Source organism: candidate division KSB1 bacterium (genome assembly GCA_034521575.1).
Taxonomy (GTDB): domain Bacteria; phylum Zhuqueibacterota; class Zhuqueibacteria; order Residuimicrobiales; family Krinioviventaceae; genus JAXHMJ01.
On record JAXHMJ010000005.1, the window covers coordinates 865,072 to 1,095,757 of the forward strand.

Sequence of the window (230,686 nt, forward strand, 5' to 3'; positions counted from 1 at the left end):
CGTCCCACACCCCAGAGACGAGAAATGTCCAGAGGATGCAGAAAACATTCCACCTCATCCGCCTGAACCACAACCATGCCGTCCGGTTTGTCCAGGTCAGAAGCAATCTTGGCGAGAAACTTGTTGGGGGCAATCCCGACCGAGGCTGTTAAATGAACTTCATTCTGAATGCATTGTTTCAGATGTTCACCCAGCTGCCGCGGCGTTTTGTGTAACTTGTAGGTGGAGGTAATATCCAGAAACGCTTCATCAATACTCAGAGGTTCCAGATCCGGGGAATACCGTTGCAGAATCTGCATCACCCGACGCGACACCTCGGCGTAGCGTTTTCCGCGCGGCTTGACAAAAACGGCATGCGGACACTGTTTCCAGGCACGCGAGATAGGCATGGCGGAATGTATGCCATAGGTGCGCGCCTCGTAGCTGCAGGTGGACACCACCCCGCGCCCCTCCCCGCCTTTGGGATCCGCGCCCACAACGACGGGTTTACCGCGCAGCTCGGGAAAATCCAGCTGCTCGATGGCGGCAAAAAACGCATCCATATCCATATGTAAAATAATTGAACTCATGACAATAGATCGAGAAAATCATCCACAGTCCGCTGCCAGTCAGAGCATTTTTCATATCGCACCACTCGCAGGCTGGGATGCCGGTTTCCGGTGATCATTTTGGTGAGAAACACCTCGTTATGCACCAGACACAGCACCGGTTTGTCCTGCTGCAATGCCGTGGCGATCTCGATCCCGACACCCAGAGACGGATTCGACACTTCGGCAATCAGGGCATCGCTCTGCCGCAGCCAGGCCATATCGCGTTCGAAAATTTCAATATCCGTGTATTGATTTTCATGCTCTACCACATCCGGTTTAATAATATGCTCAGTGAGCACAACATGTTCCTTGTTCTGCAAAAAGGTCACCATATCGACATAAGTCGATAAAAACGCCCGTCCCCCGGAAATCGATCCGGCAAAATACAAATTCAAACGGTCCTCCCAAAACGGCAATTGCTGTTTTCTTTTTACTGTTTACTATATACTTGTTTTCACTTGAAACTTATTTTGCACTCTAATAAACGTCCTCACCCCCTCTTTGACAAACTTGAGCAGCACTTTATCCAGCCCGCAGACGGTGCAGCATTGATATATAAACACCTGAAAATTCTGAAAAAACGCTTCATTGACCGCGGCAAATTGGGGTGAATGGAACAAGCGGTTGATTCGGCGTCCCAATAATAACAATGCGGCCGGAATCTTCGCCGCGTATTTGACATCTTTTTCAAAGGTACCGCTTTCAAGCACCGTCAGACCGGCTTTGGATGCCATTGTTTCCAGTTCCTCGGGACGATACGCTGTGTGAAAATACTGCCCGTTTTCCCATTCGCTGCGCACGCCGTAATCGCGCATCACGCCGATGGACAGCCATTGCGGGCGCTTGCCGCGGGCATTGGGCGTGGTAATCAGCGCTTCGCCGCCCGGCGCCAGTATATGTGCCATACCGTTCATAATGTCCTGCGGATGCAGACAGTGTTCGATCACCTCGCTGCACAGTACATGATCCAGACTCGCCTTTTTGAAACAATACAGCCGTTCCGCATCAGCGACCAGATAATGCACGGGTTTGGCGCGCGCTGCCTGTTTCAGAGCGGTCAGACTCAGATCCGCTCCGCACCCGCAATCCGCCGTTATAGCGCTGCAGATACATGCCGCGATTGGTGCCGATCTCCAGCAGTGAACCGCTTCGGGATTGCAGCCAGTCCAGCACAAACCGCTTGCGCAGCATACCTCGCAAGGTGTGATAGACGTTTTCTTCTTCGGGATAGTTTGCACCGACACTGTCATAAAAGCGTTTCATGGTTTGTGAATCAGAACTCATGAATCGCCTCCGTTTTTCCGCTGTAGCACGCCTTTGATCAGATCCAGCTCATCGCGCTGAAAAAATCCGCTGATATAAAGAGCTGCGGGATAAAGCAGGAAAATGCCGGCTTTGAGCAAAGTATTGGCATACACCGGCTGCCAACGCATCAAAACGAAAAACACAGCGACCACAGCCGCCAGTTTGATGATCCGGCCCCATTCATAACGCACGTAATAGAGTTTTCGCGTCACCCAATACAAGGTAAACGACATGACCATATACGCCGCGAGCCGCGCCCAGGCCGCGCCCATCATCCCCAGAACCGGGATCAGAGTGATGTTGGTGATCACATTGGCGGACATGCCGGCAAAGGTGATCCAGGGCAGGTACTTTGTCTTTTTATGCACATAAATGCCGATGAGAAAATTCAAATACGCGGCATAGAAAATATAAGCCAGAAAAATAAGCGGCACCACCTGAGTGGCGCTCCAGAACTCTTTTCCCAGAATGGTGATATCGCCGATGCGCAGATGCACAATCTCTTCAATGAACGCAGAAAAGAACAAAAACACCACGGTGCAGGCGGTAATCACATAAGTAAACACCTTTTGAAAGATCTGTTTGGCATTTTCCTGTTTCAGGGTGGAAAGAAAAAACGGGTGCCAGGCGAAGCGAAACGCCGTGACAAACAGCGCCATGAACATGCCGAGTTTGTGTCCCTGACTGAATACGCCGACCGCCTCCACATCGGCCAGACGTTCCAGTAAAATCCGGTCCACCGTATCCATGAGCGCCACACACATAGTGGACGGCAAATACGGGATACCGAACGCAAACAGCTCTTTGAGCATGGACCGGGAAAAATTCATGGTCAGCCGCCGCAGTCCGATGGGCAGCAAGGCGAGAAAAGTCACACCCGAGGCAATGAGATTGGCATAGAAAATGGCTTCCACTCCCGATGTCCATGCCGATAATGAAAATGAAATTAAATCCCAGATTGACGGATACATTGAGAAATTTGAACAGAATAAACGATGTGGAACGCTCTTCGGCGCGCAGGATGAGAAACGGCATAAAACACAGCGCATCAAACATTAATATTCCGGCCACCACCCGGACCATCATCACCAGATCGATGGTCAGTTCCTGAACATTACCACTAAAAATATGACCTGCAATCCATTCGGCATTAAAAATAATCAAGGCGCTGAAAAGAATCGATGTACCGATCATGGTGAGAAAGGCGGTAGTGAACACCTGGTTTTTTTGTTTGTCCGTATCGCCCATAATGTAAAAGCGAAAAAACGCGGTATCCAGACCATAGGCATAGACAATGGTAAAAATTCCAAGATAGGTAAAGATGAGTCCGGCCACACCCATATCCGCTTTGGGGAAAATATTGGTGTGCAGGGGCATGAGCAGAAATATAATAGCGCGGGTCAGAATATGCCCGACCCCGTACACAGCGGAATGTTTGACCAGACGCAATATGGAGCGAAATATGGACATACAGGATTCCCGGAAGCTAAAGTGAATGGATTGTTCGATTAAAAAGTAATGTAATAGTTTTGGGAAAAAATTGCTAATGCTTTTTTAAAGAGTAAATAAAGTGTTAAAGAAAAGCAGAGGCAAACGGATAAATCGGCTAAAAATGGTTTGTCGGTTTATAAATTGAACCGTTTTGAAACGTTTACAGGCATGACCGCCCCGGATGGACAAAATGAATATCCGGGGCGGTTCTGAACAGGGATATTCATCGGGGGCAATAGACTTTAATTGCGAAACTCACGTTTGCCGAGGGGATTGACAACAAGATAAGAATGGATGCAAAACCAAATTAAAGGCATAACAAAACCCGAACCGCAAAATCTGGTTGCCAAATTGCATTTGGCAACCAGATTGGTGAACGAAACTTTTTCGTGTCAATCCCCCTAAACGTAATGCCAAAACAAGCCCGCAACGCACCGGACAGAAACACCGCACTCAAAATAAATCTGTTTCCTTTATGATATTCCTTGCTGGCTACACTCTTTAATAGGAAAAATTTCATCAATTAGAGAATGGTTTTCTGCTATATATTGCCGAAATTAATAAATACCGAGAGCAACGCTAATTGTTTTAGCCGGATCAGTCAGCTTTTTGAGGATTACATGATTCCACTCTGGATTTGTAATCAGAGGCTTTATAATTCAGATTTGGTCTGCAGAAACGGCCAGATTTTGTGACAAAATATGTAATACCTAAATTGATCGATTTATAAGGGCACCAAATAAAACCGGCGCAAAATGTTGCCGGTGCCGTCTTTTTCTATTTGTTTTCATCTGAAATAACTTCTTATTACGCAATCAACCTTGCTTTTTGAACTGATTTTTCATTAAAGTCAGAGAATTATCAGTGTAACGGCATACTTCTCCCATTGTTTAGCTCTTTAATACGATTAATTTTTATTATGTTTTACGTCACAAATGCGGGTTCATACTCCTCAATGAATGACCATAATTTTAAAATCTTCAGGGAATCATAGACTGTCTGTGTTACCCTTAGTATAATTTTTCCGCCTGTTGTCACAATTTTGGCTGCAAAATCAATCATGATCCGACGAAAGGAATTGGGGTAAGCGGTAACTGGTACTGCTTCACAGGGGATGTCCCTTTTATATGCTTCAAAAAGAAAATGGCTGATGATCATCAAATAGTAAAAAACTCTATTCATACCGAAACGCTTAAATGGTAACTGTTCTCTTCCAGCAAATTCTTTCTGTGATCGGTGTACTAATTCAGCTCTACCTCGACTGTGGTTTAACTCGATAATCTTTTCGGCCTTGAGATAATTGCCACTACCAGCATTGATTAGTTTTTCATCCAGCTCACTGTTTCGGCCTATATTGGTATAGATTACTGAATCCGGTTGTGCAAAATCAAATAAGAGTTGACCATTTTCCTCAGCTTTCTGAGAGGTAAAAATACAACGGCGAAATGTCTTCCATGATTTGAGGCGATTAGCAAATTCGACAAAAGTCCATGTCTGTCTATAAGAACGAAAAGCATCATAACTAAGATTGTTAACATATTGTTTAATATCGTTATATATTTTCCCGGCACAAACATAATGAATACCAAGGCGTTGTTCAAAGAACCGAAAGTTCTGGTCATCCATAAAACCACTGTCTGTTAGCAGAATGATTGGAACATCTTTATAGCGACGTCGAATAGCTTTGACCAGACGCCCCACTGACTTTATAAAGTCGCTGCCATGATTACAATGAACATCTCCGGCTCGGAACAGCGCATCAACAACATAAGGCCCCCAACTAATTTGCATAGGCTGGAATCCTTTTTTATTTTTATAGGTCACATTTGAGCCTTCACGCTTTTTAGCGCCGTCATTGTCGAAAACTACGCTGTCACCAAAAGAATAACTTCTTTGGGTTGTTCAATAATAAGTCGCCAAATAAACATCTCCAACAAAAGAGACCGAAATATCATTTGCCCAACAAAACTGAACTTGCGAAACATCCTTTTGATTTGATGGGATGTTGCCATTTGTTCCGGGTGATTTTCGAGCACGGCAGCATAGGCTTCATCGTTTTTTCGACGATCAAAAGAACAGATTGACATATCCGTACCATCAATAAACCAAGCAAAAAGCTGTTTGACAAACTGACGGTATCCCAGTCCTTTAGAAGAGCCTTTTAAAAAGCTAAAAACGTTTTCAAATAGAGAATAGAATCGAATTTGGTCAATATATCTAAGAAAAAACAACAGACCACCACGACCGCTAATTTTATCTTTTGTGATCTCAATTTTTGATATTTTAGGTTGCGTTGTATCGGTTTTTTTCTGCATATTATGGCTACCTTTTGGGTTTTGTTGTTATTCTTTTTATTGGTTACACAACTAAAAATAATAACAAACTATTATAAACCCAAAAAGGTTTTTTATTTTTTTAAAAACCGCTCAATTTAGGTAATATATACTATTTCTGTTTATTACAAATCGATCGACACATACCTTCACCAGAAAGGAACACGCAGTCATGGAAAAGTGTCTTTAACAAGCTATTCGTTTTTTGAGCCTGGAAATTTATGATTAATATTCATCAAATTGGAATCAATTTCATGAAAATGCAGTATTTCCGTATTCAGACCGCTTCGTTCAACACCGGAGACTCTTAACGACGTCTTGGAAGAAGGAGGCAGTTTGTCCTTTATTTGGTTTTTTTTCAATATCTTCAAGTACTCGGAATCGGACAATTTCTTTAACGCTTCCACCTTGCCAAACGATGAAAAAGAGATGATCAACATGGTCACATTATTTTCAGTCGGAAATTTCGCAACGACGGTATAATCGTCATGAAATCCGTAACGGTAATAGGATTCCAGTGAATAAGTTTCAGTTGTATCCGTATAAAAAGGGGTATAATACACCTGATGCGGAAAAAGATTCACCTCTGAACCGTAACTGATTAAAAAATATTTTCATTTGCCGCAATGTTTTGACACTGCCAACAAAAATAATATTGTTCTGCAGCATATCCTGCCAGGCCAAATCTGACGCTAATTTTATATTCAGCTTGTTCTTATGTCCATTATAGATATTATCCAGGATCGAAACCACATAAGGAACTTCCATCCCCAAATACGTCAAAGGGGTTTCGGTAATTTCCATTTTCCTGAGGATGATCTCCCCAGAGAAAACTTTCAGAATCCTCTTTTGAATTGATTTCCACATCCCGGATAAACCGTTCACGCTCATTGGTTTCAAGCGGCTGTTGAAGGACATAGTAATCACCTATCACCAGGAGTGTCGGCAGAGAAGATTCTATAAAGTCAGACCAAATTGGATTCTCATGATGATTGTACTGATTTCCATGAACTTGTTTTTCCAGAGAATAACTTTTTTGAAAATAATAGATGGACAACGCAATAAATAGTAAAAGGACTGCAGCAAATACAGCATATGCATTCTTTTTAATCTTTTTTGAGGGGACTTGATTTTGAGTGGCAACACATTCCACCTTGTACTGACCTTTGGGCAAAACCAATTTTTTCTTATCTTCTTTCCCCTCTGTCAAATAGTACGTTTGCAGTTTTTTCCGCAGAGAATACATATGAGACCGAACGATCGAGTCCAAAGAGGAGAATGGGGATACGTCAGTTCTCCCGAAAAATTCCATGGCAATATCTATTTCTTTAAGTGTTCTGTGATTAACAGAGGCGTCAATAAGATATTTCAGGAACTTGCGATCAATTTCGGAATTAAAGTATGAACTCTCAATGAGAGTTGTATATATTGTATATGCGGTTTCTTTGTCAATCATAGGATATTACCTGACAATCTATTGGTTAAATTAAAATTTGACAATGTTACACTCCAGCTAATATTATCACACGTTAACTGTCAAATTATTCAGACCTTATTCACAAATCTAATATATGAATTATCCGTGCATTTGCAAATACTTTGTTTTTGACATGTTTATAACAAGTTTTTCACTGGCAATGTATTGCAATTATTAGTATATACCAAAGCAGATTGTTCATTTGTTTCCATAAAAATACAATGAGCATTGGTTATGAACAAAATATAGAGAATTATACAGAATTGGAATGCATTCTTTTTATAAAGGCATCAAGAACTCAATACCAAATGTGTTTACAATTGATTCCGGGATTGTAAAGCTGTAACTATTATTGATTTGGAGGTTAACATGCAAAAAAAATTATACAGCTTGTTGCTTTTGCTTTTATTTGCTGTTAGTGTGTTTTCTGCAACAACAGGCAAAATCACAGGTAAAGTTATGGATGCGGAAACCGGCGAGCCCCTGCCGGGTACTAACGTCACCATTGCAGGCACAAAGATGGGGGCTCCGACGGATTGGAGGATCTTGTTTTTATCATTAATGTCTCTCCGGGCATCTATACCGTTTCAGCAAAAATGATGGGCTATAAAACATTGAAAAACATCAGGTAAACATTGACCGCACCACGACCGTCAATTTTTCATTAACGATGACTACCATAGAAGGCGAAGAAGTTGCCATTGTCGCTGAACGGGAGAAAATCCAAAAGGATGTTTCATTTTCACAGATGGCATTGACGGCCCGGGAAATCAACTCGATGCCGACAGGTGTGGATTTACGCGAGTCCATTGCCATGGGCGTCGGAATCGAACGGAACTTGTACGGGCACCTCAGTATCCGCGGCGGAGAAATTGATGAAATCGGCTACTTTGTAGATGATTTATCGCGCAACGACAGACGTGTCGGTATGCCGGTGATTAAAGTCCCGCAGTCCGCTGTAAAGGAAATCCAGGTATTAACCGGCGGCTTTAGCGCGGAATATGGGCAAGCCAGATCAGGTATGATCAATGTGGTGACAAAGGACGGCGGTCCCAATTATACCTTTAGTCTGGATTACAGAACAAGTCCGGCTGCCAGAAAGCATTTCGAACCCAATATTATTCTCTCCGGAAAACTGGTGGGACGTCGGCCGCTATTTATATCTGGAGCCCTCTCCGGACCGGGATGGTGACGGCACACCGGATTTCGAAGGATGGAACTCGTATATGGAACGAAACGGCGGTGAAAAAACAGTACCCGGTCCTTATGGGAATGCCGGTGTAGCCAAAAGTCCGGAAGAAATGCTGGAAATCTGGAAATATCAGCACAGACCGCAGGATTATGCCAATGAACCGGACCACTATATTGAATCCACGTTCGGCGGACCTGTTCCCTTTACCAATGATAAACTGCATTTTTTCTACAGCGGATATTTTGACAGAACACTGTTTGCATTCCGGTTTTCAAGACCCGCTTTCGTGGACCAGACGCATTCATTAAAATTGAATTAAACTGAATAACAATTTAAAGCTTCGGTACACGGGTAATTATGGTGAGACCAGATCGGTAACCTATGACGCAGAGCCGGGCAGGTATGTGGATGCCCATTACTGGGGAAACGTTAAAGATGCCATGGATGGAACCGCTGCGGGGCATCTCTTTAATTCTGACACCCGAATGGTGCATGCCAACGTATGGCGGACACTTCACGGCCTGGAGTTGGAACATGTGATCAATCCTCGGTCCTTTTATAAAGTCAGATTTCAATATGACAGAACAAAATACCGGGCCCATCCCGGCGAGATGCGGGATACCACAACCGTCAAAATGGTCGGAGATGTAAGGCTCGATGAAACCCCGCTAAACTTTGCTCCGAATCAATGCCGAAGATGTACTGAACATTCACCGTATGGGCGAGGATAAAGGCTGGCGGGATTATACCTGGTATGATGCCTTCCAGCTGCGCGGTGATTATACCAATCAGATAACCAACCGGCATCAGCTCAAATCCGGATTCAAAGCTACATTAAATAAGATGCATCTCGATTACGGCCGCCACCGCTGGAGCGACCACCGTATAGATCAGCCGCCGGAATATTGGACTGAACGCAATGTCTCTTACCTGGAAGTGGGCGCCTATATCCAAGACAAGATAGAATTTGAAGGCATGGTCATGAACATTGGTGTACGCATGGATGGCTTTAAATCATTCGAAGGTGCGTTCACCGATCCCTGGTCCTATTATTATACAAAAGGCGTCAATTATGACAGTCTGTATTATGCGCCCAGTAAAGTTCCGCCCATGAAAGTGGTTGTGAGTCCGCGGCTGGGCGTATCACATCCCATCACAGACAATGCCAAACTGTTTTTTAATTACGGATATTTCTTTCAGCGTGCTACCGTGGAAGATCTTTATACTGATATTCGCGAACAAACAAGCAGTCTGGAAATGATGGGAAATGCAAGATATGAATTTCCGCAAAACCATTTCTTACGAACTGGGTGTTGAACATAATGTTGCCGACATCTTTACCTACAAATTAACCGGCTATTACAAGGATGCATCCAATGAAATAGGAACCATTGCATTTCTGGGTGATACGTATCCGGGTTCCTATTATAGAAGAATGAACAACCGGTATCGGGATATTCGCGGATTTGAATTTGAGTTGTTTCTGCCTTATAACAAATATCTGGCGGAAGAGCTAACAAGTTATGATTACAGGTTGTCAAACAGAGGATGGTATGGATACCAGGCTTATTTTGAAGATCTATTCCGAAATATATGCAATCGCCCAAATCGAAGCAAACCGCGTCCACGCCCCAGGTTCAGGGCAAACCTGACCTTTCGAACCCCGGAATCCTTAAAACAGCCGGTTATGAACACGCTCTTTTCCGATGTTCAAATCACCACCTATTTACGCTGGGAAGCAGGCAATTGGCTGACCTATCATTCCGAAACGTATCCGGGTGAAGAAGAAAATAATATCCAGTGGACGTCCTGGCATAACATCGATCTGCATCTATCAAAAGGATTCAGGCTGTTTGGGATTTACACGGAATTGTATACAGAAATCCAAAACCTGTTAAATTCCAAATTTCTGGACGGCGACGGTAGTTTCTGGAACCAGTCACTCATCAGTCAGCAGCAGTATTTGGAACTTGTGGCTGAAAAGGGTATGAAACCGGGTGAATATGACGATCCCGATGTTCAAAAACTTTTGGATAAAGGAATGTATTATCTGCTGTATGGTCCGACACGCGATATCTGGCTCGGCATCAGGATGAGTTTCTAATTTTCCAATTCGACATGTACTATAAATGGAGATTTCAAAATGACGGTAGATAGATTTTTTAACTATTTTCCAATTTTGATATTAATATTTCGCATTTTCCAGGGTTCAGCGAAATTACTGGATTCTGATTGGGAAGATTTCAAATGGATGTTAATGATGACGGCTCGTATGAATTTTGTATCCGGCTGATTTGATGAAGAAGATGGTTGGGAATGCAGAAGAGTACAATCTCTTTTATGGCAAAAAACTGGACAGATCCCAACGGAACACTGTATGAATATCAGGTGGGAGGCATTTATCCTCACTCTTCCATAAATATATTCGATACGCTCCTACGAACATTATTGTGGACGGCGGAGATGTTCTGAAAATTTGAGCAGTATTGAAAGTATTTAGACGAAAATCTGACAGCCAATCGCAGAATGATCAAACACGTGTATATTTCAAGTATGGGATTACGTATCGTAGCAAGAACCTACGGGTTCAGTCATGAAGATTATCAGGATTTCGCTCTCACCCATTATATGTTTATCAATACGGGTGAAGCCAATGAAGTTGAAGATGGATTTACCGGATCAGGATTTAACAGACCTTTACTTGATACTGGACCGTTGGAAATCATGGCCTGACCAGCATTTGTCAGACCGTCACCATCCCGGCGTGAGTTCTCATTTTATGGATTATTACGGAGATGATCCGGAAGACTCGCTGCGGGAGTGTGCTTTACCGCTTGGGACGACAATGATCCGAGCAATGGCGAGTATGAAGATGAGGGCAATCCAGCCTATGCTACGGACTGGGAATTTCTGACATCTTATCGCGGAGATACAGCTTGTACATGCCGACCAAAGCAACAGGAATGCCACTAATGATCAAACAAAAGTTGTGTCGGTTTTGCGCGGCGCCAATTATGATCTAAGCAATTGGACCGAAGACGAGTTTTATTCATATTTAACAACACCCGGAAATTATCCTCCTCCCATAGATCCGGATACTCCCGGTATCGATCCTAAAAATGAACAGCAGCCCAGAGTATACATGTCAGTCGGTCCGTATGACCTGGCGTTTGCGAGATACCGTGAATATCGTTTTGTTTATGGGGGTTGGCGCCCGCAGTACCGAAGAATGCCGGGAATGGGGAACAAAGTATAAAAATGGTGAAATTACCGATACCCAGAAAAATGAGTTTCTGCGCTGGGGTAAAACGGATTTGCTGAACAAATTGAGCAGATCAAAAAAACTGTGGCGGGATGATTTACAGCTACCCGCCGGTATGAATCCTGAACCGCCTGCTGCCATAACCATTGAAAGCGGCCCGGGATATATAGATTTAAACTGGGAAGCGGTTCCGGATGCTGAATACTATAATATTTACAGAGCGCTCGGTGTGCAGGATTCAGTTATTTATCCTCTGGTCATGGAGGGTATAACAGAAACATCTATAAGAGATGACAGTGTTAAAAGAGGATTTGATTATTATTGCGTATTAACGGCCATGAACAGCAAAGATGCGGAAAGCAGCAAATACTGGGCTCGGACTTCGAGAAAATCTGCAGTTCCCAGAACAGCCCTGGGAGCGGAAGATTTAAAAGATGTCAGAGTGGTTCCGAATCCGTTTGTTTATGACAGATCCGGTCAGGGAAATTATACCGGTCAAAAAGACAAAATAATCTTTGCGGGCTTGCCGGGACCCTGTACAATCACCATCTTCACACAATCCGGCGACATTGTGGATGAAATCAATCATGATTCCGATGAGGGGACACACGATTGGTTCCAGGTTACCCAATATAACCAGTTTATATCGAGCGGTATCTATGTTTATCACGTCAAAAGTACAGAAGGTAAGGGCAGCATGATGGGCAAATTTATTATTATTCGATAGCGCTCTCTGTCCAATTTTTTTCAATAAAAGGAGTTGACAATGGAAAAATACTCTTTCAAAATATTAATAACAATGATCATTGTTTTGTCTGTTCCCAATATCATTTTTTCACAAATTCGTGAAGACTTTCCGGAATTTGAAAATGTTAAAAAAGTCGCTCAAACCGGATACCAATTTTTAAAAATCGGATCCAGTGCACGCAGCGCTGCCATGGGCGGAGCGGTGGTCACCCTGGAGGGAGATGCATCAACGGTATTTTCCAATACCTGCTGGTCTTGCTTCGATCAAAAGGAATTGGCTTTTGCCCAGTATTCCGATCCGGTTCGCAGAGATGAAACGTCAGGCCGTGTCTGCCGCATTCAATTTGGGCAGCTATGGATTCCTGGGTATCAATGCGGTGAACCTTGATAATGGTGACATTAAAGGTACCCGAATCAGCAATTCTAATCTGGGATATGAAGATACCGGTAATTTGAACGTCACAGAAATGGCCATCGGTCTCACTTATGCGCAGCGGTTCACAAACAGTTTCGGCGCCGGTATTACGGTCAAATATTGTGAACAGGATCTGATCGCCGAGAAATCTTCTGTATTGGCCTTTGATATCGGAACCCTGTACAATACCGGATGGAATGCCGTGAAAGTGGCGGTTTCTGTCCAGCATTTCTCAAAAGAGATAAAATATATCGATGAAAACTTTGTACTGCCTTTGACATTCCGAGTGGGTTTTTCGGGTGATGTTTTGCAAATGGTCAATGTGGATTCAGAACAGCATAAACTCATGCTTGCCCTGGAAGGTGTAAATCCCCGGGATTATTCAGAAAGGGTTCATATCGGCAGCGAATACGTGTACAATGATTTTTTGGCCATACGCGGCGGATATAAATTCAATTATGATGTGGAAAGTTTTTCCCTGGGTGTCGGATTCAGACACAAAGGCTTTCAATTCGATTATTCCTATTCCGAGTTCGGCTCCATACTCGGTATGGTAGACAGATTTTCTCTTGTTGTGGATTTTTAACCAGAAAATGCATGGTATTGGAAATACATTCATGTGGAGGAGGTGATTATCAGATAAATTGTTTCATTAATTCATAATAATTACACTCAAATAATTGGAGGAAGTCATGAAAAGGCAAATGATACAATTCATTTTAGTTGCAGTACTGGTCCTGGGATTCGGCACTGCTTTCGGTCAATGGGTTGTCTATGATTGCTCGGATCTGCCGGAAAACACATTTATGGGAGATTCGGCTTGGGTCGAACAGGACAATACGGATTTTATTACGGATAATGGTGTATCCGATTTGTTTTTCCGTGATTGAAGACCCGGATATCGAGGGCAATCATTTAATTCAGGTTGAAGAGTTAATCGGCGACCGCAAGGAATCGTTTATCAACAACTGGAATATTGAGGATCCATCTGTAGGCGTAACCTGTGTGTTCCGGACCAAACCCTCCCAGGGCATTCTGGATGCACAGGCTGATGATGACAATGATTACCGGTATTGCTATGTATCGCTACGCAATGGCCAATGGCGGGAAGAATTCCGTCTTGATTACCCGGGCGTAATCGACATTAATTATATTGATCAGGTTGTCGAGTTTCCAGAGGTAGTCGATTGGCATATATATCGATTTACCTTAAAAGGGAATGAAGTCAATATCTATGTGGATGAAAATCCGGAACCGCTTATTACCGGCATTACAGACAAATCCGTGGATCAAAATTACATCAAAATCGGCGATTCCAGTACCGGCGGCATGCATGGCTGTTTGTTCGACTGGGTTATCTGGGACAAAAGCGGCGCTTATGCACCGGGAGAAGGTATGGCTCTGCCCAGTGAACTGACAGGTCTGGAAACAGGCGTTGCCGCAAAAGGCACAAGCGCTCCTTCCAGTCTACAGCTGTTGCAGAATTATCCGAATCCATTCAATCCCGTAACCATGATCGATTATAAGCTTTCAACCGCATCCAATGTCACACTTGAAGTCTACAACACAATAGGACATAAAGTGCGGTCACTGGTGAATGCAGCACAAACAGCCGGTGATTACCGGGTGAACTGGAACGGTCAGGACGATGCCGGCAATCAATTGCCCAGCGGTATCTATTTTTACCGTCTGCAGGCAGGTCAGCAGGTTGAGATGAAAAAAATGACCATGATGAAATAGATTCATTGACAAAATCACAAAAGTGCCATGTATGTATTCTCACTGCATGGCACTTTTAGTAAAGGTGCATGACTACGGCTAAAGAAACAGATCTGGTGTATCCGGAGGGATATACGGTTAAAAAGTTAATTTCGATGCTGGTATTTTCGACGCAGACCGGGATTTGGGTAAAACTCGTCAGGAAAAAAGATGAAAAAAGCATTTAATCGTTATGTATTTTTATTGGCAGGTATTCTTTGTATTGTTTTGAACAGTTATGCCAAAGATGGATACAATCTTTGGCTGCAATATGAGCGTGTGAAAAATCCTCAATTGCTTCAACAATATAAACAGAATGTTACCGAGATTGTTGTTCCAGGCAATGGCAAAACATTTCAAATCATAAAAAATGAACTTTCCAGGGGATTGGCAAATCTTTTACAAAAAGATATGCAACAGTCCTCTCATATCACCCGCGATGGCGCTGTTGCGGTCGGATCGGTAAAAAGTTCTGCATGGATTGCATCATTAGGATGGGAAAAAGAACTCGGGAAATTAGGCGATGAGGGATATATCATCCGGTCTGCCGTTGTACAGGGAAAAAAAATCACCGTAATCGCTTCAGACGATAAAATCGGGGCTTTATACGGTTCCTTTCATTTTTTGAGATTGCTGCAAACCCGTAAACCCATCAACGCATTAAATATCATTCAGTCTCCAAAAATTCAGCGACGGTTTTTAAATCACTGGGATAATATTTATTCTACCCGCTTTGGCACGATAGAACGCGGTTATGCCGGAAAAACCCTGTGGAAGTGGGAGGACTTGCCGGATGAGATTGATCATCGATACCGGGATTACGCCCGAGCCAACGCATCAATCGGCATAAACAGTGTTGTCCTGAACAATGTGAATGCTGAGCCGCATATTTTAAAAAACGAATATCTAAAAAAAGCAGCAGCTTTGTCCGATATTTTCAGGCCGTACGGAATTACCGTATATTTAACCGCCAATTATAATGCCCCGATGAAGCCTTCAGAGACGCCGTTTGCATTTAAAAAATGGGGAGGAATCGGAAATTTGCATACAGCCGATCCTCTGGATCCCGATGTGATTCAATGGTGGACAAATAAAGTCGATACAATTTATAAATATATACCGGATTTCGGCGGATTTCTTGTAAAGGCCAATTCAGAAGGCATGCCGGGGCCTCAGGATTACGGACGCACTCATGCCGAGGGCGCCAATATGCTGGCCAAGGCTCTAAAACCGCATAACGGCATTGTCATGTGGCGAGCTTTTGTCTATAATTCCGATATTGATTCAGACCGTGCAAAACGCGCGTATAAAGAATTTGTTCCTCTGGATGGACAATTTGAATCGAATGTTTTTATTCAGCCGAAAAACGGACCGCTGGATTTTCAACCGCGCGAACCGGTTCATCCGTTATTCGGGGCCATGCCTCAAACTCCCCTGTTAATGGAATTCCAGATCACCCAGGAATATCTTGGTGAATCTACATATCTTGTCTATCTGGACTCCGATGTGGAAAGAAATTCTGAATTTTGACACCTATGCCAAAGGTAAAACTCATTTGTCGCAACCGTTATCGACGGATCTCTGGATAATCATTCTATGACCGGTATTGCAGGCGTTGCCAATACGGGTTCGGACCGAAACTGGTGCGGGCATCACTTTGCCCAGGCAAACTGGTATGCTTTCGGACGTTTGGCCTGGGACTATTCACTGTCTTCAGATGAAATCTCTGAAGAATGGATCAGAATGACATGGGGAAACGATGACAGAATTGTCAGTACAATAAAATCGATCATGTCGGGATCATGGGAAGCGGTTGTTAACTATATGACCCCCCTTGGACTGATTTTTACCATGGATGGACAGCATTATGAGCCCGGTCATGAAAAGCGCAATAACAGGTACTGGTTTGCCGACAGTCAGGGATTGGGCTATGAGCGTACCCGCAGCGGCACAGGCGCTGTAGACCAGTATTTTAGCCCCATAAATGATCGATTTAATAATATTAAAACAGCGCCGGAAAAATACATAAGCTATTTTCACAAAGTTGATTGGGATCATCAAATGAAATCCGGCAATACATTTTGGCAGGAACTCTGTCTCAAATATGATAAAGGTCTGGACTATGTCAACACAATGATATCATTGTGGGAGTCGTTAAAACCCCTGATTGATGATGAACGATATCAGCATGTTTTGAATAAGCTTGAAGAACAGCAACAGCACGCAGAAAAATGGCACAATAAAAGCACACAATTTTTTCGCAAATTCAGCGACTATCCGTGTGACATGAGATCTGCATCGTCTTCAGCCGAGTAAAGATTCAATTAATTTTAAAAACTGGAATGACACAAAAAATGAATATATGGAAGGCATATCAATGAAAATTATCAACAATCTATCGAGTTTCTTGATCCTCGCTTGCTCCTTATTTTTTCTAAATTGTACATTGATATCTCCTGATAACAATAAAAACAAAACAGACACAGACAAATTATTTTATGTATCCGATTTTGGCACAAAAGCAGATGGACAAAGCAATGATGCAGCTGCAATCAATGCGGCAATCACGGCATGCTCTGATTCAGGCGGCGGCGTTGTTCGTTTTTCAAAAGGAATCTATGCCACAGGTTCGATTCATCTGAAAAGCAATGTCACAATCAAGCTGGATTCCGGAGCCATTGTCAAGGCACTGACCGGCGTCATGGATCACTGGGAACCCAATGAACACGATCAGGGTTTAATGGATGCTGCGTATTACCACTGGGAAGCCTCTCTGATATGGGGCAAAAATCTCGAAAACATTAAAATATTAGGCCCCGGCACCCTGGATGGATCAGCATTAACCCGCAGCAGCGATGTTCCCAAAGGTACAGGAGACAAGGGCATCGCTCTTAAATTATGCAAAGACATTGAGATCAGGGATCTGAATATAGTACAAGGCGGACATTATGCCATACTGGCAACAGGCTGTTCGGATCTGACTGTTAACAATGTCAACATTAACACCAGCCGCGATGGAATTAATTTATCCCAATGCAGCAACGTCATAATAAGCGATTGTTATATTGATGCGGTTCGCTATGAGAACGGGGTTCCGGCCGGAGGTGATGATGCAATCAAACTCGGCAGCGATCTCTCATTAGGTGAAGCCCTGCCGAGCACAAATATCCGGGTAGTCAATTGTACGCTTGCAAGCGGCTGCAATCCCCTTCAATTCGGAACCGAAACAATCGGTACGTTTCAGAACATCCGTTTCGAGAACATTCGGATTAAAAATGCCGGCAAAGCCGGAATCAGCATTGACATCCAATGACGGCAGTGTGATCGACGGCGTAACGTATAAAAATATAAGCATGGAAAAAACATTTGTCCCCATTTTCCTCAAAATTTCGGATGTAGCGCGCGTACCCGCGGGTACATACAGCCGCGGTGTCATTCGTAATATTGATTTTGAAAATATTACGGCAACAGATTGTTTCAGTTATATAAAAAACAGAGAAATGCCTTCGGTGATTTGGGGCAAACCCGGCACCCCCATTGAAAATGTTACATTCAAAGATGTAAACATCCGGGCAAAAGGCGGACATCCGCTTTCTGAAGCGTCTATTCAACCATCAGAAAATGACGAAAGATTCCCGAGAAAAGTCGGCGCTATCCCTTCTTATGCCTGGTACCTCAGACATGTGAAAAATATCAGTTTCAGGGAATGTGAGTTCGGCTTTGAGCAAAATGACGACAGACCCGCATTTGTGATTGATGAGGGTTCCAGTGTGGAACTGTCCGACACTTTCCTGCAGAAAGGGTCCGGTATAGAATACCGCATCGAATTAAGAGAAAGGGTGCATGATTTCAAAATCCATAATTGTGACGGACTTGACGACGTCAATGAAAGCGCAACGAATAAAAGGTACTAAAAGCCTGTCTTGGTTTAAAAGTGTGAAAGGTAAAATATGAAATTTTTCAGAATCATAACGGCAACACAGGTAATTGTCATGCTCTTGTCCGTATCATTCTGCATGGCAAAAGACAAAAATACCGCCGCTCCGGTCGGTAGATGGGATTTCCCTGCAGGCACAGGGCAGGATGGTTCCGCTTATAACAATCCCGCTGATTTGGGGGATGCCATGGCTTATCCCCTTGGTAATGACCAGTTTTGCATGAAAGTGATGCCTGACGGCAAACCGATTACCATAAAAACAAATGCTGATTCCAAACTCGCTATCAAAGCCGGTACCATCAGTTTATGGGTCAATTCAAGTTATGTGCATAATTATAATCTGGTCGACTATGACAATGGTGCATTTACTCTGCGAAGTTATAGGGGCTATCTGCAAGCAAGATTCAAAGGCGAGACCAGCTTTAAATTTTCCGGCACTGTCATGAATGATAAATGGCACAAGTATGTAATGCGAGAGGACGCATTTTATCCTCATGACAATGCCATGATCAGCAATAATGTCTGGCATCATTTTGCCGTCACATTTGACTATGTAAATAAAAGGTTTATTGGGTGGCGTGACGGAGAACTGATAGCAGTCATTGATCTGTCCGAATCTGATGTGGAAGCGTTAAAAACACAAGATCTCGGCAAAATTGTAATCGCAGAAGAGTTTACAGGATTTATCGATGACATTCGAATCTATGATGAAATTTTTGAAATAGCGGATGTGCAAAGAATATACAACGCGACCACATCTATTTACAAGTCAAGACAGGATATCATCAAACCACCAAAAGACCTCTATGTCTATTCCTTCAATGAATCCGATAAAGAATTATATGATGCCTGGTTGAGAGAAAAGCCGGACAATACAGTAAATCCGTTCAAATTTAAACATATCGTGATCCAGGGACAGAACTCAACCATTTATACAGCAGGCCAAGAATTGACCGCTGCTATTCATCAAAAGCCAGAACTTGAAGTTATTTCATCGCCGGCTAAAGAGGGGAACATTATCCTCGGAACACCTTCTGAATCGAAAATTATAAGTGAAATGGCTGCGGTTCTCGAATTGGATAAAATTGTTCATGATGGATATGTTATTAAAACTGTAGATTATCATGGTAGTCTCTGCATCTTTGTTGCCGCTAATAAACCCGCCGGTGTTGTATTCGGCGCCTTTGATTTAATCAGAAAGATCAATTTTGAAAAAGACTTGGACAAACTGGATATCCTTTCAAATCCCAAAGTGGAAATACGCTTAATAGGGCATTGGGACTGGTTTCGCGGATTTGCAAGTGACGGTTGGCATGCAAAGGAAATCAATTCCTTTAAATGGGAGAGCAATCGCTATAATTCTATTTACAGCTGGGAGGATTTGCGCACAGGAAATACCAAATTAATAAAAGACTGGGCCCGGTTACTGGCATCTGCAGGCTGGAATGCCGTGTGTCCGACCGAAATCAACTGGCAATTTCAGAATAATTTTTTAGAACACCTGGATGAGGTGGAATTATTAGCTGAAATATTCCGCAATTACGGGATCACCCTGTATTGGACGCCCAATTATCTGTTGGCCCTGGAAAAAGCTACAGCTGATACGCTGTATGCCCATGTTCCGGACTTTGGCGGTTATCTGCTGAAACTGGGCTCCGAAGGTCAATTGGGCAATCCCTTCCCTCCCATGGTCAATCAAATTGCTGATAATTTACTGCCGTACGGCGGCCAGGCTCTGGTGCGCGGTTTTGTTTATGGCAAACACCGATACAAACACCTGACCCCGGTGTATCGAAACACTATGCAGTACGATATCTATGTCCCCAATGACGGCACATACCGCGAAAACGTGACCATTGTCGGCAAGGCCAACCCCCTGGACTGGGACCTGTCTGCTCCGATCTCACCATTGGACGGCGCGCTGCGGGAAACTGCGTACGGTACAGAGATGGTCGTGGCAAAAAGTTGGCCGGCATCCTGGATTGAAAAATGGAAATGGTGGATGGATTACGATAATTATCGCAATGGTCCTGGCAGTTATAACAAAAATGAAATAAAATGTCTGCTGGGTGTGTCAATGATCAGCCCGTCCCCCGCCTGGACATCCAATCCATTGAATATGGCAAACTATTACGGATTGGGCCGACTCGGATGGAATCCCGACATTTCAGTGGATCAAATATACGACGAATGGATAAAATTAACGTTTAATAAAGACCCAAAGGTCGCTAAAACCGTCAAAGATATATTGTACCTCTCGGATAATGTATTAAAGAACCTTTATCTGTATCGCGGATACAGAGGCGTCTGGTTCGACACCTCTGAAGACAACCTGGTCGAGAGCAAGACTCCTCATATTCTCAACAAAAAGGGCTTTGGAATAGTGAATACCAAAGCCCAAAAGAAAGAACTTGAGCAATATGCTCCGCAACTGCGCTCCGTATTTGCTGACCCCGTAAAAACTGAAGCGTTTCTGCCGTACTTTCATTTTGTCGAATATGATTACAAACTCACAAACGGCAGGACTCTGATCGAGGACATGTATGCCAATCTGGATGACGCCGTCGCGGGAACAAAGCAGATGCTGAAATTGTGGAATCAACTGGATGGTCATATCAATCAGAGACAGTTCGATTATACCCGAAATCATTTAAAAGATTATATTGACATTGCCGAGAGCAGGCGGCGGCAAATGAACGAAATATTTGAACACTTGACCGGATACGAATATAGTGATGTAATCGACTGATTTTGTAGTTGAAATTAGACACTTAAACCTGAACTCCGCACCTGAAAGTTTAGACCAGAACGAGCTGTCCTGCTGCAAGTTCAGGACAGCTCACCCATAGTCCGAAAACCCGCAGAACCTGTTAAAGGCAGATTTTGTGTTAAAGAAAAAAACCGGAATTATCTGGATATTGCTTCTCATTACCCTCTCCTATGCCCCGGGTGTGATATATGGCCTGGATCAGGTGAGCGGACACCGCTACAATATTGATGACTTCTTAAAATGCAATGGCGCATGAACAATAAAAGCCGGGCCAAACGCAAAGACGAACAAATCCTTGAGCGTACCCGCCGGAAAATGCAGGTGAGAACAAATCAAATGGCACCAGGAATATTTTTTCCTTTGCCTTTTTATCAAATCAAATATTTAGCTATAGGACACGGAGATGATTGAAAGATCGGGATTTAAAGTTCCATTTACCCATAGAGTAATCCGCATTGTGATTGCCTTTCTTTTTAGCCTGGTATGTATTTCTGCTGCCGAGAATGGCCCCCCATACCAGGCCTCAGGAGTGAAAATCGGCGAAGTGGATCAGACGTCAGCGATTGTGTGGTGCCGACTGACTAAAAACGCCGATCGGCAAGATACAGGATTTGTAATACGTGAACAGGATATTTTCAATGATTCAACACCTGTGAAAAAATATTACCCGGATATAGATCTCGAATTGATGCATGGTGCAGTGCCCGGTATGCCGGGTGAGGTGAGGTTATGCTATTCCAAACAGGAAGATGCCGCTGATATGGTTTGTACGCCGTGGGCAGCAGTTGACGGAACACGGGATTATACGCATAAATTTAAAATAAATGGTTTGGAACCAAACACAAAATATTCATTCAGCACAGAATGCCGGGCTTCAGAGGCTTCACCGCCGGGTCAGACTGTGCAGGGAAATTTCTGCACAGCCCCTCCCGTTCTGTACCCCGCTAAAGTGATGTTTACGGTTGTGACCGGTCAGAAATATAGAAACCGCGACCGTGAAAACGGTCACCACATATTCACAGTGATGGATGAAATGAACCCGGATTTTTTTGTGCACACCGGTGACTTTGTTTATCTGGACCGTGAATGGGTCGCATCCGGAAAACAGGAAAATGCCGTTGACCGCGCCCGTCTGCAGTACCATCGCATCCACGGCCTGGAACCGCAAAAAGAGTTCTATCGTTCCGTTCCATGCTTTATGATAAAAGATGATCATGACATCGGCAGAAATGACGCCTATCCCGGAAAGGACATTATCGGGTTTACTTTTGAACAGGGCATCAAGCTATTTAATGAGCAAATGCCGACCGGAGATATGCCGCACCGGACACGCCGTTGGGGAAAAGATCTACAGATTTGGATGGTAGAGGGCAGAGATTTTCGCAGTCCGAATAACATACCCGATGGACCCGAAAAAACCATCTGGGGCCGGGAACAATTTGAATGGCTGAAACAATCGGTCAAGCAATCTGACGCAACTTTTAAAATTCTGATCAGTCCGACACCGATAGTCGGTCCTGACCGGGCAACAAAAGGCGATAACCATTCAAACCATAATTTCGCTTACGAAGGCAACCGGGTCAGACAGTGGATACATGATCAAGCGCCTGAATTGTACGTCATTTGCGGCGACCGGCACTGGCAGTATGTATCCGTACATCCGACAACCGGAGTTCGCGAGTACAGCTGCGGCGCCACCACCGACAAACACGCAGGAGGATGGAAAGATGGTTTTATCGAAGAATATCACCGTTATTTCAATGTGATCGGCGGTTTCCTTTCCGTTACAGTCGAGCGGATCGATAATACACCCAACATCGTGTTCCGGCATTTTGATGTAAACGGACTGCTGCGCTATGCGGAACGTCATGTGAATGAGTAATAGATCTTTGTATAGAGGGAGCCTCACAGTGAGGGTTCTGACATCCGCATGCTATCATGGACACGGCAGCACCTGGATCAATCAAACAGCATCTATCAGGAATTTAGCTGCGGGGCAGCTTTTATAAACTTTCCGCAACGCGATTATTCCTGAGTCATGCAGCTTTTTGAGGATCAAATGGTTCAACATGGGACTCGTGATTGGAGGCGTTCCATAAATCAAGTTTGGCCTGCAGAAACAGCCAGCTTTCCGGTATTGTCCCCGTTGCTTTGCTGATTCGTATGGCTATATCCGGACTCAGAGAGGATCTACAATTCAATAGCGCCGATAAGGTCTTGCGTGTAACGCTGAGCTTTTTCGCAGCATCCGTTACATTATCCCGAGCGAGTTTATGATATCTTTTCTTGTGATTTCACCCGGATGCGTTGGTTTCCTACTCATGGTTTTATCAAAAACAGTCCTTGCTGTATTTATGGTCAGAACATTTGGGGGCTAAAGCCCCCTTAGGGTGTTGGAGGGATACTGAGTTCCACGCGCTAAAGCGCGTGGCTATGAAATGGGTATTACTCAAGTTGTTTGGATATTTAATAATTGTATCTCTTGGATTATAAAATTCTCAACCACAAACCAGGCTACACACAACCCAGTCGGTCTGTATCCATACCAGTATATTTCATCATTGCAAAATAAAATGCAAACTAGAATCCCAGTGTCAATAATCGGTTCAAGGCAACAGCACATAACACCAGCACCAGCATAGACGTAATGATTTTAGATTTGATTTCTGATCCCGTTTCGTACCGGTTGGGCGCTTTCAATATCGCGGGAAACGAAACCATAATGGCAAACGAACTGGTCGCCGGATAAACCACACTCAACATGACAACCACGGGAAATGATGTCACCACATTGACCGCGCTGCCGATGATAATCGGGAAAAACATGAGATGATAGACATATTTTGTTTGCATAGCCTCATCCACCCGGCCGGGAATGAAATTGGCAAAATTTTTACCCACCGTAAAGACCAAACCCATCAGAAAAAGCAGTCCGGCTGCTGCAATGAGCCATTGGATGCCAAAGCTGAGGTGCAAAAGCTCGGCAACTTTGCCGGTGTCGCCCATGGAACTCAAAGGCGTCATGGCCAGATAGCCGAAAAAATTGACAAATCCCAACAGCGCCAGCCAGAGAAACAACAAATGGCCGACCGTGTTTTGTTTTCTTCTGGTGACGATAAATGCGAACAGCATACCCTGGATCAAACTGAAAACCGGTCCGCCCATGGATGTGATGATTTTTGCACCTGTCGCCAAGTTCCGAGCATTTGCCTGAACATAGTTATGAAAAAGCGTCGGATCGGCCCCGAACCAAACATAGGCCAGATAGTGCCCCGATTCGTGAAAAACAGTGGTCAAAATAAAGGCTGATATGAATGCCAGAGTTGAATTGATCAGGATATTCCGATACGGTTTTTTCATCGTATACCTGCCTCCCGCTTTTAGTTAATAGGGTGCGCAAACGGCGGTCTGGTGAATGAGCGTGAAAAATGCAAACGTAAATCACGGTATCCGTTCCGGGTTTAAAAATTCCTGATCGATTCGATCACCATTTTTCCGGTAATCAGACACATCAAAAATCCGCTCCTTGAAATAACAGGCACGATCTTTATCCGTTACTTTCCGCAATACCCGGCACGGCACGCCGGCGGCAATGACGTCCGCAGGGATGTCCCGGGTGACAACCGCTCCCGCGCCGATCACAGAATTGTCCCCGATGCTGACACCGGGATTGATGACGCAATGGCTGCCGAGCCAGACATTGTCCCCGATGCTGACGGAAATCCCGTACTCGTATCCGGAATTTCTGGATTCAGAATGCACCGGATGTCCGCGGTAACGATGCTTACATTCGGACCGCACTGAACACAGTCGCCGATGCGGACCTGAGCGGGATCCAGAACAATCAGATTGTAATTTGCGAAAAAATGATCCCCGACCTCGATATTATACCCATAATCGCAGTGAAAGGGCGCTTCAATGGTCAGATTTTCTCCGGCGTTTGCCAGAATACGCCTGATCAACCGGTCTTTTCTGCGCATATGCTGCGGTCTGCAGTGGTTATATCGGTAAAGCAGTTTTTTTGTACGCAGCCGGTCTCTGGGCAGTCCATCCAGCCAGGCTTTGTAGGGCAATTCTGCAAGCATGCGTTCTTTCTGGTTAAGATTTTGACTGCTCATACGAATGGCACACGTTTTATATCATTCATCACTCAATTTTTTAATCGGCGTCAATGTTAATGTCCTGAACTCGACTTCCGAACCTTCTGCCTGCAGAGCGATCTGTCCGCTCTGTGCGCTACAGTCGTATCCGAAATTCACCCGATCATCGTTCACCCACACTTTGATCGAATCCTCATGACACTCAATCACCATTTGATTCCATTCACCCAGGGGATTCTCGGAATCATTGGTCAGATTGAGAATACGCCGCTTTTTACCTTCAGTGATACCCCATTCCTCTTTCGGACCGCGCCGTTCGACCATATCCGGCACAGTAATATCCTCGACGATGCACCAGAATGGCCGGCATGGCCGTGCTGCCGCCTGCACTTCAAGGGATTTCGGAAACATGTCGTACAGCGCCCGCGGGGTTGACGCATGTACCAGCACCCCGCAGTTGCCCGGTTCGCCCGGAAAGCGGTATTCCACCTCCAGCCGATAGTCCGAATAGCTGGAATCCGTGATGAGATGGCTTTTGGGCGTACCCAGACTCACCAGCAGACTGTCGCGCACCACAAACGGGCCCGGCAAATCGGGATTCTCGTCCATTTTCGGCACGTCCATATGCCAGCCGGACAAATCGCGGCCGTTGAAAAGATTCACGGTTTGTATCTGCGGCTGCGAGGTACAGGATAACATCAGAATAACAGTCAAAAATGCGATGATGAGTGTTTTCATACTTGGCCTGTTCTGTTTAATGATTAAACGAAAAGTTGAAATTGATTTTATGGACTTGATTACATATTGAATTTAGTTGTAGTACAGGATTTTAGCGATTTAAGATTAAAGATGCAAGCGAAAAAAGAAATAGAGAATAGAGAATAGTGAATTGCGAATAGTAAATTCACAATTTGCATCCCACCGAAAAACATGTTATATTCATCCTGAATGAGCTTTTAATAATCAGCCCAGTTCTCCACCTATCATCAAGGGTAGTCAATGCTTTTTTTGTTCATGACAGAGTCCAAAACCAATCGGCAGAAACCCGACGCGGAATCCTGGGTGGACGAGCACGGCGATGCTCTGTACCGCTATGCCCTGTCGCGCATCAGTGATGCAACGATGGCCGAGGATCTGGTGCAGGAGACCTTTCTGGCGGCGCTGCGGACGTTTCACAGCTTTGACGCCAAAAGCAGCGAACGCACCTGGTTTATCAGCATATTAAAGCACAAAATCATTGATCATTACCGGAAACAATCACGCCGTTCGGATCTGTTCAGCGATGACGCTGCGCCGGAAGAAAAAGATTATCAGGAGGACGGATTCTGGAACATGCAGCGCGCGCCGTCCGACTGGGGCAGTCAGCCCGAAGAAGAGCTGCAGCGTCAGGAGTTTATGGCAGTGCTGCGGCGGTGCATGGAACAGCTGCCAAAAACCTTTGCCGCTGTGTTTTCGCTGCGCGAACTGGAAGGGCTGTCGTCCAAAGCCATTTGTAAGGAACTGGACATTACGTCGTCTAATCTATGGGTGCTGCTGCACCGGGCGCGACACCGGCTGCGACGCTGCCTGGAGGATACCTGGTTTAAAGTCAATGCATAGAATAAATATATGAAAACGCTCGCCAAAAAATTCAATATGATGATCATGATGATGATTGTCAAACTCACCCCCAGCTGCGAAACGATCAGTAAACAGATTTCCGAATCCCTGGACCACCGACTGTCCGTGCGCAAACGGCTGACCATTCGTCTGCACACCTGGCAGTGTGTGCTCTGCGACCGTTACCGGCGTCAACTCCTGGCTATTCATAACATGCTAAAAACCTATTCCGATGCAGTGGATTCACCCCTGTATCAGAAAGACAGCCTCACCCCGGATATGCGCAAGCGCATCAAAGATACGCTACGGCAAAAAAACAATCACACTCGTTAGGTTCTTACACACTGACGCTCAAACGCCAGGCGACACCCGCTCCTCTCTCTTTATCCGGTCAATTCGATATTTTTTTACATCAGGAGATGGAAAACAAGCAGAGCCGGTCTATGCTCAGCAAAACCGGCTCCGCTTGTCTGCTAACCTATATTCGATAGTTGTTGAACATTTTGGCCATTTTATCAGGTTCATTATTTACAATAAAAATGATTCCTTAATCCGGTATAATGAAAACTTTTCTTGTCAATATTAAATTAAACGTCAAAGTTTGGTATCCGGATAAAACGCCGCCCAGGCAAACCAGTACGCCACATACGAGTCTGTTGACGTCAGCAACTCATCGGCATGATCACCGTCAACCGCCTGCCCGAACACCGACCAGGTTGATCCGCTGCCGTCCGTCATCACAACCGGCAAGGCCTTATCCGCCGCCGGTTCAAACTCGAGAACCTCACCGTTTACCCGTCGCTCATAAGCAACCGCAAAATTGTGCGTACTGCTGCCGACAATGACCACAGGCTGACCTCCGATCATATCATTCAGCACATCAAGATCACCGAATGAATTAATCGGATACGCCTTTGACTCACCGGACACCGTTACGCCAAGTACACGAGTTTTACCCGGCAGGCGTTGATCGGTGTGAGATACGGGAAACAGCAGTTTGCTCTGATTGGTCTTGTAATCGCCGTACGGATAACGCCCGTAGGCGCGGTCATAGCCCGTATTTTCAGACACCACCTGCGTCTGCGGCGCCATTTGTTTCCAGGTCCCCCATTCCGTTTCGATCACCGGACAGGTGTTCACGCGCGCCCCGGAAAGCGTGCCTTCCACGGCCTGCAATTTCATCTGCGACCAGTTGCTGTCGGTTGCCCGGTCATAGGGGATCAGATTGCTGTTGTACAACAGTCCGGAAACACCAAATGTGGTGACCGTACCTCTGATCCTGCGGTTCCAGCCGATCCCGGACCCGGTCAACGGACAATATGTGATTGCCAACGATCGCCCGCCGATCTCGTCATTGATAATTTCATGCCAGTCCAGAATAACGTGCGGATAGGCTTTGTACGACTCTCCGACCCGCACCCCGATGACCAGATCCCGGTCAGTCAGGTAGGACGCAGACAATCCCGTTGTCATATCAGGTTCTGTAAGCGCCGGGATGCCGTCCTTGCCCGGGCCGCCGTCATAGATTTCGTTTTCGGAAATCAGCCAGTCACCGGATCCGCCGCCCGACGCATCCGATCCGCTCCGGGCCGTGGATTCGTTCGGCGAATTGCATGTCAGTGTCAAAAAAGCTACAATAGCTGTTAAAAATAATTTATTCATGATCTACCTCCTGTTCATCATGTTAAAACGCAATCGAATAAAACAGAGAAACCTGCCAGCGGTAACGGATGGTCAACTAAGTGCCGGTCACAGTTCTGCACAGCCGACCGGAGCGAAATATGAACGGTCAGTTTGATATTCACGCCCGGTACGGCATTCAGCCACCGGCCTCCGGTATTTCCGAACACCTGAATTGATCCGGCGCCAAGACCCGGTATTTGAATGAAAAAATATAATCAAACAGTGTATCCGTACAGTAGCTGGTGCTAAAACGACCATCCTGTTGATCGCGTCTCCTCATATTCACAGAATTAGTCGTTTTAAAAACAGTATGCTTACATAGGAATCTGGGGAAAAACAGAAAGGAATATTAAAACTTGCATAGACGGGATGCCGAAAGGAACTGATATTGTCTGCAACGAGAAATAAGAAAGACGGTTTTTATATCGTTTACCCGTCCCCTTGCAGGATGGAATCAAAAATCGGAAACATCAAAAACCCGATCCTTGAAATAATAGGGACGCTCCTGCTCCGTGATGGTTCGCAGAACGCTGCACGGCACCCCCGCCGCTATGACATTGTCCGGCATATCCCGGGTGACGACAGCCCCGGCGCCGATCACACTGTTGTCCCCGATGCGCACGCCGGGATTGATAACACAGTTGCTGCCAAGCCAGACATTATTGCCGATCGTGACCGGAATTCCGTACTCGTATCCGGAATTTCTGGATTTATAATGCACCGGATGTCCGGCGGTAATGATGGAAACATGCGGACCGCACTGAACATGAGAACCGATCCGGACCCGGGCAACGTCTAAAATAACCAGATTGAAATTTGCAAAAAAATCATCACCGATTTCAATATTATATCCGTAATCACAGTAAAACGGTGCTTCTATGGTCACCGGTTCGCCTGCTTTCCCCAGAATACGCCTGACAAGCTTTTTCTTTTTTCGCATCTGCTGCGGTTTGCAGTGATTATACTTGTAAATTTTTCTATTTGTCCGCAGCCGTTCTTCCGCCAGTCCATCCAGCCAGGCTTTGTACGGCAGTTCCGCCAGCATCCGCTCTTTCTGGGTCATGCTTTGACTCCCTGAATCGGAAACTAATCCAAACCGCTATACTCCCAGCACATTGATCGTGCAGGAGCCCCCCTGTCACACTGCATAAACGAGAGTTCCGCCCTCTGTCTTTTCATTATTTCAGCAAGATCATCTTCTTAACATCTTTAGTGCCGCCGGCCTTTAGGGTATAAATATAAACACCGCTGGCCAGATTCTGTCCATCAAAAGTCACCTGATGACTGCCGGCGTTTTGCGCCTCATCAACAAGGGTGGTCACGTGCCGGCCGACAATATCGTAAATCTCGATGCGGACGCGCGAACTCTGAGGCAGATCATAACGGATTTTAGTTTCCGGATTGAACGGATTGGGGAAATTATGAAACAGCTGATAGTCGCCGGGAGTATTTGTCATGGCCTCTGTCGGAGTCTGCACACCGGTTGAAGTGGTATCTTTTTCAAAATAAATATCATCAATGTACACGGCAATGTCACCGGGATTCACACCCAGGGTTTTGAACGAAACACCGAAGGACTGTACTTTTGAATGATCCACATGATCCGGAATCGCCAGAGTCAACGCGCGTCCAGCCGTCCCCGGCCAGGTCTGCCATACTGACCCATTCACTCTCCCACTGCCAACCGTTATGCATCAGATACACCTGAAGTCCGCCGACCCGGGTGCTGTCGCGCTCGTACACCGCAAGCGAGGAATCCACCAGCACCTGCGGCACCCAAACATGATAAGCCAGTGTTGAAACACCGGGGTCCAGGTTGCTGTCCCGGCGCAGGGCGTGTTCCGATTCGGCGCTGAAATTTCCGGCAATTTTTAAGCTGAACGCGCCGCCGTGAACCACTTCGGTGCTGTGACTGGCGATCGGAGCGCCGCCCGTACCTGAAAAATTTTCCGCATACCAGTCATCAAACTGGGCGGCGGTTTCAAAATCATAATCCGCGGGTTTGACAGCAGCCTGATAGGTGACATCATCCACATAGACACTGCCTTCGCCTATGGAAGCACCCTGCAGTGTAAAAACCAGACCGGTTTCCTGGATCTCGGAATTGACCACATCATCCGGAATCGTCAAAGAGATGCGGTTCCAGGCATCGCCCTGCAAATCCGGAATGCTGTACCACTGATCCACCCAGGTCCAGCCCGAGTGCATCAGATAGTTCTGCACGCCGCCGCCGGTCCCCTCTTCGGCCGCGGTCGCCGAGTCCACCAGAGCCTGGGGAATCCAGACATAATAGATGATGGTTTCAACATCCTCATCCAGAGCGCCGCTTTTTTTTAAAAGATTTTGCGAATTGGCCACAAAATTTCCGCTAATTTTGGCGCTTTGGGTTCCGTTTCTGGCCTGTTCCGAAGAGAGAGCGGCGGTGGGTACGCCGCCCTCTCCCCAGTTATCAAGCAGCCAGTCGTCCAGCTGACCCGTGGTTTCAAAATCATAGTCCGCTTCTTCGTCGGACACCTGGGACAGTATCTGAATCTTGACCGTATCCGATGCGGTTTCAGAAGCGGCATTCTCAATATCCAGAACAATCTCATAGCTGCCGGTATCCAGCTGCACTGTTGCTGTCATACCCGTAGCGATTACACTGTCCCCCAGACTCCAGGAATAATCGGTGATCTCACTGGCGCTGGAATAACTGGCGGTTGCGTCCAGCTGCACGCTTTCCACCCCGTTTCCGTCCTCGTCAACAATACGCTGATCCGGCCCGGCATCCGCAATCAATGCCGGAGTAATGGCGCCGCCGCTTTTGGACAGGCTGTACAGATAGGCGTAATTCAGCATCTTGCCGCGCATGGTCTGGCGCGGTGTAAATTCCGAATGCGCCCAGATGTGCCGGGTGTCGATAAATCTCTCAGCATGCGGCCAGTTGTTATAGTCCGGATAATATTTCTGCAGCACTTTTTTCGGATTGCTGCCGACCATATTGCCGCCCCAGCCTTCAATATTCAGATACGGCGTATGCCCGGGATGCAGTCCCGGCGATCCGTCATTGCGTCCTGACGTATAGCAATTGACCACACTGCGCTTGTCGCCCAGTTCCGTGGTGGCAGTGGTCATCTGGATCATGTTCAGCGGATTGCGTCCCAGTCCCCAGTCCGCTTCCAGCAGCAGAGCGTCCAGAAACGCCAGCTGATCCGTGGGATTGTCCGATACCGCGTGCGCGAGAACAGTTCGCGGCATGTCCTGACTGGTCTGCCACCAGGCGTTCTCGCTGCTGTAACCGCGCCGGGACGGGCGCTTGCGCACGTTATCCGCTTCCCGGCTTTTCGCTTTGGCGATAATGGCGGTTTTCATGTCAGCCTGCAGGCCGGGATAATTCACCGGCTGCTGCGTCAGCAGATACGCCGCCGTTCCCCACAATTGATGATAAGAGCCCTGCTGCAATATGGCAGAATTGGATGTCGTGACCATACTCTCGGCTTTGACAATATCTTCATAGCCGGTATCGCCGGTCAAATTGTACAAAAACGCCGCCGTCATCATTTTAAAATCCACGCCGCGTATGCCTTCCATCTGGGTGTTCAGCATGGGATCGGCCAGCGCATTCGCATAATTGTAAGCGGCAAGCGCCGAATCCAGATAGGCCTGCCTGAGATCCGTGTGTCCGGAGATCTGAAAACAATACGCCAGCATGGCGCTGTTCAGCGCATTCGCCCAGGCCGCCATCGGTGTATTGTCCGCCTGGAACAAATGATTGTTGTCATCCGGATTGGTCAGACCGTGCGAATACCCGCCCTGGTAACGCAAATTCAGCCAGAAATCAACTTCATTGCGCGCCTCGTCGAGAATATCCGGTATACCGTTGCCGCTTTCAGCGATTCGCAGGTCATCATCATCCAGCACGCCGTTGCTGACGATATAAGCCAGACACAGATCATAGATATTGACCACATGCCCCAGATGCCGGTCCCAGTCCAGCGCGTCGCTGTGTCCGCCGACGGCATCAGGATTGGTGGGACTGCCCGCCTTTTTATAAGCAACCCAGCTTTCCGGCCGGTCCCATTTGTCGCCGCTGGCAAAACTGCTCCAGTCAGGATGATAAGGGTCCATATCCGTGACGTAAATTTTGCAGTCCGGCGGATCCTGATTTTGAATATACAGCGGCCGGCGCGGCACCGGAGTCATGTCCAGGTTGTCCTGACCGATGCGCATGTAAAAATATCCGAGCACCCCCAGTTTATAGGGATCGTGATAAATATCATCAGCAATCTCAAAATTCTGACTGCAGCCCACGCCTTCAATCGCAAGCCGATAAGTGCCGGGCTGACTGAATCCGGTGAAATCCGCGGTCCACACATCCGAGCCGGTAAGATTCCAGTGCAGCTCTGTCTGGTTCTGCATCCAGAATTCCACGGACCCAACGGTCTGCGATTCCTCAGTGTCCACGTTATAGATATACACGTCATTGCCGACAAATCCCGAATAATCGCGGTTGCCGCCGTCACCCATGAAATGATACAGATCCGCGGATTTGACGCGTGAGCTGCTCATATAACCGACCAGATTGGTATGCACCGCCTCGGAGGGACAGTTGAAAATATCAAAAGTCATGGTCACGGCTGTTGTATCGGCGTTGATATCCGCCGGGATCTCGACCGTGTACTGTTTGTCCTGCTGCAGCGAATGCGGCAGCTGCAGATAAATAAAATGTTCGTGCGTATAATCAAAGCCGTGATCACTGTTAATGGGATCCCATCCGGTATAGGACATGCCGTTCACGCGCGACTTGCGGTACACGGCCGTCGGTGCAGCGCCGGCATCGCTGTAATTGGCGTCGTCAGCGGATTTAATCGTCCAGTTGCCCGCCTGCGCTGCTGCGGTCTTGTCCAGAGCATCTCCGTACGTGACCACGTAGCTGTTATCCGCTTCGGAATGATGTCCGTGATGCGCATCCGGTCCGGTGCCGTCGTCCACATACTCGACCTCGCTGTCCTGGAACCACAGCATTACAACATCCTGGTCCAACACCTTGAACTCGTAAAGTCGGGATGCATTCAGCGCCTGAAACATGCCGACCAGGCAAAACACAAGCCCTGCAATGGTTAATGTTCGCATGGTTCTCTCCTTTTTATGTTTGCAATCATGCCCCTTGTCCACCCTTTTAAGATACTATACTGTTATATACTGGTATGAATATAAATGATTTTTAGAATAGTGTCAAGACAAGTTTTAACCGCAAAGGTTTAAGTTTTGAGCAGAACAGTAAAAAGTAAGAAGAAAAAAGTAGAAAGCAGTCAATAGAAAAAACTGTCAGCTTTTATTCAGGACGATGCAACAACGGGATGCGGGGGCTTGACTGAATACCAAGTCAGGGATGATCTGTTTAATTGTTGAAGTTGAATCGTTTATTTAAAAAACCGGATTCTCCGGATCGTGCAGGGGCTCTGCCCCTGTCACGTCCTATAACCGAGGGCTCTGCCCTCTGTCCCGCTCAAAACAGCTCGCGCTGGCAAACACCGCTCAGTCCACAGCTGAATTCTCCTTGACAAAATCGACCACCTCGTCCACGCTGCAGAACGCCAGTCCGGTCACCGTATCGGCGGCGCCGTAATAGATGGCAATGCGGCCGGTCTCTGCATCCGTCAGCGCTGCACAGGGAAACACCACGTTGGGCACATCGCCCACGCATTCATAAGTCTCTCTCGGATTCAGCAGATAGGGTTCGCCGCGGTACAATACCTTCCAGGGTTCATCCAGATCCAAAAGCGCGGCGCCAAAACTGTAGACAAACCCGTTGCAGCTGGTCATTACACCGTGATAGAACAGCAGCCAGCCTTCAGAGGTCTCGATGGGCACCGGTCCGGGACCGATTTTGGTGCATTCCCAGGTGAGTTTATCCTGTTTCGGCGACATGACATGCCGGTGACAGCCCCAGTGAACCATATCCGGACTCTGACTAACAAAAATATCCCCGAACGGCGTATGCCCGGTGTCACTGGGCCGACTGAGCATGTAATACTTGCCGTTGATTTTGCGCGGAAACAGCACGCCGTTGCGGTTAAAGGGCAGAAATGCATTTTCCATTTGATAAAAGGTCTTGAAATCATCCGTATATCCCACCCCGATGGTATAGCCGTGGTAATTGTTGCACCAGTTGATATAGTAGCGGTCCTCGATCTTGATCACACGCGGATCATAGGCTTCGACAAACTGCCGGATCTCGTCATTCTCGCTGACCCATTGAATGGGACCGGGATCGATCTCGAACTGAAATCCGTCCTTGCTGCGGCCGTTGTGAATGCGCATATGCCGGCAGGTCTGTCCGCCCGAAACACCCCGGCAAACTCACCGTTGAACGGCACCACCGCGCTGTTGAAAATGCTGTTCAGCGCCCGGAAACAGATCACGCGGGATCACCGGATTCTGGTCATAACGCCACACCACATCGCTGCTTCCCGCGGGTCGGTCCTGCCAGGGAATATTAGCCAGAGAATCACCGATTATGTTTACCTTGTTCATATTTGTCCTTTCTGCACTCTAGTTTATGGCCGCACTCCGCCCTGCTTTGCGGCTGTCGTGAGGCTGCCTGGATTCGCATAAAGTGGATCGACAGCATACTGTTACATACCGGTATGAATATAACAGAATTTATCAACAGGATCAAGGACAAGTTGATCGGTTGAACAGAAAAATAGTAAAAAATCAAGCGGGAGCGTTGATTGTTATACGTAATCAAACGGCTGTTTTATACATTATCCAGGTGCCGGACAGCGTTGTAATCCCCGACGATGATGAATGTTTTACCGTTGAGAGCCGTATGCCGTTCATCGCGCAGGTTTTGACGTCTTTAGCAGATAAATGCATGTTTCCGCATGTGGCTTACCGTACTTTGAATTGCACGTGCCGCAGCCCTTGTTTCAGGTTAGAAACAGCATTGTTTTGACGTATCCATTCGAATTGAAAACATTAATCGCTAAATACAAGCTTGTGACAGTATTTTTGCGTCAATGTGTTATCGCTTTGTTGAAAATAATGATATCATCTCTGGCGAATTCAGGTATTTTACATCTCGGTATGCTTTGGAAGCTCCTTATGAATTTTGAGGAAATCCTGTTCTTGCCCAAAATGCGCCCTTTTGTGGCAGTTAGGGCACAAAGCAGCAGCATTTTCAATCGTATCTTCTCCACCTTCGGATAAGGTTATCCAATGATGAACTTCTAAATATGGTTTTCCGTCAGATTTTTTATCAAAAGATGCATCACATCCACATAATTCACATTTGCCTTTGGATCGTTTGAGTACAAAGGCTATTACATCAGGATTTCGCCTAAAACCAGACGATATGATTTGTACTTTTTCCGGGATCATTTCGGCTTTTGCTAGACGTTTCTCTAAAAAGTCTTCTTTTTTCTGTAAAGAGACAGACACTTTTTTCCCCAGTTCTGCATCCAAACGATCATTTATATAAGAATTTTCAAGCTTTAGAAATGGAGGTGCGAATACATAACTCCACCCTCCAGATCTGGATCGCTTTTTAAGAGGTTCGCCATTACTTTCCTTGACAAGATGTAAAGTAGAAAGCTGATTGGGCAGCTCGACCAGATTTCTGATTGAAATCAGGTTAACACACTTTTTACCCTTCATTTCAAAATAAATTTCGTTTTCTTTTGGCTGAAACCGTTTAATGTGATCATTCAAAAAAGCCAGTCTTTCATTCGAAATTTGATTCTTGTCTTCCCATCCGATTATATCCGCTGAATAACAGATTTGATTGAGTTGAGCTGTTGTTGAAATATAAAGAGGCAATGGCGATTCTGGCGCGGGAGGATTCTGCTTTAATCTCTTTATGGTAGATTCTGCATAGGGCTGCAAATAAAAGGTCTTGCCAGGATTTGCATTTTGAGATCGCATAATCTCATCAAGCACATCTTTAAAAACACCATTAATAAATAATGCTTTTTCCATCATGTCTCCCTGGCTCTAATGTTTTTCAGAAACGTGCAAGCTCGATTATTTATTTTAAAACTGAAAAAGAAAAGTGCACGTCTTTAATTTATACAGATTATCCGCGCCCTCAAATTGATACTTTTAATTTAAAATTTTAGTATTCCATCTTCACCTATTTTGGCATCAGAAGAATTTTCGACTTCAGATACAAGCTCTTTGCCAAATATTTCTTTTATTTTTGCATGTGATTCAAAGTCATTGCCGTTTGCAGTCTCTATAATCTGAAATGTTTTTCTATCCAGATTCAAACCAACAAGAATCTGGATTTTTTCTATGGTTTCGAACGATTTATATAATCGAAAAAACCCGCTCGAACGAAAATATCCCACCAGTATATCAAAATATTTTACATCTTTTAGTATTTGGGTGAACCTGTCAAGCAGTGTGGAATCAGGTTCATTGGTGAAAAAGGTTAAATCAGTTTTCAAGTTTTGTTCTGTCATAATATTCCAATCACGGAATTTGAATTTGCAAATGTGTATGAAAGAATTTAATAAAATAATCAAAAATGTAAAACCATATATATAGAAATTTCAAGAGTCCAACGATGCACAATGACAATAAAATACTATTCACGTATTTAAATACTCGTTTTTTGAAATAGACAAAAAAATGCATTCTTTGTCAAAAACATACGAATTCAGATTGACTCGCATCAATAACACCCTGTATCATTTCAAAGAAAGATTTTGACCACCCGATTAAACCTGTGTCCGGCATGACGTCCCCGTTGGCACAGATCACTGTTGAATAATATATATTTATGGAATGAAATGCCAGGGAAAGTTTTAAGTGTTAAGGAAGGCAAGCTGAAAAGTTGAAGCGTTGAAGCGTTGAGATTGAGGATCACAGAATCCGTTCAACTCTCAACAATCTCCATTTTGACCCGTTTGCCGAGCGCTCTGGCATAGTTCTCAAGCGTCGATAATCTGATATCTTCGGAGTGGTTCTCAATCCGGGATATGGACGATTTCTTTGTGTTCATTTTATGTGCAATTTGCTCCTGTGTCATCCCGGATTCGATGCGCGCCTGACGCAAAAGCACACCAATCTTAAAATTTTTATAACCCTTTTCAAAATTCTCACGAAAATCCGGATCCGTTTTTTTTCTATTATGAATATAATTTTCCAGGTCACTCATTTTCGTTTCTCCTTAAAAAGTCCTTTTTCCGTTGTTCAGCTGTTTCTATTTCTTTTTTGGGAGTTTTTTGTGATTTTTTCAAAAAAGCATGGTTCAACACAATGAGGTTATCTTTGTAAAAAAAGCCGAGTATTCTAACATTGTTTTTACCTGCTTTTACTCTTACCTCCCAGAGTTCAGATGTCCCTTTTAATTTCTTAAAATATTGTATGGGAACAACATATAAATCCTCGATCAGTTTCAATACCCAGACAACTTTTTGTGCCTGCTTGCCGTTAAGCGAATCCAAAAATTCTTCTACCGGACAAAAACCGGAATCGGTTCTGTAAAAAGAAACTTTCCAAGTTAACATAATTGTGAACACAAATCAAGAATTATTTTTTATCCTTTTATAAATCTAAAAGTGCGTTTTTATTTCGTTTGTCATACATTTATTCCTGCTATTCCTGTAAATCCTTTTTGAGATAAATCATATCAAAAAGTTGTATATCTCCCTCGAAAATAGGGTGGTCGTAATTGTCTGTAAAAAAATTCTTTACTCGATGTGACGTTTCAAATCCACAACTTTTAAAACCAAAGACCGTGCAAAACAAAACATCGGCAAATCAAATCTTGACTTTATTGCAGAAAATGATTATGATAAACAAATGTTTCTGTTCCGATTATCGCTGTCCGAACCGAATATTTGCCTCTGACGGTTGAATGACCGCCGGGCCGCATCAGGATCCCTTCTCAGCATTAAAAGAGACATTTGAACAGACAAGGCTGCCGAATGTCAGCATTTCAACTGTTTTACGAACAGGCGTCTCGCTATTTATAGAATCAACCGGTTTTAAGCAGATTATTGACGCAGGTCATCACTTTTTTTCAGGAGGCACCCATGAAACCCATCATAAAAACAGGCCTGTTGCCGCTGCTATTTCTCTTTATCGCGTGCTCGGATTCAGGCGGCCCCACAGCGCCAAGTCCGGTGTTCGACGGAAAGATCACCACTGAGTCTTCCGTTGAGGTGACCCGGCAGGAGGTGTCTGCCGCCGGGGGATCCGTGATTATTGATGATCCGTCTGACCCGTTGCACGGCTTTGAACTCACCCTACCGCCGGACGGATTCGGGCAGTCTGAGGAGTTTGTCATCTCCCGGGCTGAAATTACGGCCCACGAGCGCGGCGCGCATTTCAATCCGGTTTCCCCCATGATCAGCATCCGCGGCCCGGCCGGTTACTCGGCCGATCCCCTGACTGTCAAAGTGCCTGTCAGTATACCCGAGGATCATTTTGCCATGGGCTTTTTCTACAATGAAGCCACCGGAACCCTTGAACCCATCCCGGTCGAACAGCTCAGCACGGATTTTGTCACGTTGAGCACCCGGCATCTGTCGCCGGAGGGCATAACCTCGCTGTCCAAACGCTCGCTCCGAAGCGGCGTCCCCGCGGTGGGTAATCTGGTGATCAGCTCGATCCAGCAAACAGTCCTGGACGGACAGCCCGTGCTGTCCAGCGGATTCAAACCCGGAGAAGACGACTGGGAGTTTCCCAATTACGGCTCCTTTGTCTGTCCCGGCGGTCACTGTGCCGGACAGTCCATGGCGGCCATGTGGTATTATTATGAACAGAAACTGAACGGCAAAGAAAACCTCTATGCAGCGTACGACAGCCTGAACGATCCTTCTGACCCGTCCTCTCTCTGGGAGGATAATCCGCGCGGCTACCGCTTTTGTTCCACGCTGCAGAAAGATCAGAATTTCGATCACTGGGTGGAGAATGTCAAATGGGCGTCCATGCGGCCCCGCTTGACCTATTATTCGTTTATTACCGCCATGCTGCTGACCGGCGAACCCCAGTACGTGCTGATCCATAACAGTACGGCCGGCGGGGGACATGCGATGATCGTGTATCAGGTCACACCGTCCACCGGCACGCTTCATATCGCGGACCCCAATTTCCCCAACAACCAGACCCGCCGCATTCAATACGAGAACGGCGTACTGCAGCCCTATTCCAGCGCCGCGGTTGCCGGGGGCGAAGGCAAAGCATACGACGAAATCGGCTATGCGGCCAAATCCACGCATATCGACTGGCAAACCATCCCGCAGCGCTGGGCCGAGTTTGAGAACGGCATAATCGGCGATGACCGGTTCCCGGACTATGCATTGCGGGTGAGAAACGGCGGCGGATTTGATGTGACCGGAGATTTTACCACCTTTCTGGACACGCTTGAACTGCACTGCCGGTCGACTGAAATGCCTTTTTATTTGACGGGCACAGACCGTTATCAGGTGTTCTATGTCTATGATGACCAGGGAAACTATCTGGGAGGCGGACGCCCCGCCAATCACGGCGTGTTCAAACTACCGGTCAAAAAAGGAAAAAACACATTCGGTTTCAGCATCAGAGGTGCCGTATCTACTTCATCCGTGGAAGAGTATGTGGATTTCAAATGGATCACCATTGACCGCACCGAGGATGTCGATTATTCCAGTGTCAAAGAGATTATCATCGGACTCCTGGCGGTGACCACCCACTGGGAAAAAGAGAACGGGGATCAAAAAAATTACGGATTTTCCCCGACAGCCGGCGCGGATGTCACGTTCGACGGCTCGGTGTTCACCGGTACCTCCTCAATCGATGGAGACAGTGTGTGGGTCAAGGTGGCGGGATTTTCGATCGAATTCTTTTGCAAGACACGCGAATCGCTGGGAAGTCCCGGAAACCGGGATGTTAGTTTCAGCGGCACCTTGAATACCATCACCGAGGTCAATGACCGGGGATTCGGTTTCTCCGCAACCGGGACCGCGGTCGCTTCGGCTCTGTCCACTCTGGAAATCGATCCGCCGAACGGGTATACCTACCTCGGGTATACCGCGGAATCCAATACCAGCCTGGGCGTTTTATTCAGGTACTGAGCAGGCATACAGTCGATCCCCGCTGCAGGGACAAGTTCTGATTCCCGCCCGCTTCAGCGGGTAAAACCGTTTCTCCGTTTTGAGTAAGCGAACCCATATCTTTCAGTCCGCTGGCAGCATTTTGGGTTGCGGCTACATGATGTCATTCGCGGCTATTGACATCAGAGTCCAACACCACCCTCACCGGCTTTGCCGACGCCGAAATCCGCCTGACTGCCGAACAGCGACACACCGAAATCGCTTTTCTGACCGCCGAATTCGGCGTCCACCAGACCAATTCCGTCCCACCCGTGATCGTCCGCTGCTCCGGTCTGAGTGATTTTCAAAAACCCAAAGCGCCTTCCAGATGGGGTAAAGCGCAAATATCCGCAATATCTCAATGTATGAAATAAACCATTGCATTTAATTGTTCTATTCATTACTACATTGATAATATTTATCATATTAAAAGGAGAACCGTTGAAATTTTCAAAAAAAAGTGAATACGCCATCTATGCGCTCATTGACCTCAGTCGGCAAGAAAAAGAAAAAGCCGTGCCGTTATCCGAGATCAGCGCACGCCAGAATATCCCCATGCCGTTCCTCGAACAAATTATGCTGACTTTGAAAAGCGGCGGGATTGTCAGCTCACGACGCGGCAGCGGCGGTGGCTTTATACTGAGCCGACATCCAAAGCAAATTACTTTGGGTGAAATTATTAAACTGACCGAAGGTCCTCTTGGTCTGGATACGGATTCTGCCAAAGAGTATTCGTCTGCGGAAAGACAGGTTTTCTTCGAAATTTGGCAGCAGGTCTCCACCACCGTTCAAAAGGCAATCGGGCGCATAACCCTCACCGATATGAATCAACGAATTATAGAAATCAATGAATCCCGGGAATACAGTTACGTTATTTAGAAAGGAGATTTTATGAGCCATAAAATAGAGACCCTGGCTCTGCACGCCGGACACACACCGGACAGCGACACGCTTTCTCGTGCGGTGCCTTTGCACCGAACCAGCTCTTATCTATTCAAGAGCAGCGAACACGCTAAAAATCTATTCAATCTTAAAGAGCAAGGCAATATTTACACACGACTCGGCAACCCCACTCAGGACGTACTGGAACAGCGCGTTGCAGCCATGGAAGGTGGCGGCGCCGCCCTGGCCCTGGCCTCCGGCACCGCGGCCGTCCAGTATTCGATCATGAACATTTGTTCCGCCGGAGATGAATTTGTCACCGCCAACAATCTATACGGCGGCACGTATACCATGTTTAACGATATTTTACCGCAATTCGGCATCAAGGCGCATTTTGTCAATCCTGATGATATGGACGCCTGGGAACAGGCGATCACTGAAAAGACCAGGCTGCTTTATGTGGAAACGATCGGCAATCCGACCCTAAGCGTAACGGACCTAAAGGCGGTCGCCCGCATTGCAGAAAAGCATCATCTTCCTCTTGTGGTCGATTCCACGTTTACCACCCCCTACCTCCTGCGTCCCATTGAACACGGCGCGCATATCGTTATCCACTCTCTCACCAAGTGGATGGGCGGACACGGCGCAGGAATCGGCGGGATTGTGGTGGACAGCGGTAAATTTGACTGGACTGATTCCAAATTCCCGCTCTACAATGAACCGGATAACAGCTATCACGGCATCCGTTACGCTCATGATCTGGGCGATCTGAATCCCCTGGCGTTTATCATGCGCATGCGCCTGGTGCCATTGCGCAACCTGGGTGCCTGTATCTCGCCGGATAACGCCTGGCTGTTTCTTCAGGGCATTGAAACCCTGGCGCTGAGAATGCAGCGCCACTGCGATAACGCCATGCAGACCGCCAAATTTTTGAAAAAACATAAAAAAGTCGAATGGGTGCGCTATCCCGGACTGTACAGCGATCCGTCACATAAAATTGCCAAACAGGTTCTTGAGAATGGATACGGCGGTATGGTCGTCTTTGGAATCAAAGGCGGACGCCGGGCCGGAGAAGCTTTTATTGAAAATCTGCATTTGTTTTCGCATCTGGCCAATGTAGGTGATGCCAAAAGTCTGGCCATTCATCCGGCCGGAACCACCCATTCACAGATGAGCGCAGAACAGCAAAAAGCCGCCGGACTGCCGCCGGAACTGGTGCGGTTATCCATCGGCATTGAAAATATCGATGACATTTTATCTGACATTGAGCAGGCGCTTGAACATATATAGTGAATTTATTAACGAGGTGTTTTATGAATATATACAAAGACAACAGTTATTCCATCGGACGCACACCGTTGGTGCAGTTGAATAAAATTGCAAAAAACAGCAAGGCGACCATACTCGCTAAAATCGAAGGCCGCAATCCAGCCTATTCCGTCAAATGCCGGATCGGCGCCAACATGATCTGGGATGCTGAAAAACGCGGAATTTTAAATCCCGCTAAAACCATTGTGGAACCGACGAGCGGCAACACCGGCATCGCTCTTGCGTTTACCGGAGCCGCTCGCGGTTATCAGGTTATCCTCACCATGCCGGAATCCGCCAGCATTGAACGTCGAAAAGTCATGAAAGCCCTGGGCGCGCAGCTCATTTTAACACCGGCTGAGGACGGCATGAAAGGCGCCATTGCCAAGGCGCAGGAAATCCTGAACAATGATCCAACCCGTTATATTTTCCTGAATCAGTTCGAGAATCCCGCAAATCCTGCGATTCACGAATCCACCACCGGCCCGGAAATCTGGCAGGATACCGACGGCAATATCGATATATTTGTCGCGGGTGTCGGCACCGGCGGAACATTCTCCGGTGTCTCCCGATTTTTCAAGTCCAAAAAAGCTGTAAAAACCATTGCCGTCGAACCGACGACCAGTCCGGTTATCACTCAGACGTTGAATGGTGAATCCCTGCAGCCGGGCAGCCACAAAATTCAGGGTATCGGAGCCGGGTTCGTGCCTCATAATCTGGATCTTGACCTCGTCGACGCGGTCGAACAGGTGAGCAGCGAAAAAGCCATCGAGTATTCACAGCGGCTGGCGCGTGAAGAGGGCATTCTTTCCGGCATTTCGTGCGGCGCTGCGGCAGCTGCAGCTGTCAAAATCGGGGCGCGCGAAGAAAACAGCGGCAAGACAATCGTCACCATACTGCCGGATGCCGGAGAACGCTATTTATCGACCCCGCTGTTTGAAGGACTGTTTGATCCGCAAACCGGCGCTTAATTCTGTTTTGAAAAACTCTCTGCTTTTTGTATATTATCTCTTTGCAATCAATGGAAACACTTTATCAAATGGAGAGATAGTATGGCAAAAGCAGAGAGTACTATAATGGATAAACTGATATCGATGTCCAAACGCCGCGGCTATATCTTTCAGTCCAGTGAAATATACGGCGGACTGGCCAGTTGTTATGATTACGGCCCCCTCGGTGTAGAGCTGAAAAACAATATAAAAAAATTCTGGTGGAAATGGATGGTCCAGAATCGCGAGAATATCGTCGGCCTGGATTCCGCCATTCTCATGTCCCCGCGAATCTGGGAGGCGTCCGGTCATGTGGAAGGTTTCACGGATCCGCTGGTGGATTGTAAAAAATGTAAACACCGTTTCCGCCAGGACGTGCTTGAAAATCCGTCAACGTGTCCGGACTGCGGCGGAGAATTGACCGATCCCCGCCAGTTCAACCTGATGTTTAAGACGCATATGGGCCCTATTGAAGACAGCGGACATATTGTGTACCTGCGTCCTGAAACCGCTCAGGGCATCTATGTCAATTTTTTAAACGTGATTAATTCATCCCGTCAAAAAGTGCCGTTCGGCATTGCACAGATCGGTAAAGCTTTTCGCAACGAGATTACCACGGAAAACTTTATATTTCGCACCCGCGAATTTGAACAAATGGAAATGCAGTTTTTTGTAAAACCGGGCGAAGACATGGAATGGTTTGAGCACTGGAAACAGGATCGCATTCATTACTATAAAGAACTGGGTATCCGGGAAGAAAAACTGCGGTTCCACCAGCATGGTGATGATGAGCTGGCACATTACGCAGCCGCCGCGTTTGACATTGAATACGAATTCCCGTTCGGCTGGAAAGAGCTTGAAGGAATTCATAACCGCACGGATTTTGATCTCAAACGCCATCAGGAGCATTCCGGCAAAGATATGAGCTATTATAACAATGAAACCAAAGAGCGGTTCCTACCCTATATCGTGGAAACGTCCGCCGGCGCTGACCGTACGGTCTTGACCGTACTGGCCGACGCTTATGAAGAACAGGAACTTGAAAAAGACACACGTACGGTTCTGCATCTGCATCCGGCGCTTGCCCCGATTAAAGCCGGTGTGTTTCCATTGGTAAAAAAAGGCGGATTGGCGGAATTGGCTCAGAAAATCCATACGGACTTGAAAAAACATTTCAATGTATTTTATGATCAGGGAGGCGCGGTCGGCAGACGTTATCGCCGCCAGGATGAAATCGGCACCCCCTATTGTATTACCGTTGACTTTGACACGCTGGAAGATGACACTGTAACCCTCCGGGATCGCGATTCAATGGAACAGCAGCGTATCAAAATCGATGCGCTATTTGATACGCTTTATTGTAAAATAAATGGCATGTAAAACGGTGTAAAACGCAGGGCGGTTATCCCGCGTCTTTTCGGAATAACAGCTCTGCGTTTACGGATTAGTATCTTTTTCCCTTTCCTCTTGCAAGCGCTCGCGCAGTTCTTTTAGCATCTTTTCTTTTTCTTCCCGTTCCTGCAGCAAAAGCTCCTGATAGGTTTCTATAAACTCGCGTTCTGACACATCGTCATGCCGGAGTTTTTCCAGAAAACGCTCCCGATCAAACTGCAAATCGGTTTCGGATGTATCAACCGGCGGAGAAGCGCCCAGCGCGTCCCGCAAATCATCTCCCCTATTGCGTGATTCACCGGCGTCCAGGGTCACTCCCAATCCCGCCCGAATCCGCCAGGCGGGCAAATTGGGCGCTTTGGCCCAAAACGGATCCGCATAACTATACATATAATCCGTACGATCAGTCCCGCCTCTCAGCAGGACAGTCAGCGAGACATTGAGATTCAGCCAGGCCATCGGTTCGAGTGTGAATCCACTATTCATAATCAAACTGTTTTCCCGGGTATAGGCGGATATCGGCGGACGCTGGACAAATTGACGCCCGTACAATTCGACATAAAAAGCCATAGCCTTGTAATGACTCTGAGCGGACATCCCGTATACAATTTCCTTTGTACTTTTTTCAACGGTTAAATTGTCCTTTTCATCCGTCGTCAGGTTCAAGCCGCGGTCATTGTGGTCCAAAAGCTGTGTGTTAAAATCGAGCTGCACATCAAAACATTCTTCCCGCAGAACAATCCAGCTTGCCAGCCCTCCAACGCCAAAGCGAACGTGACGGGTCGCATAATAACTCAGAGGTGGATTTGTATACGTATCAAGCGGAACCCGGGAAGAAAATCGAACAGCCATAAAGAATGTAGAATCATTCAGCGGCCGGGTTCCCCAGGTGGCCCACAAATCCACATGCGCAGGAGAACTCCATGTTTGGCCGGGACGGTGATTGCTTTTTAACAGCATCACCAACCCTCCAAAGCCCAAACCTGAATAAGGCGAATAAAAAACTCCGCTCTCGAATTGCTTGTCGCTTATTTGTTCGGTTCGATCCGGGCTATACTCGACCGGAGAGGATCGAAAAGTTGCAAACTGTAAAAGCGTGTAAACATGCCCTCTGGGCGGCATGACCGCGCTTTGTACCATTCTGGAATAGCTGACGGAATGGTTGGTTTGTGCCGAGACAATCCATATCCCAGGGAATCCCGCCAATAGCAATAAAACAACACTGCGTTTCATGTTCTTTTTCATTTTCAACACCAATAAAATCCTGGTCTATTCCCGCTCACAGTCTACATATTTTATAAAGCAAAAACAACAAAAAAATAAACCTGCAAACAATCAAAACTGTATAAACAGTTTGCACATAATCTTCATTCCGGTGAAGATGCGAAAAGTTGGAACACAATGAGTAATTTTTCACCAAGTGGGGGATTTTACCCACTTTCCCGCAACGAAAAAAAGTCCTAAATTTACCTCGATCATAAAAATGCCCTATATCATTAAATAACAACACTCTATTAATCCATTTAATATAGGTTTTTTATCGGTTTTGGCATATTGCTTGCATGTAGAAATTCAGAGTATGGAAACGTTGGATGCAATTATTAAAGAGAGGAGAGCTATGGGAGAGGTTCAATTGGATGCAGAGTTTATTTATCCTCAAATCCAAATAATCAGTGAAGAACATTCGGAATCCCGACTCAAAAGCCTCGCCGAGGTTGAACTAGAGCACATCATTCATGTTTTGGAAAAAGTTGGAGGCAATAAATCCAAGGCATCACGAATATTGGGGATATCGAGAAAAACACTTCGAGAAAAACTCAAACAATCCGAATTTGTTCTTGCGTGAAAATGTATGAATCAGAGTATGCCCCTGGGTAAACGTTGCTGTTGTGGGAAAAAGGGGGGATACTCTGATTTTTCTATTAAAACATCAAACCAATTCCGATCGACGGCAAGATTCCGATCCCACCGCTGCTTTCAATCCTTTGCTCAAATGAATCATAGCGGGGGATGGTATTGAATGTATAATTGTATGCATTCTGTACATCGAGATAGGTGATCAGCATCAGCCGGTCAAAATACCATCGACGCTCAATCCGGATGTCCAGGGCATGATTCGGAGCAATCCGTTTTGAATTATAAAAATCAGATGACTTGCTAAAATCGGGATTGAACGGCGTATAGGGTCGACCGGTATATACGCGAAATTTGGCATTAAATTCCCATTTTTCTTCGTAAAGATACCCCGCACTGATATTAAAAATCCACCGCTGGTCATAACTTCCAGGCCGGGTTTCGCCATCCAGGGCAGTAAATTCGGTTTGACTAAAAGTTGCGCTCACAATTCCGTAAAGAGGTTTTTGCTTTTTCTGCACAAGCACTTCTATACCGCGTGAGCGGCCTGTCCCCTCACTCACCAGCGGATCAACTCCAAAGGACTGAAACCCGTTTTGAGAACCGCCGAACCCGACACCGGTATTTGCCATAATCAGATATGGGCGCGTCTCGCTAACCGGATAATGATTGTACTGTTTATTGTAAAGCTCTATGCTCAATTTCGTATCCTCACGCAGCAAATACTCATATCCGGCGATAACCTGCTGTGCCTGAATGTAATTCAGGTTTCGATTTTGAGGCCGGGACATGACCCAAATCAAAGACGGAGACTGATGGTACAACCCGGCGCTGGCTTTGATACTTGATGTTTCGTTTAATGAATATTTCAGGGACAACCTGGGGGAGAGTGACAGTGAATTCTTTATCAGGTTAAAATAGTTTGCCCTCACCCCAAAAATGACCTTGAGTTGCGGGAAAAAATGCGAAACCTGCGCCCAGGCCGCGCTCTTGACAGTTAATGTATCATAAGACGCATTTAGAGAAAACCGATTGCCGAAATAATCCTGAAATTCCGGGAGCAGAATATCCGCATCAAACCGAATCAAATTGGCCTGCGCCCCGACTGTAAATTCTGTATTGGATGAAAAATTATAAACCAGATTCTCAATCAGTCCGATTTCCTGTTCAAATGAATTGTTTTGAAATACGGGCTGATTTAACGTATCTGTCTGTTCGAAACGATAATCAACAGCAGTCTGGCTGAGTGTTAAACGGGAAAATCCATTTCGGAACACGTGCCGCCAGGTCAGACCTGCGATCGCCTGATTTTGAGAATTGCCGAGGATCTGTGAGTTGTTCAGTCTGTTTTCACGTGTGTCATTGAAAAAAGTGGTCTTGTCCAGGGCCGCTATTCCCAATACCGTAATTTTGTTATTGGTATTGATATTGTAGACTCCTTTGCCAAAAAATCCCAATACTCCGGGACAAACCCGAAACCATTGGCTTTGAAAATAAAATCCAGATAACTGCGCCGGGCTGAGAAAATAAAATTTCCGTTCCGACTCAGCGGTCCTTCCAGGTCCAGGCCAAATTGCGTGGCGGATAATGTCAACTCTCCGCCGATCCGATCCTCCCGGCCTTCTTTCAGATCAATACTCAAAACCGATGACAATTTATCGCCATAGCGCACACCAAATCCGCCTGTGGCAAATTCGGTTTGCTGTACATAATCCAGATTGATAAAGCTCTGCGGACCGCCGCTTGCCCCCTGGGTGCCAAAATGATTAATATTGTTCACCGCGATACCGTCGACCACATACAGATTCTCTGAAGGTGCTCCGCCGCGAACAATGAGATCATTTCGGCCGGCCTGTGCCTGCGCCACTCCGGGAAGTATGGAAACCGCTCGCACAACATCCTCAAAATTTCCGGGCAAGCGGCGAATTTCTTCACTGGTCTGAATTTGAGTGGACACCGGTTTGTCATTGGATTCAGAGAAAAAATCCGGACGCACGGTAATATCTCCGAATTCAAGCACCGTCTGCCGCAGCTCAAAATTCACGGTCACCGGCCTGACCGGTGTCACCACAACATCCGTTTTGGTGACCGCCGTATAGCCGATCACATCTGCTCGTAACGAATAGATACCGGGCGGCACATCTTCAATACGGTAACTGCCGTCCGTGGCGGCCGCTGCGCCGTAATTCGTACCCAGGATAATAATATTGGCGGCCGGCATGGGCTGATTCGTCGTTACATCAGTCACAGTGCCGACTATATCAGCCGCGCTTATGGAACCGGCGAATAGACAGATCAAAAAAAGTATGTAAATGATTTTCATCATAATATTCCTTTACCTGTAGCATTCAAATTGCAGTATAAAACCATACAACGAAAAGGAATATTCCAGGCGCTGAAAATCAAACGCGGTGTCCGGGAAATGCTATTGACGATTTTGAACAGCTCTTAACCCTGCAGTCTATCGATTGTGATCCAGTATATCCCGCAATTTTTCCGCCAGAGATGCCGGTGAAAAGGGTTTCTGGATGAAATTAATATTCTCCGTTAAAACCCCTTCTTTACCGATTGTGTCATCGGTGTAACCGGACATAAAAATAATGACCAGATCCGGCTGTTTTACAGCCAATTGGTCGGCCAATTCCTTGCCGCTCACATTCGGCATCACAACATCGGTGAGCAGAACATCAATTTTCTGCGCTGCGTTTGCATAGACAGACAGGGCTTCTTCCGCATCAGCGGCTGTCAATGTGGTATAACCAAACTTTTGCAAAGATGATTTGGCAATATTGCGTATGGCTTGCTCATCTTCCACAATGAGAATGGTCTCATCCCCTTTCAGACAATGTTCTTCATGACTCATACAACCAATCTCCCACTCCTTTATTGTTCGGGATTCCGGCAAAATTGGCATAAAAATCGGATCAGCACAATTTTTACCCGCCATCTCCCCGGCGCCCCGATTTTGCAATTTTTCCTACACGGGCAACCCCAGCCCGTTCATCTATACACTCAATCCCGCAAAAACGGCATTCGATTCCGAATGCTTTATATAAAAATTAATAAAAAAATAGCAAAATTGCAAACAATTTATGTTTTACTGAACGCCGGATAAAATCGGGCTCCAGACTGTAGTTCAGCTGTTCCGAACCAGGCCAACCGCACAGTTGAAACCATTCCTCATTGCCAGAAGCCCAACTCAAAACTGCTGAAACAAAATTCGTCTCACCGGGATGGTCTCCAACCAGATCAAATCGACCTCCACGCACAATCCGATATACATGCCGGGTTCCACAAAAGTCATTCAAAATGCGCAGTTAATTCACTGTTGCAGTCATTGGCCTGCACCAAAAGCGGAACAAAAAAGACAAACAGCCAGATTCTAGTCATCAGACTTTTCCTGTTTTCGTGAAAATGATATTGCCCTTTTCGACAGTGATCCAGACATTCACCGCACATCAGACACTCCTGACAGTTCATCTCGATATCCACACCAATAGCCAGCATTTTACATTGCCGTGAACAGGCTTTGCAAGCCGTGCAATCGGCTCCGGCAGCCAGCCGCAGAGCGCCGGGTAATTTGCCAATCCAGCCCAGAACCAATCCGACCGGACAGGCGCCGCGGCAAAATGGCCGGTATATGAACAATGAGGTGATCAGCAAAAGCGCAAGCAGTACAAGACTGATGGTGTTGCCGGCCATCAGATTAAAGATGACTTTGAACGGGTCATAATGAATAAATTCGTTGGTTCGGGTGATGATCAACTGTGTAACCAGGGCGGCAAACAAAACAATTTGTGCAATTTTTAGCGAGCGCTGAATGCGCGAGGACTGAAACCGCTTGACTCCGGGCGCCCGATATAAAAATTCCTGCACGGCGCCGAGATGGCATACCCATCCGCACCAGACCCGGCCAAAAACATAGGTCAATGGAATCAGACCTAAAAACCACAACGGCTGATACCAGCGAACCGTTTCCCCCAGCCCGGCAAGCACGCTGTTTTGAAAGCTGGAAATCATACAGGGACAACCGCCGTTGAGAAAACCGAAAAAAATCACTGCGCCCAATAAGAACAACGGGCGCAGTGTCCGCAGCGCTGAAAATCGGACAGCAACACCGGCTGCAGCGGTCAAACCCAGCGCTATCAATGTATATCGCAGTCCGCGCGGAATCCCCGCATCATGCGCGCAATCCCCTGCACACCCGGCGGTAGACGTATCAACCTGCTGCTCAAAATCCCCAAACTCTGCATCCGACAACTCTTGAAATTCATCGGCAAACGCTGTCTGCATCCCTCCCAGGACAAAGCCCACGATCAGCGCCGGAATCCACGGCCGACCTCTCCGTATCATGTCATCCTCTTATTTGATTTGTATTTCACCGCTGCCGGCGGCGCCGCCTTTATCACAGCTGCGTACCGCTTTCAGGACAGCTTTGCTATCAGCATTTTTTTGCACTTTGGCTTTGACCAACCGCACATAATCATATTCAGACACTTTTTTCCAGGGTGTGGCGCCCAGCAGTTCCAGACCGTCGCCGGTGAATTGGGTGGCTTTAATTCCATGCGGACAATTCCGGTGTGTCAGATGAACATCCACCTTGAAAATTACTTCATCACCGGTATGATAGTCTTTTTTGGATTCCCCGTGGACGCTTATTTTGATATCACAAGCGGCTGCGGCTTGTATCAGCATAAATATAACCACAAAAACAACATATTTTTTCATCATGTTCCTCTCTGTTTTTTGATCACAAACAGACAAAAGTTGCGCCAAAACAATTATATTGTTTTTTAATCACTTACCAAATCAACCTTCGACGAAACAGTCGAATATTTGCGTCTGTTTCGTCGAAATCAAATAAATTTACACAATCCTCTGTTAAAAACAAACAATTTGACTTTATCAGCAAAATAAGCTATATTGACAGGTTTGCTGAAAAATGAGTGAAAGGATGAACTATGCGTACAGCAAAATTTTGGGTTATCATTATGATTATTTCACTGCTTGGGGGATGTTCTCAAGGTCCTTTTCCCAACCGTAAAACGGTTTCTTATGTAGAAGGAGAACTGGCCAAACTGGCTCCTGTTCAGATCAACAGCGACCTGTCCGGTTTATCAGACGGAGATGTTGAGGCGCTGAAACAGCTGCTGCAGGCCTCTCATCTCATTGATTCCCTGTTTTTACTGCAGGTCGATCCTGAAAATCCGGGTCTGCGGGCGGAACTGGTGGATGCCGGTTATCAGAAGCATCTGGAACTTTTTGACATCATGTTTGGACGCTGGAACCGGCTTGTTAATGACGAACCGTTTCTGGATCACCATGAAAAACCGTTGGGCGCCGGATTCTATCCGACGGACATGAGCAAAAAAGAATTTGAAACCTACATTCAAAATCACCCGGACCAGGAAGAAGCATTTACCAGCGAATTCACCCTGATCCGGCGGGACAGCAGCGGCCTGAAAGCCGTGCCCTATCACGTTGCTTTTCCTAAAGTCCGACGTATCGCCGATCATCTCAAAAATGCCGCAAACGCCACAGATGATCCGAGTTTATCCCGCTTTCTCAATTTAAGAGCGGATGCTTTTTTGACCGATGATTATTATGAAAGCGATATGGCCTGGATGGACCTGAGCGGTGATCTTGAAATCGTGATCTCGCCCTACGAGGTGTACGAAGACGCATTGTTCAATTACAAAGCCGCTTACGAAGCGTTCCTCTGCCGGGTGGATCATGAAGAAAGCCAAAAGCTAAAGAATGTTGCACAGTACCTCAATGATATGGAACGGCATTTGCCCATACCGGAAAAACATAAAAATTACGACCGCGGTTCATCATCGCCGATCAAAGTGGTTCAGGAACTGTACGCCGCCGGTGACACCAAAGCCGGAATTCAAACCACGGCGTTCAATCTCCCCAATGACGAACGTGTACGCAAAGCCAAAGGCTCGAAAAAAGTGATGCTGAAAAACATCGCTCGCGCTAAATTTGATAAATGCTGGATTCCGATCGTCAACACCATATTGGCGGAAGAACCGCTACAGAATGTTTCGTTTGAGGCGTATTTTAATCACGTGCTCATGCACGAGATGAGCCACGGCATCGGTCCCGGGCTTATTACGCTCGGGAATGGCAAAGAAACCTCTGTAGCCAAAGAATTGAAAGAACTGTATTCCACCATAGAAGAATGCAAAGCCGATGTACTCGGAATCTATAATGTAAAATATATGCTGGATATGGGCGTCTTTCCGCCGGATCTGCAGAACTCCATGTACGCCAGTTACCTGGGCGGTATGTTTCGTTCCATCCGGTTCGGCATTGACGAAGCCCACGGCGGCGGTGTGGCCATTCAGTTCAATTTTTTCATGGAAAAGGGCGCCTTTTTCGTCAATGAAAACGGAAAACTGGACCTGAATGCTGAAAAACTGTATCCCGCCATTGTGAAGCTGGCTGAAAAGGTTCTGATGATCGAGGCCACCGGGGATTACAAGGCCGCCCGGGACTTTATCAAGGAATACAGAGTTATGACACCCGTCATGCAGGGATATATTGATGAATTGCAGGACGTACCGGTTGATATCCGTCCGTCTTTTGATCTGGCGGAAATACTCGGAATGGCTGAGAACAAGTAAAGGAGAACTCATGAAAACACTAACGGGAATTGCAATGATACTATCTGTATTATGTATGTCACAAAACTTGTCCGCACAAACCAGAGAACGCAAAGACATTGATAAAGCCTATACCTGGAATCTTACCGATATCTATGAAAGCGATGCAGCCTGGCAGGACGCCAAACAGGAACTGGCGGCTGAGATGGATAAAATCACCAAATTTGAGGGCAAACTCTCTTCTTCCGCACAAACGCTTTTGCAATGTCTTGAATTCAGCAGCAAACTGGATAAAGACCTGACCCGACTGTATGTCTATGCCATGCAGAAATCCGATCTCGACACCCGCGTATCCGAATACCAGGCTATGAAACAGGAACTCGAACAACTGGCAACGCAAATGGGATCCATGGCCTCGTATATCGAACCCGAAATCCTCAAAATGGATTCATCCCAAATACTCAACTTTATCAATCAGAAAAAAAAATTAAAAGTTTACGCCTTTTACCTGAAAGACCTGCTGCGCAAAAAAGAACATCGTTTGTCTCAAAAAGAAGAAAAAATAATGGCGGAAGCGGGACTGTTGACCGGCGGCCCGCAGCATATCTACAGTATTCTGTCCAACGCCGATCTCCCCTATCCAACCGTCACGCTGAGTGACGGCACGGAAGCCAAACTGAATGCAGCCGGCTATGCCAGATACCGCTCCTCGAAAAACCGCAGCGACCGGGAACTGGTGTTTAATTCCTTTTTTACAGCCATGAAGGATTTCAGCAGCACATTCGGCGCCTCTCTGGCCGGCAATATTAAAACCGATCTGTTCAACATGCGCGCCCGCAATTACGAATCCTGTCTGCAGGCCGCTCTGGACCGCAACAACATTCCGACCGAGGTGTATACCAGCCTGATCAACAATGTCACGGCCAATCTGGAATCTTTTCACCGTTATCTGGATATCAAACGGCGGATGCTCGGCGTAGACACCCTAAAGTACAGCGATCTGTATGCCCCGACTGTCAAGAACGTTGATCTGGAATACTCGTATGACAAAGGCAGGGAAATCGTCCTGGAATCCCTGGCTCCGCTCGGAGATGAGTATCTGTCCACGGTTCGTCAGGCCATGGACGAGCGCTGGATCGATGTATACCCGACTCCCGGAAAACGCTCGGGCGCCTATTCCAGCGGCAATGCCTATGACGTTCACCCTTTTATTCTCTTGAATTACAATGATCAGTACAGCGACGTCAGCACGCTGACGCACGAACTGGGTCATACCATGCACAGCTTTTACTCGAACAAAACCCAGCCGTATCCGTTAGCCGATTACTCTATTTTTGTCGCCGAAGTCGCCTCAACTTTTAATGAAGCTCTCCTGACAGAGTATATGCTGGACAAAATCAAGGACGACGACACGCGCCTGTCCCTGCTCATGGAATATCTGGACGGTCTCAAAGGCACCGTGTTCCGCCAGACTCAGTTTGCAGAATTTGAACTCAAAATTCACGAACAGGCTGAAAACGGTCAGGCCTTGACGGGTGAATCCCTGACCCAACTGTATGCAGATATTGTACGGAACTATTACGGCCATGACAAGGGTGTTTGTAACGTCAAAGACCTTTACACCTATGAATGGGCTTATATCCCGCATTTCTATTATAACTTTTATGTTTACCAGTATTCAACATCTTTTTGCGCCTCCACAGCGCTGTCGGAAAAAGTACTGGCGGAAGAACAAGGCGCGCTTTCCAAATACATCCAGTTCATCTCATCCGGCGGTTCGGATTATCCCATCGAACTGCTGAAAGCAGCCGGCGTGGACATGACCACGTCGGAACCGTTTGACAAAACCATGCAAAAGATGAACCGGGTCATGGACGAAATCGAGTCCATTCTGGAGAAAAAAGGAATATAAAAATCACGGCTCACGTTTCCAGCCCCGATTCTTGACGATCGGGGCTTTTTTTTAAATGTAGCCGTTTCTTGATTACCGCAATATTCTTTTCGAGTCCTTTTTCTTGATTTTTTACTGATATTTCATATATTATACCGGTGATCTATTAAAACATGCTGGGTTGATCGGCTAAATCAAAGGGGCAGACATGAATGGCCAACATAAAACGCGTAACAGGGATGAATCAAAATTGTTTCAGGATAACATCATTGATCACAGCCCCATAGCCATGTGGGTGTCGGATGCAGAGGGAACGGTTGTTCGCACCAACCAGTCGCTTTGTGAGATTACTAATCTTTCAAAAGAAAGCATTGTGGGAAAGTACAATGTGTTCAAAGACAAAAACCTGGCAACCGAAGAACTACTGCCAAAGATCAAAGATGTATTTGAAAAACAAAAAACTACACATTCAGGTGGATATTGAGGTGTTGAAAAAAACAGCGCCTGCGTACAGATCGCGTCCCCCCTTTATCATCAATGTTGCAAAAAAACGATTGAAAACCGTTGCCACTTTGCTCGGAAGTCTGGTTCAGCACAGAAAAATGGACAAAGAAATAAAGCAGCGGTTGCAGGAACTGGAAATTTTCAACAATGCAGCGGTGGACCGGGAACTGTTGATCAATGAACACCGCAAAGAGATCAACAACCTGCTGCAACAACTTGGAAGGCCACCCAAATATGATATTGTTGAATGATAAAAAAGAAATCAATGTTGCAACAGGTCAGGTCAAAACAGGGACAACATCCTGCGTTTTGGTCTCAAGCGCCATCGGGTCCTGCGTGGTGATTACGGCCTATAATGCAGAACATCGAATCGGCGCTTTGGCTCATATTATGCTGCCCGGCCGCGCCCCTGAAACCAGCTTTTTACCGAAAACACGATATGCGGCTGATGCCATTGAATCCATGCTGCAGCTATTGCGGCAATCCGGCGCTGACCTATCAGCACTGGATATTTGTTTGATCGGCGGCGGCAATGTCCTGCAGCGCAAAAATGATCAGATTTGCAAGGCCAATCTGGATTCGGTGCACCGTATACTGAACGAAAAACAGCTGCCCATCCGGGCCAAAGCAATAGGGGGTGTTGAACGCCGTACTGTCCGTTTTGACCTCAAAAACGGCAAGGTGTTTTACACTCAGGCAGAGTCCGACCCGAAATTATTGTGGGATCCGGGCGTTTAAATCATAAACCGTGACAAGGAATGAGCACGATGCAAAAATCTCCGGACAAAAAAACAAAAGAAGCGCGACGCGACAAGCGGCAACTTTGGGACAGGGAAGAACAACTTGCCAAAGTGCAACAACAATTGCAGGACAAGGATCAATATATCGAACACCTGAACAACATCCTGTCTGCGATCCACCGCATCAATCGTCTGATTACCCGCACAGATGATTCGGACCGGATGCTGAGCCGCGTTTGCGATATCTTGACGGAAAACCGTGGTTATTACAATGCCTGGATTTTATTGCTGAACTCAAAACAAACATTCAAGAGTGTTTATGATTCCGGATTCAATGGCGAATTTGATGTCGTGCGTGAAAAACTGCAGCACAACCAATTCACGGACTGCGCATGCAAGGCGCTGCAGCAGCCTGGGCCCGTCGTCATTGACAATCCCGCAAAAATCTGCAAAAACTGTCCCTTAGCACCCCATTATAGCAATCGCAGCGCCATATCCGTGCGTATTGCAGACACTGAACGGATTTATGGGCTGCTCACGGTGTCCATCTCCCGAATAATTTTACAAAATTCGGACGAATGCGACCTGCTTGAAGATATCGCTGCTGATTTGAGTTTGGCGCTGCAGAGCATTGACGCCAGACTGGAACGCCGCCGCTCGAATACCATCGTCAACACGTTGCCTCAGCCTATGGCATTTGTCTCCACGGATTATCGTTACCTGACAGTTAATGAGGCGTACGCGGATTTTTACAACGCACCGGTGCAGCAAATTATTGGACGCCGGGTTGAGGATTTTCTCAGGAATTCCCAGTTCAAAACCATTAAACCCAACCTGGACCGATGCCTGAAAGGAGAGACCATACACTATGACATCCAGATTGATTTTGGGCACAAGGGCCGGCGCTGGATGTCCATGCAGTATCATCCCTATTTTGACAAAAATGGCCGGATTAACGGGATCATCTCGCATGGGCTGGACATCACTGACCGCAAAAACATGGAACTGAACCTCAAAACCGGCAATCAACAATTGTCTGCCAGCGAGCAGCAATTGCGGGCCACTAATCAACAGCTGCGTGCCGGCGAACAGCAATTGGCCGCCGCCAATCAGCAGTTAGCGGCCAACAATCAACAGCTGCGCGCCAGTGAACAGCAATTGCGGGCAAATGAACGGCAGCTCAAAGCCAAATCAGCCGAGATGCAAAAGCTGTTGGAAAAAAGCGAAAAACAACGCCTCGCCAATCTAATTGTGCTCAAAGACCTGACTGAAACCAGCAACAGGTTGAAAAAAGAAATCAAGGAACGCCACCAGGCACAGAAAAGTCTGTTTGAAAGCGAAAAACGGTTTCGCCGGATGTACGAACATATGGAAGTGGGTATTGCCTTTGTTTCACTGGAATTCAAAATCGAGGCCGCAAATCAGGCTTATTGTAAAATGCTCGGTTATAAAGAGAACGAACTCGTCGGTAAAACACTAAACGATATCACACATCCGGATACCTTGAAAGCGAATCTTGAAAAACAAAGGCAGCTCCGCCGGGGCGAGATTGACTTTTTTAGACTGGAAAAATGCTTCATTCACAAAGACGGGCATACGGTCTATGGTATTCTGGATGCCAATCTTGTCCGCAATGCGGAAGGAAATCCGCATTACTTTTTGGGAAGTGTATTGGACATCACAGACCGCAAACTCAAGGAACAGGAAATCCTGCGCCAGAGGGACATGATTACCATGAACAATCGCATTGCCAATGTGTTTCTAAAACCGTCGCAAGAATCCATTTACGCGGACATTCTTGATATTATCCTGGATGTAATGCAGAGCCAATATGGCTTTTTTGGCTATATCAATGATCAAGGCGATCTGGTTTGTCCGTCCATGACACGGGATATCTGGGCGCAATGTCAGGTTGAAGACAAAAGCATTATTTTCCCCCAGGATCAGTGGAACGGATTGTGGGGGCGTTCATTGAGAAAGAAGCAGGTGCTGGTGAGCAACACCGGACTGAAACTGCCGGAAGGACATGTGCCCCTGAATAATGCGCTCGCGGTTCCGATCCTGCATCAGGATGAACTGATCGGTCAATTTGTCGTGGCCAATAAAAGCGGCGGATACACACAACAGCACTGTGAGTTGCTCGAAAGTGCGGCAGCGCAAACCGCTCCGATTCTGCGGGCCCGGCTTGAAGAAACCCGGCACAAACAGGAAACAGCCAAGCTGGAGGAACAATACCGTCAGGCACAGAAAATGGAGTCCGTGGGACGTCTCGCCGGCGGCGTGGCGCATGATTTCAACAACATGCTCAGCGTCATCCTGGGCTACTCGGAAATGGCAATGAGCGACCTTGATCCCCAGGATGAACTTTACGCACAATTACAGGAAATCGACAAAGCCGCCAATCGATCCGCCGAACTCACGGCGCAATTGCTGGCCTTTGCGCGCAAGCAAACCATCAATCCGCAAATCCTGGATTTGAACGAAACCGTCAGTCATATGCTCAACATGCTGCAGCGATTGATCGGTGAAGATATCGAGCTGATCTGGAAACCCGGCGCTGAACTGTGGGCCGTCAAACTTGATCCGGCCCAGATCAATCAGATTCTGGCCAATCTGTGCGTCAATGCCCGCGACGCCATCAGCAATATCGGCGATATCACTCTAGAAACGGAAAATATCAATATTGATTCGGTGTTTCACGGTCCGGAGACCGATGCGCAACCCGGTGATTATGTGATGCTGGCGGTGATGGACAGCGGCTGCGGCATGGACGCGGATATTGCTGAACAGATTTTTGATCCGTTTTTCACCACCAAAGAGCAAGGCCAGGGAACCGGTTTGGGTTTGTCAACTGTTTACGGTGCGGTTCAACAAAATAATGGGTTTTTAAAGGTCTGCAGCGAACCCGGTCAGGGCACCACATTCAAGCTGTTTTTTCCGCGACACACCGGGGATATCAAGACAAATTCAACAACACAAATAAAGAAAATCCCGCGCGGACATCATGAACAGATCCTGCTGGTGGAAGATGAAACTGCGATCCTGAATATGACTCAAAACATGCTAAAATCACTCGGATATCGCGTTCAGACAGCCTCAAGTCCGGCCGAAGCTTTGAATTGGGCGCAAACGCAACAACCTGCCATCGACCTGTTAATTACCGATGTGGTTATGCCTGAAATGAACGGGCGTGAACTGGCCGAGCAGTTCAGAACTCTGTATCCGGATTTGAATGTTCTGTTCATGTCCGGATACACGGAAGATGCTATTGAGCACCGCGGAGTGCTGGAAGAACATGTTTTTCTTATGCAAAAGCCGTTTAACAAGGAGACACTGGCGGTCAAGGTGAGGAAAGCAATGAAAAGTTAAAACAATCTCCACACGCACCCCGGCAGGAGGCCTGTAGCCCCCAATGACAAGCCTCATCACATGCTCTACGTTCCTCTTTATTCCCCCACTCTACAGAAGAATGCAGAGGTGACACTCTGTATCGCGAGATCTTTTTGACAAGAGTTCACCAAACAACCAATTACTTGAGGCCAGAGCCCCCCATATCTTTCGCCGGATAACTGGTGGGGAATTTCAATATCGCACCTGCATGCGCGTAAAAAACTCTCGCCCGATATAAGGACCATATAAATCATTTGTATAATCATTCACATTATTCACTCCGGCGCGCAACTCAATACGGGATGTGAAACTGAATCCCAGCGACAGATCAAGCATATGGTACGCTTCTTTGGTCTGCGCGCTGATGGCGCCGCCGCGGCCCACGACGGAAACATCCTGTTCACTGTAGACCTGGTCGCGCACAGACAGGGTTAAACGCTCTTTGAACCAGGCTCCGGTGAGTTCAACCGATCCCGCATGCGGGGCGGTGCGTCCGCCGGTGTAGCCCTGGCTTTTTTCTATATCCGTGTAAATATAACTGACTGCCGGCTGCAGCGGACCGATTTTGTATGCAGTACGGACTTCAAAGCCTTTAAAAACAGCATGTTCAACATTGTGATAGCTGTACACCAGTGAAGACTGTTGGAAATCAACAATCATATCATTGAGTTCATTTCGAAAAGCAGACACGCTGATATTCATCCGGTCGGAAACGAGAAAATCCAGTCCGAGTCCGGTTCCGTTGGATGTCTCGGGCTGCAAATGCGGATTGCCTTTGACCTGCAGCGGCATACCGGGAATGGGCATCATAAAATCAGAATACATTTCAATGAACGACGGCGCGCGAAATCCCAGGCCCCAATGCGCGCGCAGACTCAGATTCGAGGACACATCGATTAACGTGCTCACTCGCGGACTCCAGTGCGCCTCCAGATTGCTGATTTTATCAAACCGGCCGCCAACCGACAAGCGCACCGGCTCCAGAGCCTGCCACTGCGCCTGGGCAAACACGCCCAGCTCATCCCGTTCCGCCTTACTGCTCAGACGTTTGTTGTCATAGTTGTGGCGGGACACGTCCACGCCCATATCCAGATCCAGCGTTTGCGTCACGCTCCAGGCAATATCAGACCGGACCCCGTAAATCTGATCCTCTGTGGTATCCACAGACGCAGCCGGCGCCATAAAGCTTTCAGTTGAATACTCGCGATGGTGCCCGGAATAATATCCTTTGATGCGGGTCTGTAATAAAGTGCCAAACTCCCGCTTCCAGTCCAGGGTACTGTGCCAGGTTTGTACATCGAGTTCATTGTCGGACGCCTGGCCCATAAACTGTGTTTCTGAATCCATCTCGTCCCGGCGCAGATCGGTTTTAATCGTAAAATCGCCAAGCCGCTTGTTTGTATAATCCATTGTCAAACCGGCGCGCATAGCCTGCGATTCATCCACCTGAATTTCACCAACGGACTGCCGCGCCCCCTGTTTCTGAACATCCAAAGTCACACGGGTATGCACCGCTCCCAGACGCCGGGACAGATTGAAATTGCCTCCGACGGTTTCATAAGAGCCGTAACGCAGGTTTGCGGCAATCGTCTCGTTTGAAACAGAGCGGGTAATCACATTGATCACCCCGCCCATGGCATCACTGCCGTACAATGCAGAGCCGGGGCCCTTGACAATTTCAATACGATCAACCTGATCCGCATCGATATGCGCCAGATTCACTTTATCGTTCAGGCGCGCGGAAAACGGCACGCCGTCCACCAGCACCAATACACGTTTGCCGTCAATGCCGTTCAGAGTCACATTTTTTTCACCGCTGGTGCCGCGCTGAATAACAATGCCGGGACGCGTCTTGAGCGCATCCGCCACATCCAGGGCGCCGCGCGCCTCGATTTCACGGCGCTGAACAACGCGGGTCGGTACCGCAACATTTTTGTAAATCTGCGGCGAACGCGATGCGGTCACCACCACATCGGACAGGCGAAACACATCGCGGGTCAGGGCAATCTCCAGATTCACGGTATCTTGTTCAGATACAGTCAGAGCAAGACTATACGGTTCATACCCCATATGGTTCACCTGAACCTGATACCTGCCGGGCACAATGCCGGGCACGATAAAACGGCCGTTCTGATCCGCCACCGCTCCCGTTTGTGTGTCCTTGAGCAGTACATTGGCGTTCGGCAGCGCTTCACCGGACATCTCATCCGTCACTCGTCCTTTGATTACCGAAGCATCCGTATTTGACAAACAGTATAAAACGGATAATAAAATGATTAAATAATATTTCATAACAACCTCAATTATTTAAATTTTTTATACAAAAAACAGTTCCGCCTTGGTTCCACATGGTTCAACGCTCTCTTTTAAACGCTTGAATCAGAGCAGACTAAAATTTCAGACGCAGACTGTCTCTGAAAACACCCTGAGCGCCGAAACTTTCTTTAAAGCGGGCCAGGCCCCAGTTCGGCTCCTCATTAACCGTAAAAATTCCAAAATCCAGAAAGCCGTAACCGTTTTTAATGCCCCAGTCCACAATATCATGAAACAGACAATTGACACCGCGGTATTGCTGATAGTCATCATCATGACTGATATAAAACGCCAGAACCACGCGTGGATTACAGACAAACATGACCACACCCGCCACCATCACATTCTCAGGCGTAAAGGCGGCAAACAATTTGATACGTTCCGGAAACATGCCTTTCAGCATCAACAATTCATCCAGACTGTGTGTGGGGGTTACATTATGCCGCAATTTAAGATTCTTTTCCAGTATATCGTAAAACCGTTGATAATGCGCATGCTCCCCGGTTTCGCGCACGCTTACTCTGAGTTTTTTGCCCCGCCGCACCGCACGGCGCGAGCCCTCGTTAAACGTCTGCAATATGTCATCGCTTGCAAAATCCAAAGGGATGACACTGGAAATTTCGCGTTTGCGATAGATGAATCCATTCTGCAGCATGGCAAAATCAAGATAATTGCTCGGTCGGCGCAGATAAATCTGCGGCGGCGGCGTGACATCCACAGCCTCAAATCCGTGCTGACGTGCATATGCGATCAAACCGGTGACCAGATCAAAGGCTTCACGGATCGACAGGGTATCGCACACCACAAATCCACCATAAGACGCGCCGCGGTGCGAAATCAGCATCCGCTTGCCATCCAGTTCACAATCCACTGCCGGCAGCAGTGCCAATATTTTGCCTTTTTTACTGAAAATCAGCGAGTGATCGGTAAAGCGTTCCGGCGGATGGTAGGATAAAAACCGCCGCAAATGAAACATATTGCCGTTATTGGCGGTTTTTACAAATGCGTCCCAGTCCGATGCCTGGTCCGGCTGAAATACTGTAATATCCACAATTCGTCCTCTGCATGTTTGTTCGTATCAATATAAAAAAAACAAGCGCCACATTCAAGACTTGCTGAGAGGATCAGGCTTTTTCAACACTATTTTTATCCTGAACTCAATTCTTTTAATATTCCATCAGCCGCACGGATACCGCTGGCCCAGGCTGCCGTGATTCCCCGGCTGGTCCCGGCGCCATCACCGATCAGATACATACGGCGAGCTGTTTGAAAATACGCATCGGAAAATTCGGGGCGATTGGCGTACAATTTGATCTCCGGGTAATACATGATAGTTCCGGGATGCAGCACGCCCGGAATAATCGTATCCAGATATTTTAACGATTTCCAAATCGCGCGCAGGATACGCGCGGGCATGGACAGGCTGATATCTCCGGCGGTACAGTTTTTCAACGTGGGTTCAAAATCAAACAAATCGGAATTAAAAGACTCGGTTTTGGAGCGTTTGCCCAGACGGAAATCGCCGACCCGCTGCATCAGGGGACGACCGCCGCCCATGAGCATTGCCATTTTTCCCAGCATTTCCGCATACGCCTGTCCGCTGGCCAGAGGTTGAGTCAGGGATACGGTTTTCAATAACGCAAAATTCACCAGTCCGTTGGCCTTGTGCGCGGAGGAAAACGCGTGTCCGTTGACGCTGAAATAAGATTCATCATGCAGTCCTTTGTATTTTTCCCGCACCACAAACGCAGCCCCGCTGTTGGTGCAGAATGTGCGCACCTTGTCCGGGAAATAAAACTTGGGATCATAATAATCGCGTACAATGGGGTAATTTTCAACCCGCGTTTCCACACGTATGCCGATATCCACCACATTGTCAATATAATCAATTTTGTTTTCGTTCATCACGGTTTGCAGAAAACGAAACCCGCTGCGGCCCGGGGCCACAATGACCCGGCCAAATTCCAATTCACGTTCTTTTGTTGTCAAAATACGTTTTTCTGCGTCAATACCGGTTACGGTTTCCCCCAGAGCAAATTCAACGCCCCATTGTTCCAGTTCACCCGTAAGCTGCTTGATCAGCTTTTTGCCACCGTCCGTTCCCAAATGCGACTGCCGTACTTCAAGAAGCTGCACGCCCAGACGGTTGGCGCGTTTTTCATAGACCTGCAGATTTTCCCGATTGAGAATATCAGGCGTCAAATGCTGTTCCACTTTGCCCAGGTAGTATTCACCCTGTTCCCGGTTCCAGCAGCCGTGCGGAAACCCCACCGGATAGGTAAAATTCATCTTGCAGTCGTTGCGCAGTCCACCGGTGCTGGCCCTGGCTTTATCGATCATCAGCAAAGTCAGGCCGGGCTGTTCCTGCTTGAGCCGAAAGGCGGCGCCAAGGCCGGCAGGCCCGGTGCCGACAATGATACAGTCATAACGCGTCATATGCTTTATCCTGTTGTCCCGTTGAATGGTGCCGGTTACGCAGAATTACGGGATATGCCTGTTTAACCCTACAAAAACATCTTGAATTAATCAACAATTATTGCAATTTTATCCTATGGTATCACTAAAAGACATTCAAATCGATAACCGCTCCGGCGCCTCCGAGCTTTTGACAAAAGCCGCTCAATTCCTGAAACCGCAAATCCAGCGCTTGCGGGATGCAGAGGATCGCCGCCGCATCTGCATGGATCTGGTTGTAGCACAGCCGCGTATGGCGCCGATGATCCACCTGGCCAACAGGGTCATTCACAGCAACGGCGACCGAGCCGAGCTACTGCAAAGTATTGATCATTTTTTAGAATCGCGCAAACAGTCCATGAAAACCATACAAAATCATGCGGCGGCGCTGATAAGGCCGAATAGTCGTGTGGGGATTTACAGCCGCAGCAGTCTGGTTATGCAGTGCCTGAAAGCCTGCGCCGAACACGTGACATTTTCGGTTGCCGTTTGCGAGTCAAGACCGATGCTGGAAGGCCGCACCGCCGCGCAGGAATTGACCCATGCCGGCGTGCCGGTTACCATGATGATAGACGCTGCCTTTTCCGTGTTGACGCGCAATTCAGATATTATTTTGATCGGAGCGGACAGTATCTCACCGGCCGCTGTGACCAATAAAATAGGCAGTCGGCCGTTATGTCTGATCGCTAAAGCCGATGATACACCGGTTTACTGTATCATCACACCGGATAAATTTATTCCGGATAACCTGCAGCAGCCACCGGAACCGGCGCACAATCCCGCTGAAATCTGGGAGACTGATCTCTCCCTGAACTTTGAAACCCCGTACTTTGAATCGTTCCCGCCCGAGCTTTTAACCGGACTGGTGACCGATGCCGGTGTAATCACAGCCTCTGACATCCAAAAACACATACCCGACATTCACCCTGACCTGAAACTGGCCCTGGCCAATCTCAATTCACATCAATAATCAGCGCATTCTCGTCACAGTCCGGAAATTTAGGACAGTTAATACAGTCCTTCCAGACCTTGTGCGGCAGGTATTTTTTATCAATCGGACTAAAACCGAGTTTTTGAAAAAATTCCGGTTTGTAGGTCAGGGTAAACACGCGGGGTATTTCCAGCTCTTTGGCTTCGTCCAGCAAATAAGACACAATCTCTCTACCGATTCCCTGTCCGATGGCTTCCGGCTTTAGCGCCAGCGAGCGCACTTCGGCCAAATCCCCCCAGATAATCACCAGAGCGCCGACGCCAATCACTTTTTCATCTTGTTCCACCACCACAAAACTGCGCAGCTGACTGAACACCTGTGACTGGGCCACCGGCAACATTTCTCCCTGATCGGACCAAACTTTGATCAGCTGTACAATTTGCGGCACATCATGTATTTTGGCTCTGCGAATCATAGTTCTTCCGTACTTGTTTCCAATGCGTTCTCAAATTTTTCAACGGCTGTATTGATCTGTTCCTGATCAATGATCAAAGGCGGCAAGAACCGGATCGCCTGTCCGCCGGTTTTACAGATTAACAATCCCTGCTGCAGACACGCGTCAATCAACGTTTTCGGTTCAATATGGATCTCGACACCAATCATCAATCCGCGGCCGCGTACCTGGACAATTTCGCTGCGACGGCTCTGCAGTTCGCGCAGCCGTTCCTGAAAATAAGCGCCGTTTTCCCGGACCTGCTGTAAAAACCCCGGTGCTGCAATGCGCTCAAGCACATCCCTGGCCACAGCCGACACCAGCGGACCGCCGCCGAATGTGGTACCGTGGTCTCCCGGCTCAATCGGATCCGCCACATCCTGGCTCATCAATACAGCGCCCAGAGGCAGACCGTTGGCAATAGGCTTGGCTGCAGTCAGAATGTCCGGGACAGTATTGTACGATTCATAGGCGGTGAACGTTCCGGTGCGGCCGAATCCGCACTGAATTTCATCAAAAATTAGCAACATGCCGCGTTCGTCGCACAACTTGCGTAGCGCCCGGATGAACAGCTCATCTGCGGGATAAATGCCGCCCTCGCCCTGAACCGGCTCGACGATCACGGCGCAGGTGTTGTCGTCGGCGGCCAGCGCCACCGTGTCGGCATTGTCAAAATCAGCAAAGCGGAATCCCGGACACATGGGCTCAAAATCTTTCTGCAGAGCCGCCTTGCCAGTCGCGGACAGGGCGCCCAGGGTGCGTCCGTGAAATCCCCGACGCATACAGACAATATTGGGTGATCCGATATGCTTTTTCACTCTCCCCCATTTTCTCGCGAATTTGATCGCTGCTTCCACCGCCTCGGTGCCGCTGTTGCAGAAAAACACCTTGTCGGCAAACGTGTGATGCACCATAAATTCAGCCAGCTCCACCTGAGGCTGTGTATGATATAAATTCGAACAGTGCCACAATTGTTCGGACTGCTCGCGCAGCACCTGACACGAGCGTTCATCCGCATGCCCAAACGCGCAGACCGCAATACCGGCCACACAGTCCAGATATTCACGTCCGTCGCTGTCGTACAAATACACACCGTTTCCATGTGTAAATACGACCTCCGGCCTTGAATACGTATGCAGCAGCGCCTCGTTTTCCCTTTGAATCAGCGCATGTTTATCCATGAGAATTCCCGTAAATGGTTGTTTTCAATTCCAGCTCATTGTTCAGCAGTTTTTTCAGCGTTCCGGTTCCCTGCCAGCGGGTAATGTGCACACGTCCGGCGCCGTACCCCAGGGCGTCAAACGCGGATTCCATCTTGGCGATCATGCCGCCGTGAATGACGCCGTCCGCGATCAGGGTCTGCACCTGCTCCGCCGACAATTCATTGATCACCTGCTCGTCCTGTATTACACCGGCCACATCGGAAAAATACACAATATCCCGCGCCCCCACCGCTCCGGCAATGGCGCCGGCCGCTGTGTCCGCATTGATATTGTAGGTATCGCCGTTCGCGTCCGCTGAAATCGGCGACACCACCGGCGTTCGGTTGCGCGCCCACGCCGACACCAATACCGCGGGGTCCACTTTGGCTACGCGTCCCACATAACCGATATCCTGGCCGTTGCGGATCATGCGTTCCGCCGTGATCAGCTGCCCGGATTTGCCGGACAAACGCTTGACCGGCACACCCTGTTTTTTTAGATGCGCCGCAATGGCTTTGTTCACCTGCCGGGACAATACTTTATCAACGATTTTAATATCTTTTTTCCAGGTCACCCGAATACCGTCAATGAACACGCTTTCACGATTGGCTTTTTTCAAAGCGTCCGAGATCTGCACGCCGCCGCCGTGCACCAGGGCAATGTCTTTGTCCTTGCAGGTCAAAATGTCCTGCGCCAGCTCCGCGAAAGCGGCAGCCTGTTCAAACGCCCGGCCGCCGATTTTGATCAGCACGCGCGGCTTCATAACAACGCCTCGGTTTCATCAAATCCGAGCATCAAATTCATATTCTGAACCGCCTGCGAGGCTGCGCCTTTGCCCAGATTGTCAATAGCGGAACAAAGCAGCAATTGCGGCGTCTCTTCCACCTGTTTGAATCCGATAAAACAGTGATTGCTGTGCTGAACCATCTGAAGATTCGGCCAGCCGTCAATCACATGAACAAACGGTTCATCCGCGTAATACTCATCATACACCTCACCCGCCTGATCCGGCGTGCTGCCGTCGGTCAGCGTGCAATATAGGGTCGACATCATGCCGCGTGTCACCGGCAACAAGTGCGGTGTGAACGTCATCAGAGCCGAAACACCGGATATCAGCGCCGCCTGTCGCTCCATTTCTCCCACATGCCGGTGCATGCGTCCGGCATTATAAGCAGTGATATTCTCATTCACCGTTGTAAACTGGCTGGTTGCCTTCAATTTGCGTCCGGCTCCCGACACCCCGGATTTGGCATCAATGATCACCTGCCCCTTGACCAGTCCTTCCTTGTACAGCGGCAATAACGGTAGCAACGCGCTGGTGGGATAACAGCCGGGATTGCCGATGATATCGGCCTCGCTGATGCGTTCCCGGTTCCATTCCGGCAGCCCGTAAACCGCTTCATCCAAAAGCTCGGGCGTTTTATGCTGCATGTGATACCAGCGCTCATAATCGGATTCGCGGTCAAAGCGAAAATCCGCGCCCAGATCAATCACCGCCACGCCGGCATTGTAAAACTCGCGCGCATACAGACAGGAATCGCCGGCGGGCAGGCAGAAAAACACCAGATCCACGTTTTCCTGCAGCGCCTGTTCTCCGGTTATCAGCTGCATAGCGTGAAAGCGGGTCAGACCGGGAAATACCTCTGAAAGCGGCGTTCCGGCCTGGCGCTCCGATGTGACAAATTCGACCCCGACACCTGCATGATGCTGCAAAATTTTCAACAACTCTTCACCGGTAAATCCGGTGGCGCCGACGATTCCTACTCGAGTCATAGTGCTTTTCCTGATCTATAGTCTCCCAACCGATCCTGTATCGGGCTATTTCTCTTCTTTGGCTGTTTTCGACAATTCCGCCGATCGTTCGGCCGCAGCCCGGACCGCGGACATGACCGCCGGTCGCAGTCCCGCTTTTTCCAACTCGTACAAGGCCTGAATGGTGGTTCCGGCCGGCGTAGTTACCTGGTCTTTCAGCTGTCCCGGATGTTTGCCGGTCGCCTGCACCAGTTTGGCCGCGCCCAGCACCGTCTGCACCGCCAGCTCGCGTGCCGCGTCGCGCGGCAGTCCCATTTGCACGCCGCCGTCAATCAATGCCTCGATGAACATAAACACATAAGCCGGTCCGCTGCCGGAGACGCCGGTGACCGCATCCATCAGATCCTCGGATACACTGACCACCGTGCCGATGGACCCGAGCATGCTGCGTACAAAATCCACATGTTCCTGCTGCGCAAAAGCGCCGGCGCACACACCCGAGGCGCCTGCACCGATCAGAGCCGGCGTGTTGGGCATCACCCGCACAATCGGCAGTTTTTTTCCGATCAACTCCTGTATGATCTCGGAACGGATACCCGCCACCACGCTCACCAGCAGCTGATCCGCGCGCAGCCGCGATTTAATCGCCGACACAACACTGCGCAGCACCTGTGGTTTAACAGCCAGCACAACCGTATCCGCAAAATCCACGGCTTTTAAATTATCCTCAAACGTCTGAATCCCCCACTGCTTTGACAGACGCGACAGTTTTTCTGCATCAACGTCGCTGGCGCACACCTGGTCCGGACGCGCCAGTTCGTTGTTAAGCACACCGTTCAGCAGCGCGGTTCCCATATTGCCCGCACCGATAAATGCCAGTTTTTTCGAGCACATACGCCCTCCTTATGTATGATATTCCGCGTTAATTTCTACGTATTTATAACTCAAATCGCACGTATACACCGTGGCCTCGGCATCGCCGACTTTGAGATCGATGACAATATCGATATGATCCTGCGCCATGCGTCCGGCCATATCCTGTTTGTCAAATCCAATGGCGCCGCCGTTCTCCGCCACCTGCAGTCCGGCAAACCACACATCAAACGCATCCGCATCCATATCGGCGCCGCTGGCTCCCGCGGCTTGCACCACCCGCCCCCAGTTCGGGTCTTCGCCGAACAGGGCGGTCTTGACCAGCAGCGAATTGCCGATGGATTTCGCCGCTCTCAGGGCATCGGCGTGCGTCCCGGCGCCGATCACGTGCACACACACCTCTTTGCCGGCGCCTTCGCCGTCTTTGGCCAGCGCCAGGGTCACATGTTTCAGCAGCGACTGCAATGCGGCTTTGAACGTCTCGTAATCGGCGCTCTCTTTTGTAATCGCTGCATTGCCGCAGCGACCGTTCGCCAGCATCACCGCCGCATCGTTGGTGCTCATCTCGCCGTCCACAGTCAATACATTGAGGGTATCGTTCACGGCATCACGAAAGCTTTTCTCCAGCAGATCAGCCGGGATATCAATATCCGTCATCACCAGACAAAACATGGTGGCCAGATTCGGATCGATCATACCGCTGCCCTTGGCCAGGGCAGAGATGCGGCCGGTCACACCGTTCAGAATCACCGGAATTTCAAGAAACTTGGGCACCGTATCCGTGGTCATGATCGCCTGCGCCGCATCCGCTCCGCCGTGTTCTGACAGCGCCGGAACCGCCAGATCGATTCCGGTACGGATTTTTGGCATGGGCAGACGCTCGCCGATCACTCCGGTGGACAGCACCAGCACGTCTCGCGAACGGCAGCCCAGTTTCTGCGCCGCGTATTCGGCCATATGTAGATTATCCAGACGTCCCGGTTCGCCGGTGCAGCTGTTGGCATTGCCGGCATTCACCACAATGGCTTTGGCGTGCTGATTTTTCAGAATCTCCTGATTGCGCACAATACAATGCGCCGCCACCGTGTTGGTGGTCCACATGCCGGCGGCCGGACAAATGGCATCACTGACCAGCAGGGCCAGATCATTTCCTTGTTTCTGAATGCCGCACCGCACACCGGATGCCTTGAATCCGGTCGGCAGCACGGTTCCTGACGTTACCTGATGCTGCATCAACATAGTTCATTCCGTTTGTTGGTTCACTGGTGTACAAAAATCTCAGAGGGCCCCGCATGCCGCGCACACGGGGTTGATACGGATGGGATGGTAGATATTCCGGTATTTTAGTATAACGCCAAATGACATGCAATCACTCTGATCGTGTGAATCAAACCATTGTCTGGAATTTCAAAGAAAAAATATAAACAATTTTGTAACCGTTTCAAAGGGGTTTTTGATCGGGAATACACAGACAGTAGGGTGGATTTTTAATTCGCTTTTATCCAGGCTTGATGAACATTCATTACAAACCCACTCTACTAAAATTTTCGGCATGTACAAAGGTATTGACTGGTTCGCCTTTTTGATCCCCCTCTGTTTTCATCATGTGCTGTGTTTGCAAGTATTGCTTGAAAATACGTTTTTGATCTCATTTGCACTCGAGAAGCTGTCTCTTCAGGTATTGAACTCGGAACGGTTTACTGCTACTACGATAATTTTCAGGTTCAACCGCACTCTCTCGTGCCCAAATTTCATTCTGGCACGCCATTGCCCGCAAAACTTTGTTTCGTGTCCGTCCTGCGTCTCAGGTCATGTCTACGGATGGCGAAAGAGGTTTTTTATTTGGAGTGACATATCCGTGAGTTTTTACGGACGGCATTCATCGCAAGCCCCGCGTATACAGAGCACGGATTCTGACGGTGAATTGTACCGCTGACTGCAGATTCTGCACGGCAATATCGCGGATACTGCACTCTGGACGAATTGATATGAAAGTTTGTTCATCGTGGAGGATGAGTGGAGACAATCGCTTTGATTGTCTCGGGATTGATTTTTTGTGATTTTCAGCTTGAGACATGTTTAAATCGCTTTTGGTTTTATGATCGGTATAAATGTCTGCAAGCGTGTCGGCGGTTACAGTCTCCGTGCTTCTAATTACCCGTCAAGATGAATGTCTTTTTCTATATTCCCTGGGGCTGCATTTACATGATTTTTTAAATGCATTATTGAATCGACTTTCAGAATTAAATCCTGCTTCATAGGCAATTTCAGTGATACTGGCTTTGGATACCGAGAGTTGTCTTTTTGCATGCAATAGTCTTTGTTTGAGAATATATTGATTTCAATCTCATTATGTCTGTCCGGTTTGGGCATCAGCTTTGGTGTCCACTTTTCAACCGTCAAGCCGTAAGGTTTGAGGCAGGACGATTGATATCAAATACTTTTAAATTCTCGGAATTCGCCAAGTTTTATCTTAAAAATAGGTGGTTTTTCCTGTATTAATAGTATAATTTAACAACAGTGCGACAAATCGTCAAGTTATTATTTGTAATGGATCGGAATGATATCATAATGATAAAAACAAAAATATTAGCAATCGATCAGAGTACAAGCGGCACCAAAGCCATTATTTTCGATAATCGGGGTAAAGTTGTCCACCGTTGTACCGAGAATCATGAACAATTTTATCCTCGGACCGACTGGGTAGAACATGATCCTGAAGAGATTTATGAAAAGACGAAACTTGCAATCAGCAAAGTTCTTCAGCAGAGTCAAATAGATCCCGCTGACATTGCAGCAATGGCAATTGCAAATCAGCGGGAGACTGTTGCTGTTTGGGATAAAAAAAGCGGTAAACCTATTTACAATGCCATTGTCTGGCAGTGCCAGAGAGGTGCGGAAACCTGCAGGATATTGAGAGAACAAGGTTACGCTGAACTGGTTGAAACCAGAACGGGCCTGCTCATTGATCCTTACTTTTCTGCGACCGGTTTAAAGTGGATCATGGATCATGTAAAAGGTGTTCGGGAGAAGGCAAAAGTCGGTGAACTTGCCTTTGGCACTATGGACAGCTGGCTGATCTACAAACTATCCGGAGGCTCTGTGCATGCCACAGACTATTCAAACGCCTGCAGAACCATGTTATACAATATTTATGATTTAAAGTGGGACAAGGAACTTTTAAACCTCATGGGAGTCCCTGAGCACATGGCGCCCGAGGTCAGGTATGCTGATGATATATTTGCCTATACAGATATTGAAGGTCTGCTTGATCGCGAAATTCCTGTAACCGGTGTGATGGGAGATTCTCACGCAGCCCTCTTTGGTCAAAGCTGCTTTAAACAGGGAATGGCCAAAGCCACCTATGGTACCGGCTCATCAGTTATGATGAATATCGGTAACAAACCACTAAAAAGTCCTGAGGGCTTGGTAACATCTATAGGATTTGCAATTAAAGGTGAAATTGACTATGTTTTTGAAGGAAATATTCATTGCACAGGTGATACCATCAACTGGCTGGTTCAGGATCTTGAATTAATCTCTGATGCCAAAGAATCTGAAACACTGGCCATATCTGTTGATGATAATAACGGTGTTTACATGGTACCTGCCTTTGTTGGACTTGGTGCGCCGTATTGGGACAATAAAGCCAGGGCCTCAATTTCCGAAATGCCAAGGAGCACAAAGAAGGCTCATGTTGTTCGTGCGGCTCTGGAAGCTATCGCTTATCAGATCAAGGATTTATTGGATTTAATGACTGCGCAGGCCGGCATTAATCTTTCCGAAATCAGGGTGGACGGTGGTCCGACGAACAATGATTTCCTGATGCAGTTTCAAAGTGATATGCTCGATTCAACAGTGGCAGTCAGCGATGTGGAGGAAGCCTCGGCGCTGGGGGCCGCATTAGCCGGCGGACTTGGAATCGGATTGTGGAAAGATCTGGATGAATTGAGCCATCTGGTTTCTGTTAAAAAAAGGTTTGAATCCAAAATGACGGATATACTTCGAGAAACATTATATACCGGCTGGCAAAATGCAGTCAGTCGTGTTCGCAAAGTCAAAGAAATAAACAGGAGAAAAAAATGAAATTAAAACACTTGATCACAGGTTTATTGTGCGTTTTCATAGTCAATTTCTTTTTCTGTTCAACCTCGGAAAAATCCACTGATGATACCGGAAAAATTGCTGTTGTGATTTCGACGTTGAACAATCCCTGGTTTGTGGTGCTTGGGGAAACAGCCAAAGCACGTGCTGAAGAACTGGGATATGACGCGGTCATTTTTGATTCGCAAAACAATTCCTCCAAAGAAACAGAACACTTTGACAATATCATTGCTTCCGGATTCAAGGCGATTCTGTTTAATCCCACAGATGCCGAAAGGATCTGTGGCGAATGTCAAGGCAGCCAAACAGGCTGGTATTCCGGTTTTCTGTATGGACAGGGAAATTGATGGCAATGATCTGGCTGTTTCCCAGATTCTATCGGATAACTATTCCGGTTGTATCCAATTGGGGCAGTATTTTGTAAAAAAACTCGGCGGCAAAGGGACCTACGTTGAGCTTCTCGGTTTGGTGGGTGACAACAATACGTGGAACCGGTCAAAAGGCTTTCACAGTGTAGTTGATAACTTTTCCGAAATCAAAATGGTTGCCCAGCAAACCGGAGAATTTGACCGCAACAAGGCAATGGAAGTGATGGAATCCATGCTTCAGGCACATCCAAATATTGACGCTGTTTTTTGCGGAAATGATGCCATGGCAATGGGCGCATACCAGGCTGTTCGTGCCGCAGGCAAAACAGATCAAATCATGATTTTTGGTTTTGACGGCGCCGCTGATGTGATAGATGCCATCCGTGACGGCAAAATCGAAGCGACAGGTATGCAGTTTCCCAGAACCATGGCCAAAACTGCTGCTGAATATGCAGATAAATATATTAAAGGCGAGCGAAATTTTAAGCAAAAAGTACCGGTTGCCGTTGAGCTTGTTACAAGTGAGAATGTCGATGAATACACTGCTTACGGTAAAGCAGACTGATTTTTATCCCTCAGGAATCAAACACAAAAATGAAGAAAAAAATAAGCATATTTGTTATAGCCCTTTTGCTCAGCGTTGCATTGTATCATTCAGTTTATTTTGAAAAACTGGATGTAAAGAAAGAGCGGGAAAGTACCAAAGATTTCAATCCAGTAGAAAAGGTGGACTATTTTTGGAAACACGAACTGGATGATAGTTTTGAATCAGCGCTGGATTTGAAATATTTCGACTCACAACTCGCTGATAATCCGGAATCCCTGATGCGTCAACACGGCAAGTCTGTAGGTATTACATCAACGTTTTGCTTTTTGGTAAACGGAACGGCTATTATGAACGAACAAGATGCTGATGATCTCCCTGTCGAGATCGCAAACAGCAATGCGGAATACAGCCTGCAAATAAAATACATTTTCGGCAATACAGCCCGGGATGCGCTTGGCTTTTTTGATATTGCCGATTTTGAGAATACAATGGATTTTAATGCGGTCGCAAGAGAAGTGAACAGACGTATACGGAAAAATGAAATATCAAAACTTGACTCGCTGTCCCTCGGCAGTAAAATTGTGTTTGTCGGAGCCGTTGCATTAAATTCCGAACGTATTCCAGACGAGATGGATATCGTACCTCTCAAAATAAAAGCTATCCAATGAATACAAGCAACATAAATAAACCGATCCTTGAAGCTCGAAAAATCACCAAGGAATTTTCAGGGGTAAAGGCGTTGAATCAGGTGGACCTCAAAGTTTATCCCCGTAAGGTGAACGCTGTTGTTGGCGAGAACGGCGCGGGCAAGTCGACACTGATGAATATACTTTCCGGAGTTTATACAGAATATGCAGGTGAGCTGTTGTTCAATGGTGAAAAGATTTCTTTTGCAAATACCGGCGATGCCCGGCAGATGGGAATTTCAATTATTCATCAGGAATTGCAGCTGGTGCCTCATATGTCTATTGCTGAAAATATTTTTTTGGGCAGAGAACCGTTAAAAGCCGGATTTATCGATTACAAAATCATGGAAGAGAAAGCACGCGCTCTGCTTGTAAAACTAAACTTTGATTCCGACGTAAAACGAAAAATATCATCTTTGCGTGTCGGGCAGCAGCAGCTTGTGGAAATTGCTAAAGCTTTGTCCTTTGATGTGCGCGTACTTGTTATGGATGAACCGACTTCGGCGCTTTCTGAAGGAGAAATAAAAACTCTGTTTAACCTGATTCGATCACTAAAGTCCCGGGGGGTGGCCATTATATATATCACCCACAAAATGGACGAGTTGACAGAATTGGCAGATACTGTGACCGTATTGCGGGACGGCTGTTTTATCAGCAGTTCAGAGGTAAAAAATATTGCAGTGGATGAGATTGTCAAGCTGATGGTCGGGCGTGATACACAAGATTTTTTTGTAAAAAAAGATCATGAAACAGGGTCTGTTTGCTTTAAAGTTGAGGATGTCTCTTTGAAAAAAGCCGGAAAGGGCGGGAGATATCTGCTTAAGGATATCGGTTTTTCGGTCAAAACATCTGAAGTGCTTGGTATTTATGGTTTAATGGGCGCCGGTCGAACGGAATTGTTTGAGACTATTTTTGGATTGCATAAATTTAGAGGAACGGGAAATGTTTATATCAATGAGATACAGGTAGATGTTAAACATCCCAAAGACGCTATTCATGAAGGATTGGCGCTGATCCCTGAAGACCGTAAAAACGATGGTCTGGTTCTTGACATGCCCATCACAAAAAATTTGAGCCTCGCTTCCCTGGAATCGTTTACACGAAATGGATTGATTAACGAAACAAAGGAACATAATCAAGCGGACTATTATCGCAAAAAGCTAAACATCAAATCAACTTTGCTGAAGCAGCCTGTTGTAAAGTTGAGCGGTGGAAATCAGCAAAAAGTTGTGATTGCCAAGTGGCTGCTTACTTTACCGAATATATTATTACTCGATGAACCGACACGCGGCATTGACGTGAATGCCAAGAATGAAATCTACAAGCTGATTGATGATTTGGCATCGCAGGGTAAGGCTATTGTGATTGTTTCATCCGAGTTGCCGGAGATTATGGCCATTTCCGACCGCATTATTACCCTTTGCAATGGCCGGCTTACCGGTGAGTTTAATAGAATCGATTTTACTAAAGAATCTATATTGAAAGCTGCTTTGCCGTAATGTTAATCCTACTGAATTAGAAATGCGAGACTATGCGAAAGTTAAAAATTAATTTATCTGTTTTACAGCCTCTGATTGCTTTGATCCTTATGGCTGTGGCCATGACGATTCTGTCTGACACTTTTGCTACCAAAGATAATCTGTTCAATGTTGCCCGTCAAATTTCAGTGAATATATGTATTTCTGTAGGCATGACCATGGTGATATTGACCGGTGGTATTGACCTCTCCGTCGGTTCTATACTTGCTTTTACAGGCGCGGTTGCTGCCGGGTTGCTTAAGAATGGCCTTGAATTGCAGGGCATAAATCTGTTTGCCGGGTTCACATTTTTTGGTGCCGTTTGGATCGCTCTGGCTGCCGGCGGTTTTCTGGGATGGTTTAACGGCATAATGATTACAAAGTTTAAAGTGCCGCCCTTTGTGGCGACATTGGCCATGTTAACCATAGCCCGCGGGCTTACCATGCTGTATACCCAGGGATTTCCAATCACCCAGCTGGGTGATCAATTTACTTACCTGGGAACCGGCTGGTTTTTAGGTGTTCCCATGCCTGCCTGGATTTCAATTTTAGTGATTGCGTTAGCGTCATTTTTTATGAGTAAAACCCGTGTGGGAAGATATATTTACGCCATCGGCGGCAATGAAAGAGCTGCCCTTTTGTCCGGTGTGAAAGTAAAAAAAGTCAAAGTTTTTGTTTATTCTCTGGCCGGTGTGCTTTCCGGAGTTGCCGGATTGCTTGTTACAGCTCGTCTCGACTCGGCTCAACCCAACGCCGGAATGGGGTATGAACTTGATTCTATTGCAGCAGTGGTCATCGGCGGTACTTCTCTAAGTGGTGGAAAAGGTTCTATTATTGGGACTGTTATTGGCGCTGGAATCATCGGTGTTTTAAACAACGGTTTGGTTTTGTTGAATGTTTCTCCATTCTGGCAACAGGTGATAAAAGGATTTGTCATCTTGCTGGCTGTGATTATTGACAGGATGCAAAAGAAAGAATGATCTTGGCGCTTTACCGGAATTATTTGGAGGCAGAGTAAAAATATGAAATTCAAAAAGTTAACATTTGGTATCATTGTAGCAACCCGAAATATTTTTAATTCAAAACTGGCGGAAAATGCCAGAAAAGTCCTTTTGCAAAAGATGGATCAATGGGGATATGACTATGTCATTCTTCCATCAGAAGAAACCCCCACAGGTAATATAGAAACTTATCAGGATGCCAAAAAATGCGCGGCGCTTTTCTCTAAAAATAGAGACAGAATTGATGGTATTCTTATTGTTCTCCCAATTTTGGCGATGAGCTGGGTGTAGTCAATACATTAAACCTGGCAAAGCTGAATGTTCCCGTTCTTGTTCAAGCCTGCGACGATGATAATGATAAAGTTGATGTAAACAGCCGTCGTGATGCTTTTTGTGGAAAATTATCGGTGTGCAACAACCTGTATCAATATGGCATTCCTTTTACAGATACTTTTCTTCACACTTATCCACTCGACAGCCGGATGTTTGAAAAAGATGTGAAGAAATTTGCAGGAATCTGCCGGGTTGTGAATGGTATCCGGGGCGCACGTATCGGTCAAATAGGTACACGTCCCCAGGCTTTTCAGACCATGCGCGACAGCGAAAAAATACTGCAGGCAAATGATATAACCGTCATTCCTGTTGACCTTTCTGAAATTTTTGCAGCAGCTCAGAAAATTGATGATAACGCCAAAGAATTATTAGAAAAGATTGGAGCTATTAAAGCATATGGTAAACTTGCTTTGAATGTGACATCTGAGAAAATAAAAAAGCAGGCAAAATTTGGAATTGCAATTGAAAACTGGATTGCCGAAAACGAAATTGACGCTGCCGGTATCCAGTGCTGGGAATCCGTAGAAGATAATTACGGATGTGCCACGTGTTTGACGATGAGTATGCTTGGTGAAACCTTTATACCCTGTGCCTGTGAGACGGATTTAACAGGGGTTATTTCCATGTACATTCTCATGCTTGCTTCCGGTACCCCGTCTGCACTTTTAGACTGGAACAATAATTTCGCAACTGATCGAAACAAGTGCGTGTGTACACACTGCAGCAATTTCCCCAAAAGTTTTTTCCAGAGTAAAGTAGAAATAGGGTCACTCGATGTTCTGGGAACTGTACTCGGCCAGGAAAATACGTTTGGCGCCGTAAAAGGTAAAGTGGCTGCCGGACCTTTGACGTACTTTCGCACTTCTACTGATGATCCAAAAGGTGCTATCAAATGCTATCTTGGTGAAGGCGATATTACAGATGATCCATACGGAATGGACGGCGGAATCGCTGTAACAAAAATAGCAAATTTGCAGAAATTAATGAAATATCTGTGCAAGAATGGTTTTGAGCATCATGTTGCAATGGGAAGAGGCAAGGTGGCTGATATTATTGAAGAAGCTGTCACAACGTACCTTGATTGGGACCTTTATAGACATGAATAAACTAATAGTTTGATTTAAGATTGCAGGATTTATTTTATTTTATGGAGTTTTTGTCGATGACAGATCAGGAATTGAAAGAAAAATCAATATTATATAGAAAAAAAATATTGACCTATATTAAAAAAGCCAAAGCGGGTCATACAGGCGGCAGTCTCTCCTGCGTTGATATTCTTAATGTGCTTTATAACCGAATACTGCATGTGACGCCGCAAAATTTCTCAGATTCCAACAAAAATTACTATATCCAAAGCAAAGGGCATTCTGTTGAAGCACTTTATGTGGTTCTGGCGGATCAAGGTTTTTTTCCGGAATCGGATTTAAAAACACTTTGTCGTCACGGTTCACACTATGTTGGGCATCCGACCCGTAAAGTGAACGGCATTGAGCATAATACAGGCGCTTTGGGACATGGTCTGTCCTTCTGCGTGGGAGTTGCTTTGGCAGAGAAAATGAACGGGGGGAGCCACAAAGTTTTTACATTGCTCGGCGATGGAGAAATGGCCGAAGGCTCTAGTTGGGAAGCGCTGCTTACAGCGGCTCATTATAAATTGGATAATCTTGTTGCAATTCTTGATTATAACAAACTTCAAATTACCGGATGGACCAAAGATGTGTGCGCGACCGATCCTCTGGAAAAAAAGTTTACCGCTTTTGGTATGAGTGTACAGCATGTGGATGGACATGATATCGAAGCCCTGACCAAAGTCCTGAACAGCGTTCCCTTTGAAAAAGAAAAACCCGGCCTGATTATAGCCCATACAATTAAAGGCAAAGGTGTCAGCTTTATAGAAAATAATCATACATGGCATCATCATGTACCATCGGATGCGGAATTTGAACAAGCTATGCGGGAGCTGGATCAAGCGCAAGCAAAAATAATTGACAATTAAAGGTAGAAGCAATATGAATCATTTGGAATTAGGTAAAGCGAATTTAATAGTTTTTTCTGAAACCTTGATGAAACTAGCTGAAAAAGACAAAGATATTGTGGTTGTGACCAGTGATTCGCGCGGTTCCGGTAAATTGACGTCATTCGGCAAGCAGTTCCCTGATCAAATTGTTGAAGTTGGCATTGCCGAACAAAATCTGGTTGGCGTTGCCGCCGGTCTGGCAGCAGCCGGCAAAAAAGTTTTTGCAGTTTCACCGGCTTGTTTTCTTACAGCACGTTCTTTTGAACAGATTAAAAATGACGTATGTTATTCAGACCATCCGGTTAATCTGATTGGAATCAGTGCAGGCGTCAGCTATGGCTCTCTTGGCTCCACGCATCATTCTTTACACGATATAGCTGCATTACGCGCAGTCAACAACATTACGATCGTTGCTCCTGCTGATAACTTTGAAACATGTAAATCGATCAAACTGGCAGCAGAAACAAACTGTCCGGTTTATATTCGTTTTGGTAAAAAAGCGATTGAACATGTAAACCAACAAAATGCGGTTTTCGAGTTTGGAAGAGCCACAATTCTCCGCGATGGAAATGACCTCGGGTTTATCGCTACGGGTGAGACTGTTGTTCAAGCTCTGACAGCTGCTCAATATTTGGAGCAAACGGGTATTTCATGCCGGGTTGTCAGTATGCATACAATTAAACCTTTGGATAACAAAGTGGTCATACAAACAGCCCGGAAATGTAAAGCCATAATTACTGTGGAGGAGCATATGGTGTATGGCGGTTTGGGGGAAGCATGCGCCAGTCTAATCATGCAGGAAGGGATATCCATCCCTTTTAAAATTGTTGGTATTCCGGATGAATACACAGCTACAGGCAATCAATTGGAGATATTTAAATATTACGGAATGAATGCCGAAGGATTGAAACATACGGCGTTGCAGTTGCTTGCGGATAAATGATTGTCATGTTTATGAGTATAAAACTGATATTCTACGCAACCCGGGTTTGTAGAAAAGGATGATAAAATGACAAAGTTTTGATTCTCTGCTTTTATTTTATTCATTACTGTCTCATGGACATCGGCAAGGGATATTGTTAAAATAATGCCTGTGGGTAATTCTATTACAGCCGGAGAGCACTATGGTTATCCGCCTGTTTCCGAACGGACCGGATACAGAAAAGCGCTCTACAAGATGCTGATCGACTCGGGATATCATGTTGATTTTGTGGGGTCGCAGAGACATGGCAAACTGCCGAAAGATGACCCAAACTGGTATGACTGGGAAAGTGAATCGTATCCCGGATGGAAAATCCCTGATATTGCGGAAAAGGTTAAAATCGCATTGCCGGAATACAAACCGGATATCCTGCTGATTCATGTCGGAACCAATGGATATGACTGGGAACAGAAACCGGAACAGGTTATGGATATGCTGGATATGATAAATGACTTTTCGGCGGATCATGATCAGCCCGTAACTGTATTTCTTTGCAAAATTATCAATCGGTTCAAAGGTGAACATGGAATGACAACACGATTCAATATAAAGGTTGCCGATGCTGTGGCCGCCAGAACCGGTGATGAAGTAGAGATTGTCCTGGTGGATATGGAGGGTGGAGCCGGTTTGGATTATTCTGATAGTCCACCTGATCCCAACGCAAATCCTCCCTATCAAGGCGGTGATATGTGGGGTGAAACCTATCCTGGAGTGACTTTTGACAAATATCATCCCAATAACAAAGGCAATCACAGGATGGCTGTAGCATTCTTTAAAGAACTCGTTAAAGAATTTTTCAAAATTGACAATACAAAATAAATCCAGACATGTATTTTTGTAAATTCATAAAAGTGTGAATTAACTTTTAGTGGAGAAATCAAATGCGAAAAATAGTTTTTTTAATTTTTGTCTCATGGATGGCTTTTTCTCATTCTGTTGACGCTCAACCTGTCCAGGAGAACAGAGTCATTGTATTGACCGATATTGAAGCGGACCCCGACGACACGCAATCTCTGGTTCGGTTATTATTGTATTCCAATCAAATCGATATCAAGGGGTTGATCGCAACAACCTCCTGCTGGCTTCGAGATAGGGTTAACCCGGAATCAATCAAAAAAGTGATTCATGCCTATGGTAAAATACAGCCTAACCTGACGAAACATCAGGCCGGTTTTCCTGATGAAAGCGCACTCTTGTCTCTGGTAAAGCAAGGCTTGCCTCAATATGGGATGACCGGGGTCGGTGATGGAAAAGATTCGGAAGGTTCGGAATGGATTACTCGGGAATTAGAAAAAGAGGATGATCGTCCCCTGTGGATATCTGTCTGGGGAGGTGTGAACACCCTGGCCCAGGCTTTGTACAAAATTAAAGAAACAAAAACAGAGGCGGAAGCCGTAAAATTAATTGAAAAACTCAGGGTTTACACGATATCTGATCAGGATGACAGCGGTATTCGGATCCGGAATAACTTTCCTGATTTGTTTTACATCGTGACGCCGGGCGATCATTACGCCAGCGCCACATGGACTGGCATTAACACCTATGTACAGGGTATCAAAAATGACGAGATCAGCAACTCCTGGATATCCCGAAATATTCAGCAAAATCATGGGCCTCTCGGGGCTGAATATCCTGATGTTGCCTGGGGCATGGAGGGGGATACACCGGCGTATTTGTCATTAATACCGAATGGCCTGCATGATCCGGAACATCCTGAATGGGGCGGCTGGGGCGGTCGTTACGAATTGTATAAACCGGATTTTGACCAAACAAAAAAAGGAGGGTCAATTGTTACCATCGCTCCGGAAACAAGAGAAATATGGACCAACGCATTTGACAAGTATACCCCGTATGTTCACAGAGAATATGGCCGGGCGGTCGGAAGAGATACACTGACTTTTACCGGTTTTAAAGAAACTTTATGGCGCTGGAGAGATGATTTTCAGAATGATTTCGCCGCCCGAATGGATTGGTGTATAAAACCGTATCAGGAGGCCAATCATCCCCCTGTTCCTGTATTAGGGCACCCGGAACAGATCACTGTAAAATCAGGAGAGGGCTTTGATCTGGATGCTTTTGATTCTTACGATCCTGACGGCGATAATCTCAGCTTTCTGTGGTTTCACTATCCAGAGGCAGGTTCTTACAAAAAATCGATTCATGTTGACGGAGCGGAGAATGTACATCACGCTTACGTGATCGCTCCTGAAGTTGATGAGAAGGAAACTGCTCATTTTATTCTCAAAGTGACAGACAAGGGCAAACCGCAATTGTCGAGATATAAAAGAATAATCGTGCATATCATACCTGATTAAACGTGCACAACCAATAAAGGCGGTAGAATATGGCAGACATATCTGTCCTGGTGTGATCTGCGGTCGCGGCTTTTTTATATCGTTTTTTGAATGACAGGATCATGGCTCAACGTTCTGTGCCGCATTTGCGTGGATAAAACAAAAGAGATACGGATATCCCTGGATGGCATAGGAGGGGGGATATGTATGCCCGGGATAAAGGTTGCGTGACTTTTTAAAACATGCCCCGTGTGACAAGGTGTTTTGCATATGAATCATTCTACCGGGACACTTGATTCAAAATCCGGTTTGATACAGGAGTGGTTGGTGATCGGTCCGTTTGACGGAGGTGAGCCCGCAACCCTTCTTGAAACCCCTTTTATTGATAAAGAGTCCGAGGTGGTTCCGGATGAGGGGCAGGTATATCAGAAGCATCAATGGTCTCGAAAAACTGTCGACAGTCAGGGCAAAGTTGATTTTATGGAAATCGGGATCACCCGGGAATATGTGGGCATCTATGCTCATGTGTACGTACATTCGCAGGCGATGATGAGCGCGTTTATCCTGGTCGGGAGTACAGATGCGTATGCGGTCTGGGTAAACGGCTGCAGCCTGAAAACAGCCGATATCCGTCGGCCCTGGTCCGCAGGCCAGGACCGGATCCGCATCCGCCTGGGACGCGGTTGGAACCGTCTGTTATTCAAGATTGTCAATCATGCAGGAGGCTATGCCTTTTCCGGCAGAATCACCGACATGCAGGATCAGGGTATGCCGGGATTGCGCTATTCCGTAAGCAAGCCCGGTGAGGATATGAACACCCTTCAAATTGATGCCTGGATGACCTGTACGGATGTTAAACTTCAGGATGTTCGTTACGCTGATAAAAATATAAAACTGTCTTTATCTCCAGAGCTTGCCAATCTCACCCCGATTTCCGTTGAGGATGCAACTATAACGTTAAGCGCTCTGGATGCGGATGGCGTTGTTATTATTCAAAAACAAATTCCCCGGTCTCTATCCGTGATTGATCTTCAATCCAGTGAAATTATTAAAATGATCAAATTGGTGGATCGATTGCAGGCCGAGATTCAGTGGGCTCAAAATCGGGATTCTGCCGTTTTCGAGTTTCAACCGGTTCATCTGCTGAACGCCATTCTCAGTACAAAAGATATCCGGATTCCGGCTGCATTGCAGAAAATCCAAGCCACGATTCTTGAAAATTTGCAATGGATCCGGATTTTTGCGCCGGAACGCATTCAGGTGACACGCGATGTGGTTGCGGATCTCGTGCAGAGCTATGCCGATCAGGGCTGGCAGGCAGCCCGGGCTCAACTAAATGAATGGTCCCGGATTGTTTCAGATATGACGACTGATTTAAAGACCAATACGATTTTTTTTACCGGAAATGCTCATATTGACATGGCCTGGTTGTGGAGATACGAAGAGACCATTCAGGTGTGCTATGAGACATTCGAGTCTGCGCTCGGCTTTATGGATGAATATCCCGGATTCGTATTCTGCCAGTCCTCGGCTCAGGTTTACTGGTGGATGGAACAGCGCTTTCCACAGCTTTTTGAAAAGATACGCGCCAGAGTTAAAGCCGGACAATGGGCAATCACGGCGGCGGTCCCACTCGTGAAAACATTGATCATATTCTCAAAATGGATCAAATTGACGCCTTTCCGCGCGTGCAAATGAGTTCGGTGCAGACCATGATCAATCGCGTGAACTCTGCTTATCCGAATTTGCCGGTCTGGAACGATGAACTGTATCTTGAATGTCACCGCGGCACCCTGACCACTCAGGCGCAAACAAAACGCAATAACAGAAAATGTAAAATTGCAATTGAATCAGCTGAAAAAATTGCTGTCGTAGCAGGAATCGACTATCCGGTCGACGAGCTGCGGGAAGCCTGGCGTTTAACGCTGTTCAATCAGTTTCACGACATTTTGCCGGGCAGCAGCATTTGTGAGGTCTATGAGGATGCTGATATGCAGTACCGTAATGTGCATAAACTGACCCATCGCATCAGAACCCGCGGTCTGGACGCACTTTTGAACGAGATTGATCATGCGTCAGCGGGTATACCGGTTCTGGTGTTCAATCCTCTTAATTGGTCCCGCAATGATTCTGTCCGGGTTCGGGTGCCGTCGGTATTTCGCAAAGGAATGGGTTTGTTTGACGCGCAGGACCGCGAGATACGCTATACCATCAGTGAGGGGGATATTCTGTTCAGCGGCATTGATATACCAGCGATCGGATATCGGACTTTATATCTAAAACAGCGACAAACCGGTGCGGATATAAATGCTGATTTCAGGATCACTTTGGCATCTCTGGAAAACCGGTATCTCAAGATCGAGGTGAATCCAAAGAACGGCAATATTGCCGCCATTTACGACAAACGGCATAACCGGGACGTTCTGCAAACCGGTCAGGAAGGCAATCTGCTGCAGGCCTTTGAAGACCGGCCGACGGATTGGGATGCATGGAATATCGGTTATACGGGAAAAGAATGGAAAATCGAACAGGTAAAAGAGATTTTTGTCCTTGAAGACTCTGCGGAACGCATTGCATTGCGTGTGATCCGGCCCTTTAATCAGTCCCGGTTTATCCAGGATCTTGTGCTCTATCCCGATATTCCGCGGCTGGATATTGAGGACATAATCGACTGGCATGAGGAGCATGTCCTTGTCAAAGCGGCCTTTCCGGTCAATGTCCGCAGCGAAGTTGCCGCCTATGAGATTCCGTTCGGCCATATCAATCGGCGCACGGTTGCCGCTGATTCTTATGATGCCGCCAAGTTTGAGGTCAGCGGTCACAAATGGATTGATTTGAGCGAATCAGATCACTCTTTCGGCGTGAGTCTCCTGAATGACTGCAAGTACGGATTTGATGTCAAAGCTAACCTGATGCGGATGACATTGTTGAGATCTCCGAAATGGCCGGCGGATAATGCTGATATGGGCCGGCATCGAGTGATTTATTCTGTTTTTCCGCATACGGGGGACTGGCGCAGCGGCGGTACCTGCAGGCAGGCCTGTGAACTGAATACTCCGTTTTTGACACGGGTGGGGTGTTTGAATTCATCCGCTGGCCACCGGCCGGATACAGACAGTTTTCTTTCCTGCGACAAATCCAATATCATCATGTCGGCTGTGAAAAAAGCAGAAGAGGGATCCGGCATGATTGTGCGTCTTTACGAAACGGACGGTATACAGACCTCTGTGCAGTTAAAAGTTCACGGACCAATTGACTCTGCGTTTGAAACCAATTTGCTCGAAAATATTATCGGAGATATTGTGATCCGAGGCAGTTATCTGCTATTTGAAATAGGACCCTATGAGATCAAGACACTGGTGGTGAAAGTCAAGTCGGAAAATATCAAGGTCTGAAAGTAGAGATTGTTGTGGGCTGAACTATCTATGATAATGGGTAAATCGGTTTCACGGCTGAATTCCGGAATTCAGAGCAGCCCCTTTCTAGTACAGCTGCTTATTGTTGTGCTGCGAAGAATCGGGGCAGGTGTGGGACGTGTAACCGCAGTTTCCCGGCCAGGCTCTGCAGTGCAGCAGCGTGGATGCTGCACTGCAGAGCCTGGCCGGGGTGAATTTCTTGCTTTTTTATGTTTGTTTTATTATACTTTATATAAGATCGAATTTATTGACAGGGAGCGTTATGAAAACCAATACACTGGATATACTGAAGCAAACCAATACACTGGATATACTGAAGCAGGCCATTCTTTTAGAAAAACGGGGGAAATCGTTTTACCAGACCGTCGCTGAAAAAACCGAGAGTGAAGCCGTCAAAGTGTTTTTTGAAATGATGGCGGACGAGGAAGGCAGTCATATCAAGATTTTATCCGAGCAGTTTAAATCATTTAAAAATACCGGTCAATCTGCGCCGTATCAGGCTGGAGGACAAGCCCAGCCAGGCGGCGGCGTCCAGGGTATTGACCCAGAATATCAAAAACCAGATTTCTGCGGCCGGATTCGAGTCCGCTGCCATTTCTGCGGCTATGAATATGGAACAAAAATCAATCGACTTGTATGCAGCGCGTGCTGAATCTTCAGAGGATAGCGAAGAAAAGAAACTTTATCACTGGCTGGCCGACTGGGAACAGACACATCTGGACATGCTGGTAAAAATGGACCAGGAATTGACCGAAGATATTTGGTACGACAATCAATTCTGGCCGTTTTAGAATTTAGCGGGGAACGCAAAATCCAGGGAGATGCTAATCTCAAACCAACCGAATCGCGAAGGTGTGCCGCTGAACGAGTGGACGGACCATACAGTGCTATGCAGGAACGGTTCAGGCTGCATATTAAAAACCGCTTGTCTGCGTTTATCTATACCCAGATTATCGATGTGGAGACGGAACTGAACAGTCTGTATACCTAAACCCGAAAGCGCGCAAAAGCAAATGTCAACCGCATATGGCAGATCAATACATCCATGATCGGGGAAAGCCGCTAATATTCCGATATTTTTGTTAAAGGACGGTATTTGAAAATGACTGAATGCCTGCACAGGTTCAGTCATTTTTCTCTCTGTTTGAACCGGTCTACCCGGTCAGCGAAAGGGTTGTTTTTCAGTATTGTGTTGATTATATTTAAGTTTCATCGCTAATGGAGGCAGGTTTGACCTTTTTAGAACGCATACAACAGGGGCTGGTCGTTTTTGACGGCGCCATGGGCACCCAGGTGCACGCGATTGATCCCACAGATGAGGAATGGGACGGCAGGAACGGTTGTCCCGAGGTATTGAATTTTACAGTGCCGGAAAAAATTCAGACGATCCATGAAAATTATTTCAATGCCGGCTCTGATGTGGTGGAGACCAACACATTCGGTGGCAGCGGGCTGGTATTGGCTGAATTTGATCTGCAGAATCGCACCGAGGAACTGAACGAAACCGCGGCAAAAATCGCCCGCCGCGCCGCGGATCAATTCAAAGACCGGCAACGCTTTGTCATCGGATCTATGGGACCCGGCACCAAGCTGATTACCCTGGGACAAACTGATTTCGAAACACTGCACCGCGCCTATTTCAGACAGGCTTTCGGACTGTTACAGGGCGGGGTGGACGGTCTGATCATCGAAACTTGTCAGGATCTGCTGCAGGTAAAAACTGTGCTTATCGCGGCGCAGGATGCTATGCGTGAGACCGGTATCACTGTGCCGCGTATCGTGTCTGTGACCATCGAGACCACCGGCAGTATGCTGGTAGGCAGCGACATCAGCGCCGTGCTGGCGACCCTGCAGCCCTTTGATGTGGATGTAATGGGTATGAACTGCGCCACGGGTCCCGAACCCATGCGGCCGTATATCAAGCAGATCTGCGAAGGATTCCTCGGACCCGTGATTGTACAGCCGAACGCCGGCATGCCGGAAAACCGCGACGGCGAGATGGTGTACACGCTGCCCATCAACACGTTTTCCGAAACTTTGGCCGATTTTGTCAAACAGTACGGCGTCAATATCGTCGGCGGCTGCTGCGGCACGCATCCCGGATATATTGAGGCGTTGTACCAGACCGTAAAAGATGTACAGCCCGCCCCCCGACAGGTTCAACCGGCGCCGGCGCTGGCGTCGCTGTTTTCGGCGCAGACCCTGGGCCAGGAACCGAGGCCGTTTTACGTGGGCGAGCGTTCCAACACCAACGGCAGCAAGGTGTTCCGCGAGCGTCTGCTGCAAGAGGACTGGGACGGCATTGTGCATATATCGCGGCAGCAGGAACAGGTGAACGCGCACGGCCTGGATCTGTGCGTGGCTTATACCGGCCGCGATGAACAGCGCGATATGATCGAGTCGGTGACGCGTGTGGTCAAGCAGGTGAATCTGCCGATTTTTATCGATTCCACCAGCACCGATGTGATGGAAGCGGCGCTGCAGCGCATCCCCGGCCGTCCGGTGATCAATTCTGTGAATCTGGAGGACGGCGAGGAACGCGCCGACCGCATCTGCGGGCTGGCCAAACGTTTCGGTGCAGCGCTTATTGCACTGCCCATCGATGAACAGGGCATGGCCAAGACGGTGGAACGCAAAGTCCAGGTGGCCCGGCGCATTTACGATATCGCGGTAAATCGGCATGGACTGTGTCCTCAGGATCTGATTTACGACGCCTTGACCTTTACCCTGGGCAGCGGCGATAAAGCTATGAAAGATGCCGGCAGGGCGACCCTGGACGGCCTGCGCGAGATTAAAAAGGCCCTGCCCGGTGTGTACACCGTTCTCGGCGTATCCAATATATCCTTCGGACTGTCGCCGTACTCGCGCGAAGTGCTGAATTCTGTGTTTATGGCTGAAGCGGTCAAATCCGGACTCGATCTGGCCATTGTGAATGTGAAAAAGATCATCCCCTTGTATCGTATTGATCAGGCAGAACAAAACGCCGCGCTCGATTTGATTTACAATCGCGGCAAAGAACCGCTGTTTGCGTTTATCCGGCATTTTGAGGATAAATCCGGCGCCGAGACGGAGGAAAAAGAGAACAAAGACGCGCCGATCGAGGAAAAGATCAAACAGCGGGTGATTCAGGGCAACCGCAGTCAGCTGGACGAGCTGTTAACCGAGGCGCGCGAATCCGGTATCAAACCGGTGAACATTATCAATCAGATCCTCATTCCGGCTATGAAAGTGGTCGGTGATCTGTTCGGCGCCGGGAAGATGCAGCTGCCGTTTGTGCTGCAGTCCGCGGAAGTGATGAAGCACGCCGTAGCAGACCTGGAGCCGTATCTGGAGAAAAAAGACGTGCAGGTGCAGAAAAAACTGGTGCTGGCCACGGTGCGCGGCGATGTGCATGATATCGGCAAAAATCTGGTGGATATTATTCTGAGCAACAACGGCTATAAAGTCTATAATCTGGGCATTAAATGTGAAATTGATACCATTCTCGACAAGGTGAACGAGGTAGGGGCGGATGCCATCGGCATGAGCGGACTGCTGGTCAAATCGACGGTGGTGATGCAGGAAAATCTGCAGGTCATGAAACAGCGCGGTGTGCAGGCGCCGGTGCTGCTGGGCGGCGCCGCATTGACAAAAAGCTTTGTCAATGAACAATGCGCTCCGATCCTGGAGGCGCCGGTGGTGTATTGTTCCGATGCCTTTGAAGGGCTGCGCGCCATGTCTCTGCTCAAAGCGGGTGATTTGCACAACATGCAGAACGAACAATCCGGAGGATCAACACCCCGGAAAACGCAAAAGTCGGATGCGCAAACACCAGAGCCGATATCCCGGGATATAAACATTCCAGAACCGCCGTTCTGGGGCACCCGTGTGGTCACGGATATTGATCTGAATGTGGTGTACAGCTATTTGACCGAATCGGTGCTGTTCCGCGGACGCTGGGGATACCGGCGTGGTAAAATGGACCGCGATGAATACAACGAACTGATCGAGAATACGGTAAAGCCGCAGTTTGAAGACATGAAAGCCTATTGCCGCGACAATGAGCTGCTGCATCCGCGCGTGGTGTACGGCTATTTCCCCTGCAGCAGCAGCGGCGAGGATCTGATTGTCTACGATCCGGAAACCGGCGACGAGCGGGTGCGCTTTTATTTTCCGCGCCAGAAAAAACCGCCGTACCGCAGTATCTCGGATTTCTTTACACCGGAATCGGCGCAATCGCGCGATGTGCTTGCACTGCAGGTGGTGACCGTGGGCGATGAAGCGTCTGAACGCGCGCAAAAGCTGTATGAAAACGACAAGTATAAAGATTACCTGCTGTTTCACGGATTCACCGTAGAGACCGCCGAGGCGCTGGCGGAATACTGGCACAAACGCGTGCGCATGGAACTGGATATCACCGAAGAGGATGGTGAGACCATGCAGGATTATGTGGTGCAGAAATATCGCGGCTCGCGTTACTCATTCGGCTATCCGGCGTGTCCGGATTTGTCCGAGAACCGCAAGCTGTTTCAGTTGCTGCAGCCGGAACGCATTGGTGTGACCCTGACGGACGGGGAGCAGATGGTGCCGGAACAGAGCACCTCGGCCGTGATTGTGCACCATCCGGAAGCCAAATATTTTAGCCTGGAATAATTTATATTATTGAAAGAATAAAAAGGAGATACAGCATGAAAAAGTATATCTGTACCAACTGCGGCTATGTCTATGACCCGCAAAAAGGCGATCCCGACAATGGTATCGACCCCGGAACTCCGTTTGAAGACCTGCCGGAAGACTGGAAATGTCCGGTGTGCTATGTGGATAAAGATATGTTTGATGAGGTATAGAAAAGTCAAAGAGTCAAAGGTCATTCGTGGATGCTTGAGCGTTGCGGTAAGTTTTGTGTTTTCAGGGGAGGTGTTTGATGGGCTTTCGGGCCGCGCGGTCATGATTCCCGCCGTTTCCGGGTTTCCTGTATCATGTCTACAATTTCCGAAGAAGAAATATCGGCGTCAATGCCTTTAACGTTTAATGAAGATTTATTCGACGTGTACGATTTTATAATGAATGCAGAGCCGTCTCTTTTTTGAATCATGACCTCTCCGTCTGATTTTGCTTTATTCAATACAGATGATGATAGATGTGTCAATAACAATTTTCACCATACTCTCCTTCATGTACATATGTACATGATTTAAGTTATTTTCGTTAGCTTGTCAAGAAAAAGTAAAGTCAGATGGTACAAGGTTGTTCGTGGGCGGTTGGACGTCGGGGTTATAACTTACAGGATGAAACTGAACCCGGATGTCCGTACTGCATTCCGCCAGAAAGCGGAATGATAAAGGATATCTGTGCAGCTAGGGGGGGTGAATTGGAGGTAGAACTTCCGGCTATCCTGCGTAAAGAATCCGGGTTTCAAAAATCATCTTGCATTATAAACTTACAGATGCTAAATTATGACCCTGCTCATGACCCGGATCATAAAAGAGGAGGTGTGGTATGGAATACATATCCAAAAGCAAGTTGAAACCCAAGCTGCTGGAATATTTCCGCAAAATTGAAGAAACCGGTGAGCCTGTTATTGTGACATCGCACAATAAACCGGTGCTCAAGATCGAACCGATCCAGAAAAAACAACGCATATCGGATGTATTTGGGGAATACTGGGGCAAAGTGCGGATTGATGAGGACGTGATGCAGCCGGAGACCGACGAGTGGGAGGAGGTCTGATGCTTTTTGATACCTGCGCGTTGCTCTGGGCTACCTTGAATCCGGATGCATTGACGGAAAACGAACGGGAAATTGCCTTTGCCGCATTAGAAAACGGCAGCGCGGCCGTGTCTTCTATTTCATTCTGGGAGATCGGAATCAATATCAAGCGCAAGAAACTGGATATCCGCATGAGTTTGCACACGTATATTGATAAAATCCATCAATTCAACGGATTCGAGATTATCCCGGTGGATGAGAGGAGCTGGGCGAAAAACATTGCACTAGACTGGCCGCACAAGGATCCCGCAGACCGAACCATCGTCGCCACCGCCATGCTGAGAGATCTGCCGATTTTGACCCGGGATACTGTTATCAGAGAGTTTTATGCAAAGCTGGGGTGGGGCTGAAACTCGGAAGGTCAAAAAGGCAAAAGTTTGAAAGTCAAATGTCACAGGTCGGACAGGGGGCAACTGAAGGTCACCTGCACGATGATGAATTCGTCTTTTCCCTCGTAGTACAACTGTTTTTGTTATGCTACTAGTGCTTGCGGCAGTGAAATCGATTCCGGGTTTGTTTAAAATGATTCAGTGAACGTACCGGATACATTGAATTCCGTTAGAACATTGTGGATGTTCCATTGTTTTAAAATTTAGAAAAGACGGAATTTTATCAACTGTTATTTTTTAAATATTCAGAATAACGTTTTCTGATGGATTCAGATGTTTTTTGCACTCTCCTTTTTCTGTTTATTATTACACATGCAATGCTAAACAATCTGTTTAGCGCTCAAGCGGATAAGAAACTGTATACTCACTGGTTACAGCTTTCATCAACAATAAACCATCTACATAAGAAAAACCAATCGTCTTTTAATGTACAATTTAGCACAATTATGCTGATCACATAAAAATATTATTGACATAATTCGCTACATTCGTATCTTTGATTATACGGGATATTCAAACAAAGCCATTAGTCACCTTTCTATTGTGAATATAGAAAATTCTTGTCGTAATTAACCTTTATCACTAGATATTCAGTATCAAGATCTAAAGGAGTTATTATGAGATTAACAATTGTGACAATCGTTGCTGCCCTACTTTTTTTTGTTGGGTGTGAAGAAGACTCGAGTCCTCTCAAAAAAGACAACAAACAGGTAAAAATAAATACAATAATCCCGGGAAAAGACGACATGCATGGAAGAGAGCAAATCGTTCCTATAACAGAAAAAAGCATCCAATTCAGATATCCCCGGAAACTTGGTTTAAACTTGGAACAAAGTTTTTCCCGCAACGATCTTTTACAGTATAATAATTCTCTAAAAAAAAGTCAAGAGGGCGGGGAAATTTATTTATTTTGCAGCAGTCAGTTGACTCTACAATTTCATCCACATCCGGTTTCATTCCGGCATTTTCAATATAAATACCCGCAAAGTTTTAATGATTATCCTACTTGATAACAGCTGCAATCTAAATCACAAATCCACAATAAAAATCCGTTCTTCCCCGTCGCGATTGACCTTGACGCTCACCCGCTGTCCCGGTTTGCAGCGGCTCAGGCGGTGCATGTATTCATAAATATTGTGGATGGGGTTGCCGTTCATACCGGTGATGATATCGCCGTTCTGCAGTCCGGCCTGCTGCGCCGGTCGACCGGGTGTGACTGCCTGTATGCGCAGTCCGTCCACATCGGCTGCGGCGTGATCCGGCATGAACCCCAGCGTCACGCGCAAACGCCCGCGGCCCGAGGGCCGCGATTGGGGCCCGGCCTGTTGAAACGCGAGTTTGGGCGTATTCCCGGCGACCTGCTGCACAAGCTCGTAAACCATCCGTACAATGTCGGTTTCTCCGTCGATATTCAAAAGACCCAGATCATCGCGCGAGGTATGATAATCGTCATGCGTGCCGGTGAAAAACTGCAGCACCGGAATGTCCTTTGCGTAAAACGCCGCGTGATCCGAAGGGCCCAGACCTTCGGGATTGAAATGCGTTGCCCGGCGGCCGGCAATCAGCCGGTCTAATTGGGATTCCAGATTTGCAGCCGTCCCGGTTCCATAGACCGTCAAGCCGCGCGACGAATCCAGTCGACCGATCATGTCAAAATTCATCATCACCGACACCTGATCCAATTCCACCAGGGGATTTTTTACAAAGTAACTGGATCCAAGCACGCCCATTTCTTCAGCGCCGAATGCAATGAACAGCAGACTGCGGCTGAACGGCTCGGACTGTGCCGCGGCTGCCTCGGCCAGTTCCAGCAGCGCCGCCACGCCGGAGGCATTGTCGTCGGCGCCGTTGTGCACGGCCAGAGTGTCCGGTTCACGCGAACTGCTGCCGGCGCCGCCCATACCCAGATGATCGTAATGCGCGCCCAGAATGACAACCTCGTCTTTGAGCTCAGGATCCGCCCCCGGCAGCATAGCGACCACATTCTGCGTGCGGCTGCGGCTGCGGCGCAGATCGGTCACGGCACTCATCTCGGTATTGAGCGCAAAACTGTACGGCTGCCGTTCGCGGTTCAGTCGCGCTTCGAGCGAGTCCACGCCGGCGCGGTCGCCCAGCAGTGCGCTTCGCTACCGGCCGACGCAGATGCACGACCGGCAAATCCAGCGTTATATGACTTTCACGCACCAGCAACTCGGGCAGTTCATCCTCGGTATCAAATTTGGGTCCCGGGGTAATCAGTACCCCGACCGCGCCGTGATCCCGGGCGATAATACACTTTTTGCGGATATCAGCATGGCGGGCAAACACGCTGTTGAGGTCATCCGGCTCCGGATCGCCATACAAAAGCAGCGCCCACTTATCGGACACATCCACGTCCTTGTAATCGTTCCAGGTCAGACTGTCGCGGATATCAAACCCGTAACCGCAGAACACGACCGGCGCTGTCAGTGAATCGTTGGCTGAAAACGACAGGGGCAGCATATCCTCTCCGGGAGTATACAAGCTGTCACCGAACGTGAGCCGGTTTCCGTCTCCGGGTTCCAGTTCTGTGACAATTTCAAAGCTCTGAAATCCCTGGTCAGCGAGCAGCTGCAGTCCGGACATTTCAAATTCATGGCGGATATAATCCGCGGCCTGCCGTCCTTCCGGCGATCCCGGCAGACGGCCCTTGAGCGAATCGGCGGCCAAAAATGCAATGTGATCATGTATTTCCTGTGAGGTGATATCCGGATTGGCGGATACCGCAATTGTGAATAGCAATAAAAATAGCAGTGTAAAACGCATAAACTGGTCCTTAACATTCAGAATTAATAATTTACTGCATTAATGTAACAGGAAATGGACTGGGATGCAAGGTTAATTCCCCGGAACAATGGGCGAAAAATAACTTGACTTTGCAGATGCCTGTCTTGTTTATCTGGCTGAGCAGCTTGATCTAAACACAATCGCAACCATAGACCGGGATTTTATGATTTACCGCATTAAAGGATCAAAAAAATTCAAAATCCTTTTATCCTGATTGCGGGTATTGCAAAAGTCAACCCTATTCATAATCGCTCCTCCCGCTCAAATTCCGGATTTATTCCCCCTGGACGACCGCACAGCGTCGAAATATCACGCCCGGGCACAAGTTCAATCCGGTTATTGTATTGAGACATTTAATACTCTGTTTCTCAACGGGCTGCGTTTATTATTTTGATGCAGCAAGAGTCTTCTTTTTATCCAGAATATACGCCACCGCCTCTTTAATCCCGTTCACCACAATCGTATTCCCGTCCAGTTCCCGCCGATGTTTCTCGCCGTGTCCGGTCAGTACATAAATCCCGTCAGCGCCGGCATTGATGCCGAACTCTACATCGTGCGGATGATCGCCGATGGTCCAGGAACGCGACAGATCAATGCCGTAATCATCCGCCGCTTTCTGCAGAAAAAACGGTTTGGGTTTGATGCACTCACAGTTCTCAGAGCGGTCGTGCGGACACACATAAGTTTCTTGGAGCAGAATGCCGTGTTCTTCCAGATATCGAGTCACATGGGTATTGATACGCTCCACATCGGTCAGCGAAATCAGTCCTTTGCCTACCCCGGACTGATTGGTGACGATGAACAGGTCAAAGTACGGAAGCAGACACCGGAGCGCCGCAACCGTGTCCGGGAAGAATTCCACCTGTGCCGGGTCGTGCAGGAATCCATGATCCTCGATCAGTGTGCCGTCGCGGTCGAGAAAGACAGCGGGGCGAGCGCCCCTGACACGTGAATGAAATGAATTTAATTTTTTGCTATTTTCCATAGACTGGAATAGTTTAAAGGTTTAACCGTTTAACAGTTTAACGATTAAACGCTCAAACTGTTAACCCGTCAGCAAACATAAAAAGCTCTAAAACGTCCGGCAGATCTCCCCCCTGCACACTTTTCTATAAAAGAGGCACAGGCCGGACTTGATATATATACCAACCGCATTGAGATTAAAATAATGCAAATGCCTGTTTTTTTGTTTTCATATGAATGACATTTTAAATCCAGTCAAAGACTTGCTCTGTTTAGCTTTGATCCAAACCGGATATTGTTTAATTCTGCAATCCGGATATTTCCCGTTATCCGGTTTTAGAGCGCCGGCCTTTCAAATCATCTACGATTTCTTTTGCCCATGACCCGATCCTCTGCCAGTCGCGGTAATCTCCCAGCGGCGCATCGACTTTGTTCATCATCCATTTGTGAAAACCGGTGAGTTTCTCCGCATCCGCGTTGCCGTGAAACAGGGCAATATCGCGCGGCCCGATACGGTCGGCGACAGGCTGCAGTTTTTTCGGAAATTGCCAGTTTTGGGCCAGCTGCACCGGATCACCCTCGCCCGTAGGACCGCTGGAAAACAGCCACACCGGTTTATCTTTGAGAACATCCTCATTTGCTTTTAGAAATTTGGCCGCGCTTTTGCGCCAGCTGCCGATGTACGCGGCGCTGCCCAGCACCACCGCATCGCACACCGGCAGAGCCTCAACCTGTTTCACATCCCTAACCTCTGCATTTAAACCGGCCTGTTGCAGCACCTCGCCGATTTTTTCAGCAATTTCTTTTGTGGACCCATACTTTGTGGCATAGGCTACCAGAATCTTTGTCTTCATGCGCCTCTTCCTCAAGTTTTCAATCCGGATGGTTGATTACGACTGACAGTATATTTATGAAATTACAACATGAGATGCAAGAAAAAGTTCAACGATTCAACGGTTCGTCAGTTCAATATTTATTTATAATATGAACATCTTTTATCGTTCAATATACAATTCAAATTCACTCTGAAATTCAATGTTTCCAACGCGTTTTCCGATTGCTTCCGTTTGCTTTTTTCTGAATTAATAGATATCTTTATCAAACAAACAACTCAAAGGATTAAGCCATGCCTGTACGTCTTTATTTCCTCCTTTTTCTCATCTTTCTATCGTGTCAGACATCCGGAATCCAAACCGGCCCGCCCGTCAACATCATCTTCGACACCGACATGGGCTCGGACTGTGATGATGCCGGCGCCCTGGCGCTGCTGCATGCGTATGCGGATCAGAATAAAGCCGAAATCCTCGGCTGTGTGTACACCTCCGGCCGCGTCCCCTACGGCGCCGGTGTGGTGCAGGCCATCAACATTGCCTGCGGTCGACCCGCTGTTCCCGTGGGCGCGTATCACGGCACGGATGTGGGCGATCCGGTGGACAAAATGAGCGCGGAAAAACTGGCCAAAGACACAACCGCGTTCGGCAATACCCTGGATGACGGGCGGCCGAGCTGGGATCTGGCCACGGTGTATTTTGCAGTTGAGGGAACCGGCGCATTCCTGCAAAACAAGGGTTACGGCCGGCTCGAGTTCAACATCGACAAAGGCAGCCGCTGGCAGGCCGATCCAACCCACAGACAGCAGACCTATATCTCGCAAAAGCCGGATATCAGTACAAAATTTGCAGATAACCTGAACAGACTGATCGCAGATCAATCAAAAGGAGTCCCGCGATGAAATTGAATTCATATTTCAAAACAGGGTTATCAATCATAATGTTGTTGCTGGGAGTGGGATCGGTTTTCTCACAAAATCCCATCGTGCCCCCGGGTGTGTATATCGCCGATCCCAGCGCGCATGTGTGGCCGGACGGCAAGTTGTATATCTATGGCTCCCTGGACGAAAGTCCGGATGATTACTGCTCGCACCGGCATCACGTCATGGTGACCGGGGATTTAAAATCATGGGACATTCTGAAAAACCGCTTTGCCTCGGCGGGCGAAAATGACGAGGTGCCGTATAACGATTCGCGGCTGTACGCACCGGACTGCATGCATCACGACGGCACCTACTATCTGTACTATTGTCAGCCGGATCCGGACGCCGAGGGCGTGGCCACGTCGCCGGATCCCGCCGGACCGTTCAAAGACGGTCAGCCGATCGATACGCACGGTCACAATCAGATCGATCCATCGGTGTTTATTGATGACGACGGTCAGGCATACTATATGTGGGGACAGTTTACCCTGAAAATGGCCAAACTCGCGCCGAACATGAAAGAGCTGGACCCGGCCAGCGTACGCGACAGCGTGCTCACGGAATCCGGACACTATTTCCACGAAGGCGCCTACCTGGCCAAACGCAACGGCATATATTATATGGTGTACGCCGACTTGAGCCGCGCGGATATGCCCACCTGTATCGGATACGCCACCAGCCGCTTCCCCATGGGTCCCTATACCTACGGCGGGGTGATCGTGGACAATGATCAATGCAACCCGGGCAACTGGAACAATCACGGTTCTATTGCCGAATTCAAAGATCAATGGATTGTCTTTTATCACCGCTCCACGCACGGCTCAAAAATGATGCGCAAAGCCTGCGCCGAGCCGATCACATTCAATGCGGACGGCAGCATTCCGGAAGTTGAAATGACGTCGCAGGGCCTGGGCGAGCCGCTCCCCGCTGTCGAGCGCATTGACGCGGAACGCGCCTGCCTCCTGCAGGGCAATGTGCGCATCCGGCTGTTCGAGTCCGGCAATGAAGAACTGGGCGCCATTCAGCATGACGATAAAGCGGTGTTCAAGTATATCGATTTCGGCAGCGGCGTCAGCAAAGTGCATATCCGCGTGGCGCCGGGACACTGCGGCGGCACGCTGCAGCTGAAAGCGGATATGCCCTGGGGACCGATGCTGGCGTCTGTTCCCATTCCCCAAGCTGAGAGCCAAAAAACATGCACCACCCTGACGCATGATGTCAAATCCATATCCGGTGTGCACGCCTTGTGGCTGCAGTTTTACAGCGATGACGCCAATCCGGACTGGAATATGGCTGTCGACTGGCTGCGGTTTGAATCACACAAATAAACCTGAATGATTATCGCCGAAATATTGTTAAAACAATGAAACAGCAGAATCACAAGCAGGAGTTCCTATGAATTCGCTAAAAACAGTTTTTTCAGCATTATTTATTCTTTTTGTTTTTTTCAGCGGCATTATTCCGGCAGCCGCTCAGGAGATCACGCTGCCGGACGGATTCAAAGCCACAATATTTGCAGATAATGTGGGTCGTGCCCGGCAAATTATCGTCAATGACAACGGCGATGTCTATATTATGCTGCGCGAACCCAACAACGGCGGCGGTGTCGTGGCCTTGCGGGATGCGGACAAGGACGGACAGGCGGACGAGATCGAATATTTCGCGCCGTTCGCCGGCACCGGCATTGATATTTATCAGGGCTATCTGTATGTGGCGCCGGATACCGCCGTGTATCGTTACAAACTCACACCCGGCGAACTGCTCCCGCAATCGCAGCCCGAACCCGTGATTACCGGTCTGCAGGAGCAGCGCCAGCACGCCGCCAAGCCCATCACCTTTGACAAAGACGGTCATCTGTATCTGAACATCGGCGGTCCTTCGAACGCCTGTCAGGAGAGCATGCGTTCGCTGCACTCACCCGGACTTGATCCGTGTCCGCAGTTAAAAAAACACGCCGGCATCTGGCAGTTCGACGCAAACAAACTGAACCAGACTCTGGAAAACGACTCGGAACAGTACTGCACCGGCATCCGCCACTGTGTGGCTGTGGATTACAATCACAGCGCAGACAAACTGTACGCGGTCATGCACGGCCGCGATCAGCTGAACACCCTGTGGCCGCGCTATTACGATGACCAGGACAATGCGGAACTGCCGGCAGAAGAGTTTCTGCTCATCGAAAAAGGCGATGATTTCGGCTGGCCGTACTGTTATTATGACGGACGCCAGGACAAAAAAGTGCTGGCCCCGGAATACGGCGGCGACGGCGAGAAAATCGGGCGCTGCGCCGATGCCAAAGACCCGATCATGGCCTTTCCGGCGCACTGGGCGCCCAATGATCTGATCTTTTACACCGGCGATCAGTTTCCAAAAACGTACAAAAACGGCGCGTTCGTGGCCTTTCACGGCTCCTGGAACCGCGCCCCCAAACCGCAGCAGGGTTACAAGGTGGTGTTTGTGCCCTTTGACGGCGCCTACCCGGCCGGTGACTGGCAGGTGTTTGCCGATAATTTCGCGCGCACGGAAAAAATCATCAGCACCCGCGACGCTGAATATCGTCCCATGGGACTGGCCCAGGGCCCGGACGGCGAGCTGTACATCACCGACTCGCAAAAAGGCCGGGTGTGGAAGGTGACGTACAAAGAGTAGCGGGATATGTGTAAGTGCTATAAAGGTCTGTAGGGCTACAAAAGGGGCGGAAAGTGGGTACATGAATCCCCCTTACCCTCTGCCCCTACAGCCATCCCCAAAGAATTAAGAATTGCTATATTTTAGTGGACACTGGGTTAAATATCAAGTAGATCAAGATTATGTATCATACTTTACGCCAAATATCAAAGGTACTTTTCGGTTTATTTTTGACTTGGTATTTGATAAAGATTATGAGAATGCAAAATCTGTTGTATCCGGAAAATTCATTATTTATTAATCATCGGCAAAGGTGTAAGCAGACCCTTATTTATTATATATTTAAAGAGAGTTTAGACAGTACATACTGTAGTACGTACTGTCTGAGAATTATCAAATCCATGTAATAAATCCGTAGCCGTCCGATAAAAAAACAGCCTGTCCCGCCGGTTTTTTGCAAAAAGAGAACACCATCCTACCATTATCGTAGAACCCCATATCAAAATAAACCTTCCCCCTGCACATGAACTATAGCACAGCGCCCCGCCGCTAGCCGGTCAATTGTAAATCCCCTCCGGGGATTGTGTTTGTTTTGGATACCGCGTTCTACAATAGTGGAACCTCTACAAGGTTACGGTATTGGTTCTTACGAACAATAGCAGGACCCGACCGGACTCTGCACGGCAAATTCTGTTTTTGCAGTGAAGTATCCGTGCTATTTCACGAATCAGCGTTGCGGCAGAGCTGCGCATTTCGGGTTGGCTGCTCAACGAACCTGCTTTTCTTGATTGCATATCCTGCTCGGCATCGGCAATCATATAGACATTATAGCTTATTCTGAAAGCTGTTCGTCTATTTTTTGTCTGATATCCTGAAAGGCCCTGGATGCCGGTTTATAGTTACCCTTTTTTAAGCTTTTGCTGCTTGATGCCAATATTTTCAACAAGGCGAGACTTTCCTGCAATTATTCAAAAGAGTGAACATCCTGCAGAATAGCTTTTGCCTCTCCATTTTGAGTGATGATCATGGTCTTTTTATTATCAGTACATACTGTAGTACTGTCTGAGAGATATTCTAATGATTACATTTCGGCATGAATCCGACCGTCTATAACTCGGGTAAAAACGAAAATCATACTTGCAAAAAAAGGGTGAACCGATTGTACGACATAAGCACAAAATGTGTGTATAAATTGTTGTATTCGATTTTCATGTCAACAAGCTAACAAGCTTGAATTCGTTGTGACTCCTGGCTACTACGCTTAAACAACATGATAATAAGATTTTACAGAGCCATTTTATTAAAATAGTGCCTATGAATTGAACGCATGTACTATCAATTATTTTTTTCAAATCCAAATCAATCTATGATTATCAATTCGTTGCAACAGATATGGGCGCATGATCATATTGATTTTCCGATTTTGAAAACCTGGTACAGGATGCGGCTAAATACACATCATGTCGCATTCAGACGGTTTTAAACCTTATTTTTGCCTTGACACCTTCGTAGCTCTATTTACAATATTAACAATACCTTATTACCTTATTTCAATCCGAGCGGGATGGATATCCAAACCGATGCGATACCTGCCAAACTATGCTCACAATCGCGACCAGCACCCACCAGCCAAACCAACATCCTGAAAATCCCAAAATCCTGGCAATCCTGATTCAGACAATCTTTCCTGCTCTAAAATCCCGTTAATCCTGATCCTGATTCTGACAATATGTTCGGGCGGCTGACGCCGCCAACAGAAAAAACCAAAACGTAAAAAGGTAAAAAACCCAAAACCTAATCTCCGTCCTGAACGGGGCGGAAGCCCAGGACGTTGCGGCTACCGCCCGGGACGCTGACGTAGCGATAGGCAACCCGACAGTACCTGGCATCGTCGTTCCAGCCGCCGCCGCGACGCACGCGGTAGGAGCCCGAAGACGGTCCCGTCGGATTGGTCTGTGAAGACGAAGAATAATTGCCTTTCCAGTCCGCGCACCACTCCCACACATTGCCGCTCATATCGTACAAACCCAGCTCATTCGCGCGCTTGCCGCCAACCGGATGCGTGTGTCCGCCGGAATTGCCATCATACCAGGCCACGGCGTCGATGGTATTGCCGCCCGCGTAGGTATAACCGCGGCTCTGCGGACCGCCGCGCGCCGCGTACTCCCACTCCGCTTCCGTGGGCAGGCGGCCGCCGGCCCATTCGCAGAACGCCTTCGCCCCGTACCAGGTCACTCCGATCACCGGGTAATTGTCCTTGCCGCTTTCCACCACAAATTGTCCGCCGCCATAATCAATCTGGCAATACGAAGCATTCATGTCTATATATTCTGTGCCCGATGCACTGCCGTCCGATGATACACCCTGGTCATTCAAAAACGCCGCGTATTGCGCATTGGTGACCTCGTACTTGCTGATCTTGAAATCACTCAGCGTCACCGTATGTACCGGTTGTTCGTCACTGTACGCCTCACTGCTGTTGCTGCCCATCTGGAAACTGCCGCCCGGAACAGGGACCCATTCGATAGATATAGGAGACGACGATCCGGACTGGGTAACCGTAACAGTCCGGGAACTCACACCATCCCCGCTCACCGTCACCGTAGCGCTTCGACTACCCGTCGAAGAATTGGCGCTGGTGGCGGTCACCGTCACGGTAGCATCATCAGACCCGCTGCCCGGTGACACACTCAGCCACGAGGCATCATCGCTCACCGTCCAGTTCACATTGGATTCAATGTCAAAACCGGACTGGCTGTCCGAAGATGAGGACAGGCTCAGGCTGGTTGGGGAAACGGTCAGATACGCATCCGCGCCCGACTGGGTGACCGTGATCGTTTTTGATCCCACACCATCCCCGCTCACCGTCACCGTAGCGCTTCGACTGCCCGTCGATGGATTGGCGCTGGTCGCGGTCACCGTCACGGTAGCATCATCAGACCCGCTGCCCGGTGACACACTCAGCCACGAGGCATCATCGCTCACCGTCCAGCTCACATTGGATTCAATGTCAAAACCGGCCTGGCTATTCGAAGATGAGGACAGGCTCAGACTGGTTGTGGAAACGGTCAGATACGCATCCGCGCCCGACTGGGTGACCGTGATCGTTTTTGATCCCACGCCATCTCCGTTCACCGTCACCATCGCGCTGCGGCTCTCCGTTGATGGATTGTCGCTGGTGGCCGTCACTGTGACCGTACCATCGTCTGACCCGCTGCCCGGTGACACACTCAGCCACGAGGCATCATCGCTCACCGTCCAGCTCACATTGGATTCAATGCCAAAACCGGACTGGCTGTTCGAAGCAGAGGACAAACTCAGACTGGTGCGGGACACATTCAAATATTCAACCCCTACCTCAAACTGCCACACTTTTGACCACTCTCTCCAGGTCCCGCGGCTGTCTTTGGCGCGCACCCGCCAAAAATATTTCCCGTTGGCCAGAGAATCAGAAAGGGTATAATTGGTTTCAGTCTCCAATATTTTATCCACTATCGTACTGGAAAAATTTGCGCCGTCATCCAACTGCAATGCGTACTGCTGGGCGCCGGGACAGGCGTTCCAGGTCAATTGCGGGCTGTAACCAGCAGTCACTCCGTCTTCCGGTGTCACCAACTGGACCTTGAAGCGCTGCCAGGTGAGGTTCAACGTGCGGGTTTGCCCCTCGGACAGGCTAATACCGGTCTGCGAGGTTTGCGCCACGGTCAGGCCATTCGTGCGGCCGAGCAGCAGCACACTGTAACCGGACCCCGGGTCCAGTTCAATTTCTGCCGTGAATCGGCCGGACTCGTGCGGCAGGCTGCTGCTATAAACCGTATTGCCATCGCGTTTCACCGTGCAGTGGGTGGTCTCGATCTGCTTGAGGGATTTGGCCAAAGAGGTCTTTTGTGCACCCTGCACATTCAGCACCAACACGGACGGCTGGTCTTTGGGCTGGAAAATATCACAGCTCAGCGTCAGTAAACCAGCGATGAAAGGCGTTAAAATCAGGGTTCGCACTTTTAAAACACGATTCAATGAAAATCTATTGTACATAACAAGCTCTCGCTTTGAATAAGTTCAGTTATAAATTTAATCCGCGACCTCGTCCGAGATATGAAATTGCATCATGGTGGGGGATTCGTCCTGCTGCAGTTGCGTGCTATAGTAATAATATCCGCCGCCCACCGCTGCCAGTCCCAAAAGCCACCACACCCAGCCGGATTTCTTTGTCTGCAAGCGTGGTTCTTCCCACTGCGGGTAGGATTCGCGCGCAGTCGGTTGCCGCTCTTTAATCTCGATATCCCCCCGCAGCCGTTGTCCGGCCTTGACCGTGATTTGTCCGCTTTTGGGTTCATAACCGCTGCGGGTGATTTGATACTCAAACGTTCCGGTCGGCAATTGCGTAAAGGCGTGACTGCCCTCGGCTCGAAACGTCTGTCCGCTTTCGTGCACCAGCACAATAGACGCATCCGCCGGGGTAACCGTAATGTCCACGGCGCCGTATTGGGAACGCTCCTCGAGTGTGAGACGCACCAGAGCATGATTGCGGTCCACGTGCACCACGGTGTCTTTGGAGACATACCCCGACTGTGCAGCGGCAATCCGGTGCGTTCCGGGAACAAGCAAATGCTGAATATCCTCAGTGGCCTCACCGCCGTCAATGCGAATCATAGCGCCCTGCGGTTCGGTCAAAATGGTCACCGGAATCGGGTCTTCATCCCGGTCGCCGGTGATCTGAATCTGCCAGACCTGTTGACCCTTGAGCCGAATCCCGATTTCATGCAGAATGATACGTTTGGGTTTGTATCCCGTGTGCAAAATCTCCAGTACGCGTTCGTTGGCGGACAAGTACACCATATCCTTGTTTGGTTCGTCATCGACGCGCACCACACCGTTGTTCGAGGTATAGCGAAAGCCTTCCATATCTGTATGAAACAGGTTATCTATTGCAGCCCGCGAAACACACAAAAGATCACGAAAACAATTTTATTTCACGTGTTCCGCGGGCCACATTTTGGCAGCCGAACTTGATATCGGTTCGTTTTGTTTCGTTCGTTGCTTTATTTATAGTGAAAGATGAGGTTCTTTAAATTCTTTTCCCAGTTGTTCAATGTTGATGAATTGTATACGATGATTACTATAGCTGTGCAAATAAGATTCCTTGACAGCGGGACTGACAACGTAATTGTTTCCCTCGGGATAAAGCAATCGGAAGCGGGAAAAAGAATTTATATCAACGTGGTCGGGATTGATCTTGCATTCAATGGCGTGAATTCGGTTGGATTGGGGCAACACAAAATCGATCTCCCGGTTTGATTTATCCCGCCAGTAATAAATGCCTCGTCCCCTATCATAGGAGCGCAGGGTATCCAGGACAAGATGTTCCCATAATCCACCCCTGTCCCCGGCCCTGAGATTGTTCCATCCTCTCACAAATGCAACAAATCCAGTATCAAAAGCATAGCATTTGGGACGTCTTATGATCTCACGGCGACCTCCTCCGTAAAAGGGTCTCAGCAAAAAAATAGCGTGCGCAATGGTCAGAGTATCAATATAAGATTTTACAGTGGGACGGGTCAATTCACTGTGCTTGGCCAGGCTGGTATATTCCAACAATCCACCGCTTTGCAGAAAAATGAATTGTAAAAGTTTGATAAATCCGGTTCGGTTACGAATATTAAACATTTCCTGAACATCACGGGCATAAAAACTGTCCATCCACTCTGAATAAAAGGACAGATCAATGTTTTTATCCAACAAAGCTTCCGGAAGCCCACCGTGCAAAAGCCTATGATCAAAATCTTTGACCTGAAATTCCGAAACACTCTCTTGCCAAAGAACAGGAGGCAAATAAATATCTACCTTGCGACCGGTTAAACTGTCACGGAATTTTTGAGTGGCTGCCAGGGTGGAAGATCCTGTCGCTATTATTTTCAAATGCGGGTACTCGTCAGCTGCGATTTTTAACAACAGACTGGGATCTTCCAGACGATGTATTTCATCAAAAATAATGAATTTTTTATCAACGTGATCATAATAATATTCGGTATCCCTGAATTGTCTTGCAACGGATGGCAAATCGCAATTCAAATAATGGGCATCTTTAAACATTTTGATCAGTGTGGTCTTACCGACACGCCTGACACCAGACAACCAGACAATAGAGCGCCGTGTCAATGCCTGTTGAATCTTTGCAATCCAAAACGGTCGTATGATCATATAATAATCCTATTTTACATTAAGACGTCTAAATGTAAAATATTAATACCAATTAGTCAAGAAAAATCAGGGTTCCTTTTTCAGTATCTGCAATCTTATTTCCTGCAAACATAACAGGCGTTGAAATCGCTCTGCCCTGCACGGCAACATCACGTCTGTTGCACTTTTAAAACAGACATCATTTGGAGTTAAATACCCGATTTATTTCATAGATAATCCATCCCAGCCCGCGTCACATACCAAATATGGCAAGTGTCCTTTTTGGTGTGGTTTCGCGTTTTCCGCGGGCCACATATTAATTCCTTTGGCGCCCGAACCAGCCGGAATTTCATATCGGTTCGTCTTGTTCGTTGCTTCGTTTTTGATAGGATTAGATTCTCAGCATTCCCCTGTTCCTGTATCCACAAAATAAAAACGGTCACGGGTTAACCCGTGACCGTTTGCTGCTGGGGTGCAGGGATTCGAACCCCGATACCATGATCCAGAGTCATGTGTCCTGCCGTTGGACGACACCCCAATCAAGTCTGTTGTTGTTTCAGCTCCGGTATGACGTTTACAGCCGTTTCAATGCGTCGGATGACGGTATCTTTTCCCAGAACCGTCAGCATCTCAAACAAACCGGGCCCGACACCGACACCGGAGACCGCCAGCCGCACCGGATGAATAATCCGGCCGCTTCCGACCTCTTTTTCTTCCGCCAGCTCTCTCAACGTCTGTTCAATGGATTCGCTGTCGAAAGTCTTTAATTTAGAACATTTTTTGATAAATTCAAGTAATAATTCTTTAGAATCTGCTTTCCAGCGTTTTTTTACGACTTTGGGATCGTATTCCTGCGGGTCTTTAAAGAAATAAAAGGCATAGTGCGGGAACTCATGGCGAAAATGCAGACGGCTTTTCAACAGCTCCACGACTTGCACAAAATATTCATTCGAGTCTACGGACAATCCGGCCTGTTCACAGAGAGGTTTTAATTCCCCCGCGAGTTCATGACTGTCTTTTCGGCTTATATGCTGGGAATTCAGCCAGTCGAGTTTTTTCAGGTCGAAAATGGCCGCGCTTTTGTTGACACGTTCCAAAGAAAATTCCTGTGTCAATTCCTCTGGATTCATCACTTCGCGGTCATCACCCGGATTCCAGCCCAACAGCGCAATATAGTTAATCAAAGCCGTTTTTTCATAGCCGGTATTGATATAGGTCTGCACATCCGGATCGACCTTGCCGGACGGCAATTCGTCCAGTGTCTGAATATCGCGCTTGCTCATCTTGGTTCCGTCCGGATTAAAAATCAGGGGCAGATGCGCCATGTCCGGCATGTCCCATCCAAAGCATTCGTAAAGATAAATATGCTTGGGAACACTGCTCAGCCATTCCTCGCCGCGAATCACATGCGTGATTTGCATCAAATGATCATCCACCACATTTGCGAGATGATACGTGGGAAATCCGTCCGATTTGATGAGCACCTGATCATCAATATCTGAACTGTTGCGAGAAACCCGGCCGCGCACCAGATCATCAAACGCAAACTCACGATTATCCGGAATCAGCAGCCGGATCACATAGGGTTCTCCCAAATCAAGGAGTCTGGCGATTTCTTCTTTGGGAAGCGTCAGGCTGTTGCGCATATTCAGGCGCAGATCCGAGTCATATTTGGGCGGCGGATCACCGTTTTCCCGGGCTTTTTCGCGCACCGCTGCCAGTTCTTCCGGCGTATCAAAAGCGTAATAGGCCACGCCCTCGCGAACAAGCTGTTCGGCATATTTCCGGTAAAGGTCGAGTCTTTCTGACTGAAAATAAGGTCCGTATTCACCGCCCGTTTTTGGTCCTTCATCCGGTATCAGACCGGCCCATTCCAGCGCCTGAATCAGATTATCGGTTGCATCGCTGACAAACCGCTTGCGATCCGTATCTTCAATGCGCAGAACAAACGTTCCATTATTCTGACGGGCGAACAGGTAATTGTACAGAGCCGTACGCAGTCCGCCTATATGAACAAATCCGGTCGGACTGGGTGCAAAACGAACTCTGACAGACATACTCGACTCCTCACATAGCTTTTAACTGTTAAAACACGAAAAAAACCAACAGAAACAAAAAAGGCCGATTCCCATTGGTTTAAAAGCGGAGAGGCAGGGATTCGAACCCTGGGCAGGAAAAATTCCTGCAACGGCTTAGCAGGCCGCCCCATTCAGCCACTCTGGCACCTCTCCATATTTTTGGTAACTGCGGAGGGCGGGAGACTCGAACTCCCAAGGGCGCAAGCCCGGCGGTTTTCAAGACCGCTGCCTTACCAATTAGGTCTAGCCCTCCCTGGCAGATCATAATGTACAAAGAATTATAGTTTTAGTCAATATTTAATTAAATCCTGAGGAAGTTTTTTCCCGGCATCTGACGGATCAGGTTTTTCAACTCGAGAGACAACAGGACCGACAGAATTTCGTGCGTGGATATATTACAGTCTCGGGCAATGACATCAATATGCCGGGGTTCGTAATTCAATTGTTCATAAATTCTTTTTTCAATTCCGGACAATGGGATATCCTGCTGCTTGTGATGCGCGGACGGACTCAGACCTTTGAGTTCATCAAAAATATCATCAACGTTACGGACCAGCTTGGCGCCCTCCTGAATCAACAGATTGCAGCCTGCGCATTTTGGATTATTGATATGACCGGGCACTGCAAAAACTTCACGGTTTTGTTCCAGGGCATATTCAGCTGTAATCAACGCACCGCTTTTTACACCGCCTTCAATGACCAGGGTTCCCAGGGTCATACCCGCAATAATCCGGTTTCTTCTGGGAAAATTTGTGGCTTCCGGTTTGGAGCCCAGCGGGAACTCTGACAAGAGCGCTCCCTTTTCAACAATACGTTGGGCCGTCTTTTGGTTTTCCCGCGGGTATATGACATCGACACCGGAACCGAGCACAGCCACCGTACACCCGCCCTGATTGACTACCGTACGGTGAACAATGGTATCCACACCACGCGCCAGACCACTGACAATCGTCAAAGGTTCACGGACGATCTCCAATGTCAGATTTTCAGCTATTAATTGTCCATAACTGGTGGGTATCCTGGTCCCGACAACCGCGATTCCCTGCTGAATCAGACTTTTCGGTTCTCCCAGCACCCAAAGCAAAACCGGGGGCGACGCAATTCGCTTCAACAACGGCGGATAATGATCGTCCCATAAACTTTTCAAAAAAGCGCCGGTTTGCCTGAGCCGTTTCATCTGCTCCCGGGCAAACGCCTGATCACCTCCTTTACGGATATACCGCGCCAGGGTTGTATCAATGCCGTCAACCTGTGTTAATTGTCGATGAGGAGCGTTGAGCACATTGTCGGGATTACCGAAACGGGCCATTAATGCGCGTATGCGGGTAGAGCCGATGCGAGGAATGCTGCATAATCTTAATAAAGCCTCTGGATCAAACTTTGAAGGTGACATCATTCCCCCTTAGTGTTCATTAAGCACATCCCATAATGTATTCAACAATGCCTCCAGCCCGTCCCCGCTGACTGATGATATAGCAAGTGTTTTTTCATGTTTGAACAGGGCAAGATCGGTCTCAATTTGACCTGTGTTTTGTAAATCCGTTTTTGTAACAACCACAATTCGGGGCTTGCGGGCCAACTCTTTACTGTAGGACTGCAGTTCTTTCAGCAATGTCAAATAATCATATTCTATTTCTTTGGAACTGGAATCCAGCAGCAACGCCAGAACACGGGTACGTTCTATATGCCTTAGAAACTGATGTCCCAACCCTTTTCCTTTGTGTGCATCTTTAATCAATCCGGGTATATCGGTGACCACAAATGTCCGAAAATCATCGATTTTGACAATACCCAGGTTCGGAACCAGGGTGGTAAACGGATAATCCGCTATTTTTGGTTTTGCCGCGGAAATCCGGGACAGCAGTGTAGATTTTCCGGCATTGGGGAATCCCACCAGTCCGACATCTGCGATTAATTTCAGCTCGATGATTATATCTTTTTCTTCACCCGGCATGCCTTCTTCACTATGCCGGGGCGCCTGATTGGTGGAAGTTGCAAAACGGGCATTGCCGCGCCCGCCTTTACCTCCGCGCACCAGTACCACCTGCTGATCATCGCGAGTCAGGTCCGCCAGAACACGGCCGGACTCATCCCTGGCATAGGTGCCAATCGGAACGACGATCACACAAGACTCGCCGTTTTTGCCCGTCATCCTGGCTCCCTTGCCGTGCTCTCCGTTCCGGGCCGTATAGTTCTTTTTGTAACGAAAATCCAACAATGTATTCATATGGCGTGTGGCCTTGAGAATGATATCGCCTCCCTTGCCGCCATCTCCTCCTGCAGGCCCGCCTTTGGGTTCGTATTTTTCACGGCGAAACGCAACACAACCATGACCGCCGTCACCGGCCTTTACATGTATTTTCGCATAATCTATGAACATAGCAGGTCATTTTCAGAATGTGATATACAAACAGCAGCCTTTTATGAATACTGACGAGAATATTTATACCGGTCTGACTTTGAATTCAACCCCAGTTTTTTTAATCGCTTGCGAACCTTCAGCCGCCCCATTTTTATATTGCCGTATTCGACTGAATTCAGCATTCGCGCTATTTGCCCCGTCCCGGCATCCGGATTTTTTGCGACGATCTCTTTGATCTTGTCATCCAAAGAACTGTCATCCGGCTGAACGGAAGGATGCGGTTCTGCATCTTTAGCTATAGTGACCGTTTCGGACGTCGGGGGGGCCTCCTGCCCGGATGCAACGGCGCCGGCAAAGTCGGCGGCTGCGTCTTTGATCGAATCAAAAGCGCGAAGGATATTATGAAATTCCAGCAGCTCGAAAACTTCCCATACTTCCGTCGTCATGCCAACAAGCTTCAAATCACCATTTCTTTCACGGATACCCTTGACTTTCGCTGATAAAAATGCCCCAGCCCGCACTGCTCACATAATCCACATTGCTCAGATCGATAATGATCTGATAAGACCCCTCCTTTAGCAGTTTGGTCAAGGCATGTTCGAGCTCCGACGACGTTGTTGTATCAATATATCCGCCGACTTTGATCACTGATATATTGTTATTTCTTCCTGCACGTTGTATGGATACTTGGATACCTTCCATTACACACTCTCCGTTGTATAACCCCCAAAACGATTATTTATAATATTAAAGATAAGAGTTCAAAGCAAAAATGTCAATACTTTATTGAAACAGTCAAACATGGCTGCGCAAATGCCGGGCTTTATCAACACTTTTCTTTATATCGTCCCGATGCGGGGAAAGGCGCAGCACATTCCGCCATTGTTCTATGGCATTGTCCAGTTTTCCCTGTTTGGCATAGACTATACCCAAATTTTCGTATGCCCGTTCGTCTTTCGGATCAAGATCAATCACTTTTTTATACGCATCTATTGCTTTTTCATAGTTTTGTTTTCTAAAAAAAGTATTGCCCAGCAGCAAATAAGCATAAGAATTGCCCGGTGAGATTTCAATCACTTTTCCGATCAGACTAATGGCATTATCATAATTTTGATTATTATATAATGACTCGGCATCGGCCAAATCATGACGGGTGGAAGTTGAGTCTTTTTCAAAGGTCCGCACAAACTTAAAGCCGGTAAAATTGCTATTGTGCAATGCATTTTTTAACAGTTTTCTTGAAGCCACATGAGGATTTTCCTCAGATTCGGCATCCACCACATCAATTTGAAACTCAGAGTCACCGGCATCCTGAACCGAAACATTCTCCACGGTCTCTTCAGAAGCCTCTAAATCGCTACGAATTTCAGAGTCTTTGTCTGACTGTATCAGGTCGTGAATGGTGGCGGATTCCTCCTCACTGAATCCTATAGTCAGTCTTGTGTCTCTCATCAACATGAAAAATCATCCGGTTCGTTTTCAGGGTCTTCAAACTCCGATAGTTCAGAACCCTTTTCAGAGGAACGGGGTTCAGTCGATTCGCTTTCTTCCTCCTCAACAATTCCCTCAAAATCAGTCAATTCCAACACCGCGTCCGCATCGCTGTCCTGGATATCACCGGCTTTAAAGGTCAGATCTATATCTTCAAGATCAGTCATATTTTCAAAAGAATCAGCCTCGAATGGATTACGGTCTTCTTCCAAAATGGTATCAAATACATTGCCTTCGCCCGTCTCTGCCTCTTCATCCATCGGGACAATGTGTTCCTCTTCTCGCGTATCCTCCCCTTCCTGACCTGCAAAATCAAACCCGGCCAATTGTGAAAAATCTGTTCCGCTTCATCAGGGGGTTCATCAGCGGACTCGGTCTTTTTAGCAAACGTTTCTGTCAAATCCAGTTCGCTAAAAATATCAGGCTCTTTCTCTTCTTGTTCAAGAACAGGCTCTTTCTCATGCGGCGCCTCTTCTTGTTCTTTGCCAACCGGCTGTTCGGGCTGCACAGACTTGGCGGGCTGTTGTTCCTCGGTTTTTTTCGGCCCCTCCCCTATCAGAGACTGATCAGCCAGGAGGTCTTCCAGGGGTTGTGTTAAAATATCTTTTTCATCGTACTGAAACACATCAGTCGATTTGACAGGTTCAGCCTTTGGCTTCGCTTCCGGCTTTTTGGGCTCTTGCTTTTTCGAGGAAAGAATGCGTTCCTGGGTCGGTTTTTTCGCCGGCTGGACATCATCCTTCTGAACAATCACTTTCCCGTTAATCGTCATCATCGGGGTGCCCGGCGCTTTCATGCGCTTTTTCCGTTTTCCGCCGCGTGCCACAAAAGCCTCTCGCAGCTCTTTGGTATTGAGACGCATACGCACGAGTTCATCATAAATCCGGGATTCTTTGAGTTTTGTGAAATGATAACGCTCGGAATTTAGTTCTTCACTGATGCGCTTGGCGCCGTATTCCGGATGTCGCTGTATCACATCATAGATCTTGGTCCGTTCTTCAATACTCAGATGTCGTAATTCTATTGATCCGGCATCCGAAGACACTTTAAATGTTTCTACCCCCTCGGATTCAAACAATTCTTTGTATTTGTTATAATACGCATAAGAGGACAATCCCGCCAATTCGCAGGCTTCTTTGACATTTTTTCCTTCTTCGATATATACATATACCTTTTTAGCGCGTTCAAACTCTATTTTTTCGACAGTGGTTTCCTCTTTCAGAGCAACCAGAGTTATATCGTCATTTTGAGGCCAATCCTCGGTAAAGACTTGAAGCTCCTTTTTGATATTATTGACAAAATCATTCACATTCTGACTGCCATAATTGCGAATGGTTTCGAGAAACCGTTCATCACCAAACAGTTCCCGTTGCGGATTCATGGCTTCGGTAACCCCGTCTGTATAGACGATGAGAACATCATCTTCCGCCAGTGCAATCGTGTCGGATTCCAGCGACTTGCGGAACAATTGCTTATCGGGCAGTGAAATACCGATCGGAAACCCTCGCGGATTCAGATAATAGGTTTTCTGGGTGGTCGGTCGATACAGAATCATAGGATTATGCCCGGCGCTGGCGTAATTGAGACGACGGCGTCTGGAATCAACAATGACATAAAAAAGCGTAACAAACATACCCTTTTTCATGTCATTGACCACAAAATCATTTACACGGGACAGTACTTCGGCCGCGTCTTTGACACCGCGCGCTTCTGTACGCAATGCCGTTCTGATCATGGTCATCACCAGAGAGCCCGGCACACCTTTTCCGGATACATCGGCGACCACAATTCCAAGGGTATCTTTGTCGACTTCAATAAAATCATAGTAATCGCCGCCCACCTCTTTTGCGGCGCCGTAATAGGATGAAATATCATAACCCGTGACCTGTGGAAATTCAGCGGGCAGCAATGTTTGCTGGATTTCCTTGGCCACCTGCATTTCCTGCTGCAGCCGTTCCTGTTCAGCGAGATTGACCTGAGATTCACGTAATTTGATGGTTATATCACTGAACGCTTTGGCAATGGACCCCACCTCTGTGGTGTCATCGATGTCCATCTCTTCGATCACACCCGGCTGTCCCAGACGCTTGACCCATTCCTGCAGTCTTTGAAACGGATTCATAACCAGGTAAATCAGCAGAAATAATCCGGCGGCTCCGATCAGTGCGACCAGCAAGACGCCCCTCAGATAACGGCTGCGCACTTCATTGATTTCGGTGTACAATGTATCATAATCAATTTGATAATGCGCATGCGCCAGAACACCGCTGCCCGCAGGATCGCGGACAGGCATCACAATATCCATGACGCGCTGACCATTTTCCAGTTCGTAGAGATAGGCATGCTCTGTAAACTCGCTTGCATCTTCCGGTAATGAAAAGGTTTTGGCAACCTTGTCCTTGTCATAGCTGGCAAGAATCCTCTGACTCTTGTCCACGACCAGGACATCAACCACATTTTCGTGCTGTTCGGAATTTTTGATGGTATTTACCGGGCGCTGTGCCTGCAGCCAAACCCGGACATCCTCACTCCCGTCATCACGCAAGTCCGGAAGCAAAGAGGGATCATCGAGGTTTTCCCAGTTGGTTTGAACTTCACCGCGCAATACGGTACAACTGTTCTTCCCCTGTTCCAGGGCAATGTGCAATATGTTCTGTTTCTGGTTGAAAAACATGTAAAAATACACTCCCACCAGAATAACACTTAAAATGCCCATCGCATAAAGCCAATACCGCATTTTCAGACTGAGGGGAATGGATGAAACGTGCAGTCCTTTATGCTCGGGTTCGACACGTTTTTTGGTGAGCCACAGTTCGTTGCCGGCTTCTGTTTTTCGGTAATCAATATCATCCAGCAGTCGGCGCATCATGAAAATACCGAGCCCGCCCTTTTTGCCAATCTGAACATAACGTGACAAATCAGGTTCAGAGACATAGCGCGGATCAAAATATTTACCGCTGATCCGACGGAACACCATCACCAAACTGTCGCGTTTGGCTATGGCCCGACTTGGTTATATCCCCTTCCGTATCCCGATAGGCATGCTTTATAATATTGGTGGCAGCTTCGTCTGCGGAAAGCTTAAAGGCGCTAATCACCTTGTCGGAATACCCCCATCGTTTTCCGATTTTGGTTACAAAATCCCTCAACTGGCCAAGATACTCATACTTGGCCGGGATGGTCATTTCGGATTTATCGACCCGCTTAAACACTAGATTCCTCTACTCGTCACTGGCGGCTCTTTTCTTTCGCAATTCCGACCGGGCGTAATCGAGAGCTCCCCACAAATTCACATTGTGAGGCTGAATATCAAGCGCCTGCCTAAAGTATCGAATGGCCTCCTCGTAATTCTTGTTGGTCATTTCAGAATATCCTTTGAGATAAATTTCGCGGACCTCCGGAGTCATATCCATTCGTCGCGCATTGGAACGGGCTTTGGCTTCATTATATTTTTGACGCAACAATTTATTGTTGGGCGCGATCTGCATCGCCTCCTGATAAAGTTGCGCAGCTTTGTCCCATTCTCTATCCATCTCATATTCAGCTGCCCGCCGCAATTTGGAATCATATGAAAGACGGCCCTCAAGCTGGCGTATTTTTTCTTTGATCAAGCTTTCCCATTTTTTGATTCCACGGGAAAGAGGCAGCGCCTGCCGATACAGGTCGAGCGCATTGTCGATCCGGTCTTCCTTTTCAATCTTGTGAGCCTGTTCAACCAGATCAACGATCCGGTTTTTCAGATCCTCTTTGGCCTTTTCGCGAAGGTCTTTGATCAGAGAACTATTGGGGTTATAGGTCAATGCCTCATCGCATTCTTCGATGGCCTCATAGTACTGTCCCTGTTCATAAAACGCGAGTGCCTGCTCATAATGTTGCTTGACCATACGCTCATTATATTTGCGTTCCTGATCAGCCTGCTTGCGTTCAATTTCATTTTCCAGTTCCTGCTCGCGTTCCTGATCAATGGCCTGGGTGATCTTTTTCGCCAGTTCCCGCGCCTCTTCAAATTCGGGCGCATCACCGGTTTCATCATAGGCCAGCACTTTGCTGATGGCGCTGTAGGCGCGCGGATAATCACCTTCTTCATAATACTGACGGGTGCGCGATACCTGGAGTAAATCGTTTCCCGGCGCTCTTTATTGCGCTGCTGAATGGCTTCTTCCTGAATTCGCTGCATTTCGCGTTCCTGGATTTCCGCTATCCGTTCGTTGCGGGTTTTTCCAAGAGCCAACGTTGCCGAAATACGGTGGCTGGAATCAAAGGCATCCCGGCCGCCCCAGTAGGAATAATCCAGCTGGATTCCAAACTGCCGGATACCGAATCCATACGTGGTACCGTATCCCTCTGTATAGTTGCCACGCCGGTTCCATCCCAAACGCAGCAGAAACGTCTCGTTAAAGCAGTATTCCAAACCAAAATGCAGGTAATCCGGTACGTGCTGATTTTCGTGTACATCATACTCAAAGGCTGCGTGCAGATAGTTATTTTCTTCATTCATGAAAAAAGGACGGGACAATCCGAAACGGTACAAACGCGGACTGAATTCGCGTTCTTCGTCGAATTGCAGAGAGCGCTGAACAATATTATGAGCGTTCACACCGATTCTCCAATTCCTGAAAAATCCGGACTGAGCGCCGGAGACCAGCAGTATACCGACATCACCACCGACGGAAGATTCAGAGTACATATTGACTGCGTTGGCTTCATCCTGATAACCGGGAATGCGCATATGTTCAATTTTCAAATTGGCGCCTATGGAAAACCAGCTGGCCAGTTTTTTCCCATAGCCGAACATATACAAGCTGCGTCCGTAATCTTCGCTGCCCAAATAGGAAGCGTTGGAATCACGCAGCTCCACATCTCCGGTTGCAAGGCGGAGAACACCAATTGAGAACGTACCGGTACTCAATGTGGGATAGGTAAAAGAAAGATAGCTATATTGGGTACCCATCGGCAGATTGGTATGATAAGCGCCCAGTGACATGGCAGGCACCATTTCCAGCGAAGCAGGATTCCAGTAGAGTGAAAAGGCGTCGTCAGCAACGGATACCTGCGCTCCACCCATTGCCATGGCTCTTGCACCCACGGGAAAATCAAAAACATCAGTGACTCCGCCCCACTGATCACCGGCTCCGCCTTCCTGAGCGGTGGATGCAACAAACAACAGCAACACGATACAGGCTATTGTTTTCAAATATTCAAGTGTATTTATCATCGCATAGATCATAGTTTGGTTATCTCACAACAGCAATTTTAGTCATCGCTCTTTGACCTGATTCCGTGACAAGCACGGCAAGATAGACACCGTTCAGGACCGGTTCATTCATACCATTGGTTCCATCCCAGCTCCATTCTGCCTGATGCAATCCAGCCTGGGTCAATTGCGGATGCTCGGATTGAGTAAAGCTCCAGTTCCGAACCCAATCGCCTGTCAACGTATAGATATTAATTTCAAAATTCTCGGCCTGATTCAAATAGTAGACAAAATGGGTTTCCGTTTTATTAAACCGGCCAAACGGATTCGGATATACAAAAAACGTAGTTTCGGAACTGTTTTCCATCACTACCGACAATTCGGATAAAATCCCGAGAAAATCAACTCGTTGACCGCTGGAATCCGCGATCAGCAATTCCTGATTCAGTTCATCCCGGACCCGGATATCCCGGCTCGAATCCACCGAAACGCGAAATTCCCTGACATTGGTTTCATTCAGGAGATCGGCAACGATATAAACCGTATCTCTTGCGGACCCGGCAATTGTATCGGCAAAGAAATCGGTAAAATCCAGATCAATACGGGAAGAATCGGTAAATTCCGTCACTTGACCCAACACAGTAGGTTTTGAGAGTCCTGTTTCACAGCGGCGATTCGCGAAAAAACAGCGCCCGGTGTCCGGAGTTCAGATCCTTCTTTATTCCGCAGGGTCAGGCTGACACCGTTTAAAATAGAATGAATGCCACTGCCGCCGTCTTTGTTCCAAAATGCCAATCCCAGCAGTGGAACATCGACAGCTTCTGTCAATACGCCGGATTTTCTCGGTACCGCAACATTGTCAACCTGTACCACACCCTTTTCAACCCGGGTTAACACAGTCGCACTCGAGTCTCCCACATAGGCAGCAACTTTTGACAAATCATCCCGGGGCGGTTCGACCAGCACAACCCGGAGAGTATCAACCGGATTCGTGTACTGTTCAGGGGCCTTGACCTGCCAAATCACTGAATCGCGTTCTCCGGTCTTTATCAATGAATCAGAAAGCAGCTGATAGGCTTCAGGCAGATCCAGCCGCGCCTTGAAACGACCGTGAAAACCTGCCTCGCCATAGTTTTCAAGCTTGGCGGTAATCCAGAATGAATTACCAAAGCGAACATTGGCAGTATCCAGACCGGGCCGCTGATGCAGATAAGCCTGCACTCTTATGTCCGCCCTGGAAACCGCTTGAATGGTAAATTCAACGTCTTTATCTTCCACAATTGCCTGTTCTCCGGTATTCAAATCTTTGGGAACGGTCTCTACAATAAATACAAACTTTGACAGATTGATGGGTTTCTCGGGCGGAGCTTTTATTTGCCATTCAGGATAGATTTCATTGTTGATCTCCTGTCCGGTCACCTGCTGCCTGAAATCACTCAAAAGTTCATAGTCTCCATCCTGAGGCAGGATCAGCTGTATCTTGAAAACATCTGATCTGAGATAGGAAGCTCCGTCATGAGTGATTTTCGCACTCAGTGTAAATTCCTGTTCGGTTGAGACCAGTGAAGTCAAACCTTCCGGTTTTGAAATAAACGGTTCAATCATGAACGAAGCGGCCTGATGGGTCATAATTTTTAAATGGGTTGAAGTGGCCGTAATTTCCTGTCCGGAATTTTTATCCCAAGCTGTAATTTCAACCCACATACTGTCCCATTCAGTGGTGGCATAATCCGGCGCCTGTAAGTTCCATTGAAGCGATGCGGTTTCATTAACCAGCGTCACCACTTGACTGCGGCCTGACAGAGAATACGCGGAATTTGACACATGAAACTCGGCTGTAATCTCGTTGTTTTCTACATTCTGACCCCACAGTTCAGCGCTTACCGTAAATTCCTGCTGCGTGGAAACTGTGTTATGCCCGGTATTGATTAGAAAATTTCTAACCTGCAATTGCGCCGCCCGTTCCGTATGCACGGTTAATTCGCGCTTGCGGACAGCCACATTCACAGCTTTTCCGGAATTTTCATCATTCGGCAGTCGGGTCATTTCAACACGAATCAATTCTCCGATAGGTTTTTGAATGGTGGGCGCTCTGACTTCCCATTCCACATAACCGTCATCACTGAATTGCACGGAATCCGATGTCAGAATGGTCAAACCGCTCTTTAGCACATTCAGTTTAAGAGTACCCGTACCGGTAATGCCGGCTTCGCCCGAATTGTTAACCCGGGTTCGGATTACGGCGCGTTGATCCGTAGCAAAATACGCCTCACCCTCGCGCATAGAAATCGGCGGCCACGAGACCTCAAGAGGTTCAACAGTCAGTGTGCTTCTGGAGACGACACGGTTGATGGATACGGTATTGGTTTGTTTGATCGTCCTTCCGTCCGCTGAACGTCCCTCCACCTGAACAATAATTTCATGAAACTGGCTGATCGGCACATCAGGCGCCAAAAGAGTCCATTCGACCACTTGTTCGGAAGAATGAACATTAAGCGTATCCTTGGTGCGCAATTCGTAATGGGCATCGCCGTCCAGAGACGGCAGCAGGAGAACCGCGCGACGGTCCAGAATATTATCTGTCGAATTCACCCGGACACGAACGCGGAACAACTGTTCGGTAGAAACAATGCCGTCCGTGGCGCCGTCCGGTGCGGAAATCAACAAATTATCGAGGGACAGCGCTGCGCCTTCGGTTGATAATGCCAGTGTATCTGTGATATTGACAACACGAGATGTATCCAGCGTATTCAGATCCACAGGTATTTGAGTCATTGTGGTGGTAATATAATCAGGACCTGAGGCCACTTCCGGCGCTCTAAAGGTGAATCGCACATCCGTTGAATCATGGCTATCGGCGAAAGAAAACAATTGACTGACCGGCGTGGTGACATATTCCGTGGTATCATTGGGATTCTTGACAAGATAGTCTTCCGGCGGTGATATACGGATTCGCCCTTCGCCGGCTTTGGATTTACCCTGGTTATAAATCCTTGTAATCACATCAAAATCCTGACCGATCACCACAGATTCCCATTCTCCGAGTCCGAGAAAAACATTCTGTCGGATGCCAGCCGGTGTTTGTATGAGACATTGGGTCATCCGATCCGACGGTGTATTTGAAGAACGGATTTGCGCAGGAATAGTGCTGTTTGCGGTCATTGCTGAAATAATGGATGCTTCAAATTGTTCCGTAATTTCTCCCTGTTGAACATCCCATGAGCTGTCTGCAACCATTGTAAATTCAGCCGTGGCTCTGCTGTCACGCTGAATAGAATCAATCACGACCGTGTCGGGATTGGTCAGAGACAAACCGTCGGATTCGAGTCGGACCGCCACACTGTCCACGCCCAGGAGTTGACCGGTTCTCAGGTCGATTTCCACTTTAAATTCCTGTCCCCGATTGACCAAGCCAATCCCGGAGTTGTTATGCCGATTGGCGACAACCCTCGCTTCAATGATTTGCACAAGCGCTTCACTGTTCACAAACACTGAATCGGAAGCGCTTACAGGAGGCAGCACATGTTCCGGACCGGCCTGACGATCAAACGCCGAGAGAACAACCTGATAAACAGCTTGTCCGGCAACATCACCGTTTCGGGTCACCCGATACACCAGCGTATCAGATTCACCAGCGTCCAACGTAAAATCGGGATGCACTTGCAGACTTTCAGGCGGGGTTACCCGATATTCCGGGTCCGGCTGTTCTTCGACCGTAAAAGTGATATTGTCAGATGTGATGTTGACAAATTCAAGAGGCGCCGTACCCGTATTGGATACAACCGCATAAATATTCCATGGGCTCCACTTGTCTCCCGCATTGATACTTTCCACCTGGTGAAACACATCTACAATAGCAAGCATGGCGCCGCGCTCCACAATCGCATAGGCGGAATTGGCATCGCCGGGATTCACGATATTCGGATCACCGCTTTTGTTCAAACCGGTGGCGGACAAAATGCTGGAGGTAAAATTCACCGTACCGGTCATTTCTCCGGCGGACGCGGAAAAAAGAACCCGTCCGGTATCTCCGGCTGCAATCTCGCTTTCGATCAACTGCGGGGAATTATTGACTGTCGCCAGTTCCTGGACATTGCTATTCAGTCTGACAGTCACATCACGCACTGTTTCAGTGCCTTGATTGATAACAGAAACCTGTATCGGAAATTCCTGATTATAGCTGACACGCCGTTCTTCATTCGGCGCCAGATTGAGGGTTTCCACAATTCTCAATTGTGCGGGTTCATCGACCACCGTTAGCAGCGTAGAATCCAGCGCTGTCAGCCTTCGCGGGCCTGGTATGAATCAATCCCGCGCGCAGATAATATGCGTGCGACAGCGTATTCGCCATCCGGGCTGGGGGTTTGCGGAGCCTGCACTGTAAACTCGACATCTTTTTGCGAACCGAATGAAAGGTTTGTCAAAGTTCTTTCCGCATCACCAATAATCTGCAGGTTTTGTGTACTCAAACCGACGGTTACATCTGACAAATCCTGTCCGCCTGCATTGTTGACAGTCACTTTGACATTAAAGGTCTGGCCGGTATTCACATGCACTGTATCCCCATGCACATTTAATGCTGTATCCACATAGGTTCGGGTTATTTGAACGGCGGAATTTGAATACACGACAAAAGGAACGTCGGTTGTGCTGACAAAGCTATTGCCGGGCCGGGCATTCATATCATGCCCCAAAATACTGATGCGTGCAGTTTTTTCGCCGTTGGCAAACCCGGTGCGTTTGATGGAATAGACCAGGGTGTCGGTCTCGCCAGCCATCAGATATCTGACATCCTCATTCAGTTCTTGCTGCTCGATTAAACAACCATCTTCACCCACAATATCCAGTCCCATGGAATCTGCAGGACCGATTTCAATGGTACCCTGCCCTGAGTTTAAAAGCGCCACATGGACATTCCAGGCAATCCATGAACCAGCGCCTACGCTGTCCTTGTCGGCGTAAGCATCCACAATTTGCAAATTCCCGGCTGCTTGCGAATGAATCCGAACCGTGGTATCAGAACGGGAGAACGAGGTCTGAATGTCAGCAGCTTCGCCACCGCTTTTGCCGATGACCTCCTGAATTTTGGCATGAATAACCTCATTGCTTCCGGGGAACTCGGGCGCCTGCACGAGCAGTCCGGGTTCTGTCCATTTGGATTCACCCGGCGCAATATCATAGACACTCAGCGTATCTCCCTGTATAAACCGGATGGAATTGAAAAACGAATCAAACTCCAAGGTGGCTTTTTCGATCGTATCGCCGTCAGCGCCCGTGAGATTGGAAACCAGGGCGCGCACATGGAACGTGGAATCGGCATTCACGAGTGTATCTGATTTTACATAGGCGATCAATCCATCCATACGGGCCGTTGAAGGATTCAGTACGTTGACTGTCGGCAGCGTTTCAAGACTGTCGCTGGTAGCGACAAGCTCCCGGCCAGTATTCAATTCCAGAACCATCACCTGGGCGCTGATTTGCACATCCCCGATCAAAGCAGGGTCCTGACTCACCGAATTGATTCGGAAAAAAAGGCTGTCCACGGCATTTCCGCCGAGCTGCATACTTTCGGAACCGGCAAACCCTGTTGGCTGTTCGATATCAAAAAAGGCATTGCCGCTGCTGAAATTGACAAACGTCTCGTCGACAGCATTCTGCAGGGGCCTGCATCATGCCGCCGCCGGTGTTGCGGACATATGCAATAATATACCAGTCGGATTGCTGACCGCGAATCACAGAGGGCTGGCTGACCGCCAAATCCTCCAAAACAATATTGGCAGGTTCTTCAACCGTCAATACGCCGGCATTGTTGATTTGAGTTTGATATTTATTTCCACTATCAATCGAGTCGGCCATCCAGACCTGGGCGCTTAGCAACACGTCGCCAATCGGCGCCGACGAAGAAACCTCGGTGACCTGAGCTGTCAGTGTTCCGGACTCTTGAGGCTGGAGATACGGAGTGCCGTTCTGAAACGTGCCGGGGACATTCAAGGTAAATTGGTCACTCACATCCTGAGTATTATAATTAAAAATAAGGTTCAAATCATCAAACTGCAAGGTACGAATACTATTATTCTGAATTTGCAGCTGAATATTGAACGGATTCGTCTGTCCGCGAATCACCGTTTCCAGGCTTGAACTCAAATCCAGAATCGCAAATTCACCGCTCACACCGACGTTGACCTGATCCCCCTGAAGAGATACTTGCTCATTGACGGTCTGCCCGTTCTCAGTACCTCGAATAGTGAGCACCGGCTCAAAAGAACCGACGTCTAATGCGCCGGAGACATATTCTCTCTTGAAACGCAGGGTTGAGGTCGCGCCTCCTTCCAGGACAGTGTCAAACGAGCCATCCACTGAGGCGGTAAACTGATCCGCGCCATCACTGATCCGCAGAACGGTTTGATTCTCCGACAAGAGGACATCCGCCTCACCGGAGTTGGCAATGTTGAGACGAAATTCTACAAAGTTCCCGGGCACGATATTCGCAGGTGATAATGATCCCTGCTGATAGGAAAGGACGGAAGGCGCCTCGATCTTAAACAGAAAGGCTTCCGGATCAGGGGTTTCAAAAGTCATGGGCAAATCACGATTCAACTCGACAGCGCGCATACGGGCTTTGATTGAAAACTCACCGGTCACGGATGGCATGTCAGTTATGGGAACAATCACACTGTCAACCTCACCCCCGTCAAGACGCGTTCCGCCGCCCGCAAGACTTGACGGCATATCCGTCTGAAATCCTGACGTTTGGGAACCGTTTTGATAAAACCGGACCCAGGTTTCAGCGGCTGAATTCAAATCAACGTCCACGGCAGCCTGGCCGGTGTTTTCAACCACGACGGTCACCCACCAATTCACCGTACTATTCCGGGTCACGGTTTGCTGAGAAGCATACAACTCACGAATACTGAACTCGGCCGGGGTTTCTAATACAGCCTGACTGGTTTTTCCAACAGATTCCGAGTCGATTGCTTTGTTCTGTCCGGTGTTATTGACAGAATAATCCAGATTCACATCGATCATAGCAATGCCGGGATCCGCATTGTTAAACCCAATTGGAAACACAAGGGTATCGGTTTCCAAGGCGCTGAGGGTAGAATCACCATTGGTCAAATAGCCTGAACCAATAGTCAACCCGGGATATAATCCGCCGCCCTGGGTTGTGAGCAGGCACTCGGTTTGACTAAAATCAATATCCACAGAACTGCCGCCATAATTGGCGAGTACGGCATATACATTCCAATTCTGCACCGAACCGGTAACCGTCATCGGTGACCGCGAGGGCTGCAGAGAAACCAGTCGCAGATCGTCGGATTTTTGCACGAGAATTTCACCAAACACATCCGACAGATTTGACGTTGTATAATACCCTTGTCCTGTGGTCAGTCTGGCTGTGATGCTATAGTGCCCGTCCGGGACCCCCGCATCCACTTGATCAACTACAAAATCGACATAACGTGTTGTCTGAGGAGGCAGATTGGTGCCGCCTCCGACAAATGCACTGGGGAAAATAATATCATTGGGAGAAATATATTCCATACCGCGATGTTTCAGGGTGACATAGGTTTCAGCAGGATCAAACGAAAGTGAAAGCGGAGCATTACCCTGATTGCGGATCCCCACCCGGATTGTAAAATCCTGGGTTTGACCAATGGTCACAGCCGGCTGATTGACCGGCGTAACCTCGGTCAGGATAAGCGAAGTGGATTCCACGCACTGAAATGATTCCAGCACACCTGATGTGAATGACGTGTTCTCTAGGGAATTTCTGTCATCGTAATCCAGAGACACGCGCACTGAAATATGGGCCAGAGGAGCATCGTCCCGGGCAGCGATATAATAATTAAAAATCCGGCTGCTATTGCCGGCAAGTGTATCCGGATTGCCGGGTTCGGGTGTGACATCAAAAAACTGACTGACATCGGCAGGCGCATCGCTGTAAAAGGAAAAATTTATAGCATTAAATACCGCAGCGGCTGAAAACGGCTGACCGTTGTTATTTTCTAATGTCAGACGCATCGGTACGCCGGAAGACTCTCGGGCAATGGTATCAGCTTCTATAACCAGATTTGATATCTGCACATCCGCCGGTTCCTGGACAATCCAGGAGTCTATGATTTCTGATCCCACTTTATCCAGCGGCGCCCCGTCAAACGTTCCGCTTACAGCGCCATCAATCGTAATTTCACCCAAAGTGGCGCCGGCGCCCACATTCACCGTAAACGGAATAGAGGTGGTTTGTCCGGCAGCCAGAGAGGTCCGGGATACAGACGGCGCCACATAATCGCCGTCCACGTTCATTTGATCCGTGCGGAAACGTAAATTACTTTGATAGTTCAACAAAGATTCAGTTCCGGTATTCTGGATTTCCATTACCACGGTAATATTATCCTGGCCGCGGGTTACAAACTGCTTGTCTGCGGTCACACGCGTAATACGAATAGGATTGGAAAGCTCCACCCGAATGGGATCGGTGGTATGCTGAACCGCTCCGCTGGCCACCGTAATGGTCTGTTCACCGGCAGTGTTCAGATTAAACTGAACACCGGCAAAGTCATGGGATGCCTGATTGTTATACGAATAATCGCCGGGCAAGGATGTCGCCGGTTCTGTATCTGTACTGGTGAAAGATACGGTACCGTTAAAGTCAATTTTTTCATTATCATAAATATCGTATGCAGTCACCGTTACCGGGTCGGGGAACGGATTGCCGGCCTGAGTTATCTGCGCAGAACCGGAGACCTCGGAAAGCTGGTGCAGATCTGCAGGAAAGACATTAAAACTGTTTGTATTCACCGTCGTATTGGTCTGCACAGACGTGCCGGTGAGTCGCACACTCTCTGTTTTGAACAGAATCTGCTGAGCGACGCCGCTTCCGTTTATGACCACGATATTATTCAGCGCAGGTGTCTGACCACTGGGCGAGGCATGATTACTTCCCTCGACGCCAATATTGATTTGTCCGGAAGCTTGATTCCCATAGGCATCGTTTGCATTTTGTACAGTAACTGCAAACGAGGCGCCTGCCCGTTGAGTGGGGATACTTTCAAACTGATAAGAGACAATTTCATCCGGCGTTACTAGAATTTTATCGCTTTGCTCAAATAATGTATCATTGGTCACGGTAATGGTTTGGTTGCCTGCTCTGCGCAAATCAAACAGGCTGCCGTTGAAATCGTCTTCACCGCCATGAGGCGGAAACATCATATAGGGGTTTGATGAATTGTAGGCGAGTTGAGCAGCCGGATCACTGCTTGTAAAAAAGATTTGGCCCTCATAATCTGTTTTGGGATTGTCCCAATGATCGAGGAGTTTGACATTGATCGAACTCGGCGAAAAAGACTCGCCGGCGCCGACAGAATCGGGAACGCCGGTCATATTGAAATCAGACAATTCGCCGGGCGTTACGGTGAACGTACTGGTCAATTGGGTAACGGATGTCCCTTCGACCGTTCCCTGCAGCCGGATATTATTTTCCGCTTTGTACAAGGTCTGCCATGCATATCCCGCGCCGTTACTGACATAAACAGGCACCAGGTTGGGAAGTTGACCGTTGGGCGCAGCATGATCATTCAGAGTGCCGGATTCAAAAGCCAGATCACGACGCCGCTCACCAGATTCAAGTTGCTGTCCCGCGCATCAGCCACAACGACTTTGACCGGTTCACCAGCTTTGGGATTCTGCGGGGTCATATAAAGATTGAATGAAGCGATATCTGCCGGTTCCTGAATGGCAAATGCAGCGCTGGTCCCTTGATCAAGCACTGTAACGCTATCCCAATTCAGTGTTTCAATATCTATTTGATAGGAACCGGCGATTGGATTTCCAACCATTGCAAGCGAAAACTTTATGGTATCCCCGCTTGCCGGGGAGGTCGTGGCGCCGTTTCTGTCCAGGACAACCGTCTCATCATCCACCGTTCTGACCGTCAAACCGCCGTCCAGTGTCGCCTGATCCGTGGAAGAGGCGATTACGATCTGATCCAGATCAAAGTCCTGGCCAAACAGAATGCGGAAAGATGCTTCCTGAGGGATTGTGGTTCGCGCGGTAAATTTAAAGTTATAGACTGTATACTCACCCGCCAGACTGGATTGCGGTGTGACTGTCAAATCATTGAGAGTGTCCGAAAACCCTGCTGTGGTTCCCAACAGGACAATTGCCGTTATGATAATAGTTACAAATGTTTTCAATGTGGGGACCTATTGTAATTTCTGATTTGTAAACAATTCAATATTGACACTATTTGTCATAGAATCTGCTATGGTATTGCCATTCAAAAGGGATATCTGAAATTCATAGGGCTGCTCCATATCAACAGGATTGACAACACTGGCTGTGCGGATTTCCAGGGCCTCGCCCGCTTCGACTGATCCGGCTGGTTTGACACGGGTTATAATCAATTTCTGCTTTTCCACAACGGCTTGCAGGCCACCGGCCAAATCATCAGAGGAAACGATAATATTCTGTAACAAAGTGAACTGTTCAGCGAATCTTATCTCAATCTGAGACGTTGCAGTGACAGGTGCGTCGAATTGAATATTGAATATATAAGCGGCAGGTCGAACCGGCCTGATCTGGGTTGCGAAAACAGACTGCAGTTCTCCCGCCCGCAATTGAACTACATATACCAATATTATTAATACACTTAAGTAAATTTTTTTCAATACATGTGGAGCATTCATAATACCATATACCTCATCTACACAAAAACTGATTCCAATGCGAAAACAAATATCACAAATTAAATCCAGTTAATTTTCAACTATTTATGCAATTTTAATGCCAGAGAAAAAAGATATAATATAGGACGTATGAAATGAATGCTATTTAAGTACGGCGCGCAGTAAAATCAACAAACCCCGGCCGTCATTCTGCAGCAGTTTGACTTTATTTGCCGCTTTTTCAAAATCCGGATTGATCTCGATTGCATTTTTGAACTGATCTGTGGCTTTGCTGAAACAATACCAGGCACGTATCAGATAAGCGCTACCCAATGCGTGTCGAAGATCAGGATATTTTGGATTTTGTTCAACCAATCGTTCCAATTGATGTAAAATCCTTGTGATATCTTTTGCGTTTTTGTACATAAAACGCAGAAATAGCTCACTATCCCAGGGTCGGTTTGTTTCTGATCGGCCTTTGGGGATCGCCTGCTCCAGAATTTCGAGTCCTTTTTCAAAATTGCTGTCCCGGGCTTTTTCCACACCCTTTTCAACCGTTTCACCATCAATACTCTCTGAATTGGAAACAGCATTTTCGAAATAGCGTTCCGACTGTTTCAAACGTTCTATCGGTGAAGGCAACTCCGGCATGGCTGGTTTCTGTATGCAGCTGTCAACAAGTATATAGCCGTAATAAAAATGCGCCTCGGCATATTTTTCATCGACACCGATGGCTTTTTTAAGAGCATCCAGAGCGTTGGAAAACTGTCCCGTTTTCCAATACGACAACGCTTTGTAAAAATGAACATCCGCATAGGACTGCGGGCTCTTTTCCAGTTGATCCAGAGCGTCTTGAAATCTTCCAATTTCCATAAGCCTTGCCCAGATCAAAGTTCACATCAGCCTGACGATCCAGGCGCAGAGCATATTGGAAGGTCTCGATTGCCTGTTCATTGATTCCGACATCCCTGAACATCCGTGCGAGATGAACAAGGGCGGTGACATTTTTACGTTGCCGGACATCATCCTTGATTTTAAATAAAAATTCAATCAGATCAATAATCTGATTGTGGATATCCTGTAAACCGGATTCCGAGATATCGGCATCCACTGCTCGATATTGGCGATTTATCAATTCTCCACCTTCAAACAATTCAAGACTGAGTGTATTGGTGTCCAACCGACTCGTTTGCAGATGCAGTCGCTTCTTGGCGACCTTGATATCACTGTTTAATCCGACGTTACTCATAATCTACTCGGTTTTATTAGTGGTTGCTTTTTCGTTTTTTGCTTCTTTATTCTTTTGTGTATTCGATTCGGAGTTTTGGGATTTTTTATAATCCGTTATATAAAACCCGGACCCTTTAAAAATCAATCCACTTCCACCGTTCAGCAGACGTTCCACTTTAATTTGTTTGCATTTGGGACATTCCCGAACCGGCTCATCATTAATAGATTGAAATTTCTCGAACCGATATCCGCAATTTTTACATAGATATTCATAGGTTGGCATTTTAATACTCCTTTATGCTAACGCCTTTAATCCCGTTTCAATTCGTTCCAGTGCTTTTTCCAGATTTTGCATAGACGTTGCAACTGACAGTCGTGCATGTGCATCCATGCCAAACGCGACGCCGGGGACGATGGCCGCACGATGCTCTTCCAGCAAATAAGCGCAAAATTCCAGTGATGAGGTTATGCTGCCGCCGTAATACGCGGAAAAATCCGGGAATGCATAAAATGCACCTTTTGGCAACATGCAGGATACGTTCGGCATAGCATTCAGACGATCATGTACAAAATCACGTCTCTCTTGAAAGGCTTTTCGCATTTCTTTAACGAACTGTTTATCCTCCACATATCCGGCATAGGCCGCTTTCTGAGAAATGGAAGAGGGATTTGATGTGCTGTGTCCCTGGTACTTTTTGATAGCCGTAGCAATATCAGCATGAGCTGCCAGAAAGCCGATACGCCAGCCCGTCATTGCAAAACTTTTGGATACACCATTTATATAGATCAGCTGATCTCCCAGTTGTTGATGAAAATCCGCCATGGAAGCGTATTCCATATCATCAAAAACAATTTGATCATAAATTTCATCAGACAGCACATAGACACCGCTTTCGGCAATGACATCAGCAATATCTGCCAGTTCCTCTTTGGTGTAAACAGCACCGGATGGATTGCCGGGGCTGTTGAGAATAAGCAATCTTGTCTTTGATGAAATAGTTTTCTCTAGTTGTTTTGCTGTTATTTTCAAACCGTTATCCGGCCCGGTTTTGACAGCTTTTATCTCGGCTTGCGCCAACTTGATCTGTTCCGGATAACTGACCCAATACGGCGCCGGCAGAATCACTTCATCGCCCGGATCACATACAGCAGCAATACTTTCATACACAGCATGTTTTGCTCCACATGTTACCACAATTTGCTTTGGTTCGTACTGTATCGAACGTTCCGCCAATAGCCAGTCTGCGATGGCTGTTTTCAAATCAAACATTCCATCAGCCGGTGTATATTTTGTAAAACCTTGTTCTATGGCGTTAATAGCGGCTTTTTTTATGTGATCAGGCGTATCAAAATCAGGTTCACCCGCTCCCAGACCAACGACATCTTTACCCTCGCGTTTCATTTTGGCCATCACGCTATTCAATGCAACGGTCTTTGACTCACTGATCTGTGAAAATCTTTTTGAAATGTGGGGCATAACCAGTCCTATATTTTTGATTTAACGTAAAATGCAAACACCTTCAACTCAGCTTTTCAACCAACTGTTCCCTGACATTTTCAGGTACAAAACACTCGATATTTCCCCCGTAACCTGCGATTTCTTTGACCACACTGGAATTCAGGTAAGAGTAGCGTTCATGCGGCATCATAAACACAGTAATTAAATTATTATTCAGCTTTCGATTCACCTGGGCCATCTGAAGTTCATATTCAAAATCAGTGATGGCGCGCAAACCGCGAATGACAACCTGCACCTCTTTTTGAGCCACATAATCGACCAAAAGGCCTTCGATGCAGTCGACAGACGCATTGGGGATATAAGACACCGCATTCCGGATCATATCCATTCGCTCTTGTACAGTAAAAAGCGGTGTTTTCGATGGGTTCACCGCAACGGCCATAATGACTTTATCGAATATTGTCGCGGCTCGTTCAATGACATCAATATGTCCATTCGTGATCGGATCAAAGGTTCCGGGATAAATTGCAACTTTAGAGTTCATTTTGATAAAACACCACCCTTGTTCGACTTTGTGTTTGTTCTCGTGTTTTGCGAAAATGCGTCAGGTTCAATCGGACGCTCATGGCGATCCGTTTCATAAATCAAAACACCGTCTTTTGCAAGCAAATGACGTTCATCAATAACAGCAGTCAGCTTTTCGAGTTGATCAAATTGATACGGAGGATCAAGAAAAATAATATCAAAACATTTATCGGTCCGGGACAGAAATGAAACCGCATCATCTCTGAAAATATCAGCCGAAACTCCGGCTTTATCAATATTTTCCCGAGTCAGATCAACCGCCTGTGTCGCCTGATCTACAAAGGTCACTGACCGGGCACCCCGACTCTGAGCTTCAAGTCCGAATGCACCCGTTCCGGAAAACAGGTCCAGAACCCTTGCATTTTTAATTTGTCTGATCAGACAAGAAAAAATCCATTCACGTACGCGGTCAGAGGTCGGCCTGATACTCTGACCGTGGGGTGAAATAAGACGAAAGTTTTTTAAAGTGCCGGCTATAATACGCATGTTATATGAACGCCCCTTGACATGTGTTATGCATTCAAGGGGCGGATTAAAGTAGTATTCTGTCAAATCTCTGAAACATCAATATACCAGACGCAGAACAAAGGTCCGCTTGCTACTGCCGTCGGGCAGTATGATTAATTTGGATACATCAGGATTCCACTGATGTTCAGCGATCCTGTCAATAAAATCCACACACTCTGTAAAACTTCCCTGCGTTTTCAGAAACACTCGATAGCGTCCCGAAGAACCGGTTTGGGTTGTCATTATAAGTTTGGTTAGATTTGCATCCGACATCAGTGCGTTCAAAGTAGAATTGATTGCATTGGAAGTAATATTCGTTCCGCTGCCGGCGCCTGAATTCTGAATCTGCAATCTCCCGGACAACAGCACGGTATTTCCAACATCAGAAGACAATGGATTTAACGTGAGATAATCGGGGCTATTTGCAGACAACCCGCTGTAAAATGCACGGATACTTTCGGCCGATCCGGTTACCTCGGCCGAAATGGAATAAGGATCAAGAATAAACGTACCCAGCGAGATATCCTGCGTCATGGAATGGTTAAACGCAGTAACAACGCGTGATAATGAGCGGACCACATCTGTAGTTGATGTCGGCTGCTCTTGATCGGCGGCTTGTGTCTGTGTCTGTTGCTCGGTTGCGGCCTGTTGCGTTTCCTGTTGAATTTGCTGTTCAGTCTGCTCCGGCTGTTCCACAGGAGATTGATTCTGCGGTTCAGCCGTCTGTTGAGCCTGCCGCTCCTGCTGCCGGGCGCTCTCTTGTTCAGATGTTTGGCCAAACTGATCCAATGAAAGCGATTTGCTCTTGTCGTAAAACTGGGTAAAGTAGATCACCGCAAACCCGACCAAAAGCAAAAACAAGGTTACCCAGAAAAGCAGGGGGGTCTTTTTTCTAGGAATGTTAGGTGATTTTTGGGGAGCAACATCAGCTTGATACTCTTCGTCCAATTCCGACGAATCATAAGGCTCTTCTTCAAAGCTCTCATTCTGAACATCAAATTGCTCTTCTTCGCGCTTGTCCCGTAATAAATTCATCTAATTCCCTCCCGTATCTTCAAACACCATACCCACAGCGGCCAAAAATTTCTCGGGTGTGTTTTTAGCATACTCTTCGGCCTCAAGATTAAGTTGCCGATTCAGCGCTTCAAACGAGTCGGCCTTTTTCACGCTTTGGTCCACTGTTTGCTGAATTGTGCTAAAGCTGCCTTTATCAAGCGGATGGCCGGACAGAAACAGCGCCTTAACATCTGATTGATCCAATCCGTTATGTTCGCAAAGATTTTGCACCGCATTCACAATAACTGAACCTGCAGTCTCTTCATTATCAGCCAGGGCATCTGCGCTCAACTGAGTGTCCACAAAAAACGAGGAAACAAAGGTTCCGTTTTTGAGCAGAGCAAGCTGGAAATACAAGCCGTCATAATGTACCAGCACGTTAATGCCATTCATCGCAGAGCCGCCAAGCCTGTTCAGCGCTCTCAATTCCGCAGTCAGGTCAATATCAATGGATTTGAGAGACACCAGAGATTTTTTAAAAATATCCTGCACATAGTGAATGACCGACTTGCGAAGGGCAGCAACAATTACAGCGCTTTTACTATTGTTCTGCGAATAGATCTCAAAACCTACATTATAGTGATCGCGCGGTGAAATCAAAGATTGTTCAAGTTCCCATTCAATATGGTGTCTGATATCCTGGTCCTGCAAGGCGGTTTCCATTGGAAATGACTTGATCAACGCCAGATTCTGATACAGAGACAAACGGACATCGCGCGCATGCAGACTGGAACTGTCCACAGTGTTATCTATCAGAGTTGCAAAGTGGGGAATCAGCTCAGAATTTTTAAATGCATTGGCATCAAGAGGCACATCCAATTTAGTCTCTGCTATATTGGTGATGCTGGGAGCATCCTCCCACATTTCGGCCTCTACAAATTGTATTGCATCACGCGAAAAACTCACACCCAGTATAGAGTTTTCATTCATCACAGATTCTCCCCACTTTAATTTGTTTCACTGGTCCCAAGTCTTTTCTCCGGTTTCCAGGCCGCCATGATTTTCGATATTCAGTCCGCCCAGCACATGCAACTTGAAATTACCGCGAATAGAATCCACATCAGAAGAATCAATCGGACAGTAGATATTCACAAATTTCGGAGTGGTGTCATTAAAAGCCTTGATTTCGTACAGTTCAGATGTTGTGGGACACCTGCTCATATTTTTTAGTGTAACCAGGGCAAAGGAATCAATTTTTTGTGAAAATTCGGGCACAGATCTCAGAGAATCAAGGATAAATGTTTCTGTGGTATCAAGATCGAATTTTTTCGCATATTTCCAAAGGGAGTCGATGAGGGTTTTCACTTGAACTTCCTTTTGCACCGTCATCACAGAATCGGCGTTTTCTTCAACCAGTGAATCCGGAACCAACGAGTCGGTATTAATGGTCATCCTATAATCGGATTCGTGGAAAAAATTGATCACATCATTTCCAAGCGTGGTATCCAGTTTGGTAAACAGGCGGAGATTCTGATGGGTCGTATCGTCCAGGATATGATTGACAACATGTGACAACGTATCGGCGTATACCAAAGAATCATCCAGATAGGTTATCTCGGCCCAGTATATGTGCCACATGTTTTCACGACACAGATTTGTGTTGTGTTTTTCTGTATCCCACACTTTGGCGGGGTAAGAAATAGTAAAATAAAGGGCAACAACAAGCAAGACAACCAGAATTTCATAGACGATTGATCCTTTGGGCCGCAATACTTTTTTCTTTTTCGATTTCGTATCGTCAGACATCGTTCCTCCTACAAAGTAAAAGTTATTTTATGCAAATTTGTGATTTTATATTATCAAACGTTACAGGACCTATACCTTTTATTTTTTTCAGATCTTCCGGACGTTTAAAAGGACCGTTTTCATTTCGGTAATCTATTATCTTTTGCGCCGTCATCGGACCGATTCTATTCAGCAGCTGAAGTTCACGGCTGTCAGCTGCATTGATATTAATCTGACCGGTTAATGCTCTCTTATGGTTCTCCGTATCAATATCGGACTGCGGTTCAACTGTTGCTTCAGAACGGGATTTCTCTTGAAACTCCCGCACAATCTGCTTTTTTTGAAGCTGCCAGTTTACATCCGGCTTTGACATAACACGATTTCTGGCACTATTGACCACCAATCCGGCAGCCAGGGCTACCAACAACATTAAAATAAACTGCTGTTCTCGCCTTGTAAATCCAAACATGAGATCAGGCAAACGCCTCTTTTACACGTTCAAAAAAAGATTTATCATTTTTGGGAGGGTACATGTTCTCAGATTTGGCAATTTCTTTTAGCGCCTCTTTGTCTTCCTGGCTCAGTTTTGTGGGAGTCCAGACATGCACCTTTATCAGCTGATCTCCGTGATGATGAGAGTTTAAATCCGGAAGTCCTTTTCCTCTCATCCGCAGAATTTTACCACTTTGTGTACCGGCAGGTACAGAAATGGTAGCTTCGCTGGAAATCGTCGGCACCTTGATATCAGTGCCCAAAGCAACGTGGGGAAACCCGAGTTGCAGATGGTAAACAATATCATTGGCGTGCCGTTCAAAATAGTCGTGTTTCTTTTCTTCGATCACCACCAGAATATCACCATTGGGACCGCCATGCGGACCTTTGTTGCCTCGATTGCGCAATCTGATATACTGGCCCTCTGCAATTCCTGCCGGAACATCGATTTCTATCGCTTCTTCACCGCGGATGCGGCCATCACCATGGCAATCCGGACAAGGTTTATCAATAATTTGTCCCTCTCCCCCACAACGTTGACAGGTTTGAGACACACTGAAAAATCCCTGACGATACGCCATTTCACCGCGCCCATTGCAGGCTGGACAAGTGACCTTGGATGTTCCTGGACTTGCCCCGCTGCCGTCACATGTATGACAGTTTATGTGTTTTTTAATTTTGACTTTTTTAGTCACACCGGTGGCAATTTCTTCAAGTGAAAGCTTTAGTTTAATCTGCAGATCAGCCCCGCGTTTTTGCGCAGAACGGCGACCTCCGGAATCCGCCCATCCCAAAGATATCTCCGAACCCTCCGCCGAACACTTCGCGAAACAGGTCGAACGGATCGGAAAAATCCTGTCCAAATCCACCAAAACCGCCGCCCGGTCGCTGACCGGCGCCGGCTTTGCCGAAACGGTCATACTGAGCGCGTTTCTGAGGATCGGATAAAACTGAATAGGCCTCACCCACTTTTTTAAAGTTCTCTTCAGCTTCTTTATTACCCGGATTTTTATCCGGATGATATTTCATCGCCAGCGATCTATATGCTTTTTTTATTTCATTCGCAGACGCGTCTCGTTGAACACCTAATATTTCATAATAATTTTCACTCATATATCAAATATAAATCCTGTTCATACTCGTAAATAATTCATTGGTTCGATTGATTAATGACAAAGGTCATGGTCTCCGCCATAAACTTTACAAGAGAAATAATCTTGGCATATTGCATCCGTGTGGGGCCCAAAATACCAAGTTTTCCCTGTATCCCGTCGATTTCATATGTTGTTGTGATCAGACTGCAATTGCGCATCAATTCTTCTGCATTTTCATCACCAATCACAATGGAAACACCGTCTTCCTGATGAACAGAGCGTGTATTCAGCACCCGAACCAAAACATCTTTGCGGTCCAGCAATTCAAGCATTTTTTCCATCTTTTCGGGTGTCCCAAACTCGGGATAACTGAACATATGACGCGCACCGGAAAGGTGGAATCCCGCTTCTGTATCCAAATCCACCAGTTTCCGAGTTCGTCCTTTAATTGCCTCAAGGATCACTCTTTGTTTTTCATCAAAATCCGAAAAAATATCATTAAATGAATTAATAAATTCGGATACAGTCAATCCGTGTATCCGCTCATTGATCACCTGAGTCAACTCGGTTAAAAAGCTCGAGGAAATATTGTTTTCAATTTCCACCATCACGGTTTTTATCAAACCGGATTGAATATTCAAAATAAGCAGCACCTTTTGATGCGAAATCGGCACCAGCTCAATGCGATTCAGGACACCTTTGTGGAACCGGGGAGCGAGTACAATTCCCAGCTGCCAGGACACATCGCTCAACACATCAGCTGCCCTGGCAGTAATGTGATCCATATCCTGGGCAAAGCGCTGCAAACGTTCAAATATAGCCTGCTTCTTTTCTTCGCTCAACAATAACGTTTGCTCAATACTCTCTACATATTTTCGATAACCAAAAGTCGTTGGCACCCGTCCCGCCGAGGTGTGCGGCTGAGAAATTAGACCTTTCATTTCAAGATCAGCCATAACATTGCGCACCGTAGCTGCGCTGATCTTTAAACCGTAATGTTTGGATAAATAACGAGACCCTACCGGTTCGGCTGACGAGATGAAACCGTCCATCAACGACATAAAAACCTGATTTTCTCTCGCTGTAAGTTCAATTTTATCCATAACTCAATGACATACAATCCTAGTTTAGATAATAGAAAATAATATTCAAAATAACGATTTTTCAAAGCCTTGTCAAGTGAAATTTACTTTTCAGAACTTGCAATTTCATGATTATAAAAACCGCTTTACAGCCATCAAACTGCCCAAATAACCAAGGAGAATCCCCGCGCCCGCCACCGCCAGCAGGTATTCAAGGGGAAAAAATAATGTGTTCCGCCATTGATGCTGAATAAATGCTACAATCAAATAGATCAAACCGGCAGAAATAGCTCCACCGCACAAGCCTTGTATCATACCTTCGATCAAATACGGACGCCGGATAAATCGCCGCGTGGCTCCAACCAACTCCATTGTCTCTATGATTGTTCTCCGGGCCATGATAATTAAGCGAATCGTATTTGAAATCACAAATAGAGACCCAAAGAAAACAACAATACCCAGGAGTAAAAGCACAGTTCTGGAAACTCTTGAGACCTTGAGCAATACATCAATACCGGAAACACTATGCAGCGCTTCATCAATTCCGGCAAGTGCATCAAGATTTGCTGCAACCTCTTTAACCGTTTCTACATTTTTATGTTCCTTTTTTAATTTTACAACAAAGGAACGCGGCAACGGATTTTCATCCAGCAAATCCAGAAAATCATCACCGAATTCTTTCTGGAATTCTGCGGCCGCTTGCTGTTTGGAGATATACTGAACAGACTCGACAGTTTGAAAGCTCTCAACGTTTGACTTTAGATCCTGAACTTCATCCTGAGACAATGTGTTTGAGATAAAGGCCTGGATATCATACTCGGCATGCAGCAGGTTCACCAAACGCTCGGTATTGAAAAACACTATGACAAACACAGAGATTACAAAAAGCAAAAAGGCAATAGTAAAAATGGTTATTGCATTGGACAAGCGGGCGCGTTTGAAACCATCGAACGCTTCCCGCACGCTGTAAAGAAAGCCGGTCATCAAAGCAATCTTCCCTGTTCGATTCGTTCTACCCGCCCGGTATAAGGTTCAACCATCCTATAGTCATGCGTTGCCAGTAAAACAGAGGTGCCGCGCGCATTAATACGGCTTATCACATCAAGGATTTCTTGGGCCGTGACGGAATCCAGATTACCGGTCGGTTCATCCGCCAGCAGTATGTAAGGTTCATTGACAATGGCGCGGGCAATGGAAACTCGCTGCTGCTCTCCACCCGACAGTTCCTGGGGATATTTATGAGACTTGTGACTCAAACCGACATCAGCGAGCGCGCGAAGAACCAACCGTTTGATATTTTTACGTTTACGACCTAACACCTGAAGGACAAATGCTATATTATCAAATACATCCCGATCATGAAGCAATTTAAAATCCTGAAACACAATTCCAAGATGACGTCTCAGAAATGGAATCTCCCGGGGACGGATAAATAACGAGTTATAATCTCCGACAATGACATGCCCTTCCTCGGGCCATTCTTCGAGGTATATGGTTTTGAGAACAGTTGATTTTCCAGCGCCGCTGGGTCCAACCAAAAAAACCATCTCACCCGATGACACCGTGATTGAAATACGTTCGATCCCGTCACCAGTCGGATAGGTCACTTTAACATTCTGAAGTTCAATCATAGTTGTTTTTGCAGTACAGAAGTGCACACGCTCACAATCTTCTATCATGGGCTGGAAGGTAAAATCACGATAAGAGCCCAACAATTTAAAGGGTGAATCAAATACCATATTCCGCACAGTGTTCAGAGCCCGGATACGCTGCCGGTGGCGCTCTGTAAAAACATGCTCCGGATCATTTTTAAATTTGATTTCGAAATAATTTTCCTGAATCCCTTCATCAAGAATATACCGGCCTTTTCTCACATAAGATGCATCAGAGAACTGATCCCGCTTGTAGAAATCAGCAAAATCGCTGATCGAATTATAAACCGTACTGACATCAAAGATAAACAATCCGCCGTCACACAACGCTTCATAAACATGATTCAAACAAACTTGCCAATCCTTTTTCAAAATCAAATAGTTCATACTGTCATAGAGCGAAACAATCACAGCACAAGCGCGGTTCACCGGAGGATAGCGAATATCCGTGCAGAAGAAAGAATGACCAAAAGGTTGATCATAATACTTTTGTCTTGCTTTCTTGAGCATAGGCATCGACGTATCGCATCCCATAACCCCCCATCCGCGCTCTGCCAATTTGCTGCATAACGTACCGGTGCCACAGGAAAAATCCACAATCTGTTCTCCATGAACACTATGACGGTCTATAATCTGCTCCACATATTCGGCCCATTTCTCATAATCCACATGACTCATCACCCGGTCATAAATCTCTGAGAGCTTTGAATACGGAGGCACTGCGATCTTTTTTCGCCGTTTGGGTACCATAAACATCTGATACAATCACGAATCGTTGCTTATCGTCTTGACGTGCACTTTACGAGTGCGCGGACCGTCGAACTCACAAAAATACACAGACTGCCAGGTACCCAGGACCGGACGCCCGTTTTCAATGATCAAGGTCAGAGACGGCGAAACCAATGAAGATTTAATATGCGCCGCCGAATTTCCTTCCATATGATGATAGCCATCATTGAACGGTACAATCTTGTTAATTTCCATCGTCATATCTCTGACCACATCGGGATCAGCGTTTTCATTGATAGTGACGCCAGCCGTTGTATGCGGGACAAATACAACACATATACCATTCTCAAGTCCCTCCGCCTTTATCGACTGCCTCACCTCCCGGTCCATATTGATAAATTGCACTTTATCGCGTGATTTAACCTGAAATGTTTGCATATATGCCTCGCTCCTTTGCTAATAACAGTCAGCATTCAGACAAGATAAGAGTTTTATTTTCCAATCCCAAACAGATACAACAAAGAAATGACGGCATTTGTTGCTATTTAAAGAGATTGAAGCGTAAGACGCACCAAATCGCATTCAACCCATCTCGCCATCCAATTTTTTTGCCTTCGGAATAATCGCGACCGTAATATTGGATAGGCACCTCGTATATACGCCATTTTTGTTTTGCCACTTTTGCCGTAAATTCAGGTTCAAATCCAAATCGATTCGATTTAATCTCAATACCATCAATCACCGATTTCCTAAAAACCTTGTAGCAGGTTTCCATGTCGGTCAAGTTTAAATCTGTAAACATATTTGACATGAGTGTTAACAATTTATTTGCGACAGAATGCCAAAAAAATAAAACTCTGTGTGTTTCACCAATAAAACGAGACCCGTAAACCACATCAGCATGGCCTGTAATAATGGGATAAACAAGTTTATAATATTCATTGGGGTTGTATTCAAGATCAGCATCCTGAATAACAACAATATCTCCAGAAACATGCTTAAAGCCGGTGCGCAGGGCGGCTCCCTTGCCTCTGTTTATAGTGTGATAAAAAACTTTTACGTTTACAAAAGCCTTTTCTATCTCTATTAACTTTTCCCGTGTACCATCCCTGGAAAAGTCATCCACCAATATCAACTCTTTATTGATATCAACAGCTTGAATCGCGTCAACAATTGTGTTTATTGTTTCAAATTCGTTGTAAACTGGTACAACAACAGATAATAAAAAATCTTTGACTTTATCATTTTTAGCAAAGGATACGGCTGGAAATAAGCTCATATCAATTGTTTCTCCGCAGTGAGGACACTTTCGTAAAGATTGCATATTGAATCAATCCTCGTTTATCTCATCGATCCAGAGCAAACCGCAAACAAGTCTTTCTTTGTAAAGATACAAAGCCTGTTTCTTTATTCAAAGACCAAAGTTGTCTTCAAGATCTGAATTTTCCATTTCCGGGATGGACCCGTAAAATTCACAATCCGAACAGGACGAACCCGTCATTTTGCAAACAATATAAAAGCCTGTTCAGCTTTATTTTACTGTTTCTGTTGAATTATTAAAGCAAAGGTAAGATGAAAATTATGATCACAACAAAAGAATAACTTGTTGTTTCCAGACTGTGCCTGGAGCCGGGAGCAACAGGTTCTGGATAAAATATTCTGGAAACACATCATTCATCTGTTGCCACTTCAATTCCAGCTTTTGCAGGACCCAAATCTCTTTGAGCCCGGAAATACTTTACGGCGTCATTTCTGTCGTATTTCCTTTTGATTTTTGCACCTGTTCTTTGTCAGTCAATGCTTAAATGCAGCGCTTGCGTTTATCCAGCATGCGCAGGATAGGACGTTCTGTTTTGAACAATACAAACAAAACAATCAACAATGATATGGCTGTCCATACCCCGGTTTCAACATGAAAAGTTAATCATTCCATGCTTTCATCTTTATTTCATACTCAAAAGGAAGCAAATGGCAGCGGCAAGCAGAGCAACACTTTCGATCATCGTTACAGTGATGATTATAGCGCCGCAAATATGCCAAGCGAACGGACGGTATCCTCTATGGCCATACCCGCCAGCTTGCCAATACCGCAGGGCGCCTGATTGTAACTAAATCGACTCTGAGACCGCCAGCTATTGCAAATTGCAACCCCGAATCAAGACATGAACCCAGTCTATCTTTTTGTTTCCGCTCCACACAAGATATCTACTCTAAGAGGTTATATTTTCCTGCGAGTCGTCTGGTTGCGTGTTATACGTATTCGACATTGAACACTCACCGTCAAACTGTGCACCTTCATCAATGACTAAAAGTTTTGTGCTCAGATCACCGTTAAACACAGCGCTGCTTTCCAAAACGGTATGCCCATCAATATTTACAGTGCCGTTCAGATAACCACCGAGCACCAGTTTCTTAGCGGTCACATTACCGGTAACCCGGCCTTCTTTACCAATAATGACCGAGGCCTGTGTGTGGATATCACCTTTCAACTCTCCGTCAACACGGACAGTTTGATTAACTTTGAGATTCCCTTCGCAATAGGAATCTTTACCTAGAATTGTGTTTAAATTTCCGTCACGTTCATTAGAGTTTTTCATTGTGTCATCCAAATTTTATAAATCCGAAAATGCCAGTAAAAATTGTTTGGGATCCAATAACTTGCCGTCTTTCCAGACTTCGAAATGCAAGTGGGGAGCAGAACTGATACCGGTAGAGCCGACGAGTGCGATCGGTTCTCCCTTTTTAACAAATTCTCCGCGTCGTTTTAACGAAAGCTGATTATGGCCATAATAGGTGTAGAATCCGTTGCCGTGATAAACAATGACCATATTACCCAAATCATATGTCCAGCCCGAAAATAAAATCACACCGTCGGCGGCGGTTTTCACCAGAGTACCGCGCTCAGTGGCAATATCTACTCCTTGATGCTGACGTTCATCCTTATAAATTGTATTGGAAAAATCCCGGGTAAACACCCCGTCAACAGGAAGCATGGTGGGGATGCTCTTTTCAAGATCATGAACCACGCTTTTGCTTTGCTTCAAAAAATACAGCTTATTGCGGGCAACTGACTGCAGCTCATCTTCCGACATAGAGCCGGACTGATTGTATGAAGATAAATTAGCGGGAATCACCGAATCTTCGCGGTCCACCAATTCGGAGGACAAGGCTTCTTCAGCCTGAGACTGCAATCCGAGGGCAACACCGACTTTGCTTTGAAACTGTTCAAGACTTTCAAACTCGGACATGAGTTCATTGATGCGATTATTATTTTCTTCAAGCTGTCGATTTATCACCAAAAGTTCATCCCGACGCCTGTCAAGACGATAATAAAGGCCATAAAAAACGATCCCGGCCAGTATATGGACAACCAACACCACAGCCATAATTTTAGCAATTTGCAGCTGAAAATTGGTTATACTGTAGGACCGGGGTTCATCCTTGTCATCAGGTACAATGAGCAGTTTAATGCTTTTTCTATGTTTTCTTTTTGATATTGCCATAACACCTTATTCATGCATTATTGATAAAAGCCGCTCCAGATCATCATCTCCATAGTACTCAATCTCGATCACGCCGCCCTTGGTCTTGGGTTTGAGTTTAACTTTGGTAGCCAGTTGCATCTGAAGCCGGTTCTCCGCGTCCTCAATATAGGGAGAGCGCGGTTTTTCCAGCTTTGCTTTTCGGTCATCCGGTTTTTGGGCGCTGCGCACAGCCTTTTCAACCTGACGCACCGACAAATTTTGTTTAATGATTTTATTCCAGATATCAAGCTGAGTTTCAGCGTTATCCGTACCGAGCAACGCGCGGGCATGTCCCATGGAAATATCGCCGTTCTGCGCGCTTTTTTGTATTCGCTTGGGAAGTTTTAACAAGCGCAAAAAGTTCGTGACTGTCGCCCGATCCTTACCCACTTTACGGGCCACCTGCTCCTGAGTCAAATCGCACTCATCAATCAGACGTTTATAGCCGTTGGCAATATCTATGGGATTTAGATTTTCCCGGTGAATATTTTCAATGATGGATAGCTCCATCATATCTTCATCATTATCAATATTCAGAACATAGGCGGGAAGCTCCTCAAGGCCCAGCAACTGCACTGCCCGGAGTCGCCGTTCACCAGCGACAAGCTGATACTTTCCTTCATAAGGACGCACGGTAACCGGCTGCACCATTCCTTTTTCAGCTATTGAATTGGCGAGCTCGTCAATTTTTTCAGAATCGAATATTTCCCTGGGTTGAAAAGGATTGGCAGATACATCACGGACATTGATGAAATGAACAGCTTCCGCTTGTTTCGGGGAAGATTGATTCTCCTCAGGTTCCTCCAGGCAAGAGTGCAGAAAGCCCTCTACCTAGCGCTTTTCTGCTTTTCGTCATTTTTTATAATTTCCTCCGCCAAATTCATATAAGTCTGAGTTCCCTTGGATACGGCATCGTACAAGATGATCGGTTTACCAAAACTGGGAGCTTCGCTCAGTCTGACATTCCGGGTAATCACAGATTCAAAAACCCGGCCGTCAAAATATTTTCGAACGTCCTCCATCACCTGTCTTGACAGGTTAAGACGCGAATCGTACATGGTTAAAAGCACACCTTCAATAATCAGCTTTTTATTCAAATTCTTCTGAACCAACCTAATCGTATTCAACAACTGTCCCAAACCTTCCAGGGCATAGTACTCACACTGAATCGGCATCAGCACAGAATCCGATGCAGTAAGAGCGTTCAACGTCAAAAGTCCGAGAGAAGGCGGACAATCAATCAGTATATACCGATACTGATCACGCACCTTTTTTAGTGCTCTGGAAAGTTTATATTCACGCGAAATCGCAGATACCAATTCGAGTTCCGCACCAACCAGATTAATCGAAGAGGGCAGTAATTTTAGATATTCCAAATCAGTATCAATCACGATTTCTGAAGGATCAACTTCATTGATCAAGCTGTCATACACTGTCTTTTCAAGATTCTTTGAATCAATACCCAGACCGCTGCAACTGTTTGCCTGCGGGTCAATATCCACAAGTAACGTAGGATATTCAGCGACAGCAAAACAAGACGCCAAGTTGACGGACGTGGTGGTTTTCCCGACTCCACCTTTTTGATTGGCTATGGATATTATTTTGCCCATTTGGGCACGGTCCTCCGTTTTAAGAGTTATTTTATAATATAATTTTTTATAAAACCAAAATCAATAAAAACTTTTACGCTCAGCCCACTTTTTATTAACACAATTAACTAATTTATTTATATTTACATTATTTCTTTTTGATACAGTTTTTTACAAATATGCACTGATAAAATCGATCGGTTTCTCTATCTTGAATCCTTTTATTTGCACAAAGGTTCCATAAATAATACATTTAAAAAGCAAACGTTCAATGCAATCCGGACAGATTACATTTCCTAAATCAATTCCGTTATGCAAACGCTAAACATAAAAAGCGGAATAAATTTCTTAACGGGACTGTTAATTTCACCTAAAGGATAGATAGGTTTTAATTATTAAAGTACGAAGGATTTTATGAATGTGCTTATAATTTACAGCAGCGCCTTCGGCACTACAAAAAAATAGCCTCTCACATTGCGTCAAATTTGCAGGAGGAATCAGAATTTTCTGTAAAACTGCAGTCCGTTGATGAAACCGGCTCGCTTGATGAATTTGATACAATTATCATCGGAAGCAGTATTCGCGCCCATCGTATCCTGGCTAATGTCCGCGATTTTATGGCCAGACATAAAAATGATCTGAACGCGAAAAAAATCTTTTTTTTCGTCGTTTGTCTGACAGCAAAATGTGATGAGGGCCGTTCCAAAGCCAAACGAAAATACATTGATCCTGTATTTCAGAAATATCCAACCATCAAGCCGATTTCAACCGAAGCATTTGGCGGCAAAATTGAAACAGACAAATTCAACCCTGTCATGAAAAATTTAATGCGGCATGTTGTCGATCAGGCCGGACTTGCTCAGGACAGCAGCATTGACCTGACAGACAGAGAACATGTAGATAACTGGACTGAAACCATTAAACAGAAACTCCATAAAGTCAGCGAATCATGACGGGAACATACATCTGCGCTTGCGGGAAATAGTACCCTGTTTCGGGGTTGGCTTTTTTTAAATATGTTTTTAGCATTTCGCAATTTTTACACGCTACCATTCCGGTTTTTCGGACAAGCTCCGGATCAAGTTCGGATAAGAGCACAATTTGCACAGCTTCAGTCTTTTCTTTCAGGGCCAGAGCCGTATGTCCGTTAATCTGATAATTCTCAAGCAAGGCAGCGGCCATATTTTTTGACGAGCCATGGTCAAAATACGGCATAAAAGTACGCGACCCGACACCTTGCCTGCACTGCGCTGCTATCACTAAAACTCCGCCGTCTTTAACCGCTTGAAATGCGTGATGAATGCTCTTATGGGTTTGAATTAAATTGATATCCGTCGGCTCTCCACCGGCAGAGGCCACCACGATATCAGCTTTCTCTTTAATCGGAATAGAGTAAAACCGCTCAACCTGATCACATATTTTTCTGTGTTCTTCCAGCACCGGACCGCAAAGGCTTTTTATAATAGCCCCATTGGGGGCAACGAGCCACTGCAACGAAATCCAGTTGGGAACAAACTTTACAATTTGCCGCAAATCCTGAAAAACAGGATTCGTATTTAAATTCCCCTCCCGGCATCCCGGATGAAAACGTCCTTTTCGGGCATCAATTGTTCGCTGATGGTTACGCCGAATGGTTTCGTGCCCCGATGTACCCGGCAATATCATTTTGGCCCCCCCGCCGAATCCCGCAAAATAATGATACAACACCCCTCCCAACGTAATCACCAGATCAGCATTGACCACACGTTTATTTAACATGATTGGTGTATGACCGTCCGTTTCTCCAACTTTGACAAGCTGGTCATCATCCCGGCAGTCATGCTGAAATACCGGATATCTTTGCCATATATTCTCGGACAGCAATTCCCGAATGACGGATTCATCCTGCAAAACATGACTTCCGTTGGCCACAAGTATTTCGACACGAGTCCGGACCTTTTCTTGCAGCCGTTGAAGTAAAGCCGGCAACACCTGATCAAGACTGCACCTGCGTGTATGATCCGGCACAACAAGCAATAACTTGTTCACCTTTTGTTCGTAGACCTGTTGCACGCATTTTTCAATACACGCATCGATCTCACTGTCCCGAGATTCGAAAGCCATGGTTTCCGGTTCCAGTATCTTCCAGGTCACATCATTTAGCTTGCAAGTCAGCCTCCCCCTTCCATAAGGCAATGAGAATGTCATATATATTCTTTTCTCAGTGTCTCCAATCTCTGGATATGTTCTTTCTTGTCACCAATTATCCCTTCAATCACATGAAAATATTGTTCATCCAATTCCGGTTTCAACTTTTCACACAAGTTTATTGAATTTTTTTCTGTCTTGATTGCATAAGTAAGCGCTTCGCGATCCGAGACGCTTGAAGCGATAGAAAGGGCAGAATCTTCATTGGGGAAAAGCGTATTCAAATGATTTTCATCAAAAGTTGCCTCTTCCTCAGGTATAAAGCCGTCTTCAACCTGTTCCTCCAGAGCATCCCGGAGTCTTGCCAATTCTATTTCATGCTCTTTATCCTGCTCGCCAATCTCTGCGGCCAGTTTCTGCAGTTTTGAATTTCCGGTCGAATCAGCCAGTTCGCTGAAAAAAACAGTACTATTTCTCTCCTCATGGAGGGATATATCCAAATATTCAATAGCCTTTAATAGCGTTTTCAACGTTAACCTCTACTTGTGTTCACTTGATTGTAATATTTGCCGACCATGCCCTTCCGCTTTAACTTTGTGAAACGCATGATCGATAATACCTTGTTTGTTAATGATAAAAGTCTTACGAATCATCCCCATACAAGTCTTGCCGCCCCGCTTTTTCTCACCCCACGCTCCAAAAGCCTGAGCCACCTTATGATCCGCATCGGTGAGCAATGGAAAGTTTAATCCGTATTTCTCTATAAATGATCTGTGTGATTTTGCGCTGTCACCACTCACACCCAGCACAACAGTATCAATTTCTTGAAAATCCGAATGTGTATCTCGGAACGAACAGGCTTCTTTGGTACATCCGGGAGTGTTATCCCGGGGATAAAAATACAAAACAATCCGTTTTTTTCCTAAAAAATCATTCAAGGAGACAATATTACCATCCTGATCAGGTAATTTGAAATCAGGTACTTTATCTCCTTGTTTTAATTGTTTTTCACTCATATCACCTCCTTTTGTATTAAAAAACATTGTGAGGGGGGTAAAAATTCCGTACCTGCATTTGAAAGCTGCATCCAAGCTCAAAAGATGTACAATCTTCAGAAATCCGGATTTGATCTCATTTGAAGGAGATTTTGCGAATTCGGTATGTCATCGAATGATTAATAAATAAATCCAAGACCGATTTTTCCACAGCTGATTCCCAGCAGCATTCCCGCCAAAACATCGCTGGTATAATGTACACCATTATAGATACGCGAAAACCCCACAAGTCCGGCGAAAAGATAAGCCGGGAGCCAAACCATCGAATAGAATCCGCTGATTAATGTAGCCATGATAAACGCACCTGCTGTATGTCCCGAAGGAAAACTAAAACGATCCGGTGGCCGAATCAGTGATTTTATATTTGCCAGTGCTTCGAAGGGTCGCAATCGATGTGTAAAACGTTTGACAATAATGTAGACAATCGTTTCCAGGGAAAAGGCAATGAACGCGGCTTGCAAAAAGTCAAGCCCCAATTCCCGATTGATCCAAAACAAAATAACAGCTATGCCCGCATAGATATATCCATCTGCGGCTCGGGAGACAAGATGCATAAGATTATCAATTTTCGGTTTACCGGTCCAGCGATTCACTTTGATACTCATCCAGCGGTCCAGAACCGAGATCTTGTGTATTGTTCTTTTGAACACGTTAAAATATACGAATAGAAATACCAAATTCAAAACAAAAGCTCCCGAGCAAATTCATCGGGAGCTCGATTTTAAAGGTATACGCGGAACCTACATTTCGGTTTCCGTAATTCTTTCAAATCCCTGAGGCGTTTCGAATGTGGAAGGGGGTAAAATAGCGGATTCGATCAGGGTGACCGTATCTACGGTCTTGAACAGCAGATTAGACTTTTTCTCTCCCGCGCCTGTCACTTTTTCTGCTAACTTTTTCGACAAACCTCCGAATAATTTGTTCACAGATGGCGCAGATGTGCCGGAGGATTCCTGAGATTCCGTTTTTTGGTCTACATTCTCAGTCATGTACTCTGTTTCAGAAAGCAAACTCAGTCCTTCAAGTTTTTCCTTTTCGTCCTGCAGTTTTTTCATCGCTGTACCCAGCTGAGGATGTGAAGCCGACAAGCTCTCATAAACATCTTTCATTGCCTGCTCATCGCTCATCCCACCAACTTGCCGTACAAACTTTTCCTGAAACTGTTGAACCTGTTTATATCCGGGTACGCTCTTGCTCATCCATTGAATCGAATTAACTTTCAGGTCACCGGACATCTCGGCGGTTTCATGCTCCCGAGTTTCGGTAGCTTTCACACTCAACTTCATTTCAAGAACAGTTTTTGATGCTTTATAGCCCGAGATTTCTTTGGTTTCTCCAGGCTGCTTGACATCGAGATCAAATGTGTATTCAACCTCTGTATCCTGTTTTTCCTTCGCCTGCTGTTGTTCTGTTTTCATGTCTTCAATACTCTGCTCCATCATATCCTTGTAATCCTGGAACGAAAATTCAGTAAACGTTTCAGCCTGATAGTCTACATGGATCACTTTTTCATTCTTCAGATCAATAATTGTCGAAAAAGTCAACTGCCCCTTTTCGTCATAATTATCAGATCGGTGATGGGTGTCGTCGTAATATTCTGCAGTCCGGGTGGGTTTGTTCGCTCCTGCCATTTTCATGACCAATCCCAACGCTCCGCTGAATTCGAACCGGGTTTCACGTTCTATTTTCAGATCCGCGTAAACCGAATTCGCCCCGGCGAGCACTGCAAGGGCACAGACAGCAAACAACAATTTTTTCATATTCACTCCTCCTTGTTATTATCTTGATTATAACGCAATATATGAAAAATAATTCCCGGTTGATATATTTTTTTTATATTTTCGAGGGCTTTTGGGAATAATACTCGTATACAAAGTATCCCCCCAACACGAGGACCCCCAAACCGGTATGAAAATAGAATGTAAAGAACCTCCACCCTGCTGTCATCAGGCCAATGACATCATGAGGGATAAAATGCATATAAACAAAATAAAATGAGGCTTCAGCCCCGGCAGCGGCCCCCGGTGTGGGGATAAAAGTCATCAACGAAAAAGTTACCCATTGAAACAAAAACAGCAGAACCGGGTCGACTTGAATACCGACTGAAATCAACAAAGCCGTTATAACAGAATAGCGGCAGATCCATTGCACAGCAGTTAACAGCATGCTCAAAGCAAACAGTAGCTTACCCGTCTTTCCAATCAACGTGTAAACATGCAAGAAATCTTTTACAGCGTTTGACAGCATAGTATACAATCGGGACAGCCATGAATCAGATGGTTTTTGTTTTTGTTTCCATTGCTGCCATACTATATAGATCAGCAAAACCAGCAAAAGAACCGCCACACCCGCTACAACAGCAATATTATTCTTAAAACGGTGTAAAATCTGCAAGATCGCCGGCATATCCCAACAGGATGTATAAATAATCGAAGCCGGGATTGCAAACATAAAGAACAATCCATCCTCAACGGATCCCAGTGTCATTAATGATGTCGAGGCCCCTACTGACAGTCCATTGCGTATAAGCATACCGGCCTTGACATAACCTCCACCGATTGCTGTGGGACTTATTGCTGAACCTAAATCCGTACTGATGATAATTTTTAAAATATTGGTAAAAGAAAAATGTTTCCCAAGGAAACGGGTCCATATCATAACCCGCAATGTATTGGTAAGCCAGGGTACCAGGGCCAGTAATGCGGCAAGCAGGACATACTTGAATTGAATTTCATTCAACGAATCCCAGACTGTCATTTCCGTAGTCATCAGGGAAAAAACAATATTCCCGAACACGCCGACAAGTAAAACCACAGCTAATATCCGAAAAAGCCGACTGAACTCAAAATCGTCGCTCTTTAATTCAGATATTTTTGTTCTGATATACTTTATCATAAATTGAAAATAATCGTTCAAAGGAAAAATTCCATGAATAATTCTCTTGGACCAAAAGTCGGGCATTTTCACCACGTCTTCGAAATCCGTCATTAGATAATTCCCAGAGTTTTTCAGCAAACGAACACGCACTATCCGGTTCAGATAGAATCCCGACTGGCTCGGTGATGCGCTCGCGAAGCGCTCCGGCGTTTACTCCGCATACCGGCAAACCGCTGGCTTGCGCCTCAAGAACAGACAATCCAAATGTCTCATGCGGGCCGGCCGTACAATAAATATCTGAAGAGGCAAGCAGCGCAGCAAGCCGTTCACGGTCAGTTTCGTAAGGTAATAAAAAAACACGCCCGTTTGTCGCAGCGGCATTGCATAAATCAAACAAGGGCCCGTTGCCGATCAATAGCAGTTTAATCGGACTATTCCGAGCCACTTTATTAAATGATTCCAAAAGCATAGGAATACGTTTCTCAACATCCAACCGCCCATGATAAACACACAACAGATCATCATCTCTGACACCCAATTCACGTCTGATTTTGAAATTTCGTTTTATCGGTGAAAACAGATCTGTATCAACCCCGAGATAAACACGTTCAACCCGATGAATGCCATCGCGTTTCAGTGTAGAATAGAGTTCATTCGAAGAGGTGATGGTGACGTTGCACTGGTTGTAAATGAAACGAGAATAAGCCGTACTTGCGTCCTTGAACCGTTCTCCGATTCGATTCCCGAATCGCTTTGTAACAACCGGTTTCACATAAGCTGTCGGAAAATCCGTATGATAAAACCCAATCAAACCGCACTGATGCTGTTTACGATGCCGGAACACCGGAATCGGCAACACATACGGACTGCCCAACTCAATAATGTCCGGTTTTTCCATCTGGAGAATCCGCCGAACACGATTCAAGTGCCAGATAAACCGATAAGGCTCACACCCCGGAATGAGTGGCGCGGAAATATAATAGGTCACTCCATCCGCTGTTTTAACAACCTGATTGTTCTCACCCGGGACAATAAGCACATGCGAATGGGAGGTTTGACGTTTTATATACTCACGTTTTGCATGCAAATATGTACGTATGCCACCGCTGCTCGATGTGTAATTCTGTGTTAAATCACATATTTTCATTCTGTATCTTGATAAAATTTCGGATTATTCCGGATCATTACCGGTATGATTGTCTTTATTAAGCAGCATTCAAACGAAATGACTGATGCTCGCTTATCACCTGTCTGTAGCTTTCAACAAGCCGGTTATTAATCGCTTTCCAGCTGTATGTTTTGGCGGTTTTTTCAGCCTGCTGGATCAACTGCTGCGCCAGTTGCGGACGAGTCAACAACCTGTCTAATTGATCAGCAAAATCAACGGGGTCTTTGGGATTGGCAAGCAGACCATCTTTGCCATGTGTGATAATATCCGCAACGCCTCCGGCATTCACTCCCACAGCGGGAATGCCTGAAGCAAAGGCCTCTAAAATCACATTCCCGAACGTCTCTGTTGTAGAGGGAAATGCAAAAATATCAGAGCTGGCATACCAGCTGGCAAGCTTCGGACCGTGCACAAAGCCTGTAAAATGGGCATCAGGCAAGCTCTTTTCAAGCTCCGGGCGCATGGGACCGTCGCCGATGATCACCAGCTTAAAATCGCGGCCACGTTGTTTTAAAACAAGGTTTGCAGCTGCCAAGTCATCCAGGTCTTTATGATTAATCAAACGGCCGACAAACAGCAGGATCGGTTTCTGGTGATCCAGTACTGAATCTCGCAATTCACTGCTTCTGAATTTGGGTGAAAAACGGTCAAATTCGATACCACGCTGCCACAGTTCAACATTATTAATATCACGATTTTCCAACTCGTTGACAGAACTCGGTGATGGTGCATAGGTTCGCATACACTGGTTATGAAACCACTGCAGATAATTCCAGCCGATTTTCTCGAGCTTTTCTAATCCAAAATAGCGGAAATAATCGACAAAATGTGTGTGATAGCTGGTCACGACAGGAATATCATTTTTCTGTGCATAACGCAAGCCATAAACACCCAGAGGCGTCGGAGAAGCAATATGAATCAAATCCGGAGTATATTTTGCACATTTTTTATCGATTCCGTCGAAATAGGGCAAACCCATCTTGTAATAACTGTACAGAGCAAACGGAACAGAGCTTACCTTGGTCACTTTATCATGCCAGGAATAAGACTCGTCCGGCTTGATTGGACTGAAAAAATGAAAATCTATTTGTTTCTCCAAAAGAGAATCTGTAAGATGACATAGCGTTTTAACCACACCATCCGTATTGGGAGGAAGACTTTCCGTGAAATATGCAATTCTCATAATTCCCTCATCCAATAATTGATAAACTCATTTTTGCGCAAACAACTCCCAATGCCATACCGGCAATCACATCACTTGGGAAATGCAGGCCGTTATAAATTCTTGAAAATCCAATCAAGGCTGCGATCAAAATAAATGGCAAGGTCAGCGCGGGCATAAATGTGGAAAATATCGTCGCCATAACAAATGCCGCGCTGGTATGACCGGATGGAAAACTGAATTTATCCGGCGGATGCATCAGAAAGCGAATATTCGGAAGTATTTCAAACGGCCGGTTGCGCCTGGTTTTGTTTTTCAATATTTTATAGAGGGTTAGCTCCAATGCGAAAGCAAACAGTAAAACAGGCACAATCTGAATCGCCAGCGCGGTATTAACAATAAAAAGAACAATCCCGACCAGAGCATAGAAATATCCGTCTCCCAAACGCGATAATCCGTACATCACAGCATCCAGCAAAGTACGCCCGTTCAGTCTGAATATTCTCAGACAAAGGGCGCAGTCCCACTGAACCATGGTTGTTAGAAATACTTTCATATTCACTCCCTGTTTAATTGGGAAAAAATAGGAAATAAATATTAGTATAAAATAAAGGAGGTGTTAAAAGATGGGAAATTAAATGTAAAGCGGCCAAAGGCAGGAATTGGCAAACAACCTAGTCAAACGCAGTCGCCCGATCGGGATTTTTCAGGTGTTTGCGAATTTCATCAAGGTGCCGTTCATGGGTCCGGTTTTCGGACAGATCCGGAAGTTGATCAAACTCAAAAAATCCGACATCCGGTGTTTCATGACTGGGTGTTGCTTCACCACTGATAATCTCGCAAAGGAAAATAACCTTAAAAGCATGATAAAGCGACAAAGGGCGGCCGGAACGGTTTGCATCATACACGGCAATGACTTTACGGGTTTGCACGTTAAAGCCGCTTTCTTCCCACACTTCGCGCTCCACCGCTGAAGCAGGAGAATCGCCCACGTCGGCCCAACCGCCCGGCATACACCAGCGTCCGTCGGTCTGCTCCTTGACAAGAAGAATCTTACCGTCACGCAAAACAGCGCCGCGTACATCAATCTTGGGTGTGGCATAACCGATTTGATTGACGAAACTCGCCTTGCTCTCTGCCCCGACATCTGCATACTCTTCAAGGATTTCTGTCGCCAATTCAGCCAGTCGTGTGTTGCGTTCGCGGTCATACTCGTTATGCGCAAACGCCAGACCAATTTGACTGATCGCCTGAATTTCTCTGGCCCATTTTAACCATTTTGGAATTTTATTTCCAGTCATTGCAAATTTACCCTTGTTTTTCTCATTTTAAAATACAAATTTAATCACAAACATCACAGTACTAAATAAAACCTAAATTGAGCGATTTTAAAACAGAACAAAATAAACTGGCTCAAAAGGGAGCCAGTCATGTCTATTTGTGTAAATTCTATTCTGTTTTCATGTTACAAAAGTCTTTTTACCTGTTTTTAAAATGAACTATGCCTAAAAACATGAAAAAACTAACATTAGGGCGTATCAATCCTGTGAAATAAAATTTTCTGGAAACATTTTGCTCTATGTCATGAAAGCTGGTTTTTGTTCGCGAATCGCCTGCCATAAAAGTGGAATTTTTAATGCATCATAAGTAGCTTGGGTGACTTTCAAGATTACCTGTTGACTCGTCGATATTATCTTGACAGCAAAATCAATTACAGTCCGGCGAAAAGTGCTGGGATAGCTCGTAACCGGTAACACATCCTGGGTCATATCACGCTTGAAAGCTTCGTATAGAAAATGACTCATCAAAAAAATGTAATAAAAGGCTCTGTTCATTCCAAAGCCTTTAAAGGGAAGCTGCTCGCATACGACAAAATCCTTTTGTGAACGATGAACAAGTTCACCCTTGCCGCGACTATGATCCAATTCAATGATCTTTTCCGCCTTTAAATAGTCATCGCCAACTGCCTGCACCAGCTTTTCATCACATTCTTTATTCTGGCCAATGTTTGTATAAATCACATTGTCCGGTCGAGCAAAATCAAAGGTCATCTGGCCATTATCTTCGGTTTCTTGTGATGTGAAAATGCATCGCCGAAATGTAGACCACGTGTCAAGCCGGTTACCAAATTCAACAAACGACCACGACATTTGATACAAGTGAAATCGATCAACAGGAACTTCTTTAACATATTGTTTAATACCCTTATAGAGCTTTCCGCTGCACGCATAATGAATGCCGAGGCGTTCTTCAAAAAATCTGAAATTCTTATCATCTAAAAAACCGCTGTCTTTAAGCAGTATGATTGGCACATCAGCATAATGGGTTCGAATCGCTTTGACCAAACGTCCAACAGCTTTTCTCAAATCTGTCCCATGATTGCAGTGCACATTGCCAGGACGGAACAATGCATCCACCACATAAGGCCCCCAGCTGATTTGCAGCGGCTGAAAGCCCTTTTTCTTCTTATAAGTTGGCTTAACGCCTTGACGTTTTTGGGCATCGTCATTGTCAAAGACCACCGTATCAGCGAATAATATGATCACTTTGGGCTTTTCAACATGAAGGCGCCAGATAAAAAGCTTGAGCAAAATAGAACGAAAGAGCCATTGTCCGACAAAACCAAGTCGGCGAAACATTCTCTTTATCTGATGCGATGTCGCCATGTGCCAAGGCTCATTCTCTAGGAGCGCGGCATAAGCGTCGTCGTTTTTACGTCGATCAAAGCCTAACATGGAACGGTCGGTGCCATCAATGAACCAGCCCACAACTTGTTTAATAAACTGAAAGCAACTAATGCCCTTGGCCGAACCTTTTAGAGAACCAAGACATTGTTCGAAAAGCTTGAAAAAACCAATGTTTTCGACATATTTGATAAAGAAAAACAGGCCGCCGCGCCCGCTCATTTTTTCAGTTGTGACCTCGATTTTTGAAATTTTTACTTGCTTTGAATTGGTTTTTTTCTTCATATTATTGTCACCTTTTGGGTGCGTGGATTGATTTTAGTTGATTTTGTCTTAATTAAAATAATAACAATCCATTATAATCCCAAAAGGTTTTTTATTTTTCGAAGAATCGCTCAGTTTAGGTAAAAATCGTTTTTGACACAGAAAGGACACGTATGCGTAAAATCGGATTTATAGGTCTTGGTATTATGGGAACCCTATGAGCCTGAACCTGATCAAAGCCGGTTACAATCTGGTGGTATGGAACCGGACAGCGGAAAAGATGAACCCTTTGACAGATGCAGGAGCACAGGCAGCTTCATCGCCCCGGGAGGTTGCAGAACAATCAGACATTATCATCACCATCGTTTCGGATACTCCCGATGTCGAACAGGTTATCCTGGGAAAAGCGGGTGTGATTCACGGCATCAGGCCGAAACATATTGTCGTCGATATGAGCACTATTTCTCCCATTGTCACCCGCCGCATTTCCGATGAACTTGAAAAGCATGATGCAGCCATGCTTGACGCACCCGTAAGCGGCGGCGACACCGGAGCCAGAGCGGCTACCCTGGCTATTATGGCCGGCGGCCCAAAAGAAGCCTTCCAAAAGTGCCTGCCTGTCTTTAAGGCGATGGGGAAAACCATCACGCATGTCGGTGAAAGCAGTATGGGACAGACTGTCAAACTCTGCAACCAGATCCTGGTATCGGTCACCAATATGGCGGTTTGCGAGGCGGTCAGTCTGGCTCGCAAAGCCGGACTTGATCCACAGACCATGATTTCCGCAACAGAACACGGCGCCGCCGGCTCCTGGCAGCTAAGCAACCTGGGTCCCCAAATGACAAAACGTGATTATCGTCCGGGATTTATGATTGATCTGCAGCAAAAGGATTTACGGCTGGCACTGGAACTGTGCCGGGAACTCAAACAGCCGACACCGGCCCTCGGTCTGGTGCATCAGCTGTTTACCGGATGCCAGAGCAATGGTGAGGGCCGGGAAGGAACTCAGGCCCTGATTAAATCTCTGGAGCGACTGGCCGGGGATGAACCCGGAACCTGATCTGACTTTTTCAAAAACGACAAGGTGTGCGGCTAATTCTTGATCGCGTCCCAGTTGACATTGATGTCCAGACCGGTGATCGTTTGCCCGGAATCCGGCACGACCCGGCCGTACTGCTCTGGATTATCCGGATCCATGTATTCACCCACCACCTCAAATTCACTCAAACCGGCGCGCTGCGGCAGCCAGTAGACGGCTATATATCCGACACTACCGCTTCCAATTGGAAGTAAATAATCATAATGAGAGACACCAGTCTTTATGCCAAAATCTATACTTTTCATAAACAATAAATAATCGATTGGCCGTTGAGGCTTTTCAATAAAGGCAGCTACAGCAGTGATATCAGTGTTATCCGGGAATTCACCATTGAAACGAACTGTTCCCGCAAGGCTTGATTCTCTCTTTACTTTATTCCAATCTGCCAGCATGGAATATTCGAAAACCGGATCCTGGGGGGTAATGTCAAACTGCATAGGTTCAAATGTATACAAATCAATGGGTATTGACAGCACATCAGCCAGATTGGCTTCTGCGTTTTTGCTGTACCACCACAAAGCCACTGCTTCATAATGTCCGTACGGCAGCGCAAGCTCGGTATACGCAGTATCCTGATCAATCGGCAGACTATTGGGACTCAAAAACATCTCGTTAATGGCGTGCGGCGGGAAATCCGGCGCCACCATAAAATAAATCCCTTCGGTATCCACCGGAGGTTCATTGTAAAAGTTAATGGTTACCGCAATTTTACCCGGCAAGGGCTCGAGCCCTTGATCCACCTGACAGGAATTTAGCAAGAACAGACTCGACAAAAGCAGCGGTAGTGCTCTGACCGGGTGTCGATAGTTAAAAGGTGACTGCATGGCTTTCCTAAAAATCGATTATTTGATCAATGTTAATTTTTGTTGCAGGATATCATCTCCGGCTTTTAGTACGACCCAGTAAATGCCCGATCCCACTGTATTCCCGGCTGCATCTCGCCCGCTCCACATGACACGATAATGTCCGGCCGACTGTTCACGGTTCACCAACCGTGTAACAAGACGCCCTTGTATATCAATGATATCAACCCGGATCGTTTTGCGGCGGTTCAGTTCATAGCGGATAACAGCAGAGCGGTTGAACGGATTGGGATAGACCGGCAGCAAACGCCAACTTTCCGGGCGCTGCTCTTCTGCCTGTTCCACTGCAGCCGTAAAGTCACTGCGCTTGTTGGAAAATTCAAGTGACTGTTTGAGATTCTTCGCCAACTGCTCACCCAGCGACTGGTCCTGATTGGACGGTAAAAAATAAGCGTTAAAATTCAACTCAAAACTTTGACCATTTACAACTTTAAATCCATGATCACCATAGGATTTACCATCACCAGTATCGCCACCGGTAACAGTACTATTATCATCATTGCCACCCGATTTATCGTCATAGTAATACAAATACGACTCTTTCAAGCTCGAAGTATCATTAAGTGATAAATAGGTAAATACGGTTCCCTGGTCGCCTGATGACAGGGTCCATACTCGTATAGTATCCTCATTGGTAATAGTATGATCGACATCATCGGGATTTCCATCAATAAGCACACCCGAGTTGCGTGAATTCATAAATTTCATCCCTATCGCATTCTCATTAAAATCAAAGGAATGACGAACCTGATCAAATTCCATCGTAACTCCGCCTGAAGTGGGAAAAGCATTATCTAAAACCTCTTGGTTTAAAACCAACCCTCCTTCAAGCTGTCCACTATAGGGATAGAATTTTGTGGTTATGGGAGTTGCCAAATCATCAAGCGTAAGGAAACCACCCAGAATAATCGTTAACCTTACTTCACGAATTAACCTTACTACTGGCTGTTCAGTAATTTTCAAATAAGCATTTTCCCCATCAAATGGATAAATATAAAGAAAATCCCTTTCATTCAAATCCGGTTGTCCGCCTCTCCCAGGTTGAAATTGAAGGTTTGGTCCAAGCAAAAGGGCTCCAGCCACTCGAATTTTTTGAGTGTCTAAAACATCTATACCATTTCCGTATGGAGCTTTTATCATAATATCATCAAGGATTCCACTTGATTCATTAAATCCAACTTTATAAATATGAGAGGACACAGCATCTACGTCCTGATCATAGCTTAAATCATAGGGTCGAGGGACTGTATCGGGAATCGTGGATGAACAAAACGCATAGGCATAGGCGGCCTGGTCTTCCCGATCCTTTTCGTACAATTTAAGCTCCACCCGCTGGTAGTGCCGGGATTCTGCATTATCAATCCAGGCTGCTTCCGGCGCCTTGTCGCCCATATCCCGCACCATCCATACCACTTCATCGTCATTATCCATTAACCCATCATCCGGTTTGAAATAGGTGCGGCGGTAAGTTGAACCCTCTTTCAAATCATCAAGAGCATAAATTCTTTCATCAATCTGAAACGGCATCATTTTAAACTCGCCGATTTGCGAATCATAAGCAAATAGAAAAATATGATCCACGGATTCCCCTTCAAACGCTCGAAACGACCAGCCGCTTCTCACATAAGGTTCATAGGGGTGTGTATTTAGCAGCGGATTCGCCATAATCGGTAGAATAAAGCACATTGTTAAAACAAAAACATTTTTCATCGTATTGATCCTTATCATTAACGATTGCGGCCGTCGACCATGCTGATTTCTTGGATGATCGTTCCGGAACCGTCGACCACCGTATAAAACTCCCAGAGGTTCACCGTCGAGCATATATGCCTGGGCACCAAAAGTACATAATCACCGATCTCATAGTCTTCAGCATTATCGCCTTCCAGAACCGTATGTTCTTCATTCCAGATCACGGCTCGAACATCCGGAACACTGAATACGTCCACCGGCCCGCGATCAGCAGACCATTCCTTATGCCCGACATTCAGGGTCAGTGTGTTGGGTGTGGGTTTGTCAATAATCCGGCTGAGAATCAAGGCAGCCGGTTCAAACTGATCCGGCAAAATTTCCATGGTTTCGGAATCGGAAAGAACCCAGGTTCCGGGTGAGTATTTGACCTGAACATTCGCCATAGACGAATTATTTACATAGCGTGCGGCATGCAAGAACGACGGCGTACCACCGGTAATGAATTCCGGGACATGGACATTGTTTTGTGAAAAAAACTGCAGAGTCTGCTCCACAATTTTCATACTGGTCCGGCACATTTGTTCGCGCTCCTCCGGGTCTTTGCTGTGAATATGTCCGTCATAAGCATGAAATCCCATAAACTTCATGGAAGACCAGTTGGAGGTATAAACATAAAGATCCCACACATCCCAGGGCGCGACGCCGGTGCGGTGCATACCTACATCCATATCAATATAATAATTCCACTGTACTTTGCCCTCTCCGGCCATTCTCAAAATATCTACGTGCTTTCGACATCCAACCTGAACCCGAAAATCAATATTTGGATACGATCGTATGAGTTTTGTGAGCTCATGTGCTGTGTCCGGTAAACAAGGATAAGAAAGAAAAATACTCGATATTTCCGCATCAATCAGCAATGGCAGTTCGTGAGGAGTCGCTTTAAAAGAGGTCACACCTCGCCGAACCAATTGACGCACGATCCGGACTGATTTATGTGTTTTAACATGCGGACACAGGTGTTTTAATCCCAAAAAAGGATGTACGTCAACCAGTGAATGTTGCATCCGATCAATATTCGTCTGTACACGATCGGAAAACAAAATCAGCCGCGGCGTCTTTATCTTTTCAGGCGCCTCAATCGAATAAGTTTTATTATAAAGCTGAAAATCCATCTTTCACGAATCCATGGCTGCGGGACGAATCAAAAGCAGCACAGCAGCATGAGGAACAATCAAATATTTATCACTATCAATATCAATTTCGACCGCAGCTTTTCTCAGAAAAATTGCCAGATCACCAATTTGAGCCTGTATCAAATCTTTACTGAGTGATGCGTCCTGTTTCCAGGGTTCGTCTTCAATATCGTGCGGATTGGCCATGGGTGTGCCCGTACCCAGTTCCACGATCCGGCCGGTCTGGATTGACTCTTTTTCAACAGCCCATTTGGGTAAATATAAACCGGCATTGCTCCTGTCTTCACCGGCATCAGGAATAATCAACAGCCGGTCTCCCACAACGATTAATTCTTTATTTCCACGTTTCATAATATTTTGTACATTTTATTGAAAAGACTTTAATAAACATAGTATTTTTTATCGAAACTTGCAAACAAAACCATTTAAAACGTCCGTGTTTATCTTTTAATTTGGATTTTGACTTTATTTTTTGTAATCTATTTATCAACCACTTAAACAGGAGAACAAGCAATGAAAAAATTATGTCTGCTGGTCCTGCTCTTATCTTTATTATCCTGCGGACCCAATTCTGAGGAAAAACAATTGAAAACATTTGTAGAGTCCTATACTGAACAGGTCAAGCCTCTTCACAAAAAGGCCAATCTGGCCTATTGGCGCGCTGCGACCACGGGAAACGAACAAGCATTTCAAGAATCCGGCAACGCCGAGCTGGAAATACGCAAAACTCACAGTGACTCGCAAAAATTTGCGTTACTGAATTCTTTGAAAGAATCCGCTCAAATCAATGATCCCTTACTGCAGCGTCAGCTAACCGTACTCTACAACCGCTTTCTGAAAAATCAGATCGACCCGGATCTTTTAAAATCCATAGTTGACAAACAAACTGAAATTGAACAAAAATTCAGCACATTCCGTCCGGTGGTCAATGGTGATACTTTGAACAACAATCGCATCGAAAAAGTTCTAAAAAATGAAATAAATTCCAAAGTCCGGCAACAAATCTGGAGCGCCAGTAAAAAAGTCGGTGCACATGTGGCTCCGGATATCATTGAACTGGTAAAATACCGCAACAAAGCCGCCCAATCCATCGGATTTCCCGATTATCACAGTATGTCACTGATTGTCAGTGAACAATCTCCCGCAGAGATCGATGAAATATTCCGGGATTTGGAAGAAAGAACCAATGAACCGTTTATGAATATCAAGGCTGAACTTGACTCTGTTTTAGCGGACATGTACGGCGTCGGCATCACCGGCTTGATGCCCTGGCATTATCACGATCCATTTTTCCAGGAAACCCCGTTGGTCTATGAAATCGATCTGGACCCCTTTTATGCAGATCATGACGTTGTAGACCTGGCACAGACATTTTACGAGGGGATTGGTCTTCCCGTTGATTCCATCCTGGCTCACAGTGACCTCTACGAGCGCAAGGGTAAAAATCCACATGCCTTTTGCATTGATATTGACCGGCAGGGAGATGTCCGGATTTTATGCAATGTGAAAAACAATGAGCGCTGGATGGAGACGATGCTGCACGAACTGGGGCATGCCGTCTATGACCGATATATGAGCCTGGACACTCCCTATATATTGCGCGAACCCGCACATGCCTTTACAACCGAAGGAATCGCCATGTTGTTCGGACGTCAAAGCCGCGACGCAGAATGGATGCGTCACATGCTGGACTTGTCTCAGGAAGAATATAATGAAATAAAGACGATAACCGAAAAATATGCTCAGCTGAAACAATTGATTTTTGCCCGCTGGGCCATGGTGATGTACCAGTTTGAAAAAGCACTCTACAGCGATCCAAATCAGGATCTCAATCAGCTCTGGTGGTCTTTGGTTCAGCATTATCAACTAATTTCCAAACCGACTGATCGTGACAAACCGGACTGGGCTGCAAAAATTCACATCGCCCTTTATCCCTGTTACTATCACAATTATTTGCTCGGTGAATTGTTCGCGTCTCAATTGCATCATCACATCATAGAGTCGGATAACAACAAGACCGTGTTTGCAGGCAACCGGAAAATCGGCAGCTATCTGAAAAAAAATGTATTCATACCGGCAAACACAATGCCCTGGGATGAGATGATCAGACAGGCAACCGGTGAACCGCTGTCCGCTCTTTACTTTGTTCATCAATTTGTAAACTAAAGATCCCGGCAATGGATTATTCTAAACTTGTCACGCATTACAAAGACGGATCTATAAAGCATCGAAATCCGTTCAGCGGGACTGAGTCCTGGTACTCTCCGGACCGGAAAAACCGGCCTATTCTGACGCAGCAGGATACAGATGCGGCAGAGCTGAAAACGAGTACGCCGGAGGACTATTGTCCATTCTGCGAATCTCGGTATTCAGAAACCACACCGGAAAAATCCCGGCTGATTTTCCGGGAAGACAGTTGGCAGTGCCTGGATCGGTTGCCACCGGATGACGTATTTTCCGGCACTGCCGATTTTCGCAGAATCGGAAATCTTTATGAAATCATCTCGACGCCCTACTGGAAAGAACAATACGGATATACGCTATCTGATAAAAACCGCGATCGTAAAAATGAATATCTTGAATCCGATCTGGGAATGGAACATGTTTGTGATGTTTTGCAGTACAAATTACAAAATGAGGGTGTCCCGCAAAGCAAAATTGACTCTTTTCTAAATGATCCCGAGATGGCCGCTGCAGATGCATTTTTCGGCGGCAGTCACGAATTGATCATCCCGCGCCGGCATTATAAACCTGGCGCTCAAACCACAGCTGATCTCTGCTCCACAGGATGCCTGAGCGCCAAATCGCATAGCATCTATTACAGATTTTCCTGTTTTGCCGCTCAGGATATTTATGATAATAATCCCCATGTGAAATACGTATGCATCTATACCAATTGGGGCGGAACAGGCGGCGCATCTCTGCCGCATCTGCATCGTCAATTGCTGGGAATGGACAAACACGGGCATATTCTGGAACGCATCAGCAAGCTGAAACAAAAATATGACCGCATTTATTATGATTTACTGTTGTTTGCCAAACACCAGCATCTGATTATTTGTGAAAATGACGGAGCCATTGCATATGCTGATATGGGATTGCCGTTCCCGACGATCAGTGTGGTTTCAAAAACATTGTCCACCCCCTTAAAAGCAGACTCGAGCCAACTCAGACCCATGAGTGAAATCGTCCATGCCTTGCACTCGGCCATGGGAGAATCACTGCCCTGTAACGAAGAATGGTTTTACACACCGGAAAATGGGAAAATTAAAATTCCCTGGACCGTGCAAATCAAATGGCGGGTGAATACACATGCCGGATTCGAAGGGGCAACCGGTTTGTATGTGGTGCCATACGCTCCGGCTGACCTTAGGACCAAGATGGTCGAGGTATTATCCGAGATGGACATCGGAATTTATCAACAAGCGCTTCAGGTTGGAGATAATGCACCCGGTAGAGTAGATATCTTAAAATATTTCTCTTGAAACTCGCAGCTTTTTAAAATATATTTTCATATAGCGGTTTTTATCGGAAAACCCGGATAATAATCACCGGTTTTGTTGTTAATGACAAAAAAAAGAACATTTTTGGCAAATAAAACTCACAAACAACTCGGCAATACAGCCTGGATTCGCCATCTCCTCATGGTCAGCGGACTGCTCCTGGCTTGCACCAATCCGTTTGCAACACGCAATCCGGAACCGCCGCAAGGCAATCAGTCGAACTGGATCCAGCCCTCATCACCGGAGTATGTATTGGTGAACCTGCGTGCGGCATTAAAAGAAAAAAATATCACAAACTATATGCGATGTCTGGCGGATACATCAAATTCTTTCAAAACGTTTCGCTATGAACCCGTGCCATCGGTAGCCAATAACAATCCGCCGTCATTGTTTGCGAACTGGGACAAAACAGCAGAATTTAATTTTATCAACCAATGGATGGCTTTTATACCTCAGGATTCAAGTTTGGAATTGTCTTTGACCACATTGAAAGAAAATATGTTTCAGGATTCTGTTGTTCTTTTGCAGGAATACCAACTGAACACTTATTATCAATGCAATGACGATAGTTGTTTTTATCATATGCAGGGTCAGGCTGAGTTTTATTTGTTGCGTACATCTGAAGACTTGTGGTATATCTATAAATGGCGAGACATGGCAACCGGCTCCAATCCGACATGGAGTCATTTGCGCGCCAAATTCGGAATATAATTTATGAAACGACAAACACGAAATATTTCCGGCACGCAGAGTAAAAAACAACAATCGTCCTGGGTAAATTTGTGCAAACACATCAGCCAATTTCACAAAAACACCAATTGGCCTCCGCTGTTCAAATGGCTTTTAATCGTTACACTATTGAATATCGTGTTTGCCTTTTTCATTGCACCACGCATTCATATTAAACAAACATCAGAGTTGTCTTCCAAAGAAGTTGAATCCATTCGCAAGCAAGCGCGTGAATCACTGTTAAATCAGGACCTGCTTGCAATGCCGGACACAGCGGAAGACACCTTGGTCCATTTAGAGGCCCCGCTCTCAACTTCAATCTATAATATTTATCAGACTCTGAATCAGGATCTGCGCTCGGTTAATGCGACTATTCTCAAGGGCAAAAAACTCGGACCGACACTGTATCAATTAAAAATTGGGAAACAAGGCCGAGCGGTACAGACTTGTCAACTGCATTTAACAGGCGGGCCCTCTAAAGATAACCCGCGCATTGCACTAATAATAGATGATTTTGGTTATACCATGTCCAACGCCGCTCTCGCATTTTTAAAACTGGATGCTGCTATTACAGTTTCCGTCATACCCGGACTCAACAGTTCCTCAAAGGCGGCGGATGTTGCCAATCTATACGAAAAGGAAGTGCTCGTACATATGCCGATGGAACCGAAAAACGCTGAATTTGATTTGACGCCTTTTACCCTCACCACAGACATGCAAGCAGGCGAAATATCAATGCGGATCAAAACAGCTCTGGCTGAACTGCCGACAGCTGTCGGTATGAACAATCATATGGGATCCAAAGCCACCGAAAATGAAAAAGTTATGCAAACCATACTGCTGACTCTAAAAAGTAGAAACAAGTTTTGGATCGACAGCCGGACCAGCCAGAAAAGCATCGCTTACGCACTCGCCCGGGAATTGGGCGTCCCTTCAGCTCAAAACAATATCTTTCTCGATGCCAGGGAAACAGATGAATTTATACGGAATCAGTTATTGCTCGCGGGACGCATGGCCAGAAAGAACGGCTCTGCAATCGCGATCGGTCATGTGAAAATGCAGACTTTTGACGCCATAAAAGACATAATTCCCAAACTACAGGAAACAGGCATCCAGTTTGTATCAGTATCCAAACTGGTTCATTAACAAGAAAAGGAGTACGTCATGGCCCGACTCTGCTTATGTATCAACCAGGTAGCAAAAAGCAGAAACATGCGAAAAACCAAAGTTCCGGACCCGGCGGCTCTCGCTATTGCCGCGGAAATGGCCGGTATTGACGGCATTGTTGCTCACTTGAAAGAAGACCGTTCGGATGTGACAGACCGGGATATCAATGTATTGAAAGAAGTTGTGACCAGCCACTTTAATCTGGCCATCGGGCTTCGCGAAGAAATGATCAAAAAAGCCGTAAATTGGCTCCCCGACATGGTAACCCTGCTTCCCTCCACTCAGGAGCACAAAGCGGACGAGTCTCTGGATGTAATCGGCAACATGGATTACGTGGAATCCTCCGTCCGCACCCTCCGGGCGCACAATATTGTGGTCACACTTTTGATTGACCCGGTGGCTCAACAGATCAAAGCTGCTGCCCGCAGTCAAGCGGATTATATTCAATTCAATACAGCGCCCCTGCAGCGCGTCGACGATTATGGAACGATGAATGATTTTATCGAAGATCTGCGTTCGGCCGCCATTGCGGCAAATAAAATCGGTATGGGTGTCATGGCCGGTCGCGGTCTAGGCACACAAACATTGCGTGAAATCAATGATATTTCTTATATAGAAGAATTCAATGTGGGCTGGGGAATGATTGCCCGGGCCATGCTGGTTGGAATTGAACAGGCTGTAAAAGATTTTCAAAAAATTTTATCATGAGGAAAAGTTATGTTAAAAAATACGATAATTATTTTGGCAATACTTTGTAGTATGGCTCTGTCAACTGAAAAACGCGCTATGACCGTGGAAGACCTCTGGGCGATGCATCGTATCACGGATGCCCGGTTGTCGCCGGACGGCCAATGGCTCGTATATTCTTTGTCAGAGTATGATATGAAGGCTAATGACAGCCAGACCAATCTCTGGTTGATTTCCACAAAAGGCGGAAAACCTCGTCAATTAACCACACATTCAGCCTATGACGGACACCCGCGCTGGACACCGGACGGCAAAGCTGTCAGCTTTTTATCATATCGGAACGGTTCCACTCAAATCCATACCATTCCGATGCAGGGCGGTGAGGCCCGGCAGCTGACCGAGTCCCCGGTGGATATCCATTCTTTTATCTGGTCACCCACCGGCGACAAACTTGCGTTTACAGCCTATGTTTATCCCGATACTGAAACACTCAAGGCCACAGCTGAGCGGGATAAGAAAAAACAAGAATCAAACGTAAAAGCCCGGATTATTGACGATCTTTTATTTCGATCCTGGAACCGGTGGACCAACGGTAAACGCACACACGTGTTTGTTTACGATCTGAATGAAAAAAGCTACACAGATGCAACACCGGGCGATTTTGACACACCGCCGCTCGACTTGGGAAGCGATCAGGACTTTTGTTTTTCACCGGACGGACAAGAGCTTGCTGTGGTTAGCAACCACACGAATATGCCGGCGGCCAACACCAATAATGATATCTTTCTCATTTCATTGAATGATCTCAAAACCAAAAATCTAACTGCTGACAATCAAGCTGTAGACAATGCTCCACGATACTCACCCGATGGCCGCCATATCGCCTATAAATCCATGAATCGACCCGGATTTGAAGCAGATCAATATGAAATCATCCTGTACAATCGCGAGACAGGAAAAAAACAGACTCTTACTGAATCACTGGATTTATCACCGGGCGAACTGGTATGGGGTCCGGACAGCCGGACGCTGTACTTTAACACCCGTGAACGCGGCAGACGCACCCTTTACAAAACAGAAATCAATCAAAAACCGGTTAAACGGGTCGACAAACATGTCAATTCAGACATTCAGGTGGATAAACAGAATAATTTATATTTTCGCCGCCAGTCCAATACGCTGCCGTCTGAACTGTTTGTTTTAGCTCCCAAAGGCGCTGTAAAACAATTAACCCAGGTGAATGCTGAAAGACTGGCACAATTGGAACTGAATCCGGTTTCAGATTTTGAATTCACCTCTTTTGACGGAAAATCTGTACATGGTTTGATGGTAAAACCGCCGTTCTTCGATCCTGACAAAACATATCCGTTGATATACCTGATTCACGGCGGGCCCCAGGGCATGTGGAGCGATGATTTTCATTACCGCTGGAACTCGTCTATGTTTGCCGCTCGCGGTTATGTCGTCGCGATGGTGAACTTTCGAGGTTCAAAGGGATACGGCCAGGACTGGTGCGACGCGGTGAGCAAAAACTGGGGCGGCGGACCTTATCAAGATCTGATGGCCGGCCTGGATTATCTACTCGAGAGCTATGATTTTATCGATGAAAACCGCATAGCAGCGGCAGGAGCCAGCTATGGTGGATTTATGATCAACTGGATCGCCGGCCACACCGACCGATTTGATGCTCTTGTCAGTCATGCCGGTGTATTTGATCAGGTCAGTATGTACGGCGCTACAGAAGAATTATGGTTTCCCGAATGGGAATTTGGCGGTACTCCGTATGAAAATCCCGAGTTATATGAGAAATGGTCTCCTTCAACACACGCTGAACACTTTGCCAAGTATAAAACCCCGACTCTTGTTATACACGGGCAGCACGATTACCGGGTACCGGTGACCCAGGGCTTTCAGATGTTTACCGCTCTTCAGCGTATGGGTGTTCCGTCACGTCTGATCTATTACCCGGACGAGACGCATTTTATCTCCAAACCACAAAACGCCAGATTGTGGTGGAATGAGATTTTTAACTGGATTGAAACCTGGATGAACCAATAAAAGATACCGCTGCTCTTCGGAGCGGCGGGTTTTGCTTATGACAACACATCGGTTTTTAATTATTCTTGTTTTCCTGACGGTCGGTCTCCTCGCAAATCGGTGCGAAAACCCGCTCAAAGATGAACAGAAAAAAGAACAGGTCATTGAGCTGATTGATGAATATTTTGTCGAACCCGGTCAGTATATTTTTTTCTGGGATGGCCGCGACAAAACAGGCAATTATATCGAACCCGGGAAATATATTGTCCTGTTGGAAATTAAAAACTGGCAGGATCAGGAAACACTCACCGCTGAAAAAGGCGGAAAACACGGTAAAAATGACAATGCACACTATGAACCCGGATACTGGTTGTATGATGACCTGCTCGAGCCGGAACCGAACCCGTTTCAAATCATGTCCGGTGTCAATATACCGGTCAGATTAAGCGAGCCGACCCGTATCATTTTGCGCATCTATAAAGATTAGCGTCATAAAAAGGTGACCGGTATTCGTCATTCCAAAAGCATACTGGTCAGTCGACCGTTTAGTATACAGTCATTTTTTCAAAAATTAACAGAAAAATAGTCCAAACCCTTTATCCTATACACCTGGGGGAATAAAACCATTCACAGCAAAATATGCTTGACATTTTGCAATATTAAAAGTATTTTAAAATTCTTGAAACGATACTAACATAAAGGGACCATTTGAATCTCATTGCACAACTGGACCATATTGTCAACCGAAGTCCGGAACAGACAGCGATCATCTTTGGTGACATTCAGATAAATTATCAAACATTTCATGAATCAGTAGGCCGATTGGCGCAGGCTTTTAAAGAGCTGGGGATCACCAAAGGCGACCGTATTGCCATTTTACTCCCCAATGTCCCGCATTTTTGCATATCCTATTATGCGGCACTCACAGCGGGAGGCGTTATCGTCCCTATAAACTTTATGAACAATGTCAACGAAATCATGCACCAATTGAGCGACAGTGAAGCCCGAACGGTCATCAGTTGGCATGGTTTTCACAAGCAAGTGGCGGCAGCAGCAGCGGCGGCGCCTTTTTGCGAAAATTTGATTTTTTTGGGCGAAACCATTCCACAAAACAGCCTGTCCCTGACCCAACTTTTGGCAGATCACAATCCGATTCAGGAAAAAACAGAGATTTATCCTGAGGATTTGGCGGCCATCAATTATACATCCGGGATCGCAGATGTGCCGCTGGGCGCAGAGCTGACACATTATGCGCTTTTGGACAGCGCCGCCACTTGTCGAGAAATGTTTTTAATCACAGACGACAAGCACACCATTTCCGCGCTTCCTCTGTTTCATCCTTTGGGACAAACTCTGATTATGAACGCAACATTTATAGCAGGCGGCACTATTGTTTTACAGGCGCATTATTCACCGGAAAAATTGATTCAAACCATTCAAAACAGCAACACGCATTTTATGGCCGCAGTTCCCGGTGTGTTCCGAGCTATGAACAATGTTACAAAAGAAGAAACTGAACTGCCGTCACTCAAATATTGCCTAAGCTACGGCGGTAAGCTCGATGCCGATACCACCGATCGCTTTGAAAAAAAATATAATGCTCATATTCTCAATTCTTACGGTCTGACTGAAGCAGGCCCTTTGGTCACATGTACACGCATCAACCGCGAACGCAAATATGATTCATGCGGTCTGCCTCTTGTCGGTACTGAAATCCAGATCCGGGATGATGACGGCAATATCCTTCCCCCGAACAGTCCGGGCGAAATTTGCGTGCGCAACAGTTCTCTGATGCGCGGCTACCACAATTATCCCAATGAAACCGCTCAACGCCTAATAGATGGCTGGCTTTTAACGGGTGATATCGGCTATATTGACATGGACCATTACTTGTATGTAACCGAGCGCAAGGAAGACATCATACTTAAAGGGGGTTTTTATATTTATCCGACGGAAGTGGAAAAACGTCTTCTGGAGCATCCCAAGATTCAGGAAGCTGCCGTTGTCGCAGTTCCGGACCCGGTACAGGGTTCAGAAGTGAAAGCATTTGTCATCTTGAAAAAGAGTGAAGAGATGCAGAAACAAAAAGTTGTCCAACATTGCCGTGAAACACTGGCGGTTTATAAATGCCCAAAATATGTGGAATTCTTACCCGAACTGCCCAAAAGCGCGACCGGCCGAGTACTCAAACGCCATTTGCGCCAGGCATCTGTTCTGGATACCAGTGAAAATAAATAGTATTAATAAAGAACCTTAAACTCACGCCTCATGCGTTAACAAAGGAGGTTGAAAGTGAAAGACTACGCCCCCCAAGACATCAGGAACATCGGACTGGTTTCGCACCAGTCCATAGGTAAAACCACTGCTGCAGAAGCCATGCTCTATTCTGCGGGAGTAACGAACAGATTTGGATCGATTGACGAGGGGAACACCACATCAGATTATCGTGCTGATGAAATCGAACGCAAAATCTCACTCGGCGCCTCACTGATTCAGTTTGAATGGGATAAACACAAAATAAATCTCATTGATATGCCGGGATACGCGGATTTTATCGGTGAAGCCCGATGCGGTCTGCGCGTTACAGATCTCGCCGTTCTCCTGCTCAATGGCGTCAATGGAGTTGAAGTGGGAACAGACATTGTTTGGGAAATCCTTCAAGAGTACAATCTGCCGCGCATATTTTTTACAAATCTGCTGGACCGTGAACACGCCGATTTTGACAAAGTTCTGAACCAGGTTCGAGAAGCGTACGGCAACGAGGTCATTGCTTTTCAATTCCCCGTCAATCAGGGCGAAAGTTTCAATTCAGTGATTGATGTGCTGAGCATGAAACAATTAACATTCCAGGAAGACAACAGCGGCAATTATAAAGAAGAGGATATCCCTTCTGATCTCAGCGGCCGAGCCGAAGAATTGCATACTGAACTGGTGGAAAAAATTGCCGAATCCGATGATGCGCTACTGGAAACATATTTCGAAAATGGTGAACTGACCACAGAACAGCTGATCACGGGCTTGAAAACCGGCCTGAAAAACCGCACTATCTTTCCATTGTTGTGCGGCGCTGCCTCCAAAAACATGGGTATTAACCCCCTTCTCGATTTTATTAAATCATATGCTCCGTCTCCTGTGGATATGCCGCCTGTTCAGGCGTTGGATGATTCCGACAATGCCATAGAGGTTGAATGCGATGAAAATAAAGATTTTTCCGCTCTGGTCTTTAAGACAATTGCTGAAAAACACGTGGGTGAGCTTTCGCTTGTTCGTGCCTTCTCCGGCAGCATCAGCCAGGGAAATGAAGTGGATAACAAATCCAGAGGTATCACTGAACGTATTGGACAGATGTATGCTCTTTGCGGTAAAAACCGCAGCGAAGTAGGAGCAGTCAAAGCCGGTGATATCGGCGCGCTTGTCAAATTGAAAGATACGCACACCGGCAACAGTCTCGTATCCAAAGGCGCATCGATGAAATTCCCGCCAATCACTTTTGCCGATCCCGTGGTTCAGGTCGCTGTATCCCCAAAAATCAAAGGCGAGGAAGAAAAAATATCCAACGGTCTTCACACTCTGCATGAAATTGATCCGAGTTTTACGGTAAATATCGACGCGGAATTGCACCAGACGGTCGTTTCGGGACAGGGTGAACTGCATCTCAACATCATCCTGGAGCGTCTGAAAGAACGCTACGGGGTAGAGGTGGAAACCAAAAAGCCGAAAATCCCCTATCGCGAAACCATCACAACCCCGGCCGATGAAAAATATCGTCATAAAAAACAGTCGGGGGGTGCCGGGCAGTTTGCCGAGGTTTGGATGAAAATCGAACCTCAACCGCGCGGTGAAGGCTTTGAATTTGAAAGCACCGTTGTCGGCGGCGCTATCTCTAACGTATTTATTCCCTCCATTGAAAAGGGCATCAAACAGGTGCTGATAGAGGGAATTGTCGCCGGATATCAGGTTGTAGATGTGAAAGCCAATGTCTACGACGGCAAAGAACACCCTGTCGATTCCAAGGATATTGCGTTCCAGATTGCGGGTCGCGAGGTTTTTAAACAGGCGTTTAAAAAAGCCAAACCTATTCTCCTTGAACCCATTTACAACATTGTTGTCAAATGTCCGGAAGAAAGCATGGGTGATGTGATGGGAGACCTCTCAAGTCGCAGAGGCAAAATCGGCGGAATGGAAACACAGGGGCACTTTCAGTTGATTAACGCCAAAGTCCCCCTGGCGGAACTGCACAATTATGCCACCACCTTACGCTTATCACCGGCGGACGTGCAACCCATACACGCACGTTTTCACACTATGATCCGGTTCCCAAGGAAGTGGAAGCCAAGGTCATCGAGGAATCTCAAAAGCAAGATGAACACGAATAATATTTTTCCCCGGAGCCAAGGCTCCGGGGTTTTTATCCCTGTTCGTATCAACCGCCGATTGATACCAATTTGTTACACATCTCTGATTGCGCCATCCTGATTATTTTCCTCTATGAGTGATTGATCTTGTTACTTTAATTAGAATATGGAGCTATTATGAAGCGAACAATGCCTCTGTTGCTGGTTTTATGTGTATTTACTCTGTCATATGGAGATTCTGATATGACGTTTGATTTTGAACCCCCCGTATCGCTCGAGAAGGCTGATGCCCGCGCTCAGGATTTACTGGATAGAATGACGCTGGAAGAAAAAATCCAGTTTGTAGGTGGGCATAATACTTTTTTTATAAAAGGTTACGATCATCTCAACATTAAAGAATTATACCTGGCAGATGCCACCCAGGGTGTTCATATCCGGAGAAATCTGGACAATCGCCTAAAAAAATCCACAGCATTTCCGTGTCCCTTGGCTCTGACAGCCACCTGGAACACGGATCTGACACGTGAATACGCCAAAAGCATTGGTGAAGAGTGCCGTGCCGGAGGCATCGCAGTGCTGCTGGGGCCCGGAATGAACATGTACCGAATGTCACAGAACGGCAGAAACTTTGAGTATTTCGGCGAAGACCCCTATTTGGCTGCACGCTTGATTGAGAATTATGTGATTGCTTTGCAGAATACCGGTACTCTCGCAACGCTGAAGCATTTTGTGGCCAACAACACGGATCACTACCGACGACGTTCAAACTCTGTTGTTGACGACCGCACTCTGCACGAAATATACCTTCCGGCCTTTAAAGCCGGCATTGACGCAGGCGCTATGGCTGTGATGACGGCATACAATCAGGTGAACGGAGAATGGGCGGCACAAAGCCGTGAACTGGTTACCGGACTGCTTCGCAGACAACTCGGATTCAAATGGCTGGTCATGTCGGACTGGTGGTCTACGTTTGATGCCGAAAAAACCATCAAATCCGGACTTGATCTTGAAATGCCCGGCGAACACGGTGAATGGTTCACTGAATTTGAACGGGAATATTGCCAATATGTCAAAGAATCGGCTGACAGCCTGATAGAAAGTGGAATTGTTTCTGAAAAAGATATTGACCGCATGGCGTTCCATATACTGCGCACCGTCATTGCCATGGGATTGTACGACCGCCCCATCAAAGATGCCTCTTATCTGGATACGTTTCCACAACATGAAGAAATCGCGCTGCAGACCGCACGTGAATCTATAGTTTTGCTAAAGAACTCGAACCATATCCTGCCTGTTTCACCAAAGGACAATAAAACCATCCTGCTGACTGGTGATTTTGTCACAACCATCGCCCGCGGACAAGGCGCCGCTTCGGTGGAAGGTTATAATCATGTGCAAATGCTGGACGCACTGAAAAAGGTTTATGGCGAGCAGCTGAACTACATAGAGACCCCGACAGAAACTGAAATCAAGGCACATGACATTGTGCTTCTCAGTATCGGCACCATTGACAGCGAAGGCTGGGATCAGCCGTTCGCCTTTCCCGATAGCGTCAATGAACGCGTACTGCACACCGCCGCTTTGAATCCCAACACAGTTGCGCTGATCAATACCGGAAGCGGCCGCAAAATGACGGACTGGCACGATAAAGTAGCGGCGATTCTGTACTGCTGGTATCCGGGACAAAACGGCAACACAGCGCTGGCAGAAATCATTTCCGGAGCCGTTAGCCCCTCCGGAAAACTGCCTATCAGCATTGAAAAAGAGTTCTCAGACTCGCCGGGATACCACTATCTTCCTGACGGCGACAGCCTGTATCAGGGATGGGAACATGACGGAGACCTGAAACGGCCGATTTATGATATAGTATACACCGAAGGCGTGTTTATGGGATACCGCTGGTACGATTCAAAACAGATTGAACCGCTGTATCCATTTGGTTACGGCTTGTCCTACAGCACATTCGAATACAGTCATCTTAAAATTGAACAAACCGGCAGCAGTTATAAAGTGCAGTTCAAAATCACCAACACGGGTGAACAAACCGCTGCCGAAACCGCGCAGCTTTATGTAATCCGATCCGAATCTTCTGTGCCCCGCCCTGAAAAAGAATTAAAAGGATTTGCAAAAGTTGAACTGGCTCCGCGGCACAAGTAAAACCATTGCTCTGAAACTGAACGAACAAGATTTTTCTTTCTGGGACCCGTCCCGACAGGACTGGTACGCTGAACCCGGTACATTTGTCATTCATGTCGGTTCATCTTTGCGGGATCTGCATTTAAAGGCTCAAATAACCCATTAAAACGATCTATCAATCAACACTCTTTAGCGGGGCCTGGTGATCTGTATTATTTTTCAATGCATCAAATTTGCCCGTTTTGTCACATTTTTCTGCATTATCCCGAGGGTTTGTTTAATATTAATAGACATAATTAACATTATAAACATTCAGGTCTCTATTCAATGCAAACATTGAGCAGTTATATCAACATCTCACAACCCGTACTTTACAAGCTTTTTCTGTCACTGGTCATCTTTATTGTATTGACGACTGCCAGATATCTCCTCAATTTATTCATACTTAAAAGGATCGAAGATCATGAACGCATCTACTATATGCGCCGAACCTTTGTTTATATCTATACCGTACTTTTGGTTCTGATGATTGGCCGGGTCTGGATCAAAGGTCTGGAATCTATTACCACATTTCTCGGACTCGCCAGCGCCGGTCTGGCCATTGCAATGCATGATACCGTCGCCAATATCGCCGGATGGGTTTTTATTATTTCCCGTAAACCGTTCAAAGTCGGTGACCGTATTCAAATCACTGAAACCGCCGGGGATGTGATCGATATCCGTTTTCTGCAGTTCAGTGTGGTGGAAATCGGCAACTGGGTGGATTCGGACCAGAGCACAGGACGCATCATTCATATACCCAACAGCAAAGTACTGCGTGATCCCCTGGCTAATTATCAAATCGGATTTGAATATATCTGGAATGAAATCCCGGTGTTGATCACGTTCGAAAGCAACTGGAAGAAAGCCAAAAAGCTGCTTAGCGATATAGTCGTCAAGCATGCGGAACACCTCTCTCAAAACGCCCAGGAACAGATTCGACGCGCCGCCGAAAAGTATTTCATCCACTACTCTGCTCTCACTCCGATTGTGTATACCAGCGTTCGCGACAGCGGCGTATTGCTGACGCTCCGATATATGGTCGATCCAAGACAGCGGCGTTCCACTGAACAGCAGATATGGGAATCCGTGCTTGATGCCTTTAATGCGGAACCGGATATCAGCCTCGCATACCCGACTACCCGCTTTTACAAGCAAGATTAAATATCTATGCAAATCAATCAACAAAAAAGGATGTTGCCGTGAATAAAAAAGCATTTTCCAAAACTCAACATCAGATTTTATATCCGGATTCACAGACCAATTCCGCAGGGTGCGCACGGCTAACTGGAAAATCGTAAAGCCTAATAACGGCAACTGGCAACTGTACAATATGAAAAATGATCCGACTGAACTGAATAATCTGGCAAGAGTTTTTCCAAAAAGTTAAAGAACTGAAAGACCCCTATGAATCATGGCTGCATTCAGAGAATATATGAATCCCGGCACCTGCGCCGCATCCCTCAACGCCCCGGCATCTAAATCAGACCAGTACAAGGAATAGAGCATGAATGAACGCGCTCAACAACTCATCGATCTATTGCAGCTGACTCCGCATCCGGAGGGTGGTTATTTTAAAGAAACATTTCGTTCTGAAAATACAGTAAAATCACCCAAAACCGGGCATTCCCGCAGCGCGGTCACAGAGATCTATTTCCTACTCACAAAAGGACAAAAAAGCCGGCTGCACCGGGTGCTTCACGACGAATTATGGCATTTCTTCGAAGGTGCGCCTCTGAGGCTTTTGCATGTTCAGGCCGATAGCCGGGAAAGCCATATCATTACTTTGGGTGATGAGACCGATACACCTGTGTACCAGTACTGTATCAAAGGCGGAAACTGGCAGGCCGCTGTTTCAACCGGCGAGTATTCACTCATGGGTTGTACGGTTGCCCCTGGCTTTGATTTTAAAGATTTCATATTTCTCAGTGACGACACCGAGGCATGCGACCGGGTACTGGACATGTATCCCGATCTTATTAACTGGGTATAACGCAGATTAACTGGGTATAACGCAGAATCTCAGTCAGCTGCGAGATGTTTCACCGCTTTTTCCGGTCGATAAACAGAGTAACATCCTGACCGCCATTTCGGGCAGCCGGTTCTATCAAATCATGTGTGTGTACAACAAGATTTGTCATTAAAGCGGAGTTCAAGATGTCAAAAAATTGTTTAATAGTTTGTATCAGTTTTTTTAATCTGATAATCCTGACTATGCTGCATGCAGGTACGCAGAACATGGATAATACAGCACATCTGTTACATAAATCACTGGGTGCGGTTATTGATTCCACGGAAAATGATAAATACAATAGATTTGACACCAACAGTGGCCGCCGCCGCCGGATTTTTGCATCTCGAAATTCCGAAAGGAGAGGATGATCTGAATTTAGGTTATGCCGTGACCACAATCGCCAATGCCCGACACTTAAAATCCGGCTTGCAGATATGCGCAATTCTCATTACATTTCTCAACTATGAGTAAAAAAACACGCAAACACCGAATTGAATACACTTTAACCCGGGGCGTAGCCCGGCTGGTTCAGAGTCTGTCACCCGATACGGCTGTCCGGGCGGGACGAATACTGGGACGGTTTGTCTATCACATTATCCCGCTGCGCAAGGATGTGGCGCTGGACAACCTGCGAAAATCTTTTCCACAGCGCACCGAACGCGAATTGCGGGGAATTCTGCTGCGCACATACCAGCATTTCGGTCAGACATTTACTGAATTCATGCGCACCCCGATTCGCAGTGAACAGGAAATGAAAAATCGTGTGGTTATGAAAAATCCCCGAGTCCTGAAAGATGCCCTGTCTATGAAAAAAGGCACCATTTTGATGACCGGGCATTTTGGCAACTGGGAGATCATGGGCGCGGCCATTGCAACACTATACACGCCTCTGGCCGTCCTGGCCAAAGCGCAACGCAATGCGTCAGTGGATAAAATGATCAATGAATACCGCACTGCAGCTCATATTGAAACCGTTCCCCTGGGTCTGGCGGTACGCGGTGTGCTCAAAGCCCTGCGCCAGGGAAAAGCGATGGCGCTGCTGGCTGATCAGAATGCCAAAAAGGATAGCATTTTCGTGCCGTTTCTCGGCCGCAAAGCAGCAACCGCACCGGGACCGGCACTGTTTGCCCTGAAAACCGGCGCACCTGTGGTATTCGGCGCCTGTGTTATGCGCAAGGATGGATGCTATTCCGTGATTTATGAACGACTCAAGACCGATGACATTCAGGGTGTCAGCGAAGAAAATATCCGCATTCTCACTGAACGGCACGTCCAGACTCTTGAACGCTTTATACAGCGTTATCCGGACCACTGGTTCTGGATGCACAAACGATGGAGAACCCGACCGCCGGAAGAGAAAAAAGACAGAACATAGTGTCTTAAAATTCATTGGCCTTGCCACGGAAACACACTGCCGGGATTTGCTGTCTGATGTTCTGACTTTATAATTTTTCCGCCAACTCTTTCCACCGGCGTTCACCACTCAATACCCACATAAAACACACTCCCCGAAGCGTTGCCTTGTAATCGACAGTTTTTTCATGGCCGAAAAAGCGTTCACCTCCCGGAACACGCGCGTATCACCCTGGATCATGATTTCGCCGGAATCGCTGATACGGGAATGCTGCCAGTGAGCGCTTTTTAGCAGAGCAGATGCCAACGTCTTTTTCCGTACATGATCGCGAGGCAGCAGTAATTATAGTTCCAGACCGCGGCTGATTGATACAGCGTTGTAACTGCTGTCCCCCCCTGCTTTTCAGTAAAACATCACGTTTGGCTTTGTAAATTCAACGCCGCGTTTTAAAAAAGCATTGTCATTAAATCCGCAGCCGGGTGATGCAGATAGATTCCCAGAGAATGATATCTTTTTGCAACTTGTGACGTTTCGATTCTCAGTCCTTTGACTTGACGCTATACGGATGCACCCATGGTTTGCGATATTCGCGTCTGAGCTTTTCATTAGCACGGGTGTTATTGATGATTTGTTGATTCTGCGCATCCCAATTGATACGTTGATGCGCTTCCCAGGAGATCATACCAAGCTGCACTGTCGCCGTCGACAGAAAAGCATCCGCCACAGTGCAATCGGGCTGCCGTCTTGAGGCAACCGCATTCAGAAAATCCGCCATGTGTCCTTTGGCTGAATCGGTTTTCACGTTGTGTTCCTCAGGTTCGGCACCTTTTTTATTGGATACAACCACCCATTTTCGGCCATTCACAAACAATGTACCCTGTGTTCCATAGAAAAACATGCCGTTTGTGGGTTCACCCGGATACTCTTTCGCGCCCCAAAGCCGGTGCCGCCAGACCACAGGACAGGTTTCAAACTCAAAATACGTGGTGAGTGTATCGGGAGTTGTAATTTGATCCTTTAAATGAATAATACCGCCGCTGGAATTCACAGAAAATGGCATATCTTCATCCAAAATCAGCCGTATCGCATCAATCCAGTGAATACCCCAGTCCACCAGGTGACCATTGCCGTAGGCTTTTTCAAGGCGCCAGGCAATATGGCCGATGTTTGGACGGTAAGGCAATTTTGGCGCCGGTCCGCACCAGAACTCCCAGTCCAGGGATTCAGGCGGATTCTGAGGTTCGGTGTCGCGTATCGGCGCGTTGTAATGGATTTGCGTATCCACCTGAACCACATCTCCGATGGCCCCGCTCTGAATGGCATCCCGCGCCTGCAGAATCGCCTGACTCTGACGCCGCTGAAATCCGATCTGCACGATAGAATCGCTGTTCTGTGCCGCTTCGACCATGACCTGGCCTTCGCGAATATCATAGGCCAGAGGTTTTTCACAGTAAATATCCAGGCCTTGCTCGAGTGCAGCCAGAAACGGCAGCGCGTGCCAATGCGGCGGCGTGGCAATGATCACCGCCTGCAGACCAGAGTGCTCCAGCAGTTCGCGGTAGTCTTGATACAGTTCCGGACGGCGGCCCTGATTCTCCTCGACTTTGTCCGCACTGTTTTTTAGATGCTCTGAATCTACATCGCACAAAGCCACACAGTTTACGCCTCCGACATCAAATGCCTTGTTCAACACCAGCATACCGTACCACCCGCATCCGATCAAACCGATGTTCAACAATTCGGTTTGAGCGCCGGCCCGCTTGATAACTGCAGGGGCAACCAAACTTGCAGCGCCTGCTGCTCTGATAAATGTCCGTCGAGAAATATTTAAAAGCTTTTGCATACGAAAAAGTCCTCCTGTTTTTGATGAAATACATACTGATAACATACGAAAAAATCAGCATGCCTTCAACACTTGTTTTCATATACACAACCAATCGCCGCATATCTACAGTTAATTCAAAATGTAAACCTTTCCGCAAAAAAGATAAATCAAAATGACCGGGACATCCCGGCTACCGAACCAATATCATTTTACGCACGCTACGGCCCAAATCAGTTGTCAATTGATAGAAATAAACCCTGTGGAAGATCACCACCGGTGATCGACCATTCATAGGGAGGCGTTCCGCCGCGAACCGCATCGAGTTCAGCCCGGTAAGGCAGTTCTGCATATCCTGTGGGCAATTCCATAGTTCCCAGGCGCAGCAAAGCCGGATTCGTCCCATAGAGTCCCACCCGGTTATCTGCAGCTACGATTCCGTCAAATTGAACATAACAGGTCGTATCCGGACCCCAGTCCGGGGTATTGCCGCCGTGAAAGGTGGAAAAATAAATCCCGCCAACGCGTCCATTGTTGTTTTCAACGTCCGCAAAATTCACGCATATCGGAAATAGTTAGACGCGGTTCGCCGTCAATCCAGACTTTTAGCACACCATCGTCCTGTCCCGGTGTGCCCACATGCACATACTGCTCAATGCAGTGCCAGACGCCGGGGATTGCGCTGAAATTACAATCGATATCCTGTCCCCAGGTTTCCGCGCCCCATTTTTCGTTGCCGCTTTTCGGCACATAGGCATAAACCACAATTCTCCCCTCCCGCCGCCACATAAACCGCAGAGTCCAGCCGTTGCTGCCGTCCGGTTGGTGGCCCCCGGAGCGTGCCCAGGAATCGCCGCCGCCCATGAGTCCGGGAAGCTTGCCGCCTTTTTGAAAATCAAATCCGGATCCAGTATTTCAGGCTAGACGCGCGCAGTAAACCGGACTCGAGCTGACCGTCGGGCGACAGCGACAGACATATCCCGGAACACAATGGGAAACTGAGTCCCGGTTTCTCCCGGTCCAACGCCGCCTTGCGGATACTCGACGCGCAATGAATGGCCGCCTTGAAAGGCATCAGGCATCACCGGTATTCGCATCCGCGCGATTATTCCAGGCAATGCCCCAGCTGTCCACCCAGGCGGAATTGTTATACTGCTCTTCAAATCCGCCGAAAAAAATCAGATCATTCCGATCCGACAAACTATCTTCAACAGACTGAGCATCACCGCCGATTGCATATAGATTTCCGGCGGCAGTCAGGCACATCAGGAAAAACAATAAATAATTTTTTTTCATACGCTCTCCTTACCAAACCCTGCACATGATTTCAATCACAACATATTGATCTATGAAACAAACACATAAATGTTTTCAGTCTCCAGCGTCACATGAACCGACACGCCCGATAAATCCAATTGCTGCAGCGGTCCATGCTGGCTGCTTACAACCGAGGCCACAGAACGCAATTGAGAGGGAACCGAGAAAGTGACTTCCGTTTTCGTCCCGCGGTTTAACAGAACAACAACCGCCTGGTGTTCAGACACTCGTGCAAACGCCAGCACATTCTCATCCGCATAAAGCGGCACAAAGGCACCCCGGACCAGCGCCGGACATTCATTGCGCATCCAGATCATATGTTTGTAAAAAAAATGAATGCTGCTGGCTTGGTTCGTCTTGTCCCAGTCCATGGGCAGTACCGTTCTGCCGGGATCGCGTTCTTTTAACTTGAGCAAATCGACCCGGTCCCAGTCCATGCCGTTGCGGTTATCCCGATCCTTTTTGCCCGGATGCAGTCCGATTTCATCACCGTAAAAAATCATAGGCACACCCGGATAGGTAAACTGCAGGGTAACAGCCATTTTGAACAGATTCTCGTTGCCGTTCACTTCATAGGCCATTCGGTTGGTATCGTGTGTGCTGATGATATTCCAGCTGGCGTATAACTGAGGACGCGGATAGCTGTCGTACATATCGGATAAATGCTTTAAAAAAGTTTCAGCAGTCTCTACCCCGGTGAGATATTTGACCGTGGTGCCCAGGAACACATAATTCATTACACCATCCAGCAATTCAGGACCCAGCCAGTCCCGGCCATAGGTTTCCACCACTTCACCGACCAGCATTCGATTTGAAAAACGGGGTTTCATAACTGATTTTATATCCCGAATCACCGGTTTGCCCAGTTTTTCCGCCACATCCAGACGCCACCCATCAATGCCTTTGTTTAGCCAATACTTAACCACACTGTCGTCTCCTGCATACAGGGCACTGCGGACATCCGGATGCTTGTAATTCAGGACCGGCAGGGTTTCCACCCCCGCCCATTTGATAAAATAGCCGTCTTGGTTGCGTTTGTAATAATGTACAAACGGTTCAATCCCCTGTTCCGCGCGTTTGAACCACTCGTGATTGCAGCTGGTATGATTGAACACGCCGTCCAGGATCAATTTGATGTCATGCTCATGGCAATCGGCAAGCAAAGCACGAAAATCATGCATAGATCCAAACTGCGGATCAATACGTTTGTAATTCAAGGTGTCGTATTTATGATTGCTCTCCGCCTCGAAAATCGGCGTCAGATAAAGCAGATTGATCCCCAAATCACTTAGGTATTCTCTAACCGCACGGCCCAGTGCCGGGCAAATCACCGCCGTAAAATCCATATCCATAACAATAATCATCAAACGGATCACTCCAGTTCAGATGCACAGGAGAACGGCCGTATACATCTGTATGACGGGAATAATCGGTTGCGCGGGAAAAGCTGTCGACAAAACACTGATAACCGATGCGTGTTTGCCCCCAGGACGTGAGAGCCTTATTATCAGTCATAAATGCTAAATCCAATTTTTTCTATTCAGATTTTAATAACGTTTGATATTTTTTATTCTCCCTCATTATACATGATTTAAAAATTTACAACATTTTCAGTTGAAATCCAAATGCAACCTCATGATAATCGTACAATCATCCGGCTTGTAATTTCGTGTTTGAATTTTAAAGAGTAATTGCTTATATTGAAAATGATTTTCATTAACGGGAGATTCAATGTGCAAGCAAAAATTTGTTACGACAACACCGCCCTGCCGGGATTCCATGCCGGTTGGGGATTTTCCTGTCTGGTTGATCAAATTCTGTTTGATACCGGTGAAAAAGCGGCGCCGCTGTTTTCCAATATGGAAAAACTAAACATCGACCGGTCAAAAATCGAATCTGTGGTCATTTCGCATACCCACTGGGATCATACCGGCGGACTCTGGGAACTTTTAGATGAGCACCCCGGTTTGAATGTGTACGGTTGTCCCGGATTCAGCGACGAGTTTAAAAACAGAGTCGAACAGCACAAAGGCATATTCAAAGCATCAGAACCAGGCCAGACGATAGCCAAAAACATTCAGATTACCGGAGAGATTGCAAGTATTTACAAGGGCGTATCCATGCCGGAACAGGCCCTGATCATACCGGGAGATACAGGAATCAGTGTGATCACCGGCTGTTCACATCCGGGCATTCTCAATATATTGCGCCGTGCTCTGGCGGTCACCCGCGCATCGCGTATTTCTCTGGTGTTCGGCGGTTTTCATATGATGAACGACAGTGAAAAAGAAATCGATCACGTTATCGATCAGTTTCAGGCCCTGCCCGTAGAGCGTGTAGGCGCCACCCATTGCACTGGAAATCAGGCGATAGCCATGTTTCAAAAGCGTTACGGCGATCAGTTTATCAAACTCGGATCCGGCCGCGCATTGGAGATTTAAAGGGACACAAATGAACATACACGATCATCTTCCGGACATGCAGAACTGGTTTCAAATCTATGCCGAGACCTATAAATTCGGCAGTCAGGATTTACGCGAAAACACAATATTAAAACAAAACCACACCCGCAGAGTATGTAAAGAAATCCGTATGCTCGCAGAATCGCTGCATCTGTCAGATGAACAAAAGGCTCTGGCTGAAATCACCGCCCTGTTTCACGATGTCGGCCGCTTTGAACAGTATCTCCGCTACCACACGTTTCGCGATCATGTGTCCGACAATCATGCAGAACTGGGACTGCGCATTCTGCAGCGCTACGGTATTCTACAACGGCTGAGCTCGAACGACCGGTCGCTGATCACCCGCGCCATCCGTTATCACAACCGCGCCAAACTTATAGAGGACGAAACACCGGAATGCCTGCTGTACGCCCGACTGCTGCGCGACGCCGACAAGCTGGATATTTATCATGTGGTCACCGAGTATTATCACCGCCGGGACGGCAAACGCAGCAACACCATCGAATTGGATCTGCCGGATACACCGGGGTGTTCCGATGCAGTCGTGGCGGATATCCGCGCCCATGAAATCGTGCATCACACGGGTATTCACAATTTGAATGATTTTAAACTGCTGCAGATGGGCTGGGTGTTTGATATCAATTTCTCAGCGACGCTGCAGGCCGTGCAGGAACGGCAGTATCTGGAAAAGATTGCCAGAGCGCTCCCGCAGGACGAGCCATTCATCGGGTTATTCCGGGATATCAGAAAATACATTAAAAAGCGGAGCGATGCTGTTCTTAAAACAGCAAACGTTTAAATGTTTAATCGTTGAACAATATCATATCCTGTTCATTCTATACTCCTCTTTCCAAATTTATAAAGAAATTTGCATATTATTGTAAATCTCATTTGCATTATTCAAAAGAATATTGTACATTTACCTGAAATAACCTTGCATCGAGGAGGCAGATGCATCTCTATATTCTTTACGCGCACTCCGGCCGCAACACTTTTTGTCGGGCTGTTCTGGGCGCATTCAGACGGGGTCTTTCCGACAGCGGACACACATCCGAAATCCACGACCTGTGCCGAACCGATTCTAATTGCAGGCTGAACCCGGTTGAATACATCCGGGAAACCGGTCTTGAGCCCGAGGCTCCTGTTCCCGAGGACATCAAACGGGAACACGAAAGAATAGCCAAAGCAGACGCCCTGGGCTTTATTTATCCGTTGTGGTGGAGTGATGTTGCCGCTGTGCTGAAAGGCTGGTTTGACCGGGTTTGGACATATGGATATGCTTGCTTTTACGCTGCAGACAAACAGCGCACTACAAAAATTAATATCGCAAAGGCTGTTCTGCTGTGCTCCGCGGGACATACAGCAAAACACCTGGAAACAACCGGCATTGCTAAAAGTATGCGCCAAATTATGATTCAGGACCGGCTGTTGGGCGTGGGTGTAAAACACGCCGGGATGTCAATTCCGGGCGGTATGATGCCGCATGATAACTCTTATCGAAAGCGCAATCTTGAAACGGCGTATTCGGTTGGAAAACAACTATGAGTCGAGGTCATTTTATCCGGTCTGACCAACCGGGCAACGTAAACAAACATGTGGGAGATGTCATGAGCCGAAAATCAATCTGTGCAGTGCTGACGGGTGATATTATCCGTGCCAATCGACTTGACGATCAGGAAATGAATAAAGTACGTTCCTGTCTGTCGGATGCTGTAACGCGTATGCAGGACTGGGACCGTATTTACGGCGGCCCGGATTTTTTTCGCGGCGACAGCTGGCAGCTGATGCTTACACAGCCGGACCTGGCGTTGCGGGTCGCGATTTACCTGCGCGCCGCCATGCGCGCCTCACGACTCTCGGATACTCGTATCGCCATCGGCCTGGGCCATGTCAACGATATGAACCCGGATCAAATTTCACAATCCACCGGCGAGGCGTTTTCGCTGTCCAAACGCGGACTTTATGACATGAAAATTCATGTAAACATGACCGTCCAACTGCCGAAATCCTTGCAACTATTGTCCGACTGGGCGCCCCTGATGGTGCATCTCTGTGATGCGGTGATCAACCGCTGGACACGCCGCCAGTCCGAGATAGCCGGTTTGGCCCTGGATATCCAGAAACCCACACATGCCGAAATCGCAGAACAGTTGAGCACCAATATCACCCGGCAAGCTGTGAGCGATTCACTCAAAGCCACAAACTGGACCGTCATCCGGGATGCGGTATGCGAGTTTGAGAAAACACAATGGGAGTTTTTGTTAAATTCAAGCTCGTAAAATAATTCTACAAGCTTTCATAAAAAAAAAGATGATCAGGACATACAGCTATGGACCTTGTAATATCAAGGTTATTTTTTCGGGAGACAGTCCTTGCAACCCCAGGACAACAGACTCGACAGCAAACAGCTTGCACAGGCTGCAAGTCTGCGGGTGGGAGCTGTTTCTGAAAGTATGATCGAAACCCTGCTTTCCAATGTAGAATCTTGTATTTCAAAGGATCACCGCTTGTCTATTCACAGTCGTTTGACGCCCGATCCAGTCTCAAAGATTTTCGATTTACCTCACCGAAACAATGGGCCTGGGTCAGGGATGGCAGCGGTAACGGATTTTTACAAATCACAGAACGAAATGATTACCAGCCGCCGGTGCGCTCACCCCACTCGATAGCTGTGCTTGAAAAATTTCAGGTCAAAGACTTTACCCTGACCGTTCAAACAGCGTGATTGAAAAAAGACAACGTTATTTGAATCAAAACGCTTGAGGGATAAAAGCGGCTCTGCCCTTAATCATGTCAAGTGGACATCTCAGCATCGCGGTATTTGTGCGCAACTTTGCAATTATGGAAAAGAAGGGTTTAGATTTTAAATAGGTCCGGATTGAAGACAGGCTGGGTTTGGCCCGCTATGATCCGTCATTTCCCGAAAACTCTATCCCATGCAGAGGAAAAATCAACCGTTTGACCCGCCGAATCAGCGTATCGATCACCGGATCTACAGCCTGCCGCTGTTCATCGGTCACCGGCATAACCCGGTCCTGCAGCCCGCCCATCCAGTCCGTGGATTCCAGCATCACGCCGCCCAGGCCCAAATTCATATCGGATAACTCCTGGATATCCTCATTCATCACGCACCAGGCCAGAGACCAGGCGCGAACCGTATTTTCGACATTATACCCGCCTCCGCCGCTGACCAGCAGCGGTTTGTTCAGCCCCATCAAATAATTCAGCACCTCAACGTAAACGTTGTTGGTCAACTGCATATGCGCCAGGGGATCTCCGCTCAGAGCGTCCGCACCCAGTTCAAGGACAATAACATCAGCATTATAGGCTTGTATCAAAGGAACAGCCAGTTCATCAAAGCACCGCAACCAGGCCTCGTTATAGACATGGGCGGGCATCGGCATATTCACAGAATACCCTTCTCCGGGGCCTGTTCCGATTTCGGTCTCAAATCCCGTACCCGGGAACAGCAGTTCGCCGCTCTCATGCAGAGAGAGGGTCAATACATCATTACGGTTGTAGAAAAAATCCTGAACGCCGTCCCCGTGATGCACGTCAATATCCAGATAAAGAACCCGTTGACCTTTTTCAGCAAGGTAATTGCAGGCAATCGCCACGTCATTGATATAACAAAACCCGGCCGCCAGCTCCGGTCCGGCATGGTGAAAACCACCGGCCGGACTGAACGCGTATTTTGCTTTTTTAGCGAAAAGCATATCAGCGGCTTTAACCGTGCATCCGCAGGCCAAAGCGCCGTATTCGTACATTCCCTTAAACACCGGAACATCCGGACCGCCGATTCCCATTTTCAGCGCTTCAATATCCCAATCGCCTTTTTGGCATTTTAAAAGGGTATCCAGATAACGCCGGGTATGGAACGTCTCGAGCAGCCGCCGGTCAGCCGGCTCTGCCTTTATCTCCTTACGTCCCGGGCCGGATAGCAATCCCATGGAATTCAGGGTTTTCCGGGTCTTTTGGGCGCGCTCGGTTTTGAACGGACAATCCGGTGGATAATGATGTTTTTCCAATTGTTTTGAATAAACAAAAATAACGTTTTGCTGCTTTGAACTCACTTGTTCTTGTGTTTCTCCGCTAGATCATAGGTGATATCGTAAACTTCACCGTCAAATTCAGTGTGAATACTGTATCCAGAGTTATGAAAAACCGCCAACATGGCTTTATTTTCCGGCAAAACCTTGGCGTGAAACCGCTTGACATCATTTTTTCCGGCAATTTCACTGAGGAACTTTAAAAGCAGCGATCCCATGCCTTTTTTTTGCCATTCATCCTGTACCACAAAAGCAACCTCGGCCTGTCCCTGGCGGGGTTCGTTAAAATACTGACCGATCGCTACAACTTCCTGACCGGACACACTGGGGACCACCCCCACTACCGCCACATTGTTTTTATAATCCACGTTGGTGAGCTCGCTGAACATCCTTGTGCGGGAACGCCACGGTTCGGGTCATATAGCGTTTTCGCAGTGATTCTTCACTCAATGAATACAGCATTTCAGACAGCGCCCGTTCATCCGTGGGTTTGACCGGCCGGAAAAGAATCTCAGTGCCGTCACGCAGGGTTTCGTAACGTTCCAGTTGTTTGGGATAATCCACCCCTTCATAGGCGGTTTCCGACTGATCTTCATAAAGATAATTCTGCTTTTTAGCGTCCTGCAACAGTTGTTTTCGGAATTTGGGATGCGCAATATTGATCAAATCCAGGGCGCGCTGGCGAATGCTCTTGCCGTGCAGATAAGCCACACCGTATTCGGTCACCACATAATGCACATCACCGCGTGTGGTCACCACTCCGGCGCCTTCCGTTAAATGCGGGACAATACGCGAAACGGTTCCTTTTTTAGCAGTCGACGGCATAGCTATAATCGGTTTGCCGCCGCGGCTGCGCGCACTGCCGCGGATAAAATCGACCTGTCCGCCGATTCCGCTGTAAAACTCATATCCCAGTGAATCCGCACAAACCTGACCGGTCAGATCAATTTCCAGTCCCACATTGATGCCCACCATGCGTTCGTGCTGACTGATCACATTGACATCATTGACATATTCTGTCGGATGCAGTTCAATAAAAGGATTTTGATCAATATAATCGTACAAGCGCTGACTGCCCATACAAAAACTGGCAACCACCTTGCCCCGGTTCAGGGTTTTTTTCTTACAGGTGATCGCGCCGCATTCGATCAGATCTATAATCCAGTCGCTGAACATTTCCGTATGAATGCCCAGATCTTTTTTATCTTTTAGAAATTCAGCCAGGGCCTGAGGGATGCGGCCGATGCCGCATTCGATCGTGCTTCCATCATCGATCAAATGCGAAATATTCTGGCCGATGGCTCGCAGCACCTCGTCAGACTCGCGCTCCGGAACTTCAACCACATCCTCATCATACGGCACCAGCATATCAAGAGAATTCACATGCACAAAGCTGTCGCCGAACGTACGCGGCATTTTGCTGTTGACCTGAGCTATCACATAACGGGAGTTGGCGATAGCGGACTTTACAATATCCACGGACACCCCCAGACTGCAGAGTCCGTTTGCGTCCGGCGGCGTCACGGAAATCAGAGAAACATCCAGAGGAATACGTCCGCTCTCGAATTCTTCCGGTATCTCGGACAAAAAAATCGGCGTATAATCCCCGACACCCTCGTTCAGAGCATGCCGCACATTATCTGCAATAAAAAAACTATTCATTTTAAACTTTTCGCCCAGTTTTTTATCCGCATATGGCGCATCGCCCACAGTGAGCAGATGAACAATATGAGCATCATAGATATGACTGGAATGTTCAACCAAAGCGTTGACCAGATGCTGTGGTTGAGACACAGCCAGTGCCTATAAAAATACTATTACCCGGCTTAATCGCCTTCATGGCGACAGGGGTTTTGACAATCTTGTCTTTATACTTTTCCTGCCAATTGATTTCCTGTTGCATTTTATCCTTCTCTCAAATTATTTGTTTTCTTCTACACTCATTCTTGCGTCAACGGCGATGGGAGTCACTCCCGGAGGACCGATGACAAACGGATTGATATCAAGTTCCTGAATTTGCGGAAACTCGGTGACCAGCTGAGACAATCGCTGTAAACTCTCAGCCAGGGCATCTATATCAACACCTTCCTCACCGCGCACGCCTTCCAGCATTTGATAGGTTTTTGTGCTTTTCAGCATTTGTTTGGCTTCATCCGCTGTAATCGGCGCCAATGAAAAAGATACATCCTTGAGCACTTCGACCATAGTGCCGCCCATACCAAACATCATCAGCGGTCCAAACCGCGAATCCCGGTTCATACCGAGGATCACTTCCTTGCCGCCGGTTGACATTTTTTCAACCAATACACCTAAAATATTGGCATCGGGCTGCTTTTGAGGAATGCGGTACATCATCAAATCAAACGCATCCTTAACCTCAGTCAAGGAGCGCAAACCGACTTTGACACCGCCCACATCGGATTTGTGAATAATATCGGGCGACCAGATCTTCATAACCACCGGGAACCCGATCTGTTCGGCTATGGTGGCGGCATGTTCCGGACTGGTTGCAATGGTTCCCTGGGGTGTGGCAAATCCATAAGCTTCCAAAACTCCCTTGGCCTCGGTTTCCCCCACTTCGCGTTTGCCTTCACGCAAATGTTTATCGATAACTTTTTCCACTTTGTGCCGGTTGACCGGGAACAGTTTCACCACACGTTTGGGACGCGAACGCCAGCGCGTGTAATCGATCATCACCTGAAGTGTGTTAACCGCATCTTCAGGAGAACTGTACTGGGGAATTTTGCCTTTCTGCAGAATTGCAACACCTTCGTCTACCTTGGATGCACCCATAAAACAGGCAAAGATCGGCTTGTCCGGTTTCTCTTTGGAAATCTTGACAATAGCTTTAGCCGTTTTTTCCGACTCGGTCATAGCCTGGGGCGTCAGCACAACGATCACCGCATCCACTTTATCGTCTTCCATCACCACATCAAGAGCGTATTCGTACCGGTCTGCCAGGGCATCACCCAGCACATCAATGGGATTATGAATATTGGCGGCAGCAGGCAGGTTCTCGGCCAGTTTGTCCTCGGTTTCCTGACTCAGAGACGCAAAATCAAGCCCGTGTGCTTCAATGGAATCCGCAGTCATAATTCCGGGACCGCCGGCATTGGTAATCACCGCCACACGCGATCCCGTTGGCAGCGGCTGATTGGCAAAGGCGCGTGCGTAATTGAACTGTTCCATTATAGATTTGCAGCGTACAATACCCGATTTTTTAAACACAGCTTCATAGGCCTGTTCACCGCCGGCCAGACTTCCGGTATGCGAGGAAGCCGCTTTGGCGCCGGCTGAAGAACCGCCCGATTTGATCAGAATCATCGGTTTGCGGCTGGAAATCTCCTCCGCAACCCGGGCGAATTCATTGCCGTCGTCGATACTTTCCAGATAACCGGCAATCACCCTGGTTGTCGAATCATCAGCCAATGCTTCAATCACATCCAGTTCGTTCACATCGGCTTTATTGCCAATGCTCACCAGTTTACTGAATCCGATCCCCTGATCGTTCGCCATATCCAGAATAGCAGCCAGCAATGCGCCGGACTGAGAAATATAAGCGGTTCCGCCTTTAACCGGCAGATCACCGCCGAAACTGGCGTTCAGTTTGCTCGATGTGGAAATCACTCCGAGACAGTTGGGCCCAATGAAGCGAACATTTCCCCGGCGCGCAATTTGCCTAATTTTCTTTTCAAGCTTTTTACCTTCTTCACCCACCTCTTTGAACCCGGCGGTGATAATAATGACCGAATCCACACCAAGTTTAACGCATTGTTCCATAATATTCGGAACCACTTTGGCGGGAACAATGATTAAAACCAGATCCGGGGTTGAACCAATGGATTCCAGATCAGGGTAGCATTTCAGACCTTCAATTTGATCAGTTTTGTGATTAACAGGAAAGAGATCCCCCTCAAACCCGGAATTTTTGAGATTCCAAAGAATCTCGTATCCTACTTTTCCCTTTTTCTGGGAAGCGCCTACAATAGCAACCGATTTTGGATCAAAAAATTTTTCTAGAGACATGACACATCATTACCTTGTATTTGAATTGATTTGATTACAGAAAAGTATTTTAACAAAAACTATAAACAAAGTCAAGTTAAAAGAAAGTAAAAATGAATCTAAAATCAGTTTAAAAATTCGCGGGATCATTCCAAGCCGGTTCGCTTTATCAGTGTGACAGTGACCAGCTGGCGGCTAAAAAAGAAGAACCGGGAGTTTCTTTCAATATTTAGAAAATATAATGTTTTGGGCCGACTGTTGGGTCAGACGATGATAAAGACTCGATAGAAACAAACGATTGTCCAGGGCAACGTAACGAACCGTGCCGCCCATGCGGTAAAAGCTTTTTAAAAACCTCAAATAATAATCAGGTTCAGATTTGGGCGGTTCACCCTGACTCCAGTCCCAGCTCGCAGGTTGCAAATCGTTAACGACCAGCCAGTGATCCCGTATCGATCCGCTGTTCCCGAGCACATTGTTGGCCGCGGACACGGCTTTTTCGAATACCTGTGGCGCCATAATCGCAGAGCCCACTGACAGAAATACACCGCCGGACAGTTTGCTCACCGATTTGACCATGATCTGAAAATCCCAGTGACCGCCGCGCCCCAGGGCTGCGCCATTTGCCCGGGGATGATTATAAATAATATCATAACCGATACCCGGATGCACAGTCGCCGGCACTGACAACTCGAATGCCTGTCCGAATACAGAATTTTTTTTAAAAGGATGCGCGACAGATAAAAAACCGGAATCCGTTTGAAACACAGAAAGATCGTTCCAAAGGTCGGCTTTGGCCGAAAGCAGCGGATCAAATTGTTCAACACCATTCAGGATATCCCGCTTGAGTTGTTTTTTGTCCGGTATATCCATTCCCTGATTGGCGATCAACGCCCCTATCGATTCACCATAGCCCATTCCCTTGACCGCGCCGGCCAGCACCGCAAGATTCAGATAATTCCCGGTTTCATTCCAGGTTCCGAATTTCCCCTGGCTGACATTGGCGCGCACATCTTCCTCAGAGCGTCCCATCCAGGCAAATTCCCAGTCATGAATTCCGCCGGCGCCATTGGTAGCGATATGGGTAATCCACCCCTCCTGCATCATCCGGATAACCAGCGGAGACAAACCGTTTTTAATCAAGTGCGCGCCAAACGCCAGGATCACAGATGCGCCGCTTTTGCGGGCGCGGATAATCCGCTCGGCTGTTTGCGCGATTTTACCAGCAACGTCCGGTTTTAGCAAAGGCGTATCGGCATCGGGATCTGCCTTTATATCATTGAAACAGGACTTGCTTTGACGTTCTCTGACCGGATAGACCGTAATCTGATCCGGGGTTATTTTTTCAAAAGGCATCGGAACCTCGTTGTCAATGCGCGGTCAAATCAGATTACATCTTGATTTTTAGCACTGTAACTTTTATATTGAACCGGGACTTTTCGTCTCAGGGCTTGATACGATTGGTATAATATAAATAAAAAGAGAGAAAATTCAACAAAAAAAGTCAATTAGAAAAGGATGAGAATATGGGATATTTATTTGCAGGCATTGACAGCTCCACTCAGGGCACAAAGCTGCTTGTCCTGAATATGGAAACCCAAAAGGTTATTTATACCGATTCCGTCAATTATGACAAGGATTTGCCTCAGTACGACACCCGGAACGGTGTCATACAAACCGACAAGGCCGGGGTTTCGGAATCCAATCCGAACATGTGGGTGGACGCCCTGCACATGCTGTTTGAACGACTGCGCAAATCCGATGTAGAGCAGCAGCGTATAAAATGTATTTCCGTTTCCGGGCAGCAGCACGGTCTGGTGACCCTGGACAAAGACGGCAACCTGACACGTCCAACCAGCAAATTGTGGAATGATTTCAGCACCCAGAAAGAGTGCGACATCATGACGGAAAAAACAGGCGGCGTTGATGCCATGATTAAAGAGGTGGGCAACAGCCAGCGCACCGGATATACCGCAGCCAAGATCTTTCATATGGCGCGTCATGAACCCGAGGCCTTTGAAAAAACCTGCACCTGCTTTCTCGTTCACAACTATATCAACTGGTTTTTGACCGGCGGCCGCAATGGCGGCGTGCGTGTCATGGAACCCGGCGACACCTCGGGAATGGCCCTCTGGCACCCCGGTACCCAAACCTGGTCGAAAAAAGTGATGGGAATCATTTCCCCGGATCTGGAACAAAAACTGCCGCCATTGAAAGCAGCAGATAAAAGCATCGGCGCCATTTCCCAGGACCTTGTGGAACACTATAAATTTGATCCGTCCTGTAAAATCGATGCGGGCTGCGGTGATAATATGTACGGCGCCGTGGGAACCGGCAACGTCGCTCCCGGCATTGTGACCCTCAGCCTGGGAACCAGCGGCACCGCGTATACCTGTTTATCCGAACCCTATATCGATCGCAAAGGAGAAATCGCGGCATTTTGCGACAGCACCGGCAACCACTTGCCGCTGTTGTGCGTATCCAATCTGGCCAACGGCTACAACCAGGTACTGGAGCAGTATAAACTGTCGCACCAGGACTTTGTCAAGCGCGTGCAAAACGTCCCCGTGGGCAACAAGGGTAGAATTCTGATTCCCTGGTACATGGGCGAACGCACACCCGATATGCCCAACGCCACACCTGTGTATTTCGGATTCGGTCTGGATGATTTTCAACCCGATATTCTCTGCCGGGCGGTACTGGAAGGCCATATCCTGAATTTGTATGAAGGATTTCGCGATATGCCGGTAAAACCCAGGGAAATCCGGCTCACAGGCGGCCTGTCTCAATCCAAAGCCTGGGTTCAGACCATTGCCGATATTTTTGAAACCGAAGCCGTGCCGGTGGAAGGCGAAGGCGCCGCTCTGGGCGCGGCCCTGCATGCAGCATGGGTTTGGAAAAAAGAAGCGGGGGAACGCGTGGACCTCAAAGATCTGGTTCAGCCCTTTGTCGTGCTGCAGGAAGACCGTCGATGCAAACCGGATCCGGATCATGTGAACATTCACAACCAGCAAAAACAATTATTCTCGGCGTTGAGCAAACGCGCACGCGGATTGTCCGCGGATGATCCGTTTGCCCTGTCCAAGAGCATGTCGTAAAGGTATGCGGTCCGCTGTCATTACACTACTATTCCGGGAAAACCAATATGGCCTATGAATCTGACTTTTTAATCATCGGCAGCGGTATCGCGGGACTTTCCGCTGCATTGAAACTGTCCAGGGTCGGAACCGTCGCAATTGCAACCAAAAAAGAAAAAGCAGAGTCCAACACCAATTATGCCCAGGGGGGGATCGCATCGGTGTTTGATGCGGACGACTCGTTTGATCAGCATATAAAAGACACATTGGCAACCGGGGCGGGCCTTTCCAATCCGAAAGCTGTGAGCATGATTGTAGAACGAGGTCCCGCTCTCATCAATGAACTGTTTGATCTGGGAGTGCCGTTTACCAAGCGTTCTGACGGCGAATTTGATTTGGGACGAGAGGGCGGACATCAATTTGAACGTATCGTTCATGTCAGAGACCATACCGGGCAGGATGTAGAACAAACCCTGCTCAATGCGGTCAAGGAAAATCCGAACATCAGCCTGTATGAAGACCACGTCGCAATTGATCTAATTACGGAACATCATGTGTTTTCTCCCGGCAGCTTGCAGCAGGACACATCTTTCTCTTGCTGGGGCGCTTATGTGCTTGATGAAAAAGGCGGACAGGTCAAACGCTTCATGGCCAGGGCCACTATTTTGGCGACCGGCGGCTGCGGTCAGGTGTACCTGCACACCACTAATCCGGGCATTGCCACAGGTGACGGCGTGGCTATGTGCTACCGCGCCGGAGTGGCCATCGCCAACATGGAATTTATGCAGTTTCATCCCACATCCCTGTTTCATCCGCAGGCCAAGTCGTTTCTGATCTCGGAAGCGCTGCGTGGCTATGGCGCCGTCCTGGTCAACCGGCAGGGAGAAACGTTTGTGGACAAATTCCACCGCAGCGGTTCACTGGCGCCGCGCGATGTGGTGGCCCGTGCCATTGACTCGGAAATGAAAAAATCGGGAGAGTCCTGCGTTTACCTCAATGTCAGTCATAAAAACGCGGAAGAGACGCGTCAACGATTTCCCAAAATTTATTCCACTTGTAAACAGTATAAAATCGATATCACCCGGGAACCCATCCCGGTTGTGCCGGCCGCACACTATTCATGCGGCGGCGTGGTCACGGACCTCGAGGGACGCACGTCGTTATCCGGATTGTTTGCCTGCGGTGAGGTAAGCTGCACCGGCGTCCACGGCGCCAACCGTCTGGCATCCAATTCACTGCTGGAAGCATTGGTATTTGCCGATCAGTGTGTAAACGCCGCAAAATCTTGTGTAAAAAACAATCATAATAGCTTGCCGCGTATCCCGCTCTGGGATGACGCCGGCACGTTTAACAGTAAAGAATGGGTACTGATCTCGCATGATAAAATGGAGATTAAAAACCTGATGTGGGATTACGTGGGAATTGTCAGATCAACATTGAGACTGGAGCGCGCCTTGAGTCGCGTCCGGTTGGTGGGGCGAGAAATTGAAAATTTCTACAGACGCACCACAGTAGCCGCCGGCCTCATTGAATTGCGCAACCTGGCAACCGTTGCGCAGCTTATTATCCAGTCAGCCTTACTGCGCAAAGAAAGCCGGGGGCTGCATTACACCACCGACTATCCGCAAAAGAATGACACGGATTATCTAAAAGATACGATTCTGCAAAAACGCGTGATCTGATTTACTCGCCCATCACCTTGATGATGCCGCGTTTGCGGCGCTGACCGTCAAATTCGGCATAATAGATCTGCTGCCAGGGGCCCAGATCCAGACGGCCGTCCGTAATCGGCAGAATCACTTCATGATGAATTAATAAATTTTTCAGATGAGCATCCCCGTTGCTCTCGCCGGTGCGGTGATGGCGGTAATCCGGCCCTTTGGGGGCCAGTTTGTCCAGCCACTCGTCAATATCCTGAATCAGACCCGACTCAGCGTCATTCACATAGACAGCCGCCGTGATGTGCATGGCAGACACCAGCACCATACCTTCTTGAATACCGCTTTTTTCAACAGCCTCTTTAACTTTTGACGTGATATTGATATAATCACGCGGCTTGTCGGTATTGAACCACATATAATCGGTATAAAACTTCATTTATTCATCTCCCAGGATGAGAGCTTCGCGTTCGAATAAGGACTGATTAAAATCGTCGATATAATTGTTGATCTGCAGAAAATGATCTTCCACGCGGTCTTTGTCCATCTTTTCCTGCTTCATCGAAGCAATTTCTTCATCAATATTCACGGTCTCATCAAGCATGTCAGCTTCCAGATCATATAAACGCTGCAGAAAACGTTCGGAAACGGAATCCCTGCCGAAAAATCCCCCGGATGTATAGGTGGGATCGTCCAGACTCGCGCATATCGTCGTCAGTTTTTGCTTTGTTTTGTCCACGAGCTGTTCAATTTTACGTTGATCCTCTTCCTGCTGCGCCTGAATTTCGGCGCCCAGATTGGACAACAGCGAGTGAATCTGATTAACCAGATGCGCGCGTACGACGGTATCGGTTTTTTCACGAATATCACAGGCATGATATCCGTCATATCCCCGGATGGACTTGGCAAGACGTTCTAATCCGGGATGCTTGGCAAGAGTTTGTGCTGACATAACTCAATCTCCTAAAACAATGAACTCAATGATGTTACGATTGATGGAAACAAAGGCGGAAAATATTTTGAATATATCTTCATTTTACAATTGAACGTCTTGAAGGAGCCAAATATAGACACAATCATAAAAAAAGTCAATAGAATAATCAACAACCCCGATAAAATTAAACTATTTTACATTTGAAAGCTCAAGGTCTTTGTCTGTAACACTCTCTTTTGCGGATATCATCCCGTCAACCGCGCCTTTTTTTGCCGATGTTCCACATACAAAGCCAGACTGACTCCACTCGTAATAATAATCATTCCGACCAGCTGAACCGGCGTAACCCCCTCACCCAGAAACAGCCAGGCGAGAAAAGACGCGCCCACCGGTTCCGCCAGGATAACCACTGAAACGGCTGTTGCGGAATAATATTTCAGCGACCAGTTGAAACTGGTATGTCCCACCACCTGGGGTAAAAGCGCCACGGCCAGTAAAAGCCAATAGGTCTGGGATGTAAAGCCGATCATTGGTGTTCTGTCCAGCAGCACAAACAAACCGGTAAAAACAGCGGCCACGCTATATACGAGCGTGACATAAGGAACAGTGTCCATCTCCGGGCGCAGTTTGCGTCCGATCAGCAAATAAATCGCTGCGAACAGAGCGCCCAGCAGCGCCAGAACATTGCCGAACAACTGATCCGGAGACACGGAGAAATCAGCGCGACTGATGATCACACTGCCGACCAGAGTTACGATCAGGCCGACGCCCATCAACGGCGACGTCTTTTCCTTGAGAAACAGCGCGGCCCCCATACTCACCCACAAGGGCGATGTGCAAACCAGCACCACAGAGCTGGCAACCGAGGTATAATTCAATGAAGTGATCCACGTGGCAAAGTGCAAAGCCAGCGCCAGCCCGGAGATAAAGAGCCATTTGCCGTGCCCGCGGATATGCAACAGTAAATCACCCTTGCGCCACTGCAGCAGCAAATAAAAAATCGCGCCGAACAAAAGCCGATAAAAGGCAATTGCGAGTGAAGGCGCTTCACACGCCTTGATTAAAACTGCGGCTGATGATATAGCCAGCAATCCGGCGGCCAGCACCAGAACCACATGAGGTTTTTTAACAGCAGATTCGTTCAACTCTCTCTCCGTTCGACTAGGGTTCGATCCAGATCATTTGGGAATGAAACACGATGCAAATTCAGAACCCGCCTGGGCAAGCAACACATCACTGTTTTTGTGAAACCGCATGCTGATATGGTACAGAGCAAGCCGGAGCGCCCCGGCGCTGCGGGCGATTTGCGCCGCCTCCCGGGCTGTACTGTGTTGGGTGAAACGGGCCCGTTCCTGAAATTCATCGGAAAATGTGGACTCGTGGATCAAAAGATCGCTGTTCCGGGCCAGTTCAACAGCTGCGTCGCAGGGACGCGTATCCGTACAATAAGTAATGATGCGTCCCGGTATCGGCGGACCCAGCACGTCGTCCGGGTAAACCGTACGGCTGCCGCGTTTGACCGGATGCCCACCCTGCAGACGTGCGCGGTCCGGTCCGGGCTCCACACCCAGGGCGTGCGCCTTTTCAGGATCAAATTTGCCCGGCTTTTCCGCTTCCTCAAACCGGTAACCGATCACCGGCACCTTGTGTTCCAGTCCGGCCGTTTGAACTGTGAATTCATTGACCATAAACCGATCCGGTGTTCCGGGATCAATTTCTATAATTTCAACAGGATAATTCAAATCATAGCCGGCAACCTGCTGCATACAACGGATATAGTGCTGCAGGCCGGGCGGACCATAAATATTCAACAGCTCTTGCCGCTGCAGCAGCTGCTGTGAGGTCAGGTATCCGGCCAGCCCGAACAGATGGTCGCCATGCAGATGAGAAATAAACACCGAGGAAATACGTGTGGGAGACAGTCCGGCGCTCATCAGCCGCTGCTGCGTGCCTTCACCGCAGTCCAAAAGATAAAGATGGCGGTCCGAACACAAGACGGCAGCGCTCACATTGCGCTCCGGTGAGGGCAACGAGGCCCCCGTACCCAGAAACACCACCGACACAGTTGTGGTCAATACAGGCATCCGGGGATCAGGACTCTTTATGGGTTCCGAATTTGTTCTCAGTACCATTCAGCAAACGCTTGATATTGGAACGGTGCGTAAATACAATCAAGGCCGCGATAATAAAACTAAACACATACAGAGCCGTGGAAACCGGAACATGACAAACGTAGCGAAAGACCGACAGAGTCACCGGCAGGGTTACAGCGGCGGACATGGACGCCAGAGACATAATCCGAGTGGCAATAAACATCAGCGCAAACACGACCAGACAGAACAGCAGCGCCATGGGATACATGGCCAGCAGCATTCCGGCGGCTGTTCCCACACCCTTGCCGCCGCGGAAATGGGCAAACAGGGTCCAAATATGCCCGGCCACCACGCCGCAACCGACAATAATCATCATCGTATCCAGATGCAGCGGTGTCATCGATAGAAACAGACGCGATACCCACCAGGTTGCGGCAAACCCTTTGAATACATCAAAGGCCATGACAAACAGGCCCGGACCGGCTCCCAGCACACGAAACACGTTTGTCCCTCCGGCATTGCCGCTGCCGTGCTCCCGAATATCAATCCCGCGCAGCAGTTTCCCGGTGAGAATGCTGGTCGGAAATGAACCAATCACGTAAGCGATAATAAATGCAGCAACAATTCCAATCATAGTCTTATCCTTTATATTATATCAGAATATCAAAAGATTTCCCGTTCATAAAGCTGCAAAAGCTGTTTTCGAAAGCGCCCCCGCAGTCCCAGTGTCGTCAATGTATGCAGGTACCCTTCCGGCGTGCCCATGTCCAGTCGCTCTCCCTGGACCTCGATACCATAGACCGGCTTTGACTCGATCAATTCCTGCAAAGCCGGGGTCAGCTGGATTTCGCCGCCGGAGCGTTTGTTCTGTTGTATATGTGTATGCAGAATAGCAAAAATATCCGGTACCAGCGCATAGATTCCGAATAGAGTCAGATACTGATCCAGCCCCGGAACGCGCAGTTCGTTCCTGGCGGCTTTAATCGACGGTTTTTCGAGTATATGCGTCAGACGGTATCGTCCCGGCACATTTTCCGAGCTCCCGGTTACAGTTCCAAACAAATGCAGCAGATGTTCCGGTGTCTGTTGCAAGCCGAACACCGAAGCATTTTGCTGCGCAAACGCATGCAGCAATTGCTGAATACACGAGTCGGATGTTTTTGACACATACACATGATCGCCCAAACAGAGCAGAAACGGTTCATTTTCGGCCCAGTCACGCGCGCAATACACGGCATGTCCGAACCCCTGCTGACGGGTTTGTTCAATAAAAGTGATACGCTCCGACATATCGCGCAGGTTTTCAGCCAGGGCCTGCTGTTCGGGCTTGCCGTCAAAGCGGGTATCTGTGATCTGTTCGTGAAAATGCCGTCTCATTCCGGCGGCGCCCGGCTGTACGATTAACGCCGCCTCCGAGATTCCGGCTTTAAAGACTTTTTCCAGAATCACCTGGATGGTCGGTTTGGTCACACCATCAATATCGACCAGCGGCAGCAGTTCTTTCTGCACCGCTTGGGTCGCCGGAAACTGACGCGTGCCGTAGCCGGCGGCTGTTACAATAGCTTTTTTGATCATGCGGCTCCCTGCTTTTGATTAAAATAGTCATTTTAATACAAAAATAAAAGCACGGAATTGTATGTATTACACTGATACATTGTTTCCGGCCTAAACAGACACCCTGCACCCAACGGCCGGCATTTTTATTGTATTTTATAGACTTGTGCGTTAGAATTCATGGTATAATGTTTGCATTTCCAATCATAATAAAAAAGCAAAACCCGTTCAACTCTAGCTCGAGACTATGACAAACGCTATGGAAAATCTTAAAGATCTCGTTTACTCACTCTGCTCAGGCGCGTACAGTCAATCCCAGCTGGTGGATGTTGTCAATATTATGCAGAAAATATCCCTGAGTTACCTGAAATATCAACAGGTTATGGGAAAACGTATTTCCAGTGAACGCAATAATACCTATATTGAATTGGAAGACCTGTCGATTGACTGTATTGCTGAATTATTCAGCCGCGACAGCGACGGGCGCTTTCATCAATTGCAGCGTTATTATCTACCCCGTTATGAAGAAAATGCCGATATCTCGGATGAAGATGTACTGATGCTGACACGGCGTCTGGTGGTGCGCAAAACCAAACAGGAATTATCGCGTATCTTTCGGGAACGCGACCCGGAAGGCGCAAAAATCGTCAGAAATATCAAAGTAGCCGTGCGGTCTTCGGAAAAACTGGCCATGTTTTCGGAAATGGGCCGCGACTATGTGTTTTACAAAAACGGTCTGGAACTGGAACCGGGGGAACCTCTGGATCCGCATGCCATCGCGGATTATCTGCGCCGAAAAAATCCACCTGTGCCGCTGGACCTTTTGCACACACGCTTTATCGAATTTTATTCGCCGTCCGATTCCGTGTCCGGTTCGATCCGCCGGCTGATGAAAACCGTGCATGAACTAAAAAAGCATCAGAATTTCCTCGCCCTGGATGCGCTGACCAAACTGGTGCGGGAAGCAAAATTTGACACAGCGCGGGAAAACCTGAAACCTGATGACTATTCGCCCACACCGCTGGATGAATTGGAGACCCGGGAAATAGAAAGCTATATCGATGTCACCATGACGGTTGTGCGCGAAAAAATCAAAACCCAGTATCTTCAGGCGAACAAACTCGACCCGGAACGTGCCATCATCTATGAAAAGGCGCTGCGCGATGTGTTGTTCGACCTGGTGCAGAAAAATATTAATTCGTCCTATTTTAAAAACCTGAAATATTATATCCCCCGCCTGACTCAAAAAGAATACCGCTGCAACGAACGTTCGATTTTCGAGTATCTTGCCAAAGTGGCAAAACGCGAATTCCGCGGTCATTTAAAAAGCCTGCTTTAATTTTTACGTAAAAAAACGCCTTTGTCTGTATTCTATAACAGTTTAATCACCAAAGACAAGGCAAGATGGCTCTTATGACAACTCGATCAAAACCGAACGACGTTCATCTCTCCCCTCAAAGCAAAGATGACCCGTGTGAACGCTCGGCGTTGTTTCATCAACTGATGCAACATCAGTTGGAGCAGCCCGTGGCGGACCGGGTTTTTGATTGGGCCGAAGACATATGCCGGGAACCCGTCATATGGTTTCAGTGCCGTTCTCTGGGTCGGCCCCATAACGGAGACATGGAGTTCAGGCTGGCAAAAACGGGGAAAACCGCATCCCTAAATTCTAAAGATGATCTATGGATCCGCGCTGTACAGGATACGAAACAGGACCGGCTGGTGCTGTACGCCCGGCCGCAACAACACCAGGGTCTGCACCGCTACACCCTGATCCTGCCGGGGCTAACGGTACAAGCGCCGATCCGCATGGCCGGCAAATGCGTATTGCCCTCCATTGCGCTTGAGCAGCTTGACGGACAAAAGCTGGTGCTGCGTTTCAGAGAAGATGCGCTCACCTCATCATTCCAGGAGCGTTTCAAAAGAATGCTTTGTTCTTAGCCTGAACTTTTCTATATTGAAACGATCAGAAAACCGTAACCTGTAGACTTTATCTGCAAAACGGGGCTGTTAATGGAAAGTCGAAAAACATTACTGAATCAAATTCCGCCGCTGAATACCATTGTGACTCTAACCGCGAACTTTAAACAAATCATGGACCCGGAACACATGGATCCCACTGTAGCGCGTCTACTGAATCTCATGGACGGGAAACGCACCATTCGGCAGGTCATCGACCAAATCTCCGGACCTGAACTCACCACACTGAAACACTTGGCCAAACTTCATCAGCTGGGATTTCTGCAGTATGACCCTGAAAATGAAGACGAGTCCTTTGAGCTCGATTCGGGCTCGGCTGATAATTATTATGTGAATTCAACATCCGCCGCATCCCGGGAAAGCACACAGCTGATGCCGCACGAGCCTGTGGAAGAAATAGACGGAAATTTCGAGTATTCTACGAATGCGCCGGAAAAACCCGAATTTGCCTCACCGGGAGATATTCTGCACGAACACGAGCGACGGCAAAAACGCGATACACTGCTCATCCTGAGTACAGACCCGGATATCCAGAAACTGTTTCTCCATCATCTCGAATTCAAAGAAAGCTCACGCAATAAAACACCGGATCCCCATATTCGATTCGGCATTCTGCAGCGGAAAGATCGAACCCTGAACATCCTGGGGGTGTGCATGGACCGTCATTTTAACGCGTATATGGAATTTTTCGGTTCGTCTATCCATGCCTGTCTGCTGCTGATCAACCGGGAAAAGGTGGTCACCTCTTATCTGAATTATCTTCTCACCGTCCTTGAAAAAAAATTGTATGTCCCCATCACCCTGGTGCTCAAAGGTGATGAAAAAGCCCTTTATCACGACAGCCGCGACCTGCAGCAGCGCGTGGTCAACAATGAAAACTGGCGCCTTTTGCTCAAATCCTCGTTCAATCCGCGTGACATTCAGGATATCATAAAAAGCGTGTCCTTGTGATGCGCCGCCAACCTTTAGCGCTCGTACGCCCTCTACACACGATTCTTGTCCTGCTGCTTACGCTCGGTTTTTTGGCCGGTCGTGCATCCGGAACCGATTTTACGCGTTACGGATATATTCAGCTGCATTACAGCCCTCCGGACTCCCAGATTGCCCGGAAAACCGCTGATATTCTGCATGAAGCGTATCAGGAAATTGCTTACGACCTCAGAATCAAAGGGCAGGACACACTGAACGTGTTTATCGCGCCCGGTCGAAAGGATTTCCGCGAACTGTTGCAGGGGAGACTGCCGGACTGGACCGGAGCGTTTGCGGTACCGGGGCGGCGGGCTATGTACCTGCGCTCTCCGCGCTGGTTTCAGGAAAAACAGACCTATCGCAGCACGGTCATTCATGAGCTGACGCACATTCTGGTGCATGACCGGGTCAACCAGCGCCGCCTGCCTCGCTGGCTGGACGAGGGCCTGGCTGTATTCTATTCGCGCGAAACCCGCCTGCGCACATCCACAGCCATTTCCAAAGCCCTGACCACCGGATCGATTATTCCCCTCGATCAGGTGGACGAGGTGCTGAAATTTCACCGCGTTAAAGCCGAACTCGCTTATCAGCAGAGCTACTCCGCGGTCTATTACCTGCTCACTACCTATGACCTCGAAGCCCTGCGCACGATCCTCGATGGACTCGACCGCGGCTTTAGCCTGGACGAATGCTTTAGACAGGCCACCGGCAGCTCATTCGCCGGATTCGAACGCGAATGGCTGGACTGGGTGCGTAACACCCACAAAGGCCTGTGGCTCACCGATATCAACCTTTACTGGCTGCTCATTCTGCTCCTCCTCCCCGTCGCCTATCTGGCGCGCAAATGGCACAACCGCAGAACCCGTAAACGCTGGCAGGAAGAAGACCGGGCCGAAGAGAATCAGGTCGAAAAACATCACTCGCAATGAGCTCGCGGATTTGCTCATTACCAATTTTCGGCACATCTCTTCACAAGCCCTGGATGACTTTGGCTCGTTCAGGCCTATCTTTTGATATCTATTCTTCAATCTCATCCAACCTTTCTAATGCCTCGCGAGTCCCTCGTGTTTTCACAACTCTATTCTTCTACGTTCCCGCCGGGAAGGGTTTGAAAAATGAGTTTTTATATATACTTATAAATGTATAAAACAGTACGTTCTGTAGAACGTACTGTTTACAAAAGTCAAATCATTTGAATGAATATCCGGGGCAGACAAACACACTCGCCCCCGGTCCGATGCGTGTGTGTGTCCGCGTCTCATCCACGTTCTATGATTTCGCTGCAAACGCGGTGAAATTTGCACCCGAGATCCGGTTTATCACCAAACGGGAAAAAAAGTGTGATCCGCAGAGCGTCCCGGCATGAATCAGCCGACGGGCGGTATGGATATACCGGGGAATCATGATTTGAAATCGTTGAGGTTTCCGGGGGAGGGCGCGATTTGTGTGGCTATTTTGAAAGTTTGGCTTAAATTTGTTTTCTTTCGGATTCTCTGAATATCTCGGGCATTTATTTCTACAGCAGGTATTTCAATCCCAAATTCTTTTAATTCCTTTTCCGTAAATGATGTCTTGATCCCACTTTTTATTGTATCTTGGATCGTATAAAAAACAATTCCTATTTCAACAACATCACCTTTCTGACAGATGTATGACTACCAGAAGATAACCGGATAAAATATACACCCGAGGGACACTGTTTGGCATTCCAGATCACAGAATATTGACCGGCATTCTGGTATGTTGATACCAATTGTTCAACTATTCTGCCGGTTAAATCATAAACAGTCATTTCAGTATGGCTGGCTTGTGACAGGTCATATACAATTGTGGTTGTGGGGTTAAAGGGGTTGGGATAATTGGGGTATAGCATAAAATGATCCGGTTTTTCATGCGTACTTTGCACACGAACATCATCTCCAGAAGAAAAAAATCCCGACATCAATAACGCAAAAATCTGATCACTGGCATTTAGTTCATCATCAATCACTATACCTCTCAGGATATAAATAAAATATCCGACATTCCAGCCAAATGCCGCCTTTGAAAGTTGGTCATTATCTGCTGATATGTCCATCCTGCTTTGGCCTGGATTATCATACACATGATAAGACACAAAATCCAGACTTTCTGACAACTCATACTGAGGTCCTTTGATAACCAATCCCGAATCCGGTTCATACTCCTGCGGATCATATATATCCGGATCCCAAGCATAGGTTTTTATGCCCTCTCCTGGCACAGAAACACAGATGGTCTCCCCTAACATGTTCATATCTTGACTGGTTGTATCCCAAGAAACAATTCCAGATTCCATGCGTCTTAATTCATTTCCTGAAGAATACTGATAAATAGACATCCAGGTTTCATTAAAATACATGTCATTGTCCAGGAAGGCTATATATTGGTTGTCAATTAGTTTGAGCCGCTGTGGTCGCTTACCATTGCTCGGCATCCGATCAATACAGGCTAATTCTGCTGGGTCAGATAGTTCAATCATTTCATACCCAGCATTATATTCTCCACCATAGTATCCCGCAAACAGCAAATGGCTATTGTAATTAATCTCCAAATTTGTTCCTGGCCCATTTAATTGATAGGTTGATACTTGCCGGGGTTCTTTTACATTACCCACAACATCAAAAACCGTCACTTGGTCGGATCCCTTTGGCAATACATAGGCATAATCGCCACCAAAGACGATATCTAAAATTGTTTCCCCTACATCATAACTGGATTTTTCTTGAGGATTCAAAGGGTCTTCAAGGTCATAAATACTGAATGAACTGGCTGGTAAACCATGCGTCACATATAAATAATTATTGGATTGATAAATCTTGTTCCCATTTAGCAGTTCAACACTAGTCTCCCTAATTGGGTTTACCGGGTCGGTGCCAATATCATATATCACCAGTTCATTGTTATAATTGTCAACAACATATAGATAATTCCCGACAATAACTTCACCGGAGATGATCATTTCACCATCTTCCCAGCCGCCAAATTCGTTGACCTTTTCAATTTTAATGGGAAGAATATTGGGTGCATCAGTAATATCAACTAAAACCATTTCATGGTTTTTTTGATCAATGGCTACGGCAACTGTTCTCTCAGGATAATCAGGATGATTATTAATAATTTCCAATCCGCCTGAAAGGGCGCTATCCGCCATTTCTTCTGACATCTCATACATAAAGTTAACCCGCCCCCTTGCTGTATCGACTCTGTTTAATCGAAAAAAGCCAGGTTCCCAGGACCGATAAGGTGCATTAAGCCATAGGGAGGAAAATCCTTCTTGTGAATAAGAATCAAACGCAATTCCAAAATGATGATAGTCATCAGGCTTTTCAAAGGTTTTTATTGTTTTGCCTGTTTCCGGGTCAATTTTAATGATGGGTCCATTATTTGAATTTGACGAGTAAATCACATCTTTATTGGGGTCATAGGCCAATCCCCGATGTCGAGCGTAGGTGTCATTATAAATTTTTTCTGCTTCAGTAAAATCGGAAGGATCAATTTTTCGGATGTATTGATTTTTGCTGGCTAATATATAGGTCCCATCAAAGGCTAAATCTTGATAGCCTGAATATTCTGTGTTTTGTGATACTGATTCCACATATGAGCCATCAAAAGAGTAGATATCAAAATAATTGTCGCCTGCGTTGTTTGTGGACGAAACGATATATTGATTGTCAACAACGGTAACCCCCAGGCTAGTCCGTTCTGATAGAAGTGAAATTCTATCTAAAATGATCCCAATACTCTGATGCCCCGACCTTTTTCTGAGTCCTTGTTTATTTTCAAAATCTTCCGTTTGATCATAATCCACTGCCAAAACTCCGGTGATCAGCAATAGAATAGAAAGCGACCCATAAAATAATTTTTTCATAATTCCTCCACGCCCCTCTTTTTTAAAAATTGAAAATCGCGCTCCACCGTCTTGAATTCTTAATTAATACGTTTTTTACAATACGATTTGAGATTCAACCGAATCATTAAAACAGATTAAGGAAAACTCTTGAGAAAATCAAGCAAAGAATTAAAGTGGTGGTAATAAACGTGCAAGAAGGTGTTAAAATCAAAGCTCATGTATTAATTTTTTTCGTTCTTCAGGGGATATCTTTTTAAAGTGAATCATCAAAATAAAGGTCTTTTTTCGTTCATCTATAATCCTTTTGCCCAACGATTGCATAAGCGGACTTGGCCAAAACGCTCGTTTAAAGTAAAAAAGCGATTCCACCAAGCTAAAAATCTCAAAAAAAGCGGCTGGCAAAGTTCGGCCTTGATGCTTTTGTTATCTCTTACTTTAATTCTTGCTCGATTCGTTCAGCGATAAACATTTTCATTAAAGACTGATAAGGCACATCTCGTTTATTTGCAAGTATCTTTAATTCTTCGATCATAATTTCTGGGAGTCGGATAGAAATAGTTTTTAAGCTTGGTTTTAATTTTGGTAAAGTGACAATATCTGCTTTATCCCAGTCAATATATTCGGTGGAATCATTTTCTGACCAGAATTCTTGTTCCTGAGCTTCACTTTTAAACTCGGGACTGTTTTTTAATATTTTGTCTTTCATATGTTTTTCTCTCTTTTTTACTCATATCTCTTGATGATATTACTCTTATGAGATTGTTTCGAATTGTAAAAGCTATGAATAGATATCTGTTTGTATCAGTAACACCCAGTGCATAATATCGCAATTCTGATTTGGAATGTTTAACATCATATGCTACTAATAATGTCTTGTTAAAAAATATCTGCTCGCTTTCAACTGGTGTGACTTTGTGCTTCTCCCAATTTTTATGGATGTTACCTTCATCCCATTAAAAACCGGTACATTGCTGAAGAATATCAATACTTTTCATAATAATAAGTATATGTCATTTATATACAATTTGCAAGATTTTTTTATTGAGATAACCCATAAGCATCACCGGCGGGAGACACTGCAGAGCGAGGAACGAGCGGCGCTGTGTTTCCCGCCCGCATGCATGCACTTGTTGGGCATTCCATCGCATGCTCTGCCCTGCCGATTTCATGCATCTTGATGCGAATCTCGGCTCTTCATTCATGATCGAGCGTTTCCCGCACTTTCGCGGCGAGTTCGTCGCGGGTGATCGGTTTGCTGACGAAATGCACGTTATCGTCGAGTATGCCTCGATGAGCGATCATATTGGCGGTGTAGCCGGACATGTAGATCACCTTCATGTGGGAATCGCCCCCCGCCAGCTCCTCGGCCAACTCGCGGCCACTCATGCCGGGCATAACCACGTCGGTCAGCAACAGGTCGATGCCGTCCTTGTGCCTGGTCGCCAAGAGCAGTGCCGCTTCTGGCGATTCCGCCGTGAGCACGGTGTAGCCAAGATCTTGGAGAAAAAGGTCCACGGTGACGCGGATGGATTTCTCGTCTTCGACCAGCAGGATGGTCTCGGTCCCACCGAGTCGAGAGCCAGTCGGTATTTTGCGCTTCGCGTTGGCGGTCTCCTCCACGATCCGGGGCAGGTAGATACTGAAGGTGGTACCTCCGCCGGGTTCGCTGTAGACGCTGACAAAGCCCTTGTTCTGTTTGACGATCCCATAAACCGTGGCCAACCCGAGGCCCGTGCCCTCACCAACTCCCTTGGTGGTGAAAAAGGGCTCGAAGATGTTGGCCAGCGTTTCGCTGTCCATCCCAGTGCCGTCATCGCTGACCGCCAGCATAACGAATTCGCCGGGCTGCAAGTCCGCGTGGGTCTCGCAGTATTTCTCGTCTATGGAGACGTTTTCCGTCTCGATGGTCACCTTGCCCGCGCCGGCGATGGCGTCGCGCGCGTTGACGCAGAGGTTGGCGAGGATCTGGTCGATCTGTCCGGGATCGACCTTGACCGGACAGAGGTTCGCGCCCGGCGCCCAGACCAGATCGATATCCTCGCCGATGAGGGGCCGCAGCATCTTGAGCATATTCTTGACCGCGTCGTTGAGGTCCAGCACGTGCGGGACAATGGTCTGCTTGCGGGCGAACGCCAAAAGTTGCCGGGTGAGGTTGGCGGAGCGCTGGGCTGATTGCGTAATCTCGTCCAGATACTCCTGTATAGGATGATCTTTGCCAATTTCCTCGCGGCAAAAGTCTGCATACCCCATAATGCCCATGAGCATATTATTGAAATCGTGTGCCACGCCGCCAGCGAGGCGTCCGACGGACTCCATCTTCTGGGCCTGGGTCAGTTGAGCCTGAAGTTTCTCGCGCGCCTCCTCGGCCTGCTTGCGTTCGGTGACGTCATGAAGGCTGCCGTACAGGCGCTTGACCGCCCCATCATCTCCAAGCTCGGGAATTCCCCGCACGACGCAGTGATGCAGTTGGCCGTCGGCGCGCATGACACGCACTTCCAGATCATAGGGCACGCCGTTGCTCAGACATTCCTCGACAGCCTTAAGCAGGCGGGTGCGGTCCTCGGGCACATAGAACGTTTGGTGCTCGGTGAACGAAGGCGCTTCTTCCGCTGGCTCAAGCCCGAAGATACGGAAGAGTTCGTCCGACCAAGTAACTTTGTCGCCTTCGACTTCCCACTGCCAACTGCCCACATGCGCCACCGCCTCCGTACGGCTCAGCATCGTGTGCTCGCGCTCCAGCGTCTCTTCGGCCTGCTTGCGCTCGGTGATGTCGCTCAACACGACGCGGCACACAGGTGCGCCGTCTTCCGCTTGAGTGGCGGTTGCCGTCAGATGCGCCCAGAAGCTTGCGCCGTCCGGTTTGACCAGCCGCAGTTCGCATTCCTGCGGTTCGCCCGTCTCAAAGAGCTTTTTGCGGTGCAGGTAGTAGATGTCCTGGTCCTCCTTGAGGATAAAACGGGAGATCGGTTGCTTGACCAGCTCGCCGCGGTTCACGCTCAGCAGGGTGGCGGCAGTGAGGTTGGCCTCCAGGATCAGTCCTTTTTCGCTGATGGTGGCGTAGCCCACCGGAGCCAGGTCATAGAGGTCGAAATAGCGCGCTCGCCCGGCTTCGATTTCGGCCTGGGCCTTGCGAAGCTCCTCGTTCTGCATCTCCAGCTCGATCTGGTGCACCCGCAGTTCGTGGAGCGTTTCCCGGATTTCTTCGGACGAGAGGGTCGCGCTGTCTTTCGGCGTCCGGGCGGCCTGTTTTCGGGCAAGCGCTTCGGCCTTTTGCCGCAAGTCTGCGGCGTCTTTGGAGTTGTTGTCCTGGTTTGTCATGTTTTCTCTCCCTTATCTTCAGATTGCAAAGTCCTGTTTGCGCCGGCATCCATTCGCGCTCCGCCTTGTTGCCCGGTCACATCCAGAGTGGCGCCGGTGATCCCGACGACGGCGCCGGCAGCATCTTGCAGCGGTTCGACGGTCAGATCATATACAACGGTTTTGCCTTCAATGGTGGTCTTGACGTTTTGTCGCGTGCATTTTCCGCTTGTCAGCACCTTTTGCTTGATCGCCGTCAGTGCGGCGGCCTCCTGTTCCGGCAAAAGGTCGGCGTCTGTCTTGCCGATGACCTGTTCCGACGCAAATCCAGGGACGGGATTGTGAATCCAGGTGTAGCGCAGTTTCATATCCTGATTGAAAACAGCAATCGAAGTAGTGTTGAGTGCGACCCGCAGCCGCTCTTCGTTCACCCGCAGCGCCTCGTGAAGTTTTCGCGCCGCCGTGATATCCACAAAGGTGAGCACCGCGCCCTCGATGACGTTATCCATGGTGCGGTAGGGCTGAATGCGCATGGCGTACCACCGGCCCTCGGCCGTCTGCACGTCGGTCTCCTTGGGGATCAGGGTATCGAGCACTGCCTGCGTGTCCTCCTTCAGGTTGCCGTAGCCGGGCAGGTTGGAGACGATGTGGGACACAGGCCTGCCGATGTCGCTCTGGATCAGATTGATGATTTCTGTGGCGGCGGGGGTGAAGCGCAGGATGCGCAGCGTGTGATCCACAAAGACCGTGGCGATGCCGGTGCCGGCCAGCAGGTTGTTCATGTCGTTGTTGGCGCGCGAGAGGTCGGCCACCTTGGTTTGCAGCTCGGCGTTGACCGTTGCCAGCTCCTCGTTGACCGACTGCAACTCCTCCTTGGAGGTTTCCAGCTCCTCGTTGGTGGATTGCAGTTCCTCGTTGACCGACTGCATCTCCTCGTTGGACGACTTGAGCTCTTCGTTGGACGTCTCCAGTTCCTCGTTGGTGGCCTGAAGATACTCATCCTTGGCCCGCAGCTCCTGCTTGAGCGCGGCGATACGGTCGTCGGCATCCACACCGGTCGGCTCTTCTGATGGCGGATTGTCGCCCGGCCCTTCAGGCAATGATAACTTGTCGCCGACCATGGGTTCCTGCGCCGGATTTAGAATGACCAGGTACAAAGGAGACTCGGGCGAGGCCGTCGGGGCAAGGACCACCGGACGGACAATCACATTGACAGTGGTAAAGTCGCCGTTGGTCTTCACCCGCACTCCCGGGCGCCGCACGGTTTCCCTGGTTTGCGCGGCTTTGTGCAGCGTCGTGGTCAGGTCGCGCCGCAATCCTTCCCGGGCCATTTTCAGAATGTTGCTGGGGCCGCTCTCTCCGGGGGCGGGTTCCAGGTACATGCCGGTGCGGCCGTGGAGATAGAGAATATCCCCCCCGGCATTGACCAGCGCCCCGGCCTGGACAACCTCTTGCAGCAGGGCCTGTTCGGTCAGCTCGCGCAACGGCAATTTCCGGGGATGAGTCGTCTTCCCTCCGGTACGCATATGCTCTGTATCGGGCGTCGTTATGGGCGGAAGGAAACGTCCCACGCTTGCACGCTCGGCGCCGAGGATGCTTTCCTTGCGCTGGTAAATCTTTTGCTTACGGTCCAGCGCTGCAAAGAGATCGCCAATCTCGCCCACGGTTTCGGAGGTCCCCAGAAAGAGATATCCTTTAGGGTTCAAGGCGTAATGGAAGAGCGGGATGAGCTTTTTTTGCAGAGTGCCGCCCAGGTAGATCAGCAGGTTGCGGCAACTGATCAGGTCCAGCCTGGAAAAGGGCGGGTCCTTGATCACGTTCTGCTCCGAAAAAACCATCATGTCCCGGATGCCTTTATGGATGCGGTAGGCGCTGTCGCCCGGCTCGGGCGAAAAGAAGCGCGTCAGCCGCTCCGGCGTGAGATCGGTGGCGATGGAGGCCGGATAGATGCCGGCACGGGCCACGGCAATGGCATGTCTGTCGATGTCCGTAGCAAACACCTGCACTTTGAAGCTCTGTTTGAGCGCTTCCTGACATTCGGCCAGCAGGATGGCCAGGGAATAGGCCTCCTCGCCGGTGGAGCACCCCGGCGCCCAGATGCGGATCGTTGCATCAGCGCCCTTGCCGGCAAAGAGCTTGGGGATGATCTGCTCTTCCAGGGCATTGAAGGCTTCGGGGTCGCGGAAAAAACTGGTCACACCGATCAGCATGTCGCGAAACAGCGCCTCCACTTCCTCGGGAGCCTGCTGGATGAACTTGACGTAGCCATCCATGGTTTCGATCTGGTGGACGGCCATGCGCCGTTCGATGCGGCGTTGGCTGGTCGTGGGCTTGTACTGGGAAAAGTCGTGGCCGGTCTGGGCGCGCAAAAGGACAAAGATTTTCTTGAGCGCGCTCTCGGTCTTGGGGGGCGGCGTGGCGGGCACGGGCGGCTTGCCGAAGGCATGGGTCGTGTAGGCGATGAGCTGGGCGGGCATTTCGGCCGGCGGCAGTTCGTAGTCCACAAGTCCCGTGGCGATGGCGCTGCGCGGCATGCCGTCGTATTCGGTGGACTCGGGGTTCTGGGCCATCACCATGCCGCCCTCGCCCTTGATGGCCCGCACGCCCAGGGTGCCGTCGCTGCCGGTGCCCGAGAGCACCACGCCAATGGCTCGCTCGCGCTGGTCCTGGGCCAAAGACCGGAAAAAAAAGTCGATGGGCAGTCGCTGGCCGCGCGGCGAGGCGGGCTCGAGCAGTTGGAGTGCGCCGTTCAAAAAGGCCATGTCACGATTGGGAGGGATAATGTAGGCGCAGTTGATCTGAACCGGCATACCGTCCTCGACCTCAAAGACCTGCATACGGGTGTAGCGCCGGATCAGGTCGGTCAGGATGCTCTTGTGGTCCGGGGCCAGGTGCTGCACCAGCACAAAGGCCATACCCGGGTCAGCGTCTGTGGGCATACCGGAAAAGAAGGCCTCAAAGGCCGCCAGGCCCCCGGCTGATGCGCCGACACCCACGATTGGAAAGGCGGTGGCAGCACGGTCAGCCTTTGCCTGCGCCTCAATGGCGGTTCCATTGTGCTCCGGCGGCATGCCGGTCTTCATTTCGCCTGGGTGTGAGGCGTCCGGCTTGGTCAGTTTTTTTCTCTTTGTCATGCCAATCTATTCCTGTACAAGGGATTATACGTTCATAGCTGATATTCTGTGAATGTGCTACTTTATGTACAATGGTCGCCAGCTCTGATATTCTATTGTTATTCAACAATTCTCCTTTCACTGTAAATATCAAGCGATAAAAACCAGATAGCTTAATAGCCCATTGACTTTTTCTATCACTTTTCAATAAATGACAGTGTAAGCCTGGCAACAAAGCCAGTTCATTTATGTCTCTTGATTGTTTTATGATATTGATTCGTTGAATATACTTGCGAGCGACATCTTTTCCATAGCTTCGTTCTGCTTCACTAGAATTTTCATACTGCTTTTGAAGCTTTCTTGTTCTGAATTGAACTTCCACATAATTCTCTCAATATTCTTAAAACAATATTTACCTATGGGGCAAAGATAAAAAGTCAATTTGATTATATCAAGGATTAAATTTACCTTTAATAAACTACTCGGTTTTCGTCGTCCAAATCTTTAAATATTCTTCAGCTGTACAAACTGACATTTTACTTTGTTTGTAATGCTTTTTATTTCGGGTAATAATAAAATTGATTTCGTATGATTTCGCTGTATGATATTGAATTGCGTCTTCAAAGTCACTAAACTTTGACGACAAAGCCAAGTCGATTATTTTTGAATCCACCGGAAGAATTGAAATTATCGACTTGAGTTTTACGAGGCTTTGTAAGGCATATTCTTTAGATTTAGCTTTTCTTAAAATATAGTGAAGATTTGCAAAAACGATGGGTGAGGTGAATCCGGCAACATCCCCTTTATCTAACAAAGAAAATAACTTGGCTGCCGGAGTATAAAATTCATCACGCTGTGCTAGTACATCAAGAATTATATCAGAATCAACAAATACCCGGTGCATTATGAATATTTCTCCTGAATGTAAGAACCATATTCTTTTTTGAAATCAAAATTTTTATCAACGCTAATAATTCCTGATAATTCTTTAACGATTGGAGAAATTTCAATTTCTTCAACTTGATTCTTTTCAGCTAGGAAAGATAAAATAATTCTGAACCAAAGATGACAAACTTTGATTCTTATCACGAGCATATACTTTTGCCTGTTCAATAATATCCTTGTTGAGATTTAATGTGAGTTTTACGTTCATAACTTACTCCGTGATTCTTACGTATTTATTGTAGTAATTTATTACGTGTTGATCAAGTAAAAAGTTCCTTTTTTTTCTTTTCACATTCAATAAAACTCGCCAAAACGTACATCTCCAATGGCCCCCGACTATTTTTTTTTTTTGAAATTGTGACACCGAAAACATCATGTTATGACTCTATGGTCTTTCGATTCAACCCGGTAATTGCTGATCGCAACCCGGTGCGTATAGCGGCCCGGATAATCGATCACTCGTTCCGGATCGCGATAAATATCTTTGCAAACCGTAATCCACTTTTTCTTGTACAGATTTTTCTTGAATAATTTGAACGAGTTCGCATCTTTCAAGCACTGAATCTTGCCATGAAACCCTATTTTATTCTCTTGCCAGGCCTCATTTAGATACGCTATAAATTTCTTTTTAAACAAATCCGATATCTCATTCACATGTATAAAACATGGCGTTCCTGATTTGTCTTGCGCGAGTTGAACGAGCGCCGTCATTGGATAATCCGCCTCCGGTAACCAGGCAGTGCAAATGCGGGTGATCAACCTATCAAGCGTGTTACGATACAAAAACTTGATCGCGCTACAAGCCTGCTTAAGATTGGCCTGACTGCCCTTTTTAAGCGTTTTCATAGTATAAAGATAGCGTCTGATATCATCGACTGTTACCGATTCAGCAGGTTTTGCAATCGTCTCCAGGAATCGACATGACAAGTATAAGCAAGTATCGTTTTGGGACTGTAACTCATCAGAGACAAGTCCATTTTCATTTGTTCAACGAGCTGTGAATGATCCTGCTTTGATAATGTTAATGGTGATAGGTGAATCTACATCAACGTCAGCATCATTACAACAGGTTTTCAATTGCCCTGACATAGCCAACAACTTGACCCCACGGTTTTTCTTCTGGTTCCTTGATTGGTAACGCACCAGCAGAAAGAGCATTTTTGTATGCTGCGGAGACATCTTCTGTCACAAAAGCCAGCTCGATACCAAAAGGTTTGTCATTGATATTGGCTTTTGAATACTTACCAAGATTCATATCGCCCATTTCGTGGGAAGCAAAAGCTAATATCGTTTCACCTGATTGCAGTTCACCATAGGCTTTAGACTCATGAATAAATTTCACGTCAAAACCAAAGGCTTTTTTGTAAAATTCCAATGTCTCTTCCACTGATGAAACATAGATGATTGTATATCCGTATTTCATTTTTCTTTATCTCCCCTGCTGAGCTATGTGATTTTTTCGTTCTTGAGTAAACGACCACCATGGAAGAGGTTCACCACCCGCCATAAAATGAACAGCCGACATAAACACATCAATCACGCAAGGGTCATGCCTTTTACCTGTAGCTGCGCATAAATCTTCATACATTTTGAAAGGTTCCACTCCAATCAACTTCTTGGGATGGTCGATGCCAATCAAATGAAGATCTGCTGCTATCGCTTTACCAATATTTGGGAGCGCGTCCAAACGTGATACTTTGTCTCTGTCTGGATTCTTCATGTTGTTCCTTATCTCGGCTAACGCTTGGCTAACCTGCGCGCAGGCCAACCCCGCGCATTATTTCAAAAACCAAATGAACCTGAAACGCCCCAAAATTTAGCCAAACCGCACGCGCCCTGCACGTCAGGTTGAGCCGATTGTTAGACCTAAATTTAAAATTAGACAGTCAACAACCAAGGATTAAAAAGTGAAACACCGCTTTGTTCCATATCCTTTGTATTTCTCGTCACTACAATAAGGTCATTTGCAATTCCGGTTGCTGCAATCAGACCATCAATCAAAGACATTGGTTTTCCAGCAAGCTCTGCTTTACCTTGAAGTTCACCCCATTTTGTAGCCGTATTTATATTAAAATTCAATATTCTATTTTGAAATCTTTCACGTAAATCCGAGTTAACCCATTTGTGTAGACGGTCTTTTTTTCTACTTTTTGGTAGTTTTTCGATGCCTTTATGAATTTCACCAAATGTGAAGACACTTAAGTAAAGTGCCGTTTCATCCAAATCGGAAATCCAAGTTTGAACATTTTTATCAGGCTCTTTTTTTAACAACTCTGAAACCACGCATGTATCCAGAAGGTAGTTCATAGAGAAACCTCGCGTGGAAATTCCTTATTTCTTTCTAAATCAATAGAATAATCTGCTAATGGTGATTTCCGAAAAAAGCTAATAATATTTTGTTTGGGTTTTAATAATTTTCTATACTCAGAAATTGATAAAACTACAACAGCCTCTTCACCGTGTTTTGTTACTATCTGTGGGCCAATAGTTTTAGCTTTTTCTACTAAATTGCTAAATTTATTTTTAGCATCTTGTAATTGCCATGAATTGTTCAACATAATACACCTCATATATTTATCCAGACTGTCTAGAATATATGTACTTGATTATCCATTGTCAATAAGATTTTTCAAGTAAAATTTATAAACTCAAAATTAAATTATTGTGACATAGGGTCAATAAAACAATTAGCAGTATAAAATCAGCCGTTTTAACCGCATCGGACTAACCAGCGTTAGCGAACCGAACTTGTAACTGCCCCAAAATGTGCTTGAAAGAATAGGCGGTTAAAATCGGCTGCATTTGCTTGTTGACCAGTTTTTTCTAATGCTGTGAGCTATGCGTTTTTAACAGACCTTTAAGTTTTGGAATAATTTCCGGTGCTTCTTTTAGTTCGCATAATGGTGACAATTGATCGATTATATAAGATTGATCTAAATGCTGTGCTTGTCGGATTATAATTCCCTCGATATCCACCCAATCTTTTGGACGATCTGCAAACCCTTTCAGAATAATCAAGTCTTCGGCGGAACAAGTGATCAAGTCGAAGTCTGGTAAATATTCAAAATATGTTGCCCTATTGATCATTTCTTCTTCGAAAGGCAATCCTGATAGAGATATATCAATTGAAACCCCATTTGAAGCATAAAGTAAGAGTACTCGATTTTGAAGGGCAAATTCATGCGCCCCTGAAATACGAGGTTTAAAATTAGTCAGGAGATTTTCAATATGTTTTTCCTCTGAACCAAATCCGCACAATAAGCATAAATCAACATCTTGGGTCATCCTGATTTCTCCCCATCTTAGGACAGCCAAGCCACCAAAAAAGCAAAATTTCCAGTCCTTCTCTTCAAAATATTCTTGGAATTCAAGTGCGGCTTGAAAAAGGGGATTGGCATTTTGTGAATAAATCATTGTGAATCCTGCAAGTATTTTGAGTAATAGGATTTAAAAATGTTCTGCTGAGTTACCAATCCACTAAAAACACGAACAGTTTGCTTATCAAAAGCATATTGGAGCATATTGTTGAGAATATCTCTATTCTTCAAATAATAATCTTTATTTCGAAGTTCCATGATTTTTATTGATCTTAGAGACGTGTCTGCTTTTTGCCATGTTGCTACCCATCGCTTTGCTTGATCATTTTTATGCATTCATACCTCATTCATTACTTTTAAAAAAACTTGATCATAAATATGAACTCAAAGTCCGTTGATATAATATGATCAAAGTTACCATAAATTGCATGCTATTTTTTTAATTTCTTTATGGTCTAACATCAAGTATTTTATCCTGCGTTGAGCCCAGAAAAAACCACACATGACTGCGGTTCTTCCAGGGTTGATTACAAAGTTATAAATTGTCAAACAAACAAGCTCAATGCTGGATAAAATACCGGTTGAACGATGCCGCGGTCTATGCCTATCTCTATCCAATATCATAGTGTTGAAAATATTACCTTTTTGCTCTTTATCACTGATTTTATTAACATTTTTCAAGAATTCATCTCTTTTCATTCTTGTCCAACTCGAAAAAACTCGCCAGAGCATACGTCACCCATGGCCCCGACTGAAATTTTTGAAATTGTGACACCAAAAACATCATTTTAGACCTCTATGGTGGTCGATTCAATCCGGTAATTGCTGATCGCAACCCGGTGCGTATAGCGGCCCGGATAATCAATCACTCGTTCCGGATCGCGATAAACATCTTTGCAAACCGTAATCCACTTTTTCTTGTACAGCTTTTTCTTGAATAATTTGAACGAGTTCGCATGTTTCAAGCACTGAATCTTGCCATGAAACCCTATTTTATTCTCTTGCCAGGCCTCATTTAGATACGCTATAAATTTCTTTTTAAACAAACCCGATATCACATTCACATGTATAAAAACATGGCGTTTCTGATTTGTCTTGCGCGGGTTGAACGAGCGCCGTCATTGGATAATCCGCCTCCGGTAACCAGGCAGTGCAAATGCGGGTGATCAACCTATCAAGCGTGTTACGATACAAAAACTTGATCGCGCTACAAGCCTGCTTAAGATTGGCCTGACTGCCCTTTTTAAGCGTTTTCATAGTATAAAGATAGCGTCTGATATCATCGGCTGTTACCGATTCAGCAGGTTTTGCAATCGTCTCCAGGAATCGACATGACAAGGTTAAGCATGTATCGTTTGTCTCAGCCAAAAATCCTGTGGTTGACAAATGCCATTAGCGTTCTACCTTCAATTGTCGTCTAAACACGATACTTAAAAGCACTCCGTTTATTATCAATACCAACCAATCAATTGTTACAATGCATTGCCTTTTGATTAACCGAAATATGATATATAATTCTTTTATGAAGCAAAGTAAATTGTAGCTTTTCGCTCGCCTTGTTTATTTATCATTTTATTTTTCACTAAATATTGCAGATCTTTTTTTAAGGTATTAATAGAGATCTCAGAAAAATGCTTATTTATATCTCCAATTTTACATGGTTGATTTTCTAAAATATATGTTTTAATTTTTTGTTGTCGCTCGTTTAGATAAATTTGCTTGATTTTTGTACTGCTTAGTTTTATATTCAGTTTTATTGTAAGCAGTTTTAGTGAATTAAGAAAAAACAGCATCCATTTATCAAGTTGCTCATCTTTTGTATTCCGATTTTTTTGACATTCCATCAAGGCTGCATAATACTGTTCTTTTCTATTCTCGATTAAATGTTCAAATGAGATATATTTTACAAAATCATAATCCATTTTTATTAACAGTAGTGTCGTTAATAATCTCGATAATCTACCATTTCCGTCATGAAAAGGATGTATTGACAAAAATTCATATATGAACAAACCTAAAACCAGGAGTGGATGATATTCCTGACTTTTAAAATTTCTACTTGTCCAATTGATTAATTCATGCATTTCACTCTGGACTAAATAGGGTTCGGTTGTATTAAAAATGGTTTTTTGTGTTCCATCTGGATAATTTGCGACGACTTTGTTCGATACTTTTTTATATGCCCCTTTTTGTCCTCTATCTTTTGTAGAATATTTTAACATGACGGAATGCAATTGCATTATATAATTTTCTGACAAATCAATATCTTTACTATTTTCAATTATTAATTCCAGAACATCATAATATCCAATCACTTCCTGCTCATCTCGATTTTCGAGTTTATTTATCTTTAAATCAGAAATTAATTGTTTAACTTTATCATCCGATAGTGTTGCTCCTTCAATTCTCGTTGATGAACCAATACTTTGTATTGTAGCAATATTTTTCAATTCCTCTAAAACAGTAATAGTCTGGTCTTCAAGTACTTTCCATTTCCCTTTGAAAAAATCAATCTCGGAAATCAGTTTTAAAATTTGTTGACTGGTCCGAAATTCAAAATGTAATTTTTTATCTAGTGTATCCACAACCTATCCATATCTTATCTATTATTTATACCCACAAGATATCCATATCTTATCTATAAAACAAGTACTCATTACTATTTTTATTATAACATAGAAATCACCGGCTAAAATCGCGCGAAGCGCGGGATTAGTCCGGTGGATTTTTTTGTTAAACCATTTTTGTTTAATATATTTTCGAATTAAGGTATAAGTTTCGCCAGCACAAACCAAAATATAATACCCAGGGCAATACTTACTAATCCTAAAATACGCCCAGAAGCAATCGCTTTTTTTGCTCCCAATAATGTAACAGTTTGGGGTGTCACAAAAGGATATTTTATTAAGACGAAGCCAGATCCTGCACAAATGATGAGAACACCTAATGCACCATAGTCAATTTTAAGCCTCCAGAAAGCAATAATAAGACCAAACAGAATAGAAAGGATAAGCCCGGTTATGTAATGTTTAATGTGACTATTCGCATAGTGGACAAAATTTTGTAGTTCTTTTTCGCAGATATCTCCACATATTTTTGCTTCTTCATATTTGCCTCTAAATTGTAATTTTATTTTTTTTAACCCAGACGATTCTTTAGAGCACCAAAAACATTTTTCTGCCATACTATGCCTCCTATTTTTATCACAATAATTTATTTAATTGTGGACTAGCGTCGCGGATCAGGCGCGCTGTCAAGCGTCGCCTGCATGCTGTCGTTCGACTGCTCTGTGCCCCGGAATTTCGCAGGGGCCCGTTCACCTCTGACTGCCTTCCTCACGCATAGGCTCCCCTCGGTTATCCTTGTAATCCGACTCGATTACATACTCCCACAAGTCGGCGGCGTTGTCCGTTCCGCGATAGCCGAGATAGTACAAGTCGCCGTTGTTTCGCTTCAAGATTTCTCCGTAGCCGGAATCGTTAAAGTAGGCGTCGTCGACCGGCTTCATCTTCCAGGTCTTGCCACAGTCTTCGGTGTACCACAGGCAATTGCGCTGTTTGAACTCCAGAATCCGATCGCGACCGGTTAGGTAGATTCCGGCCCGGTTCTTTGGGGAACTTTGTCAGTTTCGGCTGCTGAACGACGTGAACGTACTTGGTGATGTCGGTCATCGGCCCCCATGTCTTTCCTCGATCGCGACTGATCCGCATCTTCGTAACGTCCTCGTCGAACGAGCGACCAACGACCATGATCGTGGCTTCGTCAACGAAGACGATTCCGGTTTCATTGATGTCGTCCTCCCGCGTAGCATACTCCGAAACCTTTTGCCATGTGTGGGCGTTGTCGTCCGACCGATACACCACCGCCCAGGGAGGGGATGGGTCGGTCAACGCTGTAATGTAAATTGAACGGCCCTCAACAGTCTTTCCGTGTGCATATGTAACACCGGCCGGGATTCCGGGCGAGGGTCCCTCGTACTTCCACGAGGCGCCGTTGTCGGTGCTTCGCCACTGACGCGTCAGTTCTTTCTCAGGCTTCTTCTTGCCCTTGATGTGTTCCCAGTTCATCGAGATATAGAGAAGATCGCCGTTCGGGCAGGTCAGCACACCGCCGTCATTCGGCTCGATTCGTTCATGCTCGGCACGCAGAGGCGCTCCTTGGACCGTTGTGCCGTCGGGCAGGCAGTTCGGCTTGCTCCAGGTTCGGCCTTCATCATCGGAAGTGTGAATGACGACGTTTCTCGGCGCAATTGCGCCGTGCTGAGTGGCCTGTGTGTAGGTCGCAATCCATCGACCGGTCTTCGTTTTCGTCAGTGAGCCGCGAGCGGCCCAGTCCAGTCCTTTCGGGTCGGCCTTGAAGACCAGCTTGCGGCTCTTGACCTTCATTCCCGCCGCAGTATCGTCCGGCAATTCAGCCGCGCAGATCGTTACCGCGGCCGTAAGGAAAGCCGCCAGCGCGAAGATCAAAGTTCTCTCTATCATAGCAATCCTCCTTCAGTTGAACGATTTAGTTAACCAGAAGGCGCGTTTTGTGCTCCGATCTGGTTCGAGTTTATTTTTCACCACGAAGAGCAGCTTTGTGGTGATTCATTCTCTTTCTCGAACGTCATCCATGAGGCGCGCCATTAGGCGTCGCCTCGATGGAATTGTTGGCATAATTCTCAGTCTTGCTGAACATCCCTGCAATTGATGAATGAAATGGGATTTCCTTTAGAGGGTTCGCTTTTGATATTTATCAGTTTTAGACCGTTCACCCATTTGAAGGTCATGCCGGTGCTGGCTTTGATGGAAACATTTTCCAGCGTTATGTTCTCTAAAGGCTTATGGCTAATTCCGTTCATACTCAAGGCAACTCTGGCACCATCACAGGTTACATTCTTGATCGTAATATCTCTAAACACAGGATAAGCCTTGCCGCCCTTGTCCGCCAGGTAGGCCCCATAGTGGGTGTTGATGCGTATTGCCTCCGCCTTGATATTCTTCATTTTGATATTCTGATACCAAATATTCTCCACAACACCGCCACGGGAAGCGTTGGATTTCAGGCGAATACCCCTGTCAGCTCCGTCGAACTCGCAGTCATGCGCAAAAATGTTGCGGACATCGCCGGACATATCACTCCCGATTACGATGCCACCATGGCTCCGAAATCCTTTGATATGACGGACAACCACGTTCTCTGTCGGCTTGCCCACCCGCCATCCGTCTTCGTTGATGCCGGACTTGAGTGCAATACAATCATCACCTGCGTTGATTTGACAGTATTCAACGAGCGCGTTTTTTGTTGAGTTCAAGTTGATCCCGTCAGTGTTTGGGCCACCTTTGGTTTCCAAGCAAAGTTTCCTTACAATCACGTTTTCGCAATACAGAATATCAAAAGTCCAGAATGGCCCGGGCGCGGCAACGGTAAAGCTCTCAAACAGAACGTTCTTGCAGTTCACGGGATTAAAGAACTGGGGTCTGAGCGCAGACTTTGGGGTGCCGTGTATTCGTTTCTCCGGTGGCAGGTTCTTACGAATTTGTGTGTCGTATATAACACGGGCCATCTTATCGTCCCGTCCCTTCCACCCCCACCAGGCTTTGCCGTGACCGAACAGCTTGCCTGGGCCAGTGATGGCAATATTCTCGCAGTCCCTGGCGTAGATAAGAGGAGAATAGTTGTAAAGTTCAAAACCGGCCCAGCGTGTGAAAACCACAGGCAGGTAGTCCTGTGGGTCATCACTGAAGTGGAGCTCAGCTCCCTCTTCAAAATGTAAATTCACATTGCTCTTCAAGTGAATGGGTCCTGTAAACCATTTGCCCTTTGGAACCAGAACTTTTCCTCCACCCGCTGCAGAACAGGCTTCAATGGCTTTCTTGAAGGCTTTGGTGTTCTTTGTCTTGCCATCCCCTTTGGCGCCATACTGACTGATGCTGAAGATTTGGTCCTTAAATACCGGTTTTTTCAACTGCGGCATCTTGAAAGGCGCCTCTATCTTCTCAATCTTCACAGGCGCTTTCTGGATAATAGCTGGCGTATCTGTTGCTCTTTCCGCTACTACTACCCGGCTTTGAATTAAGAGCAAAACACTAGTAGCCACGAGTCGTGCATAGTTCATCAAATTGAGTTTCATCTTCTTTCCTTTTCTCTGCCAACAATTAAATCAGCCGTTTTAACCGCATCGGACAAACCAGCGCAAACCAACTGAACCTGACATTGCCCCGAAATGTGCCTGAACGAATCGGCGGTTAAAATCGGCTGCATTTGCTTGTTATAGCCTTATTGTGCGAGTCCGCAAAATTTATGATAATGTTGGTGTTAGCTTGTTATGACACACTTCAGTTGAACATGTACCAATTCACTTGCTAATTTGTATATTAATTATATAGGTTCCTGAATTTTGCGGACGCACCTTTTCTGTTCCAAGCATTGTATCGTAAATGATGCTTTTCCCATCTGGAGACCATGAAGCCCGAACTTCGTTTGCGTCTTTTGTATCCAGAACTTTAACTGCTTTTTGGCTGCCGTCACTTTTAATAATGAATAGGTCATAATTGTCAGATTCCATATTTGAATAGAGAATCCATTCACCGTCCGGTGACCACGTTGGGTATTCTCCTCCCTCTGTTGTAATCTGCGTCAAGTTGCTGCCGTCGGTGTTGACTGTCCAAATGTTATAAACATTTGAAATATTGTCAATTGACTCAAACACGACTTTGGAACCGTCCGGTGAAAATTTTGGCCAACCTTCATAGGTGCGGTCTACAAGAATATACTCGGTTTTGTTTGTTGACAAATTTGTCAACCCGAGAAAATCGTCCTCACTATTCGTAGAAGAAAAATCTGCATCATACACAATATTATGTCCATCCGACGACCAGTCACCGGCTTGGACAGTTACTGTGTCCGGTGATATATGTTTTATTTCTTTATCATCAATGGATATTGTAAAAATATAATATTCTTGCTCGTCTATTCGGTTTGAGCTAAAGCCAAGGGAACGGCCGTCCGGTGCCCAAAAAGGGTGCATGTCTATGGACGCCTCAAATGTAATTTGCTGAACAGTGCTGCCGTCTTTGGATGTTATAAAAATATCCTGTCTTGTTTCTTCAGTCCAACCTGTATATGCGATCTGTGTTCCGTCCGGCGACCATTCCGGGTGCTTTCCACTGTCAATAAGCAGTTTAGGTTCTGATACATTTATTTTTACCTGTCCGTTGTCTTTTTTGAGAGGACTCAAGTCTTCTTCACACCCAACAATAAAAAGTAGGGCAGCAACGATTGTCATAATTTTTAATCTCACAATAACTCCTTTAGATCTTGATACTGAAGATCTAGTGATGAAGGTTAATTACGACAAGAATTTTCTATATTCACAATAGAAAGGTGACTAATGGCTTTGTTTGAATATCCCGTATAATTAAAGATACGAATGTAGCGAATTATATCAATAGTATTTTTAAGTGATCGATATAATTATTTAAAATTGCACATTAAATGCCGATTGGTTTTTCTGATGTAGATAATTTATTGTTGATGATAGCTATAACAATTAAATCAGCCGTTTTAACCGCATCGGACAAACCAGCGCAAACCAACTGAACCTGACATTGCCCCGAAATGTGCCTGAACGAATCGGCGGTTAAAATCGGCTGCAGTTGCTTGTTAGCAGAATATGCCGGCAATTATTGATTTATTCCGCACGTATGCTTGCGCTTATTGACGATTAATGAAATCTTTTGATATTCGAAGGACAAAATCTTTTACTTGCTTGGCATCCTTAAGCGCAAGATTCATATCTTCGTCGTTCAAGTCGAATGGATATGGATATCGAACATTAACGCTGTAGTCCGTTAATCTCAGGCATTCATCTTCGATAATTTTAAATTCGACATAATATTCGCTGCAAAGTTTATTCAATATGACCAAATCATGAGTTTTTAACACCTCATGATTATTGAGAACTAAAAAACCCTTCAAGTATTTTTCAGCAGATTGTTGACAATGGTAACAAATGATTTCAATAGGGCGGGGGTGCATTGTCAAAAGGTGATTAGCTGAGGATAAATCAATTTTTGCAATATCAAACCATTCTTGAGCAAGTTGGCTGTTATCCATTTAGCAGAATCCCCTGATTTAGAATTTTATATTCCAATGTATTTTGATGTGCAGCTCTTTGTTGAAATTCATAAGAGTCATAAATTAAAATGTCGAGGGGGATATTTAGAATATTATTGATTTCCTTTCTTATTGCTCTTATTAAATCAATCTTTCTATTATTTCCTAAATTAGTTGTTACGCATAAATCAAGGTCACTTTCAATATTGGGCTCTCCCTGTGCATAGGAGCCAAACAGAAAAATATCTTTCACTGGAAATTTCGAGTCTATTGTTGACGCGATTAAGTTTATTTGATCATTTGTTATCATGAGTTCAATTCTTATATATTTTATGAAAAGTTTTCTATACCTAACCAACAATTATGCTGTTCAATTTCCTGTTAAAGAGATGATAAAAATTTTTGATTTTCGACCCTGCTAACACTTTGCTCACGCGCGGCGGCGAGCAACCAATCAGATTGACCAACGAATTCTGCCACTGAATTTGACCTCGAAGCTGTCAAAGGCGACGGCGCCAGCCGTCGCGTGCAGCAGATTGTTGAACTAAGCCCGCCCAAAAAAGCGGGCGGGCACTTTTGCCTGATAATTGCAGCCATCGTGAACCTCACAAATCAATTATTCATTTTAAAAGGAGGTTCACGATGACTGACTGGCGTACACGTATGACTGAAGACATGCAACTCAAAGGCATGTCGGAACGAACAATTGAAATGTACATTCGTTCTATTGCTCAACTTTCAACATATTACCAAAAACCACCTGGTCAAATCACCGAAGAGGAACTGCGCCAATACTTCCTCTACAACAAAAACAAACGCAAATGGTCGCGAACCGCATGTACCATTGCATTATGCGGTATCAAGTTCTTTTTTACCCATACCCTGCAACGCGATTGGACAACAATCAGGTTTGTGCGTCCTGAAAAACAAAAATCATTACCTGTTGTATTAAGCCAGGCTCAAGTTCACAAAATTTTAAAGAACGTACGGTTTCCTCATCATCAGGCCTGTTTATTCACGATCTATTCTCTCGGTCTTCGGCTTCAAGAAGGTACCCATCTCCAAATATCCGACATTGATTCTGAACGTATGTTTGTCCATATTCATCGCGGCAAAGGAAACAAGGACAGATATATACCATTACCTCAACGCACTCTTGAATTGTTGAGAACTTTCTACAAAACACATCGAAATCCAAAATGGATATTCCCGGCACCTGGCCGTGGTGGAAACGCTATGCCAACCACTGACAAACCTATTCCTTTGACAAGTATACAAATTGCTTTCAAAGAAGCCAAGGATGCTGTTAAAATTGCAAAAAAGGTTTCTGTTCACCATCTCCGGCATTCGTATGCCACACATTTACTCGAA

The 230,686-nt window shown here is 46.8% G+C and carries 226 protein-coding genes, 3 tRNA genes and 6 pseudogenes (2 of these 235 running past the window's edge); 87 read left to right on the top strand and 148 right to left on the bottom strand.

Translation table 11 applies throughout. The features are described 5' to 3' along the window. The 4 genes in view from dinB to U5R06_16795 are tightly spaced (at most 45 nt apart) and all read right to left on the bottom strand, a layout consistent with a single transcriptional unit that may run on beyond the window. Positions 1 to 569: the beginning of a DNA polymerase IV gene (gene dinB, locus U5R06_16780; protein ID MDZ7724406.1), read on the bottom strand. Its footprint begins 622 nt before the window's first position; only the first 569 of its 1,191 coding nucleotides appear in the window; it begins with the start codon at positions 567 to 569; its stop codon lies off the left edge, out of view. Continuing rightward, on the bottom strand, positions 566 to 985 hold the full coding sequence (locus tag U5R06_16785) for a nucleoside 2-deoxyribosyltransferase (GenBank protein ID MDZ7724407.1): 420 nt from the start codon (positions 983 to 985) through the stop codon (positions 566 to 568). Before U5R06_16785 ends, dinB begins: the two co-directional genes overlap by 4 nt. A 45-nt stretch (positions 986 to 1,030) precedes the next feature. Next, complete coding sequence (locus tag U5R06_16790; GenBank protein MDZ7724408.1) at positions 1,031 to 1,840, bottom strand: methyltransferase domain-containing protein; 810 nt, start codon at positions 1,838 to 1,840, stop codon at positions 1,031 to 1,033. A gap of 30 nt (positions 1,841 to 1,870) precedes the next feature. Then, complete coding sequence (locus tag U5R06_16795; protein MDZ7724409.1) at positions 1,871 to 2,944, bottom strand: polysaccharide biosynthesis C-terminal domain-containing protein; 1,074 nt, start codon at positions 2,942 to 2,944, stop codon at positions 1,871 to 1,873. 79 nt (positions 2,945 to 3,023) lie between these two features. On the opposite strand from U5R06_16795, the gene U5R06_16800 reads away from it, so the two are divergent. Then, positions 3,024 to 3,407: a hypothetical protein gene (locus U5R06_16800; protein MDZ7724410.1), complete on the top strand. Its 384-nt coding sequence runs from the start codon at positions 3,024 to 3,026 to the stop codon at positions 3,405 to 3,407. 903 nt (positions 3,408 to 4,310) lie between these two features. Here U5R06_16800 and U5R06_16805 read toward each other — a convergent pair. From U5R06_16805 to U5R06_16820, 4 genes and pseudogenes are all read right to left on the bottom strand, one after another. Further along, positions 4,311 to 5,213: pseudogene (locus U5R06_16805) on the bottom strand (transposase). A 38-nt stretch (positions 5,214 to 5,251) separates the two neighbouring features. After that, complete coding sequence (locus U5R06_16810; protein ID MDZ7724411.1) at positions 5,252 to 5,701, bottom strand: hypothetical protein; 450 nt, start codon at positions 5,699 to 5,701, stop codon at positions 5,252 to 5,254. Between the two features lie 212 nt (positions 5,702 to 5,913). Next, positions 5,914 to 6,303, bottom strand: coding sequence for a hypothetical protein (locus U5R06_16815; protein MDZ7724412.1), 390 nt, complete (start codon positions 6,301 to 6,303; stop codon positions 5,914 to 5,916). A 149-nt stretch (positions 6,304 to 6,452) separates the two neighbouring features. Then, positions 6,453 to 7,175 carry a hypothetical protein gene (locus U5R06_16820; protein MDZ7724413.1) on the bottom strand — a complete coding sequence of 241 codons (723 nt, stop codon included), beginning with the start codon at positions 7,173 to 7,175 and terminating at the stop codon, positions 6,453 to 6,455. Positions 7,176 to 7,565: 390 nt separating this feature from the next. Here U5R06_16820 and U5R06_16825 point away from each other — a divergent pair, with 390 nt between their 5' ends. From U5R06_16825 to U5R06_16915, 19 genes are all read left to right on the top strand, one after another. Beyond that, positions 7,566 to 7,796, top strand: a complete 231-nt coding sequence (locus tag U5R06_16825; GenBank protein MDZ7724414.1) for a hypothetical protein — start codon at positions 7,566 to 7,568, stop codon at positions 7,794 to 7,796. A 70-nt stretch (positions 7,797 to 7,866) separates the two neighbouring features. Beyond that, on the top strand, positions 7,867 to 8,388 hold the full coding sequence (locus U5R06_16830; protein ID MDZ7724415.1) for a hypothetical protein: 522 nt from the start codon (positions 7,867 to 7,869) through the stop codon (positions 8,386 to 8,388). A gap of 34 nt (positions 8,389 to 8,422) precedes the next feature. Next, positions 8,423 to 8,707, top strand: a complete 285-nt coding sequence (locus U5R06_16835; GenBank protein ID MDZ7724416.1) for a hypothetical protein — start codon at positions 8,423 to 8,425, stop codon at positions 8,705 to 8,707. Between the two features lie 85 nt (positions 8,708 to 8,792). Beyond that, entirely contained in the window at positions 8,793 to 9,119 is a 327-nt protein-coding gene (locus tag U5R06_16840; GenBank protein ID MDZ7724417.1) for a hypothetical protein, read from the top strand. Further along, positions 9,064 to 9,705: a TonB-dependent receptor gene (locus U5R06_16845; protein MDZ7724418.1), complete on the top strand. Its 642-nt coding sequence runs from the start codon at positions 9,064 to 9,066 to the stop codon at positions 9,703 to 9,705. Before U5R06_16840 ends, U5R06_16845 begins: the two co-directional genes overlap by 56 nt. After that, positions 9,665 to 10,492 (top strand): TonB-dependent receptor, encoded by an 828-nt coding sequence (locus tag U5R06_16850; GenBank protein ID MDZ7724419.1) that lies wholly within the window; start codon positions 9,665 to 9,667, stop codon positions 10,490 to 10,492. Before U5R06_16845 ends, U5R06_16850 begins: the two co-directional genes overlap by 41 nt. A gap of 434 nt (positions 10,493 to 10,926) precedes the next feature. After that, positions 10,927 to 11,121, top strand: coding sequence for a hypothetical protein (locus U5R06_16855; protein MDZ7724420.1), 195 nt, complete (start codon positions 10,927 to 10,929; stop codon positions 11,119 to 11,121). A 386-nt stretch (positions 11,122 to 11,507) separates the two neighbouring features. Then, the gene (locus U5R06_16860; protein ID MDZ7724421.1) at positions 11,508 to 12,377 is read left to right on the top strand and encodes a hypothetical protein; all 870 of its coding nucleotides are present in this window, start codon (positions 11,508 to 11,510) and stop codon (positions 12,375 to 12,377) included. 39 nt (positions 12,378 to 12,416) lie between these two features. After that, the gene (locus U5R06_16865) at positions 12,417 to 12,785 is read left to right on the top strand and encodes a hypothetical protein (protein MDZ7724422.1); all 369 of its coding nucleotides are present in this window, start codon (positions 12,417 to 12,419) and stop codon (positions 12,783 to 12,785) included. Beyond that, positions 12,709 to 13,398, top strand: coding sequence for a PorV/PorQ family protein (locus tag U5R06_16870; protein MDZ7724423.1), 690 nt, complete (start codon positions 12,709 to 12,711; stop codon positions 13,396 to 13,398). The genes U5R06_16865 and U5R06_16870 overlap by 77 nt, the downstream gene beginning before the upstream one ends. A 106-nt stretch (positions 13,399 to 13,504) precedes the next feature. After that, positions 13,505 to 13,702, top strand: coding sequence for a hypothetical protein (locus U5R06_16875; protein MDZ7724424.1), 198 nt, complete (start codon positions 13,505 to 13,507; stop codon positions 13,700 to 13,702). Beyond that, positions 13,671 to 14,552: a FlgD immunoglobulin-like domain containing protein gene (locus U5R06_16880; protein ID MDZ7724425.1), complete on the top strand. Its 882-nt coding sequence runs from the start codon at positions 13,671 to 13,673 to the stop codon at positions 14,550 to 14,552. The genes U5R06_16875 and U5R06_16880 overlap by 32 nt, the downstream gene beginning before the upstream one ends. Positions 14,553 to 14,741: 189 nt before the next feature. Next, positions 14,742 to 16,100: an alpha-glucuronidase family glycosyl hydrolase gene (locus U5R06_16885; GenBank protein ID MDZ7724426.1), complete on the top strand. Its 1,359-nt coding sequence runs from the start codon at positions 14,742 to 14,744 to the stop codon at positions 16,098 to 16,100. Between the two features lie 66 nt (positions 16,101 to 16,166). Further along, entirely contained in the window at positions 16,167 to 16,886 is a 720-nt protein-coding gene (locus U5R06_16890) for a hypothetical protein (protein MDZ7724427.1), read from the top strand. Positions 16,887 to 16,947: 61 nt separating this feature from the next. After that, a complete protein-coding gene (locus U5R06_16895) occupies positions 16,948 to 17,883 on the top strand; it encodes a glycosyl hydrolase family 28-related protein (GenBank protein MDZ7724428.1) in 936 nt (311 codons plus the stop codon). Beyond that, the gene (locus tag U5R06_16900) at positions 17,846 to 18,484 is read left to right on the top strand and encodes a glycosyl hydrolase family 28 protein (GenBank protein ID MDZ7724429.1); all 639 of its coding nucleotides are present in this window, start codon (positions 17,846 to 17,848) and stop codon (positions 18,482 to 18,484) included. The genes U5R06_16895 and U5R06_16900 overlap by 38 nt, the downstream gene beginning before the upstream one ends. Before the next feature lie 36 nt (positions 18,485 to 18,520). Next, positions 18,521 to 21,256 (top strand): alpha-glucuronidase family glycosyl hydrolase, encoded by a 2,736-nt coding sequence (locus U5R06_16905; protein MDZ7724430.1) that lies wholly within the window; start codon positions 18,521 to 18,523, stop codon positions 21,254 to 21,256. A 273-nt stretch (positions 21,257 to 21,529) separates the two neighbouring features. Then, positions 21,530 to 21,688: a hypothetical protein gene (locus tag U5R06_16910; protein ID MDZ7724431.1), complete on the top strand. Its 159-nt coding sequence runs from the start codon at positions 21,530 to 21,532 to the stop codon at positions 21,686 to 21,688. Further along, positions 21,681 to 23,159 carry an alkaline phosphatase D family protein gene (locus tag U5R06_16915; protein MDZ7724432.1) on the top strand — a complete coding sequence of 493 codons (1,479 nt, stop codon included), beginning with the start codon at positions 21,681 to 21,683 and terminating at the stop codon, positions 23,157 to 23,159. The genes U5R06_16910 and U5R06_16915 overlap by 8 nt, the downstream gene beginning before the upstream one ends. A 154-nt stretch (positions 23,160 to 23,313) precedes the next feature. Here U5R06_16915 and U5R06_16920 read toward each other — a convergent pair whose 3' ends face one another. The 4 genes and pseudogenes from U5R06_16920 to U5R06_16935 all read right to left on the bottom strand — a co-directional run bounded on the left by U5R06_16920 (position 23,314) and on the right by U5R06_16935 (position 26,115). After that, the gene (locus U5R06_16920; protein ID MDZ7724433.1) at positions 23,314 to 23,478 is read right to left on the bottom strand and encodes a hypothetical protein; all 165 of its coding nucleotides are present in this window, start codon (positions 23,476 to 23,478) and stop codon (positions 23,314 to 23,316) included. Between the two features lie 379 nt (positions 23,479 to 23,857). Beyond that, entirely contained in the window at positions 23,858 to 24,637 is a 780-nt protein-coding gene (locus U5R06_16925; GenBank protein MDZ7724434.1) for a hypothetical protein, read from the bottom strand. A gap of 81 nt (positions 24,638 to 24,718) precedes the next feature. Further along, positions 24,719 to 25,395, bottom strand: a pseudogene (locus U5R06_16930) (sugar O-acetyltransferase). A gap of 21 nt (positions 25,396 to 25,416) precedes the next feature. After that, complete coding sequence (locus U5R06_16935) at positions 25,417 to 26,115, bottom strand: DUF1080 domain-containing protein (GenBank protein MDZ7724435.1); 699 nt, start codon at positions 26,113 to 26,115, stop codon at positions 25,417 to 25,419. Between the two features lie 261 nt (positions 26,116 to 26,376). Between U5R06_16935 and U5R06_16940 the strand changes: the two genes are divergently transcribed. After that, positions 26,377 to 26,976: a sigma-70 family RNA polymerase sigma factor gene (locus tag U5R06_16940; GenBank protein MDZ7724436.1), complete on the top strand. Its 600-nt coding sequence runs from the start codon at positions 26,377 to 26,379 to the stop codon at positions 26,974 to 26,976. Positions 26,977 to 26,985: 9 nt separating this feature from the next. Next, a complete protein-coding gene (locus U5R06_16945) occupies positions 26,986 to 27,309 on the top strand; it encodes a hypothetical protein (GenBank protein ID MDZ7724437.1) in 324 nt (107 codons plus the stop codon). Positions 27,310 to 27,570: 261 nt separating this feature from the next. On the opposite strand, the gene U5R06_16950 is transcribed toward U5R06_16945, so the two are convergent. The 10 genes and pseudogenes from U5R06_16950 to U5R06_16995 form a co-directional block, all read right to left on the bottom strand. Beyond that, the gene (locus tag U5R06_16950; GenBank protein MDZ7724438.1) at positions 27,571 to 28,638 is read right to left on the bottom strand and encodes a DUF3179 domain-containing protein; all 1,068 of its coding nucleotides are present in this window, start codon (positions 28,636 to 28,638) and stop codon (positions 27,571 to 27,573) included. Between the two features lie 475 nt (positions 28,639 to 29,113). Further along, entirely contained in the window at positions 29,114 to 29,722 is a 609-nt protein-coding gene (locus U5R06_16955; GenBank protein ID MDZ7724439.1) for a sugar O-acetyltransferase, read from the bottom strand. A gap of 115 nt (positions 29,723 to 29,837) precedes the next feature. Then, the gene (locus U5R06_16960) at positions 29,838 to 30,257 is read right to left on the bottom strand and encodes a T9SS type A sorting domain-containing protein (protein ID MDZ7724440.1); all 420 of its coding nucleotides are present in this window, start codon (positions 30,255 to 30,257) and stop codon (positions 29,838 to 29,840) included. Next, positions 30,193 to 33,771, bottom strand: a complete 3,579-nt coding sequence (locus U5R06_16965) for a cellulase N-terminal Ig-like domain-containing protein (GenBank protein MDZ7724441.1) — start codon at positions 33,769 to 33,771, stop codon at positions 30,193 to 30,195. The genes U5R06_16960 and U5R06_16965 overlap by 65 nt, the downstream gene beginning before the upstream one ends. A 405-nt stretch (positions 33,772 to 34,176) precedes the next feature. After that, positions 34,177 to 35,175: pseudogene (locus tag U5R06_16970) on the bottom strand (glycoside hydrolase family 130 protein). A gap of 543 nt (positions 35,176 to 35,718) precedes the next feature. Further along, the gene (locus U5R06_16975; GenBank protein MDZ7724442.1) at positions 35,719 to 36,624 is read right to left on the bottom strand and encodes an HNH endonuclease; all 906 of its coding nucleotides are present in this window, start codon (positions 36,622 to 36,624) and stop codon (positions 35,719 to 35,721) included. 125 nt (positions 36,625 to 36,749) lie between these two features. Then, positions 36,750 to 37,106, bottom strand: coding sequence for a hypothetical protein (locus U5R06_16980; protein ID MDZ7724443.1), 357 nt, complete (start codon positions 37,104 to 37,106; stop codon positions 36,750 to 36,752). 416 nt (positions 37,107 to 37,522) lie between these two features. Further along, positions 37,523 to 37,804, bottom strand: a complete 282-nt coding sequence (locus U5R06_16985; protein ID MDZ7724444.1) for a helix-turn-helix transcriptional regulator — start codon at positions 37,802 to 37,804, stop codon at positions 37,523 to 37,525. Beyond that, positions 37,797 to 38,156, bottom strand: coding sequence for a type II toxin-antitoxin system RelE/ParE family toxin (locus tag U5R06_16990; GenBank protein MDZ7724445.1), 360 nt, complete (start codon positions 38,154 to 38,156; stop codon positions 37,797 to 37,799). The genes U5R06_16985 and U5R06_16990 overlap by 8 nt, the downstream gene beginning before the upstream one ends. Before the next feature lie 88 nt (positions 38,157 to 38,244). Then, positions 38,245 to 38,382, bottom strand: a pseudogene (locus tag U5R06_16995) (GNAT family N-acetyltransferase). A gap of 302 nt (positions 38,383 to 38,684) precedes the next feature. Between U5R06_16995 and U5R06_17000 the strand changes: the two are divergent. Next, positions 38,685 to 40,706, top strand: coding sequence for a hypothetical protein (locus U5R06_17000; protein MDZ7724446.1), 2,022 nt, complete (start codon positions 38,685 to 38,687; stop codon positions 40,704 to 40,706). Positions 40,707 to 40,867: 161 nt separating this feature from the next. Here the strand turns inward: U5R06_17000 and U5R06_17005 are convergent, their stop codons facing one another. Next, positions 40,868 to 41,032, bottom strand: coding sequence for a hypothetical protein (locus U5R06_17005; protein MDZ7724447.1), 165 nt, complete (start codon positions 41,030 to 41,032; stop codon positions 40,868 to 40,870). Between the two features lie 133 nt (positions 41,033 to 41,165). Between U5R06_17005 and U5R06_17010 the strand changes: the two genes are divergently transcribed. The 4 genes from U5R06_17010 to U5R06_17025 all read left to right on the top strand — a co-directional run bounded on the left by U5R06_17010 (position 41,166) and on the right by U5R06_17025 (position 45,283). Beyond that, positions 41,166 to 41,603 (top strand): Rrf2 family transcriptional regulator, encoded by a 438-nt coding sequence (locus tag U5R06_17010; GenBank protein ID MDZ7724448.1) that lies wholly within the window; start codon positions 41,166 to 41,168, stop codon positions 41,601 to 41,603. Between the two features lie 12 nt (positions 41,604 to 41,615). After that, positions 41,616 to 42,896 carry an O-acetylhomoserine aminocarboxypropyltransferase/cysteine synthase family protein gene (locus U5R06_17015; protein MDZ7724449.1) on the top strand — a complete coding sequence of 427 codons (1,281 nt, stop codon included), beginning with the start codon at positions 41,616 to 41,618 and terminating at the stop codon, positions 42,894 to 42,896. Positions 42,897 to 42,919: 23 nt separating this feature from the next. Next, on the top strand, positions 42,920 to 43,885 hold the full coding sequence (gene cysK, locus U5R06_17020) for a cysteine synthase A (GenBank protein MDZ7724450.1): 966 nt from the start codon (positions 42,920 to 42,922) through the stop codon (positions 43,883 to 43,885). Between the two features lie 81 nt (positions 43,886 to 43,966). Further along, positions 43,967 to 45,283 (top strand): glycine--tRNA ligase, encoded by a 1,317-nt coding sequence (locus tag U5R06_17025; GenBank protein ID MDZ7724451.1) that lies wholly within the window; start codon positions 43,967 to 43,969, stop codon positions 45,281 to 45,283. A gap of 57 nt (positions 45,284 to 45,340) precedes the next feature. On the opposite strand, the gene U5R06_17030 is transcribed toward U5R06_17025, so the two are convergent. After that, entirely contained in the window at positions 45,341 to 46,540 is a 1,200-nt protein-coding gene (locus tag U5R06_17030) for a hypothetical protein (protein MDZ7724452.1), read from the bottom strand. Between the two features lie 334 nt (positions 46,541 to 46,874). On the opposite strand from U5R06_17030, the gene U5R06_17035 reads away from it, so the two are divergent. Next, positions 46,875 to 47,141 carry a helix-turn-helix domain-containing protein gene (locus U5R06_17035; GenBank protein MDZ7724453.1) on the top strand — a complete coding sequence of 89 codons (267 nt, stop codon included), beginning with the start codon at positions 46,875 to 46,877 and terminating at the stop codon, positions 47,139 to 47,141. Positions 47,142 to 47,217: 76 nt separating this feature from the next. Here U5R06_17035 and U5R06_17040 read toward each other — a convergent pair whose 3' ends face one another. The 5 genes from U5R06_17040 to U5R06_17060 form a co-directional block, all read right to left on the bottom strand. Further along, positions 47,218 to 48,606 carry a hypothetical protein gene (locus tag U5R06_17040; protein ID MDZ7724454.1) on the bottom strand — a complete coding sequence of 463 codons (1,389 nt, stop codon included), beginning with the start codon at positions 48,604 to 48,606 and terminating at the stop codon, positions 47,218 to 47,220. Further along, on the bottom strand, positions 48,540 to 49,475 hold the full coding sequence (locus U5R06_17045; protein ID MDZ7724455.1) for a carboxypeptidase regulatory-like domain-containing protein: 936 nt from the start codon (positions 49,473 to 49,475) through the stop codon (positions 48,540 to 48,542). Before U5R06_17045 ends, U5R06_17040 begins: the two co-directional genes overlap by 67 nt. A 135-nt stretch (positions 49,476 to 49,610) precedes the next feature. Continuing rightward, the gene (locus U5R06_17050) at positions 49,611 to 50,012 is read right to left on the bottom strand and encodes a response regulator (protein ID MDZ7724456.1); all 402 of its coding nucleotides are present in this window, start codon (positions 50,010 to 50,012) and stop codon (positions 49,611 to 49,613) included. A gap of 437 nt (positions 50,013 to 50,449) precedes the next feature. Then, positions 50,450 to 51,502, bottom strand: a complete 1,053-nt coding sequence (locus U5R06_17055; GenBank protein MDZ7724457.1) for a 4Fe-4S binding protein — start codon at positions 51,500 to 51,502, stop codon at positions 50,450 to 50,452. Positions 51,503 to 51,511: 9 nt separating this feature from the next. Next, the gene (locus U5R06_17060) at positions 51,512 to 51,880 is read right to left on the bottom strand and encodes a hypothetical protein (protein ID MDZ7724458.1); all 369 of its coding nucleotides are present in this window, start codon (positions 51,878 to 51,880) and stop codon (positions 51,512 to 51,514) included. 230 nt (positions 51,881 to 52,110) lie between these two features. On the opposite strand from U5R06_17060, the gene U5R06_17065 reads away from it, so the two are divergent. From U5R06_17065 to U5R06_17090, 6 genes are all read left to right on the top strand, one after another. After that, on the top strand, positions 52,111 to 53,781 hold the full coding sequence (locus tag U5R06_17065) for a peptidase (GenBank protein ID MDZ7724459.1): 1,671 nt from the start codon (positions 52,111 to 52,113) through the stop codon (positions 53,779 to 53,781). 10 nt (positions 53,782 to 53,791) lie between these two features. Continuing rightward, positions 53,792 to 55,672: an oligoendopeptidase F gene (gene pepF, locus U5R06_17070; GenBank protein ID MDZ7724460.1), complete on the top strand. Its 1,881-nt coding sequence runs from the start codon at positions 53,792 to 53,794 to the stop codon at positions 55,670 to 55,672. A 187-nt stretch (positions 55,673 to 55,859) separates the two neighbouring features. After that, positions 55,860 to 56,135 (top strand): PAS domain S-box protein, encoded by a 276-nt coding sequence (locus U5R06_17075; GenBank protein MDZ7724461.1) that lies wholly within the window; start codon positions 55,860 to 55,862, stop codon positions 56,133 to 56,135. Further along, positions 56,098 to 56,406: a hypothetical protein gene (locus tag U5R06_17080; GenBank protein ID MDZ7724462.1), complete on the top strand. Its 309-nt coding sequence runs from the start codon at positions 56,098 to 56,100 to the stop codon at positions 56,404 to 56,406. The genes U5R06_17075 and U5R06_17080 overlap by 38 nt, the downstream gene beginning before the upstream one ends. After that, a complete protein-coding gene (locus tag U5R06_17085) occupies positions 56,390 to 56,893 on the top strand; it encodes a chemotaxis protein CheD (protein MDZ7724463.1) in 504 nt (167 codons plus the stop codon). Before U5R06_17080 ends, U5R06_17085 begins: the two co-directional genes overlap by 17 nt. Before the next feature lie 29 nt (positions 56,894 to 56,922). Then, a complete protein-coding gene (locus tag U5R06_17090) occupies positions 56,923 to 60,264 on the top strand; it encodes a PAS domain S-box protein (protein ID MDZ7724464.1) in 3,342 nt (1,113 codons plus the stop codon). A 213-nt stretch (positions 60,265 to 60,477) separates the two neighbouring features. Here the strand turns inward: U5R06_17090 and U5R06_17095 are convergent, their stop codons facing one another. From U5R06_17095 to U5R06_17105, 3 genes are all read right to left on the bottom strand, one after another. Continuing rightward, entirely contained in the window at positions 60,478 to 62,577 is a 2,100-nt protein-coding gene (locus U5R06_17095; protein ID MDZ7724465.1) for a TonB-dependent receptor, read from the bottom strand. Between the two features lie 97 nt (positions 62,578 to 62,674). After that, on the bottom strand, positions 62,675 to 63,649 hold the full coding sequence (locus tag U5R06_17100; protein MDZ7724466.1) for a peptidoglycan bridge formation glycyltransferase FemA/FemB family protein: 975 nt from the start codon (positions 63,647 to 63,649) through the stop codon (positions 62,675 to 62,677). A 95-nt stretch (positions 63,650 to 63,744) separates the two neighbouring features. Continuing rightward, the gene (locus tag U5R06_17105) at positions 63,745 to 65,034 is read right to left on the bottom strand and encodes an NAD(P)/FAD-dependent oxidoreductase (protein MDZ7724467.1); all 1,290 of its coding nucleotides are present in this window, start codon (positions 65,032 to 65,034) and stop codon (positions 63,745 to 63,747) included. A 115-nt stretch (positions 65,035 to 65,149) separates the two neighbouring features. On the opposite strand from U5R06_17105, the gene U5R06_17110 reads away from it, so the two are divergent. Next, complete coding sequence (locus tag U5R06_17110) at positions 65,150 to 66,022, top strand: hypothetical protein (protein ID MDZ7724468.1); 873 nt, start codon at positions 65,150 to 65,152, stop codon at positions 66,020 to 66,022. Here the strand turns inward: U5R06_17110 and U5R06_17115 are convergent. The 6 genes from U5R06_17115 to argJ are packed head-to-tail and all read right to left on the bottom strand — an operon-like array spanning position 66,006 to position 71,542. Beyond that, positions 66,006 to 66,458, bottom strand: coding sequence for an N-acetyltransferase (locus tag U5R06_17115; GenBank protein MDZ7724469.1), 453 nt, complete (start codon positions 66,456 to 66,458; stop codon positions 66,006 to 66,008). The genes U5R06_17110 and U5R06_17115 overlap by 17 nt on opposite strands. Then, a complete protein-coding gene (locus U5R06_17120; protein MDZ7724470.1) occupies positions 66,455 to 67,657 on the bottom strand; it encodes an aspartate aminotransferase family protein in 1,203 nt (400 codons plus the stop codon). Before U5R06_17120 ends, U5R06_17115 begins: the two co-directional genes overlap by 4 nt. After that, on the bottom strand, positions 67,650 to 68,441 hold the full coding sequence (gene argB / locus U5R06_17125; protein ID MDZ7724471.1) for an acetylglutamate kinase: 792 nt from the start codon (positions 68,439 to 68,441) through the stop codon (positions 67,650 to 67,652). Before argB ends, U5R06_17120 begins: the two co-directional genes overlap by 8 nt. Then, positions 68,438 to 69,451 (bottom strand): N-acetyl-gamma-glutamyl-phosphate reductase, encoded by a 1,014-nt coding sequence (gene argC, locus U5R06_17130; protein MDZ7724472.1) that lies wholly within the window; start codon positions 69,449 to 69,451, stop codon positions 68,438 to 68,440. Before argC ends, argB begins: the two co-directional genes overlap by 4 nt. 45 nt (positions 69,452 to 69,496) lie before the next feature. Further along, on the bottom strand, positions 69,497 to 70,324 hold the full coding sequence (gene proC, locus U5R06_17135; GenBank protein MDZ7724473.1) for a pyrroline-5-carboxylate reductase: 828 nt from the start codon (positions 70,322 to 70,324) through the stop codon (positions 69,497 to 69,499). A 9-nt stretch (positions 70,325 to 70,333) separates the two neighbouring features. Continuing rightward, positions 70,334 to 71,542: a bifunctional glutamate N-acetyltransferase/amino-acid acetyltransferase ArgJ gene (argJ, locus tag U5R06_17140; protein ID MDZ7724474.1), complete on the bottom strand. Its 1,209-nt coding sequence runs from the start codon at positions 71,540 to 71,542 to the stop codon at positions 70,334 to 70,336. A 1,332-nt stretch (positions 71,543 to 72,874) separates the two neighbouring features. On the opposite strand from argJ, the gene glpK reads away from it, so the two are divergent. The 17 genes and pseudogenes from glpK (at position 72,875) to U5R06_17225 (ending at position 92,394) form a co-directional block, all read left to right on the top strand. Further along, entirely contained in the window at positions 72,875 to 74,389 is a 1,515-nt protein-coding gene (gene glpK / locus U5R06_17145; GenBank protein MDZ7724475.1) for a glycerol kinase GlpK, read from the top strand. Continuing rightward, positions 74,386 to 75,340, top strand: a pseudogene (locus U5R06_17150) (D-ribose ABC transporter substrate-binding protein). The gene glpK and the pseudogene U5R06_17150 overlap by 4 nt, the downstream one beginning before the upstream one ends. Positions 75,341 to 75,369: 29 nt before the next feature. Further along, positions 75,370 to 75,990, top strand: coding sequence for a DUF2291 family protein (locus U5R06_17155; GenBank protein MDZ7724476.1), 621 nt, complete (start codon positions 75,370 to 75,372; stop codon positions 75,988 to 75,990). Continuing rightward, complete coding sequence (locus U5R06_17160) at positions 75,987 to 77,507, top strand: sugar ABC transporter ATP-binding protein (protein ID MDZ7724477.1); 1,521 nt, start codon at positions 75,987 to 75,989, stop codon at positions 77,505 to 77,507. The genes U5R06_17155 and U5R06_17160 overlap by 4 nt, the downstream gene beginning before the upstream one ends. A 32-nt stretch (positions 77,508 to 77,539) precedes the next feature. Continuing rightward, complete coding sequence (gene rbsC / locus U5R06_17165) at positions 77,540 to 78,505, top strand: ribose ABC transporter permease (protein MDZ7724478.1); 966 nt, start codon at positions 77,540 to 77,542, stop codon at positions 78,503 to 78,505. Positions 78,506 to 78,547: 42 nt separating this feature from the next. Further along, a pseudogene (locus U5R06_17170) lies at positions 78,548 to 79,965 on the top strand (fucose isomerase). 41 nt (positions 79,966 to 80,006) lie between these two features. Continuing rightward, entirely contained in the window at positions 80,007 to 80,855 is an 849-nt protein-coding gene (locus tag U5R06_17175) for a transketolase (GenBank protein ID MDZ7724479.1), read from the top strand. Between the two features lie 13 nt (positions 80,856 to 80,868). Beyond that, a complete protein-coding gene (locus U5R06_17180; GenBank protein ID MDZ7724480.1) occupies positions 80,869 to 81,819 on the top strand; it encodes a transketolase C-terminal domain-containing protein in 951 nt (316 codons plus the stop codon). Positions 81,820 to 81,963: 144 nt separating this feature from the next. Continuing rightward, entirely contained in the window at positions 81,964 to 82,677 is a 714-nt protein-coding gene (locus U5R06_17185; GenBank protein MDZ7724481.1) for a GDSL-type esterase/lipase family protein, read from the top strand. 98 nt (positions 82,678 to 82,775) lie between these two features. Then, positions 82,776 to 84,173 carry a DUF1593 domain-containing protein gene (locus U5R06_17190; GenBank protein ID MDZ7724482.1) on the top strand — a complete coding sequence of 466 codons (1,398 nt, stop codon included), beginning with the start codon at positions 82,776 to 82,778 and terminating at the stop codon, positions 84,171 to 84,173. Positions 84,174 to 84,422: 249 nt separating this feature from the next. After that, positions 84,423 to 85,850, top strand: coding sequence for a hypothetical protein (locus tag U5R06_17195; protein ID MDZ7724483.1), 1,428 nt, complete (start codon positions 84,423 to 84,425; stop codon positions 85,848 to 85,850). Beyond that, a complete protein-coding gene (locus tag U5R06_17200) occupies positions 85,760 to 87,547 on the top strand; it encodes a glycoside hydrolase family 38 C-terminal domain-containing protein (GenBank protein MDZ7724484.1) in 1,788 nt (595 codons plus the stop codon). Before U5R06_17195 ends, U5R06_17200 begins: the two co-directional genes overlap by 91 nt. 283 nt (positions 87,548 to 87,830) lie before the next feature. Beyond that, positions 87,831 to 88,220, top strand: coding sequence for a ferritin family protein (locus U5R06_17205; protein MDZ7724485.1), 390 nt, complete (start codon positions 87,831 to 87,833; stop codon positions 88,218 to 88,220). Next, positions 88,180 to 88,359 (top strand): hypothetical protein, encoded by a 180-nt coding sequence (locus U5R06_17210; protein MDZ7724486.1) that lies wholly within the window; start codon positions 88,180 to 88,182, stop codon positions 88,357 to 88,359. Before U5R06_17205 ends, U5R06_17210 begins: the two co-directional genes overlap by 41 nt. After that, positions 88,329 to 88,559 carry a hypothetical protein gene (locus tag U5R06_17215; protein ID MDZ7724487.1) on the top strand — a complete coding sequence of 77 codons (231 nt, stop codon included), beginning with the start codon at positions 88,329 to 88,331 and terminating at the stop codon, positions 88,557 to 88,559. Before U5R06_17210 ends, U5R06_17215 begins: the two co-directional genes overlap by 31 nt. 239 nt (positions 88,560 to 88,798) lie before the next feature. Then, entirely contained in the window at positions 88,799 to 92,200 is a 3,402-nt protein-coding gene (gene metH, locus U5R06_17220; protein ID MDZ7724488.1) for a methionine synthase, read from the top strand. A gap of 35 nt (positions 92,201 to 92,235) precedes the next feature. Further along, positions 92,236 to 92,394 carry a rubredoxin gene (locus U5R06_17225; protein ID MDZ7724489.1) on the top strand — a complete coding sequence of 53 codons (159 nt, stop codon included), beginning with the start codon at positions 92,236 to 92,238 and terminating at the stop codon, positions 92,392 to 92,394. 98 nt (positions 92,395 to 92,492) lie between these two features. Here the strand turns inward: U5R06_17225 and U5R06_17230 are convergent, their stop codons facing one another. Then, positions 92,493 to 92,642, bottom strand: a complete 150-nt coding sequence (locus tag U5R06_17230) for a hypothetical protein (protein MDZ7724490.1) — start codon at positions 92,640 to 92,642, stop codon at positions 92,493 to 92,495. A gap of 404 nt (positions 92,643 to 93,046) precedes the next feature. Between U5R06_17230 and U5R06_17235 the strand changes: the two genes are divergently transcribed. The 3 genes from U5R06_17235 to U5R06_17245 all read left to right on the top strand — a co-directional run bounded on the left by U5R06_17235 (position 93,047) and on the right by U5R06_17245 (position 94,715). Then, the gene (locus U5R06_17235; protein ID MDZ7724491.1) at positions 93,047 to 93,277 is read left to right on the top strand and encodes a type II toxin-antitoxin system Phd/YefM family antitoxin; all 231 of its coding nucleotides are present in this window, start codon (positions 93,047 to 93,049) and stop codon (positions 93,275 to 93,277) included. Further along, on the top strand, positions 93,277 to 93,666 hold the full coding sequence (locus tag U5R06_17240) for a type II toxin-antitoxin system VapC family toxin (GenBank protein MDZ7724492.1): 390 nt from the start codon (positions 93,277 to 93,279) through the stop codon (positions 93,664 to 93,666). The genes U5R06_17235 and U5R06_17240 overlap by 1 nt, the downstream gene beginning before the upstream one ends. Positions 93,667 to 94,322: 656 nt before the next feature. Then, positions 94,323 to 94,715, top strand: coding sequence for a hypothetical protein (locus U5R06_17245; GenBank protein MDZ7724493.1), 393 nt, complete (start codon positions 94,323 to 94,325; stop codon positions 94,713 to 94,715). Between the two features lie 18 nt (positions 94,716 to 94,733). Here the strand turns inward: U5R06_17245 and U5R06_17250 are convergent, their stop codons facing one another. The 4 genes from U5R06_17250 to U5R06_17265 all read right to left on the bottom strand — a co-directional run bounded on the left by U5R06_17250 (position 94,734) and on the right by U5R06_17265 (position 98,327). Continuing rightward, positions 94,734 to 95,726, bottom strand: coding sequence for a M20/M25/M40 family metallo-hydrolase (locus U5R06_17250; protein ID MDZ7724494.1), 993 nt, complete (start codon positions 95,724 to 95,726; stop codon positions 94,734 to 94,736). Beyond that, positions 95,656 to 96,489: a hypothetical protein gene (locus tag U5R06_17255; protein ID MDZ7724495.1), complete on the bottom strand. Its 834-nt coding sequence runs from the start codon at positions 96,487 to 96,489 to the stop codon at positions 95,656 to 95,658. Before U5R06_17255 ends, U5R06_17250 begins: the two co-directional genes overlap by 71 nt. 406 nt (positions 96,490 to 96,895) lie before the next feature. Next, a complete protein-coding gene (locus U5R06_17260; GenBank protein MDZ7724496.1) occupies positions 96,896 to 97,495 on the bottom strand; it encodes an HAD-IIIA family hydrolase in 600 nt (199 codons plus the stop codon). A 304-nt stretch (positions 97,496 to 97,799) separates the two neighbouring features. After that, a complete protein-coding gene (locus U5R06_17265; protein ID MDZ7724497.1) occupies positions 97,800 to 98,327 on the bottom strand; it encodes a flavodoxin domain-containing protein in 528 nt (175 codons plus the stop codon). 272 nt (positions 98,328 to 98,599) lie between these two features. Here U5R06_17265 and U5R06_17270 point away from each other — a divergent pair, with 272 nt between their 5' ends. The 3 genes from U5R06_17270 (at position 98,600) to U5R06_17280 (ending at position 101,875) form a co-directional block, all read left to right on the top strand. Continuing rightward, positions 98,600 to 99,205 (top strand): hypothetical protein, encoded by a 606-nt coding sequence (locus U5R06_17270; GenBank protein MDZ7724498.1) that lies wholly within the window; start codon positions 98,600 to 98,602, stop codon positions 99,203 to 99,205. Next, positions 99,202 to 100,554 carry a family 43 glycosylhydrolase gene (locus tag U5R06_17275; protein MDZ7724499.1) on the top strand — a complete coding sequence of 451 codons (1,353 nt, stop codon included), beginning with the start codon at positions 99,202 to 99,204 and terminating at the stop codon, positions 100,552 to 100,554. The genes U5R06_17270 and U5R06_17275 overlap by 4 nt, the downstream gene beginning before the upstream one ends. A 67-nt stretch (positions 100,555 to 100,621) precedes the next feature. Beyond that, entirely contained in the window at positions 100,622 to 101,875 is a 1,254-nt protein-coding gene (locus U5R06_17280; protein MDZ7724500.1) for a PQQ-dependent sugar dehydrogenase, read from the top strand. 1,773 nt (positions 101,876 to 103,648) lie between these two features. Here the strand turns inward: U5R06_17280 and U5R06_17285 are convergent. The 43 genes from U5R06_17285 to U5R06_17495 form a co-directional block, all read right to left on the bottom strand. Continuing rightward, positions 103,649 to 105,889: an SUMF1/EgtB/PvdO family nonheme iron enzyme gene (locus U5R06_17285; protein MDZ7724501.1), complete on the bottom strand. Its 2,241-nt coding sequence runs from the start codon at positions 105,887 to 105,889 to the stop codon at positions 103,649 to 103,651. A 36-nt stretch (positions 105,890 to 105,925) separates the two neighbouring features. Further along, entirely contained in the window at positions 105,926 to 106,804 is an 879-nt protein-coding gene (locus U5R06_17290; protein MDZ7724502.1) for a carboxypeptidase-like regulatory domain-containing protein, read from the bottom strand. Between the two features lie 96 nt (positions 106,805 to 106,900). Then, entirely contained in the window at positions 106,901 to 108,055 is a 1,155-nt protein-coding gene (locus U5R06_17295; GenBank protein MDZ7724503.1) for an ATP-binding protein, read from the bottom strand. A gap of 446 nt (positions 108,056 to 108,501) precedes the next feature. Next, positions 108,502 to 108,572, bottom strand: a tRNA-Gln gene (locus U5R06_17300). Position 108,573: 1 nt separating this feature from the next. After that, positions 108,574 to 110,091 (bottom strand): glutamate--tRNA ligase, encoded by a 1,518-nt coding sequence (gltX, locus tag U5R06_17305; protein MDZ7724504.1) that lies wholly within the window; start codon positions 110,089 to 110,091, stop codon positions 108,574 to 108,576. 86 nt (positions 110,092 to 110,177) lie between these two features. Continuing rightward, positions 110,178 to 110,265, bottom strand: a tRNA-Ser gene (locus tag U5R06_17310). A 16-nt stretch (positions 110,266 to 110,281) separates the two neighbouring features. Continuing rightward, positions 110,282 to 110,365: transfer RNA gene (locus U5R06_17315), tRNA-Ser, on the bottom strand. A gap of 48 nt (positions 110,366 to 110,413) precedes the next feature. Next, positions 110,414 to 111,508: a DNA-processing protein DprA gene (gene dprA, locus U5R06_17320; protein MDZ7724505.1), complete on the bottom strand. Its 1,095-nt coding sequence runs from the start codon at positions 111,506 to 111,508 to the stop codon at positions 110,414 to 110,416. A 6-nt stretch (positions 111,509 to 111,514) separates the two neighbouring features. Then, on the bottom strand, positions 111,515 to 112,492 hold the full coding sequence (gene obgE, locus U5R06_17325) for a GTPase ObgE (GenBank protein MDZ7724506.1): 978 nt from the start codon (positions 112,490 to 112,492) through the stop codon (positions 111,515 to 111,517). A 41-nt stretch (positions 112,493 to 112,533) separates the two neighbouring features. After that, a complete protein-coding gene (locus tag U5R06_17330; GenBank protein MDZ7724507.1) occupies positions 112,534 to 112,920 on the bottom strand; it encodes a hypothetical protein in 387 nt (128 codons plus the stop codon). Between the two features lie 28 nt (positions 112,921 to 112,948). Then, positions 112,949 to 113,176 carry an STAS domain-containing protein gene (locus U5R06_17335; protein MDZ7724508.1) on the bottom strand — a complete coding sequence of 76 codons (228 nt, stop codon included), beginning with the start codon at positions 113,174 to 113,176 and terminating at the stop codon, positions 112,949 to 112,951. A gap of 93 nt (positions 113,177 to 113,269) precedes the next feature. Then, positions 113,270 to 113,932 (bottom strand): tetratricopeptide repeat protein, encoded by a 663-nt coding sequence (locus U5R06_17340; GenBank protein MDZ7724509.1) that lies wholly within the window; start codon positions 113,930 to 113,932, stop codon positions 113,270 to 113,272. Then, positions 113,926 to 114,132: a hypothetical protein gene (locus tag U5R06_17345; protein MDZ7724510.1), complete on the bottom strand. Its 207-nt coding sequence runs from the start codon at positions 114,130 to 114,132 to the stop codon at positions 113,926 to 113,928. Before U5R06_17345 ends, U5R06_17340 begins: the two co-directional genes overlap by 7 nt. Next, positions 114,129 to 116,942: a SpoIIE family protein phosphatase gene (locus U5R06_17350; GenBank protein MDZ7724511.1), complete on the bottom strand. Its 2,814-nt coding sequence runs from the start codon at positions 116,940 to 116,942 to the stop codon at positions 114,129 to 114,131. Before U5R06_17350 ends, U5R06_17345 begins: the two co-directional genes overlap by 4 nt. After that, the gene (locus U5R06_17355; GenBank protein MDZ7724512.1) at positions 116,917 to 117,177 is read right to left on the bottom strand and encodes an ATP-binding protein; all 261 of its coding nucleotides are present in this window, start codon (positions 117,175 to 117,177) and stop codon (positions 116,917 to 116,919) included. The genes U5R06_17350 and U5R06_17355 overlap by 26 nt, the downstream gene beginning before the upstream one ends. Positions 117,178 to 117,186: 9 nt before the next feature. Beyond that, positions 117,187 to 117,849: a tetratricopeptide repeat protein gene (locus U5R06_17360; protein ID MDZ7724513.1), complete on the bottom strand. Its 663-nt coding sequence runs from the start codon at positions 117,847 to 117,849 to the stop codon at positions 117,187 to 117,189. After that, the gene (locus U5R06_17365; GenBank protein ID MDZ7724514.1) at positions 117,762 to 119,180 is read right to left on the bottom strand and encodes a PorV/PorQ family protein; all 1,419 of its coding nucleotides are present in this window, start codon (positions 119,178 to 119,180) and stop codon (positions 117,762 to 117,764) included. The genes U5R06_17360 and U5R06_17365 overlap by 88 nt, the downstream gene beginning before the upstream one ends. A gap of 19 nt (positions 119,181 to 119,199) precedes the next feature. After that, positions 119,200 to 119,787 carry a T9SS type A sorting domain-containing protein gene (locus U5R06_17370; protein ID MDZ7724515.1) on the bottom strand — a complete coding sequence of 196 codons (588 nt, stop codon included), beginning with the start codon at positions 119,785 to 119,787 and terminating at the stop codon, positions 119,200 to 119,202. Further along, entirely contained in the window at positions 119,784 to 123,413 is a 3,630-nt protein-coding gene (locus tag U5R06_17375) for a hypothetical protein (GenBank protein ID MDZ7724516.1), read from the bottom strand. The genes U5R06_17370 and U5R06_17375 overlap by 4 nt, the downstream gene beginning before the upstream one ends. A 26-nt stretch (positions 123,414 to 123,439) precedes the next feature. After that, on the bottom strand, positions 123,440 to 124,723 hold the full coding sequence (locus U5R06_17380; protein MDZ7724517.1) for a hypothetical protein: 1,284 nt from the start codon (positions 124,721 to 124,723) through the stop codon (positions 123,440 to 123,442). A 37-nt stretch (positions 124,724 to 124,760) separates the two neighbouring features. Continuing rightward, positions 124,761 to 128,696: a hypothetical protein gene (locus U5R06_17385; GenBank protein MDZ7724518.1), complete on the bottom strand. Its 3,936-nt coding sequence runs from the start codon at positions 128,694 to 128,696 to the stop codon at positions 124,761 to 124,763. Positions 128,697 to 128,734: 38 nt separating this feature from the next. Then, positions 128,735 to 129,352: a hypothetical protein gene (locus tag U5R06_17390; protein MDZ7724519.1), complete on the bottom strand. Its 618-nt coding sequence runs from the start codon at positions 129,350 to 129,352 to the stop codon at positions 128,735 to 128,737. A gap of 9 nt (positions 129,353 to 129,361) precedes the next feature. Then, positions 129,362 to 129,793, bottom strand: a complete 432-nt coding sequence (locus tag U5R06_17395) for a hypothetical protein (GenBank protein MDZ7724520.1) — start codon at positions 129,791 to 129,793, stop codon at positions 129,362 to 129,364. Between the two features lie 192 nt (positions 129,794 to 129,985). After that, entirely contained in the window at positions 129,986 to 130,696 is a 711-nt protein-coding gene (locus tag U5R06_17400; GenBank protein ID MDZ7724521.1) for a hypothetical protein, read from the bottom strand. Positions 130,697 to 131,075: 379 nt separating this feature from the next. Beyond that, entirely contained in the window at positions 131,076 to 131,336 is a 261-nt protein-coding gene (locus U5R06_17405) for an FmdB family zinc ribbon protein (GenBank protein ID MDZ7724522.1), read from the bottom strand. Positions 131,337 to 131,348: 12 nt separating this feature from the next. Continuing rightward, positions 131,349 to 132,530 (bottom strand): pyridoxal phosphate-dependent aminotransferase, encoded by a 1,182-nt coding sequence (locus U5R06_17410; GenBank protein MDZ7724523.1) that lies wholly within the window; start codon positions 132,528 to 132,530, stop codon positions 131,349 to 131,351. Positions 132,531 to 132,573: 43 nt separating this feature from the next. Further along, positions 132,574 to 133,056: a pantetheine-phosphate adenylyltransferase gene (gene coaD, locus U5R06_17415; GenBank protein ID MDZ7724524.1), complete on the bottom strand. Its 483-nt coding sequence runs from the start codon at positions 133,054 to 133,056 to the stop codon at positions 132,574 to 132,576. Next, positions 133,053 to 133,583 carry a 16S rRNA (guanine(966)-N(2))-methyltransferase RsmD gene (gene rsmD, locus U5R06_17420; GenBank protein MDZ7724525.1) on the bottom strand — a complete coding sequence of 177 codons (531 nt, stop codon included), beginning with the start codon at positions 133,581 to 133,583 and terminating at the stop codon, positions 133,053 to 133,055. The genes coaD and rsmD overlap by 4 nt, the downstream gene beginning before the upstream one ends. 78 nt (positions 133,584 to 133,661) lie before the next feature. Then, positions 133,662 to 134,639, bottom strand: coding sequence for a hypothetical protein (locus tag U5R06_17425; GenBank protein ID MDZ7724526.1), 978 nt, complete (start codon positions 134,637 to 134,639; stop codon positions 133,662 to 133,664). Next, on the bottom strand, positions 134,640 to 135,590 hold the full coding sequence (gene pilM, locus U5R06_17430; protein MDZ7724527.1) for a pilus assembly protein PilM: 951 nt from the start codon (positions 135,588 to 135,590) through the stop codon (positions 134,640 to 134,642). 27 nt (positions 135,591 to 135,617) lie between these two features. Further along, positions 135,618 to 136,406, bottom strand: a complete 789-nt coding sequence (locus tag U5R06_17435) for a hypothetical protein (protein ID MDZ7724528.1) — start codon at positions 136,404 to 136,406, stop codon at positions 135,618 to 135,620. Between the two features lie 22 nt (positions 136,407 to 136,428). Then, entirely contained in the window at positions 136,429 to 136,854 is a 426-nt protein-coding gene (locus tag U5R06_17440) for a ComEA family DNA-binding protein (GenBank protein MDZ7724529.1), read from the bottom strand. A 4-nt stretch (positions 136,855 to 136,858) separates the two neighbouring features. Further along, positions 136,859 to 137,671: a DnaJ C-terminal domain-containing protein gene (locus U5R06_17445; GenBank protein MDZ7724530.1), complete on the bottom strand. Its 813-nt coding sequence runs from the start codon at positions 137,669 to 137,671 to the stop codon at positions 136,859 to 136,861. Then, the gene (locus U5R06_17450; GenBank protein MDZ7724531.1) at positions 137,619 to 137,990 is read right to left on the bottom strand and encodes a DnaJ domain-containing protein; all 372 of its coding nucleotides are present in this window, start codon (positions 137,988 to 137,990) and stop codon (positions 137,619 to 137,621) included. The genes U5R06_17445 and U5R06_17450 overlap by 53 nt, the downstream gene beginning before the upstream one ends. Positions 137,991 to 138,027: 37 nt before the next feature. Continuing rightward, positions 138,028 to 139,074, bottom strand: a complete 1,047-nt coding sequence (gene hrcA / locus U5R06_17455; protein ID MDZ7724532.1) for a heat-inducible transcriptional repressor HrcA — start codon at positions 139,072 to 139,074, stop codon at positions 138,028 to 138,030. Between the two features lie 111 nt (positions 139,075 to 139,185). Beyond that, a complete protein-coding gene (locus U5R06_17460; GenBank protein ID MDZ7724533.1) occupies positions 139,186 to 140,037 on the bottom strand; it encodes a permease-like cell division protein FtsX in 852 nt (283 codons plus the stop codon). Continuing rightward, on the bottom strand, positions 140,037 to 141,461 hold the full coding sequence (locus U5R06_17465; protein ID MDZ7724534.1) for an ATP-binding cassette domain-containing protein: 1,425 nt from the start codon (positions 141,459 to 141,461) through the stop codon (positions 140,037 to 140,039). Before U5R06_17465 ends, U5R06_17460 begins: the two co-directional genes overlap by 1 nt. Before the next feature lie 9 nt (positions 141,462 to 141,470). After that, complete coding sequence (locus tag U5R06_17470; GenBank protein MDZ7724535.1) at positions 141,471 to 141,872, bottom strand: secondary thiamine-phosphate synthase enzyme YjbQ; 402 nt, start codon at positions 141,870 to 141,872, stop codon at positions 141,471 to 141,473. A 103-nt stretch (positions 141,873 to 141,975) separates the two neighbouring features. Then, positions 141,976 to 142,713 carry a glycosyltransferase family 2 protein gene (locus U5R06_17475; protein MDZ7724536.1) on the bottom strand — a complete coding sequence of 246 codons (738 nt, stop codon included), beginning with the start codon at positions 142,711 to 142,713 and terminating at the stop codon, positions 141,976 to 141,978. Positions 142,714 to 143,644: 931 nt separating this feature from the next. Further along, the gene (locus U5R06_17480; GenBank protein ID MDZ7724537.1) at positions 143,645 to 144,031 is read right to left on the bottom strand and encodes a polymer-forming cytoskeletal protein; all 387 of its coding nucleotides are present in this window, start codon (positions 144,029 to 144,031) and stop codon (positions 143,645 to 143,647) included. 15 nt (positions 144,032 to 144,046) lie between these two features. Continuing rightward, positions 144,047 to 144,937 carry a M23 family metallopeptidase gene (locus U5R06_17485; protein ID MDZ7724538.1) on the bottom strand — a complete coding sequence of 297 codons (891 nt, stop codon included), beginning with the start codon at positions 144,935 to 144,937 and terminating at the stop codon, positions 144,047 to 144,049. 6 nt (positions 144,938 to 144,943) lie between these two features. Next, complete coding sequence (locus U5R06_17490) at positions 144,944 to 145,777, bottom strand: ParB/RepB/Spo0J family partition protein (protein ID MDZ7724539.1); 834 nt, start codon at positions 145,775 to 145,777, stop codon at positions 144,944 to 144,946. Between the two features lie 8 nt (positions 145,778 to 145,785). After that, entirely contained in the window at positions 145,786 to 146,568 is a 783-nt protein-coding gene (locus tag U5R06_17495) for an AAA family ATPase (GenBank protein ID MDZ7724540.1), read from the bottom strand. A 440-nt stretch (positions 146,569 to 147,008) separates the two neighbouring features. Here U5R06_17495 and U5R06_17500 point away from each other — a divergent pair, with 440 nt between their 5' ends. Then, on the top strand, positions 147,009 to 147,500 hold the full coding sequence (locus U5R06_17500; GenBank protein ID MDZ7724541.1) for a flavodoxin domain-containing protein: 492 nt from the start codon (positions 147,009 to 147,011) through the stop codon (positions 147,498 to 147,500). Here the strand turns inward: U5R06_17500 and larA are convergent. The 11 genes from larA to U5R06_17555 form a co-directional block, all read right to left on the bottom strand. Then, positions 147,487 to 148,734 (bottom strand): nickel-dependent lactate racemase, encoded by a 1,248-nt coding sequence (larA, locus tag U5R06_17505; GenBank protein MDZ7724542.1) that lies wholly within the window; start codon positions 148,732 to 148,734, stop codon positions 147,487 to 147,489. The two genes, U5R06_17500 and larA, sit on opposite strands and share 14 nt — an antisense overlap. After that, a complete protein-coding gene (locus U5R06_17510; GenBank protein MDZ7724543.1) occupies positions 148,731 to 149,174 on the bottom strand; it encodes a hypothetical protein in 444 nt (147 codons plus the stop codon). The genes larA and U5R06_17510 overlap by 4 nt, the downstream gene beginning before the upstream one ends. 39 nt (positions 149,175 to 149,213) lie before the next feature. Next, positions 149,214 to 149,690 carry a thioredoxin-dependent thiol peroxidase gene (gene bcp / locus U5R06_17515; protein MDZ7724544.1) on the bottom strand — a complete coding sequence of 159 codons (477 nt, stop codon included), beginning with the start codon at positions 149,688 to 149,690 and terminating at the stop codon, positions 149,214 to 149,216. 158 nt (positions 149,691 to 149,848) lie between these two features. Further along, positions 149,849 to 150,412, bottom strand: a complete 564-nt coding sequence (locus tag U5R06_17520; protein MDZ7724545.1) for a phosphatase PAP2 family protein — start codon at positions 150,410 to 150,412, stop codon at positions 149,849 to 149,851. A 57-nt stretch (positions 150,413 to 150,469) separates the two neighbouring features. Continuing rightward, complete coding sequence (locus U5R06_17525; GenBank protein MDZ7724546.1) at positions 150,470 to 151,489, bottom strand: hypothetical protein; 1,020 nt, start codon at positions 151,487 to 151,489, stop codon at positions 150,470 to 150,472. Between the two features lie 73 nt (positions 151,490 to 151,562). Beyond that, positions 151,563 to 152,543, bottom strand: a complete 981-nt coding sequence (locus U5R06_17530) for a lysylphosphatidylglycerol synthase transmembrane domain-containing protein (GenBank protein MDZ7724547.1) — start codon at positions 152,541 to 152,543, stop codon at positions 151,563 to 151,565. A gap of 49 nt (positions 152,544 to 152,592) precedes the next feature. Further along, positions 152,593 to 153,753 (bottom strand): glycosyltransferase, encoded by a 1,161-nt coding sequence (locus tag U5R06_17535; protein MDZ7724548.1) that lies wholly within the window; start codon positions 153,751 to 153,753, stop codon positions 152,593 to 152,595. Positions 153,754 to 153,811: 58 nt separating this feature from the next. Next, complete coding sequence (locus U5R06_17540) at positions 153,812 to 154,957, bottom strand: glycosyltransferase family 1 protein (GenBank protein MDZ7724549.1); 1,146 nt, start codon at positions 154,955 to 154,957, stop codon at positions 153,812 to 153,814. Between the two features lie 7 nt (positions 154,958 to 154,964). After that, positions 154,965 to 155,492: a phosphatase PAP2 family protein gene (locus U5R06_17545; GenBank protein MDZ7724550.1), complete on the bottom strand. Its 528-nt coding sequence runs from the start codon at positions 155,490 to 155,492 to the stop codon at positions 154,965 to 154,967. Between the two features lie 118 nt (positions 155,493 to 155,610). Then, positions 155,611 to 156,237: an NUDIX hydrolase gene (locus tag U5R06_17550; GenBank protein MDZ7724551.1), complete on the bottom strand. Its 627-nt coding sequence runs from the start codon at positions 156,235 to 156,237 to the stop codon at positions 155,611 to 155,613. A 276-nt stretch (positions 156,238 to 156,513) separates the two neighbouring features. Beyond that, positions 156,514 to 157,905 carry an IS1380 family transposase gene (locus U5R06_17555; protein MDZ7724552.1) on the bottom strand — a complete coding sequence of 464 codons (1,392 nt, stop codon included), beginning with the start codon at positions 157,903 to 157,905 and terminating at the stop codon, positions 156,514 to 156,516. Positions 157,906 to 158,101: 196 nt separating this feature from the next. On the opposite strand from U5R06_17555, the gene U5R06_17560 reads away from it, so the two are divergent. Continuing rightward, positions 158,102 to 158,944 (top strand): NAD(P)-dependent oxidoreductase, encoded by an 843-nt coding sequence (locus tag U5R06_17560; GenBank protein ID MDZ7724553.1) that lies wholly within the window; start codon positions 158,102 to 158,104, stop codon positions 158,942 to 158,944. Between the two features lie 32 nt (positions 158,945 to 158,976). On the opposite strand, the gene U5R06_17565 is transcribed toward U5R06_17560, so the two are convergent. The 4 genes from U5R06_17565 to U5R06_17580 are packed head-to-tail and all read right to left on the bottom strand — an operon-like array spanning position 158,977 to position 163,085. Beyond that, positions 158,977 to 159,807, bottom strand: coding sequence for a hypothetical protein (locus U5R06_17565; protein ID MDZ7724554.1), 831 nt, complete (start codon positions 159,805 to 159,807; stop codon positions 158,977 to 158,979). Between the two features lie 18 nt (positions 159,808 to 159,825). Continuing rightward, complete coding sequence (locus tag U5R06_17570; protein MDZ7724555.1) at positions 159,826 to 161,556, bottom strand: FlgD immunoglobulin-like domain containing protein; 1,731 nt, start codon at positions 161,554 to 161,556, stop codon at positions 159,826 to 159,828. 17 nt (positions 161,557 to 161,573) lie between these two features. Next, positions 161,574 to 162,713, bottom strand: a complete 1,140-nt coding sequence (locus tag U5R06_17575) for an alanine racemase (protein ID MDZ7724556.1) — start codon at positions 162,711 to 162,713, stop codon at positions 161,574 to 161,576. Positions 162,714 to 162,716: 3 nt separating this feature from the next. Next, positions 162,717 to 163,085: a co-chaperone GroES family protein gene (locus U5R06_17580; protein ID MDZ7724557.1), complete on the bottom strand. Its 369-nt coding sequence runs from the start codon at positions 163,083 to 163,085 to the stop codon at positions 162,717 to 162,719. 162 nt (positions 163,086 to 163,247) lie between these two features. Here U5R06_17580 and U5R06_17585 point away from each other — a divergent pair, with 162 nt between their 5' ends. From U5R06_17585 to U5R06_17655, 15 genes are all read left to right on the top strand, one after another. After that, positions 163,248 to 164,900 (top strand): M2 family metallopeptidase, encoded by a 1,653-nt coding sequence (locus U5R06_17585; protein MDZ7724558.1) that lies wholly within the window; start codon positions 163,248 to 163,250, stop codon positions 164,898 to 164,900. 11 nt (positions 164,901 to 164,911) lie between these two features. Beyond that, entirely contained in the window at positions 164,912 to 166,219 is a 1,308-nt protein-coding gene (locus U5R06_17590) for a DUF4921 family protein (protein ID MDZ7724559.1), read from the top strand. Positions 166,220 to 166,321: 102 nt separating this feature from the next. Then, a complete protein-coding gene (locus tag U5R06_17595; protein MDZ7724560.1) occupies positions 166,322 to 166,948 on the top strand; it encodes a hypothetical protein in 627 nt (208 codons plus the stop codon). Positions 166,949 to 166,951: 3 nt separating this feature from the next. Continuing rightward, positions 166,952 to 168,112, top strand: coding sequence for a divergent polysaccharide deacetylase family protein (locus tag U5R06_17600; protein ID MDZ7724561.1), 1,161 nt, complete (start codon positions 166,952 to 166,954; stop codon positions 168,110 to 168,112). Between the two features lie 18 nt (positions 168,113 to 168,130). Continuing rightward, on the top strand, positions 168,131 to 168,841 hold the full coding sequence (locus U5R06_17605; GenBank protein MDZ7724562.1) for a pyridoxine 5'-phosphate synthase: 711 nt from the start codon (positions 168,131 to 168,133) through the stop codon (positions 168,839 to 168,841). Positions 168,842 to 168,850: 9 nt separating this feature from the next. Next, positions 168,851 to 170,878 carry a S9 family peptidase gene (locus U5R06_17610; GenBank protein MDZ7724563.1) on the top strand — a complete coding sequence of 676 codons (2,028 nt, stop codon included), beginning with the start codon at positions 168,851 to 168,853 and terminating at the stop codon, positions 170,876 to 170,878. Between the two features lie 37 nt (positions 170,879 to 170,915). Then, positions 170,916 to 171,344 (top strand): hypothetical protein, encoded by a 429-nt coding sequence (locus U5R06_17615; GenBank protein MDZ7724564.1) that lies wholly within the window; start codon positions 170,916 to 170,918, stop codon positions 171,342 to 171,344. 221 nt (positions 171,345 to 171,565) lie between these two features. After that, positions 171,566 to 173,095, top strand: a complete 1,530-nt coding sequence (locus U5R06_17620) for an AMP-binding protein (protein MDZ7724565.1) — start codon at positions 171,566 to 171,568, stop codon at positions 173,093 to 173,095. Between the two features lie 54 nt (positions 173,096 to 173,149). Continuing rightward, entirely contained in the window at positions 173,150 to 175,333 is a 2,184-nt protein-coding gene (fusA, locus tag U5R06_17625) for an elongation factor G (GenBank protein MDZ7724566.1), read from the top strand. A 56-nt stretch (positions 175,334 to 175,389) separates the two neighbouring features. Continuing rightward, a complete protein-coding gene (locus U5R06_17630; GenBank protein ID MDZ7724567.1) occupies positions 175,390 to 177,369 on the top strand; it encodes a glycoside hydrolase family 3 C-terminal domain-containing protein in 1,980 nt (659 codons plus the stop codon). After that, complete coding sequence (locus U5R06_17635) at positions 177,344 to 177,514, top strand: fibronectin type III-like domain-contianing protein (GenBank protein MDZ7724568.1); 171 nt, start codon at positions 177,344 to 177,346, stop codon at positions 177,512 to 177,514. The genes U5R06_17630 and U5R06_17635 overlap by 26 nt, the downstream gene beginning before the upstream one ends. 161 nt (positions 177,515 to 177,675) lie before the next feature. Then, positions 177,676 to 178,551: a mechanosensitive ion channel family protein gene (locus tag U5R06_17640; GenBank protein MDZ7724569.1), complete on the top strand. Its 876-nt coding sequence runs from the start codon at positions 177,676 to 177,678 to the stop codon at positions 178,549 to 178,551. A 343-nt stretch (positions 178,552 to 178,894) separates the two neighbouring features. Continuing rightward, complete coding sequence (locus tag U5R06_17645; protein ID MDZ7724570.1) at positions 178,895 to 179,380, top strand: cupin domain-containing protein; 486 nt, start codon at positions 178,895 to 178,897, stop codon at positions 179,378 to 179,380. A gap of 306 nt (positions 179,381 to 179,686) precedes the next feature. Next, the gene (locus U5R06_17650; GenBank protein MDZ7724571.1) at positions 179,687 to 179,872 is read left to right on the top strand and encodes a hypothetical protein; all 186 of its coding nucleotides are present in this window, start codon (positions 179,687 to 179,689) and stop codon (positions 179,870 to 179,872) included. Continuing rightward, positions 179,865 to 180,776 (top strand): lysophospholipid acyltransferase family protein, encoded by a 912-nt coding sequence (locus U5R06_17655; GenBank protein MDZ7724572.1) that lies wholly within the window; start codon positions 179,865 to 179,867, stop codon positions 180,774 to 180,776. The genes U5R06_17650 and U5R06_17655 overlap by 8 nt, the downstream gene beginning before the upstream one ends. Before the next feature lie 108 nt (positions 180,777 to 180,884). Here the strand turns inward: U5R06_17655 and U5R06_17660 are convergent, their stop codons facing one another. From U5R06_17660 to U5R06_17695, 8 genes are all read right to left on the bottom strand, one after another. Next, the gene (locus tag U5R06_17660) at positions 180,885 to 181,061 is read right to left on the bottom strand and encodes a hypothetical protein (protein MDZ7724573.1); all 177 of its coding nucleotides are present in this window, start codon (positions 181,059 to 181,061) and stop codon (positions 180,885 to 180,887) included. 232 nt (positions 181,062 to 181,293) lie between these two features. Next, positions 181,294 to 182,598, bottom strand: a complete 1,305-nt coding sequence (locus tag U5R06_17665) for a Gfo/Idh/MocA family oxidoreductase (protein MDZ7724574.1) — start codon at positions 182,596 to 182,598, stop codon at positions 181,294 to 181,296. A gap of 212 nt (positions 182,599 to 182,810) precedes the next feature. Continuing rightward, positions 182,811 to 183,137: a hypothetical protein gene (locus tag U5R06_17670; protein ID MDZ7724575.1), complete on the bottom strand. Its 327-nt coding sequence runs from the start codon at positions 183,135 to 183,137 to the stop codon at positions 182,811 to 182,813. Further along, positions 183,118 to 183,441 carry a hypothetical protein gene (locus U5R06_17675; GenBank protein ID MDZ7724576.1) on the bottom strand — a complete coding sequence of 108 codons (324 nt, stop codon included), beginning with the start codon at positions 183,439 to 183,441 and terminating at the stop codon, positions 183,118 to 183,120. The genes U5R06_17670 and U5R06_17675 overlap by 20 nt, the downstream gene beginning before the upstream one ends. Before the next feature lie 56 nt (positions 183,442 to 183,497). After that, a complete protein-coding gene (locus U5R06_17680; protein ID MDZ7724577.1) occupies positions 183,498 to 183,659 on the bottom strand; it encodes a hypothetical protein in 162 nt (53 codons plus the stop codon). After that, complete coding sequence (locus U5R06_17685; GenBank protein ID MDZ7724578.1) at positions 183,652 to 183,873, bottom strand: hypothetical protein; 222 nt, start codon at positions 183,871 to 183,873, stop codon at positions 183,652 to 183,654. The genes U5R06_17680 and U5R06_17685 overlap by 8 nt, the downstream gene beginning before the upstream one ends. A 50-nt stretch (positions 183,874 to 183,923) precedes the next feature. Next, positions 183,924 to 185,258: an alpha-amylase family glycosyl hydrolase gene (locus U5R06_17690; protein ID MDZ7724579.1), complete on the bottom strand. Its 1,335-nt coding sequence runs from the start codon at positions 185,256 to 185,258 to the stop codon at positions 183,924 to 183,926. Beyond that, a complete protein-coding gene (locus U5R06_17695) occupies positions 185,194 to 185,409 on the bottom strand; it encodes a hypothetical protein (GenBank protein MDZ7724580.1) in 216 nt (71 codons plus the stop codon). The genes U5R06_17690 and U5R06_17695 overlap by 65 nt, the downstream gene beginning before the upstream one ends. A 218-nt stretch (positions 185,410 to 185,627) precedes the next feature. Here U5R06_17695 and U5R06_17700 point away from each other — a divergent pair, with 218 nt between their 5' ends. The 5 genes from U5R06_17700 to U5R06_17720 all read left to right on the top strand — a co-directional run bounded on the left by U5R06_17700 (position 185,628) and on the right by U5R06_17720 (position 189,081). Continuing rightward, positions 185,628 to 186,335: an MBL fold metallo-hydrolase gene (locus U5R06_17700; GenBank protein ID MDZ7724581.1), complete on the top strand. Its 708-nt coding sequence runs from the start codon at positions 185,628 to 185,630 to the stop codon at positions 186,333 to 186,335. Positions 186,336 to 186,345: 10 nt separating this feature from the next. Continuing rightward, a complete protein-coding gene (locus U5R06_17705; GenBank protein ID MDZ7724582.1) occupies positions 186,346 to 187,155 on the top strand; it encodes an HD domain-containing protein in 810 nt (269 codons plus the stop codon). 152 nt (positions 187,156 to 187,307) lie between these two features. Beyond that, on the top strand, positions 187,308 to 187,901 hold the full coding sequence (locus tag U5R06_17710; GenBank protein MDZ7724583.1) for an NAD(P)H-dependent oxidoreductase: 594 nt from the start codon (positions 187,308 to 187,310) through the stop codon (positions 187,899 to 187,901). Next, on the top strand, positions 187,898 to 188,635 hold the full coding sequence (locus tag U5R06_17715) for a hypothetical protein (GenBank protein ID MDZ7724584.1): 738 nt from the start codon (positions 187,898 to 187,900) through the stop codon (positions 188,633 to 188,635). Before U5R06_17710 ends, U5R06_17715 begins: the two co-directional genes overlap by 4 nt. Before the next feature lie 206 nt (positions 188,636 to 188,841). Beyond that, complete coding sequence (locus U5R06_17720) at positions 188,842 to 189,081, top strand: hypothetical protein (GenBank protein ID MDZ7724585.1); 240 nt, start codon at positions 188,842 to 188,844, stop codon at positions 189,079 to 189,081. A gap of 178 nt (positions 189,082 to 189,259) precedes the next feature. On the opposite strand, the gene U5R06_17725 is transcribed toward U5R06_17720, so the two are convergent. The 6 genes from U5R06_17725 to U5R06_17750 all read right to left on the bottom strand — a co-directional run bounded on the left by U5R06_17725 (position 189,260) and on the right by U5R06_17750 (position 195,766). Beyond that, on the bottom strand, positions 189,260 to 190,429 hold the full coding sequence (locus U5R06_17725; protein ID MDZ7724586.1) for an acetoin utilization protein AcuC: 1,170 nt from the start codon (positions 190,427 to 190,429) through the stop codon (positions 189,260 to 189,262). Continuing rightward, complete coding sequence (locus tag U5R06_17730) at positions 190,426 to 190,773, bottom strand: GNAT family N-acetyltransferase (GenBank protein ID MDZ7724587.1); 348 nt, start codon at positions 190,771 to 190,773, stop codon at positions 190,426 to 190,428. Before U5R06_17730 ends, U5R06_17725 begins: the two co-directional genes overlap by 4 nt. Beyond that, positions 190,763 to 192,199, bottom strand: a complete 1,437-nt coding sequence (locus U5R06_17735; protein ID MDZ7724588.1) for an acetyl-CoA hydrolase/transferase C-terminal domain-containing protein — start codon at positions 192,197 to 192,199, stop codon at positions 190,763 to 190,765. Before U5R06_17735 ends, U5R06_17730 begins: the two co-directional genes overlap by 11 nt. Then, positions 192,162 to 192,308 (bottom strand): hypothetical protein, encoded by a 147-nt coding sequence (locus U5R06_17740; protein ID MDZ7724589.1) that lies wholly within the window; start codon positions 192,306 to 192,308, stop codon positions 192,162 to 192,164. The genes U5R06_17735 and U5R06_17740 overlap by 38 nt, the downstream gene beginning before the upstream one ends. A gap of 17 nt (positions 192,309 to 192,325) precedes the next feature. Further along, positions 192,326 to 194,431 carry an acetate--CoA ligase family protein gene (locus U5R06_17745; protein ID MDZ7724590.1) on the bottom strand — a complete coding sequence of 702 codons (2,106 nt, stop codon included), beginning with the start codon at positions 194,429 to 194,431 and terminating at the stop codon, positions 192,326 to 192,328. A 201-nt stretch (positions 194,432 to 194,632) separates the two neighbouring features. Then, positions 194,633 to 195,766, bottom strand: coding sequence for a hypothetical protein (locus U5R06_17750; GenBank protein MDZ7724591.1), 1,134 nt, complete (start codon positions 195,764 to 195,766; stop codon positions 194,633 to 194,635). Between the two features lie 170 nt (positions 195,767 to 195,936). Here U5R06_17750 and U5R06_17755 point away from each other — a divergent pair, with 170 nt between their 5' ends. Then, a complete protein-coding gene (locus tag U5R06_17755; protein MDZ7724592.1) occupies positions 195,937 to 197,508 on the top strand; it encodes an FGGY family carbohydrate kinase in 1,572 nt (523 codons plus the stop codon). A 47-nt stretch (positions 197,509 to 197,555) separates the two neighbouring features. Further along, positions 197,556 to 199,169, top strand: a complete 1,614-nt coding sequence (gene nadB, locus U5R06_17760) for an L-aspartate oxidase (protein MDZ7724593.1) — start codon at positions 197,556 to 197,558, stop codon at positions 199,167 to 199,169. Position 199,170: 1 nt separating this feature from the next. Here nadB and U5R06_17765 read toward each other — a convergent pair whose 3' ends face one another. The 6 genes from U5R06_17765 to U5R06_17790 all read right to left on the bottom strand — a co-directional run bounded on the left by U5R06_17765 (position 199,171) and on the right by U5R06_17790 (position 203,747). Next, a complete protein-coding gene (locus U5R06_17765; protein MDZ7724594.1) occupies positions 199,171 to 199,584 on the bottom strand; it encodes a secondary thiamine-phosphate synthase enzyme YjbQ in 414 nt (137 codons plus the stop codon). Further along, complete coding sequence (locus tag U5R06_17770; protein ID MDZ7724595.1) at positions 199,585 to 200,097, bottom strand: hypothetical protein; 513 nt, start codon at positions 200,095 to 200,097, stop codon at positions 199,585 to 199,587. A 227-nt stretch (positions 200,098 to 200,324) separates the two neighbouring features. Further along, complete coding sequence (locus tag U5R06_17775) at positions 200,325 to 201,224, bottom strand: DMT family transporter (GenBank protein MDZ7724596.1); 900 nt, start codon at positions 201,222 to 201,224, stop codon at positions 200,325 to 200,327. Between the two features lie 33 nt (positions 201,225 to 201,257). Beyond that, positions 201,258 to 202,154: a ribonuclease Z gene (rnz, locus tag U5R06_17780; GenBank protein ID MDZ7724597.1), complete on the bottom strand. Its 897-nt coding sequence runs from the start codon at positions 202,152 to 202,154 to the stop codon at positions 201,258 to 201,260. Between the two features lie 16 nt (positions 202,155 to 202,170). Beyond that, positions 202,171 to 202,806: a glycerol-3-phosphate 1-O-acyltransferase PlsY gene (plsY, locus tag U5R06_17785; GenBank protein MDZ7724598.1), complete on the bottom strand. Its 636-nt coding sequence runs from the start codon at positions 202,804 to 202,806 to the stop codon at positions 202,171 to 202,173. Between the two features lie 29 nt (positions 202,807 to 202,835). Further along, positions 202,836 to 203,747: a sugar phosphate nucleotidyltransferase gene (locus tag U5R06_17790; GenBank protein MDZ7724599.1), complete on the bottom strand. Its 912-nt coding sequence runs from the start codon at positions 203,745 to 203,747 to the stop codon at positions 202,836 to 202,838. Between the two features lie 238 nt (positions 203,748 to 203,985). Between U5R06_17790 and U5R06_17795 the strand changes: the two genes are divergently transcribed. From U5R06_17795 to U5R06_17810, 4 genes are all read left to right on the top strand, one after another. Further along, entirely contained in the window at positions 203,986 to 205,065 is a 1,080-nt protein-coding gene (locus tag U5R06_17795) for a hypothetical protein (GenBank protein MDZ7724600.1), read from the top strand. 74 nt (positions 205,066 to 205,139) lie between these two features. Further along, on the top strand, positions 205,140 to 205,667 hold the full coding sequence (locus tag U5R06_17800; protein ID MDZ7724601.1) for a hypothetical protein: 528 nt from the start codon (positions 205,140 to 205,142) through the stop codon (positions 205,665 to 205,667). 72 nt (positions 205,668 to 205,739) lie between these two features. Further along, positions 205,740 to 206,657, top strand: a complete 918-nt coding sequence (locus U5R06_17805) for a hypothetical protein (GenBank protein ID MDZ7724602.1) — start codon at positions 205,740 to 205,742, stop codon at positions 206,655 to 206,657. Further along, complete coding sequence (locus tag U5R06_17810) at positions 206,657 to 207,604, top strand: peptidase MA family metallohydrolase (protein MDZ7724603.1); 948 nt, start codon at positions 206,657 to 206,659, stop codon at positions 207,602 to 207,604. Before U5R06_17805 ends, U5R06_17810 begins: the two co-directional genes overlap by 1 nt. Positions 207,605 to 208,293: 689 nt before the next feature. Here the strand turns inward: U5R06_17810 and U5R06_17815 are convergent. The 27 genes from U5R06_17815 to U5R06_17945 form a co-directional block, all read right to left on the bottom strand. Then, a complete protein-coding gene (locus tag U5R06_17815; protein ID MDZ7724604.1) occupies positions 208,294 to 210,564 on the bottom strand; it encodes a T9SS type A sorting domain-containing protein in 2,271 nt (756 codons plus the stop codon). Between the two features lie 412 nt (positions 210,565 to 210,976). Further along, positions 210,977 to 211,252 (bottom strand): BrnA antitoxin family protein, encoded by a 276-nt coding sequence (locus tag U5R06_17820; GenBank protein ID MDZ7724605.1) that lies wholly within the window; start codon positions 211,250 to 211,252, stop codon positions 210,977 to 210,979. Continuing rightward, a complete protein-coding gene (locus U5R06_17825; GenBank protein ID MDZ7724606.1) occupies positions 211,215 to 211,484 on the bottom strand; it encodes a BrnT family toxin in 270 nt (89 codons plus the stop codon). Before U5R06_17825 ends, U5R06_17820 begins: the two co-directional genes overlap by 38 nt. A gap of 256 nt (positions 211,485 to 211,740) precedes the next feature. Beyond that, positions 211,741 to 213,864, bottom strand: coding sequence for a PAS domain S-box protein (locus U5R06_17830; GenBank protein MDZ7724607.1), 2,124 nt, complete (start codon positions 213,862 to 213,864; stop codon positions 211,741 to 211,743). Continuing rightward, complete coding sequence (locus tag U5R06_17835; protein ID MDZ7724608.1) at positions 213,861 to 216,977, bottom strand: chemotaxis protein CheB; 3,117 nt, start codon at positions 216,975 to 216,977, stop codon at positions 213,861 to 213,863. Before U5R06_17835 ends, U5R06_17830 begins: the two co-directional genes overlap by 4 nt. Beyond that, on the bottom strand, positions 216,883 to 217,338 hold the full coding sequence (locus U5R06_17840; protein MDZ7724609.1) for a type II toxin-antitoxin system RelE/ParE family toxin: 456 nt from the start codon (positions 217,336 to 217,338) through the stop codon (positions 216,883 to 216,885). Before U5R06_17840 ends, U5R06_17835 begins: the two co-directional genes overlap by 95 nt. A 96-nt stretch (positions 217,339 to 217,434) precedes the next feature. Then, the gene (locus U5R06_17845; protein MDZ7724610.1) at positions 217,435 to 217,860 is read right to left on the bottom strand and encodes a PIN domain-containing protein; all 426 of its coding nucleotides are present in this window, start codon (positions 217,858 to 217,860) and stop codon (positions 217,435 to 217,437) included. Next, positions 217,860 to 218,045 (bottom strand): DUF6364 family protein, encoded by a 186-nt coding sequence (locus tag U5R06_17850; protein ID MDZ7724611.1) that lies wholly within the window; start codon positions 218,043 to 218,045, stop codon positions 217,860 to 217,862. The genes U5R06_17845 and U5R06_17850 overlap by 1 nt, the downstream gene beginning before the upstream one ends. Then, the gene (locus U5R06_17855; protein ID MDZ7724612.1) at positions 217,987 to 218,109 is read right to left on the bottom strand and encodes a DUF6364 family protein; all 123 of its coding nucleotides are present in this window, start codon (positions 218,107 to 218,109) and stop codon (positions 217,987 to 217,989) included. The genes U5R06_17850 and U5R06_17855 overlap by 59 nt, the downstream gene beginning before the upstream one ends. Before the next feature lie 164 nt (positions 218,110 to 218,273). Next, complete coding sequence (locus U5R06_17860) at positions 218,274 to 218,612, bottom strand: transposase (protein ID MDZ7724613.1); 339 nt, start codon at positions 218,610 to 218,612, stop codon at positions 218,274 to 218,276. 349 nt (positions 218,613 to 218,961) lie between these two features. Then, complete coding sequence (locus U5R06_17865) at positions 218,962 to 219,324, bottom strand: VOC family protein (protein ID MDZ7724614.1); 363 nt, start codon at positions 219,322 to 219,324, stop codon at positions 218,962 to 218,964. A gap of 6 nt (positions 219,325 to 219,330) precedes the next feature. After that, the gene (locus U5R06_17870) at positions 219,331 to 219,621 is read right to left on the bottom strand and encodes a helix-hairpin-helix domain-containing protein (GenBank protein MDZ7724615.1); all 291 of its coding nucleotides are present in this window, start codon (positions 219,619 to 219,621) and stop codon (positions 219,331 to 219,333) included. 158 nt (positions 219,622 to 219,779) lie between these two features. Beyond that, positions 219,780 to 220,208, bottom strand: coding sequence for a type II toxin-antitoxin system VapC family toxin (locus tag U5R06_17875; protein MDZ7724616.1), 429 nt, complete (start codon positions 220,206 to 220,208; stop codon positions 219,780 to 219,782). Continuing rightward, positions 220,205 to 220,459 (bottom strand): type II toxin-antitoxin system Phd/YefM family antitoxin, encoded by a 255-nt coding sequence (locus U5R06_17880; GenBank protein ID MDZ7724617.1) that lies wholly within the window; start codon positions 220,457 to 220,459, stop codon positions 220,205 to 220,207. Before U5R06_17880 ends, U5R06_17875 begins: the two co-directional genes overlap by 4 nt. Positions 220,460 to 220,724: 265 nt before the next feature. Further along, on the bottom strand, positions 220,725 to 221,315 hold the full coding sequence (locus tag U5R06_17885) for a nucleotidyl transferase AbiEii/AbiGii toxin family protein (protein ID MDZ7724618.1): 591 nt from the start codon (positions 221,313 to 221,315) through the stop codon (positions 220,725 to 220,727). After that, the gene (locus U5R06_17890) at positions 221,312 to 221,554 is read right to left on the bottom strand and encodes a hypothetical protein (protein MDZ7724619.1); all 243 of its coding nucleotides are present in this window, start codon (positions 221,552 to 221,554) and stop codon (positions 221,312 to 221,314) included. The genes U5R06_17885 and U5R06_17890 overlap by 4 nt, the downstream gene beginning before the upstream one ends. Before the next feature lie 78 nt (positions 221,555 to 221,632). After that, entirely contained in the window at positions 221,633 to 221,917 is a 285-nt protein-coding gene (locus U5R06_17895; protein ID MDZ7724620.1) for a hypothetical protein, read from the bottom strand. An 89-nt stretch (positions 221,918 to 222,006) separates the two neighbouring features. Continuing rightward, positions 222,007 to 222,282, bottom strand: a complete 276-nt coding sequence (locus U5R06_17900) for a transposase (protein ID MDZ7724621.1) — start codon at positions 222,280 to 222,282, stop codon at positions 222,007 to 222,009. After that, positions 222,257 to 222,586, bottom strand: a complete 330-nt coding sequence (locus U5R06_17905) for a phage integrase N-terminal SAM-like domain-containing protein (protein ID MDZ7724622.1) — start codon at positions 222,584 to 222,586, stop codon at positions 222,257 to 222,259. The genes U5R06_17900 and U5R06_17905 overlap by 26 nt, the downstream gene beginning before the upstream one ends. A gap of 152 nt (positions 222,587 to 222,738) precedes the next feature. Further along, positions 222,739 to 223,803 carry a Fic family protein gene (locus U5R06_17910; GenBank protein ID MDZ7724623.1) on the bottom strand — a complete coding sequence of 355 codons (1,065 nt, stop codon included), beginning with the start codon at positions 223,801 to 223,803 and terminating at the stop codon, positions 222,739 to 222,741. Between the two features lie 179 nt (positions 223,804 to 223,982). Then, complete coding sequence (locus U5R06_17915) at positions 223,983 to 224,402, bottom strand: hypothetical protein (GenBank protein MDZ7724624.1); 420 nt, start codon at positions 224,400 to 224,402, stop codon at positions 223,983 to 223,985. Between the two features lie 132 nt (positions 224,403 to 224,534). After that, positions 224,535 to 224,675 (bottom strand): hypothetical protein, encoded by a 141-nt coding sequence (locus U5R06_17920; GenBank protein ID MDZ7724625.1) that lies wholly within the window; start codon positions 224,673 to 224,675, stop codon positions 224,535 to 224,537. A 22-nt stretch (positions 224,676 to 224,697) separates the two neighbouring features. Continuing rightward, complete coding sequence (locus U5R06_17925) at positions 224,698 to 225,699, bottom strand: sialidase family protein (protein MDZ7724626.1); 1,002 nt, start codon at positions 225,697 to 225,699, stop codon at positions 224,698 to 224,700. 179 nt (positions 225,700 to 225,878) lie between these two features. Beyond that, positions 225,879 to 227,330 (bottom strand): glycoside hydrolase family 28 protein, encoded by a 1,452-nt coding sequence (locus U5R06_17930; protein MDZ7724627.1) that lies wholly within the window; start codon positions 227,328 to 227,330, stop codon positions 225,879 to 225,881. A gap of 225 nt (positions 227,331 to 227,555) precedes the next feature. After that, on the bottom strand, positions 227,556 to 228,500 hold the full coding sequence (locus tag U5R06_17935; protein MDZ7724628.1) for a hypothetical protein: 945 nt from the start codon (positions 228,498 to 228,500) through the stop codon (positions 227,556 to 227,558). Between the two features lie 413 nt (positions 228,501 to 228,913). Beyond that, positions 228,914 to 229,315: a HEPN domain-containing protein gene (locus tag U5R06_17940; GenBank protein ID MDZ7724629.1), complete on the bottom strand. Its 402-nt coding sequence runs from the start codon at positions 229,313 to 229,315 to the stop codon at positions 228,914 to 228,916. Continuing rightward, positions 229,308 to 229,625 carry a nucleotidyltransferase domain-containing protein gene (locus tag U5R06_17945; protein MDZ7724630.1) on the bottom strand — a complete coding sequence of 106 codons (318 nt, stop codon included), beginning with the start codon at positions 229,623 to 229,625 and terminating at the stop codon, positions 229,308 to 229,310. The genes U5R06_17940 and U5R06_17945 overlap by 8 nt, the downstream gene beginning before the upstream one ends. Before the next feature lie 332 nt (positions 229,626 to 229,957). Between U5R06_17945 and U5R06_17950 the strand changes: the two genes are divergently transcribed. Then, positions 229,958 to 230,686, top strand: the 5' portion of a protein-coding gene (locus U5R06_17950) for a site-specific integrase (GenBank protein ID MDZ7724631.1). It continues 138 nt past the right edge of the window; the window shows 729 of its 867 coding nt (coding positions 1-729); the start codon lies at positions 229,958 to 229,960; its stop codon lies beyond the right edge, outside the window.

What these genes read in the sequence shown, in the direction of transcription:
- U5R06_17480 (MDZ7724537.1), bottom strand. Translation starts at nt 144,031, where the DNA reads ATGAAAAACTCTAATGAACGTGACGGAAATTTAAACACAATTCTAGGT.
- U5R06_17335 (MDZ7724508.1), bottom strand. Translation starts at nt 113,176, where the DNA reads ATGGAAGGTATCCAAGTATCCATACAACGTGCAGGAAGAAATAACAAT.
- U5R06_17715 (MDZ7724584.1), top strand. Translation starts at nt 187,898, where the DNA reads ATGAGTCGAGGTCATTTTATCCGGTCTGACCAACCGGGCAACGTAAAC.
- U5R06_16865 (MDZ7724422.1), top strand. Translation starts at nt 12,417, where the DNA reads ATGGAAAAATACTCTTTCAAAATATTAATAACAATGATCATTGTTTTG.
- U5R06_17855 (MDZ7724612.1), bottom strand. Translation starts at nt 218,109, where the DNA reads ATGAACGTAAAACTCACATTAAATCTCAACAAGGATATTATTGAACAG.
- U5R06_17200 (MDZ7724484.1), top strand. Translation starts at nt 85,760, where the DNA reads ATGGGCAATCACGGCGGCGGTCCCACTCGTGAAAACATTGATCATATT.
- U5R06_17940 (MDZ7724629.1), bottom strand. Translation starts at nt 229,315, where the DNA reads ATGGATAACAGCCAACTTGCTCAAGAATGGTTTGATATTGCAAAAATT.
- U5R06_17945 (MDZ7724630.1), bottom strand. Translation starts at nt 229,625, where the DNA reads ATGATAACAAATGATCAAATAAACTTAATCGCGTCAACAATAGACTCG.
- U5R06_16880 (MDZ7724425.1), top strand. Translation starts at nt 13,671, where the DNA reads ATGGTGTATCCGATTTGTTTTTCCGTGATTGAAGACCCGGATATCGAG.
- U5R06_16895 (MDZ7724428.1), top strand. Translation starts at nt 16,948, where the DNA reads ATGAAAATTATCAACAATCTATCGAGTTTCTTGATCCTCGCTTGCTCC.
- pilM (MDZ7724527.1), bottom strand. Translation starts at nt 135,590, where the DNA reads ATGAATGAAAACTCTATACTGGGTGTGAGTTTTTCGCGTGATGCAATA.
- U5R06_17540 (MDZ7724549.1), bottom strand. Translation starts at nt 154,957, where the DNA reads ATGAGAATTGCATATTTCACGGAAAGTCTTCCTCCCAATACGGATGGT.
- U5R06_16820 (MDZ7724413.1), bottom strand. Translation starts at nt 7,175, where the DNA reads ATGATTGACAAAGAAACCGCATATACAATATATACAACTCTCATTGAG.
- U5R06_17175 (MDZ7724479.1), top strand. Translation starts at nt 80,007, where the DNA reads ATGGAGTTTTTGTCGATGACAGATCAGGAATTGAAAGAAAAATCAATA.
- U5R06_17050 (MDZ7724456.1), bottom strand. Translation starts at nt 50,012, where the DNA reads ATGAGTCATGAAGAACATTGTCTGAAAGGGGATGAGACCATTCTCATT.
- U5R06_17570 (MDZ7724555.1), bottom strand. Translation starts at nt 161,556, where the DNA reads ATGAAAAATGTTTTTGTTTTAACAATGTGCTTTATTCTACCGATTATG.
- U5R06_17380 (MDZ7724517.1), bottom strand. Translation starts at nt 124,723, where the DNA reads ATGCAGCTCGGCGGAAATGCCGTGGACAGCCTTTTTTTCCGAATCAAT.
- U5R06_17710 (MDZ7724583.1), top strand. Translation starts at nt 187,308, where the DNA reads ATGCATCTCTATATTCTTTACGCGCACTCCGGCCGCAACACTTTTTGT.
- U5R06_17440 (MDZ7724529.1), bottom strand. Translation starts at nt 136,854, where the DNA reads ATGTTTGGATTTACAAGGCGAGAACAGCAGTTTATTTTAATGTTGTTG.
- U5R06_17755 (MDZ7724592.1), top strand. Translation starts at nt 195,937, where the DNA reads ATGGGATATTTATTTGCAGGCATTGACAGCTCCACTCAGGGCACAAAG.
- U5R06_17795 (MDZ7724600.1), top strand. Translation starts at nt 203,986, where the DNA reads ATGGAAAATCTTAAAGATCTCGTTTACTCACTCTGCTCAGGCGCGTAC.
- U5R06_17880 (MDZ7724617.1), bottom strand. Translation starts at nt 220,459, where the DNA reads ATGTTGAACAATTCATGGCAATTACAAGATGCTAAAAATAAATTTAGC.
- U5R06_17590 (MDZ7724559.1), top strand. Translation starts at nt 164,912, where the DNA reads ATGGATTATTCTAAACTTGTCACGCATTACAAAGACGGATCTATAAAG.
- U5R06_16985 (MDZ7724444.1), bottom strand. Translation starts at nt 37,804, where the DNA reads ATGAGTGACCTGGAAAATTATATTCATAATAGAAAAAAAACGGATCCG.
- U5R06_17210 (MDZ7724486.1), top strand. Translation starts at nt 88,180, where the DNA reads ATGGAACAAAAATCAATCGACTTGTATGCAGCGCGTGCTGAATCTTCA.
- U5R06_16990 (MDZ7724445.1), bottom strand. Translation starts at nt 38,156, where the DNA reads ATGTTAACTTGGAAAGTTTCTTTTTACAGAACCGATTCCGGTTTTTGT.
- U5R06_17065 (MDZ7724459.1), top strand. Translation starts at nt 52,111, where the DNA reads ATGCGTACAGCAAAATTTTGGGTTATCATTATGATTATTTCACTGCTT.
- U5R06_17485 (MDZ7724538.1), bottom strand. Translation starts at nt 144,937, where the DNA reads ATGGCAATATCAAAAAGAAAACATAGAAAAAGCATTAAACTGCTCATT.
- U5R06_17265 (MDZ7724497.1), bottom strand. Translation starts at nt 98,327, where the DNA reads ATGAAGACAAAGATTCTGGTAGCCTATGCCACAAAGTATGGGTCCACA.
- U5R06_17190 (MDZ7724482.1), top strand. Translation starts at nt 82,776, where the DNA reads ATGGCTTTTTCTCATTCTGTTGACGCTCAACCTGTCCAGGAGAACAGA.
- U5R06_17035 (MDZ7724453.1), top strand. Translation starts at nt 46,875, where the DNA reads ATGGAAACGTTGGATGCAATTATTAAAGAGAGGAGAGCTATGGGAGAG.
- U5R06_17820 (MDZ7724605.1), bottom strand. Translation starts at nt 211,252, where the DNA reads ATGAAAGACAAAATATTAAAAAACAGTCCCGAGTTTAAAAGTGAAGCT.
- U5R06_16945 (MDZ7724437.1), top strand. Translation starts at nt 26,986, where the DNA reads ATGAAAACGCTCGCCAAAAAATTCAATATGATGATCATGATGATGATT.
- U5R06_17345 (MDZ7724510.1), bottom strand. Translation starts at nt 114,132, where the DNA reads ATGACTGATCTTGAAGATATAGATCTGACCTTTAAAGCCGGTGATATC.
- U5R06_17600 (MDZ7724561.1), top strand. Translation starts at nt 166,952, where the DNA reads ATGAAACGACAAACACGAAATATTTCCGGCACGCAGAGTAAAAAACAA.
- U5R06_17870 (MDZ7724615.1), bottom strand. Translation starts at nt 219,621, where the DNA reads ATGAAGAATCCAGACAGAGACAAAGTATCACGTTTGGACGCGCTCCCA.
- U5R06_17270 (MDZ7724498.1), top strand. Translation starts at nt 98,600, where the DNA reads ATGCCTGTACGTCTTTATTTCCTCCTTTTTCTCATCTTTCTATCGTGT.
- U5R06_17575 (MDZ7724556.1), bottom strand. Translation starts at nt 162,713, where the DNA reads ATGGATTTTCAGCTTTATAATAAAACTTATTCGATTGAGGCGCCTGAA.
- U5R06_17085 (MDZ7724463.1), top strand. Translation starts at nt 56,390, where the DNA reads ATGATATTGTTGAATGATAAAAAAGAAATCAATGTTGCAACAGGTCAG.
- U5R06_17680 (MDZ7724577.1), bottom strand. Translation starts at nt 183,659, where the DNA reads ATGCCTGATGCCTTTCAAGGCGGCCATTCATTGCGCGTCGAGTATCCG.
- U5R06_17610 (MDZ7724563.1), top strand. Translation starts at nt 168,851, where the DNA reads ATGTTAAAAAATACGATAATTATTTTGGCAATACTTTGTAGTATGGCT.
- U5R06_17640 (MDZ7724569.1), top strand. Translation starts at nt 177,676, where the DNA reads ATGCAAACATTGAGCAGTTATATCAACATCTCACAACCCGTACTTTAC.
- U5R06_16910 (MDZ7724431.1), top strand. Translation starts at nt 21,530, where the DNA reads ATGAACAATAAAAGCCGGGCCAAACGCAAAGACGAACAAATCCTTGAG.
- U5R06_17460 (MDZ7724533.1), bottom strand. Translation starts at nt 140,037, where the DNA reads ATGACCGGCTTTCTTTACAGCGTGCGGGAAGCGTTCGATGGTTTCAAA.
- U5R06_16915 (MDZ7724432.1), top strand. Translation starts at nt 21,681, where the DNA reads ATGATTGAAAGATCGGGATTTAAAGTTCCATTTACCCATAGAGTAATC.
- glpK (MDZ7724475.1), top strand. Translation starts at nt 72,875, where the DNA reads ATGATAAAAACAAAAATATTAGCAATCGATCAGAGTACAAGCGGCACC.
- U5R06_17240 (MDZ7724492.1), top strand. Translation starts at nt 93,277, where the DNA reads ATGCTTTTTGATACCTGCGCGTTGCTCTGGGCTACCTTGAATCCGGAT.
- U5R06_17075 (MDZ7724461.1), top strand. Translation starts at nt 55,860, where the DNA reads ATGAATGGCCAACATAAAACGCGTAACAGGGATGAATCAAAATTGTTT.
- U5R06_17835 (MDZ7724608.1), bottom strand. Translation starts at nt 216,977, where the DNA reads ATGACAAAGAGAAAAAAACTGACCAAGCCGGACGCCTCACACCCAGGC.
- U5R06_17330 (MDZ7724507.1), bottom strand. Translation starts at nt 112,920, where the DNA reads ATGACGACGGAAGTATGGGAAGTTTTCGAGCTGCTGGAATTTCATAAT.
- U5R06_17860 (MDZ7724613.1), bottom strand. Translation starts at nt 218,612, where the DNA reads ATGACGGCGCTCGTTCAACTCGCGCAAGACAAATCAGGAACGCCATGT.
- U5R06_17875 (MDZ7724616.1), bottom strand. Translation starts at nt 220,208, where the DNA reads ATGAACTACCTTCTGGATACATGCGTGGTTTCAGAGTTGTTAAAAAAA.
- U5R06_17025 (MDZ7724451.1), top strand. Translation starts at nt 43,967, where the DNA reads ATGGCAAAAGCAGAGAGTACTATAATGGATAAACTGATATCGATGTCC.
- U5R06_17810 (MDZ7724603.1), top strand. Translation starts at nt 206,657, where the DNA reads ATGCGCCGCCAACCTTTAGCGCTCGTACGCCCTCTACACACGATTCTT.
- rbsC (MDZ7724478.1), top strand. Translation starts at nt 77,540, where the DNA reads ATGCGAAAGTTAAAAATTAATTTATCTGTTTTACAGCCTCTGATTGCT.
- U5R06_16900 (MDZ7724429.1), top strand. Translation starts at nt 17,846, where the DNA reads ATGCCGGCAAAGCCGGAATCAGCATTGACATCCAATGACGGCAGTGTG.
- U5R06_17235 (MDZ7724491.1), top strand. Translation starts at nt 93,047, where the DNA reads ATGGAATACATATCCAAAAGCAAGTTGAAACCCAAGCTGCTGGAATAT.
- U5R06_17470 (MDZ7724535.1), bottom strand. Translation starts at nt 141,872, where the DNA reads ATGCAAACATTTCAGGTTAAATCACGCGATAAAGTGCAATTTATCAAT.
- U5R06_17405 (MDZ7724522.1), bottom strand. Translation starts at nt 131,336, where the DNA reads ATGCCAACCTATGAATATCTATGTAAAAATTGCGGATATCGGTTCGAG.
- U5R06_17705 (MDZ7724582.1), top strand. Translation starts at nt 186,346, where the DNA reads ATGAACATACACGATCATCTTCCGGACATGCAGAACTGGTTTCAAATC.
- U5R06_16835 (MDZ7724416.1), top strand. Translation starts at nt 8,423, where the DNA reads ATGGAACGAAACGGCGGTGAAAAAACAGTACCCGGTCCTTATGGGAAT.
- gltX (MDZ7724504.1), bottom strand. Translation starts at nt 110,091, where the DNA reads ATGTCTGTCAGAGTTCGTTTTGCACCCAGTCCGACCGGATTTGTTCAT.
- U5R06_16890 (MDZ7724427.1), top strand. Translation starts at nt 16,167, where the DNA reads ATGACCGGTATTGCAGGCGTTGCCAATACGGGTTCGGACCGAAACTGG.
- U5R06_16965 (MDZ7724441.1), bottom strand. Translation starts at nt 33,771, where the DNA reads ATGCGAACATTAACCATTGCAGGGCTTGTGTTTTGCCTGGTCGGCATG.
- U5R06_17400 (MDZ7724521.1), bottom strand. Translation starts at nt 130,696, where the DNA reads ATGGAAATTGGAAGATTTCAAGACGCTCTGGATCAACTGGAAAAGAGC.
- U5R06_17885 (MDZ7724618.1), bottom strand. Translation starts at nt 221,315, where the DNA reads ATGATTTATTCACAAAATGCCAATCCCCTTTTTCAAGCCGCACTTGAA.
- U5R06_17695 (MDZ7724580.1), bottom strand. Translation starts at nt 185,409, where the DNA reads ATGACTGATAATAAGGCTCTCACGTCCTGGGGGCAAACACGCATCGGT.
- larA (MDZ7724542.1), bottom strand. Translation starts at nt 148,734, where the DNA reads ATGACATTCTCATTGCCTTATGGAAGGGGGAGGCTGACTTGCAAGCTA.
- obgE (MDZ7724506.1), bottom strand. Translation starts at nt 112,492, where the DNA reads ATGTTCATAGATTATGCGAAAATACATGTAAAGGCCGGTGACGGCGGT.
- U5R06_17120 (MDZ7724470.1), bottom strand. Translation starts at nt 67,657, where the DNA reads ATGGATAAACATGCGCTGATTCAAAGGGAAAACGAGGCGCTGCTGCAT.
- U5R06_17260 (MDZ7724496.1), bottom strand. Translation starts at nt 97,495, where the DNA reads ATGGAAAATAGCAAAAAATTAAATTCATTTCATTCACGTGTCAGGGGC.
- U5R06_17550 (MDZ7724551.1), bottom strand. Translation starts at nt 156,237, where the DNA reads ATGACTGGAAATAAAATTCCAAAATGGTTAAAATGGGCCAGAGAAATT.
- U5R06_17535 (MDZ7724548.1), bottom strand. Translation starts at nt 153,753, where the DNA reads ATGAAAATATGTGATTTAACACAGAATTACACATCGAGCAGCGGTGGC.
- U5R06_17450 (MDZ7724531.1), bottom strand. Translation starts at nt 137,990, where the DNA reads ATGAGTGAAAATTATTATGAAATATTAGGTGTTCAACGAGACGCGTCT.
- U5R06_16935 (MDZ7724435.1), bottom strand. Translation starts at nt 26,115, where the DNA reads ATGAAAACACTCATCATCGCATTTTTGACTGTTATTCTGATGTTATCC.
- U5R06_17425 (MDZ7724526.1), bottom strand. Translation starts at nt 134,639, where the DNA reads ATGAATTTATTACGGGACAAGCGCGAAGAAGAGCAATTTGATGTTCAG.
- U5R06_16950 (MDZ7724438.1), bottom strand. Translation starts at nt 28,638, where the DNA reads ATGAATAAATTATTTTTAACAGCTATTGTAGCTTTTTTGACACTGACA.
- U5R06_16810 (MDZ7724411.1), bottom strand. Translation starts at nt 5,701, where the DNA reads ATGCAGAAAAAAACCGATACAACGCAACCTAAAATATCAAAAATTGAG.
- U5R06_17340 (MDZ7724509.1), bottom strand. Translation starts at nt 113,932, where the DNA reads ATGTTGATGAGAGACACAAGACTGACTATAGGATTCAGTGAGGAGGAA.
- U5R06_17155 (MDZ7724476.1), top strand. Translation starts at nt 75,370, where the DNA reads ATGAAGAAAAAAATAAGCATATTTGTTATAGCCCTTTTGCTCAGCGTT.
- coaD (MDZ7724524.1), bottom strand. Translation starts at nt 133,056, where the DNA reads ATGAACTCTAAAGTTGCAATTTATCCCGGAACCTTTGATCCGATCACG.
- U5R06_17555 (MDZ7724552.1), bottom strand. Translation starts at nt 157,905, where the DNA reads ATGAAGAAAAAAACCAATTCAAAGCAAGTAAAAATTTCAAAAATCGAG.
- dprA (MDZ7724505.1), bottom strand. Translation starts at nt 111,508, where the DNA reads ATGATGTCACCTTCAAAGTTTGATCCAGAGGCTTTATTAAGATTATGC.
- U5R06_17115 (MDZ7724469.1), bottom strand. Translation starts at nt 66,458, where the DNA reads ATGATTCGCAGAGCCAAAATACATGATGTGCCGCAAATTGTACAGCTG.
- U5R06_17560 (MDZ7724553.1), top strand. Translation starts at nt 158,102, where the DNA reads ATGAGCCTGAACCTGATCAAAGCCGGTTACAATCTGGTGGTATGGAAC.
- U5R06_17285 (MDZ7724501.1), bottom strand. Translation starts at nt 105,889, where the DNA reads ATGTACAATAGATTTTCATTGAATCGTGTTTTAAAAGTGCGAACCCTG.
- U5R06_17030 (MDZ7724452.1), bottom strand. Translation starts at nt 46,540, where the DNA reads ATGAAAAAGAACATGAAACGCAGTGTTGTTTTATTGCTATTGGCGGGA.
- U5R06_17690 (MDZ7724579.1), bottom strand. Translation starts at nt 185,258, where the DNA reads ATGATTATTGTTATGGATATGGATTTTACGGCGGTGATTTGCCCGGCA.
- argB (MDZ7724471.1), bottom strand. Translation starts at nt 68,441, where the DNA reads ATGAAGCCGCGCGTGCTGATCAAAATCGGCGGCCGGGCGTTTGAACAG.
- U5R06_16875 (MDZ7724424.1), top strand. Translation starts at nt 13,505, where the DNA reads ATGAAAAGGCAAATGATACAATTCATTTTAGTTGCAGTACTGGTCCTG.
- U5R06_17615 (MDZ7724564.1), top strand. Translation starts at nt 170,916, where the DNA reads ATGACAACACATCGGTTTTTAATTATTCTTGTTTTCCTGACGGTCGGT.
- U5R06_17675 (MDZ7724576.1), bottom strand. Translation starts at nt 183,441, where the DNA reads ATGGGCGGCGGCGATTCCTGGGCACGCTCCGGGGGCCACCAACCGGAC.
- rsmD (MDZ7724525.1), bottom strand. Translation starts at nt 133,583, where the DNA reads ATGCGTATTATAGCCGGCACTTTAAAAAACTTTCGTCTTATTTCACCC.
- nadB (MDZ7724593.1), top strand. Translation starts at nt 197,556, where the DNA reads ATGGCCTATGAATCTGACTTTTTAATCATCGGCAGCGGTATCGCGGGA.
- U5R06_17060 (MDZ7724458.1), bottom strand. Translation starts at nt 51,880, where the DNA reads ATGATGAAAAAATATGTTGTTTTTGTGGTTATATTTATGCTGATACAA.
- U5R06_17930 (MDZ7724627.1), bottom strand. Translation starts at nt 227,330, where the DNA reads ATGAAACTCAATTTGATGAACTATGCACGACTCGTGGCTACTAGTGTT.
- U5R06_17160 (MDZ7724477.1), top strand. Translation starts at nt 75,987, where the DNA reads ATGAATACAAGCAACATAAATAAACCGATCCTTGAAGCTCGAAAAATC.
- pepF (MDZ7724460.1), top strand. Translation starts at nt 53,792, where the DNA reads ATGAAAACACTAACGGGAATTGCAATGATACTATCTGTATTATGTATG.
- U5R06_17205 (MDZ7724485.1), top strand. Translation starts at nt 87,831, where the DNA reads ATGAAAACCAATACACTGGATATACTGAAGCAAACCAATACACTGGAT.
- U5R06_17655 (MDZ7724572.1), top strand. Translation starts at nt 179,865, where the DNA reads ATGAGTAAAAAAACACGCAAACACCGAATTGAATACACTTTAACCCGG.
- U5R06_16850 (MDZ7724419.1), top strand. Translation starts at nt 9,665, where the DNA reads ATGAATTTCCGCAAAACCATTTCTTACGAACTGGGTGTTGAACATAAT.
- U5R06_17650 (MDZ7724571.1), top strand. Translation starts at nt 179,687, where the DNA reads ATGATAAATACAATAGATTTGACACCAACAGTGGCCGCCGCCGCCGGA.
- U5R06_17410 (MDZ7724523.1), bottom strand. Translation starts at nt 132,530, where the DNA reads ATGCCCCACATTTCAAAAAGATTTTCACAGATCAGTGAGTCAAAGACC.
- U5R06_17770 (MDZ7724595.1), bottom strand. Translation starts at nt 200,097, where the DNA reads ATGTCAGCACAAACTCTTGCCAAGCATCCCGGATTAGAACGTCTTGCC.
- U5R06_17585 (MDZ7724558.1), top strand. Translation starts at nt 163,248, where the DNA reads ATGAAAAAATTATGTCTGCTGGTCCTGCTCTTATCTTTATTATCCTGC.
- U5R06_17090 (MDZ7724464.1), top strand. Translation starts at nt 56,923, where the DNA reads ATGCAAAAATCTCCGGACAAAAAAACAAAAGAAGCGCGACGCGACAAG.
- U5R06_17545 (MDZ7724550.1), bottom strand. Translation starts at nt 155,492, where the DNA reads ATGAAAGTATTTCTAACAACCATGGTTCAGTGGGACTGCGCCCTTTGT.
- U5R06_17495 (MDZ7724540.1), bottom strand. Translation starts at nt 146,568, where the DNA reads ATGGGCAAAATAATATCCATAGCCAATCAAAAAGGTGGAGTCGGGAAA.
- U5R06_17475 (MDZ7724536.1), bottom strand. Translation starts at nt 142,713, where the DNA reads ATGAGCTTATTTCCAGCCGTATCCTTTGCTAAAAATGATAAAGTCAAA.
- U5R06_17045 (MDZ7724455.1), bottom strand. Translation starts at nt 49,475, where the DNA reads ATGATGAAAATCATTTACATACTTTTTTTGATCTGTCTATTCGCCGGT.
- U5R06_17685 (MDZ7724578.1), bottom strand. Translation starts at nt 183,873, where the DNA reads ATGAAAAAAAATTATTTATTGTTTTTCCTGATGTGCCTGACTGCCGCC.
- U5R06_17465 (MDZ7724534.1), bottom strand. Translation starts at nt 141,461, where the DNA reads ATGTTTATGGTACCCAAACGGCGAAAAAAGATCGCAGTGCCTCCGTAT.
- U5R06_17565 (MDZ7724554.1), bottom strand. Translation starts at nt 159,807, where the DNA reads ATGCAGTCACCTTTTAACTATCGACACCCGGTCAGAGCACTACCGCTG.
- plsY (MDZ7724598.1), bottom strand. Translation starts at nt 202,806, where the DNA reads ATGATTGGAATTGTTGCTGCATTTATTATCGCTTACGTGATTGGTTCA.
- U5R06_17580 (MDZ7724557.1), bottom strand. Translation starts at nt 163,085, where the DNA reads ATGAAACGTGGAAATAAAGAATTAATCGTTGTGGGAGACCGGCTGTTG.
- proC (MDZ7724473.1), bottom strand. Translation starts at nt 70,324, where the DNA reads ATGTGCTCGAAAAAACTGGCATTTATCGGTGCGGGCAATATGGGAACC.
- U5R06_17740 (MDZ7724589.1), bottom strand. Translation starts at nt 192,308, where the DNA reads ATGCAACAGGAAATCAATTGGCAGGAAAAGTATAAAGACAAGATTGTC.
- U5R06_17275 (MDZ7724499.1), top strand. Translation starts at nt 99,202, where the DNA reads ATGAAATTGAATTCATATTTCAAAACAGGGTTATCAATCATAATGTTG.
- U5R06_17765 (MDZ7724594.1), bottom strand. Translation starts at nt 199,584, where the DNA reads ATGAAGTTTTATACCGATTATATGTGGTTCAATACCGACAAGCCGCGT.
- U5R06_17435 (MDZ7724528.1), bottom strand. Translation starts at nt 136,406, where the DNA reads ATGTCTGACGATACGAAATCGAAAAAGAAAAAAGTATTGCGGCCCAAA.
- U5R06_17230 (MDZ7724490.1), bottom strand. Translation starts at nt 92,642, where the DNA reads ATGATTCAAAAAAGAGACGGCTCTGCATTCATTATAAAATCGTACACG.
- U5R06_17915 (MDZ7724624.1), bottom strand. Translation starts at nt 224,402, where the DNA reads ATGGCAGAAAAATGTTTTTGGTGCTCTAAAGAATCGTCTGGGTTAAAA.
- U5R06_17350 (MDZ7724511.1), bottom strand. Translation starts at nt 116,942, where the DNA reads ATGGTGTTCCGTCGGATCAGCGGTAAATATTTTGATCCGCGCTATGTC.
- argJ (MDZ7724474.1), bottom strand. Translation starts at nt 71,542, where the DNA reads ATGTTGATGCAGCATCAGGTAACGTCAGGAACCGTGCTGCCGACCGGA.
- U5R06_17365 (MDZ7724514.1), bottom strand. Translation starts at nt 119,180, where the DNA reads ATGATAAATACACTTGAATATTTGAAAACAATAGCCTGTATCGTGTTG.
- U5R06_17255 (MDZ7724495.1), bottom strand. Translation starts at nt 96,489, where the DNA reads ATGCGTTTTACACTGCTATTTTTATTGCTATTCACAATTGCGGTATCC.
- U5R06_17925 (MDZ7724626.1), bottom strand. Translation starts at nt 225,699, where the DNA reads ATGATAGAGAGAACTTTGATCTTCGCGCTGGCGGCTTTCCTTACGGCC.
- U5R06_17890 (MDZ7724619.1), bottom strand. Translation starts at nt 221,554, where the DNA reads ATGCATAAAAATGATCAAGCAAAGCGATGGGTAGCAACATGGCAAAAA.
- U5R06_17105 (MDZ7724467.1), bottom strand. Translation starts at nt 65,034, where the DNA reads ATGACGCGTTATGACTGTATCATTGTCGGCACCGGGCCTGCCGGCCTT.
- U5R06_17245 (MDZ7724493.1), top strand. Translation starts at nt 94,323, where the DNA reads ATGAGATTAACAATTGTGACAATCGTTGCTGCCCTACTTTTTTTTGTT.
- U5R06_16975 (MDZ7724442.1), bottom strand. Translation starts at nt 36,624, where the DNA reads ATGATGGAAAAAGCATTATTTATTAATGGTGTTTTTAAAGATGTGCTT.
- U5R06_16830 (MDZ7724415.1), top strand. Translation starts at nt 7,867, where the DNA reads ATGACTACCATAGAAGGCGAAGAAGTTGCCATTGTCGCTGAACGGGAG.
- U5R06_17665 (MDZ7724574.1), bottom strand. Translation starts at nt 182,598, where the DNA reads ATGCAAAAGCTTTTAAATATTTCTCGACGGACATTTATCAGAGCAGCA.
- U5R06_17745 (MDZ7724590.1), bottom strand. Translation starts at nt 194,431, where the DNA reads ATGTCTCTAGAAAAATTTTTTGATCCAAAATCGGTTGCTATTGTAGGC.
- U5R06_16795 (MDZ7724409.1), bottom strand. Translation starts at nt 2,944, where the DNA reads ATGCGCTGTGTTTTATGCCGTTTCTCATCCTGCGCGCCGAAGAGCGTT.
- U5R06_17815 (MDZ7724604.1), bottom strand. Translation starts at nt 210,564, where the DNA reads ATGAAAAAATTATTTTATGGGTCGCTTTCTATTCTATTGCTGATCACC.
- hrcA (MDZ7724532.1), bottom strand. Translation starts at nt 139,074, where the DNA reads ATGGATAAAATTGAACTTACAGCGAGAGAAAATCAGGTTTTTATGTCG.
- U5R06_17280 (MDZ7724500.1), top strand. Translation starts at nt 100,622, where the DNA reads ATGAATTCGCTAAAAACAGTTTTTTCAGCATTATTTATTCTTTTTGTT.
- bcp (MDZ7724544.1), bottom strand. Translation starts at nt 149,690, where the DNA reads ATGAGTGAAAAACAATTAAAACAAGGAGATAAAGTACCTGATTTCAAA.
- U5R06_17800 (MDZ7724601.1), top strand. Translation starts at nt 205,140, where the DNA reads ATGACAACTCGATCAAAACCGAACGACGTTCATCTCTCCCCTCAAAGC.
- U5R06_16800 (MDZ7724410.1), top strand. Translation starts at nt 3,024, where the DNA reads ATGACCTGCAATCCATTCGGCATTAAAAATAATCAAGGCGCTGAAAAG.
- U5R06_17360 (MDZ7724513.1), bottom strand. Translation starts at nt 117,849, where the DNA reads ATGGTCAAGCAACATTATGAGCAGGCACTCGCGTTTTATGAACAGGGA.
- U5R06_16905 (MDZ7724430.1), top strand. Translation starts at nt 18,521, where the DNA reads ATGAAATTTTTCAGAATCATAACGGCAACACAGGTAATTGTCATGCTC.
- U5R06_16940 (MDZ7724436.1), top strand. Translation starts at nt 26,377, where the DNA reads ATGCTTTTTTTGTTCATGACAGAGTCCAAAACCAATCGGCAGAAACCC.
- U5R06_17630 (MDZ7724567.1), top strand. Translation starts at nt 175,390, where the DNA reads ATGAAGCGAACAATGCCTCTGTTGCTGGTTTTATGTGTATTTACTCTG.
- U5R06_16885 (MDZ7724426.1), top strand. Translation starts at nt 14,742, where the DNA reads ATGAAAAAAGCATTTAATCGTTATGTATTTTTATTGGCAGGTATTCTT.
- U5R06_16980 (MDZ7724443.1), bottom strand. Translation starts at nt 37,106, where the DNA reads ATGACAGAACAAAACTTGAAAACTGATTTAACCTTTTTCACCAATGAA.
- U5R06_16860 (MDZ7724421.1), top strand. Translation starts at nt 11,508, where the DNA reads ATGAACAGCAGCCCAGAGTATACATGTCAGTCGGTCCGTATGACCTGG.
- U5R06_16790 (MDZ7724408.1), bottom strand. Translation starts at nt 1,840, where the DNA reads ATGACAGTGTCGGTGCAAACTATCCCGAAGAAGAAAACGTCTATCACA.
- U5R06_17185 (MDZ7724481.1), top strand. Translation starts at nt 81,964, where the DNA reads ATGCCTGTGGGTAATTCTATTACAGCCGGAGAGCACTATGGTTATCCG.
- U5R06_17750 (MDZ7724591.1), bottom strand. Translation starts at nt 195,766, where the DNA reads ATGCCTTTTGAAAAAATAACCCCGGATCAGATTACGGTCTATCCGGTC.
- U5R06_17645 (MDZ7724570.1), top strand. Translation starts at nt 178,895, where the DNA reads ATGAATGAACGCGCTCAACAACTCATCGATCTATTGCAGCTGACTCCG.
- U5R06_16870 (MDZ7724423.1), top strand. Translation starts at nt 12,709, where the DNA reads ATGAAACGTCAGGCCGTGTCTGCCGCATTCAATTTGGGCAGCTATGGA.
- U5R06_17895 (MDZ7724620.1), bottom strand. Translation starts at nt 221,917, where the DNA reads ATGAAAAGAGATGAATTCTTGAAAAATGTTAATAAAATCAGTGATAAA.
- U5R06_17605 (MDZ7724562.1), top strand. Translation starts at nt 168,131, where the DNA reads ATGGCCCGACTCTGCTTATGTATCAACCAGGTAGCAAAAAGCAGAAAC.
- U5R06_17195 (MDZ7724483.1), top strand. Translation starts at nt 84,423, where the DNA reads ATGAATCATTCTACCGGGACACTTGATTCAAAATCCGGTTTGATACAG.
- U5R06_17865 (MDZ7724614.1), bottom strand. Translation starts at nt 219,324, where the DNA reads ATGAAATACGGATATACAATCATCTATGTTTCATCAGTGGAAGAGACA.
- U5R06_17845 (MDZ7724610.1), bottom strand. Translation starts at nt 217,860, where the DNA reads ATGCACCGGGTATTTGTTGATTCTGATATAATTCTTGATGTACTAGCA.
- argC (MDZ7724472.1), bottom strand. Translation starts at nt 69,451, where the DNA reads ATGACTCGAGTAGGAATCGTCGGCGCCACCGGATTTACCGGTGAAGAG.
- U5R06_17095 (MDZ7724465.1), bottom strand. Translation starts at nt 62,577, where the DNA reads ATGAAATATTATTTAATCATTTTATTATCCGTTTTATACTGTTTGTCA.
- U5R06_17525 (MDZ7724546.1), bottom strand. Translation starts at nt 151,489, where the DNA reads ATGAAAAAATTGTTGTTTGCTGTCTGTGCCCTTGCAGTGCTCGCCGGG.
- U5R06_17830 (MDZ7724607.1), bottom strand. Translation starts at nt 213,864, where the DNA reads ATGACAAACCAGGACAACAACTCCAAAGACGCCGCAGACTTGCGGCAA.
- U5R06_16825 (MDZ7724414.1), top strand. Translation starts at nt 7,566, where the DNA reads ATGCAAAAAAAATTATACAGCTTGTTGCTTTTGCTTTTATTTGCTGTT.
- U5R06_17225 (MDZ7724489.1), top strand. Translation starts at nt 92,236, where the DNA reads ATGAAAAAGTATATCTGTACCAACTGCGGCTATGTCTATGACCCGCAA.
- U5R06_16955 (MDZ7724439.1), bottom strand. Translation starts at nt 29,722, where the DNA reads ATGACCCAGAAAGAGCGGATGCTGGCGGAACTGCCGTACAAAGCCTGG.
- U5R06_17110 (MDZ7724468.1), top strand. Translation starts at nt 65,150, where the DNA reads ATGGTATCACTAAAAGACATTCAAATCGATAACCGCTCCGGCGCCTCC.
- U5R06_16925 (MDZ7724434.1), bottom strand. Translation starts at nt 24,637, where the DNA reads ATGAAAAAACCGTATCGGAATATCCTGATCAATTCAACTCTGGCATTC.
- U5R06_17055 (MDZ7724457.1), bottom strand. Translation starts at nt 51,502, where the DNA reads ATGATACGGAGAGGTCGGCCGTGGATTCCGGCGCTGATCGTGGGCTTT.
- U5R06_17790 (MDZ7724599.1), bottom strand. Translation starts at nt 203,747, where the DNA reads ATGATCAAAAAAGCTATTGTAACAGCCGCCGGCTACGGCACGCGTCAG.
- U5R06_17295 (MDZ7724503.1), bottom strand. Translation starts at nt 108,055, where the DNA reads ATGATCATACGACCGTTTTGGATTGCAAAGATTCAACAGGCATTGACA.
- U5R06_17000 (MDZ7724446.1), top strand. Translation starts at nt 38,685, where the DNA reads ATGAAACCCATCATAAAAACAGGCCTGTTGCCGCTGCTATTTCTCTTT.
- U5R06_17015 (MDZ7724449.1), top strand. Translation starts at nt 41,616, where the DNA reads ATGAGCCATAAAATAGAGACCCTGGCTCTGCACGCCGGACACACACCG.
- cysK (MDZ7724450.1), top strand. Translation starts at nt 42,920, where the DNA reads ATGAATATATACAAAGACAACAGTTATTCCATCGGACGCACACCGTTG.
- U5R06_17805 (MDZ7724602.1), top strand. Translation starts at nt 205,740, where the DNA reads ATGGAAAGTCGAAAAACATTACTGAATCAAATTCCGCCGCTGAATACC.
- U5R06_17180 (MDZ7724480.1), top strand. Translation starts at nt 80,869, where the DNA reads ATGAATCATTTGGAATTAGGTAAAGCGAATTTAATAGTTTTTTCTGAA.